This is a genomic window from Thioalkalivibrio sp. ALJ2 (assembly GCF_000378325.1).
GTDB lineage: Bacteria > Pseudomonadota > Gammaproteobacteria > Ectothiorhodospirales > Ectothiorhodospiraceae > Thioalkalivibrio.
Window position 1 is genome coordinate 57,672 of the sequence record NZ_KB899556.1, and the last position, 226,687, is coordinate 284,358.

The 226,687-nt window shown below is 65.0% G+C and carries 203 protein-coding genes, 3 tRNA genes and 2 pseudogenes (2 of these 208 only partly in view); 119 read left to right on the forward strand and 89 right to left on the reverse strand.

Annotation, left to right across the window (positions count from 1 at the left end; all coding sequences use genetic code 11):
• Both F468_RS0107540 and F468_RS0107545 read left to right on the forward strand, forming a co-directional pair.
• A protein-coding gene (locus F468_RS0107540) for a ribonucleoside-diphosphate reductase subunit alpha (protein WP_018994876.1) crosses the window boundary here: on the forward strand, positions 1–1,282 show its final stretch. It extends 1,613 nt beyond the left edge of the window; 1,282 of the gene's 2,895 nt are visible here — the last part of the coding sequence; the start codon falls outside the window, past its left edge; the stop codon is at positions 1,280–1,282.
• A gap of 109 nt (positions 1,283–1,391) precedes the next feature.
• Entirely contained in the window at positions 1,392–2,630 is a 1,239-nt protein-coding gene (locus F468_RS0107545; RefSeq protein WP_018994877.1) for a ribonucleotide-diphosphate reductase subunit beta, read from the forward strand.
• 407 nt (positions 2,631–3,037) lie between these two features.
• Here the strand turns inward: F468_RS0107545 and F468_RS14505 are convergent, their stop codons facing one another.
• The gene (locus F468_RS14505; RefSeq protein ID WP_155997843.1) at positions 3,038–3,319 is read right to left on the reverse strand and encodes a hypothetical protein; all 282 of its coding nucleotides are present in this window, start codon (positions 3,317–3,319) and stop codon (positions 3,038–3,040) included.
• A gap of 522 nt (positions 3,320–3,841) precedes the next feature.
• Between F468_RS14505 and F468_RS0107550 the strand changes: the two genes are divergently transcribed.
• From F468_RS0107550 to F468_RS0107580, 7 genes are all read left to right on the forward strand, one after another.
• The gene (locus F468_RS0107550; RefSeq protein ID WP_018994878.1) at positions 3,842–4,519 is read left to right on the forward strand and encodes a hypothetical protein; all 678 of its coding nucleotides are present in this window, start codon (positions 3,842–3,844) and stop codon (positions 4,517–4,519) included.
• A 133-nt stretch (positions 4,520–4,652) separates the two neighbouring features.
• Entirely contained in the window at positions 4,653–5,678 is a 1,026-nt protein-coding gene (locus F468_RS0107555) for a transposase (RefSeq protein ID WP_018994879.1), read from the forward strand.
• 105 nt (positions 5,679–5,783) lie between these two features.
• Positions 5,784–5,951, forward strand: a complete 168-nt coding sequence (locus tag F468_RS14650) for a DUF4160 domain-containing protein (protein WP_304412304.1) — start codon at positions 5,784–5,786, stop codon at positions 5,949–5,951.
• Positions 5,923–6,180 (forward strand): DUF2442 domain-containing protein, encoded by a 258-nt coding sequence (locus F468_RS0107560; protein WP_018994880.1) that lies wholly within the window; start codon positions 5,923–5,925, stop codon positions 6,178–6,180. The genes F468_RS14650 and F468_RS0107560 overlap by 29 nt, the downstream gene beginning before the upstream one ends.
• A gap of 178 nt (positions 6,181–6,358) precedes the next feature.
• Positions 6,359–7,009 carry a hypothetical protein gene (locus F468_RS0107565; protein ID WP_018994881.1) on the forward strand — a complete coding sequence of 217 codons (651 nt, stop codon included), beginning with the start codon at positions 6,359–6,361 and terminating at the stop codon, positions 7,007–7,009.
• 179 nt (positions 7,010–7,188) lie between these two features.
• Positions 7,189–7,968 carry a nuclease-related domain-containing protein gene (locus F468_RS0107570; RefSeq protein WP_018994882.1) on the forward strand — a complete coding sequence of 260 codons (780 nt, stop codon included), beginning with the start codon at positions 7,189–7,191 and terminating at the stop codon, positions 7,966–7,968.
• 236 nt (positions 7,969–8,204) lie between these two features.
• A complete protein-coding gene (locus F468_RS0107580; RefSeq protein WP_018994883.1) occupies positions 8,205–10,202 on the forward strand; it encodes a S9 family peptidase in 1,998 nt (665 codons plus the stop codon).
• An 86-nt stretch (positions 10,203–10,288) separates the two neighbouring features.
• Here F468_RS0107580 and F468_RS0107585 read toward each other — a convergent pair whose 3' ends face one another.
• Positions 10,289–10,765: a YqhA family protein gene (locus tag F468_RS0107585; RefSeq protein WP_018994884.1), complete on the reverse strand. Its 477-nt coding sequence runs from the start codon at positions 10,763–10,765 to the stop codon at positions 10,289–10,291.
• Positions 10,766–10,849: 84 nt separating this feature from the next.
• Positions 10,850–12,319, reverse strand: a complete 1,470-nt coding sequence (locus F468_RS0107590) for an amidohydrolase family protein (RefSeq protein WP_018994885.1) — start codon at positions 12,317–12,319, stop codon at positions 10,850–10,852.
• Positions 12,320–12,694: 375 nt separating this feature from the next.
• Here F468_RS0107590 and F468_RS0107595 point away from each other — a divergent pair, with 375 nt between their 5' ends.
• Both F468_RS0107595 and F468_RS0107600 read left to right on the forward strand, forming a co-directional pair.
• On the forward strand, positions 12,695–13,015 hold the full coding sequence (locus F468_RS0107595; protein WP_018994886.1) for a hypothetical protein: 321 nt from the start codon (positions 12,695–12,697) through the stop codon (positions 13,013–13,015).
• A 58-nt stretch (positions 13,016–13,073) separates the two neighbouring features.
• On the forward strand, positions 13,074–13,406 hold the full coding sequence (locus F468_RS0107600) for an antibiotic biosynthesis monooxygenase (RefSeq protein ID WP_018994887.1): 333 nt from the start codon (positions 13,074–13,076) through the stop codon (positions 13,404–13,406).
• Between the two features lie 10 nt (positions 13,407–13,416).
• On the opposite strand, the gene F468_RS0107605 is transcribed toward F468_RS0107600, so the two are convergent.
• On the reverse strand, positions 13,417–14,772 hold the full coding sequence (locus tag F468_RS0107605; RefSeq protein ID WP_018994888.1) for an MFS transporter: 1,356 nt from the start codon (positions 14,770–14,772) through the stop codon (positions 13,417–13,419).
• 157 nt (positions 14,773–14,929) lie between these two features.
• A complete protein-coding gene (locus F468_RS0107610) occupies positions 14,930–15,190 on the reverse strand; it encodes a diguanylate cyclase domain-containing protein (protein WP_018137809.1) in 261 nt (86 codons plus the stop codon).
• Positions 15,191–15,541: 351 nt separating this feature from the next.
• Here F468_RS0107610 and F468_RS0107615 point away from each other — a divergent pair, with 351 nt between their 5' ends.
• From F468_RS0107615 to F468_RS0107630, 5 genes and pseudogenes are all read left to right on the forward strand, one after another.
• On the forward strand, positions 15,542–17,278 hold the full coding sequence (locus F468_RS0107615; protein ID WP_018137808.1) for an HAD hydrolase family protein: 1,737 nt from the start codon (positions 15,542–15,544) through the stop codon (positions 17,276–17,278).
• 82 nt (positions 17,279–17,360) lie between these two features.
• Positions 17,361–19,484 (forward strand): ATP-dependent zinc metalloprotease FtsH, encoded by a 2,124-nt coding sequence (ftsH, locus tag F468_RS0107620; protein WP_018994889.1) that lies wholly within the window; start codon positions 17,361–17,363, stop codon positions 19,482–19,484.
• 121 nt (positions 19,485–19,605) lie between these two features.
• A pseudogene (locus tag F468_RS14510) lies at positions 19,606–19,677 on the forward strand (DUF2442 domain-containing protein); the annotation flags it as partial.
• 36 nt (positions 19,678–19,713) lie between these two features.
• Positions 19,714–20,430 (forward strand): nuclease-related domain-containing protein, encoded by a 717-nt coding sequence (locus tag F468_RS0107625; RefSeq protein WP_018994890.1) that lies wholly within the window; start codon positions 19,714–19,716, stop codon positions 20,428–20,430.
• A 392-nt stretch (positions 20,431–20,822) separates the two neighbouring features.
• Positions 20,823–23,495 (forward strand): AMP-binding protein, encoded by a 2,673-nt coding sequence (locus tag F468_RS0107630; protein ID WP_018994891.1) that lies wholly within the window; start codon positions 20,823–20,825, stop codon positions 23,493–23,495.
• 598 nt (positions 23,496–24,093) lie between these two features.
• Here F468_RS0107630 and F468_RS0107635 read toward each other — a convergent pair.
• The 3 genes from F468_RS0107635 to F468_RS0107645 form a co-directional block, all read right to left on the reverse strand.
• Entirely contained in the window at positions 24,094–24,300 is a 207-nt protein-coding gene (locus tag F468_RS0107635) for a cold-shock protein (protein WP_018649446.1), read from the reverse strand.
• 578 nt (positions 24,301–24,878) lie between these two features.
• Complete coding sequence (locus F468_RS0107640) at positions 24,879–26,330, reverse strand: diguanylate cyclase (RefSeq protein ID WP_018994892.1); 1,452 nt, start codon at positions 26,328–26,330, stop codon at positions 24,879–24,881.
• 236 nt (positions 26,331–26,566) lie between these two features.
• Positions 26,567–27,577, reverse strand: a complete 1,011-nt coding sequence (locus F468_RS0107645; protein ID WP_018137802.1) for a TIGR00341 family protein — start codon at positions 27,575–27,577, stop codon at positions 26,567–26,569.
• A gap of 199 nt (positions 27,578–27,776) precedes the next feature.
• Between F468_RS0107645 and F468_RS0107650 the strand changes: the two genes are divergently transcribed.
• Positions 27,777–29,315 (forward strand): AAA family ATPase, encoded by a 1,539-nt coding sequence (locus tag F468_RS0107650; RefSeq protein WP_018994893.1) that lies wholly within the window; start codon positions 27,777–27,779, stop codon positions 29,313–29,315.
• A 175-nt stretch (positions 29,316–29,490) separates the two neighbouring features.
• Complete coding sequence (locus tag F468_RS0107655) at positions 29,491–30,615, forward strand: site-2 protease family protein (protein ID WP_018137800.1); 1,125 nt, start codon at positions 29,491–29,493, stop codon at positions 30,613–30,615.
• Positions 30,616–30,668: 53 nt separating this feature from the next.
• Here the strand turns inward: F468_RS0107655 and F468_RS0107660 are convergent, their stop codons facing one another.
• The 4 genes from F468_RS0107660 to F468_RS0107675 form a co-directional block, all read right to left on the reverse strand.
• A complete protein-coding gene (locus F468_RS0107660) occupies positions 30,669–31,607 on the reverse strand; it encodes a hypothetical protein (protein WP_018994894.1) in 939 nt (312 codons plus the stop codon).
• Positions 31,608–31,764: 157 nt separating this feature from the next.
• Positions 31,765–33,003 carry an MFS transporter gene (locus tag F468_RS0107665; RefSeq protein WP_018994895.1) on the reverse strand — a complete coding sequence of 413 codons (1,239 nt, stop codon included), beginning with the start codon at positions 33,001–33,003 and terminating at the stop codon, positions 31,765–31,767.
• A 342-nt stretch (positions 33,004–33,345) separates the two neighbouring features.
• Complete coding sequence (locus tag F468_RS0107670; RefSeq protein WP_018994896.1) at positions 33,346–34,128, reverse strand: hypothetical protein; 783 nt, start codon at positions 34,126–34,128, stop codon at positions 33,346–33,348.
• A 234-nt stretch (positions 34,129–34,362) separates the two neighbouring features.
• Positions 34,363–36,066, reverse strand: a complete 1,704-nt coding sequence (locus F468_RS0107675) for an HAD family hydrolase (protein WP_018994897.1) — start codon at positions 36,064–36,066, stop codon at positions 34,363–34,365.
• A 297-nt stretch (positions 36,067–36,363) separates the two neighbouring features.
• Between F468_RS0107675 and F468_RS0107680 the strand changes: the two genes are divergently transcribed.
• The gene (locus F468_RS0107680) at positions 36,364–36,783 is read left to right on the forward strand and encodes a CBS domain-containing protein (RefSeq protein WP_018137795.1); all 420 of its coding nucleotides are present in this window, start codon (positions 36,364–36,366) and stop codon (positions 36,781–36,783) included.
• 49 nt (positions 36,784–36,832) lie between these two features.
• On the opposite strand, the gene F468_RS0107685 is transcribed toward F468_RS0107680, so the two are convergent.
• Complete coding sequence (locus F468_RS0107685; protein ID WP_018994898.1) at positions 36,833–38,116, reverse strand: hypothetical protein; 1,284 nt, start codon at positions 38,114–38,116, stop codon at positions 36,833–36,835.
• 193 nt (positions 38,117–38,309) lie between these two features.
• Here F468_RS0107685 and F468_RS0107690 point away from each other — a divergent pair, with 193 nt between their 5' ends.
• A complete protein-coding gene (locus F468_RS0107690) occupies positions 38,310–39,080 on the forward strand; it encodes a hypothetical protein (RefSeq protein WP_018994899.1) in 771 nt (256 codons plus the stop codon).
• Positions 39,081–39,133: 53 nt separating this feature from the next.
• On the opposite strand, the gene F468_RS0107695 is transcribed toward F468_RS0107690, so the two are convergent.
• Entirely contained in the window at positions 39,134–39,670 is a 537-nt protein-coding gene (locus tag F468_RS0107695; RefSeq protein WP_018137792.1) for an HIT family protein, read from the reverse strand.
• 452 nt (positions 39,671–40,122) lie between these two features.
• On the opposite strand from F468_RS0107695, the gene F468_RS0107700 reads away from it, so the two are divergent.
• The 5 genes and pseudogenes from F468_RS0107700 (at position 40,123) to F468_RS0107715 (ending at position 44,125) form a co-directional block, all read left to right on the forward strand.
• Complete coding sequence (locus tag F468_RS0107700) at positions 40,123–42,180, forward strand: sodium-translocating pyrophosphatase (RefSeq protein ID WP_018994900.1); 2,058 nt, start codon at positions 40,123–40,125, stop codon at positions 42,178–42,180.
• Positions 42,181–42,228: 48 nt separating this feature from the next.
• Positions 42,229–42,417 carry a hypothetical protein gene (locus F468_RS0107705; RefSeq protein ID WP_018137790.1) on the forward strand — a complete coding sequence of 63 codons (189 nt, stop codon included), beginning with the start codon at positions 42,229–42,231 and terminating at the stop codon, positions 42,415–42,417.
• A gap of 88 nt (positions 42,418–42,505) precedes the next feature.
• Positions 42,506–42,808, forward strand: a pseudogene (locus tag F468_RS14655) (VOC family protein); the annotation flags it as partial.
• 383 nt (positions 42,809–43,191) lie between these two features.
• On the forward strand, positions 43,192–43,671 hold the full coding sequence (locus F468_RS0107710) for a VOC family protein (protein ID WP_018174183.1): 480 nt from the start codon (positions 43,192–43,194) through the stop codon (positions 43,669–43,671).
• A 1-nt stretch (position 43,672) separates the two neighbouring features.
• On the forward strand, positions 43,673–44,125 hold the full coding sequence (locus F468_RS0107715; protein WP_018649453.1) for an SRPBCC family protein: 453 nt from the start codon (positions 43,673–43,675) through the stop codon (positions 44,123–44,125).
• Here F468_RS0107715 and F468_RS0107720 read toward each other — a convergent pair.
• From F468_RS0107720 to F468_RS14585, 4 genes are all read right to left on the reverse strand, one after another.
• Positions 44,100–44,747: a dienelactone hydrolase family protein gene (locus F468_RS0107720; RefSeq protein WP_018649454.1), complete on the reverse strand. Its 648-nt coding sequence runs from the start codon at positions 44,745–44,747 to the stop codon at positions 44,100–44,102. The genes F468_RS0107715 and F468_RS0107720 overlap by 26 nt on opposite strands.
• Entirely contained in the window at positions 44,734–45,387 is a 654-nt protein-coding gene (locus F468_RS0107725) for a phosphoribosyltransferase (RefSeq protein WP_018994901.1), read from the reverse strand. Before F468_RS0107725 ends, F468_RS0107720 begins: the two co-directional genes overlap by 14 nt.
• Before the next feature lie 126 nt (positions 45,388–45,513).
• A complete protein-coding gene (locus F468_RS0107730; RefSeq protein WP_018649456.1) occupies positions 45,514–46,134 on the reverse strand; it encodes a phosphoribosyltransferase in 621 nt (206 codons plus the stop codon).
• A gap of 35 nt (positions 46,135–46,169) precedes the next feature.
• Positions 46,170–46,313, reverse strand: coding sequence for a hypothetical protein (locus tag F468_RS14585; protein ID WP_018137588.1), 144 nt, complete (start codon positions 46,311–46,313; stop codon positions 46,170–46,172).
• A gap of 102 nt (positions 46,314–46,415) precedes the next feature.
• On the opposite strand from F468_RS14585, the gene F468_RS0107740 reads away from it, so the two are divergent.
• A complete protein-coding gene (locus tag F468_RS0107740) occupies positions 46,416–46,964 on the forward strand; it encodes a cyclin-dependent kinase inhibitor 3 family protein (protein ID WP_018137589.1) in 549 nt (182 codons plus the stop codon).
• Here the strand turns inward: F468_RS0107740 and F468_RS0107745 are convergent.
• Positions 46,961–47,422, reverse strand: a complete 462-nt coding sequence (locus F468_RS0107745; protein WP_018137590.1) for an SRPBCC family protein — start codon at positions 47,420–47,422, stop codon at positions 46,961–46,963. The two genes, F468_RS0107740 and F468_RS0107745, sit on opposite strands and share 4 nt — an antisense overlap.
• Positions 47,423–47,536: 114 nt before the next feature.
• Between F468_RS0107745 and F468_RS0107750 the strand changes: the two genes are divergently transcribed.
• Entirely contained in the window at positions 47,537–49,060 is a 1,524-nt protein-coding gene (locus F468_RS0107750) for an NAD(P)H-dependent oxidoreductase (RefSeq protein WP_018994902.1), read from the forward strand.
• Between the two features lie 103 nt (positions 49,061–49,163).
• Positions 49,164–49,862, forward strand: a complete 699-nt coding sequence (locus F468_RS0107755; protein WP_026296512.1) for an ABC transporter substrate-binding protein — start codon at positions 49,164–49,166, stop codon at positions 49,860–49,862.
• Between the two features lie 19 nt (positions 49,863–49,881).
• Here F468_RS0107755 and F468_RS0107760 read toward each other — a convergent pair whose 3' ends face one another.
• Positions 49,882–50,970: a lecithin--cholesterol acyltransferase gene (locus F468_RS0107760; protein ID WP_018993826.1), complete on the reverse strand. Its 1,089-nt coding sequence runs from the start codon at positions 50,968–50,970 to the stop codon at positions 49,882–49,884.
• 398 nt (positions 50,971–51,368) lie between these two features.
• Here F468_RS0107760 and F468_RS0107765 point away from each other — a divergent pair, with 398 nt between their 5' ends.
• Both F468_RS0107765 and F468_RS0107770 read left to right on the forward strand, forming a co-directional pair.
• Positions 51,369–52,073: a DUF4197 domain-containing protein gene (locus F468_RS0107765; RefSeq protein WP_018994904.1), complete on the forward strand. Its 705-nt coding sequence runs from the start codon at positions 51,369–51,371 to the stop codon at positions 52,071–52,073.
• Positions 52,074–52,405: 332 nt separating this feature from the next.
• The gene (locus F468_RS0107770; RefSeq protein ID WP_018174192.1) at positions 52,406–52,801 is read left to right on the forward strand and encodes a DUF4168 domain-containing protein; all 396 of its coding nucleotides are present in this window, start codon (positions 52,406–52,408) and stop codon (positions 52,799–52,801) included.
• 65 nt (positions 52,802–52,866) lie between these two features.
• On the opposite strand, the gene F468_RS0107775 is transcribed toward F468_RS0107770, so the two are convergent.
• The 4 genes from F468_RS0107775 to F468_RS0107790 all read right to left on the reverse strand — a co-directional run bounded on the left by F468_RS0107775 (position 52,867) and on the right by F468_RS0107790 (position 58,002).
• The gene (locus tag F468_RS0107775) at positions 52,867–54,105 is read right to left on the reverse strand and encodes a bifunctional diguanylate cyclase/phosphodiesterase (RefSeq protein ID WP_018139291.1); all 1,239 of its coding nucleotides are present in this window, start codon (positions 54,103–54,105) and stop codon (positions 52,867–52,869) included.
• 257 nt (positions 54,106–54,362) lie between these two features.
• Positions 54,363–55,310, reverse strand: a complete 948-nt coding sequence (locus F468_RS0107780; protein WP_018139292.1) for a hypothetical protein — start codon at positions 55,308–55,310, stop codon at positions 54,363–54,365.
• A 19-nt stretch (positions 55,311–55,329) separates the two neighbouring features.
• Positions 55,330–56,472, reverse strand: a complete 1,143-nt coding sequence (locus tag F468_RS0107785; protein ID WP_018994905.1) for a hypothetical protein — start codon at positions 56,470–56,472, stop codon at positions 55,330–55,332.
• 222 nt (positions 56,473–56,694) lie between these two features.
• A complete protein-coding gene (locus tag F468_RS0107790; protein ID WP_018994906.1) occupies positions 56,695–58,002 on the reverse strand; it encodes a PAS domain-containing methyl-accepting chemotaxis protein in 1,308 nt (435 codons plus the stop codon).
• A 241-nt stretch (positions 58,003–58,243) separates the two neighbouring features.
• Here F468_RS0107790 and F468_RS0107795 point away from each other — a divergent pair, with 241 nt between their 5' ends.
• On the forward strand, positions 58,244–59,002 hold the full coding sequence (locus F468_RS0107795) for a hypothetical protein (RefSeq protein WP_018139295.1): 759 nt from the start codon (positions 58,244–58,246) through the stop codon (positions 59,000–59,002).
• 17 nt (positions 59,003–59,019) lie between these two features.
• On the opposite strand, the gene F468_RS0107800 is transcribed toward F468_RS0107795, so the two are convergent.
• The gene (locus tag F468_RS0107800) at positions 59,020–60,147 is read right to left on the reverse strand and encodes a flagellin (protein WP_018649461.1); all 1,128 of its coding nucleotides are present in this window, start codon (positions 60,145–60,147) and stop codon (positions 59,020–59,022) included.
• Between the two features lie 194 nt (positions 60,148–60,341).
• On the opposite strand from F468_RS0107800, the gene F468_RS0107805 reads away from it, so the two are divergent.
• Entirely contained in the window at positions 60,342–61,019 is a 678-nt protein-coding gene (locus tag F468_RS0107805; RefSeq protein WP_018174197.1) for a hypothetical protein, read from the forward strand.
• On the opposite strand, the gene F468_RS0107810 is transcribed toward F468_RS0107805, so the two are convergent.
• Positions 60,961–61,338 carry an MliC family protein gene (locus F468_RS0107810; RefSeq protein ID WP_018994907.1) on the reverse strand — a complete coding sequence of 126 codons (378 nt, stop codon included), beginning with the start codon at positions 61,336–61,338 and terminating at the stop codon, positions 60,961–60,963. The two genes, F468_RS0107805 and F468_RS0107810, sit on opposite strands and share 59 nt — an antisense overlap.
• A 130-nt stretch (positions 61,339–61,468) precedes the next feature.
• On the opposite strand from F468_RS0107810, the gene F468_RS0107815 reads away from it, so the two are divergent.
• The 3 genes from F468_RS0107815 to F468_RS0107825 all read left to right on the forward strand — a co-directional run bounded on the left by F468_RS0107815 (position 61,469) and on the right by F468_RS0107825 (position 64,157).
• Positions 61,469–62,092 carry a hypothetical protein gene (locus F468_RS0107815; protein WP_018994908.1) on the forward strand — a complete coding sequence of 208 codons (624 nt, stop codon included), beginning with the start codon at positions 61,469–61,471 and terminating at the stop codon, positions 62,090–62,092.
• A gap of 72 nt (positions 62,093–62,164) precedes the next feature.
• Positions 62,165–63,700 carry an L-lactate permease gene (locus F468_RS0107820; protein ID WP_018993831.1) on the forward strand — a complete coding sequence of 512 codons (1,536 nt, stop codon included), beginning with the start codon at positions 62,165–62,167 and terminating at the stop codon, positions 63,698–63,700.
• A gap of 244 nt (positions 63,701–63,944) precedes the next feature.
• Positions 63,945–64,157 carry a CsbD family protein gene (locus F468_RS0107825; RefSeq protein ID WP_018139301.1) on the forward strand — a complete coding sequence of 71 codons (213 nt, stop codon included), beginning with the start codon at positions 63,945–63,947 and terminating at the stop codon, positions 64,155–64,157.
• 46 nt (positions 64,158–64,203) lie between these two features.
• Here F468_RS0107825 and F468_RS0107830 read toward each other — a convergent pair whose 3' ends face one another.
• Complete coding sequence (locus F468_RS0107830; RefSeq protein ID WP_018139302.1) at positions 64,204–64,941, reverse strand: Crp/Fnr family transcriptional regulator; 738 nt, start codon at positions 64,939–64,941, stop codon at positions 64,204–64,206.
• A gap of 247 nt (positions 64,942–65,188) precedes the next feature.
• Positions 65,189–65,635, reverse strand: a complete 447-nt coding sequence (locus F468_RS0107835; RefSeq protein ID WP_018994909.1) for a PRC-barrel domain-containing protein — start codon at positions 65,633–65,635, stop codon at positions 65,189–65,191.
• A 518-nt stretch (positions 65,636–66,153) separates the two neighbouring features.
• Here F468_RS0107835 and F468_RS0107840 point away from each other — a divergent pair.
• Positions 66,154–66,951 (forward strand): GGDEF domain-containing protein, encoded by a 798-nt coding sequence (locus F468_RS0107840; protein WP_018993834.1) that lies wholly within the window; start codon positions 66,154–66,156, stop codon positions 66,949–66,951.
• A gap of 1 nt (position 66,952) precedes the next feature.
• Here the strand turns inward: F468_RS0107840 and F468_RS0107845 are convergent, their stop codons facing one another.
• From F468_RS0107845 to F468_RS0107865, 5 genes are all read right to left on the reverse strand, one after another.
• Positions 66,953–67,654: an OmpA family protein gene (locus F468_RS0107845; protein WP_018993835.1), complete on the reverse strand. Its 702-nt coding sequence runs from the start codon at positions 67,652–67,654 to the stop codon at positions 66,953–66,955.
• A complete protein-coding gene (locus F468_RS0107850) occupies positions 67,651–69,219 on the reverse strand; it encodes an EAL domain-containing protein (RefSeq protein WP_018139306.1) in 1,569 nt (522 codons plus the stop codon). The genes F468_RS0107845 and F468_RS0107850 overlap by 4 nt, the downstream gene beginning before the upstream one ends.
• A 312-nt stretch (positions 69,220–69,531) precedes the next feature.
• Positions 69,532–69,945, reverse strand: coding sequence for a hypothetical protein (locus F468_RS0107855; RefSeq protein WP_018139307.1), 414 nt, complete (start codon positions 69,943–69,945; stop codon positions 69,532–69,534).
• Positions 69,946–70,148: 203 nt separating this feature from the next.
• Positions 70,149–71,132: a pentapeptide repeat-containing protein gene (locus F468_RS0107860; RefSeq protein ID WP_018174204.1), complete on the reverse strand. Its 984-nt coding sequence runs from the start codon at positions 71,130–71,132 to the stop codon at positions 70,149–70,151.
• Entirely contained in the window at positions 71,129–72,124 is a 996-nt protein-coding gene (locus F468_RS0107865) for a patatin-like phospholipase family protein (protein ID WP_018174205.1), read from the reverse strand. The genes F468_RS0107860 and F468_RS0107865 overlap by 4 nt, the downstream gene beginning before the upstream one ends.
• A gap of 97 nt (positions 72,125–72,221) precedes the next feature.
• On the opposite strand from F468_RS0107865, the gene F468_RS0107870 reads away from it, so the two are divergent.
• Positions 72,222–73,160, forward strand: coding sequence for a DUF523 and DUF1722 domain-containing protein (locus tag F468_RS0107870; protein ID WP_018862897.1), 939 nt, complete (start codon positions 72,222–72,224; stop codon positions 73,158–73,160).
• Positions 73,153–74,634 carry a tRNA uracil 4-sulfurtransferase ThiI gene (gene thiI / locus F468_RS0107875; protein ID WP_018139311.1) on the forward strand — a complete coding sequence of 494 codons (1,482 nt, stop codon included), beginning with the start codon at positions 73,153–73,155 and terminating at the stop codon, positions 74,632–74,634. The genes F468_RS0107870 and thiI overlap by 8 nt, the downstream gene beginning before the upstream one ends.
• A 9-nt stretch (positions 74,635–74,643) precedes the next feature.
• On the opposite strand, the gene F468_RS0107880 is transcribed toward thiI, so the two are convergent.
• The 5 genes from F468_RS0107880 to F468_RS0107900 all read right to left on the reverse strand — a co-directional run bounded on the left by F468_RS0107880 (position 74,644) and on the right by F468_RS0107900 (position 79,620).
• Complete coding sequence (locus tag F468_RS0107880; RefSeq protein WP_018994910.1) at positions 74,644–75,651, reverse strand: MDR family oxidoreductase; 1,008 nt, start codon at positions 75,649–75,651, stop codon at positions 74,644–74,646.
• A gap of 39 nt (positions 75,652–75,690) precedes the next feature.
• Positions 75,691–76,950, reverse strand: coding sequence for a GspE/PulE family protein (locus F468_RS0107885; protein ID WP_018139313.1), 1,260 nt, complete (start codon positions 76,948–76,950; stop codon positions 75,691–75,693).
• A gap of 56 nt (positions 76,951–77,006) precedes the next feature.
• On the reverse strand, positions 77,007–77,324 hold the full coding sequence (locus F468_RS0107890) for a hypothetical protein (protein ID WP_012982770.1): 318 nt from the start codon (positions 77,322–77,324) through the stop codon (positions 77,007–77,009).
• A gap of 92 nt (positions 77,325–77,416) precedes the next feature.
• Positions 77,417–78,166, reverse strand: a complete 750-nt coding sequence (locus F468_RS0107895; RefSeq protein ID WP_018649471.1) for a bifunctional 2-polyprenyl-6-hydroxyphenol methylase/3-demethylubiquinol 3-O-methyltransferase UbiG — start codon at positions 78,164–78,166, stop codon at positions 77,417–77,419.
• A 143-nt stretch (positions 78,167–78,309) separates the two neighbouring features.
• Complete coding sequence (locus tag F468_RS0107900; RefSeq protein ID WP_018994911.1) at positions 78,310–79,620, reverse strand: diguanylate cyclase; 1,311 nt, start codon at positions 79,618–79,620, stop codon at positions 78,310–78,312.
• A gap of 216 nt (positions 79,621–79,836) precedes the next feature.
• Here F468_RS0107900 and F468_RS0107905 point away from each other — a divergent pair, with 216 nt between their 5' ends.
• Positions 79,837–81,366, forward strand: coding sequence for an amidase (locus tag F468_RS0107905; RefSeq protein ID WP_051080570.1), 1,530 nt, complete (start codon positions 79,837–79,839; stop codon positions 81,364–81,366).
• A 31-nt stretch (positions 81,367–81,397) separates the two neighbouring features.
• Here F468_RS0107905 and F468_RS0107910 read toward each other — a convergent pair whose 3' ends face one another.
• The 4 genes from F468_RS0107910 to F468_RS0107925 form a co-directional block, all read right to left on the reverse strand.
• A complete protein-coding gene (locus tag F468_RS0107910; protein ID WP_018994913.1) occupies positions 81,398–82,405 on the reverse strand; it encodes an adenosine deaminase in 1,008 nt (335 codons plus the stop codon).
• A gap of 75 nt (positions 82,406–82,480) precedes the next feature.
• The gene (locus tag F468_RS0107915; RefSeq protein WP_018994914.1) at positions 82,481–83,404 is read right to left on the reverse strand and encodes an isoaspartyl peptidase/L-asparaginase family protein; all 924 of its coding nucleotides are present in this window, start codon (positions 83,402–83,404) and stop codon (positions 82,481–82,483) included.
• Positions 83,404–84,771 carry a sialidase family protein gene (locus tag F468_RS0107920; RefSeq protein ID WP_018994915.1) on the reverse strand — a complete coding sequence of 456 codons (1,368 nt, stop codon included), beginning with the start codon at positions 84,769–84,771 and terminating at the stop codon, positions 83,404–83,406. Before F468_RS0107920 ends, F468_RS0107915 begins: the two co-directional genes overlap by 1 nt.
• A gap of 81 nt (positions 84,772–84,852) precedes the next feature.
• Positions 84,853–85,470 (reverse strand): rhomboid family intramembrane serine protease, encoded by a 618-nt coding sequence (locus F468_RS0107925; RefSeq protein WP_018139320.1) that lies wholly within the window; start codon positions 85,468–85,470, stop codon positions 84,853–84,855.
• A gap of 141 nt (positions 85,471–85,611) precedes the next feature.
• On the opposite strand from F468_RS0107925, the gene F468_RS0107930 reads away from it, so the two are divergent.
• The 3 genes from F468_RS0107930 (at position 85,612) to F468_RS0107940 (ending at position 89,753) form a co-directional block, all read left to right on the forward strand.
• Complete coding sequence (locus F468_RS0107930; RefSeq protein ID WP_018139321.1) at positions 85,612–86,142, forward strand: Hsp20/alpha crystallin family protein; 531 nt, start codon at positions 85,612–85,614, stop codon at positions 86,140–86,142.
• Between the two features lie 86 nt (positions 86,143–86,228).
• Entirely contained in the window at positions 86,229–87,254 is a 1,026-nt protein-coding gene (locus F468_RS0107935; protein WP_018875314.1) for a DUF2235 domain-containing protein, read from the forward strand.
• Between the two features lie 126 nt (positions 87,255–87,380).
• Positions 87,381–89,753 (forward strand): HDOD domain-containing protein, encoded by a 2,373-nt coding sequence (locus F468_RS0107940; RefSeq protein WP_018994916.1) that lies wholly within the window; start codon positions 87,381–87,383, stop codon positions 89,751–89,753.
• Positions 89,754–89,759: 6 nt separating this feature from the next.
• Here the strand turns inward: F468_RS0107940 and F468_RS0107945 are convergent, their stop codons facing one another.
• From F468_RS0107945 to F468_RS0107975, 7 genes are all read right to left on the reverse strand, one after another.
• Positions 89,760–90,128, reverse strand: coding sequence for a cytochrome b5-like heme/steroid binding domain-containing protein (locus F468_RS0107945; RefSeq protein WP_018139324.1), 369 nt, complete (start codon positions 90,126–90,128; stop codon positions 89,760–89,762).
• A 7-nt stretch (positions 90,129–90,135) separates the two neighbouring features.
• Positions 90,136–91,428 (reverse strand): ferric reductase-like transmembrane domain-containing protein, encoded by a 1,293-nt coding sequence (locus tag F468_RS0107950; protein WP_018994917.1) that lies wholly within the window; start codon positions 91,426–91,428, stop codon positions 90,136–90,138.
• Positions 91,429–91,495: 67 nt separating this feature from the next.
• Positions 91,496–92,053: a CPBP family intramembrane glutamic endopeptidase gene (locus F468_RS0107955; RefSeq protein WP_026278829.1), complete on the reverse strand. Its 558-nt coding sequence runs from the start codon at positions 92,051–92,053 to the stop codon at positions 91,496–91,498.
• Positions 92,054–92,082: 29 nt separating this feature from the next.
• Complete coding sequence (locus F468_RS0107960; RefSeq protein WP_018139327.1) at positions 92,083–93,012, reverse strand: histone deacetylase family protein; 930 nt, start codon at positions 93,010–93,012, stop codon at positions 92,083–92,085.
• Between the two features lie 36 nt (positions 93,013–93,048).
• On the reverse strand, positions 93,049–93,315 hold the full coding sequence (locus F468_RS0107965; protein WP_018139328.1) for a DksA/TraR family C4-type zinc finger protein: 267 nt from the start codon (positions 93,313–93,315) through the stop codon (positions 93,049–93,051).
• A 66-nt stretch (positions 93,316–93,381) separates the two neighbouring features.
• A complete protein-coding gene (gene trpB / locus F468_RS0107970) occupies positions 93,382–94,581 on the reverse strand; it encodes a tryptophan synthase subunit beta (protein WP_018139329.1) in 1,200 nt (399 codons plus the stop codon).
• Between the two features lie 83 nt (positions 94,582–94,664).
• The gene (locus F468_RS0107975; protein WP_018994918.1) at positions 94,665–95,663 is read right to left on the reverse strand and encodes an LLM class flavin-dependent oxidoreductase; all 999 of its coding nucleotides are present in this window, start codon (positions 95,661–95,663) and stop codon (positions 94,665–94,667) included.
• A gap of 123 nt (positions 95,664–95,786) precedes the next feature.
• Here F468_RS0107975 and F468_RS0107980 point away from each other — a divergent pair, with 123 nt between their 5' ends.
• The 3 genes from F468_RS0107980 to F468_RS0107990 are packed head-to-tail and all read left to right on the forward strand — an operon-like array spanning position 95,787 to position 98,026.
• Positions 95,787–96,257: an aminoacyl-tRNA deacylase gene (locus F468_RS0107980; RefSeq protein ID WP_018139331.1), complete on the forward strand. Its 471-nt coding sequence runs from the start codon at positions 95,787–95,789 to the stop codon at positions 96,255–96,257.
• Between the two features lie 45 nt (positions 96,258–96,302).
• Positions 96,303–97,265 carry a daunorubicin resistance protein DrrA family ABC transporter ATP-binding protein gene (locus F468_RS0107985; RefSeq protein ID WP_018994919.1) on the forward strand — a complete coding sequence of 321 codons (963 nt, stop codon included), beginning with the start codon at positions 96,303–96,305 and terminating at the stop codon, positions 97,263–97,265.
• A complete protein-coding gene (locus F468_RS0107990) occupies positions 97,262–98,026 on the forward strand; it encodes an ABC transporter permease (protein WP_018993851.1) in 765 nt (254 codons plus the stop codon). The genes F468_RS0107985 and F468_RS0107990 overlap by 4 nt, the downstream gene beginning before the upstream one ends.
• A gap of 27 nt (positions 98,027–98,053) precedes the next feature.
• Here the strand turns inward: F468_RS0107990 and F468_RS0107995 are convergent, their stop codons facing one another.
• Genes F468_RS0107995 through F468_RS0108005 form a run of 3 tightly spaced genes read right to left on the reverse strand, consistent with a single transcriptional unit; the run spans position 98,054 to position 103,933 of the window.
• Positions 98,054–99,640: a TolC family protein gene (locus tag F468_RS0107995; RefSeq protein ID WP_018139334.1), complete on the reverse strand. Its 1,587-nt coding sequence runs from the start codon at positions 99,638–99,640 to the stop codon at positions 98,054–98,056.
• Positions 99,633–102,707: an efflux RND transporter permease subunit gene (locus F468_RS0108000; RefSeq protein WP_018139335.1), complete on the reverse strand. Its 3,075-nt coding sequence runs from the start codon at positions 102,705–102,707 to the stop codon at positions 99,633–99,635. The genes F468_RS0107995 and F468_RS0108000 overlap by 8 nt, the downstream gene beginning before the upstream one ends.
• Positions 102,704–103,933: an efflux RND transporter periplasmic adaptor subunit gene (locus F468_RS0108005; RefSeq protein WP_018139336.1), complete on the reverse strand. Its 1,230-nt coding sequence runs from the start codon at positions 103,931–103,933 to the stop codon at positions 102,704–102,706. Before F468_RS0108005 ends, F468_RS0108000 begins: the two co-directional genes overlap by 4 nt.
• A 161-nt stretch (positions 103,934–104,094) precedes the next feature.
• Here F468_RS0108005 and F468_RS0108010 point away from each other — a divergent pair, with 161 nt between their 5' ends.
• From F468_RS0108010 to arsJ, 3 genes are all read left to right on the forward strand, one after another.
• The gene (locus tag F468_RS0108010; protein ID WP_018994920.1) at positions 104,095–104,571 is read left to right on the forward strand and encodes a TspO/MBR family protein; all 477 of its coding nucleotides are present in this window, start codon (positions 104,095–104,097) and stop codon (positions 104,569–104,571) included.
• A gap of 74 nt (positions 104,572–104,645) precedes the next feature.
• The gene (locus F468_RS0108015) at positions 104,646–105,659 is read left to right on the forward strand and encodes an ArsJ-associated glyceraldehyde-3-phosphate dehydrogenase (RefSeq protein WP_018139338.1); all 1,014 of its coding nucleotides are present in this window, start codon (positions 104,646–104,648) and stop codon (positions 105,657–105,659) included.
• 5 nt (positions 105,660–105,664) lie between these two features.
• Positions 105,665–106,894, forward strand: a complete 1,230-nt coding sequence (arsJ, locus tag F468_RS0108020; RefSeq protein ID WP_018139339.1) for an organoarsenical effux MFS transporter ArsJ — start codon at positions 105,665–105,667, stop codon at positions 106,892–106,894.
• A gap of 26 nt (positions 106,895–106,920) precedes the next feature.
• Here arsJ and F468_RS0108025 read toward each other — a convergent pair whose 3' ends face one another.
• Positions 106,921–107,793, reverse strand: coding sequence for a LysR family transcriptional regulator (locus tag F468_RS0108025; protein ID WP_018139340.1), 873 nt, complete (start codon positions 107,791–107,793; stop codon positions 106,921–106,923).
• A 371-nt stretch (positions 107,794–108,164) separates the two neighbouring features.
• Between F468_RS0108025 and leuC the strand changes: the two genes are divergently transcribed.
• From leuC to iscR, 17 genes are all read left to right on the forward strand, one after another.
• Positions 108,165–109,577, forward strand: coding sequence for a 3-isopropylmalate dehydratase large subunit (gene leuC, locus F468_RS0108030; protein WP_018994921.1), 1,413 nt, complete (start codon positions 108,165–108,167; stop codon positions 109,575–109,577).
• A 3-nt stretch (positions 109,578–109,580) separates the two neighbouring features.
• A complete protein-coding gene (leuD, locus tag F468_RS0108035; protein WP_018139342.1) occupies positions 109,581–110,225 on the forward strand; it encodes a 3-isopropylmalate dehydratase small subunit in 645 nt (214 codons plus the stop codon).
• 462 nt (positions 110,226–110,687) lie between these two features.
• On the forward strand, positions 110,688–111,761 hold the full coding sequence (gene leuB, locus F468_RS0108040) for a 3-isopropylmalate dehydrogenase (RefSeq protein WP_018875312.1): 1,074 nt from the start codon (positions 110,688–110,690) through the stop codon (positions 111,759–111,761).
• Between the two features lie 99 nt (positions 111,762–111,860).
• Entirely contained in the window at positions 111,861–112,886 is a 1,026-nt protein-coding gene (locus F468_RS0108045) for an aspartate-semialdehyde dehydrogenase (RefSeq protein WP_018139344.1), read from the forward strand.
• A 181-nt stretch (positions 112,887–113,067) separates the two neighbouring features.
• Positions 113,068–115,452, forward strand: a complete 2,385-nt coding sequence (locus tag F468_RS0108050; protein ID WP_018139345.1) for a FimV/HubP family polar landmark protein — start codon at positions 113,068–113,070, stop codon at positions 115,450–115,452.
• A gap of 36 nt (positions 115,453–115,488) precedes the next feature.
• Complete coding sequence (locus F468_RS0108055) at positions 115,489–116,202, forward strand: hypothetical protein (protein WP_018139346.1); 714 nt, start codon at positions 115,489–115,491, stop codon at positions 116,200–116,202.
• A 76-nt stretch (positions 116,203–116,278) separates the two neighbouring features.
• Positions 116,279–117,067 carry a tRNA pseudouridine(38-40) synthase TruA gene (truA, locus tag F468_RS0108060; RefSeq protein WP_018139347.1) on the forward strand — a complete coding sequence of 263 codons (789 nt, stop codon included), beginning with the start codon at positions 116,279–116,281 and terminating at the stop codon, positions 117,065–117,067.
• A gap of 71 nt (positions 117,068–117,138) precedes the next feature.
• On the forward strand, positions 117,139–117,768 hold the full coding sequence (locus tag F468_RS0108065; protein WP_018139348.1) for a phosphoribosylanthranilate isomerase: 630 nt from the start codon (positions 117,139–117,141) through the stop codon (positions 117,766–117,768).
• Positions 117,765–118,973: a tryptophan synthase subunit beta gene (gene trpB / locus F468_RS0108070; protein WP_018139349.1), complete on the forward strand. Its 1,209-nt coding sequence runs from the start codon at positions 117,765–117,767 to the stop codon at positions 118,971–118,973. The genes F468_RS0108065 and trpB (F468_RS0108070) overlap by 4 nt, the downstream gene beginning before the upstream one ends.
• Positions 118,970–119,803, forward strand: a complete 834-nt coding sequence (gene trpA, locus F468_RS0108075) for a tryptophan synthase subunit alpha (protein ID WP_018994923.1) — start codon at positions 118,970–118,972, stop codon at positions 119,801–119,803. The genes trpB (F468_RS0108070) and trpA overlap by 4 nt, the downstream gene beginning before the upstream one ends.
• A gap of 35 nt (positions 119,804–119,838) precedes the next feature.
• A complete protein-coding gene (gene accD / locus F468_RS0108080; protein ID WP_018139351.1) occupies positions 119,839–120,795 on the forward strand; it encodes an acetyl-CoA carboxylase, carboxyltransferase subunit beta in 957 nt (318 codons plus the stop codon).
• Between the two features lie 8 nt (positions 120,796–120,803).
• A complete protein-coding gene (locus tag F468_RS0108085; protein ID WP_018994924.1) occupies positions 120,804–122,126 on the forward strand; it encodes a folylpolyglutamate synthase/dihydrofolate synthase family protein in 1,323 nt (440 codons plus the stop codon).
• 102 nt (positions 122,127–122,228) lie between these two features.
• On the forward strand, positions 122,229–122,810 hold the full coding sequence (locus tag F468_RS0108090) for an SPOR domain-containing protein (RefSeq protein WP_018139353.1): 582 nt from the start codon (positions 122,229–122,231) through the stop codon (positions 122,808–122,810).
• A 94-nt stretch (positions 122,811–122,904) separates the two neighbouring features.
• Complete coding sequence (locus tag F468_RS0108095) at positions 122,905–123,483, forward strand: CvpA family protein (protein WP_018139354.1); 579 nt, start codon at positions 122,905–122,907, stop codon at positions 123,481–123,483.
• 29 nt (positions 123,484–123,512) lie between these two features.
• The gene (purF, locus tag F468_RS0108100; RefSeq protein ID WP_018994925.1) at positions 123,513–125,021 is read left to right on the forward strand and encodes an amidophosphoribosyltransferase; all 1,509 of its coding nucleotides are present in this window, start codon (positions 123,513–123,515) and stop codon (positions 125,019–125,021) included.
• Between the two features lie 10 nt (positions 125,022–125,031).
• Positions 125,032–125,625 (forward strand): L,D-transpeptidase, encoded by a 594-nt coding sequence (locus tag F468_RS0108105; protein WP_018994926.1) that lies wholly within the window; start codon positions 125,032–125,034, stop codon positions 125,623–125,625.
• 298 nt (positions 125,626–125,923) lie between these two features.
• Positions 125,924–126,403, forward strand: coding sequence for a Fe-S cluster assembly transcriptional regulator IscR (iscR, locus tag F468_RS0108110; RefSeq protein WP_018139357.1), 480 nt, complete (start codon positions 125,924–125,926; stop codon positions 126,401–126,403).
• Between the two features lie 105 nt (positions 126,404–126,508).
• Here iscR and F468_RS0108115 read toward each other — a convergent pair whose 3' ends face one another.
• From F468_RS0108115 to F468_RS0108125, 3 genes are read right to left on the reverse strand one after another with little or no spacing between them, the layout of a single operon-like run.
• Entirely contained in the window at positions 126,509–128,551 is a 2,043-nt protein-coding gene (locus F468_RS0108115; RefSeq protein WP_018994927.1) for a DUF3488 and transglutaminase-like domain-containing protein, read from the reverse strand.
• Positions 128,548–129,582, reverse strand: coding sequence for a DUF58 domain-containing protein (locus F468_RS0108120; protein WP_018994928.1), 1,035 nt, complete (start codon positions 129,580–129,582; stop codon positions 128,548–128,550). Before F468_RS0108120 ends, F468_RS0108115 begins: the two co-directional genes overlap by 4 nt.
• A complete protein-coding gene (locus F468_RS0108125) occupies positions 129,564–130,490 on the reverse strand; it encodes a MoxR family ATPase (RefSeq protein ID WP_018139360.1) in 927 nt (308 codons plus the stop codon). Before F468_RS0108125 ends, F468_RS0108120 begins: the two co-directional genes overlap by 19 nt.
• Before the next feature lie 139 nt (positions 130,491–130,629).
• Between F468_RS0108125 and F468_RS0108130 the strand changes: the two genes are divergently transcribed.
• The 13 genes from F468_RS0108130 to F468_RS0108190 all read left to right on the forward strand — a co-directional run bounded on the left by F468_RS0108130 (position 130,630) and on the right by F468_RS0108190 (position 151,716).
• The gene (locus F468_RS0108130) at positions 130,630–131,778 is read left to right on the forward strand and encodes an ABC transporter permease (RefSeq protein WP_018994929.1); all 1,149 of its coding nucleotides are present in this window, start codon (positions 130,630–130,632) and stop codon (positions 131,776–131,778) included.
• A 3-nt stretch (positions 131,779–131,781) separates the two neighbouring features.
• Entirely contained in the window at positions 131,782–132,561 is a 780-nt protein-coding gene (locus tag F468_RS0108135; protein ID WP_018994930.1) for an ABC transporter ATP-binding protein, read from the forward strand.
• Positions 132,558–133,571, forward strand: a complete 1,014-nt coding sequence (locus tag F468_RS0108140; protein ID WP_018994931.1) for an MlaD family protein — start codon at positions 132,558–132,560, stop codon at positions 133,569–133,571. Before F468_RS0108135 ends, F468_RS0108140 begins: the two co-directional genes overlap by 4 nt.
• 2 nt (positions 133,572–133,573) lie before the next feature.
• Positions 133,574–134,227, forward strand: coding sequence for an ABC-type transport auxiliary lipoprotein family protein (locus tag F468_RS0108145; RefSeq protein ID WP_018994932.1), 654 nt, complete (start codon positions 133,574–133,576; stop codon positions 134,225–134,227).
• Complete coding sequence (locus F468_RS0108150) at positions 134,220–134,723, forward strand: glutathione peroxidase (RefSeq protein ID WP_018994933.1); 504 nt, start codon at positions 134,220–134,222, stop codon at positions 134,721–134,723. Before F468_RS0108145 ends, F468_RS0108150 begins: the two co-directional genes overlap by 8 nt.
• Positions 134,713–135,240 (forward strand): tRNA adenosine(34) deaminase TadA, encoded by a 528-nt coding sequence (gene tadA / locus F468_RS0108155; RefSeq protein WP_018994934.1) that lies wholly within the window; start codon positions 134,713–134,715, stop codon positions 135,238–135,240. Before F468_RS0108150 ends, tadA begins: the two co-directional genes overlap by 11 nt.
• 215 nt (positions 135,241–135,455) lie before the next feature.
• Positions 135,456–137,627: a type I secretion system permease/ATPase gene (locus tag F468_RS0108160; protein ID WP_012982712.1), complete on the forward strand. Its 2,172-nt coding sequence runs from the start codon at positions 135,456–135,458 to the stop codon at positions 137,625–137,627.
• The gene (locus F468_RS0108165) at positions 137,624–139,048 is read left to right on the forward strand and encodes an HlyD family type I secretion periplasmic adaptor subunit (RefSeq protein WP_012982711.1); all 1,425 of its coding nucleotides are present in this window, start codon (positions 137,624–137,626) and stop codon (positions 139,046–139,048) included. Before F468_RS0108160 ends, F468_RS0108165 begins: the two co-directional genes overlap by 4 nt.
• A gap of 5 nt (positions 139,049–139,053) precedes the next feature.
• A complete protein-coding gene (locus F468_RS0108170) occupies positions 139,054–139,668 on the forward strand; it encodes a response regulator transcription factor (protein WP_012982710.1) in 615 nt (204 codons plus the stop codon).
• 309 nt (positions 139,669–139,977) lie between these two features.
• Positions 139,978–145,143, forward strand: coding sequence for a retention module-containing protein (locus F468_RS0108175; protein WP_018994935.1), 5,166 nt, complete (start codon positions 139,978–139,980; stop codon positions 145,141–145,143).
• A gap of 104 nt (positions 145,144–145,247) precedes the next feature.
• Positions 145,248–145,577 carry a hypothetical protein gene (locus tag F468_RS0108180; protein WP_012982708.1) on the forward strand — a complete coding sequence of 110 codons (330 nt, stop codon included), beginning with the start codon at positions 145,248–145,250 and terminating at the stop codon, positions 145,575–145,577.
• A gap of 145 nt (positions 145,578–145,722) precedes the next feature.
• Complete coding sequence (locus F468_RS0108185; protein WP_026296513.1) at positions 145,723–147,624, forward strand: retention module-containing protein; 1,902 nt, start codon at positions 145,723–145,725, stop codon at positions 147,622–147,624.
• A gap of 210 nt (positions 147,625–147,834) precedes the next feature.
• A complete protein-coding gene (locus tag F468_RS0108190) occupies positions 147,835–151,716 on the forward strand; it encodes a retention module-containing protein (RefSeq protein WP_018994937.1) in 3,882 nt (1,293 codons plus the stop codon).
• Between the two features lie 62 nt (positions 151,717–151,778).
• Here F468_RS0108190 and F468_RS0108195 read toward each other — a convergent pair whose 3' ends face one another.
• Positions 151,779–153,686, reverse strand: coding sequence for a LapD/MoxY N-terminal periplasmic domain-containing protein (locus tag F468_RS0108195; RefSeq protein WP_018994938.1), 1,908 nt, complete (start codon positions 153,684–153,686; stop codon positions 151,779–151,781).
• A 10-nt stretch (positions 153,687–153,696) separates the two neighbouring features.
• Positions 153,697–154,374, reverse strand: a complete 678-nt coding sequence (locus F468_RS0108200) for a transglutaminase-like cysteine peptidase (RefSeq protein ID WP_018994939.1) — start codon at positions 154,372–154,374, stop codon at positions 153,697–153,699.
• Between the two features lie 409 nt (positions 154,375–154,783).
• Between F468_RS0108200 and F468_RS0108205 the strand changes: the two genes are divergently transcribed.
• Positions 154,784–156,172 (forward strand): TolC family outer membrane protein, encoded by a 1,389-nt coding sequence (locus F468_RS0108205; protein ID WP_026182227.1) that lies wholly within the window; start codon positions 154,784–154,786, stop codon positions 156,170–156,172.
• A 70-nt stretch (positions 156,173–156,242) separates the two neighbouring features.
• Here the strand turns inward: F468_RS0108205 and F468_RS0108210 are convergent.
• Together F468_RS0108210 and F468_RS0108215 are read right to left on the reverse strand one after the other, a co-directional pair.
• Positions 156,243–156,318 (reverse strand) — tRNA-Thr (locus F468_RS0108210).
• A 45-nt stretch (positions 156,319–156,363) separates the two neighbouring features.
• Positions 156,364–156,450, reverse strand: a tRNA-Leu gene (locus tag F468_RS0108215).
• Between the two features lie 102 nt (positions 156,451–156,552).
• Here F468_RS0108215 and queA point away from each other — a divergent pair.
• The 5 genes from queA (at position 156,553) to secF (ending at position 161,994) form a co-directional block, all read left to right on the forward strand.
• Positions 156,553–157,620, forward strand: a complete 1,068-nt coding sequence (gene queA, locus F468_RS0108220; protein WP_018993883.1) for a tRNA preQ1(34) S-adenosylmethionine ribosyltransferase-isomerase QueA — start codon at positions 156,553–156,555, stop codon at positions 157,618–157,620.
• Positions 157,610–158,725, forward strand: a complete 1,116-nt coding sequence (gene tgt / locus F468_RS0108225; protein WP_018994940.1) for a tRNA guanosine(34) transglycosylase Tgt — start codon at positions 157,610–157,612, stop codon at positions 158,723–158,725. Before queA ends, tgt begins: the two co-directional genes overlap by 11 nt.
• A 98-nt stretch (positions 158,726–158,823) precedes the next feature.
• On the forward strand, positions 158,824–159,153 hold the full coding sequence (gene yajC / locus F468_RS0108230) for a preprotein translocase subunit YajC (RefSeq protein WP_018139379.1): 330 nt from the start codon (positions 158,824–158,826) through the stop codon (positions 159,151–159,153).
• Positions 159,154–159,164: 11 nt separating this feature from the next.
• Positions 159,165–161,033, forward strand: a complete 1,869-nt coding sequence (gene secD, locus F468_RS0108235; RefSeq protein ID WP_018139380.1) for a protein translocase subunit SecD — start codon at positions 159,165–159,167, stop codon at positions 161,031–161,033.
• Positions 161,034–161,046: 13 nt separating this feature from the next.
• The gene (secF, locus tag F468_RS0108240) at positions 161,047–161,994 is read left to right on the forward strand and encodes a protein translocase subunit SecF (protein ID WP_018139381.1); all 948 of its coding nucleotides are present in this window, start codon (positions 161,047–161,049) and stop codon (positions 161,992–161,994) included.
• Between the two features lie 81 nt (positions 161,995–162,075).
• On the opposite strand, the gene F468_RS0108245 is transcribed toward secF, so the two are convergent.
• From F468_RS0108245 to F468_RS0108260, 4 genes are read right to left on the reverse strand one after another with little or no spacing between them, the layout of a single operon-like run.
• Positions 162,076–162,594: a DUF302 domain-containing protein gene (locus tag F468_RS0108245; protein WP_026278833.1), complete on the reverse strand. Its 519-nt coding sequence runs from the start codon at positions 162,592–162,594 to the stop codon at positions 162,076–162,078.
• Positions 162,595–162,634: 40 nt separating this feature from the next.
• Positions 162,635–163,165: a C40 family peptidase gene (locus tag F468_RS0108250; protein ID WP_231362281.1), complete on the reverse strand. Its 531-nt coding sequence runs from the start codon at positions 163,163–163,165 to the stop codon at positions 162,635–162,637.
• A 46-nt stretch (positions 163,166–163,211) separates the two neighbouring features.
• Positions 163,212–163,985: a hypothetical protein gene (locus tag F468_RS0108255; protein WP_018174378.1), complete on the reverse strand. Its 774-nt coding sequence runs from the start codon at positions 163,983–163,985 to the stop codon at positions 163,212–163,214.
• A 51-nt stretch (positions 163,986–164,036) separates the two neighbouring features.
• Complete coding sequence (locus tag F468_RS0108260; RefSeq protein WP_018994941.1) at positions 164,037–165,599, reverse strand: bifunctional aminoglycoside phosphotransferase/ATP-binding protein; 1,563 nt, start codon at positions 165,597–165,599, stop codon at positions 164,037–164,039.
• 152 nt (positions 165,600–165,751) lie between these two features.
• On the opposite strand from F468_RS0108260, the gene mrcB reads away from it, so the two are divergent.
• Genes mrcB through truD form a run of 5 tightly spaced genes read left to right on the forward strand, consistent with a single transcriptional unit; the run spans position 165,752 to position 172,367 of the window.
• Positions 165,752–168,094 (forward strand): penicillin-binding protein 1B, encoded by a 2,343-nt coding sequence (gene mrcB, locus F468_RS0108265; RefSeq protein WP_155997844.1) that lies wholly within the window; start codon positions 165,752–165,754, stop codon positions 168,092–168,094.
• Positions 168,094–168,642 (forward strand): tetratricopeptide repeat protein, encoded by a 549-nt coding sequence (locus F468_RS0108270; RefSeq protein ID WP_018139387.1) that lies wholly within the window; start codon positions 168,094–168,096, stop codon positions 168,640–168,642. Before mrcB ends, F468_RS0108270 begins: the two co-directional genes overlap by 1 nt.
• Positions 168,643–168,685: 43 nt before the next feature.
• A complete protein-coding gene (locus F468_RS0108275; protein ID WP_018994943.1) occupies positions 168,686–170,629 on the forward strand; it encodes an ATP-dependent DNA helicase in 1,944 nt (647 codons plus the stop codon).
• A complete protein-coding gene (gene tsaB, locus F468_RS0108280; protein WP_018139389.1) occupies positions 170,620–171,321 on the forward strand; it encodes a tRNA (adenosine(37)-N6)-threonylcarbamoyltransferase complex dimerization subunit type 1 TsaB in 702 nt (233 codons plus the stop codon). Before F468_RS0108275 ends, tsaB begins: the two co-directional genes overlap by 10 nt.
• Positions 171,318–172,367, forward strand: a complete 1,050-nt coding sequence (gene truD / locus F468_RS0108285; RefSeq protein WP_081601220.1) for a tRNA pseudouridine(13) synthase TruD — start codon at positions 171,318–171,320, stop codon at positions 172,365–172,367. The genes tsaB and truD overlap by 4 nt, the downstream gene beginning before the upstream one ends.
• Positions 172,368–172,380: 13 nt before the next feature.
• Here the strand turns inward: truD and F468_RS0108290 are convergent, their stop codons facing one another.
• The 3 genes from F468_RS0108290 to F468_RS0108300 all read right to left on the reverse strand — a co-directional run bounded on the left by F468_RS0108290 (position 172,381) and on the right by F468_RS0108300 (position 174,393).
• The gene (locus tag F468_RS0108290; protein ID WP_018139391.1) at positions 172,381–172,824 is read right to left on the reverse strand and encodes a PAS sensor domain-containing protein; all 444 of its coding nucleotides are present in this window, start codon (positions 172,822–172,824) and stop codon (positions 172,381–172,383) included.
• A gap of 181 nt (positions 172,825–173,005) precedes the next feature.
• On the reverse strand, positions 173,006–173,614 hold the full coding sequence (locus tag F468_RS0108295) for a DUF3365 domain-containing protein (protein WP_038038771.1): 609 nt from the start codon (positions 173,612–173,614) through the stop codon (positions 173,006–173,008).
• A gap of 218 nt (positions 173,615–173,832) precedes the next feature.
• On the reverse strand, positions 173,833–174,393 hold the full coding sequence (locus F468_RS0108300) for a Smr/MutS family protein (RefSeq protein ID WP_018139393.1): 561 nt from the start codon (positions 174,391–174,393) through the stop codon (positions 173,833–173,835).
• A 125-nt stretch (positions 174,394–174,518) separates the two neighbouring features.
• On the opposite strand from F468_RS0108300, the gene surE reads away from it, so the two are divergent.
• From surE to rpoS, 5 genes are read left to right on the forward strand one after another with little or no spacing between them, the layout of a single operon-like run.
• Positions 174,519–175,292: a 5'/3'-nucleotidase SurE gene (gene surE / locus F468_RS0108305; RefSeq protein ID WP_018139394.1), complete on the forward strand. Its 774-nt coding sequence runs from the start codon at positions 174,519–174,521 to the stop codon at positions 175,290–175,292.
• Entirely contained in the window at positions 175,282–175,947 is a 666-nt protein-coding gene (locus F468_RS0108310; protein WP_026182228.1) for a protein-L-isoaspartate(D-aspartate) O-methyltransferase, read from the forward strand. The genes surE and F468_RS0108310 overlap by 11 nt, the downstream gene beginning before the upstream one ends.
• A 47-nt stretch (positions 175,948–175,994) precedes the next feature.
• On the forward strand, positions 175,995–176,579 hold the full coding sequence (locus F468_RS0108315; RefSeq protein WP_018139396.1) for a YqaA family protein: 585 nt from the start codon (positions 175,995–175,997) through the stop codon (positions 176,577–176,579).
• A gap of 31 nt (positions 176,580–176,610) precedes the next feature.
• Complete coding sequence (locus F468_RS0108320) at positions 176,611–177,351, forward strand: peptidoglycan DD-metalloendopeptidase family protein (protein WP_018139397.1); 741 nt, start codon at positions 176,611–176,613, stop codon at positions 177,349–177,351.
• Positions 177,352–177,376: 25 nt separating this feature from the next.
• Positions 177,377–178,453, forward strand: coding sequence for an RNA polymerase sigma factor RpoS (gene rpoS / locus F468_RS0108325; protein ID WP_018139398.1), 1,077 nt, complete (start codon positions 177,377–177,379; stop codon positions 178,451–178,453).
• Between the two features lie 24 nt (positions 178,454–178,477).
• Here the strand turns inward: rpoS and F468_RS0108330 are convergent, their stop codons facing one another.
• A complete protein-coding gene (locus F468_RS0108330) occupies positions 178,478–178,858 on the reverse strand; it encodes an Mth938-like domain-containing protein (protein WP_018994944.1) in 381 nt (126 codons plus the stop codon).
• 195 nt (positions 178,859–179,053) lie between these two features.
• Between F468_RS0108330 and alaC the strand changes: the two genes are divergently transcribed.
• Genes alaC through thrC form a run of 3 tightly spaced genes read left to right on the forward strand, consistent with a single transcriptional unit; the run spans position 179,054 to position 182,833 of the window.
• On the forward strand, positions 179,054–180,283 hold the full coding sequence (gene alaC, locus F468_RS0108335; protein WP_018994945.1) for an alanine transaminase: 1,230 nt from the start codon (positions 179,054–179,056) through the stop codon (positions 180,281–180,283).
• Positions 180,284–180,338: 55 nt separating this feature from the next.
• A complete protein-coding gene (locus tag F468_RS0108340; protein ID WP_018994946.1) occupies positions 180,339–181,652 on the forward strand; it encodes a homoserine dehydrogenase in 1,314 nt (437 codons plus the stop codon).
• A 38-nt stretch (positions 181,653–181,690) separates the two neighbouring features.
• Positions 181,691–182,833 carry a threonine synthase gene (thrC, locus tag F468_RS0108345; protein ID WP_012982677.1) on the forward strand — a complete coding sequence of 381 codons (1,143 nt, stop codon included), beginning with the start codon at positions 181,691–181,693 and terminating at the stop codon, positions 182,831–182,833.
• A 37-nt stretch (positions 182,834–182,870) separates the two neighbouring features.
• Here the strand turns inward: thrC and F468_RS0108350 are convergent, their stop codons facing one another.
• Positions 182,871–183,659, reverse strand: coding sequence for a RibD family protein (locus F468_RS0108350; protein ID WP_018994947.1), 789 nt, complete (start codon positions 183,657–183,659; stop codon positions 182,871–182,873).
• 146 nt (positions 183,660–183,805) lie between these two features.
• On the opposite strand from F468_RS0108350, the gene ribA reads away from it, so the two are divergent.
• Entirely contained in the window at positions 183,806–184,951 is a 1,146-nt protein-coding gene (gene ribA / locus F468_RS0108355; RefSeq protein WP_018139403.1) for a GTP cyclohydrolase II RibA, read from the forward strand.
• Positions 184,952–184,987: 36 nt separating this feature from the next.
• Here the strand turns inward: ribA and F468_RS0108360 are convergent, their stop codons facing one another.
• A complete protein-coding gene (locus tag F468_RS0108360; protein ID WP_018994948.1) occupies positions 184,988–186,415 on the reverse strand; it encodes a Glu/Leu/Phe/Val dehydrogenase in 1,428 nt (475 codons plus the stop codon).
• A gap of 63 nt (positions 186,416–186,478) precedes the next feature.
• On the opposite strand from F468_RS0108360, the gene dusA reads away from it, so the two are divergent.
• Entirely contained in the window at positions 186,479–187,456 is a 978-nt protein-coding gene (gene dusA / locus F468_RS0108365; RefSeq protein ID WP_081616970.1) for a tRNA dihydrouridine(20/20a) synthase DusA, read from the forward strand.
• 11 nt (positions 187,457–187,467) lie between these two features.
• Here dusA and F468_RS0108370 read toward each other — a convergent pair whose 3' ends face one another.
• Positions 187,468–188,631, reverse strand: a complete 1,164-nt coding sequence (locus tag F468_RS0108370) for a cupin domain-containing protein (protein ID WP_018994950.1) — start codon at positions 188,629–188,631, stop codon at positions 187,468–187,470.
• Positions 188,632–188,635: 4 nt separating this feature from the next.
• On the reverse strand, positions 188,636–190,003 hold the full coding sequence (gene purB, locus F468_RS0108375) for an adenylosuccinate lyase (protein ID WP_018139407.1): 1,368 nt from the start codon (positions 190,001–190,003) through the stop codon (positions 188,636–188,638).
• A gap of 118 nt (positions 190,004–190,121) precedes the next feature.
• Between purB and F468_RS0108380 the strand changes: the two genes are divergently transcribed.
• Complete coding sequence (locus F468_RS0108380) at positions 190,122–191,510, forward strand: lyase family protein (RefSeq protein ID WP_018994951.1); 1,389 nt, start codon at positions 190,122–190,124, stop codon at positions 191,508–191,510.
• Positions 191,511–191,513: 3 nt separating this feature from the next.
• On the opposite strand, the gene F468_RS0108385 is transcribed toward F468_RS0108380, so the two are convergent.
• The 7 genes from F468_RS0108385 to F468_RS0108415 are packed head-to-tail and all read right to left on the reverse strand — an operon-like array spanning position 191,514 to position 199,779.
• Positions 191,514–193,463, reverse strand: coding sequence for a bifunctional diguanylate cyclase/phosphodiesterase (locus F468_RS0108385; RefSeq protein ID WP_018994952.1), 1,950 nt, complete (start codon positions 193,461–193,463; stop codon positions 191,514–191,516).
• Between the two features lie 45 nt (positions 193,464–193,508).
• Positions 193,509–194,348, reverse strand: coding sequence for an HDOD domain-containing protein (locus F468_RS0108390; RefSeq protein ID WP_018139410.1), 840 nt, complete (start codon positions 194,346–194,348; stop codon positions 193,509–193,511).
• Positions 194,345–194,737 (reverse strand): hypothetical protein, encoded by a 393-nt coding sequence (locus F468_RS0108395; protein WP_018139411.1) that lies wholly within the window; start codon positions 194,735–194,737, stop codon positions 194,345–194,347. Before F468_RS0108395 ends, F468_RS0108390 begins: the two co-directional genes overlap by 4 nt.
• Before the next feature lie 15 nt (positions 194,738–194,752).
• Positions 194,753–197,500: an aconitate hydratase AcnA gene (acnA, locus tag F468_RS0108400; RefSeq protein ID WP_018139412.1), complete on the reverse strand. Its 2,748-nt coding sequence runs from the start codon at positions 197,498–197,500 to the stop codon at positions 194,753–194,755.
• Between the two features lie 16 nt (positions 197,501–197,516).
• Positions 197,517–198,146, reverse strand: a complete 630-nt coding sequence (gene hflD / locus F468_RS0108405) for a high frequency lysogenization protein HflD (RefSeq protein WP_018139413.1) — start codon at positions 198,144–198,146, stop codon at positions 197,517–197,519.
• A 53-nt stretch (positions 198,147–198,199) separates the two neighbouring features.
• The gene (gene mnmA / locus F468_RS0108410; RefSeq protein WP_018139414.1) at positions 198,200–199,321 is read right to left on the reverse strand and encodes a tRNA 2-thiouridine(34) synthase MnmA; all 1,122 of its coding nucleotides are present in this window, start codon (positions 199,319–199,321) and stop codon (positions 198,200–198,202) included.
• Positions 199,318–199,779: an NUDIX hydrolase gene (locus F468_RS0108415; protein WP_018994953.1), complete on the reverse strand. Its 462-nt coding sequence runs from the start codon at positions 199,777–199,779 to the stop codon at positions 199,318–199,320. Before F468_RS0108415 ends, mnmA begins: the two co-directional genes overlap by 4 nt.
• Before the next feature lie 125 nt (positions 199,780–199,904).
• On the opposite strand from F468_RS0108415, the gene icd reads away from it, so the two are divergent.
• The 3 genes from icd (at position 199,905) to clpA (ending at position 203,904) form a co-directional block, all read left to right on the forward strand.
• On the forward strand, positions 199,905–201,161 hold the full coding sequence (icd, locus tag F468_RS0108420) for an NADP-dependent isocitrate dehydrogenase (protein WP_018139416.1): 1,257 nt from the start codon (positions 199,905–199,907) through the stop codon (positions 201,159–201,161).
• Positions 201,162–201,304: 143 nt separating this feature from the next.
• Positions 201,305–201,631: an ATP-dependent Clp protease adapter ClpS gene (clpS, locus tag F468_RS0108425; protein WP_018139417.1), complete on the forward strand. Its 327-nt coding sequence runs from the start codon at positions 201,305–201,307 to the stop codon at positions 201,629–201,631.
• A gap of 5 nt (positions 201,632–201,636) precedes the next feature.
• Positions 201,637–203,904 carry an ATP-dependent Clp protease ATP-binding subunit ClpA gene (gene clpA, locus F468_RS0108430; protein WP_018139418.1) on the forward strand — a complete coding sequence of 756 codons (2,268 nt, stop codon included), beginning with the start codon at positions 201,637–201,639 and terminating at the stop codon, positions 203,902–203,904.
• A gap of 110 nt (positions 203,905–204,014) precedes the next feature.
• Here the strand turns inward: clpA and infA are convergent, their stop codons facing one another.
• A complete protein-coding gene (infA, locus tag F468_RS0108435) occupies positions 204,015–204,233 on the reverse strand; it encodes a translation initiation factor IF-1 (RefSeq protein WP_012982660.1) in 219 nt (72 codons plus the stop codon).
• A 205-nt stretch (positions 204,234–204,438) separates the two neighbouring features.
• Here infA and fabD point away from each other — a divergent pair, with 205 nt between their 5' ends.
• The 10 genes from fabD to F468_RS0108485 all read left to right on the forward strand — a co-directional run bounded on the left by fabD (position 204,439) and on the right by F468_RS0108485 (position 213,111).
• Positions 204,439–205,383, forward strand: coding sequence for an ACP S-malonyltransferase (fabD, locus tag F468_RS0108440; protein WP_018994954.1), 945 nt, complete (start codon positions 204,439–204,441; stop codon positions 205,381–205,383).
• Positions 205,384–205,429: 46 nt separating this feature from the next.
• The gene (gene fabG, locus F468_RS0108445) at positions 205,430–206,167 is read left to right on the forward strand and encodes a 3-oxoacyl-ACP reductase FabG (RefSeq protein ID WP_026182229.1); all 738 of its coding nucleotides are present in this window, start codon (positions 205,430–205,432) and stop codon (positions 206,165–206,167) included.
• 130 nt (positions 206,168–206,297) lie between these two features.
• Entirely contained in the window at positions 206,298–206,537 is a 240-nt protein-coding gene (gene acpP / locus F468_RS0108450; protein WP_012982657.1) for an acyl carrier protein, read from the forward strand.
• A 130-nt stretch (positions 206,538–206,667) separates the two neighbouring features.
• Positions 206,668–207,888, forward strand: coding sequence for a beta-ketoacyl-ACP synthase II (fabF, locus tag F468_RS0108455; protein WP_018139421.1), 1,221 nt, complete (start codon positions 206,668–206,670; stop codon positions 207,886–207,888).
• A gap of 9 nt (positions 207,889–207,897) precedes the next feature.
• A complete protein-coding gene (locus F468_RS0108460; RefSeq protein WP_018994955.1) occupies positions 207,898–209,229 on the forward strand; it encodes an aminodeoxychorismate synthase component I in 1,332 nt (443 codons plus the stop codon).
• Entirely contained in the window at positions 209,226–210,035 is an 810-nt protein-coding gene (gene pabC / locus F468_RS0108465; protein WP_018174354.1) for an aminodeoxychorismate lyase, read from the forward strand. Before F468_RS0108460 ends, pabC begins: the two co-directional genes overlap by 4 nt.
• Positions 210,022–211,059 carry an endolytic transglycosylase MltG gene (gene mltG, locus F468_RS0108470; RefSeq protein ID WP_018174353.1) on the forward strand — a complete coding sequence of 346 codons (1,038 nt, stop codon included), beginning with the start codon at positions 210,022–210,024 and terminating at the stop codon, positions 211,057–211,059. The genes pabC and mltG overlap by 14 nt, the downstream gene beginning before the upstream one ends.
• Positions 211,056–211,715, forward strand: coding sequence for a dTMP kinase (gene tmk, locus F468_RS0108475; protein ID WP_018994956.1), 660 nt, complete (start codon positions 211,056–211,058; stop codon positions 211,713–211,715). The genes mltG and tmk overlap by 4 nt, the downstream gene beginning before the upstream one ends.
• Entirely contained in the window at positions 211,682–212,689 is a 1,008-nt protein-coding gene (locus F468_RS0108480) for a hypothetical protein (protein ID WP_018139426.1), read from the forward strand. The genes tmk and F468_RS0108480 overlap by 34 nt, the downstream gene beginning before the upstream one ends.
• A gap of 83 nt (positions 212,690–212,772) precedes the next feature.
• Positions 212,773–213,111 (forward strand): PilZ domain-containing protein, encoded by a 339-nt coding sequence (locus F468_RS0108485; RefSeq protein WP_018139427.1) that lies wholly within the window; start codon positions 212,773–212,775, stop codon positions 213,109–213,111.
• 21 nt (positions 213,112–213,132) lie between these two features.
• Here F468_RS0108485 and F468_RS0108490 read toward each other — a convergent pair whose 3' ends face one another.
• Entirely contained in the window at positions 213,133–214,251 is a 1,119-nt protein-coding gene (locus tag F468_RS0108490) for an aminotransferase class V-fold PLP-dependent enzyme (protein WP_018994957.1), read from the reverse strand.
• A gap of 178 nt (positions 214,252–214,429) precedes the next feature.
• Between F468_RS0108490 and F468_RS0108495 the strand changes: the two genes are divergently transcribed.
• The 3 genes from F468_RS0108495 to F468_RS14665 all read left to right on the forward strand — a co-directional run bounded on the left by F468_RS0108495 (position 214,430) and on the right by F468_RS14665 (position 217,453).
• Entirely contained in the window at positions 214,430–215,791 is a 1,362-nt protein-coding gene (locus F468_RS0108495) for an adenosylmethionine--8-amino-7-oxononanoate transaminase (RefSeq protein ID WP_018994958.1), read from the forward strand.
• A gap of 223 nt (positions 215,792–216,014) precedes the next feature.
• A complete protein-coding gene (locus F468_RS14660; protein WP_038038767.1) occupies positions 216,015–216,713 on the forward strand; it encodes a LuxR C-terminal-related transcriptional regulator in 699 nt (232 codons plus the stop codon).
• A gap of 455 nt (positions 216,714–217,168) precedes the next feature.
• Positions 217,169–217,453, forward strand: a complete 285-nt coding sequence (locus F468_RS14665) for a hypothetical protein (protein ID WP_018139431.1) — start codon at positions 217,169–217,171, stop codon at positions 217,451–217,453.
• A gap of 138 nt (positions 217,454–217,591) precedes the next feature.
• Here the strand turns inward: F468_RS14665 and F468_RS0108510 are convergent, their stop codons facing one another.
• The 5 genes from F468_RS0108510 to uvrB all read right to left on the reverse strand — a co-directional run bounded on the left by F468_RS0108510 (position 217,592) and on the right by uvrB (position 222,682).
• On the reverse strand, positions 217,592–218,344 hold the full coding sequence (locus F468_RS0108510; protein WP_018174350.1) for an S-methyl-5'-thioinosine phosphorylase: 753 nt from the start codon (positions 218,342–218,344) through the stop codon (positions 217,592–217,594).
• Between the two features lie 13 nt (positions 218,345–218,357).
• Complete coding sequence (locus F468_RS0108515; protein WP_018994959.1) at positions 218,358–218,909, reverse strand: hypoxanthine-guanine phosphoribosyltransferase; 552 nt, start codon at positions 218,907–218,909, stop codon at positions 218,358–218,360.
• 158 nt (positions 218,910–219,067) lie between these two features.
• Positions 219,068–219,436, reverse strand: coding sequence for a DsrE family protein (locus F468_RS0108520; RefSeq protein WP_012982643.1), 369 nt, complete (start codon positions 219,434–219,436; stop codon positions 219,068–219,070).
• A gap of 126 nt (positions 219,437–219,562) precedes the next feature.
• Positions 219,563–220,570: a beta-N-acetylhexosaminidase gene (gene nagZ / locus F468_RS0108525; RefSeq protein WP_018649503.1), complete on the reverse strand. Its 1,008-nt coding sequence runs from the start codon at positions 220,568–220,570 to the stop codon at positions 219,563–219,565.
• A 78-nt stretch (positions 220,571–220,648) separates the two neighbouring features.
• Positions 220,649–222,682, reverse strand: coding sequence for an excinuclease ABC subunit UvrB (gene uvrB, locus F468_RS0108530; protein ID WP_018174347.1), 2,034 nt, complete (start codon positions 222,680–222,682; stop codon positions 220,649–220,651).
• A gap of 102 nt (positions 222,683–222,784) precedes the next feature.
• On the opposite strand from uvrB, the gene F468_RS0108535 reads away from it, so the two are divergent.
• On the forward strand, positions 222,785–223,975 hold the full coding sequence (locus F468_RS0108535) for a pyridoxal phosphate-dependent aminotransferase (protein ID WP_018994960.1): 1,191 nt from the start codon (positions 222,785–222,787) through the stop codon (positions 223,973–223,975).
• A gap of 55 nt (positions 223,976–224,030) precedes the next feature.
• Positions 224,031–224,106 (forward strand) — tRNA-Asn (locus tag F468_RS0108540).
• Positions 224,107–224,170: 64 nt separating this feature from the next.
• Here F468_RS0108540 and F468_RS0108545 read toward each other — a convergent pair.
• The gene (locus F468_RS0108545) at positions 224,171–225,097 is read right to left on the reverse strand and encodes a c-type cytochrome (protein WP_018994961.1); all 927 of its coding nucleotides are present in this window, start codon (positions 225,095–225,097) and stop codon (positions 224,171–224,173) included.
• Positions 225,098–225,100: 3 nt separating this feature from the next.
• Complete coding sequence (locus F468_RS0108550; protein ID WP_026278835.1) at positions 225,101–225,568, reverse strand: cytochrome c; 468 nt, start codon at positions 225,566–225,568, stop codon at positions 225,101–225,103.
• Between the two features lie 229 nt (positions 225,569–225,797).
• Between F468_RS0108550 and F468_RS0108555 the strand changes: the two genes are divergently transcribed.
• Positions 225,798–226,460 (forward strand): L-fuculose-phosphate aldolase, encoded by a 663-nt coding sequence (locus F468_RS0108555; protein ID WP_018994962.1) that lies wholly within the window; start codon positions 225,798–225,800, stop codon positions 226,458–226,460.
• 1 nt (position 226,461) lies between these two features.
• Here the strand turns inward: F468_RS0108555 and F468_RS0108560 are convergent, their stop codons facing one another.
• Positions 226,462–226,687, reverse strand: the 3' end of a protein-coding gene (locus tag F468_RS0108560) for an NUDIX hydrolase (RefSeq protein ID WP_018994963.1). It continues 323 nt past the right edge of the window; 226 of the gene's 549 nt are visible here — the last part of the coding sequence; the start codon falls outside the window, past its right edge; the stop codon is at positions 226,462–226,464.

The following is a 226,687-nucleotide window of genomic DNA, read 5'->3' on the forward strand; positions in this document are numbered from 1 at the left end:
GCGCGGCGAGCTGCGCGTGCACAAGACCATGAAGGCCGTGGACCTGTGGCGGAAGATGCTCGGCATGCTGTTCGAGACCGGCCATCCGTGGATGACCTTCAAGGACCCGTGCAACCTGCGCAGCCCGCAAAGCCACACCGGCGTGGTCCACAGCTCGAACCTGTGCACCGAGATCACCCTGAACACCTCGGACGACGAGATCGCGGTGTGCAACCTGGGCTCGATCAACCTGGCCGCGCATGTGAACGAGGCCGGCGAGCTCGACCTGCCCAAGCTCGAGCAGACCGTAAACACCGCCATGCGCATGCTCGACAACGTGATCGACTACAACTACTACTCCGTGCCGCAGGCGCGGCGCTCCAACCTGCGCCACCGCCCGGTCGGGCTGGGCGTCATGGGCTTCCAGGACGCGCTGTACAAGCTGCGCGTGCCGTATGCCTCCGAGGCGGCGGTGGAGTTTGCCGACACCTCCATGGAGGCGGTCTCCTACTACGCCATCAAGGCCTCGACCGACCTGGCCGAGGAACGCGGGCGCTACGAGAGCTTCCCCGGCAGCCTGTGGAGCCAGGGCATCCTGCCGATCGACTCGATCGACAAGCTGGCCGAGACCCGCGGCGACTACCTGCAGATGGACACCACCCAGCGCCTGGAGTGGGACAAGCTGCGCAAGCGGGTGAAGAAGGTCGGCATGCGCAACTCCAACACCATGGCGATCGCGCCGACCGCGACCATCTCCAACATCTGCGGGGTCAGCCAGTCGATCGAGCCGACCTACCAGAACCTGTTCGTCAAATCGAACCTGTCCGGCGAGTTCACCGTGATCAACCCGTACCTGGTGCGCGACCTGAAAGACCGCGAGCTGTGGGACGAGGTGATGGTCAACGACCTCAAGTACTACGACGGCTCCGTGCAGCCGCTGGACCGCGTGCCGGAGGACATCAAGGCCCTGTACGCCACCGCGTTCGAGCTGGACACCCGCTGGCTGGTCGAGGCCGCCTCGCGCCGTCAGAAGTGGATCGACCAGGCGCAGAGCCTGAACCTCTACATGGCCGAGCCCTCCGGGCCCAAGCTGGACGCCCTGTACAAGCTGGCCTGGGTGCGCGGGCTGAAGACGACCTACTACCTGCGCTCCATGGGCGCCACCCACGTGGAAAAGAGCACCGTGGCCGACTCCTCGCGCGCCAACAAGCTGAACGCCGTCTCCGGCGGCCAGCAGGCGGCCGAGCCCGAGGCGCCCAAGGCCTGCTCCATCCTCGACCCGGACTGCGAGGCCTGCCAGTAAGGCAGCCCCGCCCACGGGCACCGAATACGCACCAAGCACCGATCACAAGTCACTGAACAAAAGGCCCGGCCGCCGCGCCGGGCCGCCACCGAAAAGAAGAGGGGACACTATGCTTTCCTGGGACGATCCGATCGCAGCCATCAAAGGCGAAGGCCAGAAAGAACCCGCCGTCCGCCCCGGCATGGGCTTTCAGGAGAACGAAGCCCTGATGAGCACCGCCGGCGCCGCACCCAGCGTCTCGCCGGACCCGGAAAACGCCGGCCAGCCGCTGGCCGAGCCGAACGAAGACGCCCTGACCGGCACCGGTCTGGAAGACATCGAGATGGGTGCCGAGCGCATCCGCGTGGATGACAAGAAGATCATCAACTGCCACGCGGACCTCAACCAGCTCGTGCCCTTCAAGTACAAGTGGGCCTGGCAGAAGTACCTGGACGGCTGCGCCAACCACTGGATGCCGCAGGAAATCAACATGAACGCGGACATCGCCCTGTGGAAGGACCCGAATGGTCTGACCGAGGACGAGCGCACCATCGTCAAGCGCAACCTGGGCTTCTTCTCCACCGCCGACTCGCTGGTGGCGAACAACCTGGTGCTGGCGGTGTACCGCCACATCACCAACCCCGAGTGCCGCCAGTACCTGCTGCGCCAGGCCTTCGAGGAGGCGCTGCATACCCACGCCTACCAGTACTGCGTGGAATCCCTGGGCCTGGACGAGGGCGAGATCTTCAACATGTACCGCGAGGTGCCCTCCGTGGCCACCAAGGCGGAGTGGGCGCTGCCGTTCACCAAGCACCTGGCGGACCCGAACTTCCGCACCGGCACCCCGGAGGCGGACCAGAAGCTGCTGCGTGAACTGATCGCCTTCTACGTCGTGTTCGAGGGCATCTTCTTCTACGTCGGCTTCGTGCAGATCCTCTCCATGGGCCGGCGCAACAAGATGACGGGTGTGGCCGAGCAGTTCCAGTACATCCTGCGCGACGAGTCCATGCACATGAACTTCGGCATCGACGTGATCAACCAGATCAAGCTTGAAAACCCGCACCTGTGGACCGAAGACTTCAAGAACGAGATGCGTACGCTGATCTCGGATGCCGTCGAACTGGAGGCGCAGTACGCCCGCGACACCATGCCCCGCGGCGTGCTCGGCATGAACGCCGGCATGTTCGAGGAATACCTGCACTTCATCGCCAACCGCCGCTGTGCGCAGATCGGCCTGGCCGAGCTGTACCCGGGGGCCGACAACCCGTTCCCCTGGATGAGCGAGGTGCTCGATCTGAAGAAGGAGAAGAACTTCTTTGAGACGCGGGTTACGGAGTATCAGACGGGTGGGGCTTTGAGTTGGGATTGAGGCTCGAATTTCGAGTTGGCCAACCCTATGGAATCTGCGAACACTACAACGCCATCGAGTAGAGCCCAGGCAGAGGAGGCTACCGCGCACCGACTATTAGAAGACTATAGACGCGAGATATTGAAACGCGAGTTATCGAATACCGAGAGTTACGATAAAGCGATCCTAACTCTTTCATCGGCTGCCCTGGGCTTCTCAATAACCGCATCCGGATTTTTTATACCATCGGAAGGCCCGGTATTTTCCGCTTTCCTAATATTCGGACTATTCTTTCTTTGTCTCAGTGTCACAATATCTCTACTCGCTTTCTGGGTTAGCAATAAAGCCTTAGATCGATACCTTGGGGATGCGGAGAGCTACTACTTGGAGAATGACCTAGACGCCTTTAATAGCCCCAATATCTATGATCAGTTGAACAAGATCAGCAACATTGCTTCGGGTGTGATATTTGTCTCAGCTATGTTCATGATTGTCGCTTTTTTTCTGGCAAATGTATTGAGGTAACCGATGATGCCGAAACCGTCTAATTCGAAATCTTCCCAAAGCGTGCGTGATAGCGCTTCAGCTCCTCGGATGCAGCGCACCCCATCGCAATCTGGTTTAGAAAAGAATAGCGCCAACCCTCCTAGAATGCAGAGAGTACATCCGGCGCCAAAAGACAAATAGAGTTTGGAAACACGCTCGCTCATTTGGGCTTCTCGTGTCTTGCCGTATCTGGATCGCCCTTTTGTGCCGAAGGAAGAGGGCACCCATTAGTTCTTGGCCGTCTGAGTGGGGCTGTCTAGGTTTGCGGGGGGGCAAGGATAAGGCACCCATTATTCTTAATGTGGCAGGTGGTGTCATGACTGAGGGGTAGATGCCGTGGTAGACGGAAATGGGTCTGGCGGGTTCGGATTTCTAGTCGTGGCTGTGGTTTTGGGTTGCCCGGCTTTATTCTTCCTTGGCTATGTCGAGCTAGCGTTTCTTTGGCTGGGTGTCGGGATGTTTCTGATGCTGTCATTTGTCGCATCCGTCGTTGTTCTGATGAATAACAGAGAGCAAGATCGCGAGGATCGAGAACTCAGATGAACATCCGATTAGCGTACAAAGCAGCGTGGTGGTCTAATTCTGACACGAATAAGTGGATATCTATAAGAAAAGAAAAATGAGTAAAACGGGGGCACGCGTGATTTCTCGAGCGGTACCTGAACGCATGCGTTAGAACTCGTTGTATGGATTTCATCCACGCCATCGATCTAGACAATTGGTACCCTTGCCACAACTTGGCGTTGAGTGGACGCCTCGTGTCTCCGAACGCGCTGGCGTTTGTAGACAAGGGTATCGGGGAAGTTCACGAGTTCATCGATGATGTGCCACTGGAAGTTCTTGCGAAGGGCGTCCATCCGCCAAGCATCGTAACCCCTAGAGCCGCAGGAGAAATCGTTCGGGCTGGCATCTTAAGGCAAGGGATGAAGATCGCAAACGGTCTCAACGAGGTGGAGTTAATGTCGGAGGGAACAAAGCAGGATGCGCTTCGAAGCTCCGACGTCGAACTTACCTTCGAGCGAATTCGACGTGAGATCGCACCTAGGGCCGTCAGCCGTTTCTCGTGCCTCTACCTGGCTGAGCGTTCAGAGCAGGGAGAGGCGATGTTGCGCGCCATGCTTGGACCAAATGTCTACGTTCTCCGGGTACGCCCTACGCTCACTCTGAGACTCACGAGGGTTGACGCAGCGTGGTTTGATGGCTTTTTTGATTCGAACGATATCGAGGACGTCCGGCGGTACTGGCAGGGCCAAGAGAAGCCTGGTGGCCAGAACTGGGAGTATCTGTTTGATGGAGTCTTGGAGGTGGAGGACCCCACCCAACTTGAGTATGTGCGGAAGCACGGCGCCAACTTAGCGCAATAAAAGAGCGAAGAAGAGGACCCCCATGATGTATAGCCTATCTCAGGGGAAGAAGAGGACACCCATGATTGCTTGACGGTCTGAAGCGGGCTGTCTAGGTTTCAGGGGGAGTGCATGGACCAGGGAGGGTCCGGAGATGACGCGAGCCAGGAAGGAGCTCGTCTCGGTCGAGACGACGCCGTATTACCACTGCATTTGTCGCTGTGTTCGCCGCGCGTTCCTGTGTGGCGAGGATTCCTATTCGGGCAAGAACTACGAGCACCGGCGCGGCTGGGTGCTTGAGCGCCTGCGTGAGCTGCAGGGCGTGTTCGCGGTGGACGTGTGCGCGTATGCGGTGATGTCGAACCACTATCACCTGGTGGTGCGGCTGGACTCGGATCGGGCGGCGGCTTGGAGCGAAGACGAGGTGATGGAGCGCTGGGAGCGGCTGTTTTCGCTGCCGGTGCTGGTAGCCCGCTATCGGGCGGGGCAGACGAAGACGGTCGCGGAGCGCGAGCGGGCGCAGGTGCAGATTGCCGAGTGGCGGGATAGGCTGCAGGACCTGTCCTGGTTCATGCGCAGCCTGAACGAACATCTGGCGCGGCGGGCGAATGCGGAAGATGGCTGCAAGGGCCGCTTCTGGGAAGGTCGGTACAAGAGCCAGGCGCTGCTGGACGACGCGGCCGTGCTGACCTGCATGAGCTACGTGGATCTGAACCCGGTGCGCGCCGGGATGGCGGATACGCCCGAGGCCTCCGATTTCACCTCGATCCAGCAGCGTATTCGGGCGCTGGCCCGGAAGGGCCATGAGCATGAAAGTCCGGCGTGTGAGGGGGACGAGCCTCGCCTGACTGTATTGGGCCGGGAAGGCGATGATCCGCATGCCAATGCGGTGGCCTTTACCACGGAGGACTACCTGGAACTGGTGGACTGGACCGGGCGTGCGATCCGCGAGGACAAGCGCGGGGCCATCCCGGAATCCATTCCGCCGATCCTCGACCGTCTGCGGATCGATCCGGTGCATTTCCTGCGGCATGTCGGAGGGGGGCAGAGGTCGTACCATGTAGCGGCCCTGGGCCACGTGGAGCGTTTTCGCGAGGCGGTGAAACAGCTCGGCCGTCGAAGCATCAAGGGTGTGGGGATATCGGGCCGGATGTTTCTGGCGCCAGCCGACTGTCGTTGAACCAGCGCGGTTTCAGGGGAGGCGCGGATGGTGACGGTGTTCAGGAGTGGACCCTACCGCTTCTACTGGTTCAGCCATTAGCCGGACGAGCCGCCGTATGTGCATGTGGACCGCGGAAAGTGCTCGGCCAAGTTCTGGTTGCGCCGTGTGGCACTGGCGCGGAATATGGGGTTTCCGGCGCACGAATTGCGGCGGATTCGGGAGGTTGTCGAGGGTCGGCAGCCGGAGCGGTTGGAGGCTTGGAATGAGTTCTTTGGCCACGAACGCGGATGAGCGGGTTGCGTCGGTGGATTTCACCGAGCATGACCTGGTGGTTGGCCTGATGGATGGCCGTCGAATCTCGGTTCCGCTCGAGTGGTACTCACGCCTTGCGCACGCAACGCCCGCGCAGTTACGGATCTGGGAGATCTCCGCCGGCGGCTACGGGATTCACTGGCCAGAGCTCGACGAGGACCTGAGCACCGAAGGGCTGTTGCGGGGCGCACCTGCTCCCGCTCGTTAAAGCTTTTTAAACCTGAGGACGACTTTCACGGCTTTTCGTCACTGCGCGAGGACGCGCCCCCGGATCGATCACGGGGCTGGCTGAGAGAAGGAGTTGTGGGCTCGGGTTCTGTCCCTGGATTAATAGGCCTGATCGGACTCGGGCCAATAGTAGTGATAAGCGACGCAAGGAGGCGCGCATGGTTTTACTGATTTTGTATATCCCCGCAGTGCTGGTCGCACTGGGAATCCTGTTTATGGCCAGGCGGGCCGCACTGGGGCCTCGGGTGCGGTACGCCCTCGCAACGCTGATTCTGCCCGTTGTCGTGCTCTTTGCAGGCTGGGCTATCGCCGGTGGCGACCCGTCGATGGGGCTGGCGCTGACGGTCTTGTTTCTGGGGTTTGTGGTCGTTCCCGCCGGTTTTGGTCGGATGTTCCTGCGGCGATACCCGTCCGTATCGCCAACGCAGGAGATGAATGTGAACCCGAAGCGGGACCCTTCGGTGACCGACGTGGCGGGGCAGGAGTCTGATGGCGCTGGGCACGAGTCCGATTCGGGGCATGGAAACGATGTGGCCCCGGGACAGGATGGTCGGGCGCGGGCGATGCGGCTTGCCTTCATGGTGCATACGCCCGGAGCGATGTTGCTGGGACTCGGCCTGGCAGAACGACTCGGAAACTCGGATCCGATCCTGCCGTGGTTCGAAAACGGCTGGGTGGTCGATGGCATGTTGCTTTTGGGGGTGGTGCTGATCGCGATCTCCACGCGGATAATTCTCGCCACGGTGTTCGGCCCGTCCTCCAAGGCGCGAGATTCGGGGAGCCTGGGCCGCCGGAACCCACGCCTCTGATTCGTTGCGAAGGCACAAAGACGATCTCGATCCGCTCCGGGGTGAAACCCGTGAAGAGCTTAGTGCCGGTGGGTTGCCCCGAGGTGCGACCGATCCCGCTCGCTTAACTGATATCAACGGCATATCCTGACCCCGCTCAGCCGGCGATGCGGGCTCCCGGGAACGGAAAGGAGGGCGGGATGGATATCGATCTGGGGGCAGCCTTCATAAACGGGGCTCTGCAATTCTGGTGGGCCTGGATGCTTGCGGCGCTGGTTGCAGTTGCTCGGTTCCCGAAGGTGAAGGGCTGGCTTGGCGAGCTGTGGGTTCGTCTGATTCTGGCGGTTGGCCTGGACGGCAAGTCGGGCCGCGTGGTTCACGACGTTATGCTTCAGACCGCGGACGGGACCACGCAGATCGATCATGTGCTGGTGTCGCGGTTCGGGGTGTTCGTCATCGAGACGAAGAATATGCGGGGCTGGATCTTCGGGAGTGAGCGTCAGGCCCAGTGGACACAGAAGATCTACCGCCGGTCGTTCCGTTTCCAGAATCCATTGCGCCAGAACTATCGCCATGAACGCGCGGTAGCCGAGGCGCTGGGGGTAGACCCGGAGCAGATTCACTCGGTAGTGGTTTTCGTCGGTGGCAGCACCTTTAAGACACGGATGCCGGACAACGTGATTCATGGCCTGGGGCTGGTGAGCTACATCCGCTCATTCCAGGATGAGGTGTGGAGCGAAGACGAGGTCCACGCCATGCTCGCAACGCTGGAGAATTGCGGACTCGAGCGTTCGCGGCAGACGCGCAGGGCACACGTGGAGGGTTTGCGTGAGCGACACGCGGCGCCGGTTACCCCGGACTGCCCGAAATGCGGCAGTACCATGGTGCGGCGCAAGGCGCGCAAGGGAACCCGGGTCGGCCAGGAGTTCTGGGGCTGTTCGCAATACCCGGCGTGTCGCGAGACAAGGGCCTTGCAGTAGAGCCAAGCGGGGACGGTTGATCGGAGCCCCGGCTGGGAACGAAAAGCGGACACCCGGTACTTCCTGGCCGTGTCAGTACGGCACGTGCCCCCATTCGTCCCGTGCGCGCAGCAGTGTGGGATCGAAACGGCAGCCGATGCGCCGGTCCACCTGGTCCATGTGGGCTGACAGAAGAAGAGGACACCCATGAGTCGTTGCGGCAAACTCGGGCGCATTCCTTGTCCTTCGAGGGTTCCATGGCCCGAACACTGTTGCTGATCGTCCTCTTTGGCACGTCGTCGGTATGGGCGGAGTCGCCGGAGCCGATGGTCCCCGCAGACTATTATGATTTCGTGTTCGCAAGCGACCCGCGGCTTTCGCCGGATGCTAGCCGTGTGGCCTTCGTGCGCAGTCAAGTGGACGATGAACGTCGCGATCGGGAATCGAGCATCTGGATGGTGCCGGCCGATGGCTCGGAATCGGCACGGCAGTTCACCCAGGGTGATTCCGATCGGCGTCCCCGTTTTTCTCCCGATGGGCGGCAAATGGCCTTTCTGAGGACCGTCGACGAGGACGCCCAGATCCATCTGATGCCTGTTGACGGTGGTGAAGCCCATGCCATCACCGAGATTCAACAGGGCAGTATCTCGGAGTTTGCCTGGCGGCCCGATGGTCAGCACCTGGTCGTCACCCTGACCATCGACCCGGCCGTCGAAGATCCTGCGCAGCAAGAGCAGGGGGATGACGCACCGCAGGCGGATGTGAAGGTCTACTCGCGCGCGCTCAGCCGTCGTGAGTCACAGGGTTGGCTGGATGAGAGCCGCCGCAGCTTGTGGTTGCTGGATTCGGCAAGCGGCGAGCTCGAGCGTCTGGCAGGAGACCCTGAGTGGAACTACAACAACCCGACGGTTTCACCGGATGGCCGCTTCCTGGCGTTCAATGCCGATCGCAGCGGCGGCGAGTACGACGGCAGCTTCAATCAGGACGTCTACCTGCTCGACCTTGAAAACCGTGAGGAACGCAAGCTGGCCGCGCCCGACGGGCGTGCCACCGACCCACTGTTCTCGCCCGACGGGCGCCAGGTCGCCTTCCTCTATCAGTCCGACCGCTTTCGTCCCGTGGAACTGCACCGCATCGGGATCGGCAACGACGACCACAAGGTACTGCACGATGGCATGGAGTTCTCCGTCACGCAGGCCTGGTGGCCCGAGGGGTTCGATCGTCCCCTGGTATGGGCGGACTTCCGCGGCAGCCGCCCACTGATGCGCTTGGAAGCCGATGGTGACAGCGAGGTGGTCCTCGGTGACGAAGCCGCTCTCGGCGATATCGACTTTGCCGCCGACGGCGGGTCTCTGGCCGTGCTGGTCGAAGACGAGACCCGGATGCCGGAGGTGCACGTCGCCGACAGCGACGGGGTCGAGTCGCGCCGCCTGACGGGGTTCAACGACGCCCTGCTGGAGTCGCGTTACCGGACCGAGCTGGAACGCTTCAGCTACGAGGTCGAGGACGGCCGTACGGTGGATGCGTTCCTGCTGCGGCCCAAAGGATTCGACGCCGGCGATGACTGGCCACTGGTACTGAACATTCGTGGCGGCCCGGCGCATATGTGGGGTCATCGCTGGTTCCACGAGTTTCAGATGATCGCGGGCGCGGGCTACGCGATGCTGTTCACCAACTATCGGGGTTCGACCGGCTATGGCCACGAGTTCCAGGCCTCGGTGTACCAGGACTACGGTGGTGTCGACTATCGCGACAACATGCGGGCCCTGGACGCGGCGCTGGAGCGCTTCGACTGGATCGACGAGGAGCGCCTGTTTCTGACCGGCGGCAGCCATGGCGGCTTCCTGACCAACTGGATCACGACGCAGACCGATCGCTTCCGCGCGGCGGTCACCCAGCGCAGTGTCTCCAACTGGATCTCCGAGGCTGGCACTCAGGACTACGTGCCGGCACGGATGAATGCCGAGTTTGGCGGCACGATCTGGGAAAACTACGACTATTACTGGGGACGCTCACCGCTGAAGTACGCCGACCAGGTGAATACGCCGACGCTGATCATCCATTCTAGCGATGACCGGGTGACCCCGATCGGACAGGGTCAGGAGTGGTTCTACGCGCTGCTCAACAACGACGTGGAGACCGAGCTGGCCGTATTCGATGGCGAAGGCCACAACCTGTCCCGGGACGGCACCCCGGTGAATCTGGTCAAGCGCCTGGAACTCATCCTCGAGTGGTTTAAGCGCCATGAACCGTGAGCCGCAGTGCCAGGTATTGATTGCGGGAGAGAAGGAGAGAAGAGGACACCCATAATTTTCCCTGCACGGTTAAAGCGCTGGGTGAGTCAGTCCCCGGCATGGGTCATGTTACGGAACGCAAACACGGCGCTGGCGATGATCACCGCGATGGCGAGGCCGTAGTAGAGCGTTTCCAGAGATGCGCCAACCTCTACTGCCTGCTCCAGGAAAAGCACCACCAGAATCACGATCGCGACCTGAATGATCGTGACTTTGAGGTCATGGAAATGCCGGATCTCCAACACGGAGAGCAAGCTGCTTTTTCCGCGGGAATCCGGGTTGATGAACAGCCGGAACAAGCCGACCGCGATGATCTGGAAGGTCACGGCGATCAGCAGCATGTCGAGGACCTTGAGGAACCTCACCGCCAGGCTCTTGCCCTCATCGACCGTGCTGGGCACCTGCTGGACAAAATCGACCAAGATATTGAACACAATGAATACGTTGGCGGCATACAGCAGGAGAGCCGCAATGGTGCTGACCACGACCGTCACCAGTACCAGCAGCCGGCTGCTGGTGAACATTCTTTCCATCATTCGTGCATGCCTCCATGGGCGATTGGTGGTGCACCCGAGAATCGACTTTCAGGCAGACCGAAGGATATTGAGCTATTCAGCGCGGTCCAGTTTGTTCCGGACGATGGCGCCGCCCTTCATGATCAGGTGCAGGTGGTCGTCGGGTGCATCCAGCCAGTCCAGCCCGGCCGCCGGGTCGGCATCGACCACGAGCAGGTCGGCCAGGGCCCCTTCGGCGATCACGCCGAGGCGGCCGGGGTAGGGGGCGCGGTCGCCGGACAGGGCGAGCAGTTGGCCGGCCGCGCCGGTGGCCATGTGCAGGGCCTCCAGCGGGGGCATGAAGCGGGTCAGCTTGGCCAGCTGGCGGCCCTGGCTGGCGGCGCCCTCGGGGCTGAACAGGATGTCGGTCCCGAAGGCCATGGGCACGCCATACTGGCGGCCCAGTTCGAAGGCTTGCTCGGTGCCCGCGCTCACCTGGAGCTGTTTGGCCCGGGAGACGGGGTCCGTTTTCGGGTTGGCGTCCTCGTCGTCCAGGAAGGGCTGGATGCTCCACCACACGTTGGCGTCCGCCATCATGCGCACCGTCTCCTCGTCCGCCAGCTGGCCGTGCTCGATGGAGCGCACCCCGGCGCGGATTGCGCGCTGGATGCCCTGCGGCGTGTAGACATGGGCGCACACGTAGGTGCCCCAGTCGGCAGCGGCGCGCACGGCGGCATGCATCTCCTCTTCCAGGTACTGAGCGGTGTCCAGCGGGTCGTACAGGCTGGAGACGCCGCCCCCGGCCATGATCTTGATCTGGCTGGCGCCTTGCATCAGCTGTTCCCGGGTGCGCCGCAGCACCTCGTCCACGCCGTCCGCAATCGCGGCGACGCCGCTGCTCTCGATGTAACTCGGCGGGGTGCCGGGCATGCGCGGCAATTCGTGGCGCTGGCGAAAATCGCCGTGCCCGGAGGTCTGGGAGATCATCGCGCCGCAGGGGAAGATGCGCGGGCCGGCCACCGCGCCGCGGTCGATGGCCATCTTCAGGCCAAAGGCCGGGCCGCCGAGATCGCGCACGGTGGTGAAGCCGCGCATCAGGGTCGCGCCGGCCTCGCGCCCGGCCATCAGGTGCAGGAAGCCGATGTCCGCTGTCATGGCGGTCATCTGGCTGACCCCGACCAGCGTGCTGTGCCAGTGGGCGTCGATCAGGCCGGGGATGACCGCGCGCCCGCCGCAGTCGATTGCGCGCGCACCGGTTGGGCCCTCGCCGCGCCGGGGCAGCGCGGCGATGCGGCCGTCCTCGATCAGGATGTCCACGTCCTCGCGCAGCGAAAGGGTCTCGCCGTCGAACAGCCGCAGGTGGGTGAGCAGCAGCGGCTGCCCGGGCGCGCCGGCCTTGAGCTCGCGCGGGGCGAGGCCGAAGCCCGCGAACATGCCCAGTACGGCGGCGACACCGCCGAGGAACTGGCGCCGGTTCAGGTCGGCCTCGATGCGCCGGAGGGCCGCCTGGGTATGGGCCGCGCCACAGTGGCAGGGGTTGATGTCGGCGTTCGCGCCGTGCGGTGCACAACAGGCCATGCCCATGATGGTGTGGCTCCTGGTGACGGCACCTGGCGGCTGGACTCGGCGCACGCTGCCGGGTAGTGCGGGATGTGCCCCGGTGCCTTGCGGGTACATGAATCCCGGGCGCCGCCGATTGCGGGCGACGGCCGGGGGCATGCTTGCAGCATACCCCTGTTTGGGCGTTCGTCTACTGGCGGGACCGGGCTATTGGTGAACGTGCGCGGGGGGTGAAGGACGGACCGCCTGCGGAAGAAAAGAGGACAGCCGTGATTTCGTCTCGATATGAGCTCGCGAGGCCCAATAACGGGGCGTCGTTGCTTGAGCATTGTCGGCAAGCCGTCTAGCGTCACAGGGAAGGCCGAAAGACCGCCCGGGATACCGGGAAGGAGTGACCTCATGGCCAGCGATAACATTCCGACCGTGGACTGGCAGGACGGACGGAACGCGGAAAGGGTGAAATTCCAGGTGATGCACGAGGAGCCGGTGGTTTTGATGATGCCAGCGGGTATGGACTGGTCGGTGGATGGCAGCGAATTTGGGTGCAAGACGGACCCGGACAGCGGAATGCAGCGCGGCTGCGAGGGTGCAGGCCTGGTGCGGAAGCTGGCCGAGCTCAACGACATGCCCAAGCTGAACGACATTGCGGACGCCTGCGAGTACGCGAGTTGTCGCGTCGATATCGACCCCGCCGGCGCGCGCATCATCTTCCACGACTGACCCGTCCGGTAACGCATCGCTGCGACCGCATGGCCTTGCTGACTGCGGAGAGGGGCGGATGATCTTTGTGTTCGAGATCCATCTCCGGCCCGGCTGTACCGCCGAGGAGTATGCGGATGCCTGGGTGCGGGCCAGCCGGATCATCCAGCAGGCCCCAGGTGCTCGTGGCACCCGATTGCACCGGAAGATTGGCGATCCGCACGTACTGCTGGCCATCGCGCACTGGGACTCGAAGGGCCAGCGCGATGCGATGGAGGCGGACCAGCCGGACCACGTGCGCCGCATCATTGCAGAGCAGGCGGCTTGCGTGGATGTGCGGGTCATCGGCGAGTTCGAGGACGCCGAATGGTGCGTCGACCCACCCGCAATGGATGACACGAGTATCTGCTGAGTCTTCGGCCTCAGGGAGGTCCCGTGCCACCAAAACCGCCCTGTCCCCGCTGTTCTGTCGAAGAAGGTGAGTGACCGTGTGGGCCCTTCGGCGGCGGGTTGTCTGACGCTTGCGTGCGAGCTTCCTCCTCGGCCTCGCCTTCGGTCTGGGGCAGCGCCCGCGGGTCGAGATGGTGGATCACCGGGGTGGTGCGGGTGAGGGTGCGGAAGGGCTCTCGGGCCTCGGCCGTGTCGCGCCTGAGCAGCAATGCGATCAGTGCGACCAGCGCGCCGATGGTGGCCATGTAGGCCAGCAGCCCGGGCCCGCCCAGCAAGGCGATGGCCCACCCGCCGAGGATCGGGCCCGCGACGGCCCCCAGGCCCCAGAGGAAGAGCAGGGCCGCGGTCACTGCCACGAAGTCGTTGGGCTGGAGGACATCGTTGGCGTGGGAGACGGCCAGCGGGTAAAGGGTGAACGCGAGCCCGCCGAACACCCCTGTAAGTGTGAGTATGGCCCAGAGCGGGACAGCGCCGATGGTGGCGACGAGCGCGAGCGATATCAGTGCCACGCCACCACCGACCACGATCATCAGCGTCCGGCGGCCGAAGCGATCCGAGAAGTAGCCGATCGGCCACTGGAGCACCACTCCACCGAGAATCAGGCTGGTCATGACCAGCGATACCCCAGCGATGTCGAGGCCCATGCGCAGGGCGAAGACTGGCGTCAGCGTGAAGGCGGCGCCGCTGACCAGTCCGGCGGCGACGCAGACCGTTGCCGCCAGGGGCGAGGCGGTCACCACCTGGCGCAACTTCATGCGCTTGTGGCCAGGGGTGTCCTGCGGCATCCCTGTGCGTGTCAGGGCCACTGGCACCAGGCAGAGGGCAAACAGTGCCGCCACGACCATGAAGAGTTCGGTGCTGACGGGTTCGTAGAGGTTGAGCAGGGGCTGGCCGGCGGCCAGCCCCAGGTAGGCGAGAAACTGGTAGACCGAAAAGACTCGACCGCGCGTTCGGTTCTCCGTGCGGGCATGGAGCCAGCTTTCGACCACCAGGTAGGCGCCTGCGAGACAGAACCCGATCACCACGCGCAGAGCGAACCAGGCCCAGACGTCAACATGGAGGCCCAGGAGGAGGATCGCGACGGTGGCGATCGCCGCGAAGATCGCGAAGGCGCGGATGTGGCCGGTGCGCCGTATTACCCAGTCGCCCTGCTGGGCTCCGATGACCAGCCCGATGTAGTAGGCGGACATGATGAGCCCCTTGAGCTGGGGATCGATGGCTTCGAGGCTCAGGCGCGTGCTGACTAGCGTCCCCATGAGGCCGCTGCCCATCACCAGGATGGTGACGGAGGCGAGCAGGGCGACGATGGGGATGAGCAGGCGGGCCAACGCGTCGGGTCTCGATGGGCGGGTGATACAGGCAGTTTGTGCCAGCCCCGGGCCGGCCGACAAGCCGAGCCAGGCCGGGGAACCACCTAGGGTAGGGGGCAACTAGAACTTCTTGATGTTACGCGCCGGGCGGGTGCAGGGCGTACTCAATGGGCGGTCAGTATCGTTGTGATGGTGCCAGGACGACCTTGTTGCGGCCATGACGCTTGGCGGTGCTCATGGCATCGTCGGCCCGGGTCAGCAGCGTGTCCAGCGCTTCCGGGCTCTCTGGGATCTGGCTCGCGATGCCGATCGAGACGGTCAGGGGGACAGGGGGGTGCCCCGAGCCGTCGTCGGGGAGGGGCTCGCGTTCGAAGCGCGAGCGCAGCTGTTCGGCATCTCGGGGACCCGTGCCGTGCCGGAAGAAGGGGACACCCATGTTTTGTTTCGTTTCCGCTGCGCGGCACGGTGCTGTTTCCGATTTCCGCTGGGCCGTACGCGGCCGGGCGCAAGGGATCTATCCAGACAAGAAGGGGACATCGACGCCCCTCTCCCTGGTCCGTCCCAAGCGGTGAACATGGGGGGCAGGATCACCGGCCCGGACCGGCACTGAAGCGCGGCATCGTCTACATTGGAAACATAATGACGAGGCACGAATGCCTCCCTCCCATGTGTTCGGGGTACCGAGGGATGAAGAGATGATTCGGTCGTTTCCGATCTCTCCGTTCTCGTTTGCATGCGTCTGTCAGGCGGGTGTTCCCTCGGATTCGGTCTATGGTTCCGCAACCCCATGAAACTCAAAGCCCTGGCCCTGGATTACGATGGGACGATCGCCGAGGACGGGCGGCTGAACCCTGCCGTGCGCGGGGCGCTGGAGCGTGCGCGTTCGGCTGGCCTGGTGGTGTTGATCGTTACGGGGCGGATTATTGGTGAGCTGCGGCATTTAGCTGGCGATCTCACCTTCGCCGAAGCGGTCGTCGGTGAAAACGGCGCAGTAATCACCTTTCCCCGGAGCGGGCGCTCGACGGCCTTGCACGAACCGCCGCCGCCGGCGTTTCTCGATGGATTGAGTGAGCGCAGCGTCGAGTTCAAGTGCGGCGAGGTTGTGGTGGAGGCCGCCGCGTCCGCTGCCCCCGAGGCCCTGGAACTGATCCGGCGGCTCGAGCTACCGCTGGCGATCCTGTTCAATCGCGGGCGCATGATGATCCTGCCCCAGGCGATCAGCAAGGCCACGGGATTTGCGGTCGCCCTTGAGGCCTTTCGCCTCTCTCCTCATAACGTCCTGGCGATCGGCGACGCGGAGAACGATCATGAGTTGCTTCGCAGCGCCGAGGTCGGAGTGGCGGTCGAGTGGGGCAGTGCCGCGCTCCAGTCGATCGCCGACGAGGTGTTGCCGGGCAAAGGGCCGGCCGCGGTGGCCGACTACATCGATGCAATTCTGGAGGGGCCGGACACGCTCCGCTCGGGCTATCCCCGTCGAAGACTGGTGTTGGGAACGACGCGTGGCGGCAATGACGTGTCGCTGGCGGTGTCGGGTCGGAACGTGGTTATCAGCGGAGATCCGAGATCCGGAAAGTCATGGGTGGCCGGTCTGGTGTGCGAGCAGCTGATCCTGCATGGCTACAGTCTGTGCATCGTTGACCCTGAAGGCGATTATGCCGGCCTGGAGGGGCTGCCCCGGGTGCTGATGACCGGTGGCGATGATCCGCCGCCCAAGCCGCATGAGCTGACGCGGTTGCTGCGGTATCCGGACCGCAGCGTCATCCTTAACCTGTCGCAGCTTTCTCATCTGGAAAAGCTCGATTACCTCAGAGACATTCTTCCGGAGATCACAGTGGTGCGCCACCGTACCGGGCTGCCGCATCGGGTACTGGTCGATGAGGCGCATTATTTTCTTTGCGACCCGCAGGCCATGTCGCTGCTGGACGTGGGGGCGGGAGGCTGCACGATGGTGACCTATCGGGCATCACAGCTGCACCCCGATGTCCTGCAGGTGGCCGACGTCATGCTGGTCTCGAGGGCGACCGATCCTGAGGAAGTGGCCGCCCTGGCAAGGGCCGCCCGGGTGTCGGTGGATCTGGAGGAATGGAAGAGCCTCCTGGCGGGGTTGGCGGTCAATGAGGTCGCCCTCCTGCCGGGGCCAGAGGAGGCCGAAGGCCGGCTGCGGATCATGCGTCTGGCCGAGCGCCTGACACCCCACGTCCGCCATCGCATGAAGTACATCGATGTCCCGGTGGCCGCGCATCACGCGTTTGTGTTTTCGACAGACGGCCACCCGTCAGGCCAGCGCGCCCATACGCTTAAGGAGTTTGTGGACACGCTGGCGTGGATGGAGCCCAAGCGGTTCCATGGCCACCTGCAGCGCCGCGACTTTTCGAACTGGATCGAGGGGGTGTTCGGAGATCGGCCCCTGGCCGCCCGAATCCGTCAGTTGGAGGACGCCTATCGGGCGGGGCGCATAGCCGACATCCATGAAGCCATCATCGAGGCCGTCCAGTCGCGCTATGCATTCAGGCATGAGGCTTAAGGGAATGCCGGGTGCGCGGGACATGCAACGAACACTGATGATCCTCTCCGACGTTCTCGCGAGTCCGCCCCCTAGGGACGAGATGACTGACCATCGTTCCAACGGAGATCGTGACCGGGAGGACCAGGAGGACCAGGAGCCGGGACACCCCGGCGGGGACGATCGCGACTCGGAAGACCGCGACCGGGAAGACCGAGGCTCGCCCGAGCCGTCGCGCGGGGAGCGACCCGGCGACTCACCTGGCGGCATGCCACCGCGTCGCGGCCCCGACCTCGGTCCCGGCCCGGGTGGGCCCGAACCGGACGGCCCGGGCAACAAGGGTGGGCGGCCACAGTGGCTGTTCGTGCTGTGGATCGCGATCAGCGTACTGGTGCTGTTCCAGCTCCTGACGCTGGTGCAGGAGCCGGACCGAGCGGAACTCACCTACAGCGAGTTCGTGCGCGCGGTGGACCAGGGTCAGGTGCACGAGGTGAAGATGCGCGGCCACGAGGTGCAGGGCACGCTGACTGTGGTCGGGCGCCAGGACCTGGGCATCGACGATCCCGGGCACTTCCGTACCTTCACCCCGGAGCTGACCGGCGAGGAGCTGCTGCGCAAGCTGGAAGACCGCGGGGTGGAGATCTCGGCTGAGGCCGCGGACCCGCCATGGTGGCAGGCACTGCTGGTGGGTTTTCTCCCTTTGCTGCTGTTGCTTGGACTGCTGGTGTGGTTCTGGTCTCGCATGCAACAACGGGCGATGTCAGGTGTGGGCGGCGGCCCGCTGCAGTTCGGCAAGTCCATCGCGCGGCGAATGGAGCCGCAGAAGAGTCGCGTGCGCATGGACGACGTGGCCGGCTGCGACAACGCCAAGCGCGAGGTGCAGGAGGTGATCGACTTCCTCAAGGAGCCGGACCGCTTCAAGGAGCTGGGGGCCACCATCCCGCGCGGCATCCTGATGATGGGGCCGCCGGGCACCGGCAAGACGCTGATGGCGCGCGCGGTGGCCGGGGAGGCCGGGGTGCCGTTCTTCACCGTGACCGGGTCGGAGTTCATCGAGATGTTCGTCGGCGTCGGCGCCTCGCGCGTGCGCGATCTGTTCCGCCAGGCCAAGGAGAACGCGCCGTCAGTGATCTTCATCGACGAGCTGGATGCGATCGGCCGCTCGCGCGGGGCCGGCGTCGGCGGCGGACACGACGAGCGCGAGCAGACCCTGAACCAGATCCTGTCGGAGATGGACGGCTTCGAGCACGAGGAGTCGGTGGTGGTGCTGGCCGCCACCAACCGCCCGGACGTGCTCGATGCCGCGCTGCTGCGCCCCGGGCGTTTCGACCGCAAGATCACCCTCGAAAACCCGCACCGCGAGGCGCGCCGGTCGATTCTCGGCGTGCATACCCGGAAGGTGCCGCTGGCGGACGACGTCGATCTCGACCAGGTTGCTGCCTCGACCATCGGCTTTTCCGGCGCGGAGCTTGCCAACCTGGTCAACGAGGCGGCGCTGTTAGCGGGGCGGCGCCGGCTGAAGCAGGTGGATCGCGCCTGTTTCTTCGATGCTCGCGACCGCATCATGCTGGGCGAGAAGCGCGAGGAGAAGATCTCCGAGCGCGAGCGCCACGTGATCGCCTATCACGAATCCGGGCATGCGCTGCTGGCGTATCTGCTACCGCATGCCGACACCCTGGAGAAGGTCACGGTAATCCCGCGCGGGTTCGCCCTGGGCGTGACCTCGCAGGTGCCGGACGAGGAACGCCACACCTACAACGAGTCCTATCTGCGCGACAGGATCGGCGTGATGTTCGGCGGGCGGCTGGCGGAGTCGCTGGTGTTCGGCGAGGTCAGCAGCGGGGCGGAGAACGATCTGCGTCAGGCGACCCAGCTGGCGCGGCGGATGGTGGCGCACTGGGGCATGAGCAAGCGCGTCGGGCCGGTGTCGCTGCCGCAGAGCGAGGAGCATGTGTTCCTCGGGCGTGAGATCGCGCGCCCGCGCGAACACAGCGAGACCACCGCGGCGTTGATTGACGAAGAGGTGCGCGACCTGCTGGAGGAGATTGAGGGCAACGCCCGCGCCACGCTGGAACATCACCGCGACGCCCTGGATGCCCTCGCCCGCGCACTGGAAGAGCGCGAGACCCTGACCCGCGAGGAGATCGAGGCGATCGTCGACCAGTACGGGCCGGGGCAGCCCGCAGCCGAAAAGTCCGGCAACACCGGAGTCTCTGGCACCCCCTGAGACAGGCAACCCCGACCCCGTGCAAGCACGATCCTGAGAGAGCGGAGCACGAATCGTGGCGGATTCGGCAAGTTTTCGAGGGTCGGCAGCCGGGGCTGTTGGAGGCCTGGAATGAGGTTCTTTGGCCACGAACGCGGATGAGCGTGTTGCGTCTGTGGATTTCACCGAGCATGGTCTGATGGATGGCCGTCGAACTCCCGAACATTAAGTCCTCAACACCCCAACGCTAATGGCAGACACTCGCTACGTCACCGTAAACCGTCTGACTGAGGAGTCGAAGGCGATCCAGAGGCGCGGGCGCAACCTGGTACTGCTCCTGGGGTTGCCGGTCGCGCTCGGTGGGTTCTTCGTGCATCCGCTGGTGGCGCTGATCACACTGGCGGGGGTGGTCGTGCTGGTGGGCCTGGTTGGCGGCAGCGCGGTCATCGAGGCGGGTGCGCGGGGCGAAGATGCGGCGCTGGAGTACCTGGCGGAGCTTCCCGACTCGTTCACGGTCTTCAACCAGGTGGATTTGCCGGATGAACGCTCGCGTACCGGCGTGGCGGAGGCGGATCTGGTGGTGGTGGGGCCGGAGGCGCTGTTCGTGATCGAGGTGAAGCACAACAGCGGGGCCATCGACTGCGACGAGCAGACTTCGCAATGGACGGTGAGCAAGACCGGGCGGCGCGGCAGCCGCTACACCAAGCAGATGCGCAACCCGGTGCGGCAGGCGAAGAAGCAGGTGTGGCTACTGAGCGAGTACCTGAAGGGCCGCAAGGCCAAGCGCTGGATCCAGCCGATCGTGCTGTTCACGCACCCGGAGGTGTCGCTTGGGCGTGCGGGCGAGCTGTCGGTGCCGGTGCTGACGGGGCCGGAGCTGGTGGAGTACATCCGCAGCTTCCGCCCCGAGCGCCCGCGCCCGGTGAAGGAGAACACGGTTCGGGCCATCGCGGCGCTGAAGGGATGAAGGCGGGGGCGTGCCCCGGACAGGGCCGGCCGGTCCCGCGCGGGCGGTTATTCCTCGGCCGGTTCGCCGGTGACGAGTTCCTGCATGAGTGGACGAATCTTCTGTTCGGTGGCGGGCAGAAGGGGACATCCATGATTTCTTGTTCTGCGGCGTCCTCAAGGCGCGGGGGCCTTGAGGACCTGGCGCACTCGTCAGCCCGGCCAGAACGGGGATTGTGAAACTCGAGATCCTCCTCTGTGTTCTATGCTCCCAGACTCGAGGGGATGACAGAGACGGCGAATCATGCCTCGACGATGCAGTGATGGACACCGCGAGGCCCTGCTGGCGAGGCTACCGTGCCGCCGCCTCACGGCCTGGCGGGGGGAGCCGGCTCCGGTACAGGGGAGTTCAGGATGAGTGCGCAAACCATCGGGGAACTGCTGTCTTCCCGTTCCGTTCGCGAGGACCACGACGCAGTCGTCTCCATGAGCCGCGATGGCTCCGATGCCCTCGCTCGGGGGGAACTGCTCGAACGGGCGGGGCGCCTGGCGGCCGGGCTGCAGCAGGCCGGAGTCGAGCAGGGCGACCGGGTCCTGATCCTGGCTCCCAACAGCGCCGAGTGGGTGGTGTCGGCCCTGGGCGTGATGAATGCCGGGGCGGTCCTGGTGCCCCTGGATACTCAGATGCCGCGCGAGGACCTGGACCACGCGATTTCGGATTCCGCACCGCGTTTCATCTTTACCACCACGAAGCTCAGGGACCGGCTCCCCGAGGCCCTTGGCGAGGTACGCATCTACCGGTTCGATGCGGACGCCGATGCTGCGGATGCCTGGGAGGGGCTTCTCGCGAAGGCGCCGGCAGACCCGGTGGCGGGCCCGGATGATATCGCGGCGATCTTCTATACCTCCGGCACCACGGGGCCGCCGAAGGGGGTACCGCTGACGCATGCCAACCTGAGCAGCAACGTGGAGGCGTTGTGCGGCCAGGAACTCGCGGACGATCGCGATCGGGTGCTGGTGCCCCTGCCGTTTCACCATGTGTATCCGTTTACCGTGGGCATCCTGATTCCGCTGACCCTGGGCGCGACGATCATCGTGCCGTTCTCGCTGGTGGGTCCGCAGATCGTGCGCGCGCTTCGCGAGGGCGAGGCCACGGTGATGCTTGGGGTGCCGCGGCTGTACGAGGCCGTGTGGCAGGCCCTGGAAGACCGGGTGGCGGGGCGCGGCAGGCTGGCGGCGTTCGTGTTCCGGCGGATCATCGGTGTCTCCAGGCTGGCGCGCCGCCGGCTCGGTCTCAACCTCGGCCGGAGGCTGCTGAAGGGCCTGCACAGTCGCCTGGCCCCGCGCCTGCGGCTGGTCGTCGCTGGCGGGTCGGCGCTCGATCCGGAGCTGGCGCGCAACCTGCAGGCGCTGGGCTGGGACGTGGCGACCGGCTACGGCCTCAGCGAGACCTCCCCGATCCTGACCTACAACCCGCCGGATCGGCTCAAGATCGAGGCCGCCGGTCTGCCGTTGCCCGGAGTCGAGCTCAAGATCGACGATTCGCAGTCTGGCGACGGGCGTGGCGAGGTGATGGCGCGCGGGCCGAACGTGTTCTCCGGCTACCTGAACCTGCCGGACAAGACCCAGGAGGTCCTGGAGGAAGACGCCTGGTTCCGCACCGGCGATACCGGCGAGATCGACGATGACGGTTACCTGCACCTGCTCGGGCGGGAATCTTCGATGATCGTCCTCTCGGGCGGCGAGAACGTTGATCCGGAACGGGTGGAAGATGCATTGAAGACGATCAAGGACGTACGCGAGGCCGGTATTCTGGCGCACGAAGATCGCCTGGCCGCTGTCGTTGTGCCCGAATCGGGTCTGCTGCGCGAGGTGACCGGCGACGATCTCGAGAAGCGCCTGAGGGAGGCGGTGAACCGGGCGGCGAAGGAACTGCCAAGCCATCATCGCCCGGGCACGGTGCGCGTTGCGCTCGACCCGTTGCCGCGCACGCGCCTGGGCAAGCTGCGTCGGCACAAGCTGGAAGAGTTGTTCGAGGAGCTGGGCCGGGAGGACACGGTCTCCGAGGCGCTGCCGGAGCCGGTTTCGCCCGAATCCTGGGCGCCGGAAGACCAGCAGCTGCTGTCGGATCCTGCAGCGGAGCAGACATGGGCCTATCTTGCCGAACGGTTTCATGACCTGCGTCTGACGCCGGACAGCATGCTGGCGGACGAACTCGGGATCGATTCGCTCAACTGGGTGGATCTGACGCTTGCGCTGGAGGACCGCGCGGGCATCGACCTCGACGATTCGGCGATCGAGCGCGTGGAGACGGTGCGCGACCTGCTGAAGGAGGCGGCCGGAGCCGCGGAGGCGAAGGAAGGGCGAGGGGAGCTCAAGCAGCAGCTCCAGGATCCCGAGTCTTTGCTCGATCCTGCTCAGCAGAGTGCTCTGGAGCCGCCGGGGACGGCCGGCCGGGTGGCCGGGCGTCTGCTCCTGGGAGGTGCGCGGCTGCTGAGCCGATTGTTGATGCGCGTGGAGGTGCGGGGCCGACTCCCCGATCCGGATGCGGGTCCCCATATCCTTGCACCGCGCCATCTGAGCTTCGTGGACCCGCTGGCGTTGCTGCCGGCGTTCAGCACGCGACACCTGGAAGCGCTGTACTGGGCGGGCTTGGAGGCCTATCTGTTTTCCAACCGGTTCTCCCGCGCGTTCAGCCGCGTCGCGCGCATTCTGCCGGTCGATCCCGCCGCGGCACCGCGGCGCAGTCTCCTGCAGGCCGCCGCCACGGTGCGGCGCGGCCACAGCCTAGTCTGGTTTCCGGAAGGGCAGCGTTCCCCGGACGGCAGTCTCCAGCGCCTGCGGCCCGGCATCGGGCTGGTGCTCGCAGCACAGCCCGTGCCGGTGGTGCCGATATGGATTGAGGGTACACGCGAGGTGATGGCCCCGGGTCGGATCTTCCCGCGGCCTGGCAAGAGGGTGCGCGTGATCATTGGCGAGCCGATTTCGGTCGATGCCTACGGCCAGGATGAGCGCGAGATCGTGCAGACCCTTCAGGCTGCACTCGGGGAGCTGGGAGGGGAGCCCGCGGCCGAAGACAATCGGTAGGGGCGCGCACGCGGCGAGGCCGTGCCAAGGGGGCATCTCGTGCCACACGCATTAATGACGGGGTCGGACCACGGTAACGTTGGGAGAATCTCGGGAAACCAGTCGAGAAGGGAGATGGCGAAGTAGGGGGCACCCATGACTTGGCTCGCTGAGTGGTGTGTCCGGCGCCGCATCGTCCAGGGCGGCTGGGCTCCTGCGCGTGTGCCTGGGGCAGGGGTGGCTGTAGGTCGCTTGGGCCGTCCGGTGGCGCCGCTATCAGACATTGAATGGGTCGGAGCGATGCCCAGGAAGAGGGCACCCATGAGTTTTAGCACGGCGCGCAGGACGAAGAGGAAACCGGGCGGGATGCCGGACCAGACTTTTGTCCCCGTTAGTCGAGGATGCCGTGGTCGCGGCCGATGGCACGGGCTCGTGCCTTAAAAACGGCCACGCATGGTTTCCAGGGAAACGCTGCTTGCTCAGGACACGACCCGGACACCGATGACCTGCTGAGGCGTTCTCCCGGGCTGCCCTGTTCGGGGCCAGGCCCGATTGCCTCTACGCGCGGAGGAGCTGGCCCTTTACGCCGTGTTTTCTGGGCGTTTGCAGAAACTGGTGCCTACGCTTCGGGCATCACGTTGGTCGCGCTCGGGCCCTTCGGGCCTTGTTCTACCTCGTAGGAGACTTTCTGTCCCTCGGCGAGGGTCTTGAAGCCGCTGCCCTGGATATTGCTGTGATGCACGAATACGTCCTTGGAACCATCCGAGGGGGTGATGAAACCGAAGCCCTTTTCGTCACTGAACCATTTCACTGTACCGGTAGCCATTCTGTCCTGCTCCTTGCGATTGGAGTCGATGCGGACAGGCGTTTCCGGCCGAGTCCGTCGACACGGTGCTGCGCTGCAGTGTCTGTCTGGCGGCAGTCCCTGTGCCGCGAGAGTAGGGCAAGGGCCTGCCAGTCAGCGCGACTGCTGGCGCGGGTGGGGCGGGATGTCGCCCTTGCTTGTTTTATAGCAGTTCGCGCGGGAAGCGGGGCGATTACGCCTGGATCCGGAACGCCCGCGCAGTCGCATGATTTACGAACCGAAGAAGGGCGACGAAGGGGGCACCCATGATTGCGCCAAGAAGATGCCCGAGTTGCAGGACGTGGCAAGGAGAACGGGCGTTCCGCTGAAGTCATGGTCCCGGCGCCTGTGGAGCCCTGGAGCCGAACAATCCGGACAGCTCCAATTGGCTGAGTATTGCGGGGGAGTTGTCATGAATGTAGGGCTTCACGCGGTCACGAGTTACGACTTGCCGCCTATCGAGCGGTGGCTGCGCTCGGATCATGTGCGCGGCACCTGGGCCGACCCCGATGCGAACCTTCGCGAGCTGAGCGAGCCGCCCGGCGAGGGGCGTGCCCGCGCTACCAGGAGGCCTCGGGTAGCGTCAGTGTCTCGACCCGGTTGCGGCCGGCGCGTTTGGCGCGGTAGAGCGCCTCATCCGCCTGGCGCAGAAGGGCCCTGGGCTCCACGGGCCACCGGGTGTGTACGCTGCACACGCCAATACTGATGGTGACGCGTCCTTCGTCGGTGTCGGGTTGTTTCAGGTCGAGCCCGTACACCGCCTCGCGGATGCGTTCGGCGACCCGCAGCCCGCCCTCGGGGTTGGTGTCGGCCAATACGCAGGCGAATTCCTCGCCACCGTAGCGGGCGCCGACATCGGCGGGGCGGTTCAGTACCGAGCGGATGACGTCGGCGACTGCCCGCAGGCAGTCATCCCCGGCCTGGTGGCCGAAGGCGTCGTTGTACGGCTTGAAGTGGTCGATATCGATCATCAGCAGCGAGAGGGAGCGTTCGCGCCGGGCAGCGCATTCCCGCTCGAGCTGGTGGTCGAACTCGCGTCGGTTGGCGAGGCCGGTCAGCCCGTCCACGCGCGCCTGGCGGGCCAGTTCCTGCTCCACCTGCTTGCGTGCCAGGGTGCCGGCGATCATGTCGGCGACGAGCCGCAGCGCGGTGATCTGGTCGTCGGTCCAGCAATGCGGCGCCTCTACGGCATCGAACCCGAGCATGCCGAAGGCGTTCTGGTCGCTGACGAGGGGGATCAGCAGCAGGGAGCGGATCTGCTCGCGGCGGAATTCCTCCTGTTCCACCGCCGCCTCCGCCGGCAGTTCGTCGACGTCTGGCACGTGCACGACCTTTCTTGCGAGGACCTGTGAGGTGACCCAGTTATGTTCTTGCAGAGGAATCGCCTGAAGGTGCTCCCGGTAGGGCTGTACGCCGCGGGCGCACCATTCGTTGACCAGACTCATCTGATGGGCGGGGAGGTCGAAGCGAAACACGTAGGCGCGCCCGAGGCCGAAGAAGACTCCCAGTCGGGCCAGGCTCTCTTCCATCACCCGGTCGACGTCTCCGGCCGTGATGTTGATCAGTGCGGCGGAGATCTCGGCGATCATGCCTTGCAGGCGATACTGCCGATCGTGGGCCGCCTCCAGCCGGCGGCGGTCGCTGATGTCGACGGCGACCGCGCTTGCTCCAAGCAATTGCCCGTCCGCGGCAAACAGCTGCTCGGAGTGCCACTCCAGGGTGCGGTCCTCGCCGGTGCGGGTGCGGATCGTGCTCTCGAACCCTTGCAGGCCCTGGCCCCGCTCCATGATCTGGCACGCGCGGGCAAAGACCGCCTCGCGGTAGTTGGGATCGGGATATAGCCATTCCCACACGCGGTCGTGCCCCAGCACCTCCTCGCGGGAGTAGCCGCTGATCTGTTCGGCCGCACGGTTCCAGAAGGTGATGCGGCCGTCCACATCCAGTGAATTGATCCAGACCGCTGCGTTGTCGACGATCAGCGCGTTGAACGGGTCCTGATCTTCATACGCCATCGATGCCCCCTGGCCAGGCGAGTGATCACGCTCCATGTTGTCAGAATGCCAGAAAGTCCGGTCGGGGCAAGCATGAGTTAAACCAGAAGCAAGGTTGTAGCAGGGCAGGCATGAAACGGGCGGGCGCACCCAGAAAAGGACGACCAATGCCTCCCCCTTTGGAGGCGTTGGTTCTGAATAAAGACTTTGAATGCAGCGGGTTATCGTGTTTCAGATGCCGATGAGGCTGGAGCGGCCTACAGTGTGATGTCGGCTTCCAGGATCAGAAACACCAGCAGGGCGAGGGTGACGGCCCAAAGCAGCAGATAGCCGGCCATGCTCTGCGCAGCGGCCTCCCGCTGAGCGCGTCCGCGCGGGCGCACGCCCTGATAGAGAAACACGAGCTTGGCCGACAGGTTTACGCACACCACGTTGACCGCCAGTAGCAGGAAGGCCATGTAGGCGGCGGAGAACTCGCCGGAGCCGAGCATGATGCCAACGGTAGCAGCCGGCGGCAGGAGGGCGACGGCCACCATCACGCCGACCAGAACCGTGGGCAGGCCGGTGGTGAGCGACAGCACTGCGGCGGCTCCGGACGCAAGGGCGAGAGCGACCGAGTCGAGACCGACTTGGGTGCGCATTTGCAGTTCGCGCGCGCCGACGTCCACCGACATGACAGTGGCGAGCAGGATCCCGATCAGGATGGCCCCGCCGAGTCCCACCACGTTCGTGCGCAGGGAGCGTCCGATCAGCCGCGTGTCGGCCATGGAGGTCCCGAGCGCCAGTGCCAGGTTGGGACCCAGCAGCGGAGCGATAACCATCGCGCCAATCACCACGGCCACGTTGTCCTCCAGCAGACCAATGGCCGCGACGATGGTGGACAGCACCGTCAACAGGACGAACTGGCCGGTGAGGTCGGCGCCCCCGGCCACGTTGGTATAGAGCTCTTCACGCGAGATTGCGCGGGCCTTCTTGCCGGTGCGTGCAGCATCCTTATCGTCGGCAGTGGAGTCCTGCAACGGGTCGGGCAGGACCGCCTCCACCGGCAGGACCAGGATGCGCGCGGTCTCGACCGCGCCCAGCACACGATAGAGGTCGTCCAGCAGGCGCTGGCGGTAATCCGTGCTGACCAGCATGTGCACGGCCATGCGGTCACGGTTTTCGTCCACCCCGTGCCAGAGGACATCGATGGCCAGCCCGTCGGCGATTCCCAGTACGGTATCCAGATGCCCGGCCGGGCCGACGACTTCAATGATCTTGCTGCTCATGGGCCCCCCTTTGCTTCCGGCATCATAGCAGGGGGGCTGGAGCTGCCGGGCGCGGCAAGAGAACCTGGGGCATGCGCGAACGGGGCACGCAGCATCGCTCAAACTATGCGTGGACCCGGACCGGGGAAGTCGACAACATGGGCGTCACGGGTCTGTGGCATTCGCAGGCAGGAGCCGGTGTTGGGAACGGAGGGAGTGAATGGCAACGGCGCTTCAGAATCAGACGGCGCGCAAGATCCTGCGCGGGCTCAAGTCGCACTATCCGGTGTTCTACCTGCAAGGGTGGGACGAGGACCGCATGGAGCGGCTGCTGCGGGCGGTCGCGCGTTCGTACTACGGCGAGGACGGGCACCTGGAAGTGTGGTCCGCGGGTACCGGGTTCGACAGCGATGCCCCCGACGCCCTGACGACCGATCCGCTGGAGGCGGTGGCACGTGTGGCGAAGGGGCGCACCGAAGGCCCGCGCATGGTGCTGCTGAAGGATCTGCCCACCGGGTTCGAGGGCAACCCGGCGCTGGTCCGCGGGGTGCGCGACCTGTACTACCGGTTGAAGAACAGCCGCGACGTGGTGTTTCTCAGCTGTCCGCTGCTGAAGCTGCCGGAGATCCTGAAGAAGGAGGTCTTCCTGATCGAGGTTGACCTGCCGTCGGAGGAGGAGGTGCTGGAGCAGCTGGAGGCCGCGCATGGCGCGTCCGGGGTCCCGCGCGAGCAGTTGTTCCGCGTGGCGGCCGGGATGCGCGGGCTGTCGCTGAACGAGGTCGGGCACCTGAGTGCGCGGCTGTTTGGCGGCAAGCCGATGGGCGAGGCCGAGATGCTGGCCGAAATCCAGGAGGAAAAGGGCCAGATCCTGCGCAAGGAGAGCTGCCTGCAGTTCTACCCGCCGCAGCGCTCGCTGGACGACATCGGCGGGCTGGAGAACCTGAAGGAGTGGGTGCGCACGCGCGCGGACCTCTTTACCGAGAAGGCCTGGCGCGACAACGTGCCACTCCCGGCCGGCGTGCTGTTCATGGGGGTCAGCGGCTGCGGCAAGAGCATGGCGGCGAAGGCGATCGCGACCGCCTGGGGCCTGCCGCTGGTGCGCCTGGACATGAGCCTGGTGCTGTCCGGCAGCTTTGGCACGCCGGAGTATGCCTTTGCCCGGGCGACGCGGATTGCAGAGGAGATCGCGCCGATGGTGCTGTGGGTGGACGAGCTGGAGAACGCCTTTGGCTTCGACAGCCAGGCACCGGGCAGCGCCGGTAACGTGAACATTTTTTCGAGCTTTCTAACCTGGCTGCAGGAGAAGTCGCCCCGCGTGTTCGTGGCGGCGACCGCGAACCGCATCCATCAGCTCCCGGCCGAGCTGATGCGCAAGGGCCGGTTCGACCAGCTGTTTTTCCTGGACCTGCCGCAGGCGGAAGAGCGCAAGGAGATCCTGCGGATTCATGTTGAGCGCTACGGCGGCAATATCGAGGAGTTCAATCTGAACTACATGGCCGCCAGCACCGAGGACTGGAGCGGGGCGGAGATCGAGCAGGCGGTGAAGTCGGCGCGCATCGATGCCTATCAGGAGGGGCGGGTGTTCAACCAGCGCGACGTGATCCGCAACGTGATCAACACCGTGCCGCTGTCGCGGACGATGGTGGAGCAGATCCGCGAGATCAAGAGCTGGGTGTTCCAGCGTGCGATCAATGCCTCCAGGACGGAGGCGGGGAGCGCAGCCTCCAGTGCGCCGAAGGCGCCACGGCAGGAGCATTGAGTCAGTAGCGGTCACAGAGGATGGATGGGGTAGACCGCGCGGGGTCCGCGGTGGGGCCGGGAATCGAGGCGGACGGGCGTTTCACAGGGCCGGTCGGCACGTCAGAAGCCCGGTCGAGTGAGGCGGCACCGGTCACGCTGGCCGGTAGCGGTACTGTGATGTAAGGAGCCAAAGAATGTTCAAGACCGTCCTAGTCCTGGGCCATGTCAGTGGCATCCGTATTCAGATCCACATCAGCTGGATCTTCATCCTGATCCTGCTGCTGGCGAGCATGAGCACCGGCTTCTATCACCAGTATCCGGAGTGGAGCCTGGCGATGGCGGTTGGCACCGCGGCGGTGACGGCCCTGCTGTTCTTTTCTTCCATCCTGGCCCATGAACTGGGCCACAGCATGGTAGCGCTGCGGCGTGGTGTGCCGGTGGAGTCCATCACCCTGTTCATCTTCGGGGGACTGGCCCAGATGGGGCGAGACCCCGAGCGGGCAGAGGACGAGTTCTGGATAGCGATTGCCGGGCCGGCGGTGAGTGCGGCCCTGGCATTGCTCTTCTGGTGGCTCGCGTTGCTCACCGCGGATTGGTTCGAGCCGGTACCGGTGGCGCTGGGCTGGCTCGCGCTGATCAACATGATCGTGGCCATTTTCAATCTGATCCCGGGTTTTCCGCTGGATGGCGGGCGGGTGTTCCGGGCAGTGATCTGGAAGTTGACGGGCGACCCGCGCAGGGCCATCGAGGCCGCAGTACGGGGTGGGCGGATGGTGGCCTACCTCCTGTTCGGCTTCGCCTTCTGGAACGTCGTGGTGCTGGGCAACCTGATCGGGGGCCTGTGGGTGATGCTGATCGCCTGGTTCCTGCTGAACATGGCCGAGATGCAGGGGCGGATGTATGACATGCGCGAGCGGCTGGTGGATGTCCGTGCGCGGGATCTGGCAAACCCGGATCCGCCATTTGTCGGCCAGGATGTATCGGTCGAGGAGTGGATTGACCGTTTTGTTCTGCCGGGTGGGCGCCGCTCCTTTCTGGTGGGCGATGCGGAGCGGGTTCAGGGACTGGTGACGCTCAGCGACAGCCGCAAGGTGCCGCGGGAGCGGTGGCCGACCACCCGGATCGCCGCGATCATGACCCCCGTGGATGCGCTGAGCCGTGTCGCGCCCGACACGAAGGCGGAGGAGATCCTGCAGGTCATGAGCGAACACAACCTCAATCAGATCCCGGTGATGGATGAATCCGGTCGAGCCATCGGCTGGATCGATCGCCAGCAGCTCCTGCGCACGATCGAGATCCACATGGAGCTCCAGCGTTAGGTGTGATCTCTCAATAGGTTGTCCTCAGGGAGCCCGAGGAGGCGGATGGAGGATCAATTGCGGTGGTCGCGCTGTGTCTGCAGCCTCTCCTGTTCGCGCCATTCCATCTCCTTCTGCCGGAGGTAGGTGTCCTGGTCCAGCTCCCGCAGCTGTTCGGGATAGCGCTCGGTGAGTTCGAACCAGCGCGCCATGCGGAACGCCAGACGATCCTCTTCCGCGACCTCAAGGCTCTCCAGATAGGCCTGGAATGCCAGGTAGAAGCGCATCACGTTGCGCTCGATGACACCTTGCAGACCGTCGACGTAGATCGGCCTTCCGGCATCATCCTCCCCCACCACGGTGAAGCCGGCCCGATCCCCGCCGCCGAAGCGGAGATAGAGGTTCAGGAAGCCCCGGGCCAGGGCTCCGTAATCAACGGCATGCCGAACGTGGATCAGGGTCCGCTCGGCATCCAGAGGTACGGCCTCCAGGGTCATGCGGTAGTCCCGGGTGCCGTAGGGCCCCCGGTCCCCTGCGAGTTTCACGGCCAGATAGTCCTCCTCGGCGATCTGCACCCGGAAGTCCAGGTCCACCCGATAGGCGTTTTCCGGGCGCTGGAAGCGCTTTCTGCTGATGTAGAGTTCGATGCCGGACCGCTCGCCGTCCCCGTGGTGGACGCAGGCCTTCACATTGATATGCAGGAAGAGGGAGTCGCACCATACGGCCGCGGAGTGGAATTCCTGGGACACCTGATGGAAGGGATGGTCGAGGATGGCGTCCACCCGGACCATGACGGTGTCGTTTTGCTGATCGGAGTCCAGCCGTATCGGTTCGGCATCCAGAGGCGTGCGCTCGATGCCCGCGGTTACGTCCTCGATTCGCTCAGGCAGTGGTCCGTACTCGAGGGCAGACGCCGGGACCCACGCGCTGCCGAGTACCGCCAGGGCCAGCACGGCTGAAATCAGGCGGCTACGCCGCGGGGGCGACCGTTCCGGCGGCAGGTGGAGGCGCAAGGGTTGTTCCGTGTCCATACGGTGAGATTGGTCAAGGCCGGCGGAAAGTGCCAGCACCTGCTGTGCGACGCGGTAAGCACGAATGAGGTCGGGTCACGCTGACTGGAAGAACCGGCAGGGCCAGATGTTCGAAGTTCGATGCCGATGTCTGGCGGTGTCAGGCATTCGCTTCTGCTTGGTGCCGGCGATACAGCCGCCAGGCCGTCAGGCCGACGAGTAGCGAAGCCAGCCCGCCGGTCACGAAGACCAGTGCCGGTGTAATGCCTGCCGGGCCGGTGAGCAGCCAGAACAGTACCGGGGCCACCAGCATCGCGGCGAACGCGAGGAAATTGCTGGCGGCGATGAAGCGGCCGCGTCGCTCGGCGGGGCTGTGGCCCTGCAGGTAGGCCGTGATCGGCACGATGAAAAAGCCGGAGGCGACACCCAGCAGGGCCATGAGCACCAGGGTTGCGTGGTAACTGTCGGCGGCGAAGTACAGCAGTGCGCTGAGCAGGGCTGCGGCGATCATTCCGGCCGGGGCATGGTGCATGGCGATGGTCCCACGCGAGAGATAGCCGGCGAGGATGCTGCCGGCACCGATGCCCAGCGCCAGCGTGGTCAGGATGATGCCGGTTGCAAGCTCGCCGAGCTCCAGGTGGATTTCTGCGAACAGGGGAACGTTCAGCTGGTACAGCGTGCCCAGCGCCCAGAACCACGCGATGCCGAGAATCACCAGGAACAGGACTCGATGCGGGCGAATCTCGTTGATGGACTGTACGATCGTCGCAAACGGGTTGATTCGGAACGGCGCGGGGTTGTCGGTGGCCACGGTCGGGGTGATGAAGAGGCTTGTCACCAGGCCAGTGATGGACAGTGCCACGACAAGTGCAGCCGGTATCCACAGGTCCTCGCGGGCGAACTCCATCACGAAGCCGGCCAGAGCTGTCCCGAGGATGATGGCCAGGAACGTCCACAGCTGGATATGCCCGTTGGCGCGCGAGAGCTGCTGGTAGCGCACGATCTCCGGCAGGATGCCGAATTTGGACGGGCTGAAGAACGTGCTCTGCAGGCCCATCAGGAAGGTCGTCACCAACAAGCCGGTGAAGTTTTCGGTGATCAGCATCAGCGCGGCGGCCATTAGTACCGCGACCTCGGCCAGACGCGTGGTGACGATCACCGCCTTCTTGCTGTAGCGGTCCGAGATATAGCCTGCCCAGGGCGAGAACAGCACGAATGGCAGCAGGAAAACGAAGCCGACCAGGCTGTAGTAGAAGGTGCCTTCCCCCTCGGCGACGAATTGGCGGATGGCGATGAAAATGACCACCAGCCGGAAGAAGTTGTCGTTGAGGGCATTGATGAAGACGGTCGCCATGTGGGCGATGAAGCCCTTTCTGCGTATGTCCGAGGTCTCGGTCATGGGGGCCGCCTGCCAAGGTTTCCGGAAGGACTCCGGCAAGGGTTGGCGCGGGACAGCGCAATAGTCAAATCGGGTGGATACCGTTCAGGCGGTGGGCTTGCCGGAGTGGCAGGGCTTGGCGGGGCTGCGAGAGGCGGCATCGGGCTATACCAGTTGCTCTGCTGGCACAGGAAGAGCCGGTACAGGCTCCCCGGCACAGCCGGTGTATGTGGATCGGGCACCCATCCCGTCGAGTGCGGGGCTCTGGTCAGCCCAACAGCCCGTGTTGCCGTCCAGTGATCCGGCGTAGGAAGAGGGCGCCCGTGTATTGGTGCGACCCGCAACGAGCATGTCGGCGCGCGTTCACCTGGCGTCGAATTCTTCTCGCGTGATTTCCACAAACTGGCCGAAGCTGCGCAGTCGGGCGACGTCGCTCCGGTCGACACTCATCTGCAGTTCGAACGTCTTGCCTGCGACGAGCTCTTCGCGTTGTGCAGTCCCGGTCGATGTCAGTCGTGCCTTGATCGCGGGGATCTTGTTGCCATCCAGGTCCGCTGCCTGGACGAACAGGGTAAGCGTCTGGCCTCGGTGATCCAGGAAATCCCCCGCACCGATGATCGGCGGCCCCCTCAGGGTGAAGGCTGGCGGGGCAGGTTCGTCGCTGTCCGGTTCGGTCAGGTCCTGCGTCAGCGTGGCTGTTCCGGTCAGGATCAGGTGATTGAACGGCATGGGCCTTCTTCCTTCGATCCTGAGCTCGTCAACGGTGTATGGCCTGGCGTCGATCGGCGTCAATGGGATGGTTTGTCCCACCAGGTTCGTGTGAACGTACGCGGAGATCTTCTCGTCCCATTGCCGTTCTCTTTCGGCGACGTGACTGCGGAACGCTTCGGCCTGCTCCCAGTCGGTGGCCTGCATCTGTCGCAGTTCCTGCTGTAACTGCGCGGATTCATCGAAGCGCGCCTGCTCGAGTTCGGGCAGGTTCTTCAGATAGGGGTTGGGCGGGCCGAGGCTGCGGGTTTCCTCTGCATCCTCCGGATCCGCCGCATTGGCTGCATCGGCTTCGTCTGGCTGGCCACAGCCGGAGGCGGCGAGCGCAATGCCGACAAGGAAGAAGAGGAAGCGGCTGTGATTGTGGGCGCGTTTCATCAATAGGTTCCCTGGATTGGCTGGCCAGGCCTTGAGCGGCTCCAATCCGCCACCAACGCCCGACGACACGGCCCAAGCGAAGCCCATGCCAACCAAGGGGAAGCAAGAACAAACAGTCAGTTATACGATTGCGAGCGCAGCATTCCCGGATCCCGAGCGCCTGTCTGGAAAGAAACCTGACGTGCTCGAGCCTGACGCGACTGGTGGTGCGCTTGCGCCGGCCGTCCCGCCGGCTCATGGCGGCAGGGTGTAGCGGGCTTGCGCCAGTTCGGTGATCATCTGGCGCGTCTGTGCCGGTGCCAGGTCGGTGCGCTGCTCGACGCGCTGTGCCTCATCCGCCAGGAACTCGTCTCTGACCGCGTGCCGAAACCAGCGCGAATAGTCGCCGCGGCGCAGGTGAAATAGCCAAGTCTGTTCGTCGATGCCCTGGGCGATCTGGCAAAAGATGGCCATGTTCTGTGCCTTCAGGTTGTGGCGGCTGTCGGGCCCTCGGAAATAGAAGCTGTGCCACCGCAGGTCGCCCTCGGCATACTTGCGATGATGGCGCACGCGCTCTGCGCGCCCGGGCATGGGGCGCATGGCGAACGGGGATTCATCGATAAACCAGGCGATCACCTGCTCCGCCTCTCGTGTCAGGCTGTCGGGCCACGGGACCGTTCTGCCCGTGGCCCGCCCGAACTTGGCCAGTGTCTCCTCGGGTGAAGATCCAATGGCGATGACAATGTCGACCGGCGCCAGGATCTCCGATGCGACATGCTCTGGATGCACAGTTACCAGGGCACTCTCGCCGATCCGTTTCGGCAACGCGGATCCGGTATGCCCCCATGTATCGGGGAGCATGTGGTGGGCCTCGTCGAGCACCAGCCAGTGTGGCCGTCCAGTGCGTGCGCGCATGGCCTGTAGGTTGGGGATGAGTTGCGCAAAAAACTGGGGCCGGTCCCCAAGCGGGATGCCAAGGAGGTTTATGCTCAGGTTGATCTTCGGATCCTCGAGGATCGAGAGGATCTCCGTGACGGCTGGAGCACGCCATTGGTTGCCGAGTGCCACCACGTCGGCCAGCGTTCCGTAGTCGCCTTCCGGGTCGACGATGCAGACCTGGAAGTCTTTCTCGATTAACCGCTCGATGATGCCCGCGGCGAACGTGGACTTGCCACTGCCCGAGGGCCCGGCAACCAGCATGTTGTGCCCGAATGGCGACAGGTTGATCAGCCTCCCGTCTGCCGCTGTGCCGAGCGGGATCAGGTGCTGTTCGAGCCGGCTGTCCAGCCGGCGCAGATCGTTTGCGATCAAGTCGTCGATCAGTTCGATGACGCCGTTCCCGTTCTCGCCAGCGGTCTCCAGGCTGGCGGACGCCTTCAGGGACGGCACTGCGTTGGCGACTGCCACGGAGCATTCGCACAAGTCCAGAAACGAGTGGTCATTCTCGGCGTCGCCGATTCCCACCACCTCATGACGCGAAAGCCCCAGCTTGCGCAGCGCACGCTCCAGTCCCTTGGCCTTATTGACGCCGGCCGGCAGGACCATCAGGGCGCCACGGTTGGCGATCACCTGTGCTTCCAGTCCGAGTTCCCAGATCACGTCCTGCACGGCCGCTCGTTGTGCTGCCTGAGTCCCGACGACCACTTGCCCAATCTCCAGGGGCTCCACGCCGCGCTCTCGGAGACCCTTGAGCAACAGCTTCGGCGGGGGGTTGGCATAACGCGCTTCCTCCCGGGTCGCAGGGTTGTAGACAATGGCGCCGTTTTCCGCCACGACCAGGTCGAAGAGGCGCGCACAAGGACAGACTGACAACAGGTCATCCACCCGCCGCCCGGTGACCAGGATCGCCCGTCGTCCCGATTTTCTGAGCCGTTCGACGGCACGAACGGTGTCCTCCGAAACCCGATCATCCGAGGCGAGGGTTCCGTCATAGTCTGCCGCCAGGGCGAGATAACGCATGTGCCTGCCACCTTCCTGTTGCACCGGTGCGGTTAATGGGTTTGCAGCCCTGTTCTGAGGCCGTTCAATGAGTTATAGCCGAGTTCGGTCTTCTGGATCGCATGAGAAATGGCAGTCGATTGGGAACCGATGAAGAGCGAAGAAGATGACATCCATGAGCAACGGCGAACAGATAACGTGATCGGACCTGTAGCCGCAGCAAAACCTCATGGCCTGACCGCTTGCGGAGATTTGCTAGATTCAGAGATGGAGGCGAGCTGGAGCTGCTGGCTTGCGACGAGGACAGGAGATGGAGCCATGGTGTCGAAGAGTGTGCCGGTGGAAGAGTTCACGACCCCCGACCCGATCACCGCGAACGAAGACATGACGATCGCTGATCTTCGGGCATTGATGGAACAGCATGGGGTCCGCCATCTTCCGGTGGTCCGCGGTGGGTCGGTGGTCGGGCTGGTCAGCGACCGGGATGTGCGCATCGTGATGGGCTTGCCGATAGAGGACATCGGCCAGGTTAGCGTGTCCGATATCATGTCAGCCGACCCCTTGACGGTGTCGGCAGCCACGCCCCTGGACGAGGTGGCTTATGCCATGTCCGAGAAGAAGATCGGCAGCGTTATCGTCAATGAAGAAGACGGGAGCCTTTTGGGTATCTTTACGGCGAGCGACGCCCTGAATGCGTTGATCGAGGTCATCCGCGAAGGGGATGCGTCCACCTCGTAACGTCGAGGTCTTGCTCCGGTGCGGTCCGCGTGTTGCCGCGGGGAAAGCATCAACGAAGGCGCCGTACCTCGCTGATGTCGGTCAGGGCGATCGGCATCACCATGTAGCCGCTGCCGATGCGGCGGCGTACGCGGATATGCCCCTCATCGATCTCGAGCAGCTCGCCGTTGCGGGCGCGACCGTCCGCGAGGGTGATCTGCAGGTTGCGGCCGATGTGGTCGCCCAGTGCGTTCAACGCGATCACCGGGTCCCGCGCCGAATGCGGGTGGCGGGCAGAATCGGATGGTAGGGCCGGCGTGGCGTTCCATCCTGCGTTCGGTGTCGCGGCGAGCCTCCCGGGGCGTGGCGTGACCTGGCGCAGGTCGACGCGCCCAAAGGGCCGGCCGGCCACGCTCAGGCTGGATTCGACCTGCCGTAGCCACTGCGTCGGGGAGTCGAGGCCGGCCCAGAGCAGGGCGGGGTTGTCGATCGGACCGATGCGCACGGAGTAACCTCGAGGCTCCTGGATGAAGTGGCCATAGGCCTCGATCATCAGCGGCCCCGGCTGCAGGCCGAGGGGTTCCCAGGCTTCGACCCAGGCCGCCTGGTGGTGCTTGAGGTAGTCCCGGTGCTCCATGTCCATCTCGGCCGCACAGAGCTCCATCAGGGCGGGATAGTACCCGCGGTCCTCGTAATCCACGGTCATGGATTGCAATGAGGTGGCTATCAGGGCGGGCGCGAGGTCACGGGCCCGATTCGAGGCGGCCTGGATGTTGAAATGCGCGGTGGATGTGCCCAGGCCCAGGGGACCCATGCCAAAGGTGCTGTGCACGGTCAGGCGGTCCTGGTCCTCCTCGAGATGGTAGCGGATGCTCATGTCCAGCGGGATGTCGCGATAGCCGAGGGCAGCCAGCAGGTCGTCCGCAGGGGCCGCGTGGTAGGCGCCGCAGCCGGCGGTGTCCAGCCACAGGGCCGGGATGCCGTCCTGCGCGCCGGTGGCGAGGCCGGGCGGTAGGGTCAGGCCGTTGACCGCAAAGCCCAGTTGCCGGGGCAGACGGCGGGCATCCAGGGTGTGGCGCAGCCGGAGGAGCTGCCACATGTTGCCGGTTTCCAGGGTGATGCGTTCGGCCCGCATGCGGCCGATCGCCGTATTGCGCGGCTCGAACAGGAGCCGGTTGACGTGCAGGTCGCCGCCCAGGCCGACAGTCACCCCGGCGTAGTGCAGTGTGCCGAGCGGCTCCAGCATCTGCGCCATATCGTCGAGCTTCTGTTCGACCTGGCGGATTTCGTAGTGGTAGTAGCCGATACCCGCGGCGACCACGGCAAGGCCGCCCACGATCCATTTCCCTGGCATGTTCTCCCCCTGCGGTTGCTTGTTCGGGCTCGTGACAGCCGGCCCGACAGCGGGACTGCCCTGTCCCGCGATAACAAGATAGCCGCTGCCGGCACATTCCGCACCTGTAAACAAGGCGGGCGGGCCTGTCTGGGGTACACGTGACACCGTGCTCCGGGCTTGGGCATTAGCCGGAATGGGCGGTTTGACCCGGATGCAGGTGTGCGTCGATGGTGGAGTGATGCGAGGTCCGGTGAACATTCGAGAACGAGAGGATGCGCTGGCGGAGCGATCGGGTGCGGGGGCATTGCGGCTCGGACATAGGTGCTCTGTTCGACGCATCGCGTCCTGGCTCGCGGCGGGCGTCGTCGTCACGCTGATCGTGACCAGTGGTTGCATGCCGTCGGGGGAGGAGGATCAACTTTCAGAGGCCGATGAGGCGTCGGTGCTCGCGCCGCTGGACATTGGTGAGGAGTCTGTTCGGACGGTGGAGGGCACCACGCTCCTTGGCATTGAAGATCTGCCCGGCGATATCCAGGTGGACGAGCAGAACGCCTTCGGAGCAACGAATCGGTTTCGGGAGGCCCACGCATCCCCGGACAATGCCTGGGTGGCGGTGGTTACCAGCGGTGCCGCTCACAGCGGCGGCTGGTTGGTAAGAGTGGACAGCGGCGAGGCGAGCCCCGCGGCGTTTCAGTACGGGGGCCGCGTCACGATCGGCCCCTGGAGCGACGATGGGCGCCATGTGGTGTTCGCGCAGGAAGGGCCTGCCGGGGACCGCACGCTGACGGTCGTGGATCGCGAATCGCTGGGTGACTCGGTGGAAGCGAACACGATCCCGGTGCGTGCCCCCGAGCATGAGGGCCGCGAGCCAGAGCATCGAGACTACGAGGTGGTCGAGTGGGCCGACGGGAAGCTGGTATTTCGCCTGGGCGAGGAGAGGTGGGTGTTTGATCCAGCCGGTAAGTCGGTTATGCCGGACTGACCATCAGGGGCGCGGGCCCCTGTCGCATGGTACGGGCGGATCGAGTGGCTGGGTCAGGCGCGGTCGGCGCGAACGCCCGGGTGGGCGTGTCGGTGGTAGTTCGCTCGATCCGGGATCACGTTGCGGATGCCGCCACGGGGGTCTTCCACGTCGCCCTCGTAGCGGGGCAGCAGGATTACGTGCAGGTGATCGATGCTCCGCCCGGCCATGCGGCCGTCGTTGTTGCCGACGGTGTAGGCATCGGGTGGATTGCCCAGAAAAGGGAGTTCCAGCACGCCTTCGATATGGTCCTTGGGGCGCTCGCTCAGGTCCTCGCGGACCAGCATGCTGCGGTACAGGCTGGCCAGGTCGGTTGACTCGATCACCTGGCGTACGCCATGGATGGCGTCGAAGTAGTCCGACTGTTCGGTCTCGTTGAGTTCGAAAAGGGAAACCACATGCCGCCGCGGGATGACGAGGGCGTGCCCCGGGTTGACCGGGTTGGTGTCGAACAGGGCGACGAACGAGCGGTTCTCGTAGATGAGGGGATCGGCCAGTCCGGCCGCGACGCGGCAGAAGTAACAATCCTTGATGGGTGTGGCACTGGTCATCGAAACGCCTGGTTGATCGGTTTGTTTTGTAAGTCAACGATCTTACGGGATTTTCACCTATTCGTTCGCCTGCGGCCGATGAAGTTCACCTCACGGTATGCCCCGGTCCATGGTCTGTAAGGTGCCGAACACACGCGGTTTGCACCCATCGTGCTTGACGACCTGCAAGTCACCACGTAAGTTCCCTAGCATTGTAAGGGGTTTTTGCGGTCCTTCCTTCGAGCCGTCCTGCGGCCAGACCCACCATCCCCCGATACGTTTGTCGAGGCTGTACGCCCCGCGCCAGCGGTGGCCGCGCGCCTCGACGGTCGCGCGGATGCGCGACGGCAGCACAAACCGGATGCCCGGATTCGCGCCGGGCGGCCGTGTCGCGTCGACAGCCTGCTTGTCGGCCGCCGCGGGTGCCCGACGCCCCGGATGTTTTGTGTCACGACGTATCGAAGGGGGAGTCCATGTCCATGCCATTTTTCGGCCTCGTATTCGCGCTGCTGTGCGGCGTTGCTGCGCTGGCCTATGGTCTGTTTTCCATCCGCTGGGTGCTCTCGAAGTCGGAGGGGAGCCAGGAGATGCAGCGCATTGCCCGTGCCGTGCAGGAAGGCGCATCGGCCTACATGAAGCGGCAGTACACGACCATTGCAGTGGTCGGGGTGGTTCTGTTCATCGGGTTGTGGCTGGTGATCGGCGTGGGCTCCGCGATCGGGTTCCTGATCGGTGCAGTGCTTTCGGGTGCGGCGGGTTTTATTGGCATGCATGTGGCGGTACGAGCCAACGTGCGAACCGCGGCGGCCGCGAAGTCGGGGCTGGAAGCAGCGATGGACGTGGCCTTCCGCGGGGGCGCGGTGACCGGCCTGCTGGTGGTCGGGCTCGGGCTGCTGGGAGTGGCAGGCTATTTCGCCGTGCTCTGGTGGCTCACACCCGAGGGCGGCGACGTCGGGCTCTCGCCGCTGGTGGGGCTGGCACTGGGCGGCTCGCTGATCTCGATTTTCGCGCGTGTCGGCGGTGGCATCTTCACCAAGGGTGCGGATGTCGGCGCGGACCTGGTGGGCAAGGTCGAGGCGGGCATCCCCGAGGATGATCCCCGCAACCCGGCCGTGATCGCGGACAACGTGGGCGACAACGTCGGGGACTGTGCCGGGATGGCCGCGGACCTGTTCGAGACCTACGCGGTGACCATTATCGCGACGATGATACTGGGGACCCTGCTGATCCCCGAGCTGGGCCTGATGGCCTCGGTGTATCCGCTGGTGCTGGGCGGCGGGGCGATCCTGGCCTCGATCATCGGTACCTTCGCGGTGAAGGCACGGCAGGGTTCCGAGATCATCAAGGGACTCTACAAGGGCCTGATGGTCTCCGGCGGGCTCGCCGCGGTGGCCTTCCTGCCGATTACGCTGGTGCTGGTGCCGGACAACGCGCTGGCCACCAGCATGGGCATCGAGAGTGGCGCGGCGATGAGACTGTATGGCGCGGCGCTGGTGGGCCTGGTGCTGACCGGGGTGATCATGGTCGCTACCGACTATTACACCTCCACGGTGTTCCGCCCGGTCCGCCATCTGGCCGAGGCCTCGACCACCGGCCACGCGACCAACATCATCGCCGGTTTGGCGCTGTCGATGAAGGCGACCACCGCGCCGGTGCTGGCGGTCTGCGCGGCGATCCTGGTGGCCTATGCCTTTGGCGGCCTGTACGGCATCGCCATCGCCGCGACCACGATGCTGTCGATGACCGGGATCATCGTGGCGATGGACGCCTACGGGCCGATTACGGACAACGCGGGCGGCATCGCGGAGATGGCCGATCTGCCCTCCGAGGTTCGCGAGACCACCGATGCGCTGGACGCGGTGGGCAACACGACCAAGGCGGTTACCAAGGGTTATGCGATCGGCTCGGCCGGGCTTGCGGCCCTGGTGCTGTTCGCCGACTACACCCACGAGCTGGTGCGCCACACGGGCGGTGTACACAACTTCGAGCTCAGCAATCCGAATGTCATCGTGGGCCTGTTTATCGGGGGGCTGGTCCCGTTCCTGTTCGCGGCGATGACCATGGAGTCCGTGGGCCGGGCGGCCTCGGGCATCGTGAACGAGGTGCGGCGCCAGTTCCGCGAGATCAGCGGGATCATGGAGGGCACCACCAAGCCGGATTACACCCGTGCCGTGGACATGCTCACCGGCGCGGCGATCCGCGAGATGATCCTGCCCTCGCTGCTGCCGGTGCTGGTACCGGTGCTGGTGGGTGTGTTCCTCGGTACCGAGGCGCTGGGCGGGCTGCTGATCGGAACGATCGTGACCGGCCTGTTTGTGGCGATCTCCCAGACCGCCGGTGGCGGGGCGTGGGATAACGCGAAGAAGTACATTGAAGATGGACACCATGGTGGAAAGGGCTCCGAGGCCCACCACGCGGCGGTCACCGGCGACACGGTGGGCGACCCGTACAAGGACACCTCGGGCCCTGCGATCAATCCGCTGATCAAGGTCATCAACATCATGGCGCTGCTGCTGGTGCCCGTCCTGTAGGGCCCGCGAAACGCAAGGAGAACCGAGATGCCGACAATCCGACTGCAAATGGCCCCGGATCTGGAGCTGAACATGGAGCTGGACGTCGAGGGGGTCGACTGCGACAGCCGCGACTGGGACGTGCAGCAGCACAAGGCCGAGATCTACGCCGAGTTCGAGCGCCGACTCAAGGCCGCGTTTCCCGAGGGCTTCAAGATCCATACCTTCGAGTTCGGCCTGGCCTGCAAGCCGCGCTAACGGGGCGGGAGGGCACGCACGTCAGTGTGTTCTCCCGAACCGAAGGTGGTCTTTGGGGGCACGCGAGTGCCGTGTTCCCCCTGACACCATGCACAAGAGCCGACTCGGAAACATCGTGATCGACTGCCGGACGGAGGATCTGGCCGCCGATGCGCGTTTTTGGGCCAGCGCACTGGGCTATCCGATGCCCGAGGACTTCGATGCGGCCAGCGGCTTTATCCAGCTCGTCACGCCGCCCGGGGAAGTGCAGGTCATCATCCAGCGCGTGGATCACAATCCGCGCGCACACCTGGATATCGACTCCGACTCGGTCGAGGCGGAGGTCGCGCGTTTGCAGAGTCTGGGCGCAACCGTGGTGGCGCGCCATGCAGAGTGGGTGGTGATGCAGGCGCTGAGGGAGACACTGACTGAGTGGCGCATTCGCGTTGGTACCCCAGGTTTTCCGAGACCAGGCGCGCCGCTTGCGGGTAGTGGTTCTACCCGCAAGCGGCGCAACGCCGGATCGGGGTACCTGGGGTGCCAACCCCGGAGGGGCTCGGCCGCTTTTGCGCGCGCACGGCGTTGCGGTTCCCTTGTGCAGAATGACTGCACGGCAGTCACCGCGCCTTGTTCGCACGCAAAAGCGACTCGAGCGCGAATGCGCCACTCAGTCAGTGTCTCCCTAATGGGCATCGTTTTTGTGTCGGCAGTCCCTATCGGGGCGGCTTCGAGCAGGGAGCCAACACGTGGGAGTAAGGTCAGAGTAGTAGGCCCCGGCCTTGCGGGAGATACGCGATGGCGACCATTCGGCACAAACTCGTTCCGCACCTGTGGTTCGAGCGTCAGGCCAGGGAGGCGGCCGAGTTCTACGCCTCGGTCTTCGAAAACTCGTGGGTCGAGAGCACGGTCACCCTGGAAGGCACCCCGTCCGGTTCGGTGGAGGTCGTCACCTTCTTCGTGCTGGGGCAGGAGTTCCAGGCCATCAGTGCAGGTCCGCTGGTCCCGTTCAACGAGTCGATCTCGTTCATGGTCAAGTGCGATACGCAGCAGGAGATCGACTACTACTGGGACAAGCTGACGGCCGATGGCGGGCAGGAGGTGGAATGCGGCTGGTTGAGGGACAAGTTCGGCCTGTCCTGGCAGATCGTCCCCGCGGTGCTGGACGAGATGATGCAGCCCGGTGATCCCGCGGCGCTGGCCCGGATCACGCAGGCGTTCCTGAAGATGAAGAAGTTCGACATCGCGGCCCTGGTTCGAGCCTTTGAGGGTCGGTGAAATGGACGCCCGCGGGCCCAGCATGGCCGAGGTGCTGCACCTGACCGTATCCATCGCGCGCACTCCCGCAGATGTCTATGCCTTTGCCTCCGATCCGAGAAATCTCCCGTTATGGGCCGAGGGGCTCGCGCGTTCGGAGGTTCGACAGCAGGGGGATGCGTGGGTCGTGGAAGGGCCCGTTGGGAGGGTGACGGTACGGTTTGCGGCGCCCAACGATCTCGGTGTGATGGATCACGATGTCGAGCTCCCCTCGGGCGTGATCGTTCACAACCCCATGCGCGTCCTGCCGAACGGCGAGGGGAGCGAGCTGGTGTTCAGCCTTTTCCGGCAGCCGGGGATGTCCGACGAGCAGTTTGATTCGGACCGGTGCGCGGTGGAGAAGGACCTGGACCAATTGAAGGTGCTGCTGGAAGGAAACCCGGCCCTCCCTATTCGGGATTCAACCACCGGGTAAACCAGTCCGTGGCCAGATCGGCCGCTTGCTCCAGGGTGCCCGGTTCCTCGAACAGGTGAGTGGCGCCCGGGATGATCGCGAGCCTGCAGGTGGCCTGCATGCGGGACTGCGCCTGGCGGTTGAGCTCGATCACCATGGTGTCGTCGCCCCCGACAATCAGCAGGGTGGGTGACGCCACCCGCGGCAGGGCCTCGCCCGCCAGATCCGGGCGGCCGCCGCGGGAGACGACGGCGCGGATGGTATCGGGGGCCGCCGCGGCCGCCTGTAATGCCGCGGCCGCCCCGGTGCTGGCGCCAAACAGGCCCATCGGGAGCCCTGCGAGTCGGGGTTGCGAAGCGGCCCATTCGCAGGCCTGTACGAGCCGACGGGCCAGCAGCGGGATGTCGAACCGGTTCTCGTAGGTGCGATCCTCCGTCTCGGTCAGGAGGTCGAACATCAGCGTGGCGAGATCGGCCGCCTGCAGCACGTGGGCCACCTGGTGGTTGCGCGGGCTGAGGCGGCTGCTGCCGCTTCCATGCGCGAACACGACCAGCCCGGAGGGGGTCTCCGGCAGGCCGAGGATCCCCTGATGCGGACGCCCGTCCAGGGCGAGGGTCACATCGTGTTGCTCAGCGCGAGACATCGGATTTGCGCGAGCGGTGGGCGGTGGCCAGGAGGTCGATCACCTCGTCGTCCGAGGTCTGTTCGAAGGATTCGTAATAGGACCCGACCGAGCCCCGGTAGTACACCGGGCGGTCCAGGGTTACCACGTGGTTGACCTCGGTCTCGAGCAGCTCCGCCGTGTCGGCCGGGGCCACGGGGATCGCGACGACGATCTGGCTGGGGTGGCGTTGCCGGGCGTCGCGGATGGCTGCGCGCATGGTCAGGCCGGTGGCAATGCCATCATCGACGATGATCGCCAGTCTGCCGGCGACGTCCGGGGCGGGCGTGGTGCAGTACAGTTCGCGTCGTCGCCGGGCCTCGGCGCGTTCGCGGGCCTCGGCCCGCTCCAGCCATTCCGGGTCGATGCGTTCCTCCTCGCGGGGGTTGCAGACGCGCTCGCCGTGTTCCGGGACCGCGCAGATTGCGTATTCGGGGTGAAACGGGTGGCCGATCTTGCGCGGGATCAGCAGATCCAGCGGCATATCCAGGTGCCGCGCGACCTCGGCCCCGAGCGGGACGCCGCCGCGCGGCAGGGCATACACCACGCCGGATTGACCGCGGAAGCGGTTTAGCGTTTGCGCCAGCCGCCGGCCGGCGTCGGTACGGTCCCGAAAACGCATGGGCCCTCCGGTCAGTACGCAGTTGAACTGTCCTGGAGTGTAGGCCCGAGAGGGCAGGAAAACGGGCGGGTCTGAGCAAAATAGGAGGCCTCGGCCGGTGCCCTTAAGCCCATAGCGGTGTTCGGCCTAGCGGATCTCGAGACTGTGGTAGCGAATCACGCGATCGAGTTCGCCGGGGTGCAGTTCCAGGCCGTAGTCCAGGCGCAGGCGTTCGATCAGTTCCACACGGTGGCTGGGCGGCGGGTCCATCTGCTGGATGAACTGGCCGACGTCCTCGACGACCGCCCAGGGATAGAGCAGCCAGTGCCACTCGCGGACGGTGTGGCTGCGGAAGTCCGCCGGACAGGTGGTCGTGGTCTTCTCGTGCAGCACGGCGGTACGCACGGCCCTGGGCTTGAAGGTCTCCAGATGCGGGCGTGCCGCGGCCAGGGTATCGCCGCTGTCGTTGACGTCGTCCACCAGCAGGACGCGCTCCCCGCGGACCTCGCCACTTAGCGGCACCGTCACGGCCGCGGCCTGTTTCTTGCGGGCGCCGGAGGTGTAGTGCTCCACCTTGAGGCTCAGCAGCTTGTGCACCTGCAGGAAGTCGCACAGGAATCGCGCCGGCATGAAGCCACCACGGGCAATGGCGACGATCGTGTCCGGCCGGAAGCCGCTGTCCAGGATCTGGCGGGCGAGGCGGTCCGCGGCGTCGACCACCGCGTCCACACTGATCAGTTGTACCGGCATCTTGCGGGCTTCAGACATCGCGGGCGCTCTCCATCGCGGCTTCAGCAAGGATGTTATCGGCCGGCCAGAAAGAGCAAGCGTGCGATGAAGGCGATGGTCAGGATGATCCATCCGATGGGATAGGGCAGTACGCCGGTAAAGAATGCGGCCAGGCTGGCGACCAGCAGGAGGCCCAGGATGAGTAACGGGGTGTCCATACCGGTAGGATTGGGAGATGCGGCGTTGGTTCGCAGAAAGGGCCCTTGCGGGCCCGAGATCGGAACGACTGGCCTTGGCGCCGGACGATTGAGAGAGGCTTGATGACTCAGACTAGCGACAATCCCGCCCGCTCCCTGGAGATCGGCACGGTGAGCCTGCCCGAAGGCGGAACGATCGGGATGACGCTTTGCCCCGGCAAGTGCGAGCCGGAGGCGCCCGGTGGTCAGCGGGACCTGGCGGCGGATCTGGCAGCGATCCGGGACTGGGGAGCGACGGCCTTGGTCACGCTGAACCAGGGGCATGAACTGGACAAGCTGGGTGTGCCCGAGCTGGGCAAGGCCGTGCGTGCGGCGGGGATGGCGTGGCTGCACCTGCCGATCGGTGACATGGCGGCGCCGGATCGCCCCTGGGAGCTGCGCTGGCGCGAAGTCGGCCCCGAGGTACACCGTCGGCTGCGTGCGGGCGAAGGGGTGATTTTTCACTGCGGTGGCGGGTTTGGCCGTGCAGGGACGATTGCGGCCTTGACGCTGATCGAACGGGGCCTCGCGCCGGAGGAGGCCATCGCAATGGTGCGCGGGGCGCGCCCCGGCGCGATCGAGAGCCCGGACCAGCAGCGTTATTTGTTGAGCCTGTCCGCTACCGGGGTCTAACGATCCGGGCGCGGACCCTCCTGATCGATGCCTTTTCCCGGTGACTTCTGCAGCTCCGCTTCCACGTTGTCGATGATCTCGCGGCTCAGGGTCTGGATCAGTGGTTTGGCCGCCTGGCGGACGGTCTCTTCGAGCAGCGGATTGTCGAGCTCGTACTCCAGACGCAGGTGGATCGTCGTGCCGTTTTGCGCGGGTGTCAGGTGATAGGTGCCGCGATTCTGCACGCCGGTCAGCGATTGCCAGGAAAAGCGCTCCGGTGGTTCCGTTTCTGTGATCTCGACATCGAAACTCAGGGGAATGCCGGCGATGCGGACGACCCATCGGTAGCGGGCCTCCCCGACGCGCGCTATCGTTTCGATGGCCTCGCTGTAATGGACGAACTCCTCGACCCGCGTAATCAGGGCGAATACATCGGGTTGGTCCGCGCGGATGTGTGCCTGGTGTTCGATCGTGGGCATGATCAGAGACGGGGTTCGGAGGACTTCGAGTATGCAGGGAGGCAACCCGGTATGCACCACGTGCCCTGTTCCGGGGCGTAGCGGTCGCAAGGCCCTTTCCGGGAGCCACCTCGCGTGAAGGTGCTCGTGATCCTGGGCCACCCGCGTACCGACAGCCTGTGCGGCGCGCTGGCCGAGGCCTACCGTGACGGGGCCCGATCCTCCGGGGCGGAAGTGCGCTCCCTGGAGCTGGCGAATCTCGAGTTCGACCCGCACGTTCACACGCCTTCGCCGAATCAGCAGCCGCTGGAAGACGATCTGGACGCGGCGCGCGAACTGGTCGCCTGGGCCGATCATCTCGTATTCGTCTTTCCCACCTGGTGGGGCACCATGCCAGCGCTGCTCAAGGGCTTTCTCGATCGCGTGATGACGCCCGAGTTTGCCTTTCGCAGCTGCGAGGGCGGCACCGGATACGAGGGGCTGCTGCAGGGACGCTCCGCACAGCTGATTACCACGATGGATACCCCGGTACTGATCCATCAGTTGTTGTATCGCCAGCCGGGGATCAACGCGATGGCGCGCGCGACCCTGGGCTTTTGCGGCATCCGCCCGGTGCGCTCGCTGATGCTGGGTTCGGTACGCGAGGCCGATGACCGCCAGCGCGAGGCGTGGCTCGAGCGCGCACGACAGGAAGGGCTGCGCCTGGAGCATGGCCGCGAGAGCCTGCGCGAACGGGCGGCCTTCAAGCTGGGGGGCTGGCTGCAGGCACTGCGCCTGCAGTTCTACCCGATGACCTTCGTGGCCTACACCGCAGGGGCCCTGGCGGCGGCCCCGGACGGCGGTGTGTCGCGCAATCCGGTTTTCTGGCTGGGTTATCTGTGCCTGTTCCTGCTCGAGGTGGCGACGGTCCTGGTCAATGAACGGGTAGATTTCGGCTCCGATCGCCAGAACCGTTTCTACAGCGCCTTTACCGGCGGCTCGCGGGTGCTGGTGGAGGGGCGGCTGTCCCTGCGCGAGATCAACGCCGGTACGTCGGTGGCACTGGGGGGCTTCGCGGCGGCGTTTGCCGCGCTGCTCGCGGTCGCGCCCGGCGATGCCGGTCCCATGCTGTGGGTAACGGGCGTGCTGGCGGTGCTCGCGATCGGGTATACGGCGCCGCCCCTGAAGCTCAGCTATCGCGGGCTCGGGGAGGTGGATGTCGCGCTGACCCACAGCCTGGGCGTGTTGCTGTGCGGGTACGTGTTCCTCGCGGGGGACTGGACGGACCCCTTGCCCTGGTGGCTGAGCCTGCCGTTGTTTCTGGCGATCATCCCGTCGATTACGCTGTCTGGTATCCCCGATCGCGAGGCGGACGCGGCTGTGGCCAAACGGACCCTGGCGGTGCGGCTGGGAAATGGTGGTGCGCTCGGTGTGGCGCTGGTGTTCACCGGTCTGGCGGCGGTTGCGGGAACGGCATTCCACCTGACCGGTTGGGCTCAGGGGGCCTATGCAGGCATTGCCTATTTCGTGGTGCCGCATGCGGCCTGGCTGATATGGATGTTGTGGCGCGAGCGTCAGCGCGGGGCACCGGGCGGGCGTATCGACGGCTTGATGGCGGTATCGCTAGGCTATGTGCTTTGGTTTGGTCTGGTGCCGCTGGTAAATCTTTCCGCGGCTTGAGTGACGGGATGCCGGCCTCCGGCGGATTCGGGGCCCGGACGGCACGGTATGGAGGGACTGAGCGATGTTTGGACGGCTGTTGGCAGGTATTTCGGTCTTGGGCATGTTGTCGGTGCCGGCGGTGGCGGATCAGCGCGAGGCGTTTCATATCGCGGGCGACCGGGACGAGGCGCCGTACGGGTACATCAATCGCGATGGGCGCTTCGCGGGCCACTATGTCCAGTTAATGCAGGAGGCCTTTGCCCACTTGTGGGTGCCACTGCGCCACGAGCCCTACGAATGGGAGGAGGCGCAGCGGCTGGTGAAGGAGGGCAAGGCCGACGCGATCATTACCACCATGACGCCGGAGCGCGAGGAGTATCTGATTGCGAGCGAGGTCGCCCTGGCCGAGCCGGAATGGGTGGCCTTCGTGCGTGAGGATCACCCCGAGCGCGATGCGTTGCTCGCCAAGGAGCGCCTGGAGGACTTTGCCGGATACCGCGTGCTGGACTACGCCGGGAACGGCTGGGGCAAGGCCAACCTGGAAGGTCTGGACGTGCAGCGCGAGGGCACGCTGTCGGAGAACCTGCGCCGCCTGGCGGCCGGCGAGGGGGACGTGCTGATCAACATGAGTGAGGTGACGGAACACACGATCCGGGAGTTGAAGCGGGCCTATCCCGACGAGGCGGATGCACTGGGTCGGCTGGTGGCCTCCTCGAACGTGCTGGACGTGACCTCGATGCATCTGCTGGTACGCAAGGACTCGCCGCATGCGCACCTGGTGCCACGCATCGACAAGGTCCTGCGGGAGCTGGGGATCTGACCCCTGCGCTGGAGAGACGTTAGTCCTGCGGGTCAATCGCGGGGACAGGCCGGTCCTCGTCCCGCCAGTCGAACAGGATATGCAGGATCGGTTCGACCGCGGGGGGGTATTCCGTCAGGGGGCCGGGAACCAGGAGACCGCGGTGCGAGGCCTCCAGGATCTCGGGTTCGGGGTGTCCCTCCAGTGACAGGGAATCGATCGGCACGACCCCGTCTCCCAGTCCTTCGCTGGTGTCCTCCCACCACTCTTCGATGCGCGCGGGCAAGTCCTCGATGCCGAACTGCTCGCTCAGGGATCGCAGGCTGGCCTCCATCGCCGGGGTCGGCTCGGGTACCACGCCGCCGATGATTCGCACGGGAATGTCCTCTGGCCAGGGGCGCTGATTCAGGTCCGCCAGAAACTCGCTGTCGGGCCGCAGATCGATCTTGGCCGCGCCCGTGCCGTCGCGAAGACCGGCGAAAAGCGAAAAGCGTTGCTCACGTATGTCGGCCAGCCATTCGCGCACCTCGAGCCAGACGCGCAGGCGTGCCCAGTCGGAGCCCTGGTTCGGGGTGGCGACCAGGATTACGCCTGCAATGGGTGGTCCTTCGGCCCGCGGAGCCTCGTCGACGGGGTGTCGCCAGCGGGTGACAAAGTCGCGGATCACCAGGCCGCCCATGCTGTGGCCCACCAGAATCACGGGCTGTTCGGCCTCCAGCGTCTCCCAGTACTCGGCCAGGAGGTCGGCGCTGTGATCAATCGCCTGATCGTTCGGGTAGCGAAACTCCCAGCCATTGATGCCGGCTGTGTCGAGGGCGGACGCCAGCGTGTCCCAGATATCGCCGGGCTCGTCGAGCCCGTGCAGCATCACGACTTCGGGCCGGGTGCTGTCGTCGAATACCGTGGATCGCGGGACAAAGCCGCGAAGCTCGTCGGGTAGCTCCATGACTTCCGGAAACCACTCGTGCAGGCGGTCCTGGACCTCCACACGCAACTCGCGCTCCTGCTCCGGGTGCTGCTCCGTCCATGTGACCCAGGCGATGAACGCGAGTAGCGGCAAGCCGAACAGGACGGCGGCAGCGTACAGGCGCTTGCGGGCGGGTCTTTGGCGGCGCGGTCTGTGGGTCATATCACTCAAGGAAACACTGATTAATGTACACGCTCGCGCTCGAGTCGCTTTTGCGTGCGAACAAGGCGCGGTGACTGCCGTGCAGTCATTCTGCACAAGGGAGCCGCAACGCCGTTCCCGCGCAAAAGCGGCCGAGCCCCGTGGGGTTGGCACCCCAGGTTCCCCGATCCTGCGTTGCGCCGCTTGCGGGTAGAACCACTACCCGCTGCACGACGCGCCTTGCCTCGGCAAACCTGGGGTACCAACGCGAGTGTGTCCATTAGTCAGTGTTTCCTTAACAATTGAGCATGCGCGGGTGGATCGCAAGCCTGGCGCGGTGCTGGATGTGACAAGCGGGGCACGGGGTATGCGAGGCGTGATGTGTATCATGCCCCGTATGATTCTGTCGGAGTGTCCGCATGCGTAATTCGCCGCTCATGTTGTTGCTGTTTCTGCCGTTCTTTCTCTCGGCCTGTGCCGGACTGGATGTCCGCGACTTCGGTTTGAACGGCGAGGGGAGTGGTGGTGACCGGGCGGAAGAGGCGGTCCGCGAGGCCCTTCGAGTCGGCACCGAACGAACCGTGGAACGGACGGGGCAGGAAGACGGCTACTGGGGCAACCAGGCCATACGGATCGGTCTGCCGCAGGAGTTGCGGCAGGCCGGGGATGTGCTGCGCAGCGCTGGCATGGGCAGCCAGGTGGATGATCTCGAGCGGCGCATGAACCGGGCCGCCGAGGCGGCCGCACGGGAGGCGGCCCCGGTGTTTGTGAGTGCGATTCGGGGCATGCAGCCGTCCGACGTGCACGCGGTACTGCGCGGTGATGACGATGCCGCGACCCAGTACCTGCGCGGTGCGTCCGAGTCGGATCTGCGCGAGCGCTATGCGCCCGTGGTGCGCGAGCATATGGAGGGTGCCGGGGTGTACCGGGTGTACCAGCCGCTGCGCGATGCAGCCAGCCGTATCCCCGGCCTGGCCGATCTGGATGTGGACCTGGATCGCTATGTGACCGACCACGCACTGGATGGTCTGTTTACCATTCTGGCGGACGAGGAACGTCGCATTCGCGAGGATCCGGCCGCGCGCACGACGCAGCTCCTGCGGGAGTACTTCGGGTCAAGCTAACCCAGGCGCCGAGCACAAACGGCCGGGCCCCGTGGCATTGCGCCTCGGGGCTTTTTTGTGGGTGAAGGGCCTTGCCGGCGTTGAACGAGGCGGCCCCAGGGAGTGAGTCGAAGCGACACGGGTCGGGGCGATGCATGTGTCTGAATGACCCACCTCTGGATGTGATTGGGACCCGTCCGATCACTGCATTCAGGTGCGGAAACCGCCTGGCGGCGCGGCATGCGGCATTCAGGCCATGTTGGCACGGAGGCTGCATCGCTACGGGTCAGACGGCGCGTTCATTGCGACGGGCTAACGCAATCCAACCAATCTGAAGAAGCAGGAGGCGCAGAATGGGACACAAGACCGGTACAACTTATTCGATCGCCCTGGCTCTCGGGCTCGCATTGGGTGGTGCGGGCACGGTGGCAGCGGATGATCCGCATGTGTTCGAGCAGGAATGGACCGATGATCCCGAAATGTCCGCCGAGGACGTCAGTGAAAGCGATCTGGAAAGCTTTCTGGCGGCCGCGGATGCGGCCCAGGACATCCGCGCGGAATACGCAGATGACATCGCGGAAGCAGAAGGCGAGGGGGCCCAGGAGCTGCGCGACGAGGCCAACGACGAGATGGTCGCCGCAATCGAGGATGAAGGGCTGACCGTCAAGGAATACCAGGAGATTGCTTACCTGATCGACAACGACAGCGATCTTGGTGAGCAATTCGCCGAGGTGGCGGGGGACTCGTAGCCTCCACAAGCACTACGCCTGCTATCTCCCAGGACCCCGGTGGGCGAACCGCCCACCGGGGTTTTCTACGCCCGGGCGCCGCTCGGCGTCGGCGGGTGGTCCGGGTCAACCTCCTCGATCAGCAGAAGGGACGGGATTTCGTCCGCGGTCAGGGGCCGGGCGAAGTAAAACCCCTGGATGCGGTCGAACCCGAGTTCCTCGCTCAGGCCGATCTGGTCCCGGGTCTCGATGCCCTCGGCAACGGTCTTCAGCCCGAGCGATCCGGCCAGCAGTGCGATGCCTCGTGCGAGGTCTTCGGCCGAGGGGTCGTGGCCGAGGCTGGATACAAGCTGGCGGTCGAGCTTCAGCGTATCGATCGGAAACCGATTGAGATAGGCGAGGGACGAATACCCGGTGCCGAAGTCGTCGATGGCGAGCTGTACCCCCAGGTGCTTCAGCGCCTCGAGGGCGGGTTCGGCGTCCTCGAGCGCGAGCACGGTCTCGGTGAGTTCGATGGTCAGGAGTTCGGGTGGCAGGTGGTGGCGCTTGAGCGCGGATGCGACGTCGTACGCGAGTTCGGGGCGAATGAAGTCGCGGGCGGAGAGATTGATCGCGGTGTACCAGGGTTCGCGGCCATGGACCTGCGCAAGGGTCTTCCACTCCTCGGTCTGTCGGCAGGCCTCGGCGATCACCTGCGCGCCGATGTCGTGTATTAGCGAGGAGTCCTCCGCCACGTCGAGAAAGTCCGCCGGCGTCAGCTCGCCGTGCGCCGGGTGCTGCCAGCGGATCAGCGCCTCGACCCCGACGAATCGATGCTGGCGGATCGAGTAGATCGGCTGGTAGCGCAGAAAGAACTCGTTGTGTTTCAGGCCCCGGCGGATATCGAATTCCTGACGCATGCGCCGCAGTTCCTCGGTGACCGGATGCAGCGCGGGAATGACCAGCCAGGCCATCAATTGCCCGATCCCGACGAAGAAGGCGGTGCGCGTCAGCCAGCGTTCGGTCTCCTGTGCGGTGGCGGCGGCGACGTCCACATAGGTCAGGGGCCCGGCCAGTACGCCGGCCACCAGTGCCACGACGAGGGCGGCGCCGGGCCCAAAGCGCGCGGCGGCAAACAGGATGGGCACGTAGTAGAAGTGCGGCACGATGCTGTCGGCGCCACCCGCCAGGTACGGGATCAACCAGGAGAGCAGCAGGCCTGCGACGATGATCAGTGTCGCGGAGACAAAGGACATCCCGACCCAGGCGCGGAGCGTCGTTCGAGCCAGGTAGTCGGAATACCGGGTATTGCCTGCCAGGGGTTGAGCCGACTCGAACCTGGACATTGCGTGGCATCCTTTGGCCTTCCTGGCCGGCTTTGCACCCTGTTGCGGCAGGGCGGGTATGGCGGCGCGGTCACGGTCCTTTACCGGTTCGCGCCCGGGCCTTTACACGCAGCTATAAGTGGTTGTTCCGGGAGTGTAGTTCATATGCGCCGGAACGAGACGTCCGGGCCCATCAGTGATTGAGCCGGGTGCTTTTTTCGGGGCTTGAGGGAAACGGCGCAGGGCGGGAGGTCCTGCCCCGCGGCCGTCAGCGTGGCCTAGTCGCAGGCGGAACGCTCGGCGGGCAGGTTGCCGCGCACGCAGGCGCTGATCTCGGGTGGGCTCTCGTTGCTGCGCATACGTACGAAGAGGCCATCGATTTCGCCAGCGGCGTTGGTCGGGTAATGGTCGCCCATGTGCATGCCGGCCCCGTGCAGGACCCAGTAGTTGAGCATGTTCGCCTCGCCATGGGGCTGTTCCAGGTAGACCAGGGTGGCGCCGTGGGCCATCTCGGTCACGATCAGCCGCCGGATCCGCTCGCCGGCCTCGAATTCGACATAACCCAGCGCATGGCTGCTGACACTGCCGCCGCGCATGCCCTGCATCTCGGGTGCGTGATTGGTCTGGATCAGTCGGAAGCGACCGTGGGGCTGGCCGTCCCGCATCTCGCCGTCGAAGCGCATAACCATCTTCATGCTGCTGTCCATGGCGGAGGCGGCGTACAGCCGCCGCGCCTCCTCGATGCTGGAGACGGCCGCCGGCTCCATGGCCTGGTGGTTCTGGTACCAGGTCATCCAGAAACTGACGGGCCCGTTGTCGACCGTATCCGGGCAGGCGCCGTCGGCGTGCAGTTCGAAGCGGTCAAAGCCCAAGTCTACCGAGCCGCGTCCCTTGTTGGTGACCAGGGCGCGGGTAAAGATAACCTCGGACGGCGCTTCGAGGTTGGCCATGATGCGGTAGCGATCGTCCCAGGCGCACTGCGTGGCACTGCGACCCGGCAGGGCCTGACGGCTGATCTGCCGCGCCTCGCGCGATCCACGTTCGCTGCGATAGGCGTCCAGCAGCGCCCGGGTGCCGGGTTCCAGCAGGCCCGTGTCGACCGCCTGGATATTGCGGTCGAATTGGCGGTCGGCGCCCGGCGTGGCGTGGGCGAGCGAGGTCGTCAGGCCCAGGCTCAGGATCGCGCCCATGGCGAGCATGCGGGCAGGCGTCAGGTGGATTCGCATCAGTGGGTTCTCCGTGGGTTTATTGCCATTGCAGGTCCATGCGTTGCTGCATGCGGTGCCATTCGGCGGTGATGATGTCGCCCGCCACGCGATGGGCGGCGTCCATGCGCGGGCGTGCCTCGGGGTAGAGGAGCATCACGGCCTCGCTGGCGCGGGCGAAGTCGCGCCGGGTGCGGTAGTGCACCATGGTGTGTACCAGCAGGCTGTCGAGGTCGTTGAACGAACGGTCGGCGGACTGGCGGTAGCGCACCATGCGCTCAGGGGTCAGTTCGAGTTGACGGTGGGTTTGCGAGAGCCCGTCGAACAGGGCGAAGAACCCCATGCCCAGCTCGGCGCCCTGGCGCAGGGCGTGATCGCCCAGCTGACGTTGCAGCAGCTCCCCGGCGCCGAACAGCCCGGCATCGTGGTCACGGGCCAGCAAGCCAAAGACGCTGGCGGCAGAGCCGGACGATGCGCTGCGGGGCTGGGCCAGTTCGTGCATCTGCTGGTCAAGCCGCTGGTGGCCGGCGTCCAGCAGGAGTTCCAGCGCCGGGGCGGTGTCGTGGTCCAGGGCTCCGAGTACGCTTCGGCGTTGGCCTTGCGGGAGGCGCTCCAGTTCGCGGAGTACCCCGGCGATGTCCCGCGAGCCGATCTGCAGGCGTTCCAGCTCGCCGCGCACGGCGGCCTCCGGGTCCTCCAGCACCTGCGCAAGCCGCCGGACCTGATGGCCGGCGTGTTCGCCCACCAGTCCACGGCTCCCCAGCTCGCCCAGGATGGCGGTGGCCTGCTCAAGTCCCCCGGCCGAGGTGCGGCCGGGTTCGGTGGCCGCGGCAAGGGCATGGCCGAAGTCCATCGCGGGTATGCCGGACGACCGGCTGGCCTGGTCGAGCATGCCGCCCAGACGATTCGACTGCTGCGCACCATAGGCCATCGCCGCCGTTTGCAGCAGGCGTGCGGCCAGCCCGGAGATGTCGCGCGAGGACTCGCCCAGTGCCTCGTCGACCCACCCGGCCAGCTCTCCGGAGGCGGTATAAGGCGAGAGGTAGAAGCCGGTGTTGTGCGGCAGGGGGGCGGGGGTGACCGCAGACAGGGCTTGTGCGGGCAGCAGCGCAGTCAGCCCGAACAGGCTGAGGCCGGCCAGGGGCCCGAGTCTCGCGAACAAGCCGAACATGCGCGCTGGCATGGGGCGTTTCCCTCCCTGTCGGGTGGTCGCAGCCATTCGGATCCGTTCCGGAATGTTTGCCGCCGATCGCTCGGGATCGCCACCCAAAGGAAAGACTAGGCGAGAGAACCCTCGCGGTCAATGAGGGAATGAAGGGGGGATGGCGGGGCTTCGATGGTCAGGAGCGGCCCGTTGCCCGGATGGATTTGCCTTCCGGGTGTGCGAGGCCTCTCGCAGGCCGGGTCATGTGCGCGGGATCGAGGAGACGGATTCGACGACGTGGCTGGCGCCTTCGCGAATCTCGGCCATGATCTGCTGTACCGACAGGACCTGTTGGCGCCCTTGCTCGGCCACCTGGTTCACGGTGTCGATGCGCTCTGCGATCGCCTGGGTGCTTTGCAGGTTGCCATGAATGACCTCGGCGATCTGACTGGTGGCGTCGCGGGTATCGGACGCGAGCTTGCGGACCTCCTGTGCCACCACGGCAAAGCCGCGCCCTTGCTCTCCGGCACGCGCGGCTTCGATAGCGGCATTGAGGGACAGCATCTTGGTGGTTTCCGCCACGCTGCGGATGGTCTCGATGATCGACTCGATACTGCGCGCCTCGGCATTGAGTCGATCGATCGCCGATTTGGTTTCGGCCACATGCTGGCGGATCTGTTCGGAGTTGGTCGCATTGGCCTCCAGCGAGGCCTCTCCGCGTTGCGCGCCATCCGCGGTTTTCTGGGCCATTTCGCAGGCGATGGCGGAGGCCTCCCGGGTGCGCTCGGCCATGTGCACGCTGGCGGTGATGTCCGTGGCGAACTTGATGACCTTCACGGTATGACCGTGGTCATCGAGAATCGGGTTGTAGGTGGCCTCCAGCCAGATCTCCTCGCCGGAGGACTTGAAACGGCGGAATTTGCCGCTCATGAAGCGCCCGCGGGCGAGGTCTTGCCAGAAATTCGGGTTCTCGCGGTAGAAGGCGTCGTCGCAGAACATCCGGTGGTGCTGGCCCTGAATGTGTTCGAGCGGGTAACCGACGGCCTGCAGGAAGTTGTCGTTGGCCTTGAGGATGGTGCCGTCCGGCGTGAACTCGATGACCGCCTGGGAACGATCCAGCGCCTCGAATACGGCTGCCTGGTCGTGGAGCGTCTCCATCTTGCCGGTCACATTCGATGCGATCTTGACGACCTTGTACACGTCGCCCTGGGCATCGCGTACCGGAAAGTAGGTGGCTTCCAGCCAGATGGTCTCGCCAGCCCGCGTGACCCTGGGGAAGGTGCCGGCGTGGGACTCGCCCGTAGCCAGCTGCCGCCAGAATTGGCGGTATTCCATGGAGCGAACGTAGTCCGGGTCGCAGAACATCCGGTGGTGCTGGCCGATCACATCCTCGCGGGGATGACCGACAGTCTCGAGGAAGTGCGAGTTGGCGTCGAGCACCGTACCGTTCGGCGCAAATTCGATATAGGCGACGGCATCGCGGACGGCCGCGAGTATGGCCGTAGCGTCGTCGCTGGAAACCGCAAGGGGCGCCCCCTGGGTGGGGAACCGGGTGGCATTTGCACACATGGGTACGTCCTGAGCGGTTGATTGATGATGCCCTATTGAACTTCATGTACACGCATTGTACAAGAACTATACACAAAGGGTTTTCGAGGGTGCAGAAATGGAAAAGAAGAACAAGACGACATTGCCGGTGTTGCGAGCGAGCGCATGGGTAGTGCCGCTTCTGGTGGTGTCTGTACTGCTGTTGGCGGGTTGTGCCGCTACTTTCCCGGAGCCCGATGAGGGCCGGGCTTTCGCCGACGGAATGACGGCCCAGGAACTGTTCGACCGGACCATGGCCGCGCACGGAGGGGATCTTCGCGAGTACGACGGGGACCTGAACCAGGCTACGGACGGCGAGTGGGGGCGAATGGTTCAGCGTGTGCAGCCGCTGGTGGCGGATGGTGGCTACCGTGGCCAGGGCGAGGAGCGCTACCGCCCGGCGGACGAGTTGTACGCAGTCCATTACACGGGGCCGGAGGGCACCAAGACGGTGATCCGCCAGCGTGACGAGATTCGCGTGTACTACGACGGCGAGCGGAGCGAGGACGAGGACCGGATTCGTGCCACCGCGATGACGACCGATGCCGGCAAGCTGTTCCACTACGGACCGACCTTCGTGAAACACCGCGCGACCTCAATGACGCGGCTGGCGGATCGCCGCGAGGGCGGCGTGGACTACCGTCGCGTGCTGGCGACCATCCAGCCGGGCTTTGGCAAGGCGGACGAGGATCAGGTGGTGATGTGGATCCACCCCGAAACCGATCGGCTCTATCGGGTGCATATCACCCTGACCGGCTTCGAGCCGACCCGGAATGCCCATGTCGATACGACCTTCCTGGAGTACGAGGAGGTCGGCCCGTATACGCTGCCATCGCGTTTCGAAGAACGCGTGCTTGGGCCGATTCGGCTGTTCGTTCACGAATGGTGGGTGACCAGTCGTGACCAGGACCGTGGCTGGACCGATGACGATGTCCGGGGGCCGGAGTTCTCTGGCGCGGCGGCCCGACCCGCAGGGGAGTAGGCGCGCCGGCCCCCTGATTACTGGAGCAGCCGCAGGAAGGTCTGGGGTAGCGCGTTGGCCTGAACGAGCACGGCGAGCCCGGCCTGTTGCAGGATCTGGGCGCGCACCAGGCGGCTGACCTCGGCCGCGTAATCGGCGTCCAGAATGCGGCTGCGGGCCGCCGCCAGGTTGTCGCTGGTGATGCCCAGGTTGGTGATGGTCGACTCGAAGCGGTTCTGGATGGCCCCGAACTGGCTGCGCCGCGCGTTGACCGCATCCAGCGCGGCATCCACACGTGACAGGGCGTCGCTGGCCCCCTGGCGCGAGGTCAGGTCGATATCGTTCAGGCTCCCCCCGGGCTCGGTGGTGGCCGGCAGCCCGAGCGTGGCGAGGGCGGTCTCCCCCGAGATCGTCAGGGTCTCGCGGGCGATCAGGTTGAGCCGGCCGTCGTCGGTCAGGATCGCGCGGCCGGTTGATCCGAGGGCGCGGTCGATCGCGGTCGCCAGTTCCTGGGGGGAGCGATAGGGTCCCGCAGGGATCTCCACCGGGTCGCGCTCGCCCACACGGATGGAGAAATCCTGATCCACCTCCAGCGGATTGCCGGCGAAGGCGGCCTCCAGTTCGCCGGACCAGGCACTGGCAATGTCGCCCACGAAGCGGTTGCGCATGCTGTTGCCGAGGTCGATGGCGAGGGTCTGCCCGGCGTTGGCGCCGATCTGGAAGAACGCGGTGCCCATGGACCCGTCCAGCAGCGAACGGCCGTTAAAGGTTGTCTGGGTCGCGATGCGGTCGTTCTCGGCCAGGAGCTGGCGAACCTCGCGGTCGATGGCGCCGCGGTCCGAGGCCGACAGGGTGGCATTGGCCGCCTGTATCGCCAGCTCGCGGATACGTTGCAGGTTGCCGGTCATGGAGCCCAGGGCGCCCTCGGCGGTCTGGGCCAGCGAGATGCCGTCCTGCGCGTTGCGCATGGCCTGGTTCAGGCCGCGGATCTGGGTTGTGAAGCGTTCGGAGATGGCCAGCCCGGCGGCGTCGTCGCGCGCCGAGTTGATGCGCTGGCCTGAAGACAGGCGCTGGAAGGCCGTCTGCAGGGCGGCCTGCGACTGGCGCAGGTGGCGCTGGGCATTGAGCGACAGGAGGTTGGTGGCAACACTCAACACCTGGGCCATGTTGTCGGGTCTCGCACGCCACAAGGGCGATCCGGCGAAGGGCCGGATTCCGCAGCCGGAAATTCCCGTCTACATTCGCTTAACGGCGGGGTTTGAGGAAACTTTAGGCTTGCAAGGCCACGAAACGATGTACGGCGTGCACATCGGCGCGTGTTTGCTTAGGCTGCGCCGATTGGACTGGATTGGAGAGGGGCATGGCCGATACGCAACCCGAGCGCAGGCAGTCGCTGTTCTGGCGCGCGCTGATCGCGATCCTGCTCGGGGTCGGGCTGGGGATCGTCTGGCTTTATGTCACCGCCCTGCTGGGGCTCGGCGGCGGGATCGACTTTATGCCCGTACCGCTGGCCCGGACCTTCGAGTGGGGTACGCCGCTTTTGCTGGTCGGTGGTGCTGTCGGTTATGTGCTGGGCTGGCGGCGGGTGGCGGCTACGCTGTTCGGGCTGGCGGGGATGCTGTTGCTGGCGGCCCTGGCCTTCGAGGGTGCTCGCGTGATCCTGCAGGACCCCGAGGCGCGCAGCTACGAGCACCAGATGGCACAAACGGCCAGGGAAGGTGCACTGCAGATCGCCGAGTGCGATAACGGCGAGACGTTACTGGTGCGCGAGGACCGGGTGACCTCGGAGGGGATCGCGGTACTGCAGATCCAGCGCATCCATGCCGATGGGCGCCTGGATCCGGAGCTTCTGGCGACCACGGGCGTGGGTTACACGCCGAGCATTGGCGAGGGCATGCGACCGTATCTGGAAGGCTCGGTCGAATGCGGTCTGGAAGGCTTTTCCAGTGCTGGCGAGGCGCTTGGCCGGCTGGAGGCGTTTATTCAGGAACACCCGCCGCGGCACTCCAGTGCCGTGGCGCCGGTGGAGCCGGAGTAGCTGCATCGGCATTGGGCTGGCGAACGCGGCAGGTCCAGTAGATGCCGTGGAATTCGAGCATGGCGGCTTCGCCCTTGGTCCAGAAGACGATCTGCTCGCCGGGGTTGGCGTAGCGTGCCCCGGAGGCGACCTCGGTCGCCTGTAATACGGCCTTGGAACGGCCAAAGCGCAGCTCGGCCTCATTGTCGCTGAAGCTCGCCATCAGGTTCGGGCCACGATCGCAGCTGTAGGGCACATCGCGTGCCTGTTCGGCGGTCGGGGGCAGGGTGCCGCAGGCGGCGAGTACCAGCGTGGCGTTGATGGCAATCCAGGTTCTCACGCGCCGGTTCTCCCGCGGGTCGAATGGACTTTTCATCATACGCGTAACGGGCTGTCGCACGTGAAGGAACACTGTGACTCCGGGTTCGAACCGTTATAGTGAGAGCCCGGCCCCGTCAGGCGATTACGCTTTGTTTCCTCGCTGGTTTCTGGTTGCCTACCTGCTGTTTGTCTGCGTCCTGGTACCGGTCTATGCGGTCCAGTATGGCTGGCTCAATTTCCTCTGGCTGTCCAATCTCGCGCTGATCGCCGGGTGCGCGGCGGCGTGGCTGGCGAGCCGGCGCCTGGCGAGCATGCTGGCGGTGGGCGTGGTCCTGCTCGAGATGGGGTGGGTGATCGACTTTCTGCTGGGGCTGGTGCTGCTGGGGAACCCGCCCTTCGGCTTTGTCGCCTACATGTTCGATCCGGAGGTTCCGCTCTACCTGCGGCTGTTCTCCCTGTACCACCTGCCGCTTCCGTTGGTGCTGTTGTGGATGGTCTGGCGCCTGGGATACGACCCGGTGGCGGGGCGTTTGTGGATCCTGGTGGGCTGGGCCGTCTTGCTGGTGTCGTACCTGCTGTCGACGCCCGAGGCGAACGTGAACTGGGTTCTAGGGCCCTGGGCCCGTCCGCAGGACCTGGTCCATCCCTATGTGTGGCTGGCGGTCTTGATGGCCGGCTGCGCCCTGGTCTGGTGGTTGAGCCATCGCATGCTTTGGTGGGGCATGGGTCGCTTTGGGCGTGTTCATCCGGATCAGGAGGATACGCGCGATTGATCTGACGCAGTGGGCCTCTGCGCGGGACAGGCGATACTCTCCCGATAACGTTTTCTCGAGGATGTCGCACGCATGACGCTTTTCTGGGTGGCCCTGGTGCCGTTTGTGGTGCTGTTTGTCTGGCTGGTCCCGTTGCGCAGGCCGGCCTACGAGGCCGCGCCACTGGCCTATCTGGCGACACTGGTTATTGCCCTGTGGGTCTGGCAGATGCCGGGGGCCGTGCTGGGCGCGAGCCTGCTGGATGCGGGCGTGGTGTTTGTCGAGGTCATGCTGATTGTGGCCGTCGCGCTGCTGGTGCTGAACGTGATGATCGCAACCGGCCACATGGATGCGATCCAGTCGGTGATCGCCAGCGTGTCGCGCGATCCGCGCGTGCTGGCGATGTTGCTGGGCTGGGGTCTGGTCGGGTTCGTGGAGGGTATCGCCGGGTTCGGGACTCCAGCCGTGCTGGCGGCACCCCTGCTCGTCTATTTCGGCATGAAGCCGCTGAAGGCCGTGGCGATCGCGCTGATCGGCAACAGTACCGCGGTGCCGTTTGGCGCGGCGGGTACGCCGGTGGTGATCGGCTTCGCGGGGCTGGGACTGGACGATGCGGTGGTGCAGGAGGCGGTGGTGCGCACGGCGTTCATCCTCGCGCTGCTGGCCGTGTTCATCACCATTTTCATGACCTGGGTTGCCACGCTGGGGGACGAGAAGGGGCGTTTTCGCGAGTTTGTGCCATTCGCGGTGCTCTCCGCGCTCGCGTTCGGTATTCCGTACGCCCTGGTCGCCTGGCTGATCGGGCCGGAGTTGCCCTCGATTGTCGGTGGCGTCGTCGCGATGGTCGTCATCTCACTGGCCGCGCACAAAGGTTTTCTGCTGCCATCGAGCCCGCAACACACCGAGACCGAACCCGCCCCGATCAAGCGGGTACTCGTGGCGTTTGTGCCGTTCGCCGTGATGTCGGTGGCCTTGATTGCCTCGCGCACGGTGATGCCGCTGCGCGAGGCCCTGCAATCGGTGCGCTGGTCCCTGGGCGAGTTTCAGGGGGTGGAACTGGGGCAGAGCCTGGCCCCGCTGTACACGCCGTATTTCTACTTTGCCCTGGCGCTGCTGACTGCACTGATCCTTTTTCGCGTCGGGCGCGCCACGCTGGGTGAGGCCGTGGTGGCTACTGGACGCAAGCTGCGGGTAGCCGCGATCGTGCTGATCTTCATCATCGCGCTCACCCAGATCCTGCTGATGTCCGAGCTCAACGCGGCGGGGCTCCCCTCGATGCCGCAGGTACTGGGGCAGAGCCTCGCCGGGTGGTTGGGGGGCACGTTCGTGCTGTTCAGCGGATTTCTGGGGGCGCTGGGGTCGTTCATGACCGGAAGTGCCACGGTCTCCAATCTGCTCTTTGCCCGCCTGCAGGCCGACACCGCGGAAGCAGTGGCATTGTCGCTGCCGTCGATTCTCGCCTTGCAGCTGATCGGCTCAGGCGTGGGCAACATGATCTCGTTGCACAACATCGCAATGGCGGCCGCGGCCTGCGGCCTCCAGGCGCGCGAAGGGCAGGTGGTACGGGAGACGATTGTTCCCGTGGTGGTGGTCTGTCTCGGGGCCGGCTTGCTGGCGCTCGTCTGGTGAAGCTCCGGCCCCCTGGGAAACCGAGAAAGCTCAGGGTCACCAGCACGATTACGACAAAGCCGACGAGCCAGATGATGTGGGTCATCATGAGTAGATGGCCTGACTGGCTGGGTGGGCACACCAGTGAGTCACACGCGGGGGTGGAACGTCTGTGCGTCGCCGAACAGACGCCAGCCAGGTGGTCTGCTTACGCTCGGGTGTTGATTGGCAATGTCGCCGATCAGCGACTGGAGGAGGACGGGGAATGAACTGGGACATCGTTAAAGGAAACTGGAAGCAGTTCAAGGGGAAGGTCAAGGCGCGCTGGGGGAAGCTGACGGACGACGAACTCGACGCCGTGGCTGGCAAGCGGGAAGAGTTGGCAGGCCGCATTCAGGAACGCTATGGCGTGACGAAGGACGAAGCGGAGCAGCAGCTGGCAGAGTTCGAGAAGAAGATCGACCGGGACGAACACTGAGCGAAGCGGCCCGCTGGCGACGCCCCGGGACTGATGCGTTCCGGGACTAGTACTGTGGCGTCGTCGGTTCATCGAGGAGGCGGGCGTATTCTCGAGATACGACCCCGTAGCACTCGCAGCTGTGCTGCTCGAGCCCCGGACGGTCGAGAATGACCAGGCGACCTCGGTGGTAGGTGATCAAGCCCGACTTTTGTAACCGCCCGGCGGCCTCGGTGACGCCTTCTCGGCGAACCCCCAGCATGCTCGCGATGAGTTCATGGGTCATTTTGAGTTCGCGATGTGGTGAGCGATCGTCGCTCAGCAACAGCCAGCGGCAGAGCTGCTGCTCCACCGAGTGGTGTCGATTGCAGGCGGAGGTCTGTGCGATTTGCGTGAACAAGGCCTGCGTGTAGCGAAGCATCAGGCGTTGCAGTTCGCCTGTGCGCGAGAAGGCCTCGCTGATGATGGCGCTGCGGATTCGATAGGCGTGCCCGGCCATGCGTACCGAGGCCCGGGTGGGGGTCGTGTAGCCGCCCATCAACAGCGAGATCCCGACCAGTCCCTCCCGTCCGGCCACCGCGATCTCGCCACACTTGCCGTCTTCCATTACACACATCAAGGCGATGATGGCTTCGGTGGGGAAGTAGACGTAGTGGGTCTCCGACGGGCCCTCGTAAAGGCTGGTGCCGAGTGGCAATAGCACCGGATTCAGGTGTGGCTGGAGATGCTTGTATTCACTGTCCGGCAGGGCCGCGAGCAGTCCATTGTCGAGGGGCGTTCGCCCGGTCGGTCGGGTTAAGGGCACCGGTGCGTCCGTTTGTTGGTCGGGAGCGTTCGACGGTCGGAAAGATTCGGATAATTAATAGTTTAAGGATAGTCCTTCGCGGTGGGCTAAACCCCGTATCCCCGACTGAAATCTTCCAGACTGGCGGACCATTTTCGCGTTAAGGCAGTTGGCGTAGCGACGCCCAACGTTCTGCACTGGCCAGGCCGGCGTAGCGGAAGACCGAGCCCGAGGGAAGAGCAATCCCTCGGGCCGGGTAGTGCGAGCCCTAGTCGCGTTCGTACTCGGGCGCTTCCTTCAGGGTGTCTTCATCCATATCGATGTACAGCTTGACCTCGTCGCCTTCGGTCGTGCGGTCGATCCGGTCCCAGGCGATTGCGATCTCCTTTTCGCCCATACCCAGGACACCGCCGGTGCCGACTACGACGGCGATGATCCGACCGTCCTGATCGATGACGAGGTCATTGATCTCGCCGACTTCCTCGTCGTCAGTCCGGCTGTGGACCTTCTTGTCCATCAGATCGGAGGCATGCAGTCCCTGCGCCGGCATACGGTCGATATGGGGGGCATCATGGCGCTCGTCGGCATCACGCTCTTCCATTGCGTTGCGGTCATTGCCGTTCAGTTCGTGTTCGCCCGCCATGGCGGTGCTCATGCCAAAGGCGAGAACGGGGATCATCGCGGCGGCGAATTTGAGTGAGGTGAGTTTCTTCATGATTCCGCTCCTTGAAGGGGTCGGCGTTAACGCCGGCGGTCAGTGTCAAGCTCATCGTTCGGGCACTCGACCCGCACGATGTATACGCGTCCCCGATCATGTGGCTGGCTGCAATGTCGGTCTGTACGGCGGCCCACAAATCGAGGCAATAACGGCCAGGAGTGCGATGAACGCTGGTTTTTCGCCAGGATGATTCGTGACTGGCCCGACCAGACGCGGTGTGACCCGCAGGTTGTTTCGCCGACGGGGTGCTAGGCTCAGCAGAAGGGCCGGCACGCAAGCGCCAGTCGATCCGAGGGATGCCGATGACGCTCGTCCAGAACCGTGGCTTTCGCAGCCAAGGCTTGCGGCTTGGCTTCGGGGGGCTGTTGTGGCTGTTCCTCTCCGTCCCCGTCTGCGCCAGCCCGCCGCCTTCGTCTCACGCCGGGGTCTTGCTGCAGGACAGTGATATCCAGGCTCGCCAGGCCCCCTGGCGGTTATCGGGGTCCGGTGGACCGGAGGAACGGTGGGGCAGGGAATTGTTTCCGGCCCAGGCGGCCCGGAATTCGTCGGACCGGGCGGATGATCAGAGCGCCAGCCGCGGTGGGGTCAACCGGGACAGACCAAACCTGCCGCGCCGGCAGGCGGTACGCGTCGCAGTCGACCACGCATGGTGGTACCGGATTGCGCTGATCGCAGGCGCTACCTTGCTCCTGGTTAGCCTGCTCCTGCTGCATTACGTGCGGGTCAGTCGCCGTTTGCGTCAGGAGGCCGCTCTGCGCAAGGAGGTCGAGGCAACACTGCGCCAGCAGCAGGAGGAATTGGTGCGTCTGGCCAATACGGACGCCTTGACCGGGGTTTGGAACCGCCAGAAGTTCAAGACCGAGGCGGAACACGAGGTGGCTCGTGCGGAGCGTTACAACCTGCCGCTTTCGTTGATTTTTCTCGATCTCGACTACTTCAAGGAGGTCAACGATCGCTACGGTCACGCGATGGGGGATGCCATCCTGCGGGAGATGTGCCAGCGGTTGCAGGCGTGCCTGCGCGACTCGGACCGTCTCGGCCGGTGGGGCGGCGAGGAGTTCCTGATCCTCGTGCCGCACGCCGACTCGGACCGTGCAGCGTTGCTGGCGGAAAAACTCCGCCAGGCCATTGCGGACCCACCGGCGGCCCATGGCCAGCCGATGTCGATCAGCCTGGGGGTGGTGTCTCGCGAACCCGGAGATTCCCTGGAAGATCTCGTGCGCAAGGCCGATGCGGCGCTCTATCGCGCCAAGGCGCGTGGCCGAAATCGTGTCGAGGTCCACCGCGCGGAGGGCCCCCCAGACGCTTTGTGAGTCAGGTGGCCGTTAGTGGCTCCACGCGTAGCTCCACGCGGCGGTTCAGGGCGCGCCCATGTGACGTTTCATTCTCGGCGATGGGGCGGTCCGGTCCGTAGCCGATCGCAATGATGCGCGCCTCTCCGACGCCATTGTCGTGCAGGTGACGACCGACCGACAGGGCCCGTTGTTCCGACAGGTGCTGGTTGTAACCGCGTGCGCCCGCAGAGTCGGTATGTCCGGCGATCGTCACCAGGCTGGCGTCGTACTCCTCGAGCACCTGCCCCAGGGCATCGAGGGTGGGTATCATGTCCGGGTGAATCTCCGCGCTGTTGGTCTCGAAGGCCTTGGCGCCCGGAAATATCAGGGTGATGATTCGCCCCTCGCGTTCCATTTGCACATCGTATCCCGAAAGTTCCTGGCGCAACCGTGCGGTCAGCACGTCCATATAGAAGCCCACCCGATCCAGGGCGACGGATTCGTGCCCCTCGTCCAGCAGGTGCTGACGACGTGCGTTGACGGCGTCGTCATCGCGCGCCAGATAAACCGCGTTCCGGCTCGTCCCGTAAGCATCGTCCTGATGGGGGGTATCCCGGGCTTGTTCGCCGTTGGCGGCTGCATCTGGTGAACGTTCTCCCTGAGTGGGCATGGCGTTACACCCGGTCAACAACAGTGCCGCGACGATGGCGGCAAGTGTGTTGTGGCGAATAATGGCGTTCACTTCGAGTCCCCGGCTTGTTGGCACCAATCACGGAATGCGCGCGCCGAGAGGGGGCGGCTGAAGCGATAGCCTTGCCCGAATCCGACCCCTTGCTGGCGCAGCCACTCGACCTGATGCCCGGACTCGATGCCTTCGGCGACGATGTTCAGCTTCAGCGAGCGTGCCATCACGATGATATGGCTAATGATGTTGCTGGTCACCGCTTCGTGGCCAATGGCATCGGCAAATGTTTTGTCAATCTTGAGGGTGTCCAGTTCGAAGCTCTCGAGATAGGCCAGGCTGGAGTAGCCGGTGCCAAAATCGTCAATCGCGATGCGATGGCCGCGCGCGCGCAAATCCTGGATTCTCCTGCGAACGTCATCCGTGTTGAGCAGCGAGCGCTCGGTGATCTCGAGCTTGATTGCGTGGGCCGGAACCTTGGCCTGTTCAAGCTCGCGCTGGAGGGCTTCGCTAAAGCGGGTGGAGGCCAGATCCTGTCCGGTGATGTTCAGGTTGATCGGGCAATCCGGCCGGTCGCGGAGCTGTGGCCCCAGCTCGTGGAGGACACAGCGCAGGATCGCGAGGGTCAAGTCGGTCCCCTGTTCGGTATCTTCGGCCAGAGGCACGAAGACATCCGGGCCAATAGTTTCCCGGTTATCGCGCCGCCAACGCGCCAGGGCCTCGGCACCCTGACAGCTGCCTGTTTCCAGGTCGACGATGGGCTGGAACACCACCTGCAGCTGGTCATGCGCAATCGCCTCGCGCAGCTCCTGAGCCAGGCTGAGCTGGTGGCGGAAGTACCGCAGGATCAGAAACAGCCACAAACCAACGAGTAACAGGCCAAAGGCCCCGGCCCCGGCCAGCGTGGGGAGGTAGCGCTGCCAGAATTGCGCCATCGGCTGCACGGCGATGATGTCGATCGGCAGGATAGTATCGAGCGACGAGCGGCTGACCAGCCGTTGTTCGGCGTGATCCACCGTGAGCCCGGGTTCGAATAACTCGGGATCCGGGACATCGGCCCCCGGGGGATGGGTGATCATGGGCATGGATTCGACCCAGAGCCCGACTTCCTGGTCCTCCAGCAGGCCTGGGTTTACCAGCAGGCGCGGGTCGATGGCCACGTCGTGCTGGCCATAGCGCATCAGGAAGAGCTCTACGCCGCCGATCGCCGTCGTGGGGCCGGGCCACCAGGCCACCAGTCCGCTGTCGTAGATGCGGCTGGCCTGGGGGGGAGTGAGGGCATCGCCCTGGACAAAACCGGCGCCGCATTCGCGTTCCACTGCCCGCCAGTAACCGACGGCGCGAATATGCGGCCGCGAAATCGCGGCTTCCTGCAACTGGTTCAGGTGCTGCGGCGAGCAGGGGGTCACATCGAGGGCATTGAGCTCGTCGAGCAGGTCGCGCGCGTCGAGGATCGCCTGCTCGGTTTGCTGGCCGAGCTTTTGTGCGAGTTCGTCCAGACGCTGTTCCTCCGCGACCACGGACCCTTGCCAGAGATACCAGCCCAGGAGAAACAGCGGCAGCAGGAGCCCCAGGACGGTTACGCCAAAGACGGCAAACAGCAGCTTGTCGCGCCGTGTAGCCATGGCGTTCCATCCTCCGTAAGTCCCGAATAGACGGGATTTCAAGAGTGTAGCATGGGGTTATTGGGATCCTGCCGCATCCGGGAGGACGGTGAGAAGGATGGCCACACCGTGAGGAATCACGATGAACGAAAAGGTCACTGTGAGGGAAAAATCAGGGTCATCACTGAGCCAGCACGAAGGGGTGTCGGTGGCCTGCGACTGTTGCTCCTGCGAGGCGGAGCCCTATTGGTGGGAGGTTGCCGCGGAAATGGGGATCGATCCGCAGTCGGACAAGCCGGACCGGGCGGCAAGTGCCGCCCGGCCGGGAGGTGATTACTCGACCTCGACGGAGCCTTCGGCCCCACCTTCGGCGCCGGCTTCGGCACCGCCGTCGTCGCCTTCGGCTTCACCGCCAGCACCGGCCCCGGCACCTGCATCGGCGCCCATGCCGCCACGGGCATCGTCGTCCTGACGGACGTCACCGCTGGCGCCGGCATCGCCGCTCGCGCCAGCACCACCCTCGGCACCCGGGGCCTGGCCTTCGGCCGCCGCACCGCCGGCGGTCCCGCCACTGGCTTCGCCGCCCATTTCGGAGCCGCCGGCGGCTCCACCGCTGGCTTCGGCACCGGTCTCGGCAGCACCTTCGGCTGCCGCACCCAGGTTTTGCGCCTGCGCGGTGGCGAGTCCACCCAGCGCGAACATCGAGGCGAGGGCAAAGGCAATTGCAGTCTTGCGATAGCTATACATCAGTACAACCTCCTGTTTCGGATTGAGGAACGGTCATTCCGTGCCTCGCGACCGACCGATCGGCCATCGGCTCGTGTCGGTCTGCGTGTACAGGTCTAGCTCCCCCGGGCAGGGGGACGAAAGGGAATGGACGGGAAGGTGCGAACGCCTTCACTGCGCCGAGGGGAGGAATCGAACCTCGGTCAAACTATTTCCCGGTATGGTCAGTCGGTCGCGCTGGATTCGCAATGGCCAACGGAGCCTGCCGCACAGATGCGCCCATCGATCCAGATGGCGCGGTCCAGCCGAGCCCCTTCCAGCCGGGCGTCGGTCAGATCGGCGCCGGAAAGGTCGGCGTGGCGCAGATCCGCATCTTCCAGGCGGGTGCTCCGGAGTCGAGCGCTCCGCAGGTCGGCACCAGTTAATTGGGCGCGTGAGAGATCGGCCCCGTCCAGGCGGGCTCGGTCGAGGTTTGCGTAGCGCAAATCGGCATCCGCGAGTTGCGCGCGCTCCAGCCGTGCGGCGCTCAGGCGGGTGTCATACAGGCTGGCACCGGCCAGGTCAGCTCCGCGCAGCGCAGCCCCGGACTTGTTGCAGTAGTTCCAGTTCACCGAGGGTCCGGGTGGCGCATCGCAATCCGGTGCCGGCGTGATTTCCTGTTGCTGTGCGAACCAGACCAGCAGGCCCGTGGCAAGGAAAAGCGCAACGCCAGACAGGATCCAGGGGCGCGGACCCTGCACCCATTGGCGCCAGGGAAATGGCGTACGGTCGAGCAGGGCGGCCCATAGCTGGCGATGGTTCAACGTCTCCAGGTTCTCGGGACAGCGGCGGTCGCCCTTGCGCTGGTCGCGGTAGAACGAATCCGAGGCATGCGAACGACGTTCCCGCAGGCGTTCGTCCTCGCGCAGCCGGGCGCGCTCGAGGCGTTCCTTGCCACCGGGGGTGTTGGCCAGACGCACTTCCTCGGGAATCAGGTGGGGCCGTTCGGCGATCCGTACCCAGAATTCCCGGTCCTGACTGATCTCGTCCTGTTCGGTCAGGCGCCCAAGGATGAGGAACCGGCCGATCTGGCGAGCCGGGTAGGGCCCGCAGACGCCATCCGGGCGGCGCAGAAACCAGCGCTCGTGGCGCACGGCCTCGGACGAGGAGGGGGGCGGGTCCGTCGCCTCGCGGGTTGTTTCCGATGGATCGGAAGGCTGCGTGGTCACTGGCGGGTCCCCTGATCACGCGTGACGGCGTCGCCGGGTCGCCAGTCCTTCAGGTGCTGGCGCAGCTCGGCGGCGCTTGGCTGGGCAGCCTCCAGGATCAGGTGAATGCGGTTGAAATGGAGCAGTTGCGCGCCACCGGTATCGGGTGCCAGATAAAGGTCCGGTTGTTCGCGCCGGATCATTTCGCGGATCAGCGATTTCTGCATGATGCTGAAGGTCTTGAACAGGAGGTCGGTCAGCCCGGGGAGTGGCTGGTTGGCGACGTTCCATGCGCCGGATACGTCGACCGCGATCACGATATCGACCTTGTCCCGGAGGAGGTCGTATGGCAATGGATTGGAGGCCCCGCCGTCGATCAGTAACCGGCCGTCGTCCGACGGTACGGGTGCGAACAGGCCGGGCACCGCCATGCTGGCCGCAATCGCCGGAAAGAGCTCACCTTCCTGGAGCGTGACCGTCTGGCTGGTCCAGTAGTCGGTCGCTACCACCGTCAGCGGGATGCGCAGTTCGTCGAAGCTGCGGGTCGGGGTGTGCGTTGCGAGAAAGCGCAGGAAGGTATCGGCGTCCAGCAGGGCGTTGCGGCCCAGGCGCAGGGGGATCAGTTCGAACAGCTCGAGATCGGATCGGGCCAGGCGCGAGAGGGCGTCCATCTCTGAACCGGCGAAGTCGTCAAAGATGTCGAGGATCTCCTCCGCGCTGAGGCCGGCGGCATACAGGCCGCCGATGATCGCGCCAATACTGGTCCCCGCGATATAGTCCGGCTGCAGGCCGAGCTCATCGAAGGCCTGCAGTATCGCGATGTGGGCCAGGCCACCCGCACCGCCGGAGCCCAGGGCCAGACCAATGGTGGGACGCGTATCGCTCGTTGGTTCCGCGTCGCCGGCGTTCGCCGGCATGGCCACCCACGTCAGCAGCAGCGTCAGGGCCAGCAGCAGGAGCGGGCCAGGACGCGTCTTCGAGATGCGACGCTGGAGGGGCTTGATCGCGAACACGCGGATGCTCCGGCAGATACTGTTCGCAGTATAGCGGTCGGTGTCGCATGGCGCGGCTTGCTACCCTGAATGTCCTGCACATCCACCCGCATGGCAGATGAATCCGCAACCAACCCCCAATCTCGGTGTGTCGCAGTGTTTGCTCGGCGAACCCGTTCGCTACGACGGTGGACATCGGCGGGAGGCCTTTGTGGTCGAACGGCTGGCACGCCATGTCACCTGGGTACCCGTCTGTCCGGAGGCGGTGCTGGGCACGCCGCGCGAGCCGATGCACCTGGTTCGTGAAGGCGGACGCCTGGCGCTGCGCGGGAACGAAACGGGTGGGGACTGCACAGGCCCCGTCCAGGACTTTGTTCAAGACCGTGTGCCAGTCCTCGCGGCGGCCGGACTGGATGGCTACATATTCAAGGCACGATCACCCAGTTGCGGGCTGCAGGTTCGGGTGGCGAACGAGGCCGAGCCCGCTGCGGGCCTGTTCGCCACCGCACTGACCGATGCGCTACCCGACCTGCCCGTCGTCGAGGAGGCCGGGCTGGCCGGTCCGGATGCTCGCGAGGCCTTTCTCGAGCGCATCTTTGCGCATGCGCGGGTTCGCGAGCTGTTTGCCGCGCGGTGGACCCTGGGAGACCTCATGCGTTTCCATACGCGCGAGAAGATGCTGCTGCTCGCCCATGACCGGGTCGGCTACGATCAGTTGGGGCGTTTTGTTGCACAAGCCGCTGGGCAGCCGCGGGACGAGGTCGCGCCGGGATACACGCGGCGGTTTATGGGGGTGCTGGCAAGACCCGTGTCGGTCGGCCAACATGTGAATGTGCTGCAGCATATGGCCGGGCACTTTCGCGATCGCCTGGACCCATCCCGCTCGACGGCCCTGCATGAAGCGATCGACGCCTGCCGCCGCGGCGAGTGTCCGCCACGGCATGTCTACGCGCGAATCCGTGCCCTGGCAGAAGAGCTGGATGTCCAGTGGGTGCGCGAGCAAAGCATCCTCAACCCGTTTCCCCAGGAACTCCTGACCGAAGACATTCATGACTGACGTCGCTGCAACCCCGATCATCGTTCGCCTGGCCCCGGAGATTCATCTGAAGTCGCCCAGCACCCGGCGCCATTTCACGCGGGTCCTGCGGCGGAACCTCAAGCGGGCTCTGATCGGCATCCCGCATGATCTGCGTACCCAGCAGGGCCGGCTGGTGCTCTATACACCGAAGCCCGAGGCGGGCCAGTCGATCCTGCGCAAGGCCTTCGGGGTCAGCACCTTTTCGCCGGTCGAGGCGGTGCTCAAAGAGGTCTCGGTGGAACGCCTTTGCGAGGTCGTGGGCGCCCGTTTCACGGAGGCGGTGCGCGGGCGCCGGTATGCCGTTCGCTGCAAGCGCCATGGCCGCAAGGATATCTCGGCGACCGAGGTCGAGCGCCGGGTGGGTGCGGTCCTGGATGGGCCCGGTCGCGTCGACCTGGACAACCCCGAGGTCGTCGTCCGGATCGATCTCGACCGCGAACAGGCCTGGATTTACTCCAGGCGCGAGCAGGGGGGTGGGGGATTGCCCCTGGGCGTGCAGGGGCGCGCCATGGTCCTGATCTCGGGCGGGTTCGATTCGGCAGTGGCGGCCTGGTACATCATGCGCCGCGGGACCGCCGTGGATTTCGTATTCTGCAACGTTGGTGGGTCCGTGCACGAGGAGATGGTGCTCGCGGTCTGTCGCCGTCTGGTCAGCGACTGGGGCGCGGGCATTCGCCCCAGGATGTTCAGTGTCGACTTTTCCGGCGTGGTCGACGACCTGCGCGCGAAGGTGCCCGGCGATGCCTGGCAGATCGTGCTGAAACGGCTGATGTATCGGGCCGCCGAGCCGATCGCGCGTGAGCGTGGCGCGGAGGCGCTGGTGACCGGCGAGGCGCTCAGTCAGGTCTCGTCTCAGACCCTGTCCAACCTGGAAACCATCGATGCGGTAACCGATCTGCCTGTATTGCGGCCACTGATCGGCTTCGACAAGACCGAGATCATGAACCGTGCGCGCGCGATCGGCACGTTCGAGGTGTGCGAGAAGGTCCCCGAGTTTTGCGCAATCGCGAATCAGCGGCCGATGGTGACCAGCAAGCGCGCACACATCGAAAGGCTGGAAGCCGCGCTCAGTGACGGCTGCCTGGACCGCGCCGTTGCCGAGGCCCGGATGCATGACCTGGGGGCGCCGGCCCCATCCGCGGATCGCACGAGCCCGCTTCTGGTCGAGCATATCCCCGCGGCGGCGGAGATCATCGATTGTCAGCCGCCCGATCTGTATCGGCACTGGCACCTGCCGGGCGCGGTGAATCACCCGGCCGATGAACTCGTGGCGTGCTTCGAGCAGTTCCCGCGCGACCGCGCGTACGTGCTCTACTGTTTTCGTGGTACGCAGTCCGCGGTACTGGCCGAGCGCATGCGTGCTGCGGGCTATGATGCGCGGGCCTTCGCGGGCGATGTGAGCAGGCTTCGCCGGCAGTGGGACAGGCAGCCCGTGACTGAGGTGGATGCCTGAGCGCTCTCGTCAGTGGTCTGTTGGAGTGACGAGGACACGCCCGCGGATCTGACCGGCCAGCAGCGCCTCCGCGCGCTCCGGGAGCTGTGACAGGCCGATCTCTTCCGCCAGGCACCGCTTGAGCGTCTCCGGCGAGAGGAGGCGGCCGATCCGTTGCCAGACCCGTTCGCGGTCGGTCGCGGGATATTGCACAGAATCGATGCCCTGCAGCCGAATGCCGCGCAGCAGGAACGGGATGACTGTGGTCGTCAGCCCCGCCCCGCCCGCGAGTCCGCAGGCGGCGACGACGCCGCGGGCCTGGGTCTCGGCGAGTGCATGGGCCAGGGTATCGCCACCCACGCTGTCGATCACGCCCGCCCAGCGTTCGGAAAGCAGCGGGCGGTCGGGCCGCTCGGCAAGCTCGCCTCGGGGCACGATCGACCGGGCGCCCAGGGCCTCCAGGTGCCTGGCGTTTTCCGGCCGGCCGGTGGCGGCCACAACGCGATAGCCCAGCGCGGCAAGGAGTGCGATCGCCAGATTGCCCACGCCGCCGGACGCGCCCGTGACCAGGATCTCTCCGGTCCCGGGGGTGATCTCGCCGTGTTCCAGGGCCTCGATCGCCAGCATGGCGGTAAACCCGGCCGTGCCCACGATCATCGCGCCACGCGCATCCAGCGTGTCCGGCATCGGGGTCAGCCAGTCCCCGTGGACTCGGGCGTATTCCGCGAAGCCGCCCCAGTAGCGTTCGCCGACGTGCCAGCCGGTCAGCAGGACGTGATCCCCGGGTCGGTAGCGGGCATCGCTGGATTCCGTCACGGTGCCCGCCAGGTCGATGCCCGGCACATGGGGATACTCCCGCACCAGGCGACCCAGTCCGTTGAGGATCATTGCATCCTTGTAGTTCAGCCCCGAGTGTTCAACGGCGACCAGTATTTCCCCTGCCGGGAGGTCGGCCGGGTTCAGGGTGGATACCTCGGCGATCGGTCGAGGATCGCCCTCTTGCAGCAGCAATGCGTTGAATGTGTCGTTTTGGGCCATGGGGGGAACGTAATCGAGGTTTGACGATGTGTGGTTGCGCTACGGGGAAAGCAGGCCGGCGCGGAACAACTCGTCGTAGGTCGTCAGGCCGCGTTCGGCCTTGTCCATGCCGTCATCAAGGAGCATGCGCTGGCCCTTGTCGGCCAGGCGCTGGCGCAGGCCCCTGTCGTCGTGGTGGTCGAGGATGGCCGCGCTGTCGGACTCGTCCAGGTGCCAGACCTCGAAGATGCCGATGCGGCCGTAGTAGCCCAGATTGTTGCAGACGGAACAGCCGCGCGCGGCCCAGACCGTCTCGGGGGTCTCGCGACCGCCGATGCCGAGCCACTTTTGCTCTCGGTCGTTCGGTGCCCGGCGCTCGTGGCAATGCGGGCAAAGACGTCGCACGAGCCGCTGTGCGATCACAAGCTCGAGTGTCGGTGCGATCTCGAAGTCTTCAAGGCCCATGTTGCGCAGGGAGGCGACGGTACCGACTGCATCACGACTGTGCAGGGTGGCCATCAGGGAACGCCCGCTGGTGGCGATGTTGATCGCGCCGCGGGCGGATGGCCCGTCGCGGACCTCGCCGACCAGTACGTAATCCGGGTCGAGTCGAAGCAGGGTCTGGGTGCCTTGCTCGAAGTCGAGTCCCTGGTCGGTATTGATCTGGATCTGGTTCACGCCCGGGATGGCGTACTCGACCGGGTCCTCGAGCGTGATGATCTGCTGCGATGTCTGGCCGATTTCGTGCAGCAGGGCGTACAGGGTCGTGGTCTTGCCGCTGCCGGTGGGGCCGGTCACCAGCAGTACGCCACCGGCTGTCTGCGTCCATTGGCGAATGGCCTCGACCTCCTGTTCCGGAAGACCCAGGTCGCTCAGGTCCTGGAAGGCATCGGGCTCGGCCAGGATGCGCACGGACAGCTTGTCGCCATTGACGCAGGGTACGGTTGTAACGCGCAGATCCAGGTGCCCTGTGTCCTCGCCGCGCCAGGCGAAGCTGCCTTCCGCGGAGTTCAGGGTGGGCATTGGGTCGAGACTGGCCAGCGTCTTGAGCTGATTGGACAGCAGTTCGCCGAGGCCGGACTCGAGTGTCGTGGCGTCGACCATCAGGCCATCGATGCGCAGCCGAATGCGGTAGCCGTGAGGTTCGGGGTCGAGATGGATGTCGGAGGCGCGTACGGCGACGGCGTCCTCGATCAGGGCATGGGCCTCGAGCCGGCCTTCTGCGTGCTCGTCCTCGTTGAGGTACTCGCGCAGGCCGGGGACCAGATGGGGTTTCAGTGCACGCCCGTCACCGGGCGTTGGTCGGAGCGATTCCGGCATTCAGCCCCCGGTGAAAGGATTGGGGATGTCGCGATACCGGTCGAAACCGGCAAAAGCTACCGCTGCGGGCGTTCGCGCAGGTCGCTCGCGGAACGGGTGACCTGTGCCTCGCGGTCCAGCATGATCAGGGCCTGCGTCTCCTCAGTCTCCTCGCTGACCATCTGGTCACCCTCGACCCCGGGCGGCGGGCTTTGAGGCCGCATTTCCATGACCTGCGCGAGGGTGGGCAGCTCAACCTTCGAGACCAGCTCGGCAGTGGCGTCCTGGGCCTGCGGATTCTGCATCGTCAGCACGAAGCCGGTCGCGAGCACGAGCAGCGACAGGATAAATGGGTGCTGTTGTTGGGCCGTATGCAGCGGACGGGTATCGAACATCGATGCAGCCTGGGTAAGGGACTTGATCCATGGACAATACCCGCGGGAGCGGGTTCCTTCAAGCAACCATGTTCCGGCCGCGAGTGCGCGTCTCAGGCCACTCGGCGGCAGACCAGAAAGACCTCGCCGACGTCTTCTGTGGGGATCATGCCCGGATAGAGCTGGAGCGTCTTCTGACGCTTCAGGGCCAGCGGCATAAAGTAGCGGTTGTAGTAATGCATGGCCGTATCGCGGTGATGCTGCAGGAACCACATGCCCAGACGGGTGAGGAGTGACGAGCGGGGCTTCATGCCGAAGACGCCGCTCTGATCGATGGTAAGACCATGGCGTTCCAGCAACGCGAACAGGCTGTTGGGCGTGTAGCGGCGGTAGTGACCCACGATTTCGTCGAAGCGGGTCCAGTACTCCGGATGGAGGGGCGTCGAGAGCAGGATGCGCGCCCCCGGGGCGGCGACACGCGTCAGTTCGCGCATGGCCTGCTCGTCATCCTCGACGTGCTCGATGATGTCGAGCGCAGAGATCAGGTCGAAGCGGCCGTCTTCGTAGGGCAGGTCGCTGATGACCGCAGATTCCGTGTGACCGCCTTCGGCGCGCAGCGTGCGCAGGGCGGGCTCGCTGATGTCGGCGAAGTGGGTACCGGCGATGGGCAGCCGCGGCCGCATGCCGGGCCCGACCTCAAGGCGCTCGCAGCCGTCGCGATTGAGTCGGCAGACCAGCGGCCAGGTATTGAACTGGTCGGGCGACACCAGTTGCGAGTCTTTCCACAAGTCATTGTAGAAACGGCGATTGGTGTCGAGCAGCCGATCGTGATCGGCGGTATGCGGGGAGGCAGGATCAGACAAGCAGATTTCCGGGGTGCGAATATGTGAAGAGTATAGGGATTCTGTGACGCTCCATGGCGGAGACCGGGGGGCGCATGTGGGAAGCTGTGAACGGCGTCCGGGTTCCGCCCACGCAAGGGAGCGCTTACCTGGGGCGATGTCGATCAGCCGAAATGTTGTTCCGTGGATTCCTGTGACCGCGTGGGGACCGACACCACGCAGTTCCGCCCTTGGGCCTTGGCGTTATAGACGGCCTCGTCGGCCGCGCGGAACAGGTCGTTGATTTCTACATCACTTCCGGGTTCCCGGCTGGTTACGCCGAAGGACGCGGTGAGCGGCAGGCCCGCCGGGCGCAGGTCCTGGATCCGCTGGCGCAGGTCCTCGGCACGGGTATGGGCATCGAACAGGTCGTTGCCTGGCATCAGGATCAGCAGTTCCTCGCCGCCGAAGCGGACAGGGACCTCGCCGGGCGCGGCCACGGCGCGCAGGAGTTCGCCAATGGCCGCGAGGACTTTGTCGCCGACCAAGTGACCGTGACGGTCATTGATGTCCTTGAAGTGGTCGAGATCCATCAGGATCAGGGCCAGCGGTTGTTCCCGGCTGCAGGGCTCATCGAAGAAACGGCTGGCGAACTCGGTTAGTGCATTGCGATTGCTCAGACCGGTCAGTGGATCAACCATTGCCATTTCGTAGTGCTTCTGACGCTGAAGGCGGACCTCTTCCATCAGGCGTTTGTTGTTCAGCAGGTTGCACAGGCGCGTCCGAAGTTCACCCCCTTGGAAAGGTTTGGTGATGAAGTCATTGACGCCAAGGCGAAATAGCTCCGCGCGTTGGTGCTGATCGTCCAGGCCAGACATGGCGACGATCGGCATCTCGGTCATGTCCGGGCATTGCTGACGGATGCGCCCCACAAGCCCCATCCCGCTCAGCTCGCCCTCAACCAGGATGTCGCTCAGGACCAGGTCGAACTGCGAGGGATCGAAGGCCGCGAGGGCGTCGGAGGCACTGGCGTAGTGCACGATATCGATGCCCATCGGCTCCAGGGCGCGGCGCAGGTAGCGTGCGGCGGTGGGGCTGTCCTCCACAAACAGAATCCGTCCGCTGTGGAGGTTCTCCAGCGGCTGCGCGTACCGTTCGGCCTGCTGGAACAGTTCCCCAATGTTGGTTCGGTCGTGGACATCGGTCGCGCCCGCGGCGAAGGCGCGTTCGCGAATGCGCATATCGGGGTTGGACGTAAGGAGGATCAGTGGCAGCCCGCGGCCGTAACGCTTCTTGCGCGCCGCGCGGCAGAATTCCAGGCCATCCATGTCGGGCAGGCTTAGCGAAACGCAGGCCAGCTCTGCGCGGAAGATGTCCAGGCGTGCGAGCCCCTCGGCGCCGGTGCCGGCCATGCTGGCTTCGTGTCCGGCGGTGCCCACCATGCGGCTCCAAAGGGCCCGGAACACGCGCGAGCGATCGACGACCAGGATCCTCATGATCCCGGCTCCTGTGGGCGATCCTGCCGTGGCCCCCTGTGCCCGTGCATGTCCTTGCTCCCATTCCGTCCGGAAACCGCAGCGTCCGTGCTGCCGCTCCGTATAGTGCGCGTTGCCAGCGTTTGCAACAACTGCGGTACTTCGGCTGTGTTGCCGGGGCATGAATGGAGCGTGGGTCGCCTGACTGCATAAGCCAACCCACGGTACAGTTCCGTCATGACAGGAGACGACGCTGGCAAGGCACCGGGAGCGCGCGATTATCCCCAATGGGATGCCTGCGCCTGTGCGGCAGCCGTGCGTGACGGGGAGGTCGCGCCCGGGTCTCTGCTGCGGTGCGCGCTGGAGCGCCTGGATGCGGTGAACCCCGTGCTCAATGCGGTTTGCATCGATGCCCGATCGCGTGCCAATGCGCGAATCGACGAGGGCGTTAAGGGACCATTCGCCGGGGTCCCGTACCTGGTCAAGGACCTCCTGCAGGACGTCCAGGGGCTTCCCTCGACCCTGGGCAGTCGGTCCTGCCGCCAGGTCATTGCGCCGGCCAGTGCTGACACCGTCCACCGAGCCGAAGAGGCAGGGTTGGTGATTCTGGGCAAGACCGCGACGCCGGAATTCGGGCTCAAGGGGGTTACGGAGTCCGCGCTCTGGGGCCCGACGCGAAACCCGTGGGATATCGATCGCTCGCCCGGTGGTTCCAGCGGCGGGGCGGCGGCGGCCGTGGCGGCCGGGATCGTGCCCATGGCCGGTGCCAACGACGGGGCCGGGTCGATTCGCATACCGGCCTCGTACTGCGGGTTATTCGGACTGAAGCCTTCGCGCGGCCGGGTGCCGGGGACGCCGCTGGTGGGCGAGGCCTGGGAGGGCGCGGTGAGCGAGGGGGTGCTTTCGCGCAGCGTGCGCGATAGTGCCCGGATGCTCGATGTGCTGTCCTCAGGACACAGTGCTTCCGTGCCCTTTCGGGTGGAGCCACCTCCGGCAAGCTTTGAGGAACTCGCCCGACGCGAGCCGGGAGGCCTGCGGATCGGCTGGAACGTCGATTCGCCCGTGGGCGGACGGGTCGATCGCGACTGTGTGGAGGCGGTGGAGCGGGCCGGCGCTTTACTGGAATCCCAGGGGCACGTCGTCGAACGGGTAACGGACTGGCCGGTGGACGGCCGGCATGTGGCGCGGTCTGTACTGGCGTTGTTGTACGGGCAGGTGGCGGCATTCGTGGCGCGGGCGCGCGAACGGGGTGCGCGCTGGGACGAGTTCGAACTGGATACCCGCACGCTGGCACGGCTGGGGCGGGCTTTGACCGCGGGGGAATACGCTCGCGCTCGGCAGGGCTGGAATCGCGTGAGTCTGGCGCTGGCGACGCTGTTCGAACGCTATGACCTCCTGCTGCTACCGACCGTGGCGATGCCGCCGCCGCGGATCGGCGAGCTGGAGCCGGCTCCGCTGGTCCGCGCCCTGCAGCGGTTTGCCCTGTACCTGCCGGTGGGCCGCTGGATGCTGAACAGCCGGTTTCTGGAGCGGATGACCTTCGAGAACCTGGAGCGCACCCCGTTTACCCTGGCCGCCAATCTGGCCGGAATCCCCGCGATGTCGGTGCCGCTGCACTGGGATCGGGATGGACTCCCCGTGGGCGTGCAGTTCATGGCGCCCTGGGGCGAAGAGGGACGGCTGCTCTCACTGGCGACCCAGCTGGAGGCCGCGCAGCCCTGGTTTGACCGGGTGCCGCCACCCCTGCCGGACACCCGCCAGGGCTGAATGAAGGAAAGGTCCTGGTCGCCGTTTGCGGTCAGGCGATGTTGCGGCGCCAGTCCGTGATTTCGTCGTTCAGGTGCTGGCGGGCGGGATCGTCCAGGAAGGCGGCTTCGACCGCGTTGCGGGCGAGTTGCTCCAGGTCGTCGAGCGACAGGCTTAGCGCTTCGGTCGTTGCGCGGAAGTTTTCGCCGATGTAGCCGCCGAAGTAGGCGGGGTCGTCGGAGTTGATGGTGACCCGCAGCCCGGCAGCGAGCAGGCGCTTGAGGTTGTGGTCCTCGAGCTGGTCGAACACGCAGAGCTTGATGTTCGACAGCGGGCAGACGGTCAGCGGGATCTGTTCCTTCGCAAGCCGTTGCAGTAGGGCGGGGTCCTGTTCGGCCTGCACGCCATGGTCGATGCGATCGACTTGCAGCAGGTCCAGGGCCTGGTGGATGTATTCGGGCGGGCCCTCCTCGCCGGCGTGGGCGACGACACGGAAGCCGGCCTCGCGCACGCGATCGAAGACGGCCCGGAATTTCTCCGGCGGGTTGCCCTGTTCGGCCGAGTCCAGGCCGAACGCCGCAATGCGGTCGCGGTAGGGCAGGGCCGCCTCGAAGGTCTCCATCGCGGCCTCGGCGCTCAGGTGGCGCAGAAAGCACAGGATCAGGCGACTGGAGATGCCCAGCTCGCGTTCGCCGTCGCCCAGGGCGCGGGTGAGGCCGTCGATCACCGTCGCGAACGCCACGCCGCGTTCGGTATGCGTCTGGGGGTCGAAGAAGATCTCGGTGTGGCGTACGTGATCCTGCTGGCAGCGCTGCAGATAGGCCCAGGTCAGGTCGTAGAAGTCCTGCTCGGTCAGCAGGACGCAGGCCCCCGCGTAATAGATGTCCAGAAACGACTGCAGATCCTGGAACTGGTAGGCCGCGCGCACCTCGTCGATCGAGGCATAGGGCAGTTCCACGTTGTTGCGCTCGGCCAGCCGGAACAGGAGTTCCGGTTCCAGGGCGCCCTCGATGTGCAGGTGCAGCTCTACCTTGGGGAGGCGGGCGATGGCGTCTTGCATGGTGGCGGCCTGTGGTTTCGTGCGTGGGCGAGGAATGGTAACGGCTTGTTCTGGATCGCGCTTGATGGGCCGCGATTACGGGTCGATACGCGTCTCGCTGGCGCCGCCGTGCTCGATCCAGCCACGGATCATGCGTGGGGTGGTCGTGCCGGCCGCACAGCGCCCCTCGCGGTCGATCACGATCGCCCCGCCGTAGCCGTCCAGTCGCTCGCGCAGCCGTCGCAGGCTCGCGGTGAGGGCCTCGGCGGCACCGAGGCCCAGCAGCTCGATATGGTCGGCCAGGTCCTTGGCGAAGACACTGCGTAGAAAATGCTCGCCGAGGCCGGTCGCCGAGATGGCGGCGGTGTGATCGTCGGCGTAGACGCCCGCACCCGCGATGGGCGAGTCCCCGACGCGGCCGGGGCGTTGGCCATTCATGCCGCCTGTGGAGGTTGCCGCGGCCAGGTGGCCGTGCTGATCGCGGGCGACCGCGCCGATGGTCCCCGGGGCGGGCTCGTCATGGTCCAGCGTGACTGTGCCGCGTCGCAGTGTTCGTTCCAGTTGCTCCCGCCGTTGCGCCGTGATCAGTCGGCTTTCGTCGATCAGGGGCAGCCCGGCCTGCCGAGCAAAGCTTGCGGCACCCTCCGCAACCAGCAGCACATGCGCGCCGTCCTCCAGGATTGCGCGGGCCAGGCGGATGGGATTGGCGATCCCGCGAACGGCGCCCGCAGCCCCCACACCGAGGGTTTCACCTTCCATGATCGCGGCGTCCAGCTCGACCGTGCCCTCGCGGGTCAGCGCGGCTCCGATGCCGGCGTTGAATAGCGGGTCGTCCTCAAGCAGTGCCGCGCAGTATTCAACAGTATCGAGTGCCCGCTCGCCGCGGGCCAGGCTCTCGCGGCCGGCCTCCAGTACCCGCAGCATCGCGGCGTGGTACTGCTCGGCAACCAGCGGGTCCTGCGCCTCGCGGATGCGCCCGGCACCGCCGTGGATCATCAGCGAGAAGGATTTCGAGGCCATCAGCGGTCCTGCACCTGGCCACGGATGAACAGGATGTCGCTGTGGCTGCCCGGGACAAAGCGGCTCTGGGCGATCGCGATCTCGCCCGCCGCGTTGACCGCCATCCGCCGTTTCAGCTGCCCCTGAAGCCCGCCGCTGTAGGGCCGGTCGACGGTGCCCGGGACGGGCTCGACGGGCGCGAACGCCAGGGTGTCCAGCGTGGCGTGGGTAAACGCCAGACCGTACGGGCGATCGGTCGGGTGTTGATAGCGCTGCCAGACGAGATAGAGCCGGTCGGCGGAGCGCGCCAGCGTGGGGAAGCCGCCCGGCCAGTCACCCGCGTCGAGCTCATTCGCCGGGCCGAACTCCAGGGTGTCGGCATCGGCCTGGGTGATGTGCAGTCTGCGGTGGTAGGGCTGGCGGTAGTCCTCCAGGTCGTTCGCAGGGATGGCCCCGAACGCCAGATGCACGGTACCTCCGTCATCCACTACTAGCGAAGGGGCGTCGGCATGACCTGGCGTTTCAACCGCCGTCGCAGGTGCGGAAAAGCCTTCGCCCAGTTCATCCGAGGTCGCGATGCGGATGTCGGCATACGGGCTGTCACCCTCCGACCAGGCGAGCAGGATCCGTCCCGAGGGGGCCTGAGCCAGACTCGGTGCGCGGGCCGGTTTGTAGGCCCCTTGGTTGATTGTTTCGGGTTCGGCGAAGCTCTCGCCGTTGTCGGACGAGTAGGAAACGCGCAACGGGCCCTGGTATTCGGTCCAGGCCGCGACGACCTGACCCTCGGCGGCCAGCAGCAGGTCCAGGCTGCCATTGTCCCAGCGATGGGCGGTGATGCGTCCCTTGCCGGCACCGTCCCGCGAGTTGGACAGATTCTGATGATCCTCGAAGGAGCGTCCCCCGTCCCGGGAGCGGGCATAGAGGATCTCCCCGCCGTGGTCGCCCCCGGTAAACAGGATCTCCTGCCAGAGCAGGTGAACGGTGAATGCGTCCTCGTCATCCGGTGTCGGCTCGATCGCGACGCGCGGCAGCCAGGAGAAGGTGTCCGGTTCCCCGCCGATACGGGTGGGCTCATCCAGGACGGCCTGGCCGTCGCGGTCGTAGCGTTGCAGCAAGATCGCCTGTTCTACCTGGTCAACCCAGACGACCACCACCTCGCCATGATCGTTGATCGCCACCGAGGCATCGTCCACATAGCGAAACTCGGAGGCATTCATGCGCCAGGGGCCTCGGTAGGCCTCGCCGCGGGCGACTTCGCCGGGATCCTGCCAGACAATCCGGTTCTGGGCTTCGTGGTCCGCCAGTGGCGGTGTGGGCGCAATAGCGAAAGCTAGGCCGGCCACGAGGCCAATGGCCGGCCGGGCGTGTGCGTGTGCGGTACGAGCCATGCGACCTCCTGGGATGAAATCCGGGCCGGTTACGTGCGGCTGCGCTTTATGGGACCACCGGGTGCCGGGAAGGATTCACGTCTATCCCCCAAGGGGAGACAACAGTTCCTGGACGAAACGGCCGAACAGCGCTGGTTCCAGCAGGAGCATGAAGCTTACGCCCCAGGCACCGCCCCACAGGTGGGCGCTGTGGTTCACATTGTCGCGAGCCTGGCGCTGCGCCCAGAAGGAATAGGCCACATAAGCCGCCGCAAAAACGATCGCCGGCATCGGGATGAAGAACACGAACAGCATCGACCAGGGCTGCAGCAGGATATAGGCGAACAGAACGGCCGAGACCGCTCCCGAGGCGCCCAGGCTGCGGTAGAAGCGGTTGTCCCGATGGCGCAGGTGGGTGGGCAGGATCGCCAGCACGATGCCGGCCAGATAGAACGCCACAAAGCCCAGTACGCCGATCTCCGGGACCAGCACGCGCTCCATGGCCATCCCGAAGAAGAACAGCGTGATCATGTTGAACGCGAGATGGGTGCCGTCCGCGTGAATGAACCCGTGGGTGATCAGCCGCCAGTATTCCCCGCGGGCCACCGCCGGTGGCCAGTAGATCATCCGTTCCATCACGCGCGGTCGCTGCCAGGCCCAGACGGAGGTCGCCACGGTACCCGCGATGATGAACAGCGTGATGTAAAAGTCCTGTTCCATTGATGATCGGCCACGGTCGGGGGGCCGATTTTTCTGATGGGTTCGGCCCTGGATATTGAAAAGTTCGCTCGACTTCCTACGTATCGGGGTAGGAGCCCTGAATGCAAGTGCGTACGACACACGATACGAGGAGGTGACCGCATGGACCTGCAAAAGCTCAAGCCGTGGAACTGGTTCAAGCGCGAGGAACAGGAACAGCCCGAGGTCCTGCCCGCGCGGCGCGACGAAGCCACGGGCGACCCGCTGCTGCGGATGCACCAGGAGATGGACCGGATGTTCGAGCAGTTCTTCGGTCGTGCCCGGGGCGGTGCCCTCGCGGGGCGTACCGGCCCACTGTGGCTGAAGCCCAGCGTGGACATCGCCGAGGGACGCAAGGCCTACCGGATCTCGGTGGAGGTGCCCGGGATCGCGGAGGAGGAGATCGACCTCTCGATCGATGGCGACGACCTGATCGTCTCGGGCGAAAAGCGCCAGGAACACGAAGAGGACGAGGAAGGCTACCACCGGATCGAGCGCAGTTACGGGCGGTTTCGCCGGGTCTTGAGCCTGCCCGGCGACGCCGACACGGACGGCATATCCGCCCGCTTCAAGAACGGGGTGCTGGATGTCCATGTCCCCCGTCGCAAGGATGGCGAGCGCCCCGGGGTGCGGCGAATCGAGATTGGACGTTAGCGTTGCATGGGGGAACCGGTCGGGACATGCGCATCGGCCCTGTGCAGTCTAGGCTGAAGGACAGGTAAGCGGCAGGGAGGCCGATGATGACGCGCCGTATCGTGATCTGCGCGGACGGGACCTGGAACCGTCCGGAAGAGGACGTCGAGTCCGACGTCCCGACGAACGTATTGCGCCTGGCTCGGGCGGTGGCGCCGGTCGACGCCGCTGGCGACACCCAGCAGGTGTTCTATGACTGGGGCGTGGGGTCATACCACGCCCGGGTCAGTGGCGGGGTGACCGGGCGGGGCATCCACAAGAACATCACCGATGCCTATCGCTACATCGTGCAGAACTACGCCTCCGGCACGGAGCTCTTCCTGTTCGGGTTCAGCCGGGGTGCGTACACCGTGCGCAGCCTGTGCGGCCTGATCAACAACTGCGGGATCCTCCGGCGCCCGGACGCACGCCTGATCGAGGAGGCCTTTCGCCTGTACAAGCGGCTGGGGGCGGCGTACAAACCCGAGGGCAAGCACTCGCGCGCCTTTCGCGAGGGCCACAGCCATCCCTCGCGGACGATCCGTTTCGTGGGTGTCTGGGATACCGTCGGGGCACTGGGCATCCCGTTTTCGGTGCTCGGGCTGTTCGACCGCACCGATGAATTCTACGACACCAAGCTGGGCCCGAATGTCCGGATCGCCCGGCATGCACTGGCCATCGACGAGCGCCGCGCGGACTTCGAACCCACCCTGTGGGCACCCCGCGAAGGGCTGGATCTGGACCAGCAGTGGTTCGCGGGCGTGCACGCGGATATCGGGGGTGGCTATCCACCCGACGCCCAGGGGCTGCAGGTCGCCGACATACCCCTGGACTGGATGCTGGAGCAGGCATCCGCCGCAGGGCTGGAGTTCGAGCCACACCTCCCGGCCAGCCTGCGCCCCGACGCTCGGGCCGCGATCCACCAGTCCCGGCGCCACATCTATCGCCTGCGCCGCACACTGGTCCGGGATCTCGAGCCGGCGGAGCTGCCGACCCGGCTGCACCCCTCGGTCGAAGAACGCTACCGGCAGTCGCGCGACTACCGGCCTCCAAACCTCAAGGCCTATCTCGACAAGCGATCCCGCGACCTGTGACCTCACTGGCCCCGGCTCGTGTCATCATGAATGTACCGGCACGGGGGCGTTTGGAGGTATAACCGCCGCTTTGGCGGGGGTACGGGGCTCGGGGCGAGAGAGTGGCAACGACTTTGGGGAGGGGGCATGGCGAGGTCGCGTGACGCGAGCCAGGAACGCTGGATCGATCGGTTTCGTGTGCTGGAGACACTGGGGGAGAGTGCGCGCGACGGCCTGTATGTCGCGCATGACGGCGTGCTGGACCGACGCGTGATGGTGCGTACGCTGACGCAACAGGCCCTGGGCGATGCCGAGGCGCGTGATGAACTGATGCGTTCCGCCCGCGCGGTGAGCCGCTTCCGGCACCCCCACAGCGCGGCGATCTTCGAAGCGGGGCCCTGGGACGAGGGCCTCTACCTTGTATGCGAGTACATCGAGGGCGAAACGCTGGATGCCCTGCTCGCCAGGGGACGGCTGCCGCTGGACCGCGCCCTGGCGCTGATGCGCGAGATTGTCGATGCCCTGGCGGCGGCGCACGAGCAGGGGATTGTTCATGGGTCGCTGCAGCCTGCGAACATCACGGTGGGCGCGGACGGTCATGCGCGAGTCACTGGTCTGGGGCTCGCGTTGCCTGAGGGTAGCGAGCAGGCCGCGGGGCATCAGACACAGACGCGCCATTACCTGGCCCGGGAGCGGCTGTGTGGAGGGCCACCGACAGTGGCAGCGGACGTGTTCTCGCTGGGCGCGCTGTTCTACGAACTGCTGGCGGGACGGCGGGCCTTTTCCGGGGACGCCGACCGGGATGCGCCGGGTGAGATGGAAGCCGGTGTCCCCGGACCGCCGTCGAAGCACACAGGCGAGGGCGACGAACGCCTGGATGCCATCGCCCTGAGGGCACTGCGGCCCGATCCGCACGAGCGTTACGCAACGGCCCAGGCGCTGCGCGAGGCGTTTCTCGCCGTGACCGAGGGCCGCGAGTCCGACGCGGGAGATCCGGGCGACTTCATCCTTCGAAGGATCCGGCGCAAGCCGGATTTCCCGGGGGTCTCGGCCCACATCCGCGAGATTACCCAGTGCTCGGGCGACAGCCAGCAGCGCTCGGTCGCCGAACTGTCGAATGCCGTGCTGAAGGACTACGCGACGACACAGAAGCTTCTGCGGCTGGCCAATTCCCCTTTCTACAGCAACTTCGGCGGCAACATCCGCACGGTGTCCCGTGCGGTCGTCCTGCTGGGTTTCGAGCAGGTGCGCACGGCGGCGCTCGGCCTTGTCCTGCTGGAAAACCTCAAGGGCGGTAGCCAGTCCGCTCGCCTGATGCAGGCCATGGTGCAGACGCTGTTCAGCGCGATGCTGGCGCGCACGCTGGCCCGGCAGCTCGGCGGAGTCGAAAGCGAACAGGCGTTTGTCTGCGCGTTGTTCCACGACATCGGGCGGATGTTGGCGCTCTACTACCTCCCCGAGGAGGCCGACGAGATTCAGATCTGGCAGACGCAGGGCGTTTCCGAGGGCAGTGCGGCGCGCCAGGTGCTTGGGCTCTCGTACGAGGCACTGGCGCGTGCCGTGCTGGAGGACTGGAACTTCCCGCACGAGATCGTGCAGGCGGTCGAACGGGCGCCCGAGGGCACGTTGCCGGCGGTACGCGACCCGGACCAGCGTCTGCACCGGATCGTGACCCTGGCCAGCGAGATGGCGGGCCGGATTATCCACCAGGACCCGGCGGAGCAGGATCTCGCCCTGGCCGAACTGCGGCGCCGCTACAAGGCGTCGCTGGACGTCGAAGCTACGGGTATGCGCCGGGCCATTCAGGACGGGCGCGAGCATCTCGAGCAGTTTCTGAGCGTGGTCAAGCTGCCGCGCGAGGGGCAGGAACATCTGCGGCAACTGCGACGGAATCTGGGGGTTGGCGAGACCGCGCAGGGTGGCGATGTTCCGGACGAGGAGGCCCTGCTGGATGCCAATGGTGGCCTGGCGGCCGACGGCCCGGGCTCCGGGGCGGCGTCACCGGCCGAGCAGGCGGCGGCGCTGATGGAGTCGCTGACGGACATGCTCGATGCGATGGTCGAGGGATTCGAGCTGAACCCGCTGGTGCAGGCCGCGCTGGAAAACATCTACCAGGTGCTGGGGTTGCGCCGCGCGATGCTGATGCTGGCGGATCGGGAACGCCGCACGCTGGTGGCCCATACCGCGTTCGGGCATGAGGCGGAATCCCTGTCCGGGCGCTTGCGCTTGTCTCTGTCCGGCTCCGGCAATGTCCTCTCGCTGGCCATGACACAGCGCAAGGATATGGTGATCAGCGACAGTTCGGACCCGGCGATCAGCCGCTACATTCCGGGGGAGTTCCGTGATGTGCTGGATGCGCGTAGTTTTCTCTTGCTGCCCTTGGGAGTGCGTGAGCGCTGTGTGGGGCTGCTGTACCTGGAGTTGGCGCCGGGCAGTACGGAACTGGACCCGCTGGTGCTGCGCGCTCTGAAATCGGTTCGGAATCAGCTGGCCCTGGCGATCTGCGAGGCGCGTTCCTGACGCGATTCAAGGCGACCCCTCCCCGGCGAGTACGCCGATGCGGTAGTCGGGGAGCATGTCGTGGGCACGGCGGCTGTGGGGGCGGCCGGTACCCTTCGTATCCCATCCGTGCGAGGCATCCGTTCCGCAGTCGTCCTCGATCGGCGTCGGATGGCGCGGCAGGTACTCAGTGAAGTCATAGACCACGCCATGGATCGCCATCCAGCAGTCGTCTTCGCTGGCGTGGCGGGCCAGTTCCTCGTGCGTGATGCCCTCGTCACCCTCCACAACCGGTGGGGTGGTGTCCGGGCCCAGCAGGTGCACGGCCAGGAGGGTCAGCAGGCTCGCGATGAACGCGACTAGGAGCGTGTAGAGAGTCTGGCCGGTTCGTGTCATGGCGTTCTCACAGCAGATGGAAGGCCTCGGAGTGGATGCGCGCGTTCGGCACGCCTTCGGCATGCAGGAGTCCGCGGACGTAACGATCGACAACCCCCGGACCACAGATCCAGAACTCGGCGGATGCGAAATCCGCACAGTGCTGCCGCAGGAAATCGGCGCTGAGCAGGCCGTCCCGTTCGCGCAGGTGCAATGTCAGGTCCAGATCCTCGATCGTGTTGGCGAGACGCTCGAGTTCGTCATGGTAGGCCGCTGCTTCCCGGCGATCGGCCAGCTGGAACAGGTGCACGGGAGGGTTGGCCGAACGTCCTTCGTGCGCCAGCGCGCGTACCGCAGACACAAAGGGGGTAATGCCGACTCCCGCGCCCAGCCAGACGGCCGGCCGCTTGCGGTCATGCCCCTGCAGGAAGGTGCCGTACGGGCCCTCGACCTGGACCGGGCTACCCTTGGCGACCGTCTGCAACGCGCGCGATCCATCGCCCAGGCCCTTGATTCCAATCCTCAGGTATTCCTCCCCGGGTGCGGAGGCGATGGTAAAGGGGTGTTCTTCGCCCTGGCCGTTGGCCAGTCCCGGGTCGAGCGGCGTCAGATAAACAAACTGGGCCGGTTGATGCGCCAGCGGCTCTCCTTCGGGACGCAGACGCAGCTCGACCATGGTCGGGGTCAGCCGCTCGACTCCGTCGACCCGGTAGTCATGCCGTCCGATGCGGGGCGAGAGCAGCTTGCGCCACAGGTAGGCGGCCAGAGCCAGGATCCCGAGCAGCCACCAGGGCCAGGTCGCCTGCGCCAGCGGCCAGGCATGGACAACCCCCAGCAGAAGCGCGAGGCCGGACAGCACATGCAGGCGTTTCCAGCGGGCGTACCCGGGCTCGCCAAAGAACTTGAAGGTCGGGGCCAGCACGATGACTAGCACGACCAGTGCGCCCCATCCGGCCAGGATGGGCCAGTGATCGGGGCCCGGGAACAGGCGGTGAACGGCGGATGCCACCGAGTGTCCCATCCCCCCGGCGGCGACGAGCCAGACGTGCACGATCGCGAGGAGCAGGGCGGCGGCGCCCAGGGCGTGGTGGCGTCTCCAGAGGTCGATCAGCCCGCCGAACGGGCGGTCGCTGTGCGGTAGCCGGATGCTCAGGATGCCGGCCAGCAGCATGCAGGTGAGGGCGAGTACCCCGGAGACCTGCGTCAGCCAGCGGATGACCTCGTCGCGCTCCCAGATGATGGGCGCCAGGTGGCCACCGGCCCAGAGCGGGACGAGCAGCGCCAGCAGTAACAGAAAATCGCCCCGGTGGAGTCGGTTCACGGCGGCGCCCCTGAAGGGTGACCATCCGTCGAGTATGGAAATGCCTCGTGCGCTTCGCAAGTGGGCGTCAGAGCTTGCGCCGGTACCAGTGGATCACGATCCAGTCGTACAGCGCGTGGGTGATGATGACCACCAGCAGGTTGCCCGTCAGGTAATAGACGAGCCCCAGATAAAGCCCGATGGCCGTGGCAAAGACGAAATAGAGCCGCGTGATCGCATGGGCGAGGCCGAAGACCACCGCGGCGATCAGGATCGCCAGGAACGCCGGCAGGTGGGTGTCGAGCCAGGTCTGCAGGACACCGCGAACCAGGAGCTCTTCGCCGAGTCCGGCCAGCAACGAAATCAGCAGGATGGCCCCTGGCCAGGCGCTTCCGAACAGTCGCGCGATGAAATCGCGCACCTGTCCGGAAAGGGTGTCGTAGGCGGACCCGCCGAAATGCGCGATGAGCCCCAGCATCGCCAGCATCGGCAGCACCGCGATCACGCCGATCAGCGCATGATTCGGATCCCAGTGCAGGTGCTCGCCCAGCGGAACCCCGGCGATTGCGGCCAGGAAGAATGCCAGGGGGATCAGGGCGGCCTGGAACATCAGGCCGACCAGGAGGGGGTGGCTGCGCAGGTTCATGGGCGCAGGGTAGCGCACCCATGGGGTGGTTACGTGTTTTCCGTCAGCGCATGCACATGGCTGCGTACGCTGCGCGCCAGCGCCGCGAGATCGTAGCCACCCTCCAGCACCGAGACCAGACGGCCGGTCGCGTGCCGCTCGGCAATCGCCATCAGCTGGCGCGTGACCCACTCGAAGTCGCTCTCGAGCAGATTGAGCCCGGCGAGCGGGTCGTCCCGGTGGCCATCGAACCCGGCTGATATCAGGATCAACTCCGGCCGGAATCGTTCCAGGGCGGGCAGCCAGTCGCGCTCGATCGCCGCGCGAAAGGCGGGGCCGTCTGTACCCGCCGCGAGTGGGGTATGGACCAGGTGTTCGCGCCGGGACAGCGGCCGGTCCGGATAGAACGGATGCTGGAAGCTGGAACAGAACAGCGCCCGGGGATCATCGCGAACGATGTCTTCGGTCCCGTTGCCGTGATGGACGTCGAAGTCCGCGATTGCGACACGGCTCAGGCCGTGTACGTCCAGGGCCCAGCGTGCCGCGATTGCCACGTTGTTGAACAGGCAAAAGCCCATTGCCCGGTCCCGCTCAGCGTGGTGTCCCGGGGGCCGAACTGCACAGAAGACATTACGGGCCTCGCCCTCGAGGACGCGGCGGGTACCCTCGATTGTGGCTCCCGCCGCATGGTGCGCGGCGCGAATGGAATGCTCGTTGATGTGCGTGTCGGGGTCCACGGCAACGCGAACGCCCGGGTCGGGTTGGGCCGCGTGGATCGCGTCTACATGGGTACGGGAGTGGGCGCGCAATAGGTCCTCGTCGGTGGCCGCCGGCGGGTCCTCGATGCGCTCCAGTCCATTGAGGTTTTGCAGGGCCGCATCGATCGCGGCCAGGCGCTGCGGGCACTCCGGGTGTCCGGGTCCGGCATCGTGGAGCCGGCAGGCGGGGTGGGTGATGTACAGGGTACGGGCCATCGCCATCGACCTCTGCGTAGTGGCCGCGGGGTACGGCAGGGTTCAGCGCAACTGGCTGTCCTTGGAGGCGCGCCGGTTGTAGGGGCTGAAGGCCGCGTCCGTCTCGTCATGCGCCTCCTGGCAGGGGACGCACAGGCGTACGCCGGGCAGGGCAAGGCGGCGGGCCTCGGGGATTGTGGCCCCGCATTCCTCGCACGCCTCCAGGCTCTCGCCCTCGGGGAGTTGGCTGCGCACGCGCGCCAGTGCGTCCTCGACGGTGTCGTCGATCTGTTCCTGTTCCGCGCCGTCTTTGGACCAGCCACCCGCCATCACACCATTCCGTCAAAGCCTGTTGGGTGTTAGATACCCAGGCCCTGGCAGGGAGTTCCCGAGGTGTTAGTCGCCGTGGCCGAATTCGCGGGCGACGTAGTCGATGTCCTTGTCGCCCCGGCCGGACAGGTTGGCGAGGATCGTAACGCCGGGGTTCTCGCGGCCGTACTTCATCGCCCAGGCCACGGCATGGGCGCTCTCCAGCGCCGGGATGATGCCCTCGGCACGCGACAGGCGGTAGAAGGCCTCCAGCGTCTCGTCGTCGCTGATCGCATGGTAGGCCACGCGTTCGATGGTCTTCAGGTAGGAGTGCTCCGGGCCCACGCCGGGGTAGTCCAGCCCCGAGGCGATGGAGTGGACCGGGGCCGGATTGCCTTCCTCGTCGGCCAGCAGCATGCACTTGAAGCCGTGGATCATGCCGGGCTTGCCGTAGGTCATCGTAGCGGAGTGCTCGCCCAGCTTCGTGCCGCGTCCGAGTGGCTCGACGCCGTTCAGCTGGACGCCGGCGTCCTCGATGAAGCCGGCAAACATGCCCATCGCATTGGAGCCGCCGCCAACACAGGCGACCACATGATCGGGCAGCTCGCCGCCGGTCATCTCCATGAACTGCTCGCGCGCCTCGATGCCAACCACGGACTGGAAGTTGCGCACCATCAGCGGGAACGGGTGCGGGCCTACCACGGAGCCGATCGCGAACAGGGCCTCATCGGCCTGCGACAGGTAGGACTGGAAGGCCGAGTCCACGGCCTCCTTGAGCGAACGGCCGCCGAAGGAGACCGGCACGACCTGTGCGCCCATCAGCTTCATGCGGGTGACGTTGGGCGCTTCCTTGGCGATGTCGATCTCGCCCATGTGGATCTCGCAGTCCATGCCGAAGTACGCAGCTGCCGTGGCCAGCGCGACGCCGTGCTGGCCGGCGCCGGTCTCCGCGATCAGCTTGCGCTTGCCCATGTGCTTGGCGAGCAGGGCCTCGCCCATGCAGTGGTTCAGTTTGTGCGCACCGGAATGGTTCAGGTCCTCGCGCTTGAGATAGATATGCGCGCCGGCCTCGCGGCTCAGATTGTGCGCGTAGTACACCGGGGTGGGTCGGCCCTGGTAGTGCTTGCGGATGTAGCGCAGCTCGTTCAGGAAGTCGGCCGAGCGGGCGAGCGTCAGGTAGGCGCGGTTGATCTCGGCAAAATGCGGTTCCAGTTCGGGAGGCAGGAACGCACCCCCGAACTCGCCGAAATAACCTTCCTGGTTCGGAAAATCCTTCAGGTATGACATCGCCCGCCCTCGTGCATGTTCGAAAGGGCGAATGATCCTGTGCCAGGCGCCCCTTGCCAAGCCCGTTCGCGCAAACGCTGCCCTCAGGGGGGTGACAGGCGGTCGCAGACCTGGGCGGTGAGCTCCAGGGAGCGACGACGGGCGTCGTGATCAAAGGTCGTGGTGGTCAGGATCAGCTCATCAACCTGCGTGGCTTCAAGGAAGCGGCGCATCTCCCGCTCGACGGTGTCGGGTGCCCCGATCGCGGAGCAGGCCATGGTCTGTTCGACAATCGCCCGTTCAGCCCGGTCGAGCTGTTCGCGGTAGTGCGGGATCGGGGGCTGGATCGGTTCGGGTCGGCCGCGGCGCAGGCTGATGAAGGCCTGCTCCATGGAACTGGCCAGCGTCTGCGCGTCGGTATCGGTGTCGGCCACATAGACGTTGTAGCCGGCCATCACGTAGGGCGCATCCAGGTCCGGGGAGGGCCGGAACTCGCGGCGGTAGATCGCGATCGCGTCATGCAGCTGACCCGGGGCGAAATGCGAGGCAAAGGCGTAGGGCAGCCCCAGGTGCGCCGCAAGCTGGGCCCCGAACAGGCTCGATCCGAGGATCCAGACCGGAACATGCGAACCGGCGCCGGGTATCGCCCGAATGGCCTGGTCCGGAGCGGGGTCCGCCAGGTAGCCCTGCAGCTCCACCACATCGCGTGGGAACTGGTTGGGGTCGCTCTCCGCGCTGCGGCGCAGGGCGCGGGCCGTGGCCGGGTCTGTCCCCGGTGCACGGCCAAGCCCGAGGTCGATCCGACCGGGAAACAGGGCATCCAGTGTCCCGAACTGCTCGGCGACGATCAGCGGCGCGTGGTTGGGCAGCATGATGCCGCCTGCACCCACGCGGATGCGCGCAGTGGCGGCCGCGACCTGGCCGATCACCACAGCAGTCGCCGCACTGGCGATCCCCGGCATGTTGTGGTGCTCGGCGAGCCAGTATCGCGTGAATCCCAGTTCGTCCGCCCGTCGGGCCAGGTCGAGGGTGTTGTGCAGGGCCTGCCCTGCGTCCGACCCCGCGGTGATCGGTGCGAGATCGAGTATGGAGAAGTCCGTCATCGGGGCATTGTAGGACAGGGAGTGTTGTGCCGATTGTCGGTTGACGGGGTAGCGGGGAATCGAGGCACCGTGCGGGCAGAGTGGGTCTATAGTCCGGGGTAGGGACGGCAAGAGGGCCGCAGCATGGGCATCGCGAGAACCCTGAGTGACTATCTGGCGGCACAGGGTGTCGCTTATGAACTGGTTCGGCACCCGTATTCCAGCAGTGCCACCCGAACGGCAGAGGCCGCGCACGTGCCCGGTGATCGGCTGGCGAAGGCCGTGCTGGTGGAGGATGCCGGCCATTACATGCTGGCGATCCTCCCGTCGTCGCGGCGCCTGCACTTCGGGCAGCTCCACCACCTGATTGGCGAACACGTCGGGCTGGCCACCGAAAGGGAGGTGGCGGAACTCTTCCCGGATTGTGCACTGGGCGCGATCCCGGCGCTGGCCGAGCCCTACGGCCTGGAGGCGATGCTGGACGAACATGCCCCCACCGAGGGGGATGTATATCTCGAGGGTGGCGATCACGAGACCCTGGTGAAGCTGCCGGCCCTTGCCTGGCGGGACCTCCTGGGTGCCGCCCGGCACGGGTTATTCAGTCGGCATTTGTAGCCGCTGTCGGTTGCACCATCGGCGTGTGCGGTGAATGCTACGCCGATGGATATCGCGATTCGTTTGCAGGGGCTGGTGCGCGGTTATAACGGCACCCGCGCGGTCGATGGTGTTGATCTGGAAGTCCCGAGCGGGAGCATCCTCGGTCTTCTGGGGCCGAATGGTGCCGGCAAGACCACCATCGTGCGCATGCTGTCCACCCTGATCACCCCGGATGCGGGAACAGCCGAGGTGGGCGGCTTCGATGTCGTCCGCGATGCGGCGCACGTGCGCGAGATCATCGGGCTGACCGGGCAGTACGCCTCGGTCGACGAGAAGCTGACCGGGCGCGAAAACCTGTTGTTGATTTCACGATTGCTGGGTCTGGGCCGTCGCGACGCGCGCCGTCGCACGGACGAGTTGCTGGCCCAGTTTGACCTTTGCGATGCGGCGAACCGTCCGGCACAGACCTATTCCGGTGGCATGCGCCGCCGGCTTGATCTGGCGGCCAGCCTGGTCGGGAACCCCGCCATTCTCTTTCTCGACGAGCCGACCACGGGGCTGGACCCGCGGGCGCGCCGCGACCTGTGGCGCCTGGTGGCGAAACTGCGGGAGCAAGGCACCACCGTGCTGCTGACGACCCAGTATCTGGACGAAGCGGACGCCCTGGCGGATCGGATCGTGGTGCTGGACCGTGGGCGGATCATTGCCGAGGGGACCTCGTCGGAATTGAAGGAACGTGTGGGTGGCCGCTCGCTGTTCGTGGTGGTGGCGGACTCGGCCCGACTCGATGATGCGACCGAGGCGATTGCACGTATCGTCGGGGAGGGCCCGCAGGCGCGGGACAACACCCTGAGTGTCGCCGTGACGAGCAGTAGCGTTGTGCCGAAGGTGCTTCGGGCCCTGGATCAGGCGGGGATCGAGGTGGTCGAACTCGGTCTGCGCACTGCGAGCCTGGACGATGTCTTTCTGGCGCTGACCGGGCATGCGGCCGAGGTCACGTCCGAGACGACAGAGGAGGGCGCATGAAGGCACTGGACCAGACGCTGGCGCTGGCCTGGCGCAGTCTCGTGCAGGTGCGTCGCAATCCCTGGGAGCTGGGGGATTATTCCATCCAGCCGATCCTGTTTCTGGTGCTGTTCCTGTACGTGTTTGGCGGGGCAGTGGCCGGCTCGACCGAAGCCTATCTGCCGTTCGTGCTGCCGGGCGTGATCGCGATGAACATGCTGTTTGTCACCGTGTATGTCGGGCATGGTCTGAATACGGATCTCACACGCGGGGTGTTCGACCGTTTTCGGGCCCTGCCCATTCCGCGCTGGGCGCCGCTGGCGGGGCGCATCCTGGCCGATCTGCTGAAGCAGGCCCTTTGCATCGCGTTGTTGCTGATCGTGGGGGTGTTGCTGGGTTTCCGGATCGAGACCTCGGTCTGGGAGGTGCTGGCGATGGTGGCGCTGGTGCTGGTCTTCGCCTCGGCCGCATCGTGGATCATGGTCCTGGTGGGTGTTCTGTCCCGCGACCCCGAACATGTGCAGCTGTTCGGTTTTACGGCGTTGTTCCCGGTGACGTTCGTCTCCACCGCCTTTGTACCGCTGGATACCATGCCCACCGTGCTGCAGCCCTTCGTGCAGGCCAACCCCGTCTCGTTGCTCGCGGACGCCTCGCGCGCCCTGTTGAGCGGAGGCGACGCGCTGGAGCCCGCTTTGTGGACCCTTGTCTGGGCTGCAGCGATCGCGGTGATCTTTGCACCACTGTCGGTCTGGGCCCTGAATCGGCGTCTGGCCCGGGGATAGGGGCTCGGGTAAAGCGCTAACCCGGAATCACATGCGCAGGTCCACGCGTTCGGAGCCTGGCGCGTCGATGCCGCGGTGCAGCAGCAGCGTACCGCTCGCGTTCAGGAGTTCGGTGGTTAACTGGCGAAAGCTCACCACGGTCTCGGTCAGGCGGAGACGGCTCTCGAGCAGGTCGCGCTGGGCCTGCGCCACGGCCAGTGCTGTGCCGGCTCCGACCCGGAATCGGGTCTGTTCGACTCGCAGGAGTTCCTCCTGCAACTCGATGGTCTCTTCCTGCGCGCGGATCTGCTCGCGCACGCGGGCGGCGTCGAACCAGACCGAGCGCACGTCTTCGATCGCCAGCTGTTCCAGATTGGCCAGGGTCTCGGCGATCTGCTGCCGGGTAAGGCGGGCGCGGGTGTGTTCGGCTTCCGCCGCACGGTTGCCGATCGGCATCTCGAAGCGCAGCCCCGCGGCGAGGTCGTAGCCGTCGCCCTGGGTGTCGCGGAAGGTACGCCCGAAGCTGTCCGCATAGCCCGATTGTCCTAGCGTGACGAAGAAGTCCAGCCGGGGGAGCAGTCCGTTGCGGGTGCGGATGACCTCCAGCTCGTCGCGCTGAACCCGCAGGCGGGTCTCGTTCAAGTCCGCGCGGTGATCGCGCGCCAGTGCCACATAGGTATCGAGCGGCTCGATCTCGTAACGGTCCAGCGCCGGTTCGGAGCTGGTCAGCAGCCGCGTGTCCCACAGGCCCCCGTCGCCCTGGAGCAGGCGCGCCAGGGTGTCCTGGGCGCGGGCGCGCTCGCTGCGGGCATCGATCAGCCCCTGGCGACGCAGGGCGACCTCGGCGCGTGCGGATACGGCCTCGGTCTCCGGCCGATCACCGGCATCGATGCGGCGTTGTGTCTCGTCCAGCTGCTGGCTGGCGACCGCCAGGGCCTCCTCGAAGATTTCGATCTGCTCGCCGGCGAGGACCAGGTCCCAGTAGGCCGTCTCGACGTCGGTGATCAGCTGCTCGACGAAGGCGCGCACCTCGTATTCCGTGGCCTCGACGTCCAGCCCGGCCTGCTGCAGGCGCACGAGATTGGACTCGATTCGGCCCCCGCGCAGAAGGGCCTGGGTCAGCGTCAGGCCGGCGCGGGAGGAGAACTGGGTCTGGTCGACCCGCGAACTGCTGGCGCGCTGGCTGCGCACGGACAGGCTCAGGTCGGTACCCGTCGGGAGCGACTGACGAACGCCCGCCTCGCCGAAGCGCTGGGTCGAGGTAACCTCGTCGGTGTCTTCTTCGGCTTCCTCCAGCAGGCGCACGCTCTGGTCCCGGCTGACCTCGACCTCGGCGAACAGCTCGGGGTCGAACACGGCGCGCTCCTGTGCCTCGAAGGTACCCGCGATCGCGGTCTGCAGGCGTTCGGCGCGCAGGCCACGGTTGCCTTCCAGTGCCCGCGCCACGGCTTCTTCCAGCGAGAGCGTCTCCTCACCGACCGGTTCGCGGGCGAACGGATCGATCGCCATCAGCTGCTCGGCCGGCAGTGAAAGGCGCAACCCGTTGCCGGTCGGCTCGTCTTCCTCTGCCGTGGCGGGAATGGCCAGGGCGAGCGAAGCCAGCAGTGGCAGGGCGACTCGGTACGGGCTAGGCATCTTCGGTTCCGGCTCGGTAGACGGGCTGCGGGCGCTCGCCGCGACGGTGGAACAGCAGGTAGAGCGTCGGGATCAGCACCAGGGTGATCAGGGTAGACGACAGCAGCCCGCCGATCACTACCCGCGCCATTGGCGCCTGGGCCTCGCCACCGTCGCCCATGCCGATGGCCAGGGGCGAGAGGGCCAGTATCGTGGTCAGCGTGGTCATCAGGATGGGTCGCAGACGCTCGCCGGCGGCGGCCACGACGGCCTCGTGCAGGTCCATGCCGTCGTCGCGGTGTCGCCGGGCCATGCGGTCCACCAGCAGAATCGCATTGTTCACCACAATCCCGACCAGCAGCAGGACCCCGATCAACGACTGCACGTTGAGCGTGGTGTCGGTGACGATCAGCGCCCCGGTGACCCCGATGATCGCGAGCGGGATCGAGAACATCACGATCAGGGGATCGCGCAGGGATTCGTACAGGCTGGCCATGACCATGTACACCAGCAAGGTAGCCAGCATCGTACCCAGCAGCAGCTCCGAGAAGGCGGCTTCCTGTTCTTCGATGTCGCCCGTGACGGAGTAGTCGATCTCCTCGGGCAGCGGGATGTCGGCCAGGGCCTCGCGGACCGAGGCCGCGACTTCACCCAGCGAGCGGTCGCCCAGATTGATGAACAGCGTCCGTACGCGGGCCTGTTCACGTCGTTCGATGCTGTCGGGCCCGATCTCGGTGTCGAAGGAAATCAGGCTGCGCAAGGCGACGCGTTCGCCGTCCTCGCTGCGCACGGTCAGGTTGAGCAGGTCGTCCAGCGAGCTCTGGTCCGCGTCGCGCAGCTGCACCCAGATGCGAGTCTCGTCGCCTCCCGCGCGCAACTGCCCGGCGCTGGAGCCGCCCAGCGCGGTCTCCAGCGTCTGGGCAATAGTACGCACATCCACGCCGAGGTCGGCGGCGCGGTCACGATGGATACGGGTGGCGAATTCGGGCTGGCCGCCATCGGTCCCCACCCGCGTATCCGTAATACCGGGGACATCGGCCAGCGCCTCCTCGAACCGTTCGAGCACCGCATTCATGGTCGACAGCTCGAAGCCGCGCACCTCGACCGACAGGCGTTCCTCGTCATCGCCACGCCCGAATCCGCGGAAGAAGATGCCACTGGATGCGCGGACACGGATCTCCGTTCCCGGCGGGGTGCCCAGGGCCTCGCGCAGGGCAGCGGCAATCTCCTCGGAAGAACGGCTGCGACTGTCGCGCGAACCGACCATTACGCGCATGTTGCCGGACGCGGGCGACGACGCTCGGAAGGCAGAGGCGCCAGAGCTGGACACCAGGTTCTGCAGCTCCGGCACCTCGTCGCGAATCACCTCTTCCAGGCTGGCCATGGTGGAATACAGCTCGTCGAGTGGTGTCCCCGGTTCCATGGAGACATGCACGCGCAATTCACCCTCGTCGGTGGCGGGCAGAAACTCGGTGCCGACGCCGCGCAGCCCGGCCAGTGCGATGACCATCAGCAAGGCACTGATCCCGATCACCATCCAGGGATGCGCCAGGGTGCCGCGCAGCAGCCCCTGATAGCGCTGTTCCATGCGGGCGAGGGCGCTGGTGTCGCGCTTCGGCATCGGGGCACGCGCCATCAGCATCGGCACCACGGTGAGGGCCACGATCAGCGAGGCGGCCAGCGCGAAGGCGACTACGGCGGCAAGTGGTTTGAACAGCTGCCCGGCCAGTTCCTGGGCGAAGAACAACGGCAGAAAGATGGCGACGGTGGTCAGCGTACTGGCGATGATCGCGGGCGCCACGCGCCCGGTACCACTGACAGCCGCCTCGACCGCGCTTTGCTCCGCGTGTTCCTCTCGCCTTCGGGCGATGCTCTCGATCACCACGATCGCGTTGTCGACCATCAGGCCCACACCCAATGCGATCCCGCCCATGGTCATCAGGTTGAGCGAGTGTCCACCAAAGTAGACCAGCCCGAAGGTTGAGATGACCGCCAGAGGAATCGCGGTGGCCGCCACCAGCGTGTAACGGATATTGCGCAGGAAGACGAGCAGGACCAGGACGGCCAGTGCGCTCCCGTAGAGGATGGACTGCCCGACATTGGTAATGGAGCTGCGGATGAATCCCGCCTCGTCCGTGACGGCGCGGATGTCGATCTGCGGGAAGTCGCGGTTGAGACGGACCAGTTCGGCGTGGACCGCTGCGGAGACCTCCACTGTATTGGCGTCCGCCAGTTTGCGCACGGCCAGCTGGACGCCTTCTTCCTGGTTGACTCGGAAACGACGGGTGACGCGCTGGTGGGTATCGCGGACCTCGGCGACCTGATGCAGGTAGGTCACGCCATCCTCGCTGCGCTGAACCACGGTATCGCGTATCTCGCCCACCGAGCGGAACTCGGCCGGTGTACGCAGCCGGTATTCACGGCGACCGTCCATGATCGGGCCACCCGGAGTGATCACGTTGGCATCGCGGATGCGGTTGCGCAGGTCGTCCAGCCCCAGGTCGATCGCCTGTATCCGGTCTGGATCGACCTCCACGCGGACCTCGCGTTCGAGCCCGCCAAACGTATCCACCGCAGCCACGCCGGGGATGCGCTCCAGGCGTGGCGCAATGCGGTTGTCAATCAGGGTGCGCAGGTGAATGGCATCGAGCTGCGAGCCGACGCCCAGGCGCATGATGGGCGAGTCCTGGGTGTCGAACTGGCGCACCAGGGGGCGATCCGCCCCATCCGGCAGCTGACCTTCAATACGCGCCAGACGATCGCGCAGGTCATCAACGGCCTGGCGGATATCCGTGCCCCAGGCAAAGTTGACGCGCACATTGCTGTTGCCTTCGGCCGAAGTGGACCGGATCTCCTGGGCCCCGGTGATTGCGGCCGCTGCCTGTTCCACCGGGCGGGTCACCAGTTGCTCGACCTCCTCGGCCCCGGCGTTGGGGTAGGAGGTCATCACCGTGACCACCGGATAGGTGATGTCGGGCAGTAGGTCGACCGGGAGGCGGGTCAGCGCGGTCAGGCCCAGGATCACCACGATCAGGGCCACCATGCTGGTCAGCACGGGGCGGTGGACGGTAAGTCGAGCCGGATTCACGGCTCTTCGGTCTCCGACAGGTCCGGGGCGAAGTCCGCGCCGGGCACACTGCGCGGGTCGGTCAGGCGCAGCGGGGTGCCATCGGCGAGCAGGTGTTGCCCCAGCACCACCACCTCGGTGCCCTCGGGCAACTCGGGTTCCAACAGCTCGATCCAGTTGCCGTCACGCACGCCGGTAACGGCCATGTGGCGGCGCGCCTCTGGCCGTTCGCCGCTACGGTCTACGCTGAACAGGGTGGGACCCGCCTCGCGCTGGATGATGGCGTCCCGCGGTATCGCCAGCGTGTCCGAGCGCTGGCCGAGAGTGATCGCGGTTTCGACAAACATCCCGGGCCGCAGGCGTTCATCGTCGTTCGGTACTTCGACCTCGATTCGTGCCTGGCGCGAACCCGGGCGAAACTCGGGGGAGATCCGTGTGATGGTGCCTTCGAATAGCGCGTCGGGGTACGAGGAGGTGCGCACGGTCGCTTCCTGGCCGCGCGAGATCCGCGAATAGTCCGCTTCGGTGACTGCCAGAATCGCGCGGACCGGCTGCAGTGTGACGAGTGCCAGCGCGGGTTCGTTGGCGCTGATCACCGAGCCGGGGTCAACCAGGCGTTCGGCCACCCAGCGGGTGGTGCTGCCCGGGTCGGCGTCGATACGCGTGTAGCCTAGCTGGATTTCGCGGGTGCGCAGGGCAGAGCGGCGTTGTCGAATCTGGGACTCGGCAAGGGCCACGCGGGTCTGTGCCAGGGCGAGTTCGGTTTCGGCGGCCTCCAGCTCCGAGCGCGAGGCGATCCCCTGGTCGCGCAATTCGCGGGTGCGCTGCAGGTCGCGCTGGGCGGCGTTACGGCTGGCGACGGCCTCCGCCAGGCTGGCTTCGGCCACTTCCAGCTCGGCCTCGGCCTGCGTGACGTCCTGCTCGAATTCCTCGGTATCCAGTTGCAGCAGGGGGGCGCCCGGTTCGACTCGGTCGCCCAGGTTGACGAAGACTTCGGCCACACGGCCCCCGACGCGCGGCGTAATCACGATACGGTCGGCGCCCTCGATGCTGCCGGTGAATCGGCGGCGCTCCACCAGATCCTGTTGTTGCACGGTGGCCACCGCGACGGCCACGGGCCGTGTCTCGCCGCCACCCGCGCGCGAGGAAGAGGCCTGTTCGTCATCCGGGCCCCAAAAGAGCCAGGCGAGCACACCGCCCGCCAGGAGGAACAGGACCAGGGTGATCACGGTGGACAGCTTGGGCATGCACGCGGCTCGAAATGGGTGAACGGGATCACGTTATGCTGCGAGTGTGCCGCAAGCCGCTGAATCGCGCATGAACCTCGTTCATTTTGCTGATTTCGGTTCAAATACGCTGGGCCGGCGTCTACAAGCAAGGGTACGGGACGCGCGAGAGAGGAGGGTCGATGACCAATACAAGGGATGGGGTCGGACTGGTGGGCTGGGTGGCCCTGGTGTTCCTGGTGGCCTCCGCGGGCGGGTATGCCACCAGCCTGTCGGTGCAGGACTGGTACCAGACGCTGGAGCGACCCGAGCTGAATCCACCCGATGCCCTATTCGGCCCGGTCTGGAGCGTCCTGTTTGCGCTGATGGCCGTGGCCGCCTGGCGGGTATGGCGTCGCACCGGCTTCGCGGGTGCACCGCTCGCGATGGGGCTGTTCCTCGCCCAGCTGGTGTTGAACCTGGGCTGGTCCGTGCTGTTCTTCGGCATGCAACGGCCCGATCTGGCACTGGTCGAGATCCTGATCCTCTGGCCCCTGATCCTCGCGACCCTGATCGTCTTCTGGCGCCACGACCGAATCGCGAGCGCGCTGCTGGTGCCGTACCTGCTGTGGGTAGGTTTTGCGATCTACCTGAACGCGGCTATCGTCGCTCTCAACTAGGGGCACTGCTCAGCCTGTAATGCGGTTGTCATGATCGGGAGGTATCCTGACGCGATTTTTCGCGGGAGGGCGTCATGGCCGTACGGGTCGGCATCAACGGGATGGGGCGGATCGGCCGCCTGGCGCTGCGTGCGGCTTGGGATCGCGATGACCTCGAGATCGTGCACCTGAACGAGGTCGCGGCGGACGGCACGGTTACCGGGCACCTGCTGGAGTTCGATTCGGTGCACGGGCGCTGGGATCGCGGCATCCGGGCCGAGCCGGATGCGCTGCAGATCGACGGCCGCAGCCTGCGCCACACGCAGCTGGGCGAACCGGGGCAGGTGCCCTGGGCCGAGTCCGGTGTAGATATCGTGATCGATGCCAGCGGCGCCTTTCGCACCATGCAGACCCTGCAGCCGCACTTCGATCGCGGGGCCCGGCGTGTGGTCGTCGCGGCGCCGGTGAAGGACGAGCTTGCGCTGAACGTAGTGATGGGCGTCAACGATTCGGCCTACGATCCGGCCCGGCACCGCGTCGTCACCGCTGCCTCCTGCACCACCAACTGTCTGGCGCCCCTGGTCAAGGTGCTGCACCCGGCCCTGGAGATCCGCCACGGGTCGATCCTGACGGTGCATGACATGACCGCCACGCAGTCGGCCGTGGATCTGCCGCGCGACAATCTGCGCCGGGCCCGTGCGGCCGGGTTGAACCTGATCCCGACCACCACCGGCTCGGCGAAGGCGATTGGTGACATCTTCCCGGAACTGAACGGACGGCTGAATGGCCATGCCGTGCGCGTGCCGCTGATGAATGCCTCGCTGACGGACTTCACCTTCGAGGCGGCGCGCGAGACCTCCGCGGAGGAGGTGAACGAACTGCTGCGCTCGGCGGCCGAGGGCGAACTCGCCGGCATCCTGGGCTTTGAGGAACGCCCGCTGGTCTCCAGCGACTTCCGCACCGACCCGCGCTCGTCCATTGTCGATGCGCAGTCGACGATGGTGGTGGATGGGACGCAGGTGAAGGTGCTGGCCTGGTACGACAACGAATGGGGCTATGCCAACCGGCTGGTCGAACTGGTCGCGCGCGTGGCCGAGCAGGGCGTGTAGGACGGATGGGCAGCCCGGCCGAAACGCCGAACGCACCGCCCACCCTGGGGCTGGGCGCCTACGCGCGCATCACCGCGAACTACTGGGCGTTTACCGTCACTGACGGTGCGATTCGCATGCTGGTCGTGCTGTTCTTCCACCAGCTGGGCTACAGCCCGCTGGAGATCGCGTTCCTGTTCCTGCTCTACGAGCTGTTCGGGGTGATCACCAACCTGACCGGCGGCTGGCTGGCCGCGCGGCTGGGGGTGAACACGACGATGATCGCCGGGACGCTGCTGCAGGTCGCCGCGCTGCTGATGCTCACGGTGCCGGAGGCGTGGCTGGGTGTGGCGTACGTGATGTTCGCGCAGGCCCTGTCGGGCATCGCCAAGGACCTCAACAAGATGAGTGCGAAGTCCGGGGTGAAGCTGGTCGCCGGCGACGGGGCGGGGCGGCTGTTTCGCTGGGTGGCCGTGCTCACCGGCTCGAAGAACGCATTGAAGGGGGTGGGCTTTTTTGCCGGCGGCGCGCTGCTGTACTCGGTCGGGTTCCAGCTGGCGCTGGTGATCCTGGCCGCGATGCTGGCGGTGGTGATGCTGTTCTCCATCGTCGGGCTGCCGCGCGGGCTGGGCAAGGTCGGCGGCAAGCCGAAATTCACCCGGATGTTCTCCAACTCCGCGGCGATCAATGTGCTCTCCGCCGCGCGTTTTTTCCTGTTCGGCGCGCGCGATGTCTGGTTCGTGGTCGCCCTGCCGGTGTTCCTCAGCGCGACCCTGGACTGGAACCACATGCAGGTGGGGGCGTTCCTGGCGCTGTGGGTGATCGGCTACGGCATCGTGCAGGCGTCGGTGCCGCGTCTGCTGGGTCGGGGCGGGCTGCATCCAACCGGGCTGACCGCGCGGTTGTGGGCCTTCATCCTGATGCTGCTGCCCATCGGCATCGTGATCGGCCTGGAGACGGAGCTGGACCCGGCCTGGGTACTGATGGTCGGGCTGGGCGTGTTCGGCGTGGTGTTTGCGATCAACTCCGCCGTGCACTCGTTCCTGATCCTCGACTATGCGGAGACCGACCGGGTCGCGATGAAGGTCGGCTTCTACTACATGGCCAACGCCGGTGGGCGTCTGATCGGCACCGTCGCCTCCGGTGCCATCTTCATGGTCTGGGGCCTGGAGGGCGCGCTGATCGCCTCCACGCTGTTCATCTTCGCCACCTGGATGATCTCCTCCCTGCTCCCTCGGGTACCTGCTCGGGCCTGAAAGGGTGGCCCCACGCATGGTTCCGGTTACTGCAATTCCTCGATGACCGCCTCGAGGGTTCGCGAGCGGTAGCGGTCCGCGTGGCGGACCCAGCCGAGCTGGCGGGCGATGGGCGGGGCGGGCCATTCGAGGATGGCCAGCTCGGCGGTGGCCATGGTGCGGGGGAGGAAGCCGATGCCGAGGCCGGCGGCGATCATCATGCGGATGACCTCCAGGTACGGGCTTTCCTGTGCTGCGGCGGGGTGCAGGCCCTCTGCGGCCAGCGCGTGGTCGATCTGGCGGCGGGTGGTGGAGCCCACCGGCGGAAGGATCGCCGGCCAGTCATGCAGCCGTTGCAGTGTCTCCAGCGGGGCATCCTGGGCGCGGCCGCGGGCGATCATCGGGACCAGGTCATCGGTCCAGACGGCTTGGGCCTCCGAGCCCTTCGGCAGGTCGTCAGGCAGGGTGGCCAGGGCCAGATCGGCGTCGCCGTGCATCACCGCCTCGATGCCGGCCTCGGAATCCATGAACGCGAGTTCCAGCTCCAGCTTGGGGTGGCGGGTGCGCAGGCGGGCCAGCGGGACGGGCAGACGGTGCAAGGCGATGTGGTGCGAGGTGGCCAGGCGGATGCGGCCACGAACGACGTGGTCGAGGTCCGCCACCTGCTGCTCGATTGCGTGCAGGCGGGCCAGAATCTCGCGCGCTTCGGGCAGCAGGCGTTCGGCGACCTCGGTGGGCCGAACGCGGCGGCCCTGGCGCTCGAACAGGGGGCGTTGCAACGTCGCCTCCAGCGACTGTATGCGCTTGCTGATCGCCGGCTGGGTCAGGTGCAGCCGCTCGGCTGCGGCGGAGAAGGCACCGGTGTCGACCACCGCCACGAAGGCCTGCAGGGACTCGATGCTTAGTTGTTCCGGGCGCATCCGCCGCCTCCGTGGGATAATGACCCGCTGACTGATGCGGTGCCGGTTTGCCAATCCATAACCATATGGAATGGTAAAGATAATAAATCGGATTTGAAAGAATGGAAGGGCGGCCGCAGACTCTGCTTAAACGGTCGTCCTGAAATGACGTCATTGCGAGGAGCGCAGCGACGAAGCAACCTCCATCCGGAACCACCCGATCCCGGTACTGGCGCTCTGCCAGCTTCAGGAGGTTGCCGCGTCGCCTTCGGCTCCTCGCAATGACGGTGCTAGTGGCGACGCTGTGCAAGGGCGGGCCGGTATGGCGCTGGTAGATCATCGGCGTTGGGGCGCAAGAACGATAGAACGCGGCGTGGCCGCGGGAGCAGGTAATGGCAGGCAAGACACTGTACGACAAGCTGTGGGAGGCGCATGTGGTGCGCGAAGAGCCGGATGGCTCGACGCTGCTCTACATCGACCGCCACCTGGTGCACGAGGTAACCAGCCCGCAGGCCTTCGAGGGGCTGCGTCTGGCCGGGCGCACGCCCTGGCGCGGGGGTTCCGTGCTGGCGGTGCCGGATCACAATGTTCCCACCGCCAACCGTGACCGCGGGATCGAGGATCCGGTCTCGCGCACCCAGGTGGAGACGCTGGAGACCAACGTCACGAGCCTGGGGCTGAAGTTCTTCCCGATGGCCGATGTGCGCCAGGGCATCGTGCACGTGATCGGCCCCGAGCAGGGGGCCACTCTGCCGGGCATGACGGTCGTCTGCGGCGATTCGCATACCTCCACGCACGGTGCGCTGGGCGCGCTGGCCTTCGGCATCGGCACCTCCGAGGTCGAGCACGTGCTGGCCACGCAGTGTCTGTGGCAGAAAAAGACCAAGGCCATGCAGATCCGCGTGGAGGGCGAGCTGCGCCCGGGCGTGACCGCCAAGGATGTGGTGCTGGCGATCATCGGCCGCATCGGCACCGCCGGCGGCACCGGCTATGCGATCGAGTTCGCCGGCTCGGCGATCCGCAGCCTGTCGGTCGAGGGCCGCATGAGCATCTGCAACATGTCCATCGAGGCCGGGGCCCGCGCGGGCATGGTCGCGGTGGACGAGAAGACGATCGAATACGTGCGTGGCAAGCCGCAGGCGCCGAGCGGCGCGTTGTTTGAACAGGCCGCAGAATACTGGCGCACGCTGGTCTCCGACCCGGATGCCGAGTTCGACGCGGTGGTGGAGATGGATGCCGCCGAGATCGCCCCGCAGGTGAGTTGGGGCACCTCGCCGGAGATGGTCGCGCCGATCGACGGCCGCGTGCCGGACCCGGCGGCCGAGTCCGATCCGGTGCGCGCCGAGGGCATGAAGCGCGCGCTGGAGTACATGGACCTGCAGCCGAACACGCCGATGACCGAGATTCGTCCGGACAAGGTCTTCATCGGGTCCTGCACGAACTCGCGAATCGAGGACCTGCGTGCGGCTGCCGAGGTGGTCAAGGGCCGCAAGAAGGCCGACAACATCAAGCTGGCGATGGTGGTGCCGGGCTCCGGGCTGGTGAAGCAGCAGGCGGAGCAGGAAGGGCTGGACCGGATCTTTCTGGACGCCGGCTTCGAGTGGCGCGAGCCGGGCTGTTCCATGTGCCTGGCGATGAACGCGGACCGGCTGGAGCCGGGCGAGCGCTGCGCCTCGACCTCGAACCGCAACTTCGAGGGCCGTCAGGGGCAGGGCGGGCGTACCCATCTGGTCAGCCCGGCGCTGGCCGCCGCGGCCGCCGTGGCCGGGCACTTCGTCGAACCGTCGGCACTGAAGGAGGCGTAAGCGATGCAGGCCTTTACCGTACACAAGGGGATTGTCGCGCCTCTGGATCGCTCCAATGTCGACACCGACGCGATTATCCCGAAGCAGTACCTGAAGTCGGTCAAGCGTACGGGCTTCGGGCCCAATGCCTTCGACGACTGGCGCTACCTGGACCCGGGCGAGCCCGGCATGGACAGCTCCCAGCGCCGTATCAACCCGGATTTCGTGCTCAACCAGGCGCCGTTCGACCAGGCGAGCATCCTGCTGGCGCGCAAGAACTTCGGCTGCGGCTCCTCGCGCGAGCACGCGGTGTGGGCGCTGACCGACTTCGGTTTTCGCGCGGTGATCGCGCCGTCGTTCGCGGACATCTTCTTCTCCAACAGCTGCAAGAACGGGCTGCTGCCGGTGGTGCTGGCCGAGGACGAGGTGCAGGCGCTGTTCGAGCAGGTCGAGGCGAACCCGGGCGTGCAGGTCGAGGTGAACCTGGAAGAGATGACCGTAACGGCGCCGGACGGTACGGTGTTCCGTTTCACGCTCGACGAGGACCGGCGCCACCGCCTGCTGAACGGCCTGGATGACATTGCGCTGACGCTGCAGTACGCCGATGACATCCGCGTCTATGAGGAGCGCCAGCGCCGCGAGTGGCCCTGGATGGCGGAGCAACGATAGAAACGATAGAGATGGCGCGGGTGGCTTGAACCCGAGCCTCGTCATTGCGAGGAGCGAAGCGACGAAGCAATCTCTCAAACAATGGCCGAGCGCAGGTAGCGGGATCCGGTGGTTTCGCCCGGAGATTGCCACGGCCCCTACGGGCCTCGCAATGACGAGGTGGAGGTGCCGTCATTGCGACGAAGCAACCTCCGTCCGGAACCACCGGATCCATGTGCCGGCGCTCTGCCAGCTTCCGGAGGTTGCCACGGCCCCTGGCGGGGCCTCGCAACGACGGGGCCGGGGCGCACCGTCATCGCGAGGAGCGCAGCGACGTGGCGATCTCTGTGGGTGGCCCCGGCGTCGGCCGGGACGAACGTCGTGGTTCCGTCCGGAGGTTGCCACGGCCCCAGGCGGGGCCTCGCAATGACGGTGCTATTGGAATCGTACAAGTAAAAGCTAACAGTTGGTTAGGAGAGGTTTGTGAGCCGAATTCTGGTATTGCCCGGGGACGGGATCGGGCCCGAGATCGTGGCCGAGGCGCTGAAGGTGCTGGAGCGTGTGGGCGAGATCGGCGGCCTGGATCTTGAGATCGAGCAGGGCCTGATCGGGGGCGCGGCGCACGATGCGGCAGGTCACCCGTATCCGGAGGCAACCCGCGAGGCGGCGCGCCGCGCCGACGCGATCCTGCTGGGCGCGGTCGGCGGCCCGCAATACGAATCGCTGGAACGCGACCTGCGCCCCGAGCGCGGACTCCTGGGTATTCGTTCGGATCTGGGCCTGTTCGCGAACCTGCGGCCGGCGATCCTGTATCCGCAGCTGGCCTCGGCCTCCACGCTGAAGCCGGAGGTCGTCAGCGGGCTGGATATCCTGATCGTGCGCGAACTGACCGGCGGGATTTACTTCGGCCAGCCGCGCGGGATCGAGGAGCGCAATGGCGAGCGCTATGGCTTCAATACCGCCGCCTACAGCGAATCGGAGATCGAACGCATCGCGCGGGTTGGTTTCGAGTCCGCGATGAAGCGCGGCAAGCGCCTGTGCTCGGTGGACAAGGCCAATGTGCTCGAGGTCTCGGAGCTGTGGCGCGAGGTGGTCGAGCGCGTCGGGAAGGAATTCCCCGAGGTCGAGCTGTCTCACATGTATGTGGACAACGCGGCCATGCAGCTGGTGCGTGACCCCAAGCAGTTCGACGTGATGGTGACTGGCAACATGTTCGGCGACATCCTGTCCGATGCCGCGGCCATGCTGACCGGGTCCATCGGGATGCTGCCCTCGGCTTCGCTGAACAGCGAGGGGGTCGGTCTGTACGAGCCGATCCACGGCTCCGCGCCGGATATCGCGGGGCAGGGCAAGGCCAATCCGATGGCGACCGTGCTGTCGGTCGCGATGCTCTTGCGCCACAGCCTGAATCGTAATGACCTGGCCGAGCGCATCGAGCAGGCTGTGGGGCGGGTGCTGGATCAGGGGCTGCGCACGCCGGACATCTTTGGTGAGGGCATGACGCTGGTGGGCACCCAGGGGATGGGTGATGCCCTGGTGGCTGCGCTGGAGGGCTAGGCGTTGTAGCCAATGATGCGTTTCGCTGCGCTCAACGCATCCTACGAATGTTTCAACGGATCAATATTTTGCAGTTAGAACTTAAACCGGGAATGAACGATGAGTGACCGCAAGTTAGACGTGGCCGTGGTGGGCGCAACCGGCGCCGTCGGCGAGACCCTGCTCTCCATCCTGGCAGAGCGCGACCTGCCGCTGGGCCGTGTGCATGCGCTGGCCAGTTCGCGCTCGGTCGGCAAGACGGTCGCCTTCGGCCGCCGCGAGCTGGAGGTGGAGGATCTGGCCACCTTCGATTTCTCCACCGTGCAGATCGGGCTGTTCTCGCCGGGGGCCTCGGTGTCCGCGGAGTACGCCCCGAAGGCGGCCGCGGCCGGCTGCGTGGTGATCGACAACACTTCGCAGTTTCGCTACGACCCGGAGATCCCGCTGGTGGTGCCGGAGGTCAATCCCGAGGCCGTCGCCGGCTACAAGAAGCACGGGATCATCGCGAACCCGAACTGCTCCACCATCCAGATGCTGGTGGCGCTGAAGCCGCTGCATGACGCGGTCGGCGTCGAGCGCATCAACGTCGCCACCTACCAGGCCGTCTCCGGCACCGGCAAGGATGCGATCGAGGAACTGGCCCACCAGACGGCGGCGCTGCTGAACGGCCGCCCGGTGGAGTGCAATGTCTATCCCAAGCAGATCGCATTCAATGCGCTTCCGCACATCGACGTCTTCCAGGACAACGGCTACACCAAGGAAGAGATGAAGATGGTCTGGGAGACCCGGAAGATCATGGGTGACGAGTCCATCCTGGTGAACCCGACCGCCGTGCGCATCCCGGTGTTCTACGGCCATTCCGAGGCCCTGCACATCGAGACCCGCGAGAAGATCAGCGCCGAGAAAGCGCGCGAGATCCTGTCCGCCGCACCCGGCGTGACGGTGCTGGACAAGCACGAGGACGGGGGCTATCCAACCGCCGTGACCGAGGGTTCCGGCAAGGATGCGGTGTTCGTCGGACGCATCCGCGAGGACATCTCGCATCCCCGCGGGCTGGACCTCTGGGTGGTGTCCGACAACGTGCGCAAGGGGGCCGCGTTGAACACAATCCAGATTGCCGAGGTTTTGATCCGGGATTACCTGTGATTTAATCCGGTAAAAGTCCGGGAAAATTCATACCCGGCAACACGCGGCCAGGGGGCGCTGGGGCCAGGAAGATGGCCCCAGGCGATGACAGGCCGCGCGGCACATTCAGGGGGGATTCGTGCGCAAGTTACTACTCGGGCTACTGCTCTTGCTGCTGGTTGCACCGGCATCATCGAATTCGGTGAGTTTCGGTGAGGTCAACCTGCAATCCCATCTGAACCAGACCTTGCGGGCGGAGATTCCGCTGCGAGGGGGTGCCGCAGCCAGTGATTCGCTGCAGGTGCGCCAGGCTTCGGAAAACGAATACCGGCGCGCAGGCATGAGCCGCGGCAGTGTGCCTGGTGACCTGAACATCCAGGTTCAGGGTGAGGGGTCCGATCGTCGGGTGGTACTGACCACGCGTCAGCCGGTGCGCGAGCCCTATGTGGGCATCCTCCTCGAGGCCCGCTGGGATGGTGGGCGCTCGATGCGCGAAGTCTCCCTGTTGCTCGATCCGCCGGACACCATGCCTTCCGGAGCGGCCGCTCCGGTCCCGCGTGACACCGCTCGGGGGGCACCGCGTCGACAAGACACGCCGATGCCGCGCGAAGGCGAGGCCTATACCGTGCGTAGCGGCGATACCCTCTATCGCATCGTGGAGCGCGCGGGTCTGGCCGGTATGGCGGATCAGGCGATGGTGGCGTTCCTGGAGGCCAACCCCGACGCGTTTTCTGACCAGAACATCAACAGCCTGCGCGCGGGTGCCGAACTGACCGTCCCGTCGCGTTCGGAGCTTGAGTCGCGCAGTGCGGCCGAGGCGCGGCAGGAAGTGCAGCGGCAGGTTCAGGCCTGGCGCGACGGAACGGTGACGGCAGCCCGCGAAGAACCCGAGCCTGAAGAAGCAGCGGAAGTCGAGACGGAAGTCGAAGCGGTCCCGGAAGAGGATGAGACGGTAGCGGAGGACGACGAGGCCGCCGCGGATGACGCCGTGGCCGCTACGGACGAGGACGATGAAGCGGCCGCGGCTGACGACCGCCTGGAGATTGTGACAGAACTCCTGCCGGAGACGGATGAAGGCGCGGCTGCCGCGGCCGAGTCCCCCGATCTGCTCCAGGAAGCCATGCTGTCCCAGCGCGCCGAGATGGAGGGGATGCGCGATCAGATTACAGAACTGCGCGAGGAACTGGGTGAGCGAGGCCGTCTTGCGGAGCTTTCGAGCGAGAATATGGCCGAGCTGGAGGAGCAGCTGAGCCAGCTGCGGGCGGAACGCAATGAACTGATGGCACGGCTCGATCGGGCCGATGCCGAACGCAATGCGCCGCTGCACGAGCGGATCATGAACGATCCGCTGCTGCTGATGATGGCGATTGCACTGGTGATCCTGCTGCTGCTGGTGCTGTTGGCCTTTGCGCGCGGTGGTCGGCGCGAGGTGGTGGTTGAAGAGCGTGCCGCCGGCATGCCGGCGCGGGCGGACAACAGCGGTGTGCGGGCCGCGGCCGCGGATCCCGTCGGCTACGAAGCGCGTGAGATCGATGGTGCGGGCGCGGGATCGAGCGGCGCCGGTGCAGCCGTAGCCGGAGGGGCCGCAGCGGGCCTGGCGGCCGGAGCGGTCGCGGGCAAGGACGATGATCGCGAGCAGTCGGACGAGCCGGAGGAGTCGGTGAGTGAGCCTGTCGTGGTGAGCTCCAGTGGCGACGCTTCGGTGGACGACGTGCTGGCGGAAGTGGATGTCTGCCTGGCCTACGGGATGAATGATCAGGCCGAAGAGACGCTGACCCAGGCCATCGAGCGCGATCCGGATAATTCCCAGTATCGTCTGAAGCTGGTCGAGGCGCGCGTGGCGCTGGGCGACGAAGAGGGCGCCCGCGAGGCGGCATCCGCCCTGCGCGAACGCCTGCCGGCGGACGATGTTGAAACCCGCAATCATCTGGCGGAACTGGAATCGCGTATCGGTGGCGCCGATGATGACAGCGCTGGACCTGCGGGCGCTCCGGCGGGTGTCGAAGGTCTGGGTGCTGCGGTGGAGCCGCAGGCGGCGGGTGACGGCGAAGCGCCGAACGAAATCGACTTCTCCGGCCTGGATCTCCCGGATGTGGAATCCGAAACCGAAGATCTCGGGGACACCGCCGAGCCACAAGAAGAGACCGATTCCGGGCTGGCCTTTGATTTCGACGAGACCTTCGATGAAGGGGCTTCGACGCCTGCGGAGAAGACGTCTTCGGAAACGGACGAAGCGCGGAGCGACGACCTGAACGACTTGTCATTCGATATCGACGACAGCGATCTGCCGAACCTGGATGAAGAGACCCGGGGCGACGCGGCTGGGAGTGACATCCCGGCATTGGATTTGGGAGCCGACGATTTGCCGGCTGCCGGCCAGGAAGGGGACTTGCCGCTGGAGGGCGATGCCTCTGCGCCCATCGGGGCGGACGAAGACAATGAGACACGGTTGAGCCTGGCGCAGGCCTATGCGGACATGGGCGATGACGAGGGCGCGCGTGAACTGATCGACGAGATTGTGGCCACCGGGTCGGACGACCAGAAGGCCCAGGCGGAGGCGATTCGTCAGCAATTGGACGGCTCCTGAGCCGTCCATCTGTCTTGTGAAGAGTATCCTGTCGCGATGATGCGGCAGGGTTTCGATAGGCAACAAGAAACGGCCGGGTCGGCGTCCCTGTGGGCGCTCCCGGCCGTTTTGCTGGTGTCGGTGGTGCTGGCGACCGCGAAGCCGGCCGTGGTGCTGGCAGTGCTGGTTGGCGCGGTCGGGTTGGTATGGGTCGGGCCGTTCGCCTGGCGGCGATGCGGGCGCCTGCTCTGGCGACTGAAATGGTTTTATCTCTCGTTGCTGGTGTTCTTCGGCGTATGGCCAGTCGAAGCAGGCGGGGATTCGGTGCTGGCCGGCCTGAGCGAGGCCGCCTGGCGGATCGGGGCGTTGGCGCTGGTGGTGGTGCTGGTGGTCTGGCTGACGGAGCGTTTCTCGCGCGGCGAGCTGGTCTGGGCGCTGTCGACCTTGTTGGCGGGTCCTCGTGGTTGCTTTGGCGCGTGGGGCGCGCGCTTCGCGCAGCGGCTTTTTCTGGCTCTGGCGCTGTTCGAGTCGGATCGGGTTAATACCGAGCGCGAACGTGAGCAACTCCGGGGTGGATGGCGGGAACGACTGCAGGCGGCGCGCGACTGGCTGATTGCTCGGCTGGATCGGGCCTTGAGTGGGGAGGTGCCAGCGCCAGGGGCTCGCGAGTCCCACCAGGACATGGACGAGGTTCGGAAAGAGGGCGCGGGGGCCGTGGTGTGGTTGTGGACAGTGGCGGTTGCAGGTGGCTGGATCGCCTGGTGGTGGTGATCGGGTGATGACAAATGCGACTTCGACAATGCGTGATGCAGACCGGGTGCCTGGAACGGTTTGTCAGCGCTGGGCGTTGGGGGTCGAGTACGACGGGCGTGGGCTGCTGGGCTGGCAACGCCAGAAAGACGGCCCCAGCGTGCAGGGGCATCTGGAAGCGGCGCTGAGTTTCGTGGCGAATCACGGGATCGAGCTCAGCTGCGCGGGGCGCACGGACGCGGGTGTGCATGCGACCGCTCAAGTGGCGCACTTTGACACTTCGGCGGTGCGGGAGCGGCATTCCTGGGTGCTGGGTGTAAACAGTCGCCTACCGGACGGGATTGCCCTGCGCTGGGCCGAGCCGGTCGCTGAAGACTTTCATGCGCGTTTCAAGGCATTCGGTCGCCGCTATCGCTATGTGATCGCGAATCGAGCGGTGCGGCCTGCACTGGAAGCGGGGCGGGTGGCCTGGTGGCGCCGTCCGCTGGATGCCGCGCGGATGCACGACGCGGCGCAGGTCTTCGTGGGCGAACACGACTTTTCCAGCTTGCGCGCCGCCGGGTGCCAGGCCAAGTCGCCGATCCGGGAGGTGCACTTGATTGCGGTCCAGCGGCGGGGTTCGTATGTGATTCTGGATATCCATGCCAATGCCTTCCTGCATCACATGGTACGCAACATCGCCGGGGTTCTTCTGGCGATCGGCGACGGGCGCGAAGAGCCGGGCTGGGCTGCACGGATTCTTGCGGCCCGCGACCGGCGCGTCTCGGGGATCACGGCGCCGGCCGGGGGGCTTTATTTCGTGCACGTCGACTATCCGCCCGAGTTCGCTCTCCCCAGTGCCGAGGGGCCGATGCTGGAAGGGATCCCCGGCAATGGGGCGATCTGATTGTGCGGGAAAGGGGTCGCGGGCCGCGGTTCTGGTAGGCTTTGGCGCTTGATGAATGAGGCCGGAGCGGGATGCGCTATCGGGTAAAGATTTGCGGGATCACGACGCCGGAGCAGGCGGTGGCCGCGGCGCGTGCCGGGGCCGACGCGATTGGCCTGGTGTTCCATCCGCCCAGCCGCCGTTATGTCGAGCCCGACCAGGCGGCGGAGATCGCTGCGGCGCTGCCGCCCTTCGTGACGACGGTGGGGCTGTTCGTGGATCCGGAGCCGGCGCGCGTCGAGGAGATCCTTTCCGGGGTGCGCCTGGACTGCCTGCAGTTCCACGGTCATGAATCGGCAACGGAATGTGCGCGTTTCGGGTACCCCTATCTCAAAGCGGTGTCGATGAACGAGACGGGTGATCCGCGGCCGGTGATGGACGCCCACCCCCAGGCGCAGGGCTTTCTTCTGGACAGCCATGGAGCCGGACGTAGTGGCGGTTCCGGCCACCGGTTCGACTGGGACACGGTGCCCGACGGGCTGGACCGGCCCTGGCTGCTGGCCGGGGGGCTGGACGAGGATTCGGTACGCGAGGCGCTGGAACACCTGCGCCCGTACGGGGTCGACGTAAGCTCCGGGGTCGAGAGTGGCCCGGGGATCAAGGATGCACGGCGCATGGAGGCCTTTGTCAAGGCCGTGCGCCAATGCGAGGTGAACGAATGAGCAAGATCGACTGGGCGGCGTTCCCGGATGCCCGCGGGCATTTCGGGCCCTATGGCGGGCGCTTTGTGTCCGAGACGCTGATGGGTGCGCTGGACGAGCTGCAAAAGGCGTACGAGCAGTACATGGGCGATGCCGATTTCATGGCAGAGCTGGACCATGATCTGAAGCAGTTCGTCGGGCGGCCCAATCCGCTTTACCACGCCGAGCGCCTGTCGAAGGAGCTGGGCGGGGCGCAGGTGTACTTCAAGCGCGAAGACCTGAACCACACCGGCGCGCACAAGGTGAACAACACCATCGGTCAGGCCCTGCTGGCCAAGCGCCTGGGCAAAACCCGCATCATCGCGGAGACCGGTGCCGGCCAGCATGGCGTGGCCACCGCGACCGTGGCCGCGCGCCTGGGGCTGGAATGCGTGATCTATATGGGCGAGGAGGACACGCGCCGCCAGACTCCGAACGTTTTCCGTATGCGTCTGTTAGGGGCCGAGGTAGTCGCGGTGAAATCGGGCACGCGCACGCTGAAGGACGCCTTGAACGAGGCGATGCGCGACTGGGTCACCAATGTCGACGACACCTTCTACATCATCGGTACCGTCGCGGGTCCGCATCCGTATCCGGCCATGGTGCGGGACTTTCAGGCCGTGATTGGCCGTGAGGCGCGGGAGCAGCACCTGGAGATGACCGGCAAGCTGCCGGATGCCCTAGTGGCCTGCGTAGGTGGGGGCTCCAACGCCATCGGCCTGTTCCATCCGTTTCTGGATGACGAGTCCGTGGAAATGATCGGCGTCGAGGCCGCGGGCGCGGGCATCGAGTCCGGCCGGCATTCGGCTCCGCTCTGTGCGGGGCAGCCGGGCGTGCTGCATGGCAACCGCACCTACCTGATGGAGGACGAGCATGGGCAGATCGTCGGGACGCACTCGGTCTCCGCGGGGCTCGATTATCCGGGCGTCGGACCTGAGCACGCCTGGCTGAAGGATACGGGCCGTGCGCGCTATGTCGCCGTGACCGACGACCAGGCGCTGGAGGGCTTTCATCGGCTCACCCGTACCGAGGGCATCATCCCGGCACTCGAGACCTCCCACGCCATCGCGCATGTCCTGGAGCTCGCCCCGACCATGCGCCCGGACCAGAGCATCATCGTCAACCTGTCGGGCCGGGGTGACAAGGACCTCAACACCGTGGCGGAACGCGAAGGAATCACGCTATGACTCGCATCGAGCAACGTTTTGCCAAGCTGCGGTCGGAGAACCGTGCTGCGCTGGTGCCCTATGTGACCGCGGGAGACCCGGAGCCGGCCGCCACCGTGCCGCTGATGCATGCGCTGGTGAAGGCCGGTGCGGACCTGATCGAGCTGGGGGTTCCGTTCTCCGACCCGATGGCGGATGGGCCGGTGATCCAGAAGGCCTGCGAGCGGGCGCTGCGCTACGGCACGAGCCTGCGGGATGTGCTGGGCATGGTCGCCGAGTTTCGCAAGACCGATCCCGAGACGCCGGTGGTGCTGATGGGCTATCTGAACCCGGTCGAGCGGATGGGTTACGAGACTTTTGCCGAAAAGGCCCGTGAGGCGGGGCTGGACGGCCTGCTGACGGTGGACCTGCCGCCCGAGGAATGCGACGACGTCGCGGGGCTGCTGGAAAACGCGCAGATCGCGCCGATCTTCCTGGTGGCGCCCACGACCTCGGACGAACGCATTGCCCATGTATCGCGCGCGGGGCGGGGGTTCATCTACTACGTGTCGCTCAAGGGCGTGACTGGTTCGCAGACGCTGGATACCTCCGCGCTGGCCGAGCGCCTTGAGGCCATTCGCCAGCATACGAATCTCCCGCTGGGTGTGGGTTTTGGAATTCGCGACGCCGAGACGGCCGGGCGGGTCGCGCGCGTGGCCGATGCCGTGGTCGTGGGCAGCGCGATCGTGCGTCTCGCCGAGGAATTTGACGGTGACCCGGTCGGTTTCGCTCATGCCGCGTCCGAGGTCGTCGCGGGGATGCGCGTGGAGATGGACCGCGTGCGCGCGTCCGGCGTCGAGGCGTCGGTGTAGTAGAATGCGGCGCTCGCAGGACTAAGGGATTCAGGATGAGCTGGTTTGAAAAACTGATGCCTTCGCGCATCCGTACCGACAACAGCAGCAAGCGGGGCGTGCCCGAGGGGCTGTGGGTGCGCTGCGAGGGCTGCGACGCCACGCTGTACCGCCCCGAGGTGGAACGCAATCTCGATGTCTGCCCGAAATGCGGGCATCACCGGCGCATGAGCGCGCGGCGTCGTCTGGAGACCTTCCTCGATCAGGAGGGGCGCGAGGAAATCGCCGCTCAGATCGAATCTTCCGACGTCCTGAAGTTCCGCGATTCCAAGAAATACAAGGACCGTCTGGTCGCCGCGCAGAAGTCGACCGGCGAACGCGACGCGCTGGTCGTCATGCAGGGCCAGCTGATGGGGCGCCCGCTGGTGGCCTCCGCTTTTGATTTCCGCTTCATGGGCGGGTCCATGGGTTCTGCGGTGGGCGAGCGCTTTGTCCGCGGTGCCAACCGTTCTCTGGAGCAGCGCATTCCGCTGGTCTGCTTCAGTGCGTCTGGCGGGGCGCGGATGCAGGAGGCCTTGTTCTCGCTGCTGCAGATGTCCAAGACCAGCGCGGTGCTGGCGCGGATGCGCGAGGAACGTATCCCGTTCGTCTCGGTGATGACCGACCCCACCATGGGCGGCGTCTCCGCGAGCCTTGCGATGCTCGGCGATATCAACGTCGCCGAACCCAACGCCCTGATCGGTTTTGCCGGTCCGCGCGTGATCCAGCAGACCGTCCGCGAGACGTTGCCGGAGGGCTTTCAGCGGTCCGAGTTCCTGCTCGAGCACGGTGCGGTCGACATGATCATTGAACGCGGCGAGATGCGCCGTCGTCTGGCCTCTGTGCTCGGCATGCTGACGCACGGGCCGGCCCCGGCCCCCGAGGCGCCTCCGGTCGAGGAAGAAGAGCCGGAGGTGGAAGTGATTCGTGCGGAGGACACCGGCGAATCGACGGATGCCCCGCGCTCTACCTGACTCCATCCGTGCGCTACGCCACACTGGCTGAATGGCTGGCCTTCCAGGAGCGATTGCACCCGGTGGGGATGGACCTCACCCTGGAGCGCATCGCCCTGGTCGCCGATCGGCTGGGGCTGCGTGGTCCAGGGACGCGCCGTACGGTCATTGTCGCGGGGACCAACGGCAAGGGCACGGTCACCACGCGCACGGCAGCGCTGTTGCAGGCCCAGGGCCTGAATGTCGGGCTTTTCACCTCTCCTCATTTGCTCCAGTACAACGAACGTATCCGCTTGAACGGCCGCCCGGCTTCGGACGCAGACCTGTGCCGGGCATTCGAGGCGATCGACCAGGCTCGGGGTAACGATTCGCTGACCTATTTCGAGTTTGCAGCCCTGGCTGCGGCCTGGCTCTTCCGTGAGGCTCGGGTCGACGTGCAGGTGCTGGAGGTCGGGCTTGGTGGACGGCTGGATGCTGTGAACATCTGGGATGCGGATGTGGCGGCGGTTACCGCCGTCGATCTCGACCACCAGGCCTGGCTCGGTGATTCGCGCGAGGTGATCGGGCACGAGAAGGCCGGCATCATGCGTGCGGGGCGCCCCGTGGTGCTCGGCGAGTTGTCGCCTCCCCAGAGTGTGCTGGACCATGCCCAGGCGCTTGCGTGTCGTACCGTCCGCCTGGGCCGCGATTTCGACCTGCTGGTTGAACAGGAGCGGCTCGTCTGGCGCTGGAATGGGGCCCAGGTCGAGTGGAATGTCCCGCTGGCGCGTGGGCTGAGTGGTGCGGCGCTGGCAAATACCGCCACCGCGCTGGCGGTGGTCGAGTCGCTTGGCATGGACGCCGGGCTGAGTGCGGCCACAATGGAGCGGGCTCTGAAGGTGCGCCCGCCGGGCCGTCTGCAGCGCCTGAATGGCCCGCCCGATTGGCTGCTGGATGTGGCGCACAACGCCCAGGCCGTCGCCGAGCTCGCCCGCTGGCTGCGCGAGAACCCGTCGGCAGGCCCGACCGTTGCGCTGGTGGCGGTGATGGCCGACAAGGATCGCAGTGCCATGTGGCGCGACCTGGATGGGCTAATCGATATCTGGATTCCGGTACCGCTCGATCTCCCTCGGGCCCTTCCTGCCTCCGATCTGGCCGGGGAGCTGGAACAGGTGGGTCAGTCCGGGGTCCGTCCGGCTGGCGATATCCAGCAGGCCTTGAAACAGGCCGCCGAATCGGCAGGTTCACAGGGTCGTTGCGTCGTATTCGGCTCGTTTCACACGGTGGCTGCGGTCCTTGAACAGGCACCGAAGCTGGCTGCTGCGGCCTTGAGAGAGTCACTCCCGGACTCAGCGGTAGCGGAGGGAGTGTGACATGGCGAGGCTGAAGCGGATCATTCGCCTTGCCCGGGCGGGCGCGTGCGGCGTAAGGTCGCTGGGAAGACCCGACGCACGGGACCCCAATGCGAACATGGCATGACCACCGATAATCCCATTCGCTTTCGCCTCACAGGCGCGGTGATCCTGATCGTGATCGCCGTGATCTTTCTCCCGTGGCTGTTTGATGGCGCGGGCTATGAACACATGAGTGGTATCGATGACCCGGTCCCCGATGCCCCGACCTTCGCCGCACCCGATATCGCGCTTCCTTCCGAACGCGAGGCAACGCCTCCGCGACCCGAGCGTGAGGGGGAAGGGGAGAGCCGAATTGCTGACCTGCATGCGCTGGAGAACGGCGAGGAGGGTCGAGAGACCGCAGCTGACAAGGACAATGGGCCGATCCCCGAACCAGTGGAAGCCGCTCCGGAGTCCAGGGCGATCGAGGCCGGCTGGGCTGTCCAGGTGGGCAGCTATCGGGACGGAGACAATGCGCGCGAGGAGGAGGCGCGCTTGCGCGAGGCCGGCTTGCCGGCGTTCATCGACGAGTCGGAGGCTGAGGGGCGCAGCATCTATCGAGTCAAGGTTGGACCGGTGGCGCAGCGCGACGAGGCCCAGAAGCTGGGCGAGCAGCTGAAGGACGAGCTCGATATTACCGGCATCGTGGTGACCTTCCCGTGAGGCCCGGGCATTCCACAAGCGCGGGCGAGCGCCTGCGAATTGCGATTCGCTGCGGTACACTACGCAGCCTTTTCGCACCCGAAGTCCGCCGCGCGTGAACTGGATCGACCTGGTCATTGTTGCCCTGATCGTTGTCTCGGGGCTTATCAGTCTGTTTCGTGGCTTCGTGCGCGAGTCGTTCTCGCTCGCGACCTGGATTGTGGGCATCTGGCTGGGTATTCGACATGCCGCCGAGGTTGCCGAAGTCCTGCCGCAGGCGCTGTCGGATGCCACTTTGCGCTTGGGCGTGGGGTTCGCGCTGATCTTCATCGGGGTCCTCATTGTGGGCGGCATTCTCGGAGTGCTGGCCAATCGTCTCGTACGCGGGAGTGGCCTGACGGGTACCGACCGCTCGCTCGGCGTAATCTTTGGTCTGCTGCGCGGGGTGGTACTGGTCGCCGTGCTGGTTTTCGCTGCGTCCCTGACCTTGATGCCCGAGGAGGGCTGGTGGGAAAACAGCCGCCTGATCCCCGAGTTCGAGCGTCTGGTCGACTGGATGATCGCGCAATTGCCGGAGGGCTGGCAGGAACAGATTGGTGAGCTGCTGGCCTCCGATCCTGTAGAACCGCCTCCGGATGCCCCTGCCGATGATGCGCCGGCACCACAACCCGAACCCCCCGCCGAAGATCTCTAGTCGATCGCCTTGATGGAGCCCTGAGCCGTATGTGTGGAGTAGTCGGAATCGTCGGGCGTGGCCCGGTGAATCAGCCGCTTTATGATGCCTTGCTGGTGTTGCAGCACCGCGGGCAGGATGCCGCCGGGATCGTGACCTGCGACGACGAGGGTCGGTTGCACCTGCGCAAGGACAACGGCCTGGTGCGGGATGTATTCAACGACCAGCACATGCAGGGGCTGATCGGCAACATGGGCATTGGTCATGTGCGCTATCCGACCGCCGGGAGCTCCAGTTCTGCCGAGGCCCAGCCGTTCTACGTGAACTCCCCGTTCGGTATTACGCTGGGGCATAACGGCAACCTGATCAATGCCCGCGAACTGAAACAGGCCCTGTTTGCGACTGATCGCCGGCATATCAACACGGATTCCGACTCCGAGATTCTGCTGAACGTCTTCGCGCAGGAGCTCCTGCGCTATCTGGATAACGGCCTGACCGCCGACTCCGTTTTTAACGCAGTCGAACGCGTGCACGAGCGCGCCAAGGGCGCTTACGGCGTGGTCGCGATGATCGCCGGGCGCGGCCTGTTGGCCTTTCGCGACCCGAACGGTATCCGTCCGATCGTCTATGGCTCGCGTGAAGCCGAGGAGGGCGGGCGAGAATGGATGGTTGCCTCCGAGAGCGCCGCGCTCGAGTCCCAGGGCTTCGAGCTGGAACGCGACCTGGCGCCCGGCGAGGCCGTGTTCATTACCCCCGAGGGCGAGGTCTCGACGCGCGTCTGCGCCGAGGACACCCAGCTCAACCCCTGCATTTTCGAGCATGTGTACTTTGCCCGGCCCGATTCGGTGATCGACAACGTGTTTGTGCACCGCGCGCGCATGCGCATGGGCACCGCGCTGGGCGAGAAGATCCGCCGCATCTGGCCGGATCATGACATTGACGTGATCGTGCCGATCCCTGATACCGGCCGCACCGTGGCGCTGGAGATGGCGCACGAACTGAACATCAAGTATCGCGAGGGGTTCATCAAGAACCGCTACATCGGCCGCACGTTCATCATGCCGGGCCAGACGAAGCGGCGGAAATCGGTACGCCAGAAGCTCAACGCGATTTCGCTGGAGTTTCGGGGCAAGAACGTGATGCTGGTGGACGACTCGATCGTGCGCGGAACCACCTCGCGCGAGATCGTCATGATGGCCCGCGAGGCCGGGGCCCGGAAGGTCTACTTCGCCTCCGCCGCGCCCCCGGTGCGTTATCCGAATGTCTACGGGATTGATATGCCCGCGGCGCATGAACTCATTGCCCATGGCAGAGACGAACAGGAAGTATGCGAGGCGATCGCCGCCGACCGCCTGATCTACCAGGACCTGGAAGATCTGCAAAAGGCCGTGCGGCGGGGGAACCGAAACATCGAGACCTTCGACTGCTCCGTGTTTACCGGCGAGTACGTGACTGGATTGCCCCCTGATTACCTCGAGTATCTGGCCTCGCTGCGGGGCGAAGGACTGGTGAATACGCCCGTGGCGGGCGAGGTGCTGGATCTGGCCAACAAGAAGTGACGAGAGAGTAGTGACCTTGCCGAGTTTGCAGTGGATCGAACCGGTCGTGGAAGCGGCGCGGGAACAGGCGGGAAGCGGCGAAGGTTTGCCGGCGGTCGTGGTGCGCGTGGACCAGCAGCGCCTGTACGTGTGGGAAGACGGCAAGGTCACGGAAATCTTCGATGTCTCGACCTCCGAGCGAGGCATCGGGAACCAGGATGGCACGTACAAGACGCCGCTGGGGCTGCATCGCATTGCCGAGCGCTTCGGCGATGGTGCCGAGCGCGGCACAGTGTTCCGGGCGCGCGCGAACACTGGCGAGATTGCCGAGATCCTGACCGGCGAAGGCGAGCGCAGCCAGCGCGACAACATCACCTCGCGCATCCTCTGGCTCGAGGGCCTGGAGCCTGGCCTCAATCGTGGGGGCAGCATCGATTCCTACCACCGCTACATCTACATCCACGGTACGGATGAAGAGGGGCGGATCGGCCAGCCGGCCTCCGTAGGGTGCGTACGTATGCGCAACGACGAGGTCATCGAACTGTTTCCTCGCCTCCCGGTGGGGACCCTCGTCGTGATCCTGAACGGCCCGGATTACGAAACCGGTCGTATCCTTCCGGTTTAGCACACGTCCGGCGGCCCAGCGCGGCTCGCGTTCGGCGTGATCCAGAAATCCCTAATTTTCTAACAATTTCCGAGGGAACTCCGTCAGCATCAGACGGCTCTCACAATAACCTGCGTTTGGCGTACGTGAATTCGCGGCAATCGCCTGATACAATCAGGGAATTATTCCTGACAACAACTGTCAGGTAAAAAGGGAATTATTCCTGACTATGATTGTCAGGAAAGGTGAACGGATTCGAATCTGTGAATGGATGTCGACCTCGACACGCACGATCACGGTTTCTCGGAGGCTTTAAGACATGAAACTCTCAACCAAGGGCCGCTACGCGGTGACCGCCATGATGGATCTCGCGATCCATGATCGGGTCGGACCGGTGACCCTGGCCGACATCTCGCAGTGCCAGGGCATCTCGTTGTCCTATCTGGAACAACTGTTTGCAAAGCTGCGCAAGGCTGACCTGGTGGAAGGCGTGCGGGGGCCCGGCGGCGGTTACCGCCTGGCCAAGCGTGCGGACCAGATCAGCATTGCCAACATCATCACGGCAGTCGATGAATCAGTCGACGTGACCCGTTGCAAGGGTCACAAGGACTGCCAGCATGGCGAACGCTGCCTGACGCACGAGCTGTGGGATGACCTGAGCCAGCAGCTGTACGACTTCCTCGACGGCATTACGCTGGCGCAGTTTGCCAACCGTCCGGAAGTGCAGAAGGTCGCTCGTCGTCAGGATGAGCGCCGCGGCGCGCGGCACCACTTCATCTTCCGTAACGACGCGGCCTGATAGCGGCCGGACGACCCAGCGGCCCGGGGCTCCCGGCGCCGCTGCGCAAGACCTGAAGGCCCGACCGGGTGCTGAATCCGGCCGGGCCTTTTCCATTGGCGCATCCTATGTCGTCCGCGGTGCAGGCTGGCCGACGGGTGGCTTCCGAAGGTCGGATGCAGCCAGGCGGCGCAGGGCCATCAGATGTCCGGCCCGGTCGTCGGGCCGCGCGGGCGCGAAGCGGGCCAGGTTGTAGTGCTCGGCGAAGGCGTCGACGATGGGCGCGAGATCGGGCCGTGCAGCCTTGATCCGTCGGGTCCAGGTGACGACGGGCTCGTGTGCGTGGCGGCCGAGTCCCGTCTGTTGGCGTTCGATGCGACGGGACAGGCGTTGCAGGAGTCGATCCGCTGCGTCGAGGGGACGACGAGGTCGGCGCCAGCCGGCCCAGGCCAGAGCCGCGACCGCCAGCAGCCCAAACCCCGCGCCCAGTGCCGTGACGATGTCGCGCCAGTCCGTTGCGTCGAGCCCGAAACGCGCGAAGAGCTCGCGCTGGCGCTCGGGATCGAATGCCAGCACCCAGCTCTCCCAGCGGAACCGGGCGAAATCGCGCCAGTCTTCGAACCCAAACCGAAGCTGTTGCACCCAGCCCAGCCCGTCACGGCGCAGGAAATCGGGCACGGATTCGCCCTCGCCACCGGTCAGGCCGCCAATACCGGCCTCGATGCGCTCCGGAGCGATCGCCGCGGTGGGGTCGACGCGAATCCAGCCCTCGCCATCCAGCCATACCTCGTTCCAGGCATGCGCGTCGGCGTTTCGCAGGCGCAGATATTCGCCCCGCTGCATCCATTCCCCGCCCTGGTAGCCCGTGACCACGCGGGTCGGGATCCCCGCCGAGCGCATCAGCACGGCGAACGCGGAGGCATAGTGTTCGCAGTAACCGGCCTGGGTTTCGAACAGGAACTGGTCGGTGACATCCCCCGCGAGGGTGGGGGGCTGCAGGGTATAGCGATAGGGGGCGGCGGCGAAGCGATCCAGGGCGGCCTGGATGATCGCGCGGTCATCATCGCCATGCGTGGCGCGCCAGAGGGCGACCTCGGCACGGGAGCGAGGGGCTGCGCTGGGTGGGAGTTCAAGGGCGCGTTCACGGGCGGAGCTGCTTAGGGCTTCCTCGCCACCCGGTGGGCGCGACAGGTCGGCCTCGGCGTCGTACTGGATGCGGTTCACGATGCGTCGATCGCGTATGACCTGATGGTTGTCGCGGTACTCGGCGTTATCCGGCAGCGAAACGGGATAGTCGAGCACCGGCAGGTAACGCACACGGGTGGGTTCCAGCGTGGCGGTATAGGCCACCACGTTGTCCGGGGCGTCGGCTTCCGGGACCTCGATGCTGGACTGGCCGCCTTCGGCCTGCCAGCGCCGCCCGTCAAAGTCCGTCATGACCAGTGCACGCCAGTACTGGGCTGGGGGCGGTGGCACGGTGTCGTGGAACTGGACGCGCATCGCGGTGGTTTGGTCTTGCAGGAGTTCCGCGATGTCGCCGGGATTCAGCTCGCCCGAGAGGGCCGTGGTGGCCACCTCGTCACGCTGCGGATCGCCCCAGAGTGGTCCCTGAACCCGCGGGAAGGCGAGGAACAGGATCAGCATGAACGGGAGGGCATGGACGATCATCCAGCCGGACTGCTTCGCCAGACGCCACCGTTCGAGGGCGCGTCCGGCGTGTACCTGGACCAGGGCGGCGGTCAGCAGCCAGGCGGACAGCAGGGACCAGGCGGCGATCAGCAGCGACTGATCGAAGAAATAGGTCGTGACGACCACGAAGTAGCCAAGGAATAGGCCGATCACGATATCCCGCCGGTTACGGGTCTCGAGCAGTTTGAGGGCCATCATGACCAGCAGTAGCGCGGTACCCGCCTCCTGCCCGAACAGGGTCCCGTACTGCAGAAAGGTCATTGCCCCCGCGAACGCGGCCAGAAGAGCCATCAAACCAAGGGCGGGCGGCTTGCGGTCGCGCAGATGGAGCCAGGTCCGCAGCAGGATGGCGGCCGCCACGAGCAACGTCACCCATGGTGGCTGGTGCCAGGCATGCGGGAGCGCGGCCACCGGCAGGGCCAGGAGGGCGAGTTCCAGGCCTCGTAGTTCCGGTGATCGGTGCTGGCCTGCGCGGTTCACTCCTTCGTTCTCCTGGGAGTTTCTGGGATCGGCAAGGGGATCGGCTCGAAGCGGAATTCGGCGAGGGCGCGAAGACCCCGCTCCCGCTGCGCCGGGCCTTGTCCGGGCGGGAGGATCTGGTCGGGCAGGCGCAGCCCCCAGGCGCGGCCTTCGGCCTCGGCGGCCAGGATCTGGTGGCAGAGCATGGAGAGGCGCGTCTCGGTGTCGCTGGCTGGCATGGAGGACCAGTCGATCCAGAGCGTGTCACGGCCTCCTGCGACCGTTTCGCGGATGTGCAGCTTGCCGGTGCGGGCCAGGGCCTTCCACAGGATCCGGCCGGGCGGGTCTCCGGGGCGGTACGGGCGGATGTGATCGGGTGTGGAGGCTTCCTGACGCCGCTGGGGGCCGGCTTCGTCTCCGAGACCGGTATGGGCGGCGCCCGGGTCCACGGGTTGCGGGTACACAAGGATTTCGGCGGCCAACCCAAGCCAGCTCCAGGCATTCAGGATGCCGAGCGGATACTGGGTGCCCAGGTGTTGACGGGGTAGCCGGTAGACTCCGCGGCCGAGCGGCGGGAGGGGCAGGCTGGCCACTTGCTGCCCGCGGGCCGGTACTGCAACGGGCACGCTTGTGTATTCGCCAATGCTCAGGTGCAGGGCTTCCCGGTCGCGGCCGCGCGTATCCTCCAGGCGCAGGGAGACGGACAACGGCTGTCCGGCGAACACCGGTGTGGTGGGCAGCGCCGACACCTTGAGCCCGAGCAGGTTGCGATGGGTATACCAGATGGCGTTATGGCCGATCCCGACCAGGAGAAAAGTCAGCAGGAACGCCATGTTGTTGGAGTAGTTGATCGCCCCCAGCAGCATCACCCCGAGGATCGCCAGGAGGGTGTAACCGGCCCGGGTCGGCAGGATGTAGATGCGGTCGCGGCCAAGCGTCGCCTCCGAGCCATCGTCGCGGTGGCGCCGCGTGATCCAGCGGATCACGCCTTCACGCAGGCGTTGCCCGTGCGATCGGAAGCGCTTGTGCAGGGCTAACGAACCGGCACGCATTCCAACAGCCGTTCCACCGTGCGTGCGGGGGTGTCCGGTTCGCGGGCTCGGATCCGATGGCCGGACACGGCCGGCAGGACGTCCGCCAGGTCATCCGGAGTGACGTAGTCGCGCCCATCGAGAAAGGCATGGGCCCGTGCGGCGCGCAGCAGGCCGAGCCCGGCGCGGGGCGAGAGCCCGTGGGCAAAGCGTGCGCGGTCGCGGCTCGCCTGTATCAGGTCCTGCAGATAGTCCAGCACCACTGGCTCGGCATGCACCTGGTTAATTCGGGACTGCCAGCCCTGCAGGTCCTCGGGTGTGACGATCGCGCTCGGGGCAGGATGGGCAACGGGTGCCGCCGCGCCACCGCCGCGTTCGAGCAACGCGCGCTCGGCACGGGCATCGGGATAGCCCAGTTCGATGCGCATCAGGAAGCGATCCATCTGGGATTCCGGCAGGGGATGTGTGCCGACCTGTTCTTCCGGGTTCTGCGTGGCGATTACGAAGAACGGTTGGGGCAGGGGGCGGGTTGCGCCCTCCACACTGGCCTGACGTTCTTCCATCGCCTCGAGCAGGGCGCTCTGGGTCTTGGGGGGTGCGCGATTGATCTCGTCGGCCAGCAGAACCTGGGTAAAGATCGGGCCGGGGTGAAAGCGGAACTCGCCGGAGCTCTGTTCGAACACCGACACCCCGAGGACATCGCCGGGCAGGAGATCGCTGGTGAATTGCACGCGGCGGTAATCGAGGTTCATCGCTGCGGCCAGTGCGTGCGCGAGGGTTGTCTTGCCAACGCCCGGCTGGTCTTCAATCAGCAGGTGGCCATTGGCGAGCAGGCAGGTCAACGCCAGCCGGACCCGATCGGGTTTGCCCAGCAGGATGTCGTTCAGCGCGCTTTCGACCTGGTGGAGAGCTTCGTTGGCCGCGGGCATTGGGCTCCTCGTGGTGGATGGTGTCGGGCGGAAAAGGGGCAGACCGATCAGCGTGATGCGTGGGAAAGATTTAAGCCCCGCTTCGCGTGCCGGGTGAGTTTGCGGCTACCATGGCCGCAATTGCCCCACGAGCGACAGTATGGACAAGCAGGCCGCCGATTCGGGCCAGACGTTTCACTATGATGCCACAGCCTCGCCGGATGCCCGCCTGCACCTGGCCGGTCGGCTGGACGTGCATGCAGTGGAGCGGGCCTGGTCGCCTCTGCGCCGCCGCGCCCGCGAGCTGGCCCAGGGTACGCAGGCTGCGGTGACGCTGGATGTCGGGGACCTCGAGTATTGCGATGGTGCCGGGGCGGCGTTACTCCATGCCCTGGAGCGCGATATCGAGCGGGTGGGGCGCAAGGTGGAGCTGGTGGGTGTCCAGGGCCTGGTGGAGGAGCAGCTAACCCCGTACCGAGAGCTGGAAACCGTTGAACCGGCACGTCACGAAACACGTGGGGGACTGTGGGCCCAGTCGCTGGAGGCGGTGTCCCGAGTCGGGCAGGCGGCCTATTCGCAGGTCGGGTTCATTGGCGAACTGACACGGGCCCTGGGTTCGGCGCTGGTGCATCCCCGCCAGGTTCGCTGGGGCGATACCTTCCGGGTCGCCGAGGCGGCCGGATTCCAGGCGCTGCCCATCGTCTCCCTGATTGCCTTCCTGCTGGGCGTGATCCTGGCATTCCAGTCCGCGATCGCGATGCGGCAGTTTGGTGGCGAGATCTTCGTCGCCAATCTGGTGGCGGTTTCGCTGTTCCGCGAGCTGGGGCCGTTGATGATGGCGATACTGCTGGCCGGGCGCTCCGGGGCGGCGTTCGCCGCCGAGATCGGCACGATGAAGGTGAACGAGGAGGTTAACGCCCTGAAGACGATGGGGCTCGACCCGGTTCGTTTTCTGGTGTTGCCCAAGGTGCTCGCCGGCATTCTGGTCGCGCCGTTGCTTGCGCTGTACGCGAACATGATCGGCCTGCTGGGCGCTGCAGTGGTGATGCAGGGCTTCGGGATCCCCTGGACGGCGTTCTTCAATCAGGTGACCGTCGCACTCAGCCTGTCGGATCTCTTCTCGGGGCTGTTCAAGGCCGTGATCTTCGGCCTGCTGATCGCGGGTGTGGGCTGCCTGCGCGGGCTGCAAACGGCGAGCGGGGCGGCTGCCGTAGGGATCTCCACGACCAGCGCGGTGGTGACGTCGATCATCCTGATTGTGGTGTTCGACGGCCTGTTCGCCGTCCTCTTCTATCACATGGGGGTCTGACGGGTGGCGAACGCAGAGCCGGTCATCAGGGTGCGCGACCTCACCATGGGGTTCGGTGACTTTGTGCTGATGCGGGACCTCGACTTTGACGTCCAGCGCGGCGAGATCTTCGTGATCCTCGGCGGCTCCGGGAGCGGCAAGAGTACGCTGCTCAAGCACATGATCGGACTGTACACGCCACAGAAGGGAAACATCTGGGTGGCCGGTGCCGACATCACCACGGCCGATGGCCAAGAGCGCGAGGCGATCCTGCGCCGGGTGGGCGTGATGTACCAAATGGGGGCGCTGTTTGGCTCCATGACACTATTGGAGAACGTCCGGCTGCCGCTGGAGGTCCATACCGACCTGCCACGCGAGGCGATGGACGCGATCGCCAGGGCGCGCCTGCAGCTCGTCGGGCTTGGGGAGTTCGCGGACTTCATGCCTTCGGAGATCAGCGGCGGCATGCAAAAGCGTGCGGCGATTGCGCGTGCGATGGTGCTGGACCCGGAAGTCCTGTTCCTGGACGAACCCTCCGCAGGGCTGGACCCGATCACCTCGGCGGAGCTCGACCAGTTGATCCTGCGGCTGGCGCGCAGCCTGGACATGACCATCGTGATTGTCAGCCACGAGCTGGCCAGTATTTTTGCGATTGCCGACCGGGTCATTATGCTCGACAAGGAAAGCAAGGGCATCGTTGCCGAAGGGAACCCGGCGACTCTGCGTGATACATCCGATCACCCGTGGGTACAGCGGTTCCTGCAGCGGGCCGATTCGGCCGACTCCGAAGAGAGATCTACATGAGTGCCCGACAACATTTTCGCCTGGGATTGTTCATCGTCGGTGGTCTGGTGGCGCTGGTGACCGCGCTGATCATCATGACCGCGGGCAATCTCTTTCGCGCATCGATCCCGATCGAGACCTACGTCGATTCATCCGTGCAGGGGCTGGAGATCGGTGCGCCGGTGAAGTTTCGCGGAGTGACGATTGGCGAGATCACCAATCTGGGCTTTACCTCGGTGGAATACCAGCAAGACGTGGACCCGCGCGAGCGCAAGCGCTATGTGATGGTCGAGGCCCGGCTCTGGCCGGACCGCTTCGCGGCTAGTGCCCGCGAGCAGGATTTCGAGGCGGAAGTCCTGAAAAACCTGGTGGAAGCGGGCCTGCGGGTGCGCATTGCGGCACAGGGCATCACGGGCATGAACTATCTGGAGGCGGACTTCTCCGATCCGGAAGAACACCCACCGCTGGAACACGACTGGGAGCCCCGGTCGATCTACATCCCGTCGTCCCCGAGTATCGCCGTGCAGTTCATGGAGTACGCCGAGAATCTGCTCAAGCGGATCGACGGGCTGGATATCGAGGGCACCATCGAGAACCTGAACACGTTGCTGGTGACCGTCGACGACACCGTATCCAGTCTGGACACTGGGGGGCTGAACCAGCGAGCTGATGACCTGATCTCGGAGCTCGAGCAGACCATGCGCACGGCCGATCGGGTAATGCAGTCGGTCGAGGCCCTGGTGGACCACCCGGACACACAGGCACTGCCCACCGAGACTCGCAAGGCGATCCAGGAGCTGCGTCGTACGGCCGAGGCTGCCGATGTCGCGGGCCTGGTCGAGCGCATGGACTCGATGGTCGAGCGACTGGATCGGGGCATGGATGTCAGCGAGTCGAAGCTGCTGGAGACCCTGGACGAGCTGCAAGGCGCGATCTCGGGCCTGCGCAGCCTGTCGGATGATGTACGCCGCAACCCCGGTGGCACGCTGTTCGGTGCCCCGCCACCGCGCAGCCGCATGGACGAGGAGTAAGCATGAACTGGTGGAAAGTGCCGATCCTGATGCTCGCCGCGCTGGTCCTGGGTGGCTGCACGCTGTTGCCGGACCGCGAGCCGCTCGATCGCTCCTGGTATCTGTTGGAGTTGCCGGACGAGCCACCCGCACGGACGGCGGAGGAGCCGGTGGCCGTCGAACTGGGGTCGGTCCGGGTCGCTCCGGCCTATGCCGGCAATGGGCTGGTGTACCGGCTGGGGAATCACCAGTATGAGTCGGATTACTACAACGAGTGGTTCCTGAAGCCGTCGGAGCAGCTTGAACAACTGCTGCGGGAACGCTGGACGCGCAATGATGCCGCGCTGGAGCTGGTCGACAACGCATCGGCGGTGCGTGAACAGGGGCGTCCTGCCGTGCGGGTCCATGTCCTGATCACCGCGCTGTACGGTGATCTAGAAGGGGCTGAAGCCGTCGAATCCAATGGGCTGGCCGTGACGGGGACCGGGCACATGGGTCTGCGCGCCCAGTTGAGCCAGGGCGATCGCAGTCGTCTGGTGCATCTGGAATCCGAGCAGGCGCTGGAGCGGCGCTCGGCCTCGCAGCTGGTGGGGGCTCTGTCGCGCGCGACGGCCGAGGTCCTGGCGGATCTGGAAGACGCGATTCTGGAAGATGTCGAGGCGGCGCGCGATGACTGATGTCTTCGACTTCTCGGTACCGGCAGCGGATGGCACCGAACAGCCCCTGGGGACGTATCGCGGGGATGTCCTGCTGATCGTCAATGTGGCCAGCGAATGCGGATTCACCCCGCAGTACGAGGGGCTGCAGGCACTGCAGGAACAGTTCGCCGGACGCGGCTTTCACGTGCTCGGCTTCCCCTGCAACCAGTTTGGCAGGCAGGAGCCGGGTGATGCGGAGGCCATACAGGCCTGCGGTGTGCGTTTCGGGGTCGAGTTTCCGGTGTTTGCCAAGATCGAGGTGAACGGCGAGGGTGCGCACCCGTTGTACCAGCACCTCAAGCAGCAGGCCCCCGGCGCATTGGGCACGCAGGGGATCAAGTGGAACTTCACCAAGTTTCTGGTCGGTCGTGATGGCTCCGTACTCGACCGCTTTGCGCCCCAGCGCAAGCCGCAGGACCTGGCCGACGTGATCGAGCGCGCACTCGCCGCACCGCGCCCGGGCGATGGCGGCTGAGGTCGCGTCCGACGCGCGGAGCATGGAACCCGGCGAGCGCGGTCCGGCGCCCACGGAACCCGGTGCGCATGCCTACTGGATGGATGTCGCCCTTGCGCAGGCCGAGCGGGCCGCGGAGGTCGGCGAGGTGCCGGTGGGCGCTGTTCTGGTGGATGCGGAGGGTTATTGTCTGGCCGTCGCCCACAACGCACCGATCGGCGAGCATGACGCCACTGCGCACGCCGAGATTAGAGTCCTCCGTAGAGCCGGAAAGCGGTGTTCCAACTATCGGCTGACCGGTACCACGCTCTACGTAACCCTCGAGCCGTGTTCGATGTGTGCGGGGGCGATGATCCACGCCCGGGTGGAGCGGCTGGTGTTTGCAGCTTCGGACCCCCGCACAGGGGCCGCCGGAGGCGCCATCGACCTGCTTCATCACCCCGCTCATAACCACCGTCTGGAATGCATCGAAGGCGTGGCGGCGAAGCGTTCTGCCGAGCTGTTGCGCAATTTCTTTCGTCTACGCCGAAAGCGTTAGATCCCCGTGATGTAAAGGCGTTGCCCGGCGGTACGTTGGGGCGCAGAATCAAGCAAATATGAGAAGGCGTTCACGTTCTGCACATCAACAGTGCGCGCGGATGCCGAGATTCTGTGTCCGGCCACAGGGGTGTACCGATTAGCCAGCCTCCTTCCAATGACGATCGCGGGGATCCTGTCCTGGATTCGGCCACGGGCACACCCGAGTCGGGGTCCATGGGCGATGTGGATGACCGCGAGCCGGAGTTCCCGATCGTGGATGGGGAGGGCCGTTCGGACAGCCTTCTCGGTGGATTGATCCTGATCGCCCGCATGCACGGGCTGCGTCTGACGCCGGATTCCGCGCTTGCGGGTCTTCCTCTGGACGACGGGCGGCTGTGCCCCTCCCTGGTCCCGCGTGCGGCACAGCGTGCCGGACTGACCACACGCACCGTCACCCGCGACGCCCGCGGACTGAAGGACGACCTGCTGCCCGCGCTGCTGCTGCTGGACCAGAACGAAGCCTGGGTGTTGGTCGGCTGGAACGAAGACAAGAGCGTGGCCCGAGTAATCGATCCCGAGCTGGGTGATGCGGTCATCGATGTGCCGCTGAAACGGCTGAAAGAGCGCTACGTAGGGCGGGCCATCTACGTGCGGCCCGAGTTTCGCATGGATGCCCGCGCACCGCGGGTCTCGAAGGAGAGCAAGGGGCACTGGTTCTGGCGGGTGATTCGCGAGAACCGGCCGCTGTATCGCGATGTGCTGATCGCAGCGGTGATGATCAACCTGTTCGCGCTGGCGATGCCGCTGTTCGTGCTGAACGTGTACGACCGCGTGGTCCCGAACCACGCGACCGAGACGCTGTTCATGTTCGCGGCGGGTGTTGTGATCGTGCTGATCGCGGACCTGATCCTGCGCACCATGCGCAGCCACTTCGTCGACAAGGCGGCGATGCGCGCGGACGTAAAGCTCTCATCGCACATCATGGAGCGTGTGCTGGGACTGCGCATGGAGAACCGGCCGGCCTCGGTGGGTTCGTTTGCGTCGAACATTGGCGCGTTCGAGTCGGTCCGCAGCTTCATATCGTCGGCGACGATCATCGCCTTCGTGGATCTGCCGTTTGCGTTCATGTTCATCGCCATCATCGCGTTGATCGCCTGGCCGCTGGCGATCCCCGTGGCCATTGGCGCGCTGCTGCTGCTGTTTTATGCCACCGCGATCCATCGCAAGCTGCACGGACTCGCCGAAGAGAGCTATCGCGTGGCGGCGCAGCGCAACTCGACGCTGGTCGAGAGCCTCACCGGTGCCGAGACGCTCAAGGCCCTTGGGGCGGAGGGACGGGTGCAGGCGACCTGGGAACGCGCCACGACGCACCTGGCCCGGACCAATGCGCAGAACCGACTGCTGACCGCAAGCGTGACGCACACGGCAATGTGGGCGCAGCACACGGTCGGCGTTGCCATCATCGTGCTCGGTGTGTTCCTGCTGATGGAGGGAGATCTCTCCATGGGTGGGCTGATTGCCGCCTACCTGATCTCCTCGCGCGCGATGGCGCCCATCAGCCAGACCGCCGGGTTGCTGATGCAGTATCACCAGGCCTCGACCGCGCTCGGTTCGCTGAACGAGATCATGGCGCTGCCGGTCGAGCGCCCGGCGGACTCGCACTTCCTGAGTCGTGATCGCTTCGAGGGCGCGATCGAGTTTCGCAATGTCGGCTTCGCCTATCCCGAGTCCGCCACACCGGCGTTGCAGGGGGTTTCGCTGAAGATCGAGGCGGGCGAACACGTCGCCGTGCTGGGTCGCGTGGGCTCGGGCAAGAGCACGCTGGCCAAGCTGATCATGGGCCTTTATCAGCCGACCTCCGGGGCGGTACTGGTGGACGGGATTGACGTACGCCAGCTGGACCCGGCTGAGCTGAGGCGGTCGCTGGGCTATGTGGGCCAGGAAGTCACGCTGTTCTACGGGAGCCTGCGCGAGAATCTGGTGGCGGCCGATCCTCTGGCCAGCGACGAGGCGATCCGCAAGGCGATCGCGATCTCCGGGATCGAGGACCTGATTAACACCCACCCAGAAGGTGTCGATCTGCAGGTCGGGGAGCGCGGGGGCCGGCTTTCGGGAGGGCAGAAGCAGAGTGTTGGTGTGGCGCGTGCCGTGTTGCACGAGCCCAGCATGCTGTTGATGGACGAGCCGACAAGCTCCATGGATAACTCCACCGAGCAGGGCATGAAGCGCCGTCTGGCGGAATTCATCCAGGGGCGGACGACCGTGATCGTCACGCACCGCACCTCGCTGCTAGAGCTGGTGGACCGGATCATCGTGCTGGATCAGGGCCGTGTGGTGGCCGACGGGCCGAAGGAGCAGGTGATCCAGGCGCTGCGGGAAGGCCGCGTGGGCAAGGCGCAGGCATGAGCAAGCGCACGCGCAGGGACGGCCAGGGATTCGAGGCGCTTGGCCGCGGTATGGATCAGACCGGAAAGGTTGGTGCACCGATGGTGGACCGCATCTTTCGCCCGTGGCTGACCAAGGGTGGTGGCGACCACCGCAACTGGGCATCGGACGCCGACTGGACGCAGATACAGGAGCGTCCGATCCGCGCCCGCGCGCTCCTCTACGGGATCCTGATTACGCTGGGCCTGCTGGTTTATTGGGCCTCCGTTGCTGAGATTGACGAGGTGGCCCGCGCGGATGGGCGGGTGATCCCGTCGCAGAACCTTCAGGTGCTGCAGTCGATGGACGGGGGCGTGGTCTCCGAGGTCCTGGTGCGCGAGGGGGATGTCGTGGAACAGGGCGACGTGCTCGTGCGTGTGGACCCGACGCGGTTTTTGTCCGACCTGGGCGAGGCGAGGGCGAGCGAGTTCGCGTTGAAGGCGCGCCGGGCGCGCCTTATGGCGCTGCTGACGGAAACCCCGTTCCTGATCACACCAGACCTGCAGGAAGGGCCGCAGGCCATCGTCGAGCAGGAACAGCAGCTTTACGAAGAAAGCCTGGATGAGCTGCGCTCGCGAATTCGCATTGCCGAAGAGCAGATGCGGCAAAGGCGCGAGGAGCTGAACGAGGTAAGGGCGCGCCGCAGCCAGGCCATCCGTGCCCTGGAGCTGGCCAGTCGAGAGCTGGAGGTGACCGAACCGCTGGTGCAAAGCGGGGCGGTATCCGAAGTGGAGATCCTGCGCTTGCGCCGCGAGGTCTCCAACGCCCGCGGCGATCGTGATCAGGCAACGGCGCAGATTGCCCGTCTGGACGCCGCGATCGAGGAAGCGGAAGAGAAGATCCGCGAGGTGCGGCTGAATTTCCGCAATCAGTGGCGTTCGGAGCTCGCCGACACCCTTGGGCGGCTGCAGGAGCTGGCCGAGGGCACCGAGGGCCTGGAGGATCGCGTGCGGCTGTCCGAGGTGCGATCACCCATGGCGGGGATTGTGCAGCGGATGTTCATCACCACGCGCGGTGGCGTGATCTCGCCTGGGCGCGAGGTGGCCGAGGTGGTGCCGCTGGAGGACGAATTGCTGATCGAGGCGCGGGTATCGCCCCGTGATATTGCCTATCTGCGCCCGGGGCTTAACGCCAAGGTGAAGTTTACCGCCTATGACTTCGCCATCTACGGCGGCCTGGATGCCACCGTGGAGCACATCAGTCCGGACACGATTACCGACGACGACGGCAACACCTATTACAAGGTCCGCGTACGAACTGAGGAAACCGGGTTCGACGAGGAGCATCCGATCATGACCGGGATGGTCACGCAGGTGGATATCATCACCGGGCGTCGCACCATCCTGCAGTACCTGCTGAAGCCGATCCTCCGCGCGGGCGAGCTGGCTTTTACGGAGCGCTGAGCAACATGCAGATCTTTATGATGGACCGAGCGTCGCGGCCGTCGTCGCGCTGGGTAGAGGCCTTTCCGGATGCCCAGGTGCTGCGCCCGCCATTTCCGTCGACCCTGCCGGAGGGCACCGAAGCCTGCTGGATTGGTACGGATCTGGCCGACTGGGAGGAGTACGTCAAACAAAGGACTCTGGTGCATCGGGTGATTGTGCAGTCGCGACACCCGAATGACGAAGAAGGCATCCGTGCATTCGACGCGGGGGCCCACGGCTACTGCCATACACTGGCCAACGTCGCCCAGCTGCGAACGATCGCGGCCACCGTCACCGGGGGTGGCTTATGGGTGGGTCCCGACCTGATGACCCGGATGATTCGCACAGTCCGCAGCGCCCAGCCCCGCGATCCGGAAACACCGCCGGAGGGGTTCGAGAACCTTACGCCCCGCGAGCGGGAAGTTGCGCTGGCCGTGACCACGGGGGCGCACAACAAGGAGATTGCGCGCCAGCTCGGCATGACCGAACGCACCGTCAAGATGCACCTCGGCTCCGTCTTCAAGAAGCTCAACGTGGATGACCGCGTTCAGCTTGTGCTCCACCTGACCCGCCTGCGCGAATCGCACCCGACCGTCTGATTCAGGTGCGATACGCGTAGCTCGCCTCCAGCGGCGGTGATGCGATTCGCTGCGCTTATCGGCATCCTACGTGACGCCATCCCCCTCGTTTGATGAGGGTCGTAGGATGCGATGAGCACAGCGAATCGCATCAATCCAGCCCCCCGCGCCCCGCAGCTTCCATCCGTTTTCATCCAACCGATCCTCATATCGGTTCTCCCATAACCCCACAAACCCTGTACTTCGGTACACCTGTCGTGCCCACGGCGACTCCCCTAGGCTCGTACCCATCGAAAACTGTGAAGTACTTCCGAGTCCGAGGAGAAGGTCATGTCTGAAGTCGTCGTAGCTACCGTCGAATCCGTGGTGGGTACCGTTGTTGCTCGAGACGAGGACGGCAACACCCGCGTCCTGCAACCCGGAGACGAGATCTTCTACGGCGAAGAAGTCATCGCCGAAGACGGCGCCTTCATCGAAATGGCCTTCGAGGATGGCTCCACCATGTCCCTGGCGGGTAACGAGTCCGCCACCATCACCGACGACCTGGCGGAATCCGCCGAGCCCGCGCCGGAAGAAGGCGAGATCGCCGATGCCACCGTCGAAGAGATCATCGCCGCCCTGGATCGCGGTGAAGACATCACCGACATCATCGAAGCCCCGGCCGCCGGTGCCGACGGCGGCGCAGCCGGCGAAGGCGGCGGCTTCGTCCGGATCGCTCGTGGCTCCGAAGAGGTCGGCCAGATCGAGTACGCCTATGACCCCAACACCTTGGGCGGCCCCGGCGACGCCGGCAATGGTGGGGGTACGTTCGCGGACAGCGGCGAAACCACCGAAGACGTGGTTCCGGAACCCAGTCTCGTCATCTCCGTTACACCGCTCAGTGAGCTGATTGAACGGATGGGCTCGGATCTTCGTCCCCAGATGCAGGACTCGGGGGTCGTCCTGCCCCAACAGGTCGACATGCTGCCGTCTGAACAGCCTGGCACGGGCATGGTGGTGTTTAGTCTCGACAGCACGCTGGACCTCGATGGACTGCCGGATTCCGCCGCTGGCCCGATCGAATACGAAATCGTTGGTGGGGACTCGGACTATTTGGCAATTGGCGCGGATGCCGATGGGAATCCGGCCATCGTCCTGACCGAACAAGGCGCATGGGCGCTTCAGAATGGTCAGGTTCCTAACAACGAATTCTCCGTAGACGTTCAGGGAACGGTCGAGATCGAAGGGATCGGTCCAGTGTCAGCCACTGAGAGCTCAATGGTCGCGGTTGAGGTGCCTGAACCGACATTTGAATTTCAGCTATGGCCGGGAGAAGTCTTCCCGATGCCCCCGGTGGAACAGCTGCCTGGAGACGCCACGCCTGGGGCGCAAGCTTTGAATGAGGGCGTAAACAACCCGTTGCCTGGCGACTATGGATTCCCATCGGCGGAAGTTCAGGCGGGAATGCAGGTGTTTTCGCTTATACCTCAGGCGGATTTTGACGGGATCGACCCTTCGCTTGGCGAGTTCTCCTACGAGATCGTCGGCGGTGACAGCGAATACCTCGAACTTTCGCAGAGTGACTGGGGCGACTGGTCGGTTGTGCTCACCGAGGCAGGCGCGGAAGCGATTCAGAACGGGCGGGTTTCCGGTAACGATCTCAATGTCACCATCGAGGGGACGCTGATCATAGGGGAAAACCTGGTCAACACCTTCACGCTTGAAGCCAGTGCCGAAGGTGGTGTCATGGTGCCGGTGCCGAATCCGGAGCTGACGGTTGATCTTGCCCTGGCGGATGGTGCCACCGAGGGTTGGCCGCAGTCGGCGGGCGCGGGTGATGCGGTGTTCGAAGTCACCACGGATCTGGATCTGGACGGCATCGATGGCGGCCTGGCGGGCGAGATCGTGCTGTCACTGATTGAGAACAGCAACGGTTACCTCGCGCTGGATGGTAACAATGTGGTCCTGACCGAGGACGGAGCTGCTGCCGTCCGTAACGGCCAGGTCTCGGGGAACGAGCTCGACGCTACTGTCGAAGGCTCGGTGACCATCGCAGAGGACGGGGTGAATCCGTTCGAGCTGACTGGTCAGGCGTCCGCAGTCACAGTGGTTCCGGTCCCGGGGCCGGAAATCACAGGATTGGGCGAGAAGGATTTCTTCTTCGACGAGAAGCATCTCGAGAACGGCACGAATCCAGATCCCGCTCAGTTGGTGAAGTCGGGCAGCTTCGCGCTCAATGCGCCCGCAGGGATCGCAAGCTTGGCAATCGCAGGAACCTTGAGCGGGAGCAACACCACCGGGGCCACCGATGAAAATGGCTCTGTGCTTTTGACGCTCGAACAACTCGAAGCGCTTGACGAATCCAATACGGTGGATATCGAAACCGACAATGGCAACCTGCTGACCCTCAATGGTTTCGATAGCGATACCGGGGAAGTGAGTTTCGATCTGGAGTTCCGCGAGCCGATCGAGCATCCCGATGGTCAGGGCCGTAACTTGGACTGGAAGGACTCGATCGCGGTCACGCTGACCGACGATAACGGCCAGGTTGCCGATGACACCATCGACGTGTTGATCCGCGACGATGCACCCGTATTCAAGGACGGTGAAGGAATCACCCTTACCGGTGAGATAACCGACAGCCCGGTAGAAGGCAACAACGGGCTCAACATCGGTGCGGACGTCGATGGGGCATTCATTCAGGACATAGAACTATCCGTTGATAACGACGGGTATCTCGTGGCGCTGCTCGATGGGGATGAAGTCCTTCTGACCTCGCGAGGCGACAAGCTAACGTCCAGTTTTGACGCCGATACGGCGACACTGACCGCTCTCAATTCAAATGGAGACCCGGTCTTCACGATTCAGGCGGGTATTGATGGTGGCTATTACATCAATGTGCTGGCGCCGATCGACCCGATGGCACGGAGCAGTTTCGACGAAGAAAGCCTGACCGCTGGTGGTGGAATCGACGATGACCTGTTTGTCTTCGACAACGGTTTGGAAGTCCAGTTTGCGTCGGATAATGGCGCCGTCAATTGGTCTGGAAGCGGTATTGGTGTCGCGAACAACCTAATCAGTGGCGGTCAAACCCTGTCCGCAAGCTTTAATCAGTACGTCACGGATCTTGACTTCACGATGGGGAACCAGGGTACGCCGAGCTGGGAGATCTACCGCGATGGCGACCTCGTGGGGTCCGGTAACAGCTTGTCGATTAGTGAGCCAGGTGGGTTTGACGAGATCCGTTTCCTGGGAGCCTCGGGCGGGAACCAATACAACATCAAGGGTATGTCCGGGACTTACATGGATGCATCGGAGAGCTTTGAACTTCCGGTGACCTTCCATGCGGAAGATGGTGATGGTGATGCCGCCAGCTATGAGATTCCGATTATCTTTGATCCTGCGCTGGTCGATTTGCCTGAGGTCGAGACCCTGTTGATTCCGACGGTTTCGGTTTCGGTCGATTCCGAGGAGGGCCAAGAGACTGTCCTCAAGGATGGTTTCGCGGACCTGGGTGTCGGCGGTTCCGGTGATGGGAATATTAACGATCCCAATCCGCCGGCGGATACCGAGACACTGATGTTCGACTTTGGCCAGGCCAATGCCGGGCAAACCTTCAACCTCAGCTGGACGCAGCAAGCGAAAGGTGGCTGGGAAGATGGAAACCCGGATGGGCTTCCGTCTTGGGAGAATCGTGGCGGTACGCGGGACACCTTTAAGGTCTTTGTGAACGGCGAGGAGCTCTACGAGACCTCGTGGTACGACCCGGCCAATTCGGATAGCACCGTGTTCCCTGCCGAGGACGAGTCGCTGACGGTGACGCTGGATGAGAACGGTCGAGCGGAGGTTGTGTTCGAGGTGCGTTCTACGCATCCGGACGAAGTCGTCGATGTCAGCAACATCCAGGGGCAGCTGGATGTCACGTCCACTATCTACACGGTTTCGCTCGACGGCAGCATCGATGACCCGGGCGAGATCGACTACTACCAGCTGGAGGTACAGGGCGGCGAACTCCTGGTCAACGGCAACGTACAGTCAGCGGTCGATGGCCTTTATACGGTGAACCCGGCCGATATCGATGGATTGACGGTACGTCCCGATGCTGGATCCGATGAGATCGAGGTGTCGGCGCAAGCAGTTTCCACGGATGGCGTATGGAGCGACGTGGATGTCGACAGCACGGAGGTCGTTTACGCCAGTGCAGTGAGCGCGGTCGATAATCTGAATACGGCCTATGTCGGCGAGTCGTTGGAAGAACACCTGAGCGGTCGTGAGAAAGCGACGGATTGGACAGAGACTCGCGAGTTCACGATAAGTGAGGGCTATACGGGTTCGGTCTCTATGGCTGCGGAGTTCAGCCTTTGGGCAGGGATCATTTCTCAGGGCGAAGCCGAATTCACGTGGGCGCTCTACCAAGACGACATTGTTGAAGGTGAACAACTTCTTGCGAGTGATGTTATCACGCGAAAGGCTTCAGATGGTTCCGACTTGAACGTGCCGCTGGACCTACCCGAGGACCTGAGTTCGGGGTCTTACCGACTGGAACTGGTTGGGGAGCAAACCAACGGCGGGAGCTTTGGTCCCATCTCTTGGGGCGGGGAGGTCGGATTCTCGGAGATTGTGGTAGACCAGCAAGCGTCTAACACGGTTACTGGGAATGTGATTACGGATGAGGATGCCGAAGGCAATTCCGATGAGCCAGGAAGCGATTCGACGACCCTGAGCGTCTTCGATGGCGATGGATTCGTCGAAGTCGAAGGCGAACATACGGTGGCCGGGGAGTTTGGTTCACTGACCCTCGCGGAGGACGGGACGTATACCTATACGGCATCCAATGATGTTGCCAACGCCGGGAACATCGAGACCTTCGATTACAAGCTGACGCATCCGAACGGTGACGAAGCGGTTGCGACCCTTTCGATCCGTATCGACAGCCCGGATGTGGAGGTGATCTGGGGTGACGATCTCGAGCCGGGCGCAACCATTGCGGGTACGGAGGTAGACGAGATCCTGGTGGGCACCTCGGGTGCGGATCAGATCGCGGCTGGTGCCGGCAATGACATCCTGATCGGTGGTGACGGTGCCGATACGTTTATCTGGCCCGGTGATGTGGCCGGGGACGTCCCGTCGACCGGCCCAGGGAACTCCGGAGACGACTTTGATCCCGACGAAATGCCGCAGGATGGGGTGCGAGATTTCACGGTCGATTGGGAACAAGGTTTTACTGGCGAAGGGGATGCTGACCGGCTGGACCTTTCGGACCTGCTGGTCGGAGCGGACTCCGACAATGTCGATGAGTTCATCCTCGCGGCAGAGGATGGCGAAGGCAACACGGTTCTGTATGTACGAACGGAGGGCGACACGTCGCCGGGCAATAGTGGTAACGCGAATAACGGCAATGGTGAATGGGCGCACAATCAGTCCATCGTGTTGGAGGGCGTTAGCATGGACGGCAGGGATTCGGCTGAATTCGTCAAGCAATTGTTGGATAACGACCAGCTGAAGATCGACCAGTAACTGGTCGAACGGGAAGAAGCCCCGCCGGTCCGAATCGGCGGGGCTTTCCCGTGTCTGAGGGTGTAGGCTGGGTACTGGAATACCGAGCGGCCGGGAGGCGGCCTATGTATGTGAGACGGGATGCAGAAGGCAGGATTGACTTAGTGAGTCGGGACGCGAATGCCGAGTGTGCGGAGTTTATGGCGGCCGAGTCGCCGGAACTTCTGGGCTTCTTGGCTGGAAATAATGCTGAGCCTGCGCCCGCCGCGTTGCAGGCCTCGGATCTGGAGCTGATTCGTGTGCTGGAGGACCTGGTGGAGGTGCTCACGTACAAGGGTGTGATCCGGTTTACGGACCTTCCGGATGCGGCGCAGCAGAAGCTGCTGGGCCGCAAGGATCTTCGGGCTTCGGCTCGGCGACTGAATTTGATGGAAGACGACGAAGGCCTTCTCTAGAAAAGGCTGGCTAGAACATCACGTGTCATGCACAGCGGTGTGCCGGTGGCGATGGACCCAGACCAGGCACTGAGGTTGGATCGATTATGGACGCGAAGGCGTCTGTTTGAGCCGGTCTTGAGGGCTGGCGCATGAGGGGGATTCGATGGCAGTGAATACGGTAGTGGCCACCGTCCAGGCATTGACCGGGACTGTGATTGCGAGAGATGTCGACGGCAATTCCAGGGTGCTCGCCGTCGGCGATCCCGTGTATGCGGGGGAAGAGGTGATCCCACTGCAGGGGGCGTCGGTTGATCTGCAGGCGATGGAAGGTGGTGTCTTGTCGCTCGGTGAGGGTCAGCAGGTCCTGGTGGGCGAAGCTCTGGCGGATAGCGGCCGTGCGGACAATCCAGAGATTCCGACGGCGGAAGAAGTGATTGCGGCCCTGGAGCGTGGTGAGTCACTGGATGCGCTGATTGCGCCACCGGCGGCCGGTCTCGAAGGTGGTGATAGCGATGGCAGCGGTTTCGTGCGTGTCGCACGCATTAATGAGCCAGTAGAGCCGATTAACTACACATTCCCGGAGAACGTCTTTGGTCGTCCCGATGCACTGGGCGAGACCGTGGCCGTCCCGGGTGGCGAAGCTGGCGAGATCGGAGTGACTCCCGGTCCGACGCCGGCCGACCCATCGGTGGACCCGCCTCCGGTCGAACCCCCGCCTGTCGATCCGCCACCGGTGGATCCGCCCCCTGTCTCCAATCCGACGCTTGCGGTCTCGGTATCCGTGGCAGATGGATATGGGTATGAGGACGCCAATGATGCGGCTGCGGGCGATGTGGTCTTCGAGGTGTCCCATGCCCTGAACCTGGATGGACTGGACCCCGCCCTGGCCAGCGCAATCGTCTACAGCATTGTCGGCGGCGATACGGCCTATCTGGAACTCGCCCAGGATGGGGCGGGCAACTGGGTAGTCGTGCTGACAGAGGCGGGCGCGGCCGCAATCCGCGCAGGCGTGGTGGACGGTAACCAGTTGAACGTGACGGTGGAGGGTACGATCGAACTGGTGGATCTCCCCAAGCTAGTGGATACCGACAGCGCGTTTGCTCCGGTTCCCGAGCCAAGCGGAGAAGAACCACCCGAGCCCATGCCGGACCTGTTCGCCTCGGCCCATGTGGTCGGCGGCAGCGATGTACAGGGCACGATGGCGAATGCGAACAGCCTGAAGTCGACGGGCGCGCAGAGTGCCGCGGTATCGCATCAGGACGGATTCTTCGCGGTTGACCATCGGGCGGCATCGGATAATCCGAACGCGATCGAGTTTGGCGAGGCCCTGCTGTTTACGCTGGTCAGCCCCACCGACACCGCGGTGTTCCAGATTGAAGGTGCGATCAATGGCGGCTCGTATCACCTTTACGACGCGGATGGGGTGCGCATCGGCGAGGCTCGTGATCTTGCCGCGGATGTGAACGAAGACGGGTTCCTGGAGCTGAACGGCGAGACGTTTTCCTACATCGCATTCCAGGGCGGCAGCACAGGCTCGGGAGGGAGTGGCGATCAAAGCGAATTCTCGGTTCGACCGGTTGATCTGTCGGTTCAGGTTGGTGAGGGCGATGATGCCGATTTCTATCCTGCCGGAGGCGAGGAAGCCCTCGCCGCCGAGTCGGTGGAGACGCTCGACGAGGCCGATGACTTTGGCGCGAACTTCCTGACGGTGGATACCGATCAGGACATCTTCGTGGTCGCGGAAGGCGGGCAGGGGACGACGGACGATCCCGCTCGGTTCGTGATCCAGGGTTTCAGCCTGGAAAGCGAGAGTGGTGCGGCCCAGATTACGCTCGGCGAGTTGCTGTCGAGTGCGAGCCAGGAGACCATCGATCAGTACCTGATGGCCGAGTCACAGGGGGAAGATACCGTGCTGCACATCAGTTCCGGTGGCATGCTCGGGACGGACACGGGCGGCGCTGATTACGCGATTACGCTGGAAGGGGTCAGCATGGAGGGTTTCGACTCGTCCTATGATTTTATCCAGACGCTGATCGCGAACGGCCACCTGACCATCGATCAGTAAGGCGTTCACTCCCCGGTGAAACATGCCCGGGCCGCATCGCGGACCCGGGCTTTTTTGTGTCCTTGTATGAGGCGAGACCGCCATCGTTTTGGCGGGTGTATGGAGAAACTCATCCCCTGTACTTCAGTACAGCTAACGGGATTTTGACGCCGGGCGTATTCAGTAAGTCATGAGCATCCCACTGTGGGGTGCATGACGAGGGATACCGCCATGGATCCACAAGCCATTGTTGCCATCGTTGAAAATGTCATCGGTACTGCCCTCGCAAGCGATGAGGCCGGCAATGTCCGAGTCCTGCAGCCGGGTGATCCGATATATGCGGGCGAGGAGGTGATCGCAGAGTCAGACGGCCTGATCGAATTGGCCTTTCCGGATGGGTCCGGACTTACCCTTGCGCAAGGCGAGCAGGCGACGATCACGGACTACCTCGCGCAGTCCGCTGGGGCAGATCCGATGGAGTCGCAGCTAGGTGAAGCCACGGTCGAGGAGATTATTGCTGCGCTGGAACGGGGCGAGAGCCTGGACGGGCTGTTGGAGGCGCCGGCGGCGGGTCTTGATGGTGGTGGCGAGGGCGGTGTGAGCTTTGTGCGCATTGCCCGGAACGTCGAAGAAATCAGCCCGGTTGGCTATGAATTCCCCTCCAACCTTTTCGGCGAGCCCGAGTTCCGCCTCGACGGCGCCCCCTTGCCGGCTTCGCCCGCGGTACCGGCTGATACGCCAGATGTGCCGAGTACCCCCTCTTCGATCAGCGTGATTGAGGCCGAACTCGGCGGGCGCGCCTTGCTCGTGAATGAAACGGACCTGCGCGCGGCCAATGGTTCAGTGGCCACCGTCGATTTCTCGGGTGCTTTCCTGGTCGACTACGGCTCGAATGGTCCGGGTAGCGTGGCCTACGGACTGGGGCTGGCCGGTTCATCGAGCACGGGCCTTGTAACCACGATCAGCGGCGAGCCGATCAGCCTGGTTAACAACGCGGGTGTAATCGAGGGCGTGACCGGAACCGGTGCCCTGGCATTCACCGTCTCGGTCGATGCGGCGGGCGTGGTGACGTTTACACAGATGCTGGCCGTGATGCACCCCGATGCAACCGACTCGGCGGATGTGCTGACTCTGGCGGGTACTGGCATTACGTTGACTGCGGTCGTCACGGACGCGGCGGGCGATAGCGCGTCGGCCACGGTCGATCTTGGCGCTTTGCTGGCGATCGTCGACGACGGGCCAAGCCCGGCAGTCGAAGTGGCTTCGCTGGACGACATCACCCTTCAGACTTCCGATGCGGCACTGGAAGGTGGAACCCTGGAGGATCCGGACGGCCGAGAGGACCGTGTTTCGCTTGCGCATTTTTTCCGGTTGGGTGAGGACAGCACGTTCGGAGCGGATGGCTCGGCGAGCGAACACGCAGAGGAGTGGGCGTACAGCCTGAGCCTGAAGGACGGCGTAGCCGGGCAGCAGGCCACCAGTGGGGATGGCAGCGACAAGCGGGGCCTGTCCAGTGGGGGCACTGCGGTTGTTCTGTTTGCCGTCGGGGGCATGATCATCGGGACCACGGCGACTTCGGCCGAGTCGATCGACGATGGCAACACCGTGTTTCGAGTCTGGCTGGATGGCGATACGAACGAACTGGTGCTTAGTCAGTACCAGCCGGTGGATCATGCTTCCAAGGATGGCAAAGACTTCGAGGCGGATGTCCTGGCGCTGTCGTCCGGCCAGATCGTGTTGCGGGGCGAGGTCACGCTCACAGACGGGGATGGAGACAGGGCGAAGGATTACGCCTATGCCGATCTGGGTGAGCTGCTCCGGTTTGCGGACGATGGCCCGGCCTTCGATAGCGCGGGGATCACATTCGATCTAGGGGATCTCGGCTTGACCGTGCGTGACGACGAGACCGTGGATGGCGCCAGCACAGCCGCCATCGTGCTGGACGGTCTGTTCGAGGTCGAGGTGAACTACGGCGCCGACGGCCCCGGTGAGCTGTCTTGGGCCTATGCGCTGGGTCTGGCCGGTCTGGCGGCCGAGGATGGCTCCACCGGCCTGTTCAGCCAGGGGCAGGCGATCAGCCTGACGCTCTCGGAGGATGGCCAGACGATCACGGGCAGTGCGGACGGGGAGACCGTGTTCGTATTGCAGATCACGACCAACGAGGCGGATGAGGCCGTACTGCAACTTACGCTGTATCGGCCGATGGACCATACGGACCGCAGCGACCCGAATGCCATCGAGACGCTGGGTGGTCTGGTAACGCTGACCGCCACGGCGACGGCAACGGACGGCGATGGTGATTATGCGGTCCTGTCGACGGAAGCAATCCCGCTGGGCGGTGCGCTGTCCTTTGTGGATGACGGGCCGACCCCGGTCGTCCCCGATCCGGGCTTCCTGGTAAACGATCCCGACAGTGCATTCAGCAAGATCGAGGGTGTGCGTCTGGATCTGGACGGCCAGGTCGACGACAACTTCGGTGCCGACCCGGGCGGTACAGTGAAGTTCGCCTATGCCAACGGGCACGTATCGGGTCTCACATCGGGCGGGCAGCCGGTGTACTACTACGTGACCAGCGATGGCCAGACGCTGGTTGGGTCGACCCATTCCGGCGGGAACGGGGCGGATGATCCCGACGTGCTAGCGGCCAAGGTGTTCACCGCCAGCCTCAACCTGGACCCGGAAGGCCCGGATACCTATGACTTCGAGTTGGTTCAGCCGCTCGACGAGCAACAGCGGTTCTCGGTCGATGATGGTGGCTATTCTCTGGCGGGTGATGCCGGCAACCGATACTACAACTACTTCACGGGCGCGGACGGCTTCCCGGACATCCTGCTGACTCCGGTCGGCGCCACTTCGGTGAACACGAACTCCAACGAGGGCGGCGTCGGCAACGTGTTTGTGAGCAGCGGCCAGGCGATGCGGGTGGACTATGTCGAAAACGCCTCCGGGATCCCGCCGAACGGTGCGGGATACGACCCGGCGAACCCAGGGCATATGTTCGACGGACACGTACTGGTCGACGGTGCCTCCGCGCGGATCTCGACGGCGAATGACACCACCATTCGGGTCGAGGCCTTCAACGACCCGGATGGCAATAACCGGGTGGGCGATGGTGATCCGGTACGGATCACGGGTGCCTTTGTCGAGTACGGCGGGCAGACGTACACCGTGGACATGACCGGATGGGCAGAAAACCAGTTCGAGAGCTTCTCGCTGTCGGGGAATCTGTTCTCGATCCGTCTGGTGGGCGATCACGCGGTGTTCGAGGGTGTGCAGTCCGGCACGACCATTGGTGTGTTCGCCGAGGATGGCCTGAACAGTGTCGAATATCACCATGCTGGCGGCGGCCGCTTCCAGATCGGTGGATTTGGCGGGCTGACATCGAGTCCGATTGGCAGCCCGCTCGACTTCGGGCTGGATCTGGCGATCGTGGACGGTGACGGCGACAGCATCACGCTCACCGACGCGATCAAGCTGCAACTGGCACCCGACCATTACGTCATCCAGGAGGCCGCAAACGATGACGGGGTGGAGCTGGTGGTGGCAGCCGGGACCGAGGGTATGCTCCTGGGAGGTGCCGGCAACGACACGCTGATCGGCAATGACGGCGACGACATTCTGTTCGGCGGTACGGGCGACGACACCCTGATCGGGGGTGGCGGTAACAACCTGCTCTATGGCGGTGCCGGGAATGACAGCATCATCGGGGGTGATGGTGACGACGTGATCATCGGTGGTGCGGGCAGCGATACGCTCACCGGGGGTGGCGGCAGCAACACCTTCGTCTGGTTCTTTGGCGATCAGGCGATGGATGGCACTCCCGCCGCCCATGACGTCATTACCGACTTCAAGCTATCGGATAACGGCAGTGGCGATGTTCTGGACCTCTCGGACCTTTTGCAGGGCGAGGAGGCAGGCGAGCTGGGTCAGTATCTGTATGCAGAATCGCAGGGAGGCGATACCGTACTGTTCGTGCATTCCACCGGGCAGCTGGGTGCGAACGGGGATAATGCGGATCAGATCATCACGCTGCAGGGCGTTGATCTGGGCGGCAGCTCCGATGTCATCATCCAGGCATTGCTGGATAACGACCAGCTAAAGATCGACCAGTAGAACGCGCGGTTCGTTGGTATCCGCGAGGCCCCGCCATTGTTGGCGGGGCTTTTTTGTGGCGATCAAGCCTTGAGGGACTGAACGGCTCGGCCGGTCACGCCGTCGATGCCAAGCTCCATCAGGGGCTCGATATCATCGGTGCTGTCGCAGCCTTCGGCGATCACCAGAATGCCGATCGAGTGCGCGAGGGTGCAAAGCCCGCGAATCAGCGCCTGGGTCTCCGTGGATCGATGGGCACCCTGGATCAGCGAGGCCTGCAGCTTCACGTAATGCAGCCCATACGCGGTAAGGTCGTGTGAGCGGAAGGCCTCCGGCCCCGCGTGCTCCAGACCGACCACGAAGCCCGTGACACGCGCGATACGGCACAGGTCGCGCAGTTCGGCCGGATGCGCCAGGGCGCCCCGGGCCGGGAATTCCAGCCACAGTCGACCGGCCACTTCCGGGTCGGAGGCCAGGCGGGATTCCAGGCGTTGGCGAAAGTCGGTGTCCTGCAGGCTGTCGACCGACAAATTGATTGCGAGGCGCTCGTTTCCTGCTCGTAGCTGATCGATGGCGGCATCGAGGACGGCGTCGTCCAGCTGCCGGATCAGGTCCAGGCGCACCGCCCAGGGCATGAAATAGCCCGCGGGGCGCGATTCGCCATCCAGCAGCAGGCGCATCGGCGCCTCGTGGTGCATCAACTCGTGGTCGGCGTCCATCACCGGGAATCGCGCGAGCTTCACGCCATGCGTGGCCATGGCCACGGTGATCGCGGTGCGCCATTCGTTCTGATTGGCATGTGGCAGCACGGCATGAGGTTCTTCGGCGATGGAATCGCCCGGCTCCAGCTCCGCACGGGCCAGTGCCTGGTCGACGCGGCTCAGCACCTCTCCCGTGGTGTCGTCGGGGTGGTAGGGCGTCCCGGCCAAGTGCAAGGCCATGGCTTCGGGAGCTTTGGGGCCCAGCTCCGCGCGGATCGCCGTCAGCAGGGACTCGGCAAAGCGGCGACTGTCCCCGATGCCGTCGCCAAAGACGGCAATATCGGAACCCTTGAGGCGCCCTGCGGCGCCGTAATCGGTCTCGCTGACTTGTTGTTCCGCGACTTCTGCAATGCCTGCCAGAAGCTCATCCAGCTTGTCGTGTCCGATCGCCTGGTTGAGCTCGGGCAGGCTGGAGACGCGTAGGACGACAAAGCTCCCGGCGGATCCGGCGTGCCGATTTTCGAGGGTCGCCTGGAATCGGGCCAGGAAGGATTCTCGGTTCAAAAGGCCCGTTACATCATCGTGTTGCAAGCGAGTTTTCAGGCGTTCTAGGCGCGTCGATTCTTCCTGCAGCATCATCCGGACATGCTCGGTCAGCCGGTTCATGGCGCGGACCAGTGCCTGGAACTCCCAGGTGCGGGGCTCCGGAGTGGTCACGAACCGCCTTTCGCCGACGGCCTCGGCCTGTTCCACCACTTGCTTCAGAGGCCGAATCAGCCGGCCGAGCAGGAATGACCCAATCAGGCCGATGATCAGCAAACCGGCGGTAAAGATCGCGGTGAGGCGGAGGGTTCCGTCCCACAGGGCCTCGTAGGCGTAGTTCGTCTGGCTCTCGACTATCAAGGTGCCGAATGATGACCAGCCGTCGGACACATGCGCGACCCCGGGGCGGACGTTGAAGGCCAGACGCTCGACGAACCATTCGGGCACGCCCTGGGGTGGCTCGGGGTTGCGGCGTTCGATCATGAGGTCGCCGGTCGGATCGATCAGCCGGATGTGCTGGTAGTGGCCGGTGTCGAACTGCGAGGCGATTTGCAGCTCCACGGTGGTCTCGTCCTTGGGCAGCTGGGAAAGCGACAAGGCCAGGGATGCGGCGTTGTCGATGTTCTTGGTCAGCAGCTGCTGCGCCAGGTAGTCGCGGGCGGACAGGGTGCTCACCACGATGCTGACCAGTAACGCCAGCAGCATGATGATGGCTACCGCGATCCAGAGTTGTTTTCTCAGCGTCATGACTGCGCCCTCATTCCGGGGTCGAGTTGATGGGTCGGTCGAGATCAAGGCCGTATTCGTCCAGCTGCTCCAGGACGCGGCGCCAGCGTGACAGGCGGGCCGTGGGGTCGGCCGCGGACTGTGCCTGCCCGTCGGGCCAGAGTCCCTCGCTATTGAACGAGAAGATCGGCGTCAGGTCGTCGCGCTGGGATGCGCGTTCAATTCGGGTCACCAGGTTGTCCAGGACCTTGGGCTCGTCTCGCGGGTCGGTGAAATAGCCGAGAACCATGTGCGCCTGGCTGAGATTGCTTCCGGGTCCGCCAAGCCGGGCTCGCACGTAGAAAAGGCGCAGGCGCTCATCGGGGATACCCAGTTTGCGCAGGCTGACGTACTTGGCGATGGAATAGTCCTCGCAGTCGCCTGCACCCTTGTCCAGGGCCTCCAGGGGGGTGGCCCAGAAGTCTTCCTGGCCCCAGGTGACCTGGTCGTCCTGGTAGCGCAGCTGACGATTGAAAAACTCGTTTACCCGTGTGATCTGAGTTTGCTCGTCTTCATCGGCGAGATCCTCCAGCAGCTCGCGCCAGCGCCGTACGCGCTCGGCGGTTTCCGGCCCGTAGCGGTCGGCCGCAACCTGCTCGAGCTGGGCGAAGCTGTCGAGGCCTGCATGGCTGGAGCCCAGCAGCCACGCCCCGGCGACCAGCACGAGCACGAGGCTTGCGCGCCGTATCAGTCGGGACGGGTTGCGGGGCCAGATGCCAGGCACGTCGGCGCGCTCTCCGGTGGCTGAAAAAAGCACTACTTCCCGAATGATGGGCTACGCCTTTGTGGAAAGCCACAAACATAAATCCCAAGCGTAGTGCTGTGCGGTGTTTCTCGCCTTATCAGGCGTTTGTTTGCCGTTATGTGAACCATTTCAAAAATGATTGCGCGGGTAAGGGCTTAGGCCTATCGTTCAAATGTGTGAGGCGTACATAAGCGTTTCTTCCGGTTAGCGGTATGCGCTGGCTCGGTGACAAAAAGAGTGGGCGAACAGGTTTTATGGGAGGACAAAAATGATGAACCGAATTAGGCCTGCGGTTGGCAAAGGTGGTTTGCTGGCCCTGACGGCGGCCGTGGCGATGGTAGTGGGTGGTTCGGCGCAGGCCGACGCCCCGGAGCCGTTGCGTGACGCCGCGATGGAAGCGGTACTCTCCAACCCCGATGTGCAGTCGCGGTGGCATGCCTTTCGCGCCTCCGGGGAAGAACAAACGGGCGCGCGCGGGCGCTTCCTGCCCGAGATCGACCTGAATGCCCGTGCGGGGTATCAGCGCCAGCGCTCCAGCGACGACAATTTTGATTCGTTTTCGCGCAATCCGCGGGGCGTCGATATCACGCTGACGCAGATGCTGTACGACGGCTTCGAGACCGCAAGCGAAGTGAGCCGCCTGGGCGAGATTCAGCGGGTACGTTATTTCGAGCTGCGCGAGACGACCGAGGAGATCGCACTGGAAGCCGTGCGTGCCTTCGCCGATGTCCAGCGTCAGCGCGCCCTGGTCGACCTGGCGCAGGAGAACTACGACGCGCACAAGGAGGTTTATGACCAGATCGTGGACCAGACCGATCGCGGCGTGGGCCGGGGCGTTGACCTCGAGCAGGCCTCGGGGCGTCTGGCCCTGGCCGAATCGAACCTGCTGACCGAGCGCCAGAATCTGCACGACGTGAATGCGCGGTACTACCGGATCGTGGGGCAGATGCCCGCTGACGACCGGGTGGACCTGGTTGGCACCTTCTCTGACGAGCCGATTCCCGGCACGGTTCAGGAGGCTCTGACCGAGGCCATCACCAAGAATCCGGCCATGTTCGCCTCGCTGCGCAACATGGAAGCGGCGCAGGAACAGCGCAACGTGGCCCGTTCGGCCTTCCATCCGCGTCTGGACCTGCAGCTGCGTCATGCCTACGAGAATGATGTGCTCGAACGCGAGGACATCCGTATCCATGACACCTCGGCGCTGGTGGTGATGACGTGGAACCTGTTCCGCGGCGGCACTGACCAGGCGCGGGTGCGCCAGTTCACCGAAGAGTTCAACCAGGCGCGCGATCAGCAAGAGTCGGTTTGCCGCAATGTGCGCCAAACGGTGTCGGTGGCCTACAACGACATGCGTTCGCTGGACAGTCAGCTGCGCTTCCTGCGCCAGCATCGGGACTCGTCCGACCGCGTGCGTACCGCCTATCGTCAGCAGTTCGGCATTGGCCAGCGTAGCCTGCTGGACCTGCTAGACACCGAGAACGAGCATTTCGAGGCAAGCCGCGCCTACATCAACGCCCAGCACGATATGGAGATCGCCAAGGCACGGGCGCTGAATGGCATGGGCCGACTGCTCGAGTATCTCGATATCTCGCGTGGCGACATGCCGACTGCTGCCGAGCTGGGGCTCGTGGATGATGCCGCCCGGATTGATCCGGAGTCGGTCTGCCCGGCGGATGCGCCGCAGATGAGCGAAGCCCGCCACGAAAGTATCTTCCGCTAAGACCGACCCGCGGGAGTGCAGACAAGCAAAGGGCCAGCCATTTCGGCTGGCCCTTTTGCTGTGTGCGATATGGAGCCGGCGACAGGAGTCGAACCTGCGACCCTCTGATTACAAATCAGATGCTCTACCAACTGAGCTACACCGGCCAGGTGCGCGGTTTCGAGCCTGGCGGAGGGCCCGAGATAAAGAGGTGGTGCCGGGAGCGAGAATCGAACTCGCACTCTGTTGCCAGAACCGGATTTTGAATCCGGCGCGTCTACCAGTTCCGCCATCCCGGCTTTCGAGGCGCTAGTGTAGCGCACGAGCAGGGTGTGGCAAGGGAGATTGCGCCTTCGCTTGATCCGCATTCAGGGCGCCGGTGCGTGGTAGCATCGCGCGCCATGCGTGTTTCCGATTTCGACTACGAGCTCCCGCAGGAGCTGATCGCCCAGTATCCGCTGCCCGAGCGAGCCAGCTCGCGCCTGCTCGTGCTGGAAGACCAGCGGGCGGAAGATGCCGCGTTTGGCGCGATTGAGTCACTGCTGCGGCCGGGCGATCTGTTGGTGCTGAATGACACGCGCGTGATCCCGGCGCGGGTCTTCGGACAGAAGGCGAGCGGTGGGCAGGTCGAGGTCCTCGTGGAACGGATCGAGTCACCGACCCAGGTGCTGGCGATGGTGCGCGCCAGTCGGGCACCGAAGCCCGGCACGTGCCTCCACCTGGCGGATGCCTTTACGGTGGAGGTGACGGATCGTCAGGGGCCGTTTTTCCGGCTGCGTCTGGTGGACGGCGCCGACATGCTCGCACTGCTGAAGCAGCATGGTCATATCCCGCTGCCGCCGTACATCGAGCGGGCGGACGAGGGCAGCGATGCCGAACGCTACCAGACCGTGTTCGCCCGCAAGGAGGGCGCGGTGGCGGCGCCGACGGCTGGGCTCCATTTTGACGATGCACTGCTGGACCGGCTGCGCGCGCAGGGGGTCGAGACGGCCACGGTGACGCTGCATGTCGGGGCGGGGACTTTTCAGCCGGTGAAGGTGGACGACACCTCGCGCCACGAGATGCACGCCGAGTGGCTGGAGGTGGGGCCGGAGGCCTGTGCCGCCGTGGCGGCCTGCAAAGCGCGTGGCGGGCGCGTGGTGGCTGTGGGCACGACCTGTGTACGGTCGCTCGAGACGGCCGCGGCGGAGGGCGGGCTTAAGCCCTTTCAGGGTGAAACACGACTGTTCATCCAGCCCGGATATCGTTTTCGCGTCGTGGACCGGATGGTGACGAACTTCCACCTGCCGCAGAGCACGCTGCTGATGCTGGTAGCCGCCTTTGCAGGATATCGGCGGATCCTGGACGCCTATGCCCATGCGGTCGCGAATCGCTATCGCTTTTTCAGTTACGGGGATGCCATGTGGTTGGCGCCGGGCGATCCCGCGGATCTGCCGCCGAGCGTCCGGGAGGAACACGATGGAGTTTGAACACCTGGGGCAGGATGGCGCGGCACGCCGAGGCCGACTGCGGTTTCCGCGTGGTGAAGTCGAGACGCCCGCCTTTATGCCGGTGGGGACCTACGGGACCGTAAAGGCTATGACCCCGGAGGAGCTGCGCGAGCTGGGGGCACAGATCATCCTGGGCAACACCTTCCACCTGATGCTGCGGCCGGGTACCGAAGTGATCCGGGCACATGGTGACTTGCATGACTTCATGCACTGGGAAGGACCGGTCCTGACCGACTCCGGTGGATTCCAGGTTTTCTCGCTGGCCGAGATGCGCAAGATCAGCGAGGAGGGCGTGCGTTTCCAGTCGCCCGTGGACGGTTCGAAAGTGCTGATGACGCCGGAGTCGTCCATGCGGGTCCAGCGCGAGCTGGGGTCGGACATCGTGATGATCTTCGACGAGTGCACGCCCTATCCGGCCACCGAGGACGAGGCGCGCAAGTCGATGGAGCTGTCGCTGCGCTGGGCCGCGCGATCGCGCGAGGCGCATGGTGACAATCCGGCGGCACTGTTCGGTATTGTGCAGGGTGGCATGTACCCGGCGCTGCGTCGGGAATCAGCCGCCGGTCTGCGCGAGATTGGCTTTGACGGCTATGCGATCGGCGGGCTGTCGGTGGGCGAGCCGGAAGATGAGCGGCTCGCCACGCTGGATGTGACCCTGCCGCTACTGCCGGAGGACCGCCCGCGCTACCTGATGGGCGTGGGGCGGCCCGAGGACATAGTGGAAGCCGTGCGCCGCGGCGTGGACATGTTCGACTGCGTGATGCCTACCCGCAACGCACGCAATGGATTTCTGTACACCCGGGAAGGGGTCCTGCGTATCCGTAATGCGCGCTTCCGTGACGACACGGGCCCGATCGATCCGGAGTGTGGTTGTTACACCTGCCGCAATTATTCAAGGGCTTACCTGAAACATCTCGACAAATGTAACGAGATTCTCGGGTCGCGCCTGGCGACGACCCACAACCTGCATTACTACCAGGACCTGATGCGCGGCCTGCGCGAGTCGATTGCGGCGGGCACGCTTCAGGCGTTCGTCGCCGATTTCTATGGTCGGCGCGGCATGGAAGTGCCGCCTGTGCCATAATCCGCGCGGCAATTTTCGCGAGCCCGGTCACCGGTCTCGCGGGCGCCGGGCGCCAGGCCCGGCGGCCCTGAACCGATTCGCTAGACGGGAGTGTTCCAATGGATTTTCTGATTTCTGCAGCGCATGCCCAGGACGGTGGTGGCGCCGGTGGTGGCATGATCGAATTCCTGATCATGATCCTGATCTTTTTCGCGATCATGTACTTCCTGATCATTCGCCCGCAGAGCAAGCGCGCGAAGGAACACCGGTCGATGGTGGAGTCGCTGTCCAAGGGTGACGAGATCGTGACCAATGGCGGTGTGGCCGGCACGATCACCGAGGTAGGGGAGAACTTCATCAAGGTCGACATCGCCAATGGCGTGAACATCGCCGTGCAGAAACAGTCGGTTCAACAGGTTATGCCCAAGGGCACCCTCAAGGACCTCTAGGGTCTTCGAATATGCGCAATTCCTATCCGGCGTGGCTGTACGCCCTGATCGTCGTCATCATCCTGGGCGCGGGGCTTTATGCCGCGCCCAACCTGTTCCCGGAGGACCCGTCGGTCCAGATCGGGAACCCGACCACCGGCGAGATCGATCAGAACATCCGTGAACTGATGGGCACCATCCTGGGCGCCCAGGGCGTCACGCCGCACACGGTCGAGGAGCAGGACGACGGCCAGATCCTGTTGCGCTTCGAGACCACAGACGAGCAGTCCACCGCTGCCGAGATATTGCGCAACGCGCTGGATGACAATCACACCGTCGCCCTGAACATGGCCCCGGCCACCCCGCGCTGGTTGCGAGCCATCAATGGCCAGCCCATGGCTCTCGGCCTCGACCTGCGTGGCGGGGTCCACTTCCTGATGGAAGTGGACCTGGACGCGGTGATCGGTACCGCGATGGAGCGTTACTCGAACGAGCTGCGCGGACGCCTGCGGGAAGAGCGTATTTCGTTCGACACCGTGGAACGCGGCTCCCGCGATCTGACCGTGATGTTCGAGAGCGAGGCGGACCGCGAAGCGGCCGAGAGCTGGCTACAGCGCCAGTATCGCGAGGAACTGGTCTGGGAGTCGCGTGGGTCCGGGGACACCAGCCGACTGGTAGCCACGCTGGATGACGACCACCTGACGGAACTGCGTCGTCAGGCCCTGCAGCAAAACATCTCCACGCTGCGTTCGCGGGTCGACGAGCTGGGCGTGGCGGAACCGATCATCGCTCAGCAGGGCGAGAACCGGATTGTGGTGCAGCTCCCGGGCGTGCAGGACACGGCACGGGCAAAGGAGGTCCTGGGCGCGACTGCGACGCTGGAATTCCGCCTCGTGTCGGAGAGCGGTGATGCGCGGGAGGCTGACGAGACCGGGCGTGCGCCGTCGGGCACGCGTCTTTACCACGAACGCGACGGGACACCGGTGCTGCTGCAGCGTCAGGTCATGCTGACCGGTGACTACATCACGGATGCCTCCTCGGGCATTGCCCAGGATACGGGCGGTCCGGCGGTGTTCATTAATCTGGACGGTCAGGGTGCGCGGATTTTCTCCCGCGTGACCTCGGACAACGTCGGTCGGCTGATGGCCACCGTGTTCATCGAGACCTCGACCGAGACCGTTGAGGAAGACGGTGAGCAGGTGATGCGCACCTCGCGTAGCGAAGAGGTAATCAACGTCGCACGCATCAACGAGCCGCTGGGGCGTCGCTTCCAGATCTCCGGACTCGACAGCAGCCGCGAGGCCCGCAACCTGGCGCTTTTGCTGCGCGCCGGGGCGCTCGCCGCGCCGATGTCGATCGTCGAAGAACGTACGGTGGGCCCGAGCCTCGGTCAGGAGAACATCGATCGCGGTATGCAGTCGGTGGTGATCGGCTTCATCGCCGTGATGATCTTCATGGTGCTGTACTACCGGGTGTTCGGGGTGATCGCGAACGTCGCGCTTGCGTTGAACCTGATCTTCATTGTCTCGGTGTTGTCGATGCTGCAGGCGACACTCACCTTGCCGGGCATTGCGGGGATCGTGCTGACGGTGGGTATGGCCGTCGATGCCAACGTGCTGATTTTCGAGCGAATACGCGAAGAGTTGCGAAACGGGTTGTCACCACAGGCCGCGATCGCCTCGGGCTATGATCGCGCGTTCACCACGATTGCGGATGCCAACGTGACCACGCTGATCGCGGCGCTCGTGCTGTTCCTGTTCGGCACCGGCCCGATCAAGGGGTTCGCGATCACGCTGTCGATCGGGATCATCGCCTCGATGTTCACGGCGATCATCGTGACCCGCGCCATCGTCAACCTCACCTACGGGCGGCAGCGTCGGCTGAACCGTCTGGCTATCTGAGGCGGAGAACGACATGCTTCCGCATTTGAATTTCGCCGAATCGAATCTCGATTTTCTCGGCAAGCGCAAGATCACGATCACGGTTTCCCTGATCCTGATCCTGATTTCCGTGGCGCTTCTGGCCACGCGCGGGCTGAATTTCGGGATCGACTTTACCGGTGGCACGCTGGTCGAGGTCGGATATCCCGAGGCGGTCGAGCTCGATCCGATCCGCGAGACGCTGGCCGATGGCGGCTTCGCCGGGGCCCAGGTGCAGACCTTTGGTACTTCACGCGATGTCCTGATTCGTCTGCCCCCGAGCGAGGACGACGATGATCCGGCCACGCTGTCCAACCGCGTACTCAATGTCTTGCAGGATGGAGGTCCGGATGACCCGGATCTGCGGCGTGTGGAGTTCGTGGGGCCTGCCGTGGGCGAGGAGCTGCGCGAGCAGGGGGGGCTGGCGATGATCTACGCCCTGGCCGGGATCCTGATTTACGTCGCGGTCCGCTTCGAGTGGCGATTCTCGATCGGTTCGGTGCTTGCGTTGATCCACGATGTGGTGATCACGCTCGGGATTTTCTCGCTGCTGCAGCTCGAGTTTGACTTGGGGGTCCTGGCGGCGGTGCTTGCGGTGATCGGGTATTCATTGAATGACACGATCGTGGTGTATGACCGAATACGCGAGAATTTCCGAATATTGCGCAAGAAGGGCACCGAAGAGGTGATGAACATCGCGGTGAACAAGACCCTGGCGCGTACCATTGTCACCAGTACGACGACCCTGCTGGTGTTGTTCGCGCTGGCGTTCCTGGGTGGCGCTGCGCTGCAGAACTTCTCGATCGCGCTGATCATCGGGGTGATTGTGGGTACCTATTCGTCGATCTTTATCGCGGCCACCGCGGCATTGCTGCTAGGCGTGGACCGCCAGGTGCTACTCCCGGTGAAGAAGGAAGGCGCCGAGGAAGATCAGACGCCTTAGCGGACATCCGCTGGAATCAGTGGGCACAAAAAAGCCCGGCAGCCTGCGAGGCTAGCCGGGCTTTTCGCGTTCAGGCGGTGGTCAGAACGACAGCGCTTCCTTGATGATGCGCTCCACCAGTTCGTTTACGTCGCGCAGGCTCTTCTTGGAGTCTTCTTCACCGATCTCGGGGACAGGGGTGTAGCCCATGTACACCACGCCGGGCTCATCGGTCAGCTCGTACACCGTGATGATGTAGGGGCAGAACACCATGTTGTGCGGGTCGGCCTCCATCGTGGCGCGCGAATAGCTGGCGCTACAGAAGTCCAGGGACTTGCCATTGAGATAAATGCCCTCGCCACTCTCCTGGCCAGCGGTGCGGTCCAGCATGTTGGCGATGTAGCCGACGTTGTTGATCACCAGGCCCTCGGATGCGATGGCTTCCTCGACCATTTCAAAGTAGTGATCGAACTCGCCTTCGATCTTGAAGATCACGCGTTCGTCGGTTTCCATCACGGTTTCGTACGCACTGGCAGTGGCACCCAGTGCCAGGCCGGCGCCCAGCGTCAGGGCGAGCGCCGAACGGCGCAGCAGTTGGGACAAATTAGGGAATGCCTTCATGGTTCCTTCCTCGTAGTAGCTTCCAGGGGCCCAAGGCCCATTAGTCGAAGAAATGGCCCGCGAATCGGGTGCGCGGGGCCCAGTAGGGATTGTCGAGTTCCTCGATGCGGACCTGCCCGCGCGAGCTTGGCGCATGGACAAATCGGCCTTCACCGACATAGACCCCGACGTGGTCAATTTGATTCCCGTTGATGGCGAAGAACACGACGTCTCCGGGGCTTGGGTCACCATCGCGCTTTACGGCGGCCGAGGCCTGTTCGCCCGTGGTCCGAGGGACATCTTGACCCGCCTCGCGGTAGGCGCGCTGTACCAGGGCGGAGCAGTCGAGCCCGTTGGCGTCGGTGCCGCCGTAGCGGTAGGGCGTGTCGAGGTGTCCGAGCGCCGCCAGTACGACCTCGGAGCGCTTCAGCTCGGCCTCGGGAACATAACTCATCGGGCCTTCGGCTACCCGGGGTTCCGGATCGACCTTGAGGGGCTCCGGTGCCGGCCCGCGTGGTTCAGGGCTGCTTGCGCACCCGGCCAGTACGAGCGCTGCCCCTAGCAAGGGGAGAACGCTGTGGGAGGATGGTATGCCGGATTGGGACCCGTAGGCCGGGGAGGGCGTTGGCCCCGGAGCATTAGAACATCTCGGTTTCTTCATAGCTTTCCGGTACCTGGAACAAGGCCTCGCTAAGGGCGTCCGTCGACAGCCCTGCCAGTCGGGTCGTGACGCCATCGTGTTCGCGGACCTCGAGAGGGATGCCCTCCACACGGGGAAGGAGCGACGCCCCCATCTGGGAGGCCATGGGGCCTCCGGCCTCAAGGGCGCGCAAGGACAGCTCATAGAGGCGATCCATCAAGGCCCCGAGGGTCTGAAAATCGGACGCCTCCAGGCCCAAGGATTGCGCGTCGGCGACGCAAACGGTGCTCTGGGGGCGGTCATCGATCAGCACTTCGATTTCGCTGCAGACAAAGTCCCCGATCTCGCGTTGCTCATTGGTCTCGCGGGTACTGATTTCGGCCTCGAACCCCTCGGGGCCGATCCCAAGCTGCTGTTTGAGCTGATCGCGAACGTCCGGGGGGAGCTGCTCCATCTGGCGGCGCAGGTCGCTGACCATGTCGGTCATCGCCTGGATCTGTTGATCCATCACCTCGCGCGTCAACGGCAGATAGGTCTGCTCGTCGTCATCCACGACGGTGAGCTGGTCGTTGCGCGCGTCGAACAGCATGTACCCGGAAGTTCCGCTGATCGCCTCGTTCAGCTCCATGCGGATCATGTGATCGCGCACGAGGATCTGGCTCTCGAGCCCTTCGTCGTCGATGTAGTGCAAAAGGGCGTCAGCCTGGGCCGGCAGGGCGGTCGCCAGGACAATCAGACAGGCAGCCGGGAGTAGGGCGAGGGTACGGGACATAGGCATTCGCAGATGTTGTGTCAGGCTGTATTTTGGCACGTACGCGGACAATTAGGCGGAAACCGGTTGCAGAAGCTGGCGTGCCAGGGCATCGGTATCCAGCGGCTGTTCCGGGGCAACCTCCACGACGCCCTCCGCTCCGGTCGGCCATTCCTGCTGCGGGCGTTGCTGCTGCATCACCTGGTAGTCGGCATCGGACGCATCCTTACCGGCCGCAGAGCGTTGCTCGAGGCGTTCCTGCAGGACGCGATCGCTGGCGTGGCAGGCGACGACTGCAAACCCCGCCTGGTGCCGGGTAGCGAGCTGCTGGAAGGGTGCCCGCTGGGCACGGGTCAGGAAGGTCGCGTCGACGATCACGGTGTGCCCCAGCGCCAGCAGGGTGTCCGCGCGGGCGCGCAGGTGGTCGTAGATCTGCCCGCGAGCCTCTTCGCTGTAGGAGACCGCGTCGCCCATGCGCTTGCGCTCGATATCGGAGCGCAGCCGCAGCGCCCCGAGGGCCTCAACGATCTGCGTGCTGATCACGGTCTTGCCGCTGCCGGATACGCCATGCATCAGCACCAGGCGCGGCGCAGACGGCTCGGTCAGGCGTTCGGCGAGTGCGAGATAGCGCCCCATTTCGGCGCGGTGGGCCGCCTGTTCGTCCGAGGGGAGATGCGACTCCTGCGCGTGGATGCCCTGCACCTTGGCGCGGATCAGAGCGCGATAGACCTGATAAAGGGGCAGCAGGCGGAGCCCGGCGATGTCGTCACGACCGTCCAGGTAGGCATTCAGCAAGCGCCAGGCATGCGCCCGGGCCTTGCGTGCCAGCAGGTCCATGGTGGTGAACGCGATCTCGGAGATCACGTCGATCCAGCGCAACTCGGGATCGAACTCGATCGCATCAAACGCCGCCAGCGTCTCGCCGTTTTCCGGATCGTCGACATACACGATGTTGCCCAGGTGCAGGTCGCCATGCCCGTGGCGGATGAAGCCCTCGCGGTGGCGTGATTCGAGAAGCGGGCCCAGGCGCTCGATTTCGTTCCGGGTCCAGCGCTCCAGCGCCGTGAGCCGGGCCCTGTCGACCTCGCCATGGATCGCTTCGCCCAGGGCCGGGAAGTTGTCGAGCATGGGCTGGGTTGCCGCTTCCGGGGTGCCATGGGGCGAGTCGGCGCCGACCCGCTCGGTGCGCTCGTGAAAGGCAGCGATGTAGTGGCCCAGTGCCTCCATGGCCTCGGTGGGCAACTGGCCCTGTTCCAGCAGGTTATCCAGTTGCTTGCGGCGATCGAATCGGCGCATGCATACGGCGTAGTCGAGGATCGGGCCTTCGCCATTGATGCGGGGAGCCGAGGCATCTCCGTTCAGGGTCACCACATCGAGATAGATTTGCGGGGCGAGGCGGCGATTCACCTTCAACTCGGTTTCACAGAAGTGCTGGCGCGCGTCGAGCGTGGTGAAGTCCAGGAATCCCAGTGCGAGTGGCTTCTTGAATTTGTAGGCATAGTCACCGGCGAGAATGACGGTCGAGATGTGGGTCTCGATGCGCTGCACCTGATCTTTCGTTGGTGTGGGCTCCGGGAATCCCAGCGTCGCAATCAGGGTCTGCAGTTGTTGTTGGTGTTGTTCCAGCGCGCTCATCACGCCTCCATGGGATTGGCAGATCGCGATCGGGTGGACGGGTTTTGTGCCGATTCGTTCCCGGAAACGCGGCATTTGCGGCATGTCTGCTGTTCCCGGTCAGGTTAACATTGGGACTGATCCCTTTCCTTGTGCCGTTTCCAGAAGCCCTCATGCCCCGAAAACGTACGACCCGTTCCCGCCGAGGTGCCCGATCCGGAGGCCTGCGCCGTTTCTTTGGTGCCGGGGTGTGGCTGTTCGCCGGTCTGGTGCTGGCCGGCGTCGGGGTTGGGGCGATCTACGTCGTCTCGCTCGATCAGGAGATTCGCGAGCGCTTCGAGGGCCAGCGCTGGGCCTTGCCGGCGCGCGTCTACGCGCGACCGCTTGAGCTGTACGAGGGCCGGGCGCTTACGCCCCAGGCGCTTGAAACTGAACTGGAGACACTGAACTACCGCAGTAGTGCACAGGGAAGCGGCCCGGGCGAGTATCGCGTGGACGGCAACCGGGTGTCGTTTACCACGCGCCCGTTCACCTTTGGCGACGGTCCGGAGCCGGCCCATTCGGTGCGAGTGGATTTTTCGGATGGAAGGGTGCAGTCCGTCCAGAAGCAAGGGAACGGTGAGCGCGTCGATCTGATGCGGGTCGAGCCCTTGCTGATCGGGAGCATCTACCCGACCCATGGCCAGGATCGCATCCTCGTGGCCATAGACGAGGTGCCACGGGAACTGATCGGTGCACTGCTCGCGATCGAGGATCGTCGCTTCATGTCGCACCGCGGGGTGGACCCGGCGGGAATTGCCCGGGCCGCTATGGCGAATCTGCGCGCGGGGCGGACGGTGCAGGGTGGCAGTACGCTGACGCAGCAGCTGGTCAAGAACTTCTACCTGACACGGGACCAGACGTTGGCGCGCAAGGCGAACGAGGCGGTCATGGCTCTGTTGTTGGAGCGACGCTATTCCAAGCGCGAGATCCTTGAGGCCTATATCAACGAGGTCTACCTGGGCCAGTCGGGCGAGCGCGCGATTCACGGATTCGGCCAGGCGTCCCAGTTCTACTATCAACGTCCGCTGAACGAACTCCGCCTGGACCAGTTGGCGCTTCTGGTAGGGCTCGCCCGCGGTGCCAGCTACTACGACCCCCGGCGTCACCCCCAGCGTGCCGAGGCGCGCCGTGATCAGGTGCTGCGGGCGATGCTGGAGACCGGGCTGGCCGATGCCGACCAGGTCGAGGCTGCGATGGATACAGAACTCGATGTAACCCCCGTGGTGCCCCAGGGACGCAGCCGATTTCCGGCGTTTCTCGACATGGTGCGCCGCGAGCTGCGCGACGACTACGCGGACGAAGATCTGCGCAGCGAGGGGCTACGCATCTTCACCACGATGGACCCGGTCGTGCAGCTCACGCTGGAGGAGCGCGTGAAGGCAGGTGTGGATCGGGTGATCGAGCAGCGCGGGTCCAGCCTGGAGCGCCTGCAGGCGGCTGCCGTTGTGACCGATCCCCAGGCGGGTGAGGTGCTCGCAGTGGTGGGCGATCGCAATCCGCAGTATCCCGGCTATAACCGGGCGGTCGAGGCGCAACGTCAGGTCGGGTCGGTACTCAAGCCCTTCGTCTATCTGGCCGCGCTCACGCAACCCGGGCGCTATACGCTAGCAAGTCTGCTGGATGACAGCCCAATGACCATCCAGCTGCCGCATGGCGAACCCTGGACGCCGCGCAACTTCGATCGCGAGCACCGCGGCGACGTGACGGCGTGGGAGGCACTGGTCCAGTCCTACAACGTCGCCACGGTCCAGCTGGCCGAAGAGATCGGTATTTCGCAGCTGATCGACGTGCTGCAGACGCTCGGCTTGCAGCGCACCCCGGCGCCGTTGCCCTCGCTGGCCCTCGGGGCGATCGAGTTGTCGCCACTGGAGGTGGCCGGGCTGTATCAGGCGCTCGCCAATGGTGGCTATGCGACCGGCACCCGCGCGATTCGCGATGTCCTCGATCTCGAGGACGAGGTCCTGTCCCACTACGGGCTGGAACTGCGCGGTGCTGTACCCGATGGGGCGGTCAGCCTGCTGACCCACGCCCTGCATGATGTGACTACCGAGGGGACCGGGCGGCAGATCAGCCAGCGCCTCCCGGGGCGCGTCGTGGCCGGCAAGACCGGCACCACGAACAACTTCCGCGACAGCTGGTTCGCCGGGTTCGATGATCGCCATGTCACGGTGGTCTGGCTGGGGATGGACGACAACGAGGCGACCGGCCTGACCGGAGGGGCGGCCGCCGCCCCCATCTGGGCGGACATAATGGCAGGTCTCGGCGCCCAGTCGCTGCGCCTCGACCGTCATCCGGAGATTGCCTATCAGGCGATTGACCTGAAGTCCGGGCTCCGTGTCGAGCAGGACGACCATGCCTGCGAGGCGGTGAAATCGCTCCCGTTCTGGCAGAATTCCATCCCCGAGAGCCGTGCCGACTGCGACACGGGCCGTACCCCGGATGAGCGGGGCTTTTTCGAGAGATTGTTCCGCTGATGACTTCAACCACCTCCTTACGCTCGAGCCTGCCGTTTCGACCTCGCCCGGTCGCCGCACTGCTGACGGTGCTGTTTCTGGCGGCCTGTGCGGTGCCGGAGACACGGGCCCCGGCTCCCGAGCAGCCGCCGGCGGCCGAGGCACCGGAGCCTGAGGCGATCCCGCACGAGGAGTCGCGCGAGCCTGAACCGGCGGCGGAGCCGGACGCCACGCCGTCGGCCGCGCTGGCCCTGGCCGAGCAGGCTGAAGGCTCGCGCAGCGAGGGGAACCTCGAGCGTGCCGCCCAGCAGCTGGAGCGTGCGCTGCGGATTGCGCCGCGCGATGCCTCGCTGTGGCATCAGATGGCCCACATCCGGCTGGAGCAGGGCAATTACCCGCAGGCGGACCGTCTGGCAGGGCGCTCGCTGCAACTGGGCGGCGAACGGGATCGTTCGCTTGCTCTCGAGAACTGGCGAGTGATCAAGGCCGCGCGCGAGGCGATGGGTGACGAAGAAGGCGTCCGGGAGGCCCAGGAGGCCATTCAGAGGCTGGAAACCGGCGTTGTCTGAGTCCGCCGAATCACCCGCGACGGCCCCATCCGGGTCGGCGGCCGTGCGCGCGCTGAGCCCCGGCGGCGATCTGGCCGAGGCACTGCACGGGTTTCGCCCGCGCGAGCCGCAGCAGCGCATGGCGGCGGCCGTGGAGTTGGCCCTGGGGCAGGCCCCGACTGCATTGCTCGTGGAGGCCGCCACAGGGGTGGGCAAGACCTTTGCGTATCTGGTGCCGGTCCTCCAGTCACGCCGCAAGGCCCTGGTGTCGACGGGCACCAAGACGCTGCAGGACCAGCTTTTCGAACGGGATCTTCCGACCGTATGCGAGGCATTGGGCTATCGCCCGCGCACCGCACTGCTAAAGGGCCGCGCTAACTACCTGTGCCATTACCGCCTGGCACTCGCGGCCGCCGAGGCCGGGGGCCAGACGCAACGTAGCGCGCAGCGCGAGCGCATGCCCGTTATCGAGGCGCTGCGGCAGTTCGCGCGCACCCATGCCACGGGCGATCTGGGACAAGCGGGCATCCTGGCCGAAGACTCGCCCCTGTGGCCGCAGGTGACCTCCACCGTCGACAACTGCCTGGGCAGCGAGTGTCCGCAATACAACGACTGCTTCGTGGTGCAGGCGCGCAAGCGCGCGCAGGACGCCGATATCGTGGTCGTGAATCACCACCTCCTGCTCGCCGATATGGCGCTGAAGGAAGAGGGTTTCGGCGAGCTCCTGCCGGAGGTGGATGCCGTGATCGTCGACGAGGCCCATCAGCTGCCGGAGATCGCCGGAGCTTTCTTCGGCGTTGCCGTGGGGAGCCGGGCGTTGCGCGACCTGGCGCGCGATGTGCGCCGGGAGCAGGAGCAGGCCGCCCCGGAGATGGTGGTGATCCGCGAGGCTGCGGTCGAGCTTGAGACTGTGGCGAAGAAGCTGCTCGACGCGACACAGGGCATGGAACCGCGCGCCGCCTGGGACGTGGTGAACGAGAAGGGCCAGGTGGAGCCGTCGATCGAGGAGCTGGACGAGGCCCTTTGCGGGTTGAGTGATGCGCTGGTCCCGGCCACCGAGCGCGGACCCGGCCTCGAGCAGGTGCAGGGGCGGGTACTGCTGATGCGGGAACGTCTGCAGACCTGGCGCGAGGACACGCCGGATACCGTAGCCTGGGTGGAGCGCTTCGCGCAGAGTCTGATCCTGCACAGGACGCCGCTGGATGCCGCGCGACCGCTGGCGCAACGGCGGGCCGCGCGCCCGGCTGCCTGGGTCTTCACCTCGGCTACGCTGGCCGTTGGAGAGGACTTCACCCATGCCTCGCGCCGTCTGGGACTGCCCGCGGACGTCGCCCAGGAACGCCTGGAGAGCCCCTTCGACTTTGCCCGGCAGGCCTGCCTGGTGCATCCGCAGCCTCCGCTGCCCAACCCGAACAGCCCCGAATACACGCGCGCCTGTGTCGCCTGGGCCTGGCCTCTGCTGCGTGACAACCCGGGCGGCGGGTTTTTTCTGTTCACCAGCCATCGTGCTCTGCAGGAGGCGGCGGCACTGCTACGGGCCGAGCTGCCCGATCGCGAACTGCTGGTACAGGGCGAGCAGCCCCGTAACGACCTGCTGGCACGGTTTCGCGAGAGTGGTAACGCCTGGTTGCTGGGTGCCCACAGCTTCTGGGAGGGCGTCGATATCCGCGGGGAGGCGCTGTCGGTGGTGATCATCGACCGCCTGCCGTTTGCGGCGCCAAACGACCCGGTGCTGCAAGCCCGCGCGCAGGCCCTGGAGGCCGAAGGGCGTTCGCCGTTCATGGAGTTCAGCCTGCCGCAGGCGGTGCTGGCCCTGAAGCAGGGGGCTGGACGCCTGATTCGTGATGCGGATGACTCCGGCATCCTTGCGATCTGTGATCCCCGGCTGACCGGAAAGTCCTATGGACGCCGGTTCCTGGCCAGCCTTCCACCGTTTTATCGGACGCGGGACCCGATCGCGGCTCTGCAGTTTCTGGCGACCGCACGGGAGCGTGTCGAATGCGACTGATCGCCATCGAGACCTGCACCGAGATGTGCTCCGCCGCGTTGTGGGTGGATGGGGCCCTGGAAAGCGTCGAGGTGCGTGCCCCACGCAAGCATGGCGAACTGATACTCCGGCAGGTGGAGGAGCTGCTGGCGCGGTCGGATATTGCACGCTCGTCCCTGGATGCCGTTGCCGTCGGCCGTGGACCGGGGGCATTTACCGGCGTTCGCCTTGGGCTGGGTGTCGCACAGGGCATGGCCTTTGCCCTGGATTGCCCGGTGCTCCCGATATCGACCCTGCAGGCGCTTGCGCAGCAACTGGTCAGCGAACGGCCCGACTCACCGTCGGGCGAGATCCTTGCGGCCCTCGACGCCCGCATGGGCGAGGTGTACTGGAGTCTGAATACGGTCGTCGAAGGGCGTGCGCAGGCAGCGGCGGAACAGGTCGCGGCGCCCGGACAGATATCCCCCGCCTGGCGTGGCGCACCCGACCGTGGCATCGGTTCCGGTTTTGCCGCCTATCCTGAACTGGGCGAACGCTGCGGATTGGGCGAGGAGCGGCTCTATCCGGACGCACTGCCGCGGGCGCGCGAGGTGGCCATGCTGGCCGTGGATGCATGGGCACGGGGCGAGGCAATTCCGCCCGAACAGGCGCAGCCGGTTTACCTGCGCGATAACGTTGCCGCGCCGCCCAGTCCGCGAGGGGCGAAGACATGACGCCGGTATATCCATGGTCGCCACCGATTACCGGGCGCATGAAAGAGGCCCCGGAAGATTTCTGCGTGTTCGAGCTTCCTGCGACCGAACCGGAAGGCAGTGGCGAGCACCTGTGGCTGGAGATCGAAAAGCGGCTGCTCAACACCGAAGATGTCGCCGTCGCGCTGGCGCGGGCTTGCGGGGTGCCGCGCGGCCAGGTGAGCTATGCCGGGCGCAAGGACCGGCAGGCCGTGACGCGGCAGTGGTTCAGCGTGCAGTGCACGGCCGCTGCCGAACCGGACTGGCAAGATCCAGCGACCTTGATACAACGCATGGGCAAGGACGCTGTGGGCGAGGCCCGAGTGCTGCGGGCCGAGCGGCATTCGCGCAAGCTGCGTACCGGACACCTCGCGGGGAACCGTTTTGTCGTCTGGCTGCGGGACGTTGCGGGCGATCGGGACATGGCGGGGCAGATCCTTCGGCGTATCCGGGAGGAGGGGGTCCCGAATTACTTCGGTCAGCAGCGGTTTGGCCGCCGAAACCTGGAACAGGCCGAGCAGTGGCTAAGCGGGGGGAGGGCGCCGCGGGGGCGCAACCAGCGCAGCCTGCTGCTCTCTGCGGCGCGCTCCGCGATCTTCAATGCCGTTCTGGCAGAACGGGTAGCCGACGATTCCTGGGCACGGTTTCTGCCCGGTGACGTGGCGACGTTTCAAGGCTCCGGCAGTGTGTTTGCCGTCCCGGAGGTGACTGCTGATATCGAACAACGCCTGGCGGAGGGGGTGATACACCCGACGGGCCCGCTGTGGGGTCGTGGCGAGCCACTGACGGCGGGCGATGTGCGTGCGCGGGAGGCAGAGTGTGCCGGTCGTTTCGAGAGCCTGGCGTCCGGTCTGGAGGCCCAGGGCGTGAAGCCGGCACGCCGTGCCCTGCGCATGCTTCCGGGGTCACTCGGTTTCGAGTGGCAGGGGAATGACCTGCGGCTTGAGCTGGAACTTGGCCCCGGCGAGTACGCGACCAGCGTCATCGACGCATTGATGGACAGCGCACCGAAAGCGGATACCCCCTAGGGAGTGGCCGCGCTCAGGCGGAGCGGGCCTCGGTCTGCTTGAGCTTCTGTTCGGCTTTCTCGGCGCGCTGCTCGGCCTCGACCCGGGCCGTGATGTCTTTCTGGATACCGATGTAGTAGGTCAGATGGTCTTCGTCGTTGAACACCGGCGTAAGCGAAAGCTCGTTCCAGAACTGCGAGCCATCCTTGCGGTAGTTGCGCAGTGTGACGCGGCAGGGACGGTTCTCCTGGATTGAAGCTCGGATCTCGGCGATTGCCTCCTGATCGGTATCGCCCCCCTGCAGGAAGCGGCAATCACGGTAGAGGATCTCCTCGGAGCGATAGCCGGTCAGTTCTTCGAAGGCGCGATTGACGTAGATCAGGATGTTGTCATCGCCTTCGCGTTCGGCGATTACGACACCGTCGTTGGAGGCGTCTATCGCGAGGGCCAGGAGTTCGGCATCAATCGTTCGCGTCATAGTTCGGTCACGTTCGTGTTCGGGTCTGGCGGGCGGGACCGTCCTTCAGGGGGATGCCCGTGTTTGAGAATCAAGTGTCTCGAAAATATCACGAATGTGCCCCCTCGCGGGGCATTTTTTGCGCCGGATACGAAAAAGGCCGCCCGGAGGCGGCCTTTCAGGGGGCGAGATGCCCGCTGGATTACATCTCTTGCGTGATAGTGAATGCACCGCGGACGTCGCCTTCGCTGTACCCGGTTGCCTGGTCATCCGGATACAGACGCTCGAGCGCGTGCTTGACGTCGCTACCAATGTCCGAACCGTGGCAGGCCAGGCAGGCACCGCCGGTCGGAATCGCCGCCATGAAGCGGAAACGGGCGCCATCGTCGCCCTCGACCACTTCGTGGCGCGGAGCAAGCTCGTTGGCGGGGGTGCCGTCGGCATGCTGGGACTGGAAATGCTCCAGCTGGATGCGTTCCCATTCGTCCGGACTGTTGTCAGGGTTGCGGATCTTCAGGCTCGTGCGACCGACTTCCCAGCCGGTGTCGGCCGCAATCTCGTCCGCAATTTCGGGAGCCCGCTGGTTGCAGACCTCAATGGCCTGGGTCGGCCCGCCTTCTTCCATGGCGGCGACCAGTTCCCCCTGGAGGGTGCTTGCGAACTGTTCGATCGCCGCTCGAGTTTCGGCGATGCGTTCTTGCAGTTCTGCTTCGGTCATTTCTTTTGCGTGATCGTCGCCAAGGGCGTGTCCGCTAGTGCTGACGAACGCGGCCAAGCCAAGGGCGATCGGGGCTAGCTTCCAATTCTTCATGAACAGGACCTCCCAATGCAGTGTCCGTTGCGTCCCGTAGAACTGTACAAGACTTGTACAGAGCATGGTACGGATTACCGAAGATTGCAAGGACTGGCGTAGGAAAAACGTGAACCAGTCCCGCGCTGAATCCCCAGCCTGGAATCAGTCTAAGCCCAAGAATCAGCGAATGGGAATATGTGACTTAAGTATAGCTGGTGGGCGTGGTAATGCGCGTGCTAGCGCTGCGCTTTCGGCCGCTTCAGGAGGACATACACGGCGCCCGTACCACCATCGGCGGGCGGCGCGGAGCAGAACGCCAGCACGTCGTGGCGCTGGCGCAGCCAGTGATCCGTGAGCCCCTTCAGGACGGGTCCTTTTTGCCGCGAGCGCATGCCCTTGCCATGCACCACACGGACGCAGAGGCGCCCATGCGCGCGGGCTTGATCGAGAAACTGCCCGATCGCCTGTCGCGCCTCGTCCGCGAACATGCCGTGCATGTCGAGTTCATCTTCCACGCGGTAGTGGCCACTGCGAAGTTTACGAAAAATGCGGTGGCTGATGCCGTCGCGGGCATAGCGCAGCTCGTCACCCGGCTGGAGCTCGGAGGCGCCGATCGGATCGCTGAGCCAGTCGGAATGGGCGGCCGCCTCGTCGCGGTCACGTTGATGGGCGCGGGCAGGGGGGCGCGGCTTGCCGGTGTCGGCCTGGTCATGGTGCAGGCGTCGCACATCGCCAATCGCACGCAGGAATTCGTCCGCGTCATCGGGCATATCGTTGGGATCATCACCGGAGTTCATGGCAGGATACTCGCGTTTTCCGTGGCGTGGACGGAGAAGAACCTCAGGCAGACGGTGAGGTTCGTGACCGCGCTCGGTGTTCCGAATCCAGTATATTAGGCCACTTCCCAGCGACCCCAATCCGAATGCGCATTCTGGTAAGCAACGACGATGGTATCCATGCGCCCGGCATCCAGTGCCTGGCCAAATGTCTGCGTGAAGTCGCGGAGGTGCGGGTTGTGGCGCCGGATCGTGACCGCAGTGGTGCGTCCAACAGCCTGACGCTGGTGCGTCCGGTGCGAGCACGGGAAGTGGGGCATGACGGGATTCAGGTGGACGGGACGCCGACCGACTGTGTGCATCTCGCATTGACCGGCCTGCTGGGCGAGTGGGAGCCGGATGTCGTGATCTCCGGGATCAACTCCGGTGCCAATATGGGTGACGATGTGCTGTATTCCGGCACCGTCGCCGCAGCGATGGAAGGGCGTTTCCTGGGTTTGCCGGCTATTGCGGTCTCGCTCGTCGGCACGGACCTCACGAACTATGACGCGGCCGGCCGTATCGTGCTGGATCTGCTGGACCGGATTCATCGCGTTCCCCTGCCGGCCGCGACGATCCTGAACGTCAATGTCCCCGATCTGCCGCGTGACGAGATCCGCGGTGTACAGGCGACACGCCTGGGTAACCGGCACCGGGCCGAGCCGATGATCGCGGACGCCGATCCGCGTGGGCGACCGATCTACTGGGTGGGCCCGGCGGGGTCGGAACAGGACGCCGGGCCGGGTACGGATTTTCATGCGGTGCGAGAGGGCTATGTGTCGGTGACTCCTATTCAGGTGGACTTAACGCGTTACGACGCCATCGATACGGTGGGCCGCTGGCTGGAGGATGCAACGCCCGGGAGCCATCATGGTTCCTGATGCGCGCGGGGCCGGTTTGACGTCGGGCCGAGCAAGAGAACGACTGATCCGCTTGCTGGAAGGTCAGGGTATCCATGACCGCCGGGTGCTCGAGGCCGTTCGCGATGTCCCTCGCCACTTGTTTGTCGAGGAGGCGCTGAGCCATCGGGCTTACGAGAACATCGCGCTGCCTATCGGGCATCGTCAGACGATCTCGCAACCGTTTATTGTCGCGCGCATGACCGAGGCCCTGCTGGAGGGCGGTCCTGTGAGCACGGTGCTGGAGATTGGCACCGGGTCCGGCTATCAGGCGGCCGTTCTCGCCAAGCTCGTGGACCGCGTCTACTCCGTCGAACGCATCCAGGCGCTCAGCCGCAACGCGCGGGAGCTGTTAAGCCGCCTGGGGATCAACAACGTGAACCTGCGGCACGGCGATGGGGCGGAAGGCTGGCCCGAGCGCGCGCCGTTCGACGGCATCATCCTGACCGCCGCACCGCACAACGTTCCGGAGACCCTGCTGACACAGCTGGCCCTCAACGGCCGTCTGGTAGCCCCTGTGGAGGGACCGGACGGGCGCCAGCAACTGGTGCGCTATACGCGGACCGAAGAGGCCTATGTGCGCGATATCCTCGATGCGGTCATGTTCGTTCCTATGTTACCCGGGGCCGAGCAGTGAGGTGCGCGGGTGCCGAGGCGTGATGTCTGCAGCCACCGGGGATCGGCATGAAGCTGTTTGAGCCGTTGTACGATCGGGTCATGCAGTGGTCCCGCCACCGTCATGCCCCGCGCTACCTGGCGACACTGTCGTTTGCCGAATCCTCCTTTTTTCCAGTGCCACCGGATGTCATGCTGGCGCCGATGGCGGCCGCCCGACCACGGGCGGCCTGGCGCCTCGCCGCCCTGACGACGATCTTCTCCGTACTGGGCGGCTTGCTGGGGTATCTGATCGGGTGGGCCGCGTTCGAATGGATTGGACCATGGCTGGAACGCTGGGGATACGGCGGCGAGATCGCGCAGGCCGAGGCCTGGTTTGCCGTCTGGGGCGTGTGGGTGGTGCTGATCGCCGGGTTCTCGCCCATCCCGTACAAGCTGTTCACGGTGACCGCCGGGGCCCTGTCGATGGCCCTGATCCCATTCGTGATTGCATCGCTGATCGGGAGGGGGCTGCGGTTCTTCCTGGTCGCACTCGTGATGGCCTGGGCGGGGCCTCGAGCCGAGCAGCACCTGCGGCCCTATATGGAACGTATTGGCTGGGCAGGTGTGGTCGTGCTGCTGGGCGCGATGGTGATCGTGCTGTTGATGGAATGACGCCTTGAGTCGGCGATTCTTGCAAACGCTCATGCTGGTGGCCATCGCGGGCCTGGTTGTCGCTTTGGTCAGCGGTTGCGCGACACGTGCCCCCAGCGGCAGCAGCGACACGTCGCGTGCCAGTGGCCCGGTGCCTGCGACCCATACGGTTCAGCGCGAAGAAACCCTTTACCGCATTGCCCACCGCTACGGTCTGGACTGGCGTGAAGTCGCCCAGCGCAACGCGATTAGCGCGCCGTACATCATCTACCCCGGGCAGGAACTGCGTCTGCGCGGGGCTGCGCGCTCGTCGCCGCCGCAGGCCCCACGCCAGCAGCGGCAGGAATCCTCAACCGCGAGCAGCAGTGACGGTGATAGTGGTGCATCGCGGGAAGCCGCGCGCTCGGATCCACCGCCGGATGACCCGGGTGGGTGGCGTTGGCCGGCGGATGGCGACGTCCTTCGTGGTTTCTCCAGCAGCGGAACGCGGCGAGGGCTCGCGATTGGCGGAGAACGCGGCGACGAGGTGCGGGCGACGCGGTCCGGAGAGGTGGTCTATGCAGGTGGCGGCCTCGTGGGGTATGGTCGACTGATCATCTTGAAACACGACGCGCGCTTTCTGAGCGCCTATGGCCACAACGACGAGCTCCTGGTCTCCGAAGGGGATCAGGTCGAGGCCGGCGAGACGATAGCGCGTCTGGGTTCATCGGGTGCGGAGCGCCCAATGCTGCACTTCGAGATACGGGTAGACGGAACACCCGTGGATCCGACCCGATATCTGCCGGATCGCTAGATAGAAAAGGGAGTACAGGGCATCCATGGCTAAATCCCGGAAGCCGGTCGATTCCGCACTGGACGAAGAACACCTGATGGATGACGGAACCGGTCAGTCGGGTGAGGAGAATCCTGCCGAACACCTCGGCGCGAACGGCGATCCTCTGGCGACTGGAGAGAGTCCCGAAGAGGTCGAGGTCCCGCCCCCGGAAGACGAGAAGGAACTCTCCCCGGAACAGGATGTTCCAGTACGCCCCCGAACACTGCGCGATGCCCGGCCGGCCGAGCTCGACGCCATCCAGATTTACCTGCGTGACATTGAATACCGGCCCCTGCTGACCCCCGAAGAAGAGCGCAAGTACGCGCGCCTGGCCCGTGATGGCGACGAATCCGGGCGGCGCCGCATGATCGAGTGCAACCTTCGGCTGGTGGTGAAGATCGCGCGGCGCTACCTGAATCGCGGTCTGCCGCTCCTGGATCTGATCGAGGAGGGCAATCTGGGCCTGATGCACGCGGTGGAGAAATTCGATCCCGAACGCGGTTTTCGTTTCTCGACCTACGCGACCTGGTGGATCCGCCAGACGATCGAGCGGGCGCTGATGAACCAGGGGCGCACGATTCGCATCCCGGTGCATGTCAGCAAAGAGCTGCGGATGCACGCGCGGATCGCCCGCAACCTGACCCAGGAGCTGGGTCGCGATCCCACCGAGGAAGAGCTGGCCCAGCGCCTGGGCAAGCCCGTGGCCGAGATCCAGAAGCTGCGGGCGATGTCCGAGCCGTCGACCTCCATGGACCTGCCGCCCGGACCGGACGGCGAGCGTTCGCTCACGGATATCCTGGCGGACGTGAATGCACAGGAGCCGTCGTCGCTGCTGGAGGATCAGGACATTCAGCACCTGGTGGACGAATGGCTGGGTGAACTGGATTACAAGCAGCGCGAGGTGCTGGTGCGACGCTTCGGGTTGCATGGATTCGAGCGCTCGACCCTGGAGCAGGTGGGGGCCGAGATCGGCGTGACACGGGAACGGGTGCGCCAGATTCAGATGGATGCCCTGAAGCGCTTGCGGCGTTTGCTTGAATCGCGCGGGATGAAGGGCGACGAGGTGCTGCCCAACTCCTGACGGCGATGTGCCGTAGGGCCGGGTTCAGCCGCCGCCGTCGATGATCAGGGCGGCTGCCACCTCGCGACCCTCGGCCATGATCAGGTTGTAGGTCCGGCAGGCGGCAGCGGTATCCATGATCTCTACGCCGAATCCTTCGCTGCGCAAATGGCGCCATACGGCCCGGTCCGGAAAGCGTTGCACGTCGCCGGTACCGATTAGCAGCACCTCCGGGGGATGATCGATTACGGGTTGCAGGTGTTCGACCGCCAGCGTGTCGACGGAATCGACCGGCCAGTCTTGCTGCAGCGCATTCGGGCGCACGATCAGGCTGCGGGTGTACCCCACCTGGTTGATCCCCACCGCACCCGACTCGTAGCCGGTCACGATGTAGGTCTCTTCGCTGGTGACTTCGGAGAACAGCATGCGCTACACGCTACTCCGCGCGCGAGGCAGGCTCAAGATCAGGCATTTGTAGCCGGGCCAGTTTGGTGCCCGATTCGTTGACAGAGGCGGGCCCGGGTTATACTTTGGCGCGCTTTCCGGTGCGGTATTCAAGGGGATTCCGCGGCGTCTCCCCGACCTGCTGCCGGCTCGCTTGGCCCAACCAGGACCTGACCTGTGACCGACGTCTTTCCCCGTATCGAGCGCCTCCCGCCCTACGTCTTCAACATCGTGAACCAGTTGAAGGCCGAGGCGCGTGCCCGCGGCGAGGACATTATCGACTTCGGTATGGGTAATCCGGACCAGCCGACCCCGCGTCACATCGTCGACAAGCTCTGCGAGGCCGCGCAGCGCGGCGATACGCATCGCTATTCGGTGTCCAAGGGCATTCCGCGGCTGCGCAGGGCGATTACGCGCTGGTACAAGAGCGAATTCGATGTGGAGCTGGACCCGGAGACCGAGGCGATCGTGACCATCGGGTCCAAGGAAGGTCTCGCGCATCTGGCGCTGGCCACCCTGGGGCCCGGGGACGCGGTGCTGGTTCCGAATCCCGCCTATCCGATCCACCCCTATGGCTGCGTGATTGCCGGGGCGGACGTGCGCCATGTGCCGCTGACGCCGGACGTCGACTTCTTCGCCGAGCTGGAGCGGGCGATTCAGGACTCCTGGCCGAAGCCGAAGATGCTGATCCTGAACTTCCCGGCCAACCCGACCACGCAGTGCGTGGACCGGGACTTCTTCGAGCGGGTCGTGGCGATTTGCAAGGAGCATGGCATCTGGATCGTGCACGATCTTGCCTATGCCGAGATCAGCTTCGATGGCTACAAGGCCCCGTCGATTCTGGAAGTGCCGGGTGCGAAGGATATCGCGGTCGAGTTTTACACCCTGTCCAAGACCTACAACATGCCGGGCTGGCGAGTCGGTTTCATGTGCGGCAACCCGACGTTGGTAGCCGCACTGGCGCGCATCAAGTCCTATCTGGATTACGGCACCTTCACGCCGATCCAGGTCGCCGCGATCGCCGCGCTGGAGGGTCCGCAGGACTGCGTCGACGAGATTCGCGAGCTTTATCGTTCTCGCCGCGACGTGCTGTGCGAGGGGCTCGGCAAGCTGGGCTGGCATGTGGAGAAGCCGAAGGCGACCATGTTCGTCTGGGCGCCGATCCCGGAGGCCTATCGCGAGATGGGGTCGCTCGAGTTCGCCAAGAAGCTGTTGCGGGACGCCAAGGTCGCGGTCTCGCCGGGCGTTGGTTTCGGCAACTACGGCGACGACTTCGTGCGCTTCAGCCTGATCGAGAACGAACAGCGCACGCGGCAGGCCCTGCGCGGGATCAGGGCCATGTTCCGCGCGGACTCGATCCTGGCGGATGCCACCGTCGAGCCGACCGAGCCGGCTCGGGGCGAATAGCAATCAAGCACTCATTCGGGCGGTAGCGCCCGCACGCAGACAAGACAAGGCTTTTATGACGCCGGTAAAGATTGGAATCCTGGGGCTGGGCACGGTTGGCTGTGGCACTGTCAATGTGCTGGACCGTAACGGAATCGAGATCGCGCGCCGGGCTGGCCGTGATATCCAGGTGGTCGCGGCCGCTGCGCGTGATATCGAACGCGAGCGCGACTGCGACTGTTCGCAGGTCCGCCTGACCACGGACCCCGCGGCGGTCGTCAACGACCCGGAGGTTGAGGTCGTCGTCGAACTGATGGGCGGCACCGACCCGGCGCTGAACCTGGTGCTGGCTGCGATCGACGCCGGCAAGCACGTAGTCACCGCGAACAAGGCCCTGATCGCACTGCACGGCAACACCATCTTCCAGCGCGCCCAGGAGAAGGGCGTGATGGTCGCGTTCGAGGCCGCGGTGGCCGGGGGCATCCCGATCATCAAGGCCATCCGCGAGGGCCTGGCCGGCAACCAGATCGAGTGGCTCGCCGGGATCATCAATGGGACCGGCAACTTCATCCTGACGGAGATGCGTGACAAGGGCCGCGACTTCGACGATGTGCTCGCCGAAGCCCAGGCGCTCGGTTATGCCGAGGCCGACCCGACCTTCGACGTGGAGGGCATCGATGCCGCCCACAAGCTGGCGATCCTGGCGTCCATCGCCTTCGGTATCCCGCTGCAGTTCGACCGGGTTGCGGTCGAGGGCATCAGCAATATCACCCGCGAGGACGTCGGTTTCGCCGCCGAACTGGGCTACCGCATCAAGCATCTGGGGATTGCCCGGCGCACCGACAAGGGCTACGAACTGCGCGTGCACCCGACCCTGATCCCGGAGCGCCGGCTGATCGCCAACGTCGACGGCGTGATGAACGCGGTGCTGGTCAATGCCGACGCGGTGGGCCCGACGCTGTACTACGGCGCGGGTGCCGGTGCCGAGGCCACCGCCTCGGCGGTGGTGGCCGATCTGGTCGACGTCGTGCGCGCCCTGACCACGGACCCCGAGAACCGGGTCCCGCATCTCGCCTTCCAGCCGGATGCCCTGTCGGACAAGCCGGTGCTGGATCTGTCCGAGGTGGAGACGTCCTTTTATCTGCGCCTGCGTACCCAGGACCGTCCGGGCGTGCTGGCCGATATCACCCGTATCCTGGGCGAGCACGGCATCAGTATCGAGGCGATCCTGCAACGCGAGCCGGATGCGGAGCGCGGCGAGGCCACGATCATCATGCTGACGCACAAGGTCCGCGAGGGCGCGATGAACGAGGCGATCGCCGCGCTCGAGGCGCTGGATCACCTGCTAACCCCGATTACTCGTATCCGCATGGAAGCGCTGGGCCGCTAGGCTCCGAGTTTCCTGCGCAACACGCTAAAGAGAACACCATGGCCTTTGGACATCGCTATACCGGACTGATCGAACGTTACCGTGACCGCCTGCCGGTGCACGACGACACGCGCATTATCTCCCTGGGTGAGGGCAACACACCGCTGATCCGCCTGAACAATATCCCGCGGGACCTGGCGCGCGAGGTCGAGATTTACGTGAAGTTCGAGGGCCTGAACCCGACCGGCTCGTTCAAGGACCGCGGCATGACCATGGCGGTCACCAAGGCCGTGGAAGAAGGCTCGCGCGCGATTGTCTGCGCCTCCACCGGTAACACCTCCGCCGCGGCGGCCGCCTATGCGGCACGCGCCGGGATCACGGCATTCGTCGTCATCCCCGATGGCAAGATCGCGATGGGCAAGCTGGCCCAGGCGATGATGCACGGCGCCACCGTGATCCAGATCGAGGGCAACTTCGACGATGGCATGCGGCTGGTGAAGGAGGTCGCCTCCAACACGCCGGTGACCCTGGTGAACTCGGTCAATCCGTATCGCCTGCAGGGCCAGAAGACCGCGGCCTTCGAGATCGTCGAGGAACTGGGCCGCGCCCCGGATTATCACTGTCTGCCGGTGGGCAATGCGGGCAACATCACCGCGCACTGGATCGGCTACAGCGAAATGGCCGCCAAGAGCAGCGACGACGTGACGGATGCCTGCTCCTATTGCAAGGGCCACTGCAAGTACGCCGGTGGTGGCATGGTGGGTAACCGCCCGCACATGGTCGGCTATCAGGCGGCCGGCTCCGCGCCCTTCATGCGCGGCGCAATGGTCGACGATCCGGACACCGTGGCCACTGCGATCCGCATTGGGCACCCACAGTCCTGGGACATGGCCTGGAAGGTGCGCGAGGAATCCAGCGGCTGGTTCGACGAGTGCCAGGACGACGAGATCCTGGCCGCGCAGAAGCTCCTGGCCGAGAAGGAAGGCGTGTTCTGCGAGCCCGCCTCGGCGGCGTCGCTGGCCGGCGCCCTGCGCGATATCCGCGAGGGCAAGATTCGGGAGGGTTCCACCGTGGTGTGCACCCTCACGGGTAACGGCCTGAAGGACCCCGACACGGCCATCGCGCAGAGTGTGGTGCAGCCGACCAAGGTCCCGGCGGAGCTGGACGCGGTCTCCCGCGCGATCCGCGACAACCTCGCCTGAGGCCCTTTAACAATCGCAGCGAGCGGCCCCGAAGGGCTCAGGGCTTGCTGCGCAGGTCCAGGTCGTAGAGGGTGTCGCCACCCAGTCGAAAGATCCGGCAGGGTGGGCGCAGGGCCTGATCGAGGGTGTCGATCTCGGGCAGGGTGATGCCGTGGCGCCCGGAGCCGATCAGCATCGGTGCGATCGTCAGATGAAGGCGATCGAGAGTGTCACTGGCGAGAAAGCGCGACACCGTCCGGCCTCCGCCCTCGACCAGCAGTCGATGCAGCCCATGCTCGGCCGCCAGGCGGTCGCGGAGCTCGGGCGGCGCAAAGCGGCCATCGGCATCGACGGGCATCTCCATGCATTCGACGTGGCCGGGCATGTCGCAGGGGCCGTGGCCCTCGGCGTGAAGGACCAGCGTTTTCACCTCGCCGTCCTGGAAGACGCGGGCACTGGACCGGATTCGTCCATCCGGGTCGAGGATGACCCGCACCGGATGGACGCCCTCGGCCTTGCGGACGGTGAGACGCGGGTCGTCGGCGACTACGGTGCCGGCACCCACTACGACGCCGTCCACCAACGCACGCAAGCGGTGCAGGTGCTCGATGTCCTCGGGGCCGGTTACATACTGGGAGTGCCCGCTCTGAGTGGCGATGCGGCCGTCCAGGCTCTGGCCCAGTTGCGCGACGGTGATGCTCTGCGCCTCGATGATCGGGCCGTAGAGCTCCAGCAGGTCGTGCGCAGCCGGGGCAAGGGGGCCGGGCAGGGGGCAGCAGCCCGGATCGGCACGCTGGGCCAGCAGCCAGCGCCAGGCCTCTTCCTCGGTCACCGGATAGGCGGTCATGCCTGGAAAACCCGGGTTTCGCGACCCTTTAGGGGCACATGCGATAGGCTTGGGGGAGACGACAGGGGTGACGGGTCACGGCTGGACAGAGTGGAATTCGCGTCCTGCGGGCTGGTCATAAGAAAAACTCCATTGGGAAGGACCTGATGCACAACGCCGATCGTGGGATTTTCGACCTTCGCCGGGGCCATCCTGTTTTGCTGAGCGGCGAGCAGTCCAGCGTACTGGTTGCTGCCGTTGAAGGTCTGACCCCGGTGTTGCTGGATCGCCTGACGCATATGACCGGCGGCCGCCCCCGTCTGATTCTAACGCCCCACCGCGCGTCCGCAATGGGCTGGCCGCAACCACTGGCCGAGGGATGGGAAGGCGTGGCGCTGGAGTTTGCGCCCGGAACGGACCCAGAGGCACTGTTTACCCTGGCCAGTGCGCCTGAGGCCTCTAACGAGGGCGAGCACCCGACCCACGCGCTGGACCAGGCGGACGTTCGGCCCGCCGAGCCCGCGGAAGTCGCGGCGCTGGAGCTGGCCCGCGCCGGTCGTCTGCTGCCGGCCGTCGTATCGGCGCGCGTGCCCGAACCCGTACCCGAGGCCATCCACTCGGCGCTGGCCGACGGGATGTTCCTGGACGTGGACGAGCGCGAGGCACGAGCGGTCGCACATCACCCACGCCTGGAACTGGCCTACGTGAGCGAGGCCCCGGTACCCCTGGCCGATGCCCCGGTGACGCGCTTCATGCTGTTCCGGGAGGGGAACGGGATCCTGGAACACGTGGCGGTGGTCATCGGCGAGCCGAACGAATGGCCGGAGGCCGTCCCGGTACGGCTGCATTCGGCCTGCCTGACGGGCGATCTGTTTGGCAGCCTGCGCTGTGACTGCGGCGATCAGTTGCGTCTCGGTGTGAAGACGATCAACGAGAGTGGTGGCGGGGTGCTGCTGTATCTGGCCCAGGAAGGGCGGGGCATCGGCCTGGCCAACAAGCTGCGCGCCTACACCATGCAAACGGCGGGTCTGGACACGATTGACTCCGACTGCCAGCTGGGGTTCGAGGCCGATGGACGCCGTTACGATGCGGCCGTGGAGATGCTGGAATTTCTCGGCATCGACACGGTGCGTGTGCTGACCAACAACCCCGCGAAGATCGAGGCGCTGCGCGCCGGGGGCATCCAGGTGGTGGCCCGCGAGCCCGTCCACGGCACGCTCAACCCCCACAACTTGCGCTATCTCAGTACCAAGGCGGACCGCGGTGGTCACTGGTTGCAGGAACTGCTGGCGTCGGAGGCCGAGCGGGGCTGAGCCGGCCGCCGGTCTACGCAGGCGCCCGGATGTGCGTCAGATCAGACTCAGGTCACTGCGGGCCCGCACGATCTTGCGCAGGGCAATCAGGTAGGCCGCAGTACGGTAATCCAGCACCGCTCCATTGCTCTCCACCTCGCGGGTCTCGTACATCTCGCTGAAGGCCTCGCGCATGGTGTCATCGAGGCCGGAGCGGACCAGGTCGATCTCCTCTGCGCCGCGCACGATGGATTCGCGTATCCAGTCCGGCAGCTTGTGGTCCGTGGACATCTCGATCGCGGTGACCAGATGCTGGCCCTGGGACTGGTCATAGCGCCGCTCGAGCCGTCCGAAGCGCATGTGGGCGAGATTGCGCACCCACTCGAAGTACGAGACCACGACCCCGCCGGCGTTGACGAAGACATCCGGCAGGATGGTAATGCCGCGGTCCTGCAGGATCTGGTCGGCCTCGAAGGTCACCGGGCCGTTCGCGGCCTCCGCGATCAGTCGGGCCTGGATGTTGGGCGCATTCTCGCGATGGATCGCGCCCTCGAGTGCCGCCGGAATCAGGATGTCACATTCGCGTTCCATGATCCGGTTGCCATTGCGCTCGAATTCCACGCCGGCGAAGCCTTCCATGGTCCCGGAGCGGCGTACGTAGTCGTTCAGGGCGTCGACATCGATCCCGTCCTCGCAATAGACCCCGCCATCACTCTTGATCACCCCGACGATTTTGGCGTGGTCGTCGTTCTGCAGGAAATGGGCGGCGTGATAGCCTACATTGCCGAAGCCCTGAACGATGATGCGCTGGTCGCCCAGGCCGCCTTCCAGCCCGGCTTCGCGCGCGGCATTGCCCTCGCGGAAGAAGGCCTGCAGGGCGTACTGAACGCCGCGCCCGGTGGCCTCCAGACGACCGCGCATGCCGCCCAGGTCGACGGGCTTGCCGGTCACGGCGGCGCTGTGGTTGACGTCTTCAGGGTGGCGTTCGCGATAGGTCTCCATGATCCACGCCATCTCGCGCTGCGAGGTCCCGACGTCCGGGGCGGGCACGTTCTGCGCGGGACTGATGTAGTCGCGCTGGATCAGTTCGTGGGCGGAACGACGGGTGATCCGCTCCATCTCCCACTCGTCATACTTGCGCGGATCGATGCGCAACCCGCCCTTGGAACCCCCAAACGGGATATCCACGATCGCGCATTTGTAGGTCATCAGGGCGGCCAGGGCCTCCGCATGTCCCTGGTCCATGGTGGGGGAGAATCGCAGTCCCCCCTTCACCGGCAAACGGTGGGAGGAGTGCACGGCACGCCAGCCGGTAAAGACCTCGATGCGGTCGCGAAAGCGGATCGGAAAGCTCACCTGGATGACCGAGTCGCAGGCCTTGATGGCATCCATCGCACCTTCGGGCAACTCGAGGAAATGCATGGCGCGATCGACCATGTGTGAGACACTGTCCAGAAAGGTTTCCGGCGTTTCGTTTTCCGACATGCGTATTTATCCCTTGGCATTCCGGGCACCACCCGCAGGGCGGGCGGCGCCGTGACTGAACCGTTGCGGTTTCCCGATCCGCGTTTTTCGGTGGCGCCGATGATGGACTGGACCGACTCCTGGTGCCGGCGTTTCCATCGGCTGCTGACCCGGCGCCCTCTGTTGTACACCGAGATGGTACACGCCAACGCGGTGATTCACGGTGATCGCGACCGGCTGCTGGGCCATGTCGCGGCGGAACACCCGCTGGCGCTGCAGCTAGGTGGATCGGATCCCGACACGCTCGCTCAGGCCGCCCGCATCGCGGCAGAGCGAGGCTTTGACGAGATCAACCTGAACGTCGGCTGCCCCTCCGACCGCGTGCAGTCGGGCACGTTCGGCGCCTGCCTGATGGCGCAACCGGAGCGGGTGGCCGAAATGGTGCGCGCGATGCAGGATGCGGTCGACGTTCCGGTGACCGTCAAGCATCGTATCGGGATTGACGAACAGGATTCCGAGGCCGATCTGCGCACGTTTGTCGAAACTGTGGCGCGGGGCGGCTGCCAGCAATTCATCGTGCATGCCCGCAAGGCGTGGCTGCAAGGCCTGAGCCCCAAGGACAACCGCGATGTTCCGCCACTGGACTACGAGCGCGTGTTCCGTCTGAAGGCGGAGTTTCCGGAACTGACCATCGTGCTGAATGGCGGCCTGGACAATGTCCGCGCGGCGCACGGCTATCTCGAGCGGGTGGACGGGGTGATGTTCGGGCGACTGGCCTACCACCAGCCGTGGGTGCTGTCCGAGGTCGACCAGCTTTATTTCGACGAGCCCGGGACGGTGACACGCGAGGCCGTGCTGCAGGGTCTGATCGACATGGCCCGCGAGATGCGCGCCGAGGGCGTCCCGCTGGCACGGCTGACACGGCATGTGCTGGGTCTGTTTCACGGCGAGCCGGGGGCGCGCCAGTGGCGGCGCATCCTGACCGAGGGTGCACATCGGCCGGATGCCGGACCGGAGCTGATCGAGCGTGCGGCGGAGCCCTGCCTGCGGGCCTGTGCCTGAATGTCCGGGCCTCAGGTCTGCGTGGAGTCCTCAGCGGGCTCCAGCCAGCCTTCCTCCAGGCCGTCGCGAAGCATTTCGTGAATCTCCGGCCATTGGTGTTCCCAGTGCCGCGGATCGAGGGTCTCCGTAGCGCACAGCTGCTCCAGTTGGTCCGGCGACAGGGTGTCGGCCGGGTAGCTGTGCCCGGCGGCGCAGAGGACCGGCCCCGTCGGCGTCTTCAGCCAGTGGCGCCGAATACCCGGGTGAATACGGCACGCCCTCGCTGCGGCGAGAGGATCTCCGGGATGCAGTTCGACGTTCCCCGCAGGCCGGCTCAGTACGCGCCCGAGGAAGGCATCCAGTTCCGTGTCGTCGGCGGCGAGCATCTCGCGCAGGATGCCGCGCAGCCGGGTTCGGTCGTGTGACGGCAGTTCGCTCGCGTAGGCGGACACCGGGCGCTGGGGATCGCTGTATCGGGGCGCTTCGCCGACCCGGTTGGCCCGTTCTTCCAGGAACCCGGTCAGCAGATCGAGGTAGGTCGGGGCACGAAAGCCGACCGACCAGGTCATGCACTGATCATCCAGGGAGAGGCCGTAGTGGGGCAGGTTGGGGGGCAGGTAGAGCAGGTCACCGGGTTCAAGATCCCAGCTCTCGCTTGGCTCGAACTCGCGCAGGATCGCCAGCGGTAGGTCGTCGTGGCAGTCCAGCGGTCCCGGTGGCGACTGGATCTGCCAGCGCCGACGCCCGGCCGCCTGAAAGAGAAAGACATCGTAGGCATCGACATGGGGCCCGACCGACCCCTCGGGTGCTGCGTAGGAGATCATCAGATCGTCGCGGCGCCAGCGCGGGACAAAGTCGAACCGGGCCAGGAAGTCCCGCCCCTCGGGCCAGAAGCGCTCGACGTCACTGACCAGCAGGGTCCAGGCGCGATCGGGCAGGGAGGCGAAGTGATCTTCTTCGAACGGGCCGTATTCGACTTCCCAGTCGCCGTGGTCAGTGTGGCCGAGTACGAGCCGGGCGCCGGCATCCGGATCACAGGCGAGTCCGGCCAGGTCGTCGGGCTCGATGGGGTTGGAAAAGCCCGATATTGCGCCGCGCACCAGCAGAGGCTTTTGTTGCCAGTAGTCCCGGAGAAACTCCGCCGGTGAGAGCCCGCCCAGCAGCTCCAGGGCCTGATTCGGGTCGTAGGCTGGCAACGCGTTACTCGTCGCGCGCCAGCTGGCTGGCGATCCCCGTGTAGCGGCCCGGGGTCAGCTTGCGCAGGCTCTGTTTCGCCTCGTCCGGGATCTCCAGGCCGTCGATGAATTCGGCCAGCGCCTGCGGCGTAATGCGCTGGCCACGGGTCAGCGCTTTCAGCTTCTCGTAGGGAGAATCGATCCCGTAACGGCGCATCACCGTCTGCACAGCCTCGCCCAGCACCTCCCAGTTCTGGTCGAGATCCTCGTCCAGGCGGCCGGGTTCGATCTCCAGCTTGCCCAGACCGCGCTGGAAGGCCTTGTAGGCGATCAGCGACCAGGCGAAGCCCATGCCGATGTTGCGCAGCACGGTCGAGTCGGTCAGGTCACGCTGAAAGCGCGAGACCGGGAGCTTGCTCGCCAGGTGATCGAATACGGCATTGGCGAGACCGAGGTTGCCTTCCGCGTTCTCGAAGTCGATCGGGTTGACCTTGTGCGGCATGGTCGAGGACCCGACCTCGCCGGCCACGACCTTCTGCTTGAAGTAACCCAGCGAGATGTAGCCCCAGATGTCGCGCGAGGCATCCAGCAGGATCGTGTTCAGACGCATGAAGGCGTGAAACAGCTCGGCCAGGAAGTCGTGCGGTTCGATCTGGGTGGTGTGGGTATTGGGGGCTAGCCCGAGGCTCTCCACCATGCGCCGCGAAAGCGATGGCCAATCCACTTCCGGGTAGGCCGCGTAGTGGGCATTGAAGTTACCCACCGCACCGTTGATCTTGCCCAGGCATTCGTTGGCGGCGATTGCGGCGCGCTGCCGCTCCAGACGGTGGACCACGTTGGCCAGTTCCTTGCCCATGGTCGTGGGCGAGGCCGGCTGACCGTGGGTCCGGGCCAGCAGGGGCTGATCGGCGAAGCGCCGAGCGAGCTCGCGCAGCGGCTCCAGCACGGCATCGAGCGCCGGCAGCATCACGTGATTGCGCGCCTCGCGGACCATCACCCCGTAGGCGAGGTTGTTGATGTCCTCGGAGGTGCAGGCGAAGTGCACGAACTCGATCTGGCTTTGCAGATCGGTCCGGTCGCGCATCTGCTCCTTGATGTAGTACTCGATAGCCTTGACGTCGTGATTGGTCGTGGCCTCAATCTCCTTCACCCGGGTGCCGGCGACCTCGTCAAATTCCAGGGCAATCTCGTCCAGGAACGCCTCCGCCTCTGCGGTTAGCGGCGGGACCTCGGGGATAGCGGGCTCCGCCGCCAGGGCCTTGAGCCACGCAATCTCCACCCGTACCCGGGCCTGCATCAGACCCTGTTCGGAAAAATAGGGGGCCAGGTCGCGGGTGTGCCGGGCGTAGCGGCCATCGACGGGACTGATCGCGGACAGGGGGCTCAGGGACATGATGCACTCGAGTCGGAATGGGTGGGTCCGCAGGGCGCGTGGGGCATGCGCTCTGCGGACGGTCGATTGACGCGGCGCAGTATAATACAAAGCTACGCCCGATCATTTGGAGGAGTGCATGTCGAAGTCCCCGACCCGCCAGGAGCAGGACAGCCTCGGACCGGTGGAAGTCCCCAGGGATGCCCTGTGGGGCGCCCAGACCCAACGCGCCATCGACAACTTTCAGATTGCCGGCCGGCCCATGCCGCAGGCGTTCATTCGGGCCCTTGCGCTGACCAAGGCGGCCTGTGCGGAGGCCAACCAGGAACTGGGGCAGCTCCCGGACGGTGTGGCCAGCGCGATTGTGGCGGCGGCCGAGGCGGTCGCGGCGGGCGAGCATGCGGACGCCTTCCCGGTTGACGTCTATCAGACGGGGTCGGGCACCAGCACCAACATGAACATGAACGAGGTGCTCGCGCGGATCGCATCGGGTAGTGAGGAACCGGTCCATCCGAACGATCATGTCAATCGCTCGCAGAGCTCCAACGACGTGATCCCGACCGCGTTGCATGTATCTGCGGCGCTGGCGCTGGAGGAGGAACTGGTCCCTGCGCTGCGCCACTTGATTGCCACGATCGCCCGCCGCGAGCGCGATGTGGGGGCGCTAGTCAAGACCGGGCGTACGCACTTGATGGATGCGATGCCCGTGACGATGGGGCAGGAACTCTCCGGCTGGCGTACCCAACTGGAACTGGACCTGGATCGCCTGGAGCACACCCGTGTGCGCATCCAGCGTCTGGCCATTGGCGCGACTGCAGTGGGCACCGGCATCAATGCACCGCCGGCCTTCGGCGCGCGTGTAACAGGGCGCCTGGCCGAGCGAACCGGCCTGCCGTTTGTGCACGAGGGTAACGGTTTTGCGGCACTGGCCAGTCAGGACAGTGCGGTGGAGCTTTCCGGGCAGTTGCGCACGGTGGCCGTCGGGCTCACCAAGATCGCGAACGATCTGCGCTGGATGAACTCGGGCCCCCTGGCGGGGCTGGGCGAGATTGCCTTGCCGGCCCTGCAACCAGGCAGCTCGATCATGCCGGGCAAAGTGAACCCGGTAATCCCGGAGGCCGTGATTATGGCCTCGCAACAGGTGATCGGCCTGGATGCGGCGATCACCGCCGCCGGCGCCGCGGGCAATTTCCAGCTGAACGTCGGCCTCCCGCTGATTGCCGACAATCTGTTGAGTCAGATCGGTCTGCTGGCACGGGCCTCTACCCATCTGTCGGATCGGGCGATCGCGGGCTTCACCGTGAACGAGGACAACCTGCGGGCCGCGCTGGATCGCAACCCGATCCTGGTCACGGCCCTGAACGCCGAGATCGGCTACGAGGCGGGGGCGCGCATCGCCAAGGAGGCCTATGCCACCGGGCGGCCCATCCTGGACGTTGCGGCGGAGCACACGGATATCCCGCGCGAGCGGCTGCAGGTACTGCTGGATCCGGCGAAGTTGACGGGCCCGGAGGGTGCCGGCGGGTAAGGCTTATCCGGCCCACGGGAGGCGGGTCCGGTCCTGCAGCAGGGTGTGGAAGTCATTGAAGGGCATGGGGTGCGCAAAGAAATAGCCCTGTGCCTCGTTGCAGCCGAATTCGCGCAGGATTTCGGCCTGGCGTTCGGTTTCGACGCCTTCGGCGATGATGTTCAGCCCCAGGGTATGCGCCATCTGGATGATGGCCTGAACAATCCGCGCGTCGCCGTCGCTGCGTTCGAGGTCCTGGACGAAGGAACGGTCGATCTTGAGGGTGTCCGCTGGCAGCTTCTTCAGCTGAATCAGCGAGGCATGGCCGGTACCGAAATCGTCCACGGCCAGCCGCATACCGATCTTGCGCAGGCGCTCGAACATGCGGGCGGCACCCTTCGGGTCATCCATGATGGTGGTTTCGGTCAGTTCCAGCTCGATGCACTCGGGCGCGACATTCGCGGCCTGCAGGATGGCGTGAAAGTCTCCGGCGAGGTCGGGATGGCGAAGCTGCCGTGCGGAGACGTTAATGGCGACACGGAAGGCGTGATCCCGGCCCTGCGAGGGCAGCCGCTTGAGGTCCTGGCAGACCTGGCGCAGCACCCACTCCCCAATGGCCTCGATCAGGGTCATGTCCTCCGCCAGCTCGATGAAGTGGCTGGGGGGCAACAGCCCAAGCTTCGGGTGCTGCCAGCGGATCAGCGCCTCTGCGCCGAGGATATCGCCGGTATGCAGGTCGACCTTTGGCTGGTAGTGCAGGACCAGTTGATCTTGCTCAATGGCGGTCCCCAGTTCCTTTTCCAGCTCGAAATGGCGAAAGGTGCGGGAATTCAGGTCCTGGGTGTAGAAGCGGAAGCCGTTGCGGCCACGTTGCTTGGCCTCGTACATGGCCGCATCGGCGTTGCTGAGCAGGACATCAGAGTCTTCCCCGTCGTAGGGAAACACGGCGATCCCGCAGGAGGCGCTGGTCACCACGGGCCGATCAAAGATCGTACGTTCGACCGCGGTCGTGCGCACGACGTCGGTGACCAGTCGCACGCAGCCCTCGAGACCCTGTAGATCCTCGACCAGGATGCCGAACTCGTCGCCCCCCAGGCGCGACAGGGTCGCGCGCAAGGGACGCCCCGATCGGTCGTGGCTGCGATCCAGCAGCTTTCCGAGATCCTGTGCCACCTTGCGGATCAGCTCGTCGCCGGCGCGATGGCCGAGCGAGTCGTTCAGGCGCTTGAAGTTGTCCAGATCCAGCAGGATCAACGCGATGTGATGATCGGTTCCCTGATGGCGGGTAATGGCTTGGGACAGACGGTCACTGAACAGCATCCGGTTGGGGAGGTTGGTCAGCGAGTCGTGGGACTGGTGATGAAGCAGTTCGCGTGACTGGTGCTCGGTAATCCGCTGCAAGGCCTTCTGGCGCCGGTCCATCATCTGGAACAGGTCGGCGCTCTCGAGGGCATAGGCGGTATTGAACAGGACCATCGTCAGGGTCGAGAGGGTCATCTCGTGGCGCTGGAGGTCGTTCTGGCGAAAGCGGGCGGCAAACATGCCGCGAATGCGGGTCCGGGTCGAGATGACATGGAGCAGCACGTTCTCGCCGTCGAAGCGTGAAGGCAGGCAGACCGGATGATTCTGATGCAGCGCCCAGGAGAAAGTGCCTTCCTGAATCAGATCCTCGACGGCATCCGCGAGGTCGTATTCAGCCTCCTGAGGATGCTGTTGATAGGCGAGATCAAACGAAGACTCGCCGTCGAGGATGTAGACGGCCATGTCGCGGGCCGGCAGCAGACGCCGGATGGATTCCAGACTGCTCTGGATGATCAGGTCTGGGCTGCGATTGCGGTCGGTGTCGCCAAAGATCGCGGTAGTCGAGGCGAGCACGTCCATCGCGTAGGCGTTCGCCTCCAGCGCTTCCTCGAGGAAACGGATGCGCTCATGCAGCGCATTGACCTCTTCAGGCGTTTTGTACGAAGGGCTCATGCCGGGTCGTCCTTTACCTGCATCCGTGCGCTCATCCGTCCCTCGTCAGTCCAGCAGGATCGCCTGCATCTGTCCGAGCTGTTTCCGGGCATCGCCGATCACGGCCTCGTAGGTCTCCATTTCCAGACCAATGCGGTCGAAGGTCTCTGCTTCCACGGGCGGAACGAAGCGTTCGCCAGACGAGCCCAGCCGCAAGGCGTTGGCGATGCTGTCCGCCACATGGACGATCGCGGTCTCGACCGGGAAGGCCTGTGCGTCACCCGGCGCATGGTGGAAACGGGTGGCCTCCACCTGTGCCGGTGACATGCCCCAGCGCTCCATCAATTCCGCGCCAATGGCGGCATGGTCGAAGCCGAGAAATTCGGTTTCCGCTTCGAACAGCAGCATGCGTTCGCGCTCGCGGATATTGATCAGCTCCTCGGTGCGACTGGACAGATGCAGGAACATCAGCAGACGTCCCAGGTCATGCATGATCCCGTAGAGATAAAGCCGTTCGATGTTGGCCTCGCGCCGGAATCGCGCGATCGAGCGGCTCAGAACGCCGACGGCCAGGCTGTGCCGCCAGAAGGACTCCATGTCCACGCCGATCACCGGCACGCCGCGAAAGTGTTCGATCACGACCGTCGATATCACGATCTGGCGCATCTGCTGCAGGCCGATGATGGAGACGGCCCTGTGCAGGGTGTCGATCGGTTCCGGGAAGCCATAGAGCGAGGAGTTCGCCACCTTGAGCGTCTTGGCCGCGATCGTGGGGTCCAGTTCCACAGCCTCGGTGATGGCCGCGACGTTGGCCGTCGGGTCGCTCAGGCGCGTGAAGATGGTGTTGTAGCTTCCGGAGAAGCTGCACAGGGCATCGTCGGTGGCGAGGAACTCGTCAACGGTCATGCCTGTTCACTCTGCCTTCTCGGTGCGTAGCGGCACAGGTCATCCAGCAGGGCTTTCCGCGCCAGAAGGTAGATGCCAGACATGGGGTGATCCTCGATCGAGCAATGCTGAAAACGCTCGGCCAGGATCTCGTCGGCGCGGGCCTCTATCTCTGGGGTGGGCTCGGTGGCGGGGGGCTCATCAGGCTCGTGCGGGGACGACATGGAGACGTCGTCGGCACCCTCGTCGAGCACTTCAACCGCTGTGATTCCCCAGGACAGCAGTACTCGAATCTGCTTGTCCTGGAGGACCATGCCAGCGGGGATCAGCAGCCTGCCCGAGCGGTCATAAACCGCAGTCGCCAGTGTATTGCCGGACCTCACGTCCTCTATGGATACCCGACGCGTCATGCTGTGACCTTAGTCTCATTGCGCCAGTTGGCGCAACACGTAGGGCAGGATGCCCCCGTGGCGGTAGTAGTCGATCTCCTGCGGGGTATCCAGCCGCACACGGACGTTGAAGGTCGTGCGCTCGCCGTCATCGGCCACGGCGGTGACGGTGGCCTCGCGTGCCTCGCCGTTGTTCACGCCGGTGATCGAGAACGTCTCCCGACCGGTCAGCCCCAGACTGGCCGCGTTGTCGCCCGCCAGGAACTGCAGCGGCAGCACACCCATGCCCACCAGGTTGGAGCGGTGGATGCGCTCGAAGCTCTCCACGATCACGGCCTTCACGCCCAGCAGCAGTGTGCCCTTGGCCGCCCAGTCGCGCGAGGAGCCGGTGCCGTACTCTTGCCCGGCGATCACGATCAGGGGCGTGTCCTGCTCCTTGTACTGCATGGCCGCGTCATAGATGGACATCTGGTCGCCATCCGGCAGGTGGACCGTGACGCCCCCCTGCGTGCCGGGAGCCAGCAGGTTGCGCAGGCGCACGTTGGCAAAGGTGCCGCGCATCATGACCTCGTGGTTGCCGCGCCGCGAGCCATAGGAGTTGAAGTCTGCGGGCTTCACGCCCTGTTCTTCCAGGTAACGTCCGGCCGGGCTGTCCTTGGCAATGGAGCCGGCGGGGGAGATGTGGTCGGTGGTCACCGAATCACCCAGCAGGGCCAGCACCCGGGCACCCTGGATGTCGGTCAACGGCTCGGGCGTCATGCCCATGCCGTCGAAATAGGGCGGGTTGCGCACGTAGGTGGAGTCGTCCTGCCACTCGAAGCGGTCCCCAGTGGGGGCCTCCAAGTTGCGCCAGCGATCCTCGCCGCTGTAGAGATCACCGTAGGCCTTGGTGAAGCTCTGGGCATCGACATGCGCCTGCACAGCTTCGTTGACCTCTTCGGTGGTTGGCCAGACATCCTTCAGGAACACGGGGTTGCCCTGTGCGTCCTCTCCGATCGGGTCGTTGTACAGATCCAGGGTGCTGCGCCCGGCCAGCGCATAGGCGACCACCAAGGGCGGCGAGGCGAGGAAATTCATCTGCACCTCGGAATGGATCCGCCCCTCGAAGTTGCGGTTGCCGGAGAGCACGGAGCTGACGATCAGGTCATCCTTGATGATGGCCTCGCTGATCGGCTCGGGCAGCGGTCCGGAGTTGCCGATACAGGTCGTGCAGCCATAACCGACCACGTGGAAACCCAGCGCCTCGAGATCTTCGAGCACCCCGGCCTTTTGCAGATAGTCGGTCACCACCCGGGAGCCGGGCGCCAGGGAGGTCTTCACCCAGGGCTTGACCTGCAGGCCGCGTTCGCGGGCCTTGCGGGCGACCAGGCCGGCGCCCAGCATGACCGACGGGTTCGACGTGTTGGTGCAGGAGGTAATGGCCGCGATCACGATGTCGCCGTGGTCGAGGGTGAAGGTCTCGCCGTTCATCTCGATGGCCGTATGGCGCGGCTCTTCGGCCTGATGCTCAACGCCGACTGCGGTATGACCACCCTCGGCCGCGAAGCGCTCGGCCTCCTCCGGCTCGTCCGCGCCGCTGTCGCGCTCCTTGAGCATGGTGTCCAGGTGGCGGCTGATCTCGGCTCCGGCCTGGCTCAGGGCGATGCGGTCCTGCGGGCGCTTGGGCCCGGCCAGGCTGGGCTCGACCGTCGCAAGGTCGAGTTCCAGCATGTCGGTGTAGCGCGCCACCGGGGCGTTGTCATTGCGCCACAGTCCCTGGGCCCTGGCATAGGCCTCGATGAACTCGATATGGCCCGCCTCGCGGCCGGTCAGGCGCAGGTACTCGAGGGTCTCGTCGTCGATCGGGAAGATGCCGCAGGTCGCGCCGTATTCCGGTGCCATGTTGGCGATGGTGGCGCGGTCCGCCAGCGGCAGATCGGCCAGCCCGTCCCCGAAGAACTCGACGAACTTCCCGACCACGCCCTTCTTGCGCAGCATCTCGACGATCACCAGCACGAGGTCGGTGGCGGTGGCCCCTTCGGCCAGCCGGCCGGTCAGGCGGAAACCCACTACCTGCGGGATCAGCATGGAGATCGGCTGACCGAGCATCGCGGCCTCGGCCTCGATGCCGCCGACGCCCCAGCCCAGGACGCCCAGGCCGTTGATCATCGTGGTGTGCGAGTCGGTGCCGACCAGGGTGTCCGGGTAGGCCAGACAGGAACCGTCTTCACGGTCCTCGACAAACACGGTGCGCGCAAGGTGTTCAAGGTTGACCTGGTGCACGATCCCGGTGTCCGGTGGGACGACCTTGAAGGTATCGAACGCCTGCTGGCCCCACTTCAGGAAGCTGTAGCGCTCGCGGTTGCGGGAGTATTCCAGCTCTGCGTTCAGGTTCATCGCGTTCGCATTGCCATACTCGTCGACCTGCACCGAGTGGTCGATTACCAGTTCGGCCGGCTGCAGCGGCGTGATCTTCTTGGGATCGCCGCCGAGGGCCTCCATCGCGTCGCGCATGGCCGCCAGGTCCACGACCGCGGGCACACCGGTGAAGTCCTGCAGCAGTACGCGGGCCGGGCGGAAGGCGATCTCCTGCGTGGGCTCGGCCTTCGGGTCCCAGTCAAGCAGGGCCTCGATATCGGCGCGCCTGACCGTGCGCTCGTCCTCGAAGCGCATCAGGTTCTCGAGCAGGATCTTCAGCGCGTAGGGCAGGTCCCGGGCGCGCGGGTCATCGGTAATCGGCACGTAACGGCACTCGCGGCCGCCGGCAGAGAGGTTTTCGGTCTTTTTCGGTTCTGCGTGGCTCATGATGCGCTATCCGCTGTCAGGTGTTCAGTCGTTGAAGGATGTGGTCCGCTTGGCGAATCAGTCGCTTGCGGCCCAGAAGGAGCTTCCACCGAGATCCACCCGCCTGGCGCCAGAGCACGGCGGCACGGATGCCCGCCAGCAGCAGGGCGCGCACGCGCGCGGCGATCTCGGGATTGGAAAGATGATTCTGTTCGCCCTGGACGACGATCCGGGGGCCCAGCTCCGAAATGGTCTCCTTGTAGATCTCGGCCAGGCGCGCGATCACGCTCTCGTGCGTGATGGTGAAATAGTCCACCTGCCGCTGGGCACCCTGCAGGCCGTCGCCTAGTTTTTGCAGCATGTCCGGGCGTTTTTGCAGCTTGCGCTCCAGAAAGATCAGGCCCACCGCGTAGCGGGTGATCTCCATATCCGGTGGCTTGCCGCCGTTTTGCAGCTGGCTCTGCACCCGCTCCAGGCCCGGGCGCAAGCTGCTGGCGCCGCGGTAGACATCCTCGGGCGTCTCCGCGTCGAACGCGAACAGGCTGCCGATCAGGATCTCGAATTCGTACTCGTCGCAGCTGCCGCGCCAGGCCAGGTCCTTGACCAGACTCGCGCATTGGAAGAGGGCGGCCAGCGCCAGGGTGCGGTTGTGGTCGTTACGGTCCAAGCCGGAGGGCTCCCGGAGCAGGCGTGAGTGGGTGGATACGGAAAACGCGCCTACTATACCGGAACCGGGGCTTCTGACTCACTGGCGAGTGTGCGGCGGGTGGCAATCACGCCCCCCCCCAGACACACGTCGCCGTCATAAAAAACCGCCGACTGACCGGGCGTGGCCGCACGCTGAGGGGCTTCGAAGCGAACGCGTAGACGGTCCCCATCGACGGATTCCAGCCGGCAGGGCTGCAAGGGCTGGCGATGACGCAGACGCGCCATGACTGGCTGTCCCGGTTCGGGCGGGCGGTGAATCCAGTGGGCGGCCTCCGTCTCGATCTCGGGACTCATCAGCAGCGGATGCTGCGGGTCCTGCGCGACAATCAGCCGATTGCCTCCCAAGTCCTTGTCCACGACATACCAGGGGGCCTCGGGAAACCCGTCGATCCCGCCGATGCCCAGTCCCTGGCGCTGGCCCAGGGTGTAGAACATCAGGCCCTGGTGGTGCCCCACGACCTGACCTTCCGGTGTGCGCATCTCGCCCTCCGGCGCCCGCAGGTACTGCGCCAGAAAATCGCGGAAGCGACGTTCTCCGATGAAACAGATGCCGGTGGAATCCTTGCGGGCGTGGTTGGGCAGACCCAGCTCGCGGGCACGCGCCCGGACCTGATCCTTGGGGATGTCCCCCAGCGGGAACAGCGCGGGGCGCAGCTGCTCCTGCGTCAGGGTGTGCAGGAAATAGGTCTGATCCTTGTTGGCATCCGCCGCCATGCACAGTTCGCTGTGGTCAGGGAGGTGGCGCACGCGGGCATAATGGCCGGTGGCGATCCATTGCGCACCGAGTTGCCGGGCGTGCTCCAGGAACGAGCGGAACTTGATCTCGCGGTTGCACAGGATGTCCGGATTCGGCGTCCGGCCAGCCTCGTACTCGTGCAGGAAGTGGCGGAACACCCGCTGGCGATAGTCCTCGGCGAAGTTCGCCTTGTGCAGGGGGATCTCGAGACAGTCCGCGACCTCGCGGGCCATCTCGTAGTCGGCCTCGGCCGCGCAGTATTCCGCGTCGTCGTCATCCTCCCAGTTCTTCATGAACAGGCCTTCCACGCGATAGCCGGCCTCCAGCAGGCGGCTGGCCGCCACGGCCGAATCCACCCCGCCCGACAGGCCCACGATGACCCGATCGGGACCGCTCACGGCCCCTCCGCATGAACCAGTGAGCCGGCCGCCGCGAGCGGCAGGCGCATCCCGTCCTGATAGCGGCGGATGCTGCGCAGGACCAGCGGGCTGCGCAGCGGCCATCCGCGACGCGCCTCATCCGGTGTCAGCCAGTGGAGGGCATGGATGGCGGGATCGCGGGCCGGCGGATGGCTGGGCTCGCTTGCCGTGCCGCAGAACGCGACGCGCAGCGTCACCGCGCCATTCGCCAGCGCGAGCAGGTCGCAGCCAAGCAGGGCCTCCGGCTGGAAGTCCAGACAGGTTTCTTCGCGGACCTCGCGGATCACCGCTTCGACCAGGTCTTCTTCGGCATCGAGATGGCCGGCCGGCTGGTTCAGTACATGGCGGCCGTCGTCGGTCTCCTCGACGAACAGGAAGCGCCCGTCCCGCTCGATGACGGCGGCGACGGTGATATGGCAGGGCAGGCGTTCGGTCATGCCGTGAATGATAACGCAGCGGCCCGTCTTGCTGGCGTTCTCGAGACCACGTTCCCCTCGGCGGGGGCGGATGGGTATGTATAATCCGGGAGAACGATTTCAATTCTTGCGCACAAGGAGTTTGCATGGCCTACCAGCACATTCAGGTCCCGGAAAAGGGCGAACGCATCACCGTCGACGAGCAGGGCAAGCTGGTGGTGCCAGAACGCCCGATCATCCCCTTTATCGAGGGGGACGGGATCGGTGTGGACATCACGCCGGTGATGCGCCGGGTGACCGATGCGGCCGTGGAAAAGGCCTACGGTGGCCAGAAGGCGATCGAATGGATGGAGGTCTACGCGGGCGAGAAAGCCACGCAGGTCTACGACGACGACTCCGGGCTGCCGGATGAAACCCTGGAGGCGGTCAAGGACTATCGCGTGTCCATCAAGGGCCCGCTGACCACCCCGGTGGGCGGCGGTTTTCGTTCGCTTAACGTCGCGCTGCGCCAGAAGCTGGACCTGTTCGTCTGCCTGCGCCCGGTGCGCTACTACGAGGGCACCCCGAGCCCGCTGAAGGAGCCGGAAAAGACCGACATGGTGATCTTCCGCGAGAACTCGGAGGACATCTACGCCGGCATCGAGTTCGAATCCGGCACGCCGGAGGTGAAGAAGGTCATCGACTTCCTGCGAAACGAAATGGGCGTAACCCAGATCCGCTTCCCGGATACCGCCGGCATCGGCGTGAAGCCGGTCTCCAGCGAGGGCACCAAGCGCCTGGTGCGCAAGGCGATCGAGTATGCGATCGACAACGATCGCCCCTCGGTGACGCTGGTGCACAAGGGCAACATCATGAAATTCACCGAGGGCTCGTTCAAGGCTTGGGGCTACGAACTGGCGCGCGAGGAGTTTGGTGCGAAGGATCTGGACGGTGGTCCGTGGCAGACCTTCAAGAACCCGAAGACCGGCCGCGACATCGTGATCAAGGACGTGATCGCGGACGCCTTCCTGCAGCAGATCCTGTTGCGCCCGGAGGACTACTCGGTGATCGCCACGCTCAACCTGAACGGCGACTACATCTCCGATGCGCTGGCCGCGCAGGTTGGCGGTATCGGGATCGCACCCGGCGCCAACCTGTCCGACACCACGGCGATGTTCGAGGCGACCCACGGGACCGCCCCGAAATACGCCGGCCAGGACAAGGTCAATCCGGGCTCGCTGATCCTGTCGGCCGAGATGATGCTGCGCCACCTGGGCTGGCCCGAGGCCGCCGATCTGGTGGTGAAGGGTATGGGCGGCGCGATCAGCGCGGGCGAGGTGACCTATGACTTCGCGCGCCTGATGGACAACGTCGAGCCGGTGAGCTGCTCGGCCTTTGGCGAGGCCCTGATCAAGCACATGTAACGACAGCGGGTGCGGGCACTTGGTCCGAGCCCGGAACCGAACGACCATGAACGTGGCCTAAGGAGCCAGGGAGACATTGGATTCGTGTTTCCCTGGATGGCCGAACTGGCATGACTAAACCGCTGAAGGCGTGAGTTCGACCGATGAGTGAGAAAAAGCCCCAGATCCCCGATCACGACAGCAATACCGCGGTCGAAGAATCGAGGCCGGAGCTCAAGCCACCGCGGCAGTACAAGGTGGTACTGCTCAACGACGACTTCACGCCAATGGAGTTCGTGGTCGAGGTGCTGGAGACCTTCTTCAGTATGGATCGCGAAAAGGCCACCCAGGTGATGCTGCACGTGCATACACGCGGCAAGGGAGTATGCGGCATCTATACCCGGGACGTGGCCGAGACGAAGGTGGCACAGGTGAACGATTACGCCCGTAGCCACCAGCATCCACTGCTTTGCTCGATGGAGGAGGTCTGACTCCCATGCTCGACAAGGAACTCGAATTCAGCCTGAACATGGTCTTCAAGGAAGCGCGAGAGAAGCGCCACGAGTTCGTGACCGTGGAGCACCTCCTGATGGCGCTCGCGCAAAACCCTAGTGCCGCGACGGTGTTGCGCGCCTGTGGGGGCGACCTCGACCGCATCCGCGACGAGCTCGAGGTGTACATTGACGAGAACACCCCGCGCATCCCGCCGAATGACTCACGCGAGACGCAGCCGACCCTGGGGTTCCAGCGGGTCCTGCAAAGGGCGGTCTTTCATGTGCAGTCCAGTGGCCGCAAGGAGGTCTCCGGGGCAAACGTGCTGGTCGCGCTGTTCGGCGAACAGGACAGCCAGGCCCTCTACGTGCTCGGACAGCAAAACATCAGCCGCCTGGACGTGGTGAATTTCATCTCGCACGGCATCTCCAAGGTGGGCGAAGACGAGCTGGGGGCCCAGCAGAACCCGAACGACCCACAGCCGGAGCAGGTCGAGGGCGAGCGCGAGGAAAAGACCAATGCGCTGCAGCTGTACGCGACCAATCTCAACGCGAAGGCGCGCAAGGACGAGATCGACCCGCTGATCGGGCGGGACCACGAGATCGAGCGCACGATCCAGATCCTCTGCCGCCGACGCAAGAACAACCCGCTGCTGGTGGGCGAGGCCGGTGTCGGCAAGACCGCGATCGCCGAGGGCCTGGCGCGCCGTATCGTCGACGAACAGGTGCCCGAGGCGATCGAATCTGCGACCGTCTATGCGCTCGATCTGGGCGCGCTGGTAGCGGGCACCAAGTACCGCGGTGACTTCGAGAAGCGCCTGAAGGGTGTGCTGGCGCAGCTGAAGAAGGAACCCGGCGCGGTGCTGTTCATCGACGAGATCCACACCATCATCGGTGCGGGTGCCGCCTCCGGCGGGGTGATGGACGCCTCCAACCTGATCAAGCCGATGCTCGCCTCGGGCGAGCTGAAGTGCATCGGCTCGACCACCTACCAGGAATATCGCGGCATTTTCGAGAAGGACCGCGCCCTGGCCCGTCGCTTCCAGAAAATCGAAGTGCCGGAGCCGACCGTGGACGAGACCGAGCAGATCCTGCGGGGGCTGAAGTCACGCTTCGAGGCACACCACAATGTCCGCTTCACGCGCCCGGCGCTGCGGGCCGCGGCGGAACTGGCGGATCGCTACATCACCGACCGGTTTCTGCCGGACAAGGCGATCGACCTGATCGACGAAGCCGGTGCCAGCCGGCAGCTACTGCCAATGAGTCAGCGCAAGAAGACCATCGGCGTGCAGGATATCGAGACGATCGTGGCCAAGATCGCGCGCATCCCGCCGAAATCGGTTTCCAGCTCCGACAAGGAGACGCTGCGCAACCTCGAACGCAACCTGAAGATGACCGTCTTCGGCCAGGACGAGGCGATCGGGACGCTCGCAACCTCGATCAAGATGGCGCGTTCGGGGCTTGGCGACATGGACAAGCCGATCGGTTCGTTCCTGTTCGCCGGGCCGACCGGGGTCGGGAAGACCGAAGTGACGCGTCAGCTGGCGCAGCAGCTGGGGATTCATCTGGCGCGCTTCGACATGTCCGAGTACATGGAGCGCCATACGGTCTCGCGCCTGATCGGGGCGCCGCCCGGATATGTCGGCTACGACGAGGGAGGGCTGCTGACCGATGCCATCCTCAAGCATCCGCACTCGGTGCTGTTGCTGGACGAGATCGAGAAGGCCCATCCGGATGTCTTCAATGTGCTGCTGCAGGTGATGGACCACGGCACGCTGACGGACGCCAATGGCCGCGAGGTGGACTTCCGCAACGTGATCCTGGTGATGACCACGAATGCCGGTGCGGAGCAGGCCAGCCGCCCGTCGGTGGGCTTTACCCAGCAGGATCACTCCAGCGATTCCACGGAGGCGATCAAGCGGACCTTCACGCCGGAGTTCCGCAACCGCCTGGATGCCACCATCCAGTTCGGTCCGCTGGACGAGGCGACCATCCTGAATGTCGTCGACAAGTTCTTGACGCAGTTGCAGGCCCAGCTGGACGAGAAGAAGGTGCACCTGACGGTGGAGCCGGATGCCCGTGCCTGGCTGGCCGAGCATGGCTACGACGTGAAGATGGGTGCGCGTCCGATGGCGCGTACGCTGCAGGAGCACATCAAGAAGCCGCTGGCCGACGAGTTGCTGTTCGGGCGCCTGGCGCAGGGGGGCGAGGTTGTAGTCCGGGTGGGCGAATCCGGGCTGGAGCTCGATATCCGCGAGCCGGCTGTCTCCTGAGCGAAACCCCGGCCTGCAGAAACCACGAAGCCCCGGTCCAGCCGGGGCTTCGTCATTCGGGGGGCCGACCCTTATGTCTTACGAGCGGCCCCGCAACCCCCGGGGCGGAACTACTTGTTGCGGTAGACGATACGGCCCTTGGTCAGGTCGTAGGGGGTCATCTGCACGATCACCTTGTCGCCACGCAGGATGCGGATGTAGTGCTTGCGCATCTTGCCGGAGATGTGGGCGGTGATGGTGTGCCCGTTTTCGAGCTCTACCCGGAACGTCGTATTCGGCAGGGTCTCTACTACCGTTCCTTCCAGCTCGATTTCGTCTTCCTTCGCCATGCAGTTCCTCGCGTATTGAATTCGGTGGCGACATTATCCGGATGCCACGCGCGAACACAAGTCAACACGGGGTTTTCGGCGTGGCAGGGCTCCGTGCCGGTCGCCGAGTGGCCGCCATTCGCGGAGGATGGCGAGCGTGTACATTGATCAGTGTTTCCCGTGGCCCTACACTACGCCCGCTTTTTACGCGCGAGATGAATAGCGAATGACCACTACCTGGGCCGCAGTCTTTCCGGGGCAGGGCTCCCAGTCCACCGGCATGCTCACCGATCTGGGCGACGACCACGCGGTCGTACGCGATACCTTCCAGGAGGCGTCGGACTGCCTCGATGCCGACCTCTGGAGCCTGTGCCAGCACGGTCCGGTCGAACAACTGAACCAGACAGAATGGACTCAGCCGGTCATGCTCGCTGCCGGCGTGGCCACCTGGCGGCTGCTGACGCAGCAGGCGGACGCGCGTCCCGCGGCTGTGGCCGGCCACAGCCTGGGCGAGTACAGCGCGCTGGTCGCGGCCGGCGTGCTGCGCTTCCCCGATGCCGTGCGGCTGGTGGCCGAACGTGCCCGCGCCATGCAGGCCGCCGTGCCCGAGGGCGAGGGCGCAATGGCTGCGATTCTCGGTCTCGACGATGCTGCGGTCGAGCAGCTCTGTGCGGACAACGCGAGCGGCGGGGTCCTGGAGGCCGTCAACCTGAATGCCCCCGGGCAGGTGGTGATCGCGGGGGCGGCCGCGGCGGTCGACCGAGCGGTCGGTGCGGCCAAGGACGCCGGGGCGAAACGGGCGCTCAAGCTGCCCGTATCCGTGCCGTCCCATTGCGCGCTGATGCGCCCGGCCGCCGAGCGTTTGCAGTCGGTTCTCGACTCTACGAGCTTTGCGGCCCCGCAAATCCCCGTTTGGCAGAATGTGACCGCGGCGCCCGCCGAGACGGCCGATGCGATCAAGGCCAATCTGGCCGCTCAGCTCTACCGGCCGGTCCGCTGGGTGGAGACCATACAGGGGCTTCGCGGCCAGGGTGTTGCGGTACAGGTAGAATGCGGACCGGGGCGCGTGCTGACCGGCCTGGCCAAGCGGATCGATCGCGGGCTGGAACTGTTCGATGTGGCCGATCGCGATACCCTGGATGCCACCGTGAACCGGCTGAGCGCCGGCTGACCCTCTACACTCGATTCCCAGTACGTCCAATTACAGAAGGCGAATGATGTCCGATAACAAACGAGTGGCCCTGGTGACCGGGGCCAGCCGCGGCATTGGCGCGGCCATTGCCCGTCGTCTGGCGGAGCAGGGCCTGCAGGTCGTGGGAACCGCGACCAGCGAATCCGGCGCCCAGCGCATCAGCGAGGCGTTGTCCGAATGGAACGGGCGCGGTATCGCTATGGATGTCACGGACGCCGATTCGGTCGCGACCGGTCTGGCGGGTATCCAGGAGCAGGAAGGACCGGTGGAGGTGCTGGTGAACAATGCCGGCATTACCCGCGACAACCTGTTCATGCGGATGAAGGACGAGGAGTGGGATGCGATCATCAACACGAATCTGTCCTCCGCCGCCCGGCTGACGCAGCGCCTGCTGAAAGGCATGATGAAGCTGCGCCGCGGGCGGATCATTCTGATCGGCTCGGTGGTCGGTTCCGCCGGCAATGCCGGCCAGACGAACTACGCCGCGGCCAAGGCGGGGCTTGCGGGATTCGCCCGCTCGCTGGCGCGCGAGGTGGGCAGCCGGAACATCACCGTCAATACGGTCGCGCCGGGCTTCATCGATACCGATATGACCCGCGAACTCGGGGACGAGACCAAGGAACACCTGCTGGGCCAGATCCCGCTGGGGCGCCTGGGCGCGCCGGATGAGATCGCGGCTGCCGTGGGCTTTCTCGCCTCCGAGGAGGCGGGCTACATCACCGGCGAAACACTGCATGTGAACGGCGGGATGTTCATGCACTGATCAACCCGCGGGGCCCTCGGTCCCGCGCAGGCCCGAGAGGTTCGCGTCTCCCTGGAACGCAGCCGGGCTTTTCTCTAGAATGGCGAACCTTCAAACGAAGCCGCCTCAATTGGAAGGGGATTTCTGAACCATGAGTAGCATTGAAGAACGCGTCAAGAAGATCGTTGTCGAGCAGCTGGGCGTCAAGGAAGAGGACGTCACCAACAGTGCCGCCTTTGTCGACGACCTGGGTGCCGACTCGCTGGACACCGTGGAACTGGTGATGGCGCTCGAAGAAGAGTTCGAGACGGAAATCCCGGACGAGCAGGCGGAGAAGATCACCACCGTGCAGCAGGCGATCGACTACATCAACGAGCACATGAAGGACTGATTGGGCGCCCCCCTGGGCGCTCGAACAGGACGCGGACGGGCCTCTCTGCGAGCAGAGTGGCCCTTCGTCGTTTCGTTGAGCGCGTATTTCAGTCTTTCCGAGGAGAACATCATTGGCTAAGCGACGTGTCGTGATTACCGGACTGGGCATTGTGTCCCCGGTCGGCTCTACCATCGACAAGGCCTGGTCCAACATCAAGGCCGGCAAGAGCGGCATCTCTCCCATCGACGTGTTCGATGCATCGGAGATGCCGGTCAAGATTTCCGGAGCCGTGCGGGACTTCGACGCTAATGACTATGTTCCGACGAAAGACCAGAAGAAGATGGACACGTTCGTCCTCTACGGTCTGGCCGCGGGGATTCAGGCGCTGGACGACTCGGGTCTGGAAGTAACCGAGGAAAACGCGGACCGCATCGGGGTCGCGATTGGGTCCGGCATTGGGGGCCTGCCGTATATCGAACGGTCTTATGCCGCCTATCTCAAGGGCGGTGCTCGCAAGATCTCGCCGTTCTTCGTGCCCAGCGCCATCATCAACATGGTGGCGGGTAATCTCTCCATCATGCGCAACCTGCAGGGCCCGAACATCTCGATCGTGTCGGCCTGCGCGACCGCGACGCACAACATTGGCGATGCGGCTCGGATGATTGCCTATGGCGATGCGGATGCGATGGTGGCCGGCGGAGCCGAGATGGCCACGACGCCACTGGGGATCGGCGGCTTTGCGGCGGCGCGCGCGCTGTCGACCCGGAATGACGACCCCGAGCGGGCGTCGCGCCCCTGGGATCAGGATCGCGACGGCTTTGTGCTCAGCGACGGTGCCGGCGTGATGATGCTCGAGGAATACGAGCACGCCAAGGCGCGCGGGGCTCATATCTACTGCGAGGTCGCCGGTTTTGCCTGGAACGCTGACGCCTACCACATGACGCAGCCGTCTCAAGATGGCGCGGGGGCCGCCAAGTGCATGCTTCGCGCACTGAAAGATGCCGGCGTGAACCCGGAAGAGGTGGGCTACATCAACGCCCACGGTACTTCCACCCCCGCGGGCGACCTGGCCGAGACGCAGGGCCTGAAGAAGGCCTTTGGCGACCACGCCTACAAGTTGCTGGTGAATTCCACCAAATCGATGACCGGACACCTGCTGGGAGCGGCGGGTGGCATCGAGGGTGTGTTCACGGCACTGGCGCTTCGCGATCAGGTCTCTCCGCCGACAATCAACCTCGAAAACCCGAGTGAAGGCTGCGATCTGGATTATGTGGCCAACGAGGCGCGTGAGATGAACACGAAGGTCGGCCTGTCGAACTCCTTCGGTTTTGGGGGCACGAACGGCACCCTGGTGTTCCGCACCCTCTAGTCCGCCCATATGGCAGTCGAACGCCTGGGGCGCGGGATCGATCTGGCGCCCCTGGCCCGGCGCTTTCCGGAGCGCTATCCCCACCTGCTCGAGTCGGCCCTGATTGGTCAGGCGCCGGCTCGTTACTCCATCCTGTTCGCCTTTCCGGGTGTAACGGTCGATGCCCGAACGGATGACGATCTGTTGGCCGTGCTCGATCAGGACCTGAGCGATTCAAGGGCCTCCTCTGAAATCGAGCCGGGTTATGACCATCTGCCTTTTCTCGGCGGCTGGTTTCTCTATTTAGGGTATGAATGGGCATGGCAGCTGGAACCGGCCCTGGGCCGCTGCCGCGCGGATCCCTGGCTGCCCACCGCCCGGGCCATCCGCTTTCCCGCCGCCATCATTGTGGATCACCACGACGATCAGACCTTTCTGGTGAGCGAGGAGGGGCCCGACCCGCTCGCGGAGATGCGGGCCGATGTCGAGTTGTGCCGGGAGGATGTGCTGGTGCCAGGGGCCTTGCCGGAGCTCGTGATCGACGAGGAGAAGCCCGAGCGCTATCGCGAGGCGGTGAAGCAGGGACTTGAGTACATTCGAGCGGGCGATACCTTTCAGGTGAATCTGTCGCGCGAGTGGAAGGCCACCAGCCCAGAGGCACTCGATGGGGCTTCGTTGTACGCCCGCCTGCGGCGCGCAAATGCAGCACCGTTCGCCGCCTGGTTGCAGTTTCCCGAGGGTCAGGTGATCAGTTCATCGCCCGAGCGTCTGGTGTCTGTGGACGACGGCGAGGTCGAGACGCGGCCGATCGCCGGCACGCGCCGCCGGGATGACAATGTGGATAAAGACTCCATTCTTTTTAGTGAGCTAAAGGGCAATATTAAAGAGCGATCTGAGCACGTGATGCTGGTCGACCTTGAACGCAACGATATCGGCCGGGTGGCCTGCGCCGGGAGCGTGCGGGTAGCCGAATTGATGACCGTCGAGAGTTACCGACGGGTCCATCACATCGTCTCGAGTATCGTGGGGCGGTTGAAGCCCGGGACACGCGCGGGCGATGTGCTGCGAGCCGTGTTTCCGGGCGGGACGATTACCGGGTGTCCCAAGATACGGAGCATGCAGATCATTCAGGAGCTCGAGGATGGCGCGCCCCGGGGGGCGTACACCGGGTCCTGTGGCTATTTGAGCCGGCATGGGCGCATGGATACCAACATCTTGATCCGTACCCTGGTGCTGCGCGGCAACGAACTGCGCTTTCGTGCCGGCGCGGGCATCGTGGCGGACTCGGATCCCGACCGTGAACTCGCCGAGACCCGCCACAAGGCCCATGGTCTGCTGGATGCACTGGAGAAGGAGGCGTGATCCTCGTGAACGGCGTCGAGAGCTGTGTGCCGGGCGACGATCGGGGTCTGTTGCTGGGCGACGGTCTGTTCGAGACGATCATGATGGAGGGCGGCCAGCCACGCTTGTGGCCTTATCATGTCGCACGGCTTGAACGGGGACTGAAACGACTCGGCTTTCCGCGCGTTGACGCAGCGCTCCTTCGCGAGGAACTGCAGCAGGTGGCGCCAGAGGGGCAGCGTATGGCGCGCATTACTGTGACCAGGGGGCAGGGGCCCCGGGGTTACGCGCCACCCGAAAATGTGGAGATGACGAGGATTGTGTCCGCGGGTCCCGTGCTGCGTCAGTCTCGCGGTGCCGAACCGAAGCCACTGCGTATGGGCTGGTCGCGGGTCGCCATGGCGATTCAGCCCGCGCTGGCAGGGCTCAAGCACACGAGCCGCCTGGAGCAGGTGGTGATCCGGCAAAGCTGGGAGGCCGGTTGGGACGAGGCGGTCGTTTGCGATACGCAGGGGCGGCTGGTGAGCGCCACGCAAGGCAATCTCTGGTGGCGTCAGGGGATGGACCTGTTCACCCCCCCGGTGGACGAGGCGGGGATCGCGGGTACGCGCAGGGCCTGGATATTTGACCATGCGGCTTCCTGTGGCTTCGCCGTGCACGAGCAGAGCGTGGAACCGCAGGCGCTGGATCAGGTGGACGGGCTTTATGTCAGCAATGCGCGCCTGGGATTACACCCAGCCCGCCTGATCGAAACGGACATGCCGGACACGGCGTGGCAGGATGACCCGGTTAGGGTTCTGAGTATGGCGCTCCATGAAGCGGATTAGTGGTCTGATCATCGGAATTGTGCTGGTCGGCGTGATGGCTGGAGGCTGGTGGTTTGCCGATCGCTATTACCAGGATCTCAACCAGCCACTGGCGCTCGACCAGACAGAGCGGTTCCAGCTTGAACGCGGGCAAGGACTGCGTCAGGTGAGCAAGGAGTTCGAGCGGCGCGGTTGGGTCGAGCAAGCCTGGATGATCGAGCTGTACGGGCGGCGCCAGGGACTGGCACCGCGGCTACAGGCGGGCGAATACGCGGTGGACGCGGGTGCGACCCCGCGCAGCCTGCTGCACGCCATGGCGCGTGGAGAGGTCGTCCAGCATCGATTGACCGTCCCGGAAGGCTGGACGATTGCTCAGGCCCTGCGCGCCTTGCGCCAGCATCCCGAGATCGAAGGACCAGCCGAATCCGTCGGGGTCGATAACCTGCTGGACGCGCTGGGCCTCGAAGAGCTGGAGCATCCCGAAGGCTGGTTCTTGCCGGACACCTACTTCTTTGGCTCGGGGACCGATGCCCTGGATGTGTTGCGGCGCGCGCACCGCGCGATGGATGCCACCTTGCACTCTGCCTGGGATTCCCGCATCGAGGACCACCCGGTCGAGTCACCGTACGAGCTCCTGATCCTGGCCTCGATCATCGAACGCGAGACGGGCCGCGGCGAGGAGCGTGATCGAGTCGCAGGCGTGTTCGTGAACCGGCTCCGCCGCGGGATGCTGCTGCAGACCGATCCGACGCTGCTCTATGTCCAGGAGCCCGGCGTGCAACGGCTCACCCGCGCCGAGCTCCAGCGCGATCACCCCTACAACACCTACACTCGCACCGGGCTGCCACCGACCCCCATCGCCTTGCCGGGACGAGCGGCGATCGAGGCGGCCGCGCAGCCGGCCGAGACGAACGACCTGTTCTTCGTCTCCAGGGGCGACGGCACGCACCACTTCTCCGAAACGTATCGCGAGCATCGCCAGGCCGTAATTCGCTATCAACTCGGCGGCGATGGCAGCCGCTACGGTATCCGGAACCGCCAATGACCACCGACGCATCCAGCAATGCACGCTTCGTGGTACTGGAAGGCATCGAAGGCTCGGGCAAATCCACGCAGCTCGCCACGGTGGTGGAGGCCCTGCGCGCCATGGGCATCGAGCCTGAATGCACGCGTGAGCCGGGGGGTACGGCGCTGGGCGAGCGGTTGCGGGGGTTGCTGCTCGATCCCGACCTTCCCGGTATGTGTCCGGAGGCGGAGCTGCTGTTGATGTTTGCCGCCCGTGCGCAACATCTCGCCTCGGTGATACGGCCTGCACTCGCGGCGGGCCGCTGGATAGTCAGTGATCGCTTTACCGACGCCAGTTTTGCCTATCAGGGTGCAGGGCGAGGACTGGGGATAGAGCGCGTGGCCCGGCTGGAAGAATGGGTGCAGGGCGATCTGCGGCCCGACCTGGTCCTGTTGCTGGATATCGATCCGGCCACCGGGCTGGAACGCGCCGTGCAGCGGGGTCGACGGGACCGCATCGAGCGCGAGGCGCTGGATTTCTTCGCACGGGTGCGTGAGGCCTACCTGGAGCGGGCCCGCGCCTACCCGGATCGCTACCGGATTATTGATGGGCATGCCGATCCTGAACAGGTGGCGGAACGGGTTCGTCAGGCGCTGCAAGAGTGGCGCACCAAGATCATGCCCCGGGGCGCCTGATGTCGACCCAGCCACCCTGGCTCGAACCCATCCGCCAGCGGCTCGTGCTGCGCGGGCGGGATGGATGGCTCCCCAGCGGGGTTCTGATCAGCGGGAGCCCCGGGGTGGGCAAGGCCCTGCTGACGACCAGCGTGGTCCAGAGCCTGCTGTGTCAGCGTGTGTCCAGTGATGAACCCGCCTGCGGCGAGTGCAACGCCTGTCGCAGCCTGGAGGGCGGCGTGCACCCGGAGGTACGGTTACTGGAGCCCGCCGAGCCCGGCAAGGATATCCTGGTCGATGCCGTACGCGACGCCACGGAATTCCTCACCCTGAGTGGCTCGGGCGGGGCGCTGCGCGCGCTGATTATCCGTCCGGCCGACGCACTGAACGTCAACGCAGCCAATGCCCTGCTCAAGACGCTGGAAGAACCTCCCGCCGGGGCCACGCTGTTTCTCGAGGCAGCGCGTCCGGCCAGCCTCCCCGCAACCATTCGGAGTCGTTGCCAGCAAGTCGATGTCGCCTGTCCCTCGATAGAACAGGTCCACGAGTGGCTTGCGGCTGAAACCGATCAGTATGAACGAGTCGCGGAGGCTTATGCTGCGAGCCTCAATCGTCCGCTCCTGGCGCGGGAGATCCTGACCGATTCCGCGGCGCTGGAGGCCTGGGAGACCGATCGACAGATCCTGACGGGGCTCCTGAGTGCGGCGGATCTGCATTCCACCGCTGCTGCCCTGCAGCGCAGCGTGCCGGAACGCCTGATCCCTCGCCTGCAGGCCTTGCTGTTGTCGGCGCAGCGCCTGCTACTTGTGGGGCAGCTGGATGCCTTTGGCGAGCAGTTCCCGCGTGAGCGGCTGCTGGACTTCGCACGCGCGCGGGGCGCGCGTCGTCTCGCATGGCTCGCGCAGCAGGCGTTGGAGTGGCAACGCCAGAGTGGCGCAAACCTGAATCCGGCGCTTCGCAGCGAGACCATCGCGCTCGCGCTGGGGCGACGCTGACAGCGAGGCCCCAAAGGGGGGGTGGCGCGCGCCACGCGGGATAGGGGATACTCGCGAGTCCAGACACCGTCACGGGAGGGAACATGGCCGGGCAGGGCATGCTGACCTTGGCAATCAAGGAAAAACCGGCGCTGTACGCCGCGTACATGCCCTTCGTGACCAACGGCGGGCTGTTTATCCCCACGGACAAATCCTACAAGCTCGGGGACCAGGTCTTCCTGCTGTTGTCTCTGCTGGAGGATTCCGACCGCCTGCCGACCCCGTGCACGGTCGTGTGGATCACGCCGCCCAGGGCGCAGGGCAACCGCCTGCGCGGCATTGGCGTGCAGTTCAACAAGTCCGACAAGGGTGTGACGCACCGACGGATCGAGGAACACCTGGGCGGCATGCTCAATTCCGACCGCAAGACCCACACGTTCTGAGCATCCGATCCCTGCGGCCCGTCAGGCCGCGATCCCAAGCGCATCTTTCACCTGATCCAGGGCACGCCCGATCTGCTGATCCGTCAGGTAGTAGTGGGGCGAGAAGCGGATGCCCCCGCCCCGTACCGCGCACAGGACTCCGCCGGCCTGAAGCCGCGCATAGACGGCGTCGAGATCCGCCGCAGGGGGCCGGAAAGTCAGGATCCCCGCGCGGCGGCCACGCGGCGTAAGCACCTCGCACCCCATCGCCTCCAGCTCCTCGGCCAGGTGGTGCCAGTGGAAGCAGATGTCGTGGTCGATGTTCTCGATCCCGACCTCCAGGAGCAGCGAGAGGCTGGCATGCAGCGCATGGATGCCCAGCATGTTGTGGCTGCCCGGTTCGAAACGGCGTGCCGACGGGGCCGGGGTCAGGCTCGGATTCGCGAAGTCGCCGGCGTGCGCCAGCATGTTCCACCCGTACTCCTGTAACCGGAGCTGGTCGCGAACCTCCGGATTGACGTAGAAGATCCCGATCCCCTCCGGTGCCAGCATCCACTTGTGGCCATCCGCCATCACAAAGTCCGCGTGGCAACCCGGGGCGTCGAAGGGCAGCGCCCCCAAGTGCTGGATCGCGTCGACACAGAACAGGATCCCGCGGGCGCGCAGCTCTGCCCCGAGTGCCTGGATATCCACGCGGATGCCCGAGTCATAGCGCACCGCGCTGGTCGCGACCAGCCGTGTCCGGCGATCGCAGGCAGCCAGCAGGTCGCGTTCGGGTTCATCACCCACCTTGACCTCGCGTACCTCAATGCCAAACCGCTCACCCGCCGCGTGCCAGACGACCCGGTTGGACGGGAACTCCCCAGCGGGAAAGACAATGTTCTCCCCCTCCGACCACGGCAGGCCGAAGGCCACCATCGACAGCGCTTCCGAGGTGTTCTTGACGAAGGCGATATCCGCCGCGTCGCGGGCCCCGATCAGGGCGCGTGCCAGCTCGCGCGTCGCATCCACCTGCTTGAGCCATCGGCCATAGTCCTTCGAGCCCTGGCGTACGTTCTCGCGCGCGAACTCGCAAACGGCCTCTTCCGTACGCCTCGGCCAGGCGCCGACCGCCGCGTGGTTCAGATGGATGATGTCCTGCTGCGGAAATTCGGGATGCATGGGATCCTCCTGGCCGGCAGAAAAGGGTACCTCAGAAGAGGGGGCCGGCTGAATCCCGGGGCGCATGCGCGATGCCTTGTCCGGTCAGGGACCCCCTGCTACTTTCCGCCCATCGAAAACTGGTCCCTCCGGTGCGTTTCCGGCGGCTAGGGGCCCACAGCGCCAAAGAGTTCACCGCATGGATAACGAACAGCTCAAACGCCGGGACCTGCGTGCCCTATGGCACCCCTGTACCCAGATGAAGGATTACGGAGAGGAGGGGACCTTGCCCCTGCTCCCGATTCAGCGCGGGGAGGGCGTCTGGTTGTACGACTTCGACGGCAATCGGTACCTCGATGCCATCAGCTCCTGGTGGGTCAACCTGTTCGGCCATGCAAACCCGCGAATCAATGCCGCGGTGCGCGACCAGCTGGACCAGCTCGAGCACGTGATCCTTGCGGGCTGTACGCATGAACCCGTCGTGGAGCTGTGTGAGCGGCTGATCGACCTCACCCCCGATGGACTCGACCGGGTCTTCCTGGCGGACAACGGCAGTGCCGGCGTGGAGGTCGCGCTCAAGATGAGCTTCCACTACTGGCTGAACAGCGGCCGGAGCGAAAAGACCCGGTTCATACGGCTGTCGAACAGCTACCACGGTGAGACCCTGGGCGCACTTTCCGTCAGCGATGTCCCGCTCTACAGCGCCACCTACAAGCCCCTGATGCTGGATGTCATCACCGTACCGGCTCCGGACTGCTACGAGCGCGAGCCCGGGGAGACCTGTGCCGATGTGGCTCGGCGCCAGTTCATCTATATGGAGGCCGCACTCGCGGAACACGCGGATGAAGTCTGTGCGGTCATCGTGGAGCCCTTGGTGCAGTGCGCAGGGCACATGCGTATGTACGACCCTGAATATCTGCGCCTGCTTCGTGCTGCATGTGACCGTTATGGCGTTCACCTGATCGCAGACGAGATCGCGGTGGGCTTTGGGCGCACGGGCACCATGTTCGCCTGCGAGCAGGGGCCGGTCATCCCGGATTTTATGTGCCTTTCCAAGGGGCTGACAGGCGGTTACCTGTCCATGGCAGCTGTGCTGACGTCGGAGCAAATCTACCGCGCCTTTTATGATGACTATGAGAAACTCAATATGTTTCTCCACTCGCACTCTTACACGGGTAATCCTTTAGCGTGTCGTGCTGCCTTGGCCACGCTCGACATTTTTACTACAGAACCCGTTCTTGAGCGGAACCAGGGGCTGGCCTCCCACATCTCCAAACGTCTTGCTCCGCTTATGGATCACCCCCATGTTTCCGACGTGCGACAACACGGCATGATTGCGGCGGTTGAACTCGTACAAGACAAGGCCTCCCGTACGCCTTACCCCTGGCAGGAACGTCGAGGCCTGGAAATCTACCGGTATGCCCTTGGTCGAGGTGCGCTTTTGCGTCCATTGGGCAATGTCTCGTACCTCATGCCGCCCTACGTAATCACGGAGGATGAGATCGACTTCCTTGTCGAGGTGATGACCGAGGGTATCGACCGCGCCACACATCGGCCTTAACGCCGTCTAATCACTTTGTATGCCCGTTGGATGAGTTTCATCGCGCTGTGCTTGACGGACCATCGGACCTGTGTCTATATACTTTCTAAAAGTGCGCATACGCAGTTGGTACTAGGCCCATCGGAAGGGCACCCGAGGTAAGTCTGAAAAATCTAATCGGTTGACTCGGACCCGCCTCGTCTTTCCAATATCAATGGTTCAAATGTGGAGAGCAGGTGACGTCATGAACGATTCAAACGATGATTCACAAGTACTGATTGTAACGTCGGCATCCCCCCAGTCGGCCCTTTTTATCGAGTACGTTTCCGAGAAAACCAAATGTTCGGTAACGGGACTAGAACCTGGGTCCCCAAAGGTCGCCCAGACGCTCAGGGATTACAGCCTTGCCCTGTTTGACGCCAGTTCCCTTGACGAGCGTGACATTGGGCATGTTCAGCAGGCCGTCGCGGACGGGGCAAAAACGGTCTTTGCCGGATTCAATATTCCCAGCGAGGACGAGGCACTCCGGCTCCTCGATGTGCTGTACCTGCAGGGCATTTTTTACAAGACCGATCAGCTGGACCTGTTGTGCAAGGGGATCCTGTGCCTGCTGAACGGTGACTTCTGGATGTCCCGGCACCTGATGACACGGCTGGTGCGGCTGTATCGTCAGCAGCGCACCAACACCTATCGGCCCGCCTGTGGCTTGACTCAGCGCGAGCTGGAGATTCTGGCCATGCTGGGTTCAGGCGAGACGAACATGAATATCGCGAAGCAGCTGTTCATCAGTGAACACACGGTCAAGTCCCACCTGTACAACATCTTCCGCAAGATCGAGGTCAAAAACCGCACGCAGGCGATCAACTGGGCCAAGGATCATCTGGGCGCTCCGCCACCCCAGGTGATGTGGCGTCGCCGTCGTGCCGAGGCGCGCGCCGTCTAACGCGCGCTGGCTCCTGGCCCCTGGGCGGGGCGATAGGGGTGAGGGCGGCTGCAATTGCCGAACCGTCCTCACCAAACGGGTGCAATGCCCGAAGCTGATGTGCCTGCGCCATCAGTCACACCGGGAGCTTAGGACGAACGACTGGCGTAGCTCGCGATCCTCGGTCGAGTCGCACCCACATGGCTCATACTTCTCGCTTGATAACGACCGACAAAGCTCTCCCGGAAAACCACCCGTTATTCTGATGCCTGCTGCCAATCCGACCGCCATACTGCAGTTGGATTAACGGTCGGAGGCCGCCTCATTCCTGCAATTGCCGCAAGGGGCACTCAAGCCAGCCTGGCGGCGATGCCGGAAATTGCACCGACCCGACGCCCGCGATCGGCCAGACATCCTGATCCGTCGTGTTCCTGGCGATCCCTGCCGGATTGCCCCTGGCTGGAGGTGTTCACGCGATGTCGACATCGCCCAACGAATCGCGTATCGGCCTGCAAGCCTCCGGGCCCGAGGGTACTGCGTATTCCATTACATGCACGGTCACCCGAATCCACGACGTCGAGGAAGTGGAATTCGAAGGCGTCGTGCCACTGGAAGTGGAATTTGAAGGGATCGGAGTGGATTGCAGGGTCGTACAACTCAGTGGGCCGGGATATCTGGACCTGGTCCTGACGAAGAATGGGCATGTCACGCGTTCGCGTTGCCATGGTCTGAACAGCACAATGAATCTGCGAATCCGGTGACAGGGGCTCTTGGTTAACGCCACCCATTACGACGCATAATACATATTATGTTAAGTCTGGGATCGGTGAGGGTCAGCTGTCTGTTCTAGCCCGCCTGCTCCCCTGGCCGAAAACGACGATCGTTCCCGGTCCTGCGCCTCAGGACAGCGTCTCGATAACGTGCGTAAGCACATCCTTCACCCGCGTCATCCCTTGATCCAGGTTGCGGCCGATCTCGTCCATGGTGATCTCGCCCTCGGCACGACCGGCCGCCCAGTTGGCGATCACGGCACAACAGGCGTAGTTCAGCTCCAGTTCGCGCGCCAGCGCCGTCTCCGGCATGCCGGTCATTCCCACCAGGTCGCAGCCATCTCGCGCCATGCGGTCGATCTCGGCCGCCGTCTCCAGCCGCGGGCCCTGGGTGGCCCCGTACGTCCCTCGGTCCGTAGCCTCGATGCACAGGTCATCAATCGCATTCAGCAGCGTCTCCCGCACGCCCTGGTTGTAGGGCCAGGTCATGTCGATATGGGTGACCTCTTCGAGGTCGCCGCCTTCGAAAAAGGTGTTGGCGCGTGACCAGGTGTAATCGATGATCTGATCGGGAATCGCGATCATGCCCGGCTTCATCGATTCGGTAATGCCGCCCACGGCGGCCACCGCAATCACGTTGTCGACCCCGGCATGCTTCAGGGCCCAGATGTTGGCCCGGTAGTTCACCTGGTGCGGCGGGATAGTGTGACGTGCGCCATGGCGCGGCAGAAACACGATTTCCGTGTCATTCAGCCGCCCGAAGACCAGCGGCCCCGACGGTTCGCCATACGGGGTATGCATGACCTGCCTGCGGGTAATCTCCAGCGACTTCAGCTGGGTCAGTCCGGTGCCGCCGATCACGGCAAGACGGGGTGTCGACATATGGCGGGTATCCCTAGTGGTTCGAGACGGCAAAGATGCCGGGTGCGTTGCGGAGGTAATCCTGGTAATCCATCCCGTAGCCAAACACGTACCGATTCGGCACCTCCAGGGCCGCAAAATCGACGGTAATGGCCGGATCGCGTTCCGGGTTGGCCTTGTCCACCAGCACCACGGAATAAACTTTCTCGGCGCCCTGCTCTTCGCAGAAAGCCTGGATGCCTTCCAGGGTAATGCCACCGTCGAGGATGTCATCCACGATCACTACGGTGCGCCCCTGGATCGGAGTCTGGGGGCGCGCCAGCCAGTGCAGCTGCTCCCCTCCCCGCGTGCCGCCGCGATAGCGCGTGGCGTGCAGATAGTCGACCTGCATTGGAAACGACCAGCGAGTCAGCAGCCCGCCCATCAGGACGACCCCGCCATTCATCACGCCCAGAACCAGGGGGTTACGGTCCTTGAGCACCTGCGCCGAGCGTTCGGCCAGGCGGTCGATCGCGGTCTCGACTGCATCGCGGCTATAGAGGCAGTCGGCATCTCGGAGCGTTGCACGGGCCTGTTCCGGGCTCATCAAGGGTCCTGCGGTGGGGGGGTGGAGGAAGGATGTTGGCCGAGCGTCTGGCAGACGGCAAGGTCTGGGTCCGGTATGCGCGGGCCCTACAGGGCCCTTAAACGCAACCGGCCGGCACAAGGGCCGGCCGGATGGCAAAGCTACGGACGTGTAGAACCTTAGTAGGTAAAGGTCACGGTGTCGTCGTCCATGGCTTCGGAAATCACGTAGGCGCCGCCCACGGTTTCTTCGATTTCCGGGATCAGGTCGTTGCCCCACAGATCCAGAGTCGGGGTGCAGACCTTCATCACCACGCCGGCTTCGTGGGCGTCCTTCATGAAATCGTAGACGCTCTTGCTGGAGCCTTCCTGGACAAACAGGTTTTCGGCAACGCCCTTCTTGGCCAGCTCGCCGGCACGGCCGGTCATGACGACTTCAACGTCATATTCCATCGCGGCGGCCACGGTGGCCTGGAAGAACGGGGCACCCAGTTCAGACGGGTTGCTCGGATCGGTATTAACCATGACGATCAGGAGCTTGTCGGCCATTTTTGATCTCCAACTTCAGTGGTGAGTGTGAATATTAACAGCTGCTCAAGCGCAAACCGGTGGCGCATTATAGGCGCGCGAGCGCCTGTGCGCCAATGAGTGACTCCCCCGCCGCGGAACGGGGTTTCAGGCCGTCGCTGCCTGACGGGCCGCGAGCCAGTGATGCAGCTGAGCGCGAAGGGCGTGAATTCGCCTGGGTTCATGCGCAGTGGACTGTGCACGCAATGCCTCGACTCTTCGCAATGCCTGGGCATCGAGCGGCTGTCCCTCCTGCGCCTCGAGGATGGCGTCGGCCTGCTCGGGCTGGTTGCAGATCAGCACCATGTCGCAGCCTGCCGCACGCGCTGCCGCGGCCCGTTCGGCCGGGCTGCCGATGGCCTCGGCGCCGGCCATGGCCAGATCATCGCTGAGGATTGCCCCGCGGAACCGAAGTTCGCGGCGCAGGATGTCCTGTAGCCAGATCCGCGAAAATCCGGCGGGCTGGTCATCCACCTGTGGGTACAGGACGTGCGCGGGCATCACGGCATCGAGATCGCCCAGCACCGGGCGAAAGGCCGCGATGTCATCGGCCTCGATCTCGGCCAGCGGGCGGTCATCTACCGGGAGCGCGAGATGGGAATCCGCCTGGACGGCCCCGTGTCCGGGGAAATGCTTGCCCACACTGGCCATGCCGCCGGCCGCGAGCCCGCGAATCAGCTCGCCTGCCAGGCGTGCGATGACATCGGGATCATGGTGGAACGCACGATCCCCAATCACCTCGCTGACGTCGATGTCCCGGTCCAGTACAGGCGTGAAACTGAAATCGATTCCCACCTCGCGCAGTTCCAGCGCCAGCAATTCCCCGGTCGCATGGGCCAGCTCACAGGCCTTGTTGCGATCGTAATCATCGACATGCCCCAGCTCGCGCATGGGCGGGAGCGCGGTGAAACCGTCTCGCAGACGCTGTACGCGCCCACCCTCCTGATCCACCGCGATCAGGATGCCGGGTCGCTCCGCGCGTATCGCATCGGTGAGTGCCCTCACCTGCTCGGGCGTACCGGCGTTGCGGGCAAAGAGGATGACGCCGCCTGTCGCCGGGTGGCGCAGGCGTTCACGGTCTTCCGGGGTCAGTTCCAGGCCTGTCACATCGAGCATGACCGGCCCCAGGGGCAGGGATACGGGAGAAGCCATTGAACCTGTACTCAACTGGCGCTCGTGACCCGAGCAATCTTTTTAGGATAGCGAGGCTTCCGGGCGGAACGCGAGTGCTTTGAGCTTCTCGATGCGGTCACGGATCCGCGCGGCCTCCTCGAACTCCAGGTCGCGGGCCTTCTGGAACATCTCCTGTTCCAGCTTCTCGATCTCCTTGGCGGCCTGCTCCGGGGCGTCGATGTAGTCGGGCGCATCCTCGGCCACCTTCTTCTGGCCACGACGCCGCCCGGAGCCTGGCGTAGCGTTGCGGGCCTCGAGTATGTCGGCGACATTCTTGCGGATGCCCTGCGGGGTGATGCCGTGCGCCTTGTTATGGGCGATCTGCTTCTCCCGCCGGCGCTCGGTCTCGTCGATCGCCCTCTGCATCGATCCGGTCACCTTGTCGGCGTACAGGATCGCCTTGCCGTTCACGTTGCGCGCGGCACGCCCGATGGTCTGAATCAGCGAGCGATCGGAGCGCAGGAAGCCCTCCTTGTCGGCGTCCAGGATCGCCACCAGCGAGACCTCGGGCATGTCGAGGCCCTCGCGTAGCAGGTTGATCCCCACCAGCACATCGAACTCGCCCAGGCGCAGGTCGCGGATGATCTCCATACGCTCGACGGTGTCGATATCCGAATGCAGATAGCGCACCCGCACGCCGTGTTCCGAAAGATAGTCAGTCAGGTCCTCGGCCATGCGCTTGGTCAGCGTCGTGATCAATACACGCTCGTCGCGCTCCACCCGGTCGCGCACCTCGGACAGACAGTCGTCGACCTGGCTGCCCGCCGGGCGCACCTCGAGAATCGGGTCCAGTAGCCCCGTGGGCCGGACGACCTGATCGACGATGGCCCCGGCATGCTCGCGCTCGTACGGCCCCGGTGTGGCGGACACGTAGATGGTCTGCGGCTGCAGGGCCTCGAATTCCTCGAAGCGCAGCGGGCGGTTATCCAGTGCCGAAGGCAGTCGGAAACCGTATTCCACCAGCGTCTCCTTGCGCGAGCGGTCGCCCTTGTACATCCCGCCCACCTGGGGCACCGACACATGCGACTCGTCGACCACCAGCAGCGCGTCCTTCGGCAGGTAGTCGAAGAAGGTGGGCGGCGGCTCGCCCGGTGCCCGGCCGGAGAGATAACGCGAGTAGTTCTCGATGCCGTTGCAGTAGCCGATCTCGAGGATCATCTCCAGGTCGAACAGCGTGCGCTGCTCCAGGCGTTGCGCCTCGACCAGGCGATCCTCCTTGCGCAGGAAATCCAGACGCTCCTTGAGTTCGTCGCGGATATGGTCCACCGCCTCCAGCAGTGTCTCGCGCGGGGTCACGTAGTGCGTCTTCGGGTAGATGGTCAGGCGCGGGACGGTGCGCAGCTGCTCGCCGGTCAGCGGATCGAAGTACGACAGCCGCTCGATCTCGTCGTCGAACAACTCGATGCGCACGGCCTCGATTTCGGATTCGGCGGGATGGATGTCGATGACCTCCCCACGTACCCGGTAGGTGGCGCGCCGCAGCTCGGTGTCGTTGCGGGTGTACTGCAGCTCTGCCAGACGCCGCAGCAGGTCGCGCTGGTCAATGCGATCCCCGCGCTGGAGGTGGAGCACCATCGACAGGTACTTGCGCGGATCGCCGAGGCCGTAGATGGCGGAGACCGAGGCCACGATGATCGCATCCCGGCGCTCCAGCAGGGCGCGCGTCGCGGACAGTCGCATCTGCTCGATGTGGTCGTTGATCGAGGCATCCTTCTCGATGTAGGTGTCCGAGGACGGGACGTAGGCCTCCGGCTGGTAGTAGTCGTAGTACGAGACGAAGTACTCCACCGCGTTGTTCGGGAAGAACTCCTTGAACTCGCCATACAGCTGCGCGGCCAGGGTCTTGTTCGGCGCCAGGATGATAGTCGGGCGTTGCAGGTTCTCGACGACGTTGGCGATCGTGAAGGTCTTGCCCGACCCCGTCACACCCAGCAGGACCTGATGCGCCAGCCCCGCCTCGATGCCATCGATCAGCGCGCGGATCGCCGCGGGCTGGTCGCCGGCAGGCTGATACTGCGATACCACCTTGAATTGTTCGCCTTCATCTGGCTGCACGCCTTATCCTCCGCGCCTGATTTCAGTATTATTTCGCCACTTGCGGCCGGTTATGCATTCGCGCCCGGCCGCCCACCCCGCCCAACCCGCATGAGGCCCGCCTTGGATATCGAGCTCTCCGATCGCGTTCAGCGCATCCAGCCCTCCCCCACCCTGGCCGTCAGCGCGCTGGCCGCGCAGCTGCGGGCCGAGGGCCGCGATATCGTCGGTCTGGGGGCCGGCGAGCCGGATTTCGATACCCCGGAGCATATCAAGCAGGCAGCCATCGACGCCCTTGCCCGCGGGGAAACCAAGTACACTCCAGTGGATGGTACGCAGGGCCTGAAAGACGCCATCATCCGCAAGTTTGTTCGCGACAACGGGCTTTCGTTCGAGCGTGACCAGATCCTGGTCTCCTCTGGTGGCAAGCAGAGCATCTTCAACCTCTGCCAGGCCCTGCTGAACCCGGGCGACGAGGTGGTGATCCCGGCGCCCTACTGGGTCTCCTACCCCGACATCGCACTTCTGGCCGGTGCGCGGCCCGTAGTGGTCAGCGCCACCCAGGAGGCGGGATTCCGGATTACGGGCGAGCAACTCGCGGCGGCGATCACGCCGAATACCCGCCTGGTGTTCATCAACAGCCCGTCCAACCCCACTGGAGCGGCCTACTCGGCCGACGAGTTGAAGGCCCTGGCCGACGTGCTGCGCGAACACCCCCGGGTGGTGATCGCAACCGACGACATGTACGAACACATCCGCTTCGGCTCCACGCCGTTTGTGAACATCGTGAATGTGGCTCCGGATCTGCTCGAGCGCACCGTCGTGCTCAATGGCGTGTCCAAGGCCTACGCGATGACCGGCTGGCGTATCGGTTATGCCGGTGGACCGAAGAATCTGATCGCGGCGATGAAAAAGATCCAGTCGCAGAGCACCTCCAACCCCACCTCGATTGCGCAGGCCGGAGCGCAGGCCGCGCTGGATGGCGATCAGGGCTGCGTGATCGCCATGTGTTCCGCGTTCGCCGAACGGGCGCGGCACGTGGTCGACGGCCTGAATGCGATCGACGGCATCGACTGCCTGATGCCCGACGGCACCTTCTACTGCTTTCCACGAGTCACCGGCCTGATGCAGGCGGCCGACATCGACACCGATGTCGCCCTCACCAAGCAATTGCTGGACGAAGTCGGAGTCGCCCTGGTGCCCGGCAGTGCATTCGGCGCCCCGGGTCATGTGCGCGTCTCGTTCGCCACCAGCGTCGACATGCTCGACAAGGCACTGGACCGGCTCAGGCAATTCGCCTCGACCCACCGCTGAAGCAATAATTGAAGCTTGACGGGGTGGCCGCCCCCCATTAGGATCTGCGGCCAATTCCCCGGTAGCTCAGTCGGTAGAGCGGGTGACTGTTAATCACTAGGTCGGCGGTTCGAGCCCGTCCCGGGGAGCCAGATAAAGAGAAAGGGCCAGGTCTGCGCTGCAGCCTGGCCCTTTTTTATGCAGCCTTCGTCCCGTTCAGTCCGGCTCGTGTTCGATGGGGTCCAGCGACTGCAGATAGGCCGCGATTGCCCGGCGGTCGTCACTGGTCAGGTAGGACGTTCCGTGCTCGATCACGTCGGCCATGCTGCTCCCGGCAAAATCGCCGTCACGGGTGATGCCCATCTCCAGGTAGCGGGCGATATGACGCACGCCCCATCGGCCGATGCCGGTTTCCCGGTCCGGCGTGATATTCGGTGCGACGTCGCCATCCGGCATGCGCGCCCCTGCCCCGAGACGCTCGAGGTCCAGCCCGCCCGTCCGGGTGCGCGGGGTATGGCATTCCATGCAGTGCCCCAGGGCCTGAGTCAGATAGGCGCCACGGTTCCACTCCTCGGACTCGTCAGGATTTGCCTCGAACTCGCCGGGCTCGAAGTGCAACCACTTCCATACACTGAGTGATGGCCGAAAGCGCACGAACCAGTCCAGATCGTGCGGGGTATTCTCGCGGGCGACGGGCTCGACCTCGGACTGCAGATAGGCCCATAACGCCTCCACGTCCTGGTCCGTCATCTTCGTATATGCGGTGTACGGAAATGCCGGGTAGTAATGGGTCCCGTTCGGGCTGCGCCCTTCCCTCAGGGCCTTCTTGAAGTCGCCCTCCGACCAGCCGCCGATGCCGTGCTCTTCGTCCGGGGTGATGTTCGGGCCGTAGAACACGCCGAACGGGCTTTCGATCGGCCGACCACCGGCCAGGAAGTCGCCCTCCTCCGCGGTGTGACAGGTCACACACCCGCCGGCGCGCAAGACGTATTCACCGTAGGCAATACGTTCGTCCTCTCCGGCCTGGGGGTCCTCTTCACCGATTTCCACCTCCGCCTGTGCGACGGAACCCCATGTAAAGGCCGCAATGGCCAGGGCCGGCAGCCAGGCGGCCGGCCCTGTGCGCCTTGTGGTCACCACCACCGATCAGTCGCGGCGGAAGTCGTCGTGGCAGGCCTGGCAGGATTGCCCCAGATTACGGAAGCGAATCGGGAGTTCGTCGTCTTCACCGGCTTCAACCGCGGCATGCAATGCCTCGGCCGCATCCTTGGTGTCCTGAGAAAGCTCCTGGAACCGGTCCCAGTCGTCCCAGATCTCCTCTTTGGCATCGGTATCGGGGAAGTCACTGCCTTCCGGGAACAGTGCCGGGATGTCCGCGGTGAGATCCACCAGATGCCTGGTGTGCATCTCGAGGTTGTCGCCGAACTCGGCGCCGTCGACAACGACTGCGGCGATAGACCCGACGTTGCCGCCGATGGACCGCATCACGCCCTGACGGTAATCAATGGTTGCCTCGTGCTCGTCAAAGGCATGCACGGAATGCACAGCGCCCAAGCCCAGCGCGAGGGTTCCGGCAACGGAAGCCGCAGTCAGAAAACGAAGGGGTTTTTTCATGGGTTGTCCTCCCTGTTCAAGGAACATCGAAAGTGCCGCGCGACCGCTGCGGCCTGCCAAATACAGCCTTCAATATAGATGTCCAGGTGGCGTGCGCGCCATCCGCGTCTTCACGTCCCGCTCACGCCGGCCTCTCGACATTGACCCCATAAACTAACGGGTGTTCCCCGAGACATCCTTCGCGCCTGTCGCGATACAATCCGGCTTCCATCTATCCCCCTGGATTCCGATGCCTGCCACCGATGAACTGGCCCTGCGCCAGGCGATTATCGACACCGCGCTCGAGACCAATCGCCGTGGCCTGAACCAGGGCACCTCGGGCAACGTCAGCGCGCGTCTGGGCGACGGCATGCTGATTACCCCGTCCGGCGTGCCCTATGAAGCCCTGCGTCCGGAGGACCTGGTCTCCGTCGATGCACAGGGACGCTGGCCGGATCACCAGAAGCCTTCCAGCGAGTGGCATTTTCATCGGGCGATCCTCAAGGCGCGCCCGGAGTTGAACGCCGTGGTGCATGTCCACTCGATCTATGCCAGCGTGGTCGCGATTCAGGGTCGTGATATCCCCGCCCTGCACTATATGGTTGCGGCGGCCGGGGGCAATTCGATCCGTTGTGCCCCCTATGCCACGTTCGGCACGGAGCAGCTGTCAGGCAACGCGGTGGAGGCCTTGCACGATCGACTCGCGTGCCTGCTGGCCAACCACGGCATGATTGCGACGGGGCCGGATCTCGCGCGGGCCTTGTGGCTGACCCAAGAGGTCGAACTGCTCGCGCAGCAGTATGTGCTGAGCCTGCAAATTGGCGGCCCGCAGCTGCTCGGCGATGATGAAATGGCGCGCGTGCTGGAAAAATTCCGAGACTACGGGCCGTCCCGGCGCGCGCAGGACAGCTGAACTACAACCCGCCCAGCGGGCTCGCGGACTCCGGGGCGCCCATCGGCGCAAATTCGTTCAGGTGGTGCGTCTGCTGATAGTGCGCCAGGGCCCAGGCGACCGACGGAAATGCGAGCTCCCCGGGCAGATCATTGAAGTCGAACAGCGCGACCTCTTCCGATTCCGGTCCGGGAGCGACATCGTCGCCCAGCAGCTCGGCACGGTAGATCATCTGCACCTGACCGATA

What these genes read in the sequence shown, in the direction of transcription:
- F468_RS0108495 (WP_018994958.1), top strand. Translation starts at nt 214,430, where the DNA reads ATGGATAACGAACAGCTCAAACGCCGGGACCTGCGTGCCCTATGGCAC.
- F468_RS0107680 (WP_018137795.1), top strand. Translation starts at nt 36,364, where the DNA reads ATGGTGTCGAAGAGTGTGCCGGTGGAAGAGTTCACGACCCCCGACCCG.
- F468_RS0107580 (WP_018994883.1), top strand. Translation starts at nt 8,205, where the DNA reads ATGGCCCGAACACTGTTGCTGATCGTCCTCTTTGGCACGTCGTCGGTA.
- F468_RS0108550 (WP_026278835.1), bottom strand. Translation starts at nt 225,568, where the DNA reads ATGAAAAAACCCCTTCGTTTTCTGACTGCGGCTTCCGTTGCCGGAACC.
- F468_RS0107900 (WP_018994911.1), bottom strand. Translation starts at nt 79,620, where the DNA reads ATGAGGATCCTGGTCGTCGATCGCTCGCGCGTGTTCCGGGCCCTTTGG.
- F468_RS0107670 (WP_018994896.1), bottom strand. Translation starts at nt 34,128, where the DNA reads ATGAAACGCGCCCACAATCACAGCCGCTTCCTCTTCTTCCTTGTCGGC.
- F468_RS0108300 (WP_018139393.1), bottom strand. Translation starts at nt 174,393, where the DNA reads ATGAACTCCGGTGATGATCCCAACGATATGCCCGATGACGCGGACGAA.
- fabG (WP_026182229.1), top strand. Translation starts at nt 205,430, where the DNA reads ATGTCCGATAACAAACGAGTGGCCCTGGTGACCGGGGCCAGCCGCGGC.
- F468_RS0107835 (WP_018994909.1), bottom strand. Translation starts at nt 65,635, where the DNA reads ATGAAGAAACTCACCTCACTCAAATTCGCCGCCGCGATGATCCCCGTT.
- F468_RS0107595 (WP_018994886.1), top strand. Translation starts at nt 12,695, where the DNA reads ATGGCCAGCGATAACATTCCGACCGTGGACTGGCAGGACGGACGGAAC.
- F468_RS0108295 (WP_038038771.1), bottom strand. Translation starts at nt 173,614, where the DNA reads ATGAAGAATTGGAAGCTAGCCCCGATCGCCCTTGGCTTGGCCGCGTTC.
- F468_RS0107985 (WP_018994919.1), top strand. Translation starts at nt 96,303, where the DNA reads ATGGATATCGCGATTCGTTTGCAGGGGCTGGTGCGCGGTTATAACGGC.
- F468_RS0107945 (WP_018139324.1), bottom strand. Translation starts at nt 90,128, where the DNA reads ATGACACGAACCGGCCAGACTCTCTACACGCTCCTAGTCGCGTTCATC.
- F468_RS0108485 (WP_018139427.1), top strand. Translation starts at nt 212,773, where the DNA reads ATGGCCGGGCAGGGCATGCTGACCTTGGCAATCAAGGAAAAACCGGCG.
- mrcB (WP_155997844.1), top strand. Translation starts at nt 165,752, where the DNA reads ATGCCCCGAAAACGTACGACCCGTTCCCGCCGAGGTGCCCGATCCGGA.
- F468_RS0107780 (WP_018139292.1), bottom strand. Translation starts at nt 55,310, where the DNA reads ATGCGAATCCACCTGACGCCTGCCCGCATGCTCGCCATGGGCGCGATC.
- surE (WP_018139394.1), top strand. Translation starts at nt 174,519, where the DNA reads ATGCGCATTCTGGTAAGCAACGACGATGGTATCCATGCGCCCGGCATC.
- F468_RS0108460 (WP_018994955.1), top strand. Translation starts at nt 207,898, where the DNA reads ATGGCAGTCGAACGCCTGGGGCGCGGGATCGATCTGGCGCCCCTGGCC.
- arsJ (WP_018139339.1), top strand. Translation starts at nt 105,665, where the DNA reads ATGGGCAGCCCGGCCGAAACGCCGAACGCACCGCCCACCCTGGGGCTG.
- F468_RS0107560 (WP_018994880.1), top strand. Translation starts at nt 5,923, where the DNA reads ATGAGTTCTTTGGCCACGAACGCGGATGAGCGGGTTGCGTCGGTGGAT.
- F468_RS0107565 (WP_018994881.1), top strand. Translation starts at nt 6,359, where the DNA reads ATGGTTTTACTGATTTTGTATATCCCCGCAGTGCTGGTCGCACTGGGA.
- F468_RS14505 (WP_155997843.1), bottom strand. Translation starts at nt 3,319, where the DNA reads ATGAGCGAGCGTGTTTCCAAACTCTATTTGTCTTTTGGCGCCGGATGT.
- trpB (WP_018139349.1), top strand. Translation starts at nt 117,765, where the DNA reads ATGAGCAAGATCGACTGGGCGGCGTTCCCGGATGCCCGCGGGCATTTC.
- leuD (WP_018139342.1), top strand. Translation starts at nt 109,581, where the DNA reads ATGCAGGCCTTTACCGTACACAAGGGGATTGTCGCGCCTCTGGATCGC.
- F468_RS0107765 (WP_018994904.1), top strand. Translation starts at nt 51,369, where the DNA reads ATGCGTAATTCGCCGCTCATGTTGTTGCTGTTTCTGCCGTTCTTTCTC.
- F468_RS0107630 (WP_018994891.1), top strand. Translation starts at nt 20,823, where the DNA reads ATGAGTGCGCAAACCATCGGGGAACTGCTGTCTTCCCGTTCCGTTCGC.
- F468_RS0108290 (WP_018139391.1), bottom strand. Translation starts at nt 172,824, where the DNA reads ATGACGCGAACGATTGATGCCGAACTCCTGGCCCTCGCGATAGACGCC.
- F468_RS0108010 (WP_018994920.1), top strand. Translation starts at nt 104,095, where the DNA reads ATGACCAATACAAGGGATGGGGTCGGACTGGTGGGCTGGGTGGCCCTG.
- F468_RS0108180 (WP_012982708.1), top strand. Translation starts at nt 145,248, where the DNA reads ATGTATGTGAGACGGGATGCAGAAGGCAGGATTGACTTAGTGAGTCGG.
- F468_RS0108120 (WP_018994928.1), bottom strand. Translation starts at nt 129,582, where the DNA reads ATGCGTGCCGGTTCGTTAGCCCTGCACAAGCGCTTCCGATCGCACGGG.
- F468_RS0107590 (WP_018994885.1), bottom strand. Translation starts at nt 12,319, where the DNA reads ATGGGCATGGCCTGTTGTGCACCGCACGGCGCGAACGCCGACATCAAC.
- F468_RS0107880 (WP_018994910.1), bottom strand. Translation starts at nt 75,651, where the DNA reads ATGGCCCAAAACGACACATTCAACGCATTGCTGCTGCAAGAGGGCGAT.
- F468_RS0107675 (WP_018994897.1), bottom strand. Translation starts at nt 36,066, where the DNA reads ATGCGTTATCTCGCCCTGGCGGCAGACTATGACGGAACCCTCGCCTCG.
- F468_RS0107695 (WP_018137792.1), bottom strand. Translation starts at nt 39,670, where the DNA reads ATGACCAGTGCCACACCCATCAAGGATTGTTACTTCTGCCGCGTCGCG.
- F468_RS14585 (WP_018137588.1), bottom strand. Translation starts at nt 46,313, where the DNA reads ATGGACACCCCGTTACTCATCCTGGGCCTCCTGCTGGTCGCCAGCCTG.
- F468_RS0108065 (WP_018139348.1), top strand. Translation starts at nt 117,139, where the DNA reads ATGCGCTATCGGGTAAAGATTTGCGGGATCACGACGCCGGAGCAGGCG.
- icd (WP_018139416.1), top strand. Translation starts at nt 199,905, where the DNA reads ATGGCCTACCAGCACATTCAGGTCCCGGAAAAGGGCGAACGCATCACC.
- leuC (WP_018994921.1), top strand. Translation starts at nt 108,165, where the DNA reads ATGGCAGGCAAGACACTGTACGACAAGCTGTGGGAGGCGCATGTGGTG.
- F468_RS0107890 (WP_012982770.1), bottom strand. Translation starts at nt 77,324, where the DNA reads ATGTTCGATACCCGTCCGCTGCATACGGCCCAACAACAGCACCCATTT.
- F468_RS0108555 (WP_018994962.1), top strand. Translation starts at nt 225,798, where the DNA reads ATGCCTGCCACCGATGAACTGGCCCTGCGCCAGGCGATTATCGACACC.
- clpS (WP_018139417.1), top strand. Translation starts at nt 201,305, where the DNA reads ATGAGTGAGAAAAAGCCCCAGATCCCCGATCACGACAGCAATACCGCG.
- F468_RS0108170 (WP_012982710.1), top strand. Translation starts at nt 139,054, where the DNA reads ATGCAGATCTTTATGATGGACCGAGCGTCGCGGCCGTCGTCGCGCTGG.
- F468_RS0107720 (WP_018649454.1), bottom strand. Translation starts at nt 44,747, where the DNA reads ATGTCTCGCGCTGAGCAACACGATGTGACCCTCGCCCTGGACGGGCGT.
- accD (WP_018139351.1), top strand. Translation starts at nt 119,839, where the DNA reads ATGAGCTGGTTTGAAAAACTGATGCCTTCGCGCATCCGTACCGACAAC.
- thrC (WP_012982677.1), top strand. Translation starts at nt 181,691, where the DNA reads ATGGCCTTTGGACATCGCTATACCGGACTGATCGAACGTTACCGTGAC.
- F468_RS0108350 (WP_018994947.1), bottom strand. Translation starts at nt 183,659, where the DNA reads ATGACCGCCTATCCGGTGACCGAGGAAGAGGCCTGGCGCTGGCTGCTG.
- F468_RS0108395 (WP_018139411.1), bottom strand. Translation starts at nt 194,737, where the DNA reads ATGACGCGTCGGGTATCCATAGAGGACGTGAGGTCCGGCAATACACTG.
- F468_RS0108055 (WP_018139346.1), top strand. Translation starts at nt 115,489, where the DNA reads ATGATGCGGCAGGGTTTCGATAGGCAACAAGAAACGGCCGGGTCGGCG.
- F468_RS0107625 (WP_018994890.1), top strand. Translation starts at nt 19,714, where the DNA reads ATGGCAGACACTCGCTACGTCACCGTAAACCGTCTGACTGAGGAGTCG.
- F468_RS0107910 (WP_018994913.1), bottom strand. Translation starts at nt 82,405, where the DNA reads ATGCAAGACGCCATCGCCCGCCTCCCCAAGGTAGAGCTGCACCTGCAC.
- F468_RS0107850 (WP_018139306.1), bottom strand. Translation starts at nt 69,219, where the DNA reads ATGGCTACACGGCGCGACAAGCTGCTGTTTGCCGTCTTTGGCGTAACC.
- F468_RS0107925 (WP_018139320.1), bottom strand. Translation starts at nt 85,470, where the DNA reads ATGGAACAGGACTTTTACATCACGCTGTTCATCATCGCGGGTACCGTG.
- F468_RS0107715 (WP_018649453.1), top strand. Translation starts at nt 43,673, where the DNA reads ATGGACGCCCGCGGGCCCAGCATGGCCGAGGTGCTGCACCTGACCGTA.
- thiI (WP_018139311.1), top strand. Translation starts at nt 73,153, where the DNA reads ATGACTGACGTCGCTGCAACCCCGATCATCGTTCGCCTGGCCCCGGAG.
- F468_RS0107820 (WP_018993831.1), top strand. Translation starts at nt 62,165, where the DNA reads ATGACGCTTTTCTGGGTGGCCCTGGTGCCGTTTGTGGTGCTGTTTGTC.
- F468_RS0107805 (WP_018174197.1), top strand. Translation starts at nt 60,342, where the DNA reads ATGGCCGATACGCAACCCGAGCGCAGGCAGTCGCTGTTCTGGCGCGCG.
- mltG (WP_018174353.1), top strand. Translation starts at nt 210,022, where the DNA reads ATGAAGCGGATTAGTGGTCTGATCATCGGAATTGTGCTGGTCGGCGTG.
- F468_RS0107790 (WP_018994906.1), bottom strand. Translation starts at nt 58,002, where the DNA reads ATGTGTGCAAATGCCACCCGGTTCCCCACCCAGGGGGCGCCCCTTGCG.
- F468_RS0107665 (WP_018994895.1), bottom strand. Translation starts at nt 33,003, where the DNA reads ATGACCGAGACCTCGGACATACGCAGAAAGGGCTTCATCGCCCACATG.
- F468_RS0107545 (WP_018994877.1), top strand. Translation starts at nt 1,392, where the DNA reads ATGCTTTCCTGGGACGATCCGATCGCAGCCATCAAAGGCGAAGGCCAG.
- F468_RS0107615 (WP_018137808.1), top strand. Translation starts at nt 15,542, where the DNA reads ATGAAACTCAAAGCCCTGGCCCTGGATTACGATGGGACGATCGCCGAG.
- F468_RS0108310 (WP_026182228.1), top strand. Translation starts at nt 175,282, where the DNA reads ATGGTTCCTGATGCGCGCGGGGCCGGTTTGACGTCGGGCCGAGCAAGA.
- F468_RS0107855 (WP_018139307.1), bottom strand. Translation starts at nt 69,945, where the DNA reads ATGTATAGCTATCGCAAGACTGCAATTGCCTTTGCCCTCGCCTCGATG.
- F468_RS0108130 (WP_018994929.1), top strand. Translation starts at nt 130,630, where the DNA reads ATGGACAAGCAGGCCGCCGATTCGGGCCAGACGTTTCACTATGATGCC.
- secF (WP_018139381.1), top strand. Translation starts at nt 161,047, where the DNA reads ATGCTTCCGCATTTGAATTTCGCCGAATCGAATCTCGATTTTCTCGGC.
- F468_RS0107920 (WP_018994915.1), bottom strand. Translation starts at nt 84,771, where the DNA reads ATGGCTCGTACCGCACACGCACACGCCCGGCCGGCCATTGGCCTCGTG.
- F468_RS0108185 (WP_026296513.1), top strand. Translation starts at nt 145,723, where the DNA reads ATGGCAGTGAATACGGTAGTGGCCACCGTCCAGGCATTGACCGGGACT.
- F468_RS0107905 (WP_051080570.1), top strand. Translation starts at nt 79,837, where the DNA reads ATGACAGGAGACGACGCTGGCAAGGCACCGGGAGCGCGCGATTATCCC.
- F468_RS0108315 (WP_018139396.1), top strand. Translation starts at nt 175,995, where the DNA reads ATGAAGCTGTTTGAGCCGTTGTACGATCGGGTCATGCAGTGGTCCCGC.
- F468_RS0107655 (WP_018137800.1), top strand. Translation starts at nt 29,491, where the DNA reads ATGTTCAAGACCGTCCTAGTCCTGGGCCATGTCAGTGGCATCCGTATT.
- secD (WP_018139380.1), top strand. Translation starts at nt 159,165, where the DNA reads ATGCGCAATTCCTATCCGGCGTGGCTGTACGCCCTGATCGTCGTCATC.
- F468_RS0108160 (WP_012982712.1), top strand. Translation starts at nt 135,456, where the DNA reads ATGGGCGATGTGGATGACCGCGAGCCGGAGTTCCCGATCGTGGATGGG.
- F468_RS0108515 (WP_018994959.1), bottom strand. Translation starts at nt 218,909, where the DNA reads ATGAGCCCGGAACAGGCCCGTGCAACGCTCCGAGATGCCGACTGCCTC.
- F468_RS0108260 (WP_018994941.1), bottom strand. Translation starts at nt 165,599, where the DNA reads ATGAGCGCGCTGGAACAACACCAACAACAACTGCAGACCCTGATTGCG.
- F468_RS0107650 (WP_018994893.1), top strand. Translation starts at nt 27,777, where the DNA reads ATGGCAACGGCGCTTCAGAATCAGACGGCGCGCAAGATCCTGCGCGGG.
- F468_RS0108320 (WP_018139397.1), top strand. Translation starts at nt 176,611, where the DNA reads ATGCTGGTGGCCATCGCGGGCCTGGTTGTCGCTTTGGTCAGCGGTTGC.
- F468_RS0108520 (WP_012982643.1), bottom strand. Translation starts at nt 219,436, where the DNA reads ATGGCCGACAAGCTCCTGATCGTCATGGTTAATACCGATCCGAGCAAC.
- ftsH (WP_018994889.1), top strand. Translation starts at nt 17,361, where the DNA reads ATGACTGACCATCGTTCCAACGGAGATCGTGACCGGGAGGACCAGGAG.
- F468_RS0108245 (WP_026278833.1), bottom strand. Translation starts at nt 162,594, where the DNA reads ATGAAGGCATTCCCTAATTTGTCCCAACTGCTGCGCCGTTCGGCGCTC.
- F468_RS0107740 (WP_018137589.1), top strand. Translation starts at nt 46,416, where the DNA reads ATGACTCAGACTAGCGACAATCCCGCCCGCTCCCTGGAGATCGGCACG.
- yajC (WP_018139379.1), top strand. Translation starts at nt 158,824, where the DNA reads ATGGATTTTCTGATTTCTGCAGCGCATGCCCAGGACGGTGGTGGCGCC.
- rpoS (WP_018139398.1), top strand. Translation starts at nt 177,377, where the DNA reads ATGGCTAAATCCCGGAAGCCGGTCGATTCCGCACTGGACGAAGAACAC.
- F468_RS0107690 (WP_018994899.1), top strand. Translation starts at nt 38,310, where the DNA reads ATGCAGGTGTGCGTCGATGGTGGAGTGATGCGAGGTCCGGTGAACATT.
- tmk (WP_018994956.1), top strand. Translation starts at nt 211,056, where the DNA reads ATGACCACCGACGCATCCAGCAATGCACGCTTCGTGGTACTGGAAGGC.
- F468_RS0108125 (WP_018139360.1), bottom strand. Translation starts at nt 130,490, where the DNA reads ATGCCCGCGGCCAACGAAGCTCTCCACCAGGTCGAAAGCGCGCTGAAC.
- F468_RS14665 (WP_018139431.1), top strand. Translation starts at nt 217,169, where the DNA reads ATGTCGACATCGCCCAACGAATCGCGTATCGGCCTGCAAGCCTCCGGG.
- trpA (WP_018994923.1), top strand. Translation starts at nt 118,970, where the DNA reads ATGACTCGCATCGAGCAACGTTTTGCCAAGCTGCGGTCGGAGAACCGT.
- F468_RS0107600 (WP_018994887.1), top strand. Translation starts at nt 13,074, where the DNA reads ATGATCTTTGTGTTCGAGATCCATCTCCGGCCCGGCTGTACCGCCGAG.
- F468_RS0107775 (WP_018139291.1), bottom strand. Translation starts at nt 54,105, where the DNA reads ATGTCCAGGTTCGAGTCGGCTCAACCCCTGGCAGGCAATACCCGGTAT.
- F468_RS0108005 (WP_018139336.1), bottom strand. Translation starts at nt 103,933, where the DNA reads ATGCCCAAGCTGTCCACCGTGATCACCCTGGTCCTGTTCCTCCTGGCG.
- F468_RS0108490 (WP_018994957.1), bottom strand. Translation starts at nt 214,251, where the DNA reads ATGCATCCCGAATTTCCGCAGCAGGACATCATCCATCTGAACCACGCG.
- F468_RS0107760 (WP_018993826.1), bottom strand. Translation starts at nt 50,970, where the DNA reads ATGACCCACAGACCGCGCCGCCAAAGACCCGCCCGCAAGCGCCTGTAC.
- fabD (WP_018994954.1), top strand. Translation starts at nt 204,439, where the DNA reads ATGACCACTACCTGGGCCGCAGTCTTTCCGGGGCAGGGCTCCCAGTCC.
- F468_RS0107930 (WP_018139321.1), top strand. Translation starts at nt 85,612, where the DNA reads ATGGACCTGCAAAAGCTCAAGCCGTGGAACTGGTTCAAGCGCGAGGAA.
- F468_RS0107955 (WP_026278829.1), bottom strand. Translation starts at nt 92,053, where the DNA reads ATGAACCTGCGCAGCCACCCCCTCCTGGTCGGCCTGATGTTCCAGGCC.
- F468_RS0107965 (WP_018139328.1), bottom strand. Translation starts at nt 93,315, where the DNA reads ATGGCGGGTGGCTGGTCCAAAGACGGCGCGGAACAGGAACAGATCGAC.
- F468_RS0107975 (WP_018994918.1), bottom strand. Translation starts at nt 95,663, where the DNA reads ATGACGGACTTCTCCATACTCGATCTCGCACCGATCACCGCGGGGTCG.
- F468_RS0107705 (WP_018137790.1), top strand. Translation starts at nt 42,229, where the DNA reads ATGGCCCCGGATCTGGAGCTGAACATGGAGCTGGACGTCGAGGGGGTC.
- truD (WP_081601220.1), top strand. Translation starts at nt 171,318, where the DNA reads ATGACGCCGGTATATCCATGGTCGCCACCGATTACCGGGCGCATGAAA.
- F468_RS0108045 (WP_018139344.1), top strand. Translation starts at nt 111,861, where the DNA reads ATGAGTGACCGCAAGTTAGACGTGGCCGTGGTGGGCGCAACCGGCGCC.
- F468_RS0107710 (WP_018174183.1), top strand. Translation starts at nt 43,192, where the DNA reads ATGGCGACCATTCGGCACAAACTCGTTCCGCACCTGTGGTTCGAGCGT.
- F468_RS0107800 (WP_018649461.1), bottom strand. Translation starts at nt 60,147, where the DNA reads ATGGCCCAGGTGTTGAGTGTTGCCACCAACCTCCTGTCGCTCAATGCC.
- F468_RS0108090 (WP_018139353.1), top strand. Translation starts at nt 122,229, where the DNA reads ATGACCACCGATAATCCCATTCGCTTTCGCCTCACAGGCGCGGTGATC.
- F468_RS0108380 (WP_018994951.1), top strand. Translation starts at nt 190,122, where the DNA reads ATGTCGAAGTCCCCGACCCGCCAGGAGCAGGACAGCCTCGGACCGGTG.
- F468_RS0107635 (WP_018649446.1), bottom strand. Translation starts at nt 24,300, where the DNA reads ATGGCTACCGGTACAGTGAAATGGTTCAGTGACGAAAAGGGCTTCGGT.
- iscR (WP_018139357.1), top strand. Translation starts at nt 125,924, where the DNA reads ATGAAACTCTCAACCAAGGGCCGCTACGCGGTGACCGCCATGATGGAT.
- acnA (WP_018139412.1), bottom strand. Translation starts at nt 197,500, where the DNA reads ATGAGCCACGCAGAACCGAAAAAGACCGAAAACCTCTCTGCCGGCGGC.
- purF (WP_018994925.1), top strand. Translation starts at nt 123,513, where the DNA reads ATGTGTGGAGTAGTCGGAATCGTCGGGCGTGGCCCGGTGAATCAGCCG.
- F468_RS0107795 (WP_018139295.1), top strand. Translation starts at nt 58,244, where the DNA reads ATGACGGCCCAGGAACTGTTCGACCGGACCATGGCCGCGCACGGAGGG.
- trpB (WP_018139329.1), bottom strand. Translation starts at nt 94,581, where the DNA reads ATGTCATACCTGAAGGATTTTCCGAACCAGGAAGGTTATTTCGGCGAG.
- F468_RS14660 (WP_038038767.1), top strand. Translation starts at nt 216,015, where the DNA reads ATGAACGATTCAAACGATGATTCACAAGTACTGATTGTAACGTCGGCA.
- F468_RS0107995 (WP_018139334.1), bottom strand. Translation starts at nt 99,640, where the DNA reads ATGCCTAGCCCGTACCGAGTCGCCCTGCCACTGCTGGCTTCGCTCGCC.
- F468_RS0108360 (WP_018994948.1), bottom strand. Translation starts at nt 186,415, where the DNA reads ATGTCGGAAAACGAAACGCCGGAAACCTTTCTGGACAGTGTCTCACAC.
- F468_RS0108025 (WP_018139340.1), bottom strand. Translation starts at nt 107,793, where the DNA reads ATGCGCCCGGAACAACTAAGCATCGAGTCCCTGCAGGCCTTCGTGGCG.
- F468_RS0107785 (WP_018994905.1), bottom strand. Translation starts at nt 56,472, where the DNA reads ATGCCAGCGCGCATGTTCGGCTTGTTCGCGAGACTCGGGCCCCTGGCC.
- F468_RS0108415 (WP_018994953.1), bottom strand. Translation starts at nt 199,779, where the DNA reads ATGACCGAACGCCTGCCCTGCCATATCACCGTCGCCGCCGTCATCGAG.
- tsaB (WP_018139389.1), top strand. Translation starts at nt 170,620, where the DNA reads ATGCGACTGATCGCCATCGAGACCTGCACCGAGATGTGCTCCGCCGCG.
- F468_RS0107915 (WP_018994914.1), bottom strand. Translation starts at nt 83,404, where the DNA reads ATGGCCTCGAAATCCTTCTCGCTGATGATCCACGGCGGTGCCGGGCGC.
- F468_RS0107730 (WP_018649456.1), bottom strand. Translation starts at nt 46,134, where the DNA reads ATGTCTGAAGCCCGCAAGATGCCGGTACAACTGATCAGTGTGGACGCG.
- F468_RS0107725 (WP_018994901.1), bottom strand. Translation starts at nt 45,387, where the DNA reads ATGCGTTTTCGGGACCGTACCGACGCCGGCCGGCGGCTGGCGCAAACG.
- F468_RS0107980 (WP_018139331.1), top strand. Translation starts at nt 95,787, where the DNA reads ATGGGCATCGCGAGAACCCTGAGTGACTATCTGGCGGCACAGGGTGTC.
- F468_RS0108195 (WP_018994938.1), bottom strand. Translation starts at nt 153,686, where the DNA reads ATGACGCTGAGAAAACAACTCTGGATCGCGGTAGCCATCATCATGCTG.
- infA (WP_012982660.1), bottom strand. Translation starts at nt 204,233, where the DNA reads ATGGCGAAGGAAGACGAAATCGAGCTGGAAGGAACGGTAGTAGAGACC.
- F468_RS0108015 (WP_018139338.1), top strand. Translation starts at nt 104,646, where the DNA reads ATGGCCGTACGGGTCGGCATCAACGGGATGGGGCGGATCGGCCGCCTG.
- F468_RS0107555 (WP_018994879.1), top strand. Translation starts at nt 4,653, where the DNA reads ATGACGCGAGCCAGGAAGGAGCTCGTCTCGGTCGAGACGACGCCGTAT.
- F468_RS0107550 (WP_018994878.1), top strand. Translation starts at nt 3,842, where the DNA reads ATGGATTTCATCCACGCCATCGATCTAGACAATTGGTACCCTTGCCAC.
- F468_RS0107825 (WP_018139301.1), top strand. Translation starts at nt 63,945, where the DNA reads ATGAACTGGGACATCGTTAAAGGAAACTGGAAGCAGTTCAAGGGGAAG.
- F468_RS0107640 (WP_018994892.1), bottom strand. Translation starts at nt 26,330, where the DNA reads ATGGCGTATGAAGATCAGGACCCGTTCAACGCGCTGATCGTCGACAAC.
- F468_RS0107700 (WP_018994900.1), top strand. Translation starts at nt 40,123, where the DNA reads ATGTCCATGCCATTTTTCGGCCTCGTATTCGCGCTGCTGTGCGGCGTT.
- F468_RS0107770 (WP_018174192.1), top strand. Translation starts at nt 52,406, where the DNA reads ATGGGACACAAGACCGGTACAACTTATTCGATCGCCCTGGCTCTCGGG.
- F468_RS0108390 (WP_018139410.1), bottom strand. Translation starts at nt 194,348, where the DNA reads ATGACCGTTGACGAGTTCCTCGCCACCGACGATGCCCTGTGCAGCTTC.
- F468_RS0108385 (WP_018994952.1), bottom strand. Translation starts at nt 193,463, where the DNA reads ATGAGCCCTTCGTACAAAACGCCTGAAGAGGTCAATGCGCTGCATGAG.
- F468_RS0107935 (WP_018875314.1), top strand. Translation starts at nt 86,229, where the DNA reads ATGACGCGCCGTATCGTGATCTGCGCGGACGGGACCTGGAACCGTCCG.
- F468_RS0108140 (WP_018994931.1), top strand. Translation starts at nt 132,558, where the DNA reads ATGAGTGCCCGACAACATTTTCGCCTGGGATTGTTCATCGTCGGTGGT.
- tadA (WP_018994934.1), top strand. Translation starts at nt 134,713, where the DNA reads ATGGCGGCTGAGGTCGCGTCCGACGCGCGGAGCATGGAACCCGGCGAG.
- F468_RS0108270 (WP_018139387.1), top strand. Translation starts at nt 168,094, where the DNA reads ATGACTTCAACCACCTCCTTACGCTCGAGCCTGCCGTTTCGACCTCGC.
- queA (WP_018993883.1), top strand. Translation starts at nt 156,553, where the DNA reads ATGCGTGTTTCCGATTTCGACTACGAGCTCCCGCAGGAGCTGATCGCC.
- F468_RS0108510 (WP_018174350.1), bottom strand. Translation starts at nt 218,344, where the DNA reads ATGTCGACACCCCGTCTTGCCGTGATCGGCGGCACCGGACTGACCCAG.
- F468_RS0108330 (WP_018994944.1), bottom strand. Translation starts at nt 178,858, where the DNA reads ATGCTGTTCTCCGAAGTCACCAGCGAAGAGACCTACATCGTGACCGGC.
- clpA (WP_018139418.1), top strand. Translation starts at nt 201,637, where the DNA reads ATGCTCGACAAGGAACTCGAATTCAGCCTGAACATGGTCTTCAAGGAA.
- acpP (WP_012982657.1), top strand. Translation starts at nt 206,298, where the DNA reads ATGAGTAGCATTGAAGAACGCGTCAAGAAGATCGTTGTCGAGCAGCTG.
- F468_RS0107685 (WP_018994898.1), bottom strand. Translation starts at nt 38,116, where the DNA reads ATGCCAGGGAAATGGATCGTGGGCGGCCTTGCCGTGGTCGCCGCGGGT.
- F468_RS0107940 (WP_018994916.1), top strand. Translation starts at nt 87,381, where the DNA reads ATGGCGAGGTCGCGTGACGCGAGCCAGGAACGCTGGATCGATCGGTTT.
- F468_RS0107885 (WP_018139313.1), bottom strand. Translation starts at nt 76,950, where the DNA reads ATGCCGGAATCGCTCCGACCAACGCCCGGTGACGGGCGTGCACTGAAA.
- F468_RS0107585 (WP_018994884.1), bottom strand. Translation starts at nt 10,765, where the DNA reads ATGTTCACCAGCAGCCGGCTGCTGGTACTGGTGACGGTCGTGGTCAGC.
- F468_RS0108340 (WP_018994946.1), top strand. Translation starts at nt 180,339, where the DNA reads ATGACGCCGGTAAAGATTGGAATCCTGGGGCTGGGCACGGTTGGCTGT.
- F468_RS0108165 (WP_012982711.1), top strand. Translation starts at nt 137,624, where the DNA reads ATGAGCAAGCGCACGCGCAGGGACGGCCAGGGATTCGAGGCGCTTGGC.
- F468_RS0107570 (WP_018994882.1), top strand. Translation starts at nt 7,189, where the DNA reads ATGGATATCGATCTGGGGGCAGCCTTCATAAACGGGGCTCTGCAATTC.
- F468_RS0107745 (WP_018137590.1), bottom strand. Translation starts at nt 47,422, where the DNA reads ATGCCCACGATCGAACACCAGGCACACATCCGCGCGGACCAACCCGAT.
- F468_RS0108205 (WP_026182227.1), top strand. Translation starts at nt 154,784, where the DNA reads ATGGTAGTGGGTGGTTCGGCGCAGGCCGACGCCCCGGAGCCGTTGCGT.
- F468_RS0107755 (WP_026296512.1), top strand. Translation starts at nt 49,164, where the DNA reads ATGTTGTCGGTGCCGGCGGTGGCGGATCAGCGCGAGGCGTTTCATATC.
- F468_RS0107610 (WP_018137809.1), bottom strand. Translation starts at nt 15,190, where the DNA reads ATGGGTGTCCCCTTCTTCCGGCACGGCACGGGTCCCCGAGATGCCGAA.
- purB (WP_018139407.1), bottom strand. Translation starts at nt 190,003, where the DNA reads ATGTCCCTGAGCCCCCTGTCCGCGATCAGTCCCGTCGATGGCCGCTAC.
- F468_RS0108255 (WP_018174378.1), bottom strand. Translation starts at nt 163,985, where the DNA reads ATGTCCCGTACCCTCGCCCTACTCCCGGCTGCCTGTCTGATTGTCCTG.
- F468_RS0108175 (WP_018994935.1), top strand. Translation starts at nt 139,978, where the DNA reads ATGTCTGAAGTCGTCGTAGCTACCGTCGAATCCGTGGTGGGTACCGTT.
- F468_RS0108190 (WP_018994937.1), top strand. Translation starts at nt 147,835, where the DNA reads ATGGATCCACAAGCCATTGTTGCCATCGTTGAAAATGTCATCGGTACT.
- F468_RS0107870 (WP_018862897.1), top strand. Translation starts at nt 72,222, where the DNA reads ATGAATCCGCAACCAACCCCCAATCTCGGTGTGTCGCAGTGTTTGCTC.
- F468_RS0107960 (WP_018139327.1), bottom strand. Translation starts at nt 93,012, where the DNA reads ATGGCGATGGCCCGTACCCTGTACATCACCCACCCCGCCTGCCGGCTC.
- F468_RS0108150 (WP_018994933.1), top strand. Translation starts at nt 134,220, where the DNA reads ATGACTGATGTCTTCGACTTCTCGGTACCGGCAGCGGATGGCACCGAA.
- F468_RS0107645 (WP_018137802.1), bottom strand. Translation starts at nt 27,577, where the DNA reads ATGAGCAGCAAGATCATTGAAGTCGTCGGCCCGGCCGGGCATCTGGAT.
- nagZ (WP_018649503.1), bottom strand. Translation starts at nt 220,570, where the DNA reads ATGCTCGATGTGACAGGCCTGGAACTGACCCCGGAAGACCGTGAACGC.
- ribA (WP_018139403.1), top strand. Translation starts at nt 183,806, where the DNA reads ATGCACAACGCCGATCGTGGGATTTTCGACCTTCGCCGGGGCCATCCT.
- F468_RS0107990 (WP_018993851.1), top strand. Translation starts at nt 97,262, where the DNA reads ATGAAGGCACTGGACCAGACGCTGGCGCTGGCCTGGCGCAGTCTCGTG.
- F468_RS0108145 (WP_018994932.1), top strand. Translation starts at nt 133,574, where the DNA reads ATGAACTGGTGGAAAGTGCCGATCCTGATGCTCGCCGCGCTGGTCCTG.
- tgt (WP_018994940.1), top strand. Translation starts at nt 157,610, where the DNA reads ATGGAGTTTGAACACCTGGGGCAGGATGGCGCGGCACGCCGAGGCCGA.